The organism is Chryseobacterium tagetis (assembly GCF_016735585.2).
GTDB lineage: Bacteria > Bacteroidota > Bacteroidia > Flavobacteriales > Weeksellaceae > Chryseobacterium > Chryseobacterium tagetis.
In genome coordinates this window covers 173015-403700 of sequence record NZ_JAERSE020000003.1, presented here as the reverse complement: position 1 = coordinate 403700, position 230686 = coordinate 173015, and the positions used below count along the sequence as shown (strand labels likewise).

Annotated in this window: 212 protein-coding genes and 2 pseudogenes (2 of these 214 cut by a window edge); 85 read left to right on the top strand and 129 right to left on the bottom strand. The window is 35.6% G+C overall.

Annotation, left to right across the window (positions count from 1 at the left end; translation table 11 throughout):
- From JI747_RS11860 to JI747_RS11845, 4 genes are all read right to left on the bottom strand, one after another.
- Nucleotides 1-811 carry the 5' portion of a VOC family protein gene (locus tag JI747_RS11860; protein WP_225688912.1) on the bottom strand. 197 nt of this gene lie to the left of the window's left edge, so the window shows 811 of its 1008 coding nt (coding positions 1-811); the start codon lies at nucleotides 809-811; its stop codon lies off the left edge, out of view.
- Between the two features lie 329 nt (nucleotides 812-1140).
- A complete protein-coding gene (locus tag JI747_RS11855) occupies nucleotides 1141-1998 on the bottom strand; it encodes an SDR family oxidoreductase (RefSeq protein WP_225688910.1) in 858 nt (285 codons plus the stop codon).
- A 117-nt stretch (nucleotides 1999-2115) separates the two neighbouring features.
- Nucleotides 2116-2694 carry a Crp/Fnr family transcriptional regulator gene (locus JI747_RS11850; protein ID WP_225688908.1) on the bottom strand — a complete coding sequence of 193 codons (579 nt, stop codon included), beginning with the start codon at nucleotides 2692-2694 and terminating at the stop codon, nucleotides 2116-2118.
- 144 nt (nucleotides 2695-2838) lie between these two features.
- Nucleotides 2839-5079: a TonB-dependent receptor domain-containing protein gene (locus JI747_RS11845; protein WP_225688906.1), complete on the bottom strand. Its 2241-nt coding sequence runs from the start codon at nucleotides 5077-5079 to the stop codon at nucleotides 2839-2841.
- A 353-nt stretch (nucleotides 5080-5432) separates the two neighbouring features.
- Between JI747_RS11845 and JI747_RS11840 the strand changes: the two genes are divergently transcribed.
- Entirely contained in the window at nucleotides 5433-7805 is a 2373-nt protein-coding gene (locus JI747_RS11840) for a TonB-dependent receptor (RefSeq protein ID WP_225688903.1), read from the top strand.
- A gap of 14 nt (nucleotides 7806-7819) precedes the next feature.
- Nucleotides 7820-8533: a hypothetical protein gene (locus JI747_RS11835; protein ID WP_225688902.1), complete on the top strand. Its 714-nt coding sequence runs from the start codon at nucleotides 7820-7822 to the stop codon at nucleotides 8531-8533.
- A 99-nt stretch (nucleotides 8534-8632) separates the two neighbouring features.
- On the opposite strand, the gene JI747_RS11830 is transcribed toward JI747_RS11835, so the two are convergent.
- Nucleotides 8633-9358 carry a polysaccharide deacetylase family protein gene (locus JI747_RS11830; RefSeq protein WP_225688901.1) on the bottom strand — a complete coding sequence of 242 codons (726 nt, stop codon included), beginning with the start codon at nucleotides 9356-9358 and terminating at the stop codon, nucleotides 8633-8635.
- A 94-nt stretch (nucleotides 9359-9452) separates the two neighbouring features.
- Between JI747_RS11830 and JI747_RS11825 the strand changes: the two genes are divergently transcribed.
- The 4 genes from JI747_RS11825 (at nucleotide 9453) to JI747_RS11810 (ending at nucleotide 14357) form a co-directional block, all read left to right on the top strand.
- Complete coding sequence (locus JI747_RS11825; protein ID WP_225688899.1) at nucleotides 9453-12029, top strand: phosphatidylglycerol lysyltransferase domain-containing protein; 2577 nt, start codon at nucleotides 9453-9455, stop codon at nucleotides 12027-12029.
- Complete coding sequence (locus JI747_RS11820; RefSeq protein WP_225688897.1) at nucleotides 12026-12706, top strand: virulence factor; 681 nt, start codon at nucleotides 12026-12028, stop codon at nucleotides 12704-12706. The genes JI747_RS11825 and JI747_RS11820 overlap by 4 nt, the downstream gene beginning before the upstream one ends.
- A gap of 328 nt (nucleotides 12707-13034) precedes the next feature.
- Nucleotides 13035-13589 carry a hypothetical protein gene (locus tag JI747_RS11815; protein WP_225688895.1) on the top strand — a complete coding sequence of 185 codons (555 nt, stop codon included), beginning with the start codon at nucleotides 13035-13037 and terminating at the stop codon, nucleotides 13587-13589.
- 72 nt (nucleotides 13590-13661) lie between these two features.
- Nucleotides 13662-14357: an ABC transporter ATP-binding protein gene (locus tag JI747_RS11810; RefSeq protein WP_225688893.1), complete on the top strand. Its 696-nt coding sequence runs from the start codon at nucleotides 13662-13664 to the stop codon at nucleotides 14355-14357.
- A 215-nt stretch (nucleotides 14358-14572) separates the two neighbouring features.
- On the opposite strand, the gene JI747_RS11805 is transcribed toward JI747_RS11810, so the two are convergent.
- Nucleotides 14573-16510 (bottom strand): SPFH domain-containing protein, encoded by a 1938-nt coding sequence (locus JI747_RS11805; RefSeq protein WP_225688891.1) that lies wholly within the window; start codon nucleotides 16508-16510, stop codon nucleotides 14573-14575.
- Between the two features lie 448 nt (nucleotides 16511-16958).
- Here JI747_RS11805 and JI747_RS11800 point away from each other — a divergent pair, with 448 nt between their 5' ends.
- Nucleotides 16959-17390 carry a hypothetical protein gene (locus JI747_RS11800; protein ID WP_225688889.1) on the top strand — a complete coding sequence of 144 codons (432 nt, stop codon included), beginning with the start codon at nucleotides 16959-16961 and terminating at the stop codon, nucleotides 17388-17390.
- Nucleotides 17391-17429: 39 nt separating this feature from the next.
- On the opposite strand, the gene JI747_RS11795 is transcribed toward JI747_RS11800, so the two are convergent.
- The 3 genes from JI747_RS11795 to JI747_RS11785 form a co-directional block, all read right to left on the bottom strand.
- Nucleotides 17430-18230 carry a patatin-like phospholipase family protein gene (locus tag JI747_RS11795; protein WP_225688887.1) on the bottom strand — a complete coding sequence of 267 codons (801 nt, stop codon included), beginning with the start codon at nucleotides 18228-18230 and terminating at the stop codon, nucleotides 17430-17432.
- A gap of 125 nt (nucleotides 18231-18355) precedes the next feature.
- Complete coding sequence (gene lpdA, locus JI747_RS11790; RefSeq protein WP_225688885.1) at nucleotides 18356-19744, bottom strand: dihydrolipoyl dehydrogenase; 1389 nt, start codon at nucleotides 19742-19744, stop codon at nucleotides 18356-18358.
- Nucleotides 19745-19973: 229 nt separating this feature from the next.
- Nucleotides 19974-20234 (bottom strand): hypothetical protein, encoded by a 261-nt coding sequence (locus JI747_RS11785; protein WP_225688883.1) that lies wholly within the window; start codon nucleotides 20232-20234, stop codon nucleotides 19974-19976.
- A 133-nt stretch (nucleotides 20235-20367) separates the two neighbouring features.
- Between JI747_RS11785 and JI747_RS11780 the strand changes: the two genes are divergently transcribed.
- The gene (locus JI747_RS11780; protein WP_225688881.1) at nucleotides 20368-20742 is read left to right on the top strand and encodes a hypothetical protein; all 375 of its coding nucleotides are present in this window, start codon (nucleotides 20368-20370) and stop codon (nucleotides 20740-20742) included.
- 62 nt (nucleotides 20743-20804) lie between these two features.
- On the opposite strand, the gene JI747_RS11775 is transcribed toward JI747_RS11780, so the two are convergent.
- From JI747_RS11775 to JI747_RS11715, 13 genes are all read right to left on the bottom strand, one after another.
- A complete protein-coding gene (locus JI747_RS11775; protein WP_225688879.1) occupies nucleotides 20805-22358 on the bottom strand; it encodes a T9SS type A sorting domain-containing protein in 1554 nt (517 codons plus the stop codon).
- A gap of 374 nt (nucleotides 22359-22732) precedes the next feature.
- Nucleotides 22733-25354 (bottom strand): glycoside hydrolase family 3 N-terminal domain-containing protein, encoded by a 2622-nt coding sequence (locus JI747_RS11770; protein WP_225688877.1) that lies wholly within the window; start codon nucleotides 25352-25354, stop codon nucleotides 22733-22735.
- Between the two features lie 273 nt (nucleotides 25355-25627).
- Nucleotides 25628-27070 carry an alpha-L-fucosidase gene (locus JI747_RS11765; protein ID WP_225688876.1) on the bottom strand — a complete coding sequence of 481 codons (1443 nt, stop codon included), beginning with the start codon at nucleotides 27068-27070 and terminating at the stop codon, nucleotides 25628-25630.
- Between the two features lie 135 nt (nucleotides 27071-27205).
- Complete coding sequence (locus JI747_RS11760) at nucleotides 27206-28099, bottom strand: TIGR01777 family oxidoreductase (RefSeq protein WP_225688875.1); 894 nt, start codon at nucleotides 28097-28099, stop codon at nucleotides 27206-27208.
- A gap of 85 nt (nucleotides 28100-28184) precedes the next feature.
- A complete protein-coding gene (locus JI747_RS11755; protein WP_225688874.1) occupies nucleotides 28185-28931 on the bottom strand; it encodes a YqjF family protein in 747 nt (248 codons plus the stop codon).
- A gap of 122 nt (nucleotides 28932-29053) precedes the next feature.
- Nucleotides 29054-29503 (bottom strand): SRPBCC family protein, encoded by a 450-nt coding sequence (locus tag JI747_RS11750; protein ID WP_225688873.1) that lies wholly within the window; start codon nucleotides 29501-29503, stop codon nucleotides 29054-29056.
- Between the two features lie 10 nt (nucleotides 29504-29513).
- Nucleotides 29514-30326: a DUF393 domain-containing protein gene (locus JI747_RS11745; RefSeq protein ID WP_225688872.1), complete on the bottom strand. Its 813-nt coding sequence runs from the start codon at nucleotides 30324-30326 to the stop codon at nucleotides 29514-29516.
- 5 nt (nucleotides 30327-30331) lie between these two features.
- Nucleotides 30332-30703 carry a hypothetical protein gene (locus JI747_RS11740; RefSeq protein ID WP_225688871.1) on the bottom strand — a complete coding sequence of 124 codons (372 nt, stop codon included), beginning with the start codon at nucleotides 30701-30703 and terminating at the stop codon, nucleotides 30332-30334.
- Between the two features lie 79 nt (nucleotides 30704-30782).
- Nucleotides 30783-31187 (bottom strand): hypothetical protein, encoded by a 405-nt coding sequence (locus JI747_RS11735; RefSeq protein WP_225688870.1) that lies wholly within the window; start codon nucleotides 31185-31187, stop codon nucleotides 30783-30785.
- Nucleotides 31188-31193: 6 nt separating this feature from the next.
- Nucleotides 31194-31538: a hypothetical protein gene (locus JI747_RS11730; RefSeq protein ID WP_225688869.1), complete on the bottom strand. Its 345-nt coding sequence runs from the start codon at nucleotides 31536-31538 to the stop codon at nucleotides 31194-31196.
- Between the two features lie 135 nt (nucleotides 31539-31673).
- A complete protein-coding gene (locus JI747_RS11725; protein WP_225688867.1) occupies nucleotides 31674-32177 on the bottom strand; it encodes a GbsR/MarR family transcriptional regulator in 504 nt (167 codons plus the stop codon).
- Between the two features lie 116 nt (nucleotides 32178-32293).
- Entirely contained in the window at nucleotides 32294-34690 is a 2397-nt protein-coding gene (locus JI747_RS11720; RefSeq protein WP_225688865.1) for a vWA domain-containing protein, read from the bottom strand.
- 12 nt (nucleotides 34691-34702) lie between these two features.
- Nucleotides 34703-35221 carry an RNA polymerase sigma factor gene (locus JI747_RS11715; protein WP_225688863.1) on the bottom strand — a complete coding sequence of 173 codons (519 nt, stop codon included), beginning with the start codon at nucleotides 35219-35221 and terminating at the stop codon, nucleotides 34703-34705.
- 234 nt (nucleotides 35222-35455) lie between these two features.
- On the opposite strand from JI747_RS11715, the gene JI747_RS11710 reads away from it, so the two are divergent.
- The gene (locus JI747_RS11710; protein ID WP_225688861.1) at nucleotides 35456-36658 is read left to right on the top strand and encodes a C1 family peptidase; all 1203 of its coding nucleotides are present in this window, start codon (nucleotides 35456-35458) and stop codon (nucleotides 36656-36658) included.
- A gap of 360 nt (nucleotides 36659-37018) precedes the next feature.
- Here JI747_RS11710 and JI747_RS11705 read toward each other — a convergent pair whose 3' ends face one another.
- A complete protein-coding gene (locus JI747_RS11705) occupies nucleotides 37019-38080 on the bottom strand; it encodes an NADH:flavin oxidoreductase (protein ID WP_225688859.1) in 1062 nt (353 codons plus the stop codon).
- 122 nt (nucleotides 38081-38202) lie between these two features.
- Here JI747_RS11705 and JI747_RS11700 point away from each other — a divergent pair, with 122 nt between their 5' ends.
- Nucleotides 38203-38592: a winged helix-turn-helix transcriptional regulator gene (locus JI747_RS11700; protein ID WP_225688857.1), complete on the top strand. Its 390-nt coding sequence runs from the start codon at nucleotides 38203-38205 to the stop codon at nucleotides 38590-38592.
- Between the two features lie 2 nt (nucleotides 38593-38594).
- Here the strand turns inward: JI747_RS11700 and JI747_RS11695 are convergent, their stop codons facing one another.
- Both JI747_RS11695 and JI747_RS11690 read right to left on the bottom strand, forming a co-directional pair.
- On the bottom strand, nucleotides 38595-39410 hold the full coding sequence (locus tag JI747_RS11695; protein WP_225688855.1) for a hypothetical protein: 816 nt from the start codon (nucleotides 39408-39410) through the stop codon (nucleotides 38595-38597).
- 90 nt (nucleotides 39411-39500) lie between these two features.
- A complete protein-coding gene (locus JI747_RS11690) occupies nucleotides 39501-41933 on the bottom strand; it encodes an alpha-ketoacid dehydrogenase subunit alpha/beta (protein WP_225688853.1) in 2433 nt (810 codons plus the stop codon).
- Between the two features lie 137 nt (nucleotides 41934-42070).
- On the opposite strand from JI747_RS11690, the gene JI747_RS11685 reads away from it, so the two are divergent.
- The gene (locus JI747_RS11685; protein ID WP_225688851.1) at nucleotides 42071-42364 is read left to right on the top strand and encodes a hypothetical protein; all 294 of its coding nucleotides are present in this window, start codon (nucleotides 42071-42073) and stop codon (nucleotides 42362-42364) included.
- On the opposite strand, the gene JI747_RS11680 is transcribed toward JI747_RS11685, so the two are convergent.
- From JI747_RS11680 to queA, 5 genes are all read right to left on the bottom strand, one after another.
- Nucleotides 42365-43342, bottom strand: a complete 978-nt coding sequence (locus JI747_RS11680; protein WP_225688849.1) for a polyprenyl synthetase family protein — start codon at nucleotides 43340-43342, stop codon at nucleotides 42365-42367.
- A gap of 72 nt (nucleotides 43343-43414) precedes the next feature.
- The gene (locus JI747_RS11675) at nucleotides 43415-44323 is read right to left on the bottom strand and encodes a hypothetical protein (RefSeq protein WP_225688847.1); all 909 of its coding nucleotides are present in this window, start codon (nucleotides 44321-44323) and stop codon (nucleotides 43415-43417) included.
- A 74-nt stretch (nucleotides 44324-44397) separates the two neighbouring features.
- Complete coding sequence (locus JI747_RS11670; RefSeq protein WP_225688845.1) at nucleotides 44398-45324, bottom strand: sterol desaturase family protein; 927 nt, start codon at nucleotides 45322-45324, stop codon at nucleotides 44398-44400.
- Nucleotides 45325-45415: 91 nt separating this feature from the next.
- On the bottom strand, nucleotides 45416-46450 hold the full coding sequence (gene rlmN, locus JI747_RS11665; protein WP_225688843.1) for a 23S rRNA (adenine(2503)-C(2))-methyltransferase RlmN: 1035 nt from the start codon (nucleotides 46448-46450) through the stop codon (nucleotides 45416-45418).
- A gap of 71 nt (nucleotides 46451-46521) precedes the next feature.
- Nucleotides 46522-47571, bottom strand: coding sequence for a tRNA preQ1(34) S-adenosylmethionine ribosyltransferase-isomerase QueA (queA, locus tag JI747_RS11660; protein ID WP_225688841.1), 1050 nt, complete (start codon nucleotides 47569-47571; stop codon nucleotides 46522-46524).
- A gap of 320 nt (nucleotides 47572-47891) precedes the next feature.
- On the opposite strand from queA, the gene JI747_RS11655 reads away from it, so the two are divergent.
- The gene (locus tag JI747_RS11655) at nucleotides 47892-48965 is read left to right on the top strand and encodes a serine hydrolase domain-containing protein (protein ID WP_225688839.1); all 1074 of its coding nucleotides are present in this window, start codon (nucleotides 47892-47894) and stop codon (nucleotides 48963-48965) included.
- Between the two features lie 70 nt (nucleotides 48966-49035).
- Here JI747_RS11655 and JI747_RS11650 read toward each other — a convergent pair whose 3' ends face one another.
- The 6 genes from JI747_RS11650 to JI747_RS11625 form a co-directional block, all read right to left on the bottom strand.
- Nucleotides 49036-49524 (bottom strand): DNA-deoxyinosine glycosylase, encoded by a 489-nt coding sequence (locus JI747_RS11650; protein WP_225688837.1) that lies wholly within the window; start codon nucleotides 49522-49524, stop codon nucleotides 49036-49038.
- Between the two features lie 128 nt (nucleotides 49525-49652).
- Nucleotides 49653-51647 (bottom strand): S9 family peptidase, encoded by a 1995-nt coding sequence (locus tag JI747_RS11645; protein ID WP_225688836.1) that lies wholly within the window; start codon nucleotides 51645-51647, stop codon nucleotides 49653-49655.
- 194 nt (nucleotides 51648-51841) lie between these two features.
- Nucleotides 51842-52186 carry a phage holin family protein gene (locus JI747_RS11640; protein ID WP_039367826.1) on the bottom strand — a complete coding sequence of 115 codons (345 nt, stop codon included), beginning with the start codon at nucleotides 52184-52186 and terminating at the stop codon, nucleotides 51842-51844.
- A 78-nt stretch (nucleotides 52187-52264) separates the two neighbouring features.
- The gene (locus JI747_RS11635; protein WP_225688834.1) at nucleotides 52265-52861 is read right to left on the bottom strand and encodes a PaaI family thioesterase; all 597 of its coding nucleotides are present in this window, start codon (nucleotides 52859-52861) and stop codon (nucleotides 52265-52267) included.
- Nucleotides 52815-54365 (bottom strand): GMC family oxidoreductase, encoded by a 1551-nt coding sequence (locus JI747_RS11630; protein ID WP_225688832.1) that lies wholly within the window; start codon nucleotides 54363-54365, stop codon nucleotides 52815-52817. The genes JI747_RS11635 and JI747_RS11630 overlap by 47 nt, the downstream gene beginning before the upstream one ends.
- 21 nt (nucleotides 54366-54386) lie before the next feature.
- Entirely contained in the window at nucleotides 54387-55793 is a 1407-nt protein-coding gene (locus JI747_RS11625) for an aldehyde dehydrogenase family protein (protein ID WP_225688831.1), read from the bottom strand.
- Nucleotides 55794-55896: 103 nt separating this feature from the next.
- Between JI747_RS11625 and JI747_RS11620 the strand changes: the two genes are divergently transcribed.
- The 3 genes from JI747_RS11620 (at nucleotide 55897) to JI747_RS11610 (ending at nucleotide 58819) form a co-directional block, all read left to right on the top strand.
- Nucleotides 55897-56766 carry a helix-turn-helix domain-containing protein gene (locus tag JI747_RS11620; protein WP_225688830.1) on the top strand — a complete coding sequence of 290 codons (870 nt, stop codon included), beginning with the start codon at nucleotides 55897-55899 and terminating at the stop codon, nucleotides 56764-56766.
- Nucleotides 56767-56875: 109 nt separating this feature from the next.
- On the top strand, nucleotides 56876-57628 hold the full coding sequence (locus JI747_RS11615) for a helix-turn-helix domain-containing protein (protein ID WP_225688829.1): 753 nt from the start codon (nucleotides 56876-56878) through the stop codon (nucleotides 57626-57628).
- Nucleotides 57629-57652: 24 nt separating this feature from the next.
- Nucleotides 57653-58819, top strand: a complete 1167-nt coding sequence (locus tag JI747_RS11610) for an FAD-dependent oxidoreductase (RefSeq protein ID WP_225688828.1) — start codon at nucleotides 57653-57655, stop codon at nucleotides 58817-58819.
- Between the two features lie 53 nt (nucleotides 58820-58872).
- On the opposite strand, the gene JI747_RS11605 is transcribed toward JI747_RS11610, so the two are convergent.
- Nucleotides 58873-60996: a type IA DNA topoisomerase gene (locus JI747_RS11605; protein WP_225688827.1), complete on the bottom strand. Its 2124-nt coding sequence runs from the start codon at nucleotides 60994-60996 to the stop codon at nucleotides 58873-58875.
- Between the two features lie 109 nt (nucleotides 60997-61105).
- Nucleotides 61106-61852 (bottom strand): metallophosphoesterase, encoded by a 747-nt coding sequence (locus tag JI747_RS11600; RefSeq protein WP_225688826.1) that lies wholly within the window; start codon nucleotides 61850-61852, stop codon nucleotides 61106-61108.
- Nucleotides 61853-62184: 332 nt separating this feature from the next.
- On the opposite strand from JI747_RS11600, the pseudogene JI747_RS11595 reads away from it, so the two are divergent.
- Together JI747_RS11595 and JI747_RS11590 are read left to right on the top strand one after the other, a co-directional pair.
- Nucleotides 62185-62385 (top strand): annotated as a pseudogene (locus JI747_RS11595) (bacteriocin-like protein); the annotation flags it as partial.
- A gap of 72 nt (nucleotides 62386-62457) precedes the next feature.
- A complete protein-coding gene (locus JI747_RS11590; protein ID WP_225688824.1) occupies nucleotides 62458-63309 on the top strand; it encodes a GLPGLI family protein in 852 nt (283 codons plus the stop codon).
- A 64-nt stretch (nucleotides 63310-63373) separates the two neighbouring features.
- On the opposite strand, the gene JI747_RS11585 is transcribed toward JI747_RS11590, so the two are convergent.
- Entirely contained in the window at nucleotides 63374-64117 is a 744-nt protein-coding gene (locus tag JI747_RS11585) for a pirin family protein (RefSeq protein WP_225689490.1), read from the bottom strand.
- 323 nt (nucleotides 64118-64440) lie between these two features.
- Nucleotides 64441-64737: a GNAT family N-acetyltransferase gene (locus JI747_RS11580; RefSeq protein WP_225688823.1), complete on the bottom strand. Its 297-nt coding sequence runs from the start codon at nucleotides 64735-64737 to the stop codon at nucleotides 64441-64443.
- Between the two features lie 414 nt (nucleotides 64738-65151).
- Between JI747_RS11580 and JI747_RS11575 the strand changes: the two genes are divergently transcribed.
- The 5 genes from JI747_RS11575 (at nucleotide 65152) to JI747_RS11555 (ending at nucleotide 70869) form a co-directional block, all read left to right on the top strand.
- The gene (locus JI747_RS11575) at nucleotides 65152-66180 is read left to right on the top strand and encodes a methionine ABC transporter ATP-binding protein (RefSeq protein WP_225688821.1); all 1029 of its coding nucleotides are present in this window, start codon (nucleotides 65152-65154) and stop codon (nucleotides 66178-66180) included.
- The gene (gene metI, locus JI747_RS11570) at nucleotides 66173-66829 is read left to right on the top strand and encodes a methionine ABC transporter permease MetI (protein WP_225688819.1); all 657 of its coding nucleotides are present in this window, start codon (nucleotides 66173-66175) and stop codon (nucleotides 66827-66829) included. The genes JI747_RS11575 and metI overlap by 8 nt, the downstream gene beginning before the upstream one ends.
- Before the next feature lie 204 nt (nucleotides 66830-67033).
- Nucleotides 67034-67846 carry a methionine ABC transporter substrate-binding lipoprotein MetQ gene (gene metQ, locus JI747_RS11565; protein ID WP_225688817.1) on the top strand — a complete coding sequence of 271 codons (813 nt, stop codon included), beginning with the start codon at nucleotides 67034-67036 and terminating at the stop codon, nucleotides 67844-67846.
- A 296-nt stretch (nucleotides 67847-68142) separates the two neighbouring features.
- Nucleotides 68143-70404, top strand: a complete 2262-nt coding sequence (locus tag JI747_RS11560; protein ID WP_225688815.1) for a glycoside hydrolase family 3 C-terminal domain-containing protein — start codon at nucleotides 68143-68145, stop codon at nucleotides 70402-70404.
- 126 nt (nucleotides 70405-70530) lie between these two features.
- Nucleotides 70531-70869 carry a cupin domain-containing protein gene (locus JI747_RS11555; protein WP_225688813.1) on the top strand — a complete coding sequence of 113 codons (339 nt, stop codon included), beginning with the start codon at nucleotides 70531-70533 and terminating at the stop codon, nucleotides 70867-70869.
- Nucleotides 70870-71010: 141 nt separating this feature from the next.
- On the opposite strand, the gene JI747_RS11550 is transcribed toward JI747_RS11555, so the two are convergent.
- Nucleotides 71011-72513 carry a carbon-nitrogen hydrolase family protein gene (locus JI747_RS11550; protein ID WP_225688811.1) on the bottom strand — a complete coding sequence of 501 codons (1503 nt, stop codon included), beginning with the start codon at nucleotides 72511-72513 and terminating at the stop codon, nucleotides 71011-71013.
- Nucleotides 72514-72717: 204 nt separating this feature from the next.
- Between JI747_RS11550 and JI747_RS11545 the strand changes: the two genes are divergently transcribed.
- From JI747_RS11545 to JI747_RS11530, 4 genes are all read left to right on the top strand, one after another.
- Nucleotides 72718-73260, top strand: a complete 543-nt coding sequence (locus JI747_RS11545) for a helix-turn-helix domain-containing protein (RefSeq protein ID WP_225688809.1) — start codon at nucleotides 72718-72720, stop codon at nucleotides 73258-73260.
- An 86-nt stretch (nucleotides 73261-73346) separates the two neighbouring features.
- Nucleotides 73347-74258 carry a hypothetical protein gene (locus tag JI747_RS11540; RefSeq protein WP_225688807.1) on the top strand — a complete coding sequence of 304 codons (912 nt, stop codon included), beginning with the start codon at nucleotides 73347-73349 and terminating at the stop codon, nucleotides 74256-74258.
- A 219-nt stretch (nucleotides 74259-74477) separates the two neighbouring features.
- Entirely contained in the window at nucleotides 74478-74861 is a 384-nt protein-coding gene (locus tag JI747_RS11535; RefSeq protein WP_225688805.1) for a VOC family protein, read from the top strand.
- 251 nt (nucleotides 74862-75112) lie between these two features.
- Nucleotides 75113-77203, top strand: coding sequence for an outer membrane beta-barrel protein (locus tag JI747_RS11530; RefSeq protein WP_225688803.1), 2091 nt, complete (start codon nucleotides 75113-75115; stop codon nucleotides 77201-77203).
- Nucleotides 77204-77258: 55 nt separating this feature from the next.
- Here the strand turns inward: JI747_RS11530 and JI747_RS11525 are convergent, their stop codons facing one another.
- From JI747_RS11525 to JI747_RS11515, 3 genes are all read right to left on the bottom strand, one after another.
- Nucleotides 77259-78371, bottom strand: a complete 1113-nt coding sequence (locus tag JI747_RS11525) for a serine hydrolase domain-containing protein (RefSeq protein WP_225688801.1) — start codon at nucleotides 78369-78371, stop codon at nucleotides 77259-77261.
- Between the two features lie 382 nt (nucleotides 78372-78753).
- Nucleotides 78754-81219 (bottom strand): tetratricopeptide repeat protein, encoded by a 2466-nt coding sequence (locus JI747_RS11520; RefSeq protein WP_225688799.1) that lies wholly within the window; start codon nucleotides 81217-81219, stop codon nucleotides 78754-78756.
- Nucleotides 81220-82086: 867 nt separating this feature from the next.
- The gene (locus tag JI747_RS11515) at nucleotides 82087-82344 is read right to left on the bottom strand and encodes a hypothetical protein (protein WP_225688789.1); all 258 of its coding nucleotides are present in this window, start codon (nucleotides 82342-82344) and stop codon (nucleotides 82087-82089) included.
- Nucleotides 82345-82560: 216 nt separating this feature from the next.
- Between JI747_RS11515 and JI747_RS11510 the strand changes: the two genes are divergently transcribed.
- The 6 genes from JI747_RS11510 (at nucleotide 82561) to JI747_RS11485 (ending at nucleotide 88777) form a co-directional block, all read left to right on the top strand.
- Complete coding sequence (locus tag JI747_RS11510; protein WP_225688787.1) at nucleotides 82561-83613, top strand: acetoacetate decarboxylase (ADC); 1053 nt, start codon at nucleotides 82561-82563, stop codon at nucleotides 83611-83613.
- 26 nt (nucleotides 83614-83639) lie between these two features.
- Complete coding sequence (locus tag JI747_RS11505; RefSeq protein WP_225688785.1) at nucleotides 83640-85001, top strand: aldehyde dehydrogenase family protein; 1362 nt, start codon at nucleotides 83640-83642, stop codon at nucleotides 84999-85001.
- Nucleotides 85002-85042: 41 nt separating this feature from the next.
- Nucleotides 85043-85984, top strand: a complete 942-nt coding sequence (locus tag JI747_RS11500) for an NAD-dependent epimerase/dehydratase family protein (protein ID WP_225688783.1) — start codon at nucleotides 85043-85045, stop codon at nucleotides 85982-85984.
- A gap of 35 nt (nucleotides 85985-86019) precedes the next feature.
- A complete protein-coding gene (locus JI747_RS11495; RefSeq protein ID WP_225688781.1) occupies nucleotides 86020-86931 on the top strand; it encodes a helix-turn-helix domain-containing protein in 912 nt (303 codons plus the stop codon).
- A 108-nt stretch (nucleotides 86932-87039) separates the two neighbouring features.
- Nucleotides 87040-87735 carry a type 1 glutamine amidotransferase domain-containing protein gene (locus JI747_RS11490; protein WP_225688779.1) on the top strand — a complete coding sequence of 232 codons (696 nt, stop codon included), beginning with the start codon at nucleotides 87040-87042 and terminating at the stop codon, nucleotides 87733-87735.
- Between the two features lie 61 nt (nucleotides 87736-87796).
- Nucleotides 87797-88777 carry an alpha/beta hydrolase gene (locus tag JI747_RS11485; protein WP_225688777.1) on the top strand — a complete coding sequence of 327 codons (981 nt, stop codon included), beginning with the start codon at nucleotides 87797-87799 and terminating at the stop codon, nucleotides 88775-88777.
- Nucleotides 88778-90090: 1313 nt separating this feature from the next.
- Here JI747_RS11485 and JI747_RS11480 read toward each other — a convergent pair.
- From JI747_RS11480 to JI747_RS11470, 3 genes are all read right to left on the bottom strand, one after another.
- Nucleotides 90091-90315, bottom strand: coding sequence for a hypothetical protein (locus JI747_RS11480; protein ID WP_225688775.1), 225 nt, complete (start codon nucleotides 90313-90315; stop codon nucleotides 90091-90093).
- A gap of 161 nt (nucleotides 90316-90476) precedes the next feature.
- Entirely contained in the window at nucleotides 90477-91640 is a 1164-nt protein-coding gene (locus JI747_RS11475) for a serine hydrolase domain-containing protein (RefSeq protein WP_225688773.1), read from the bottom strand.
- A gap of 103 nt (nucleotides 91641-91743) precedes the next feature.
- Nucleotides 91744-92295, bottom strand: a complete 552-nt coding sequence (locus JI747_RS11470; RefSeq protein ID WP_225688771.1) for a helix-turn-helix domain-containing protein — start codon at nucleotides 92293-92295, stop codon at nucleotides 91744-91746.
- Between the two features lie 371 nt (nucleotides 92296-92666).
- Here JI747_RS11470 and JI747_RS11465 point away from each other — a divergent pair, with 371 nt between their 5' ends.
- On the top strand, nucleotides 92667-93491 hold the full coding sequence (locus JI747_RS11465) for a class I SAM-dependent methyltransferase (RefSeq protein WP_225688769.1): 825 nt from the start codon (nucleotides 92667-92669) through the stop codon (nucleotides 93489-93491).
- A gap of 319 nt (nucleotides 93492-93810) precedes the next feature.
- Here JI747_RS11465 and JI747_RS11460 read toward each other — a convergent pair whose 3' ends face one another.
- Entirely contained in the window at nucleotides 93811-93999 is a 189-nt protein-coding gene (locus tag JI747_RS11460) for a dihydrofolate reductase family protein (RefSeq protein WP_317197625.1), read from the bottom strand.
- Between the two features lie 586 nt (nucleotides 94000-94585).
- Complete coding sequence (locus tag JI747_RS11455) at nucleotides 94586-94900, bottom strand: DNA-3-methyladenine glycosylase family protein (protein WP_262904156.1); 315 nt, start codon at nucleotides 94898-94900, stop codon at nucleotides 94586-94588.
- A 182-nt stretch (nucleotides 94901-95082) separates the two neighbouring features.
- Here JI747_RS11455 and JI747_RS11450 point away from each other — a divergent pair, with 182 nt between their 5' ends.
- The 3 genes from JI747_RS11450 (at nucleotide 95083) to JI747_RS11440 (ending at nucleotide 96688) form a co-directional block, all read left to right on the top strand.
- Entirely contained in the window at nucleotides 95083-95334 is a 252-nt protein-coding gene (locus tag JI747_RS11450; RefSeq protein ID WP_225688767.1) for a 4-fold beta flower protein, read from the top strand.
- Nucleotides 95335-95355: 21 nt separating this feature from the next.
- Complete coding sequence (locus JI747_RS11445) at nucleotides 95356-95928, top strand: Crp/Fnr family transcriptional regulator (RefSeq protein WP_225688765.1); 573 nt, start codon at nucleotides 95356-95358, stop codon at nucleotides 95926-95928.
- 70 nt (nucleotides 95929-95998) lie between these two features.
- On the top strand, nucleotides 95999-96688 hold the full coding sequence (locus JI747_RS11440) for an MBL fold metallo-hydrolase (RefSeq protein ID WP_225688763.1): 690 nt from the start codon (nucleotides 95999-96001) through the stop codon (nucleotides 96686-96688).
- Nucleotides 96689-96882: 194 nt separating this feature from the next.
- Here the strand turns inward: JI747_RS11440 and JI747_RS11435 are convergent, their stop codons facing one another.
- The 4 genes from JI747_RS11435 to JI747_RS11420 form a co-directional block, all read right to left on the bottom strand.
- The gene (locus tag JI747_RS11435) at nucleotides 96883-97662 is read right to left on the bottom strand and encodes a hypothetical protein (RefSeq protein ID WP_225688761.1); all 780 of its coding nucleotides are present in this window, start codon (nucleotides 97660-97662) and stop codon (nucleotides 96883-96885) included.
- 4 nt (nucleotides 97663-97666) lie between these two features.
- A complete protein-coding gene (locus tag JI747_RS11430; protein ID WP_225688759.1) occupies nucleotides 97667-98443 on the bottom strand; it encodes a hypothetical protein in 777 nt (258 codons plus the stop codon).
- A gap of 37 nt (nucleotides 98444-98480) precedes the next feature.
- A complete protein-coding gene (locus JI747_RS11425) occupies nucleotides 98481-99242 on the bottom strand; it encodes a hypothetical protein (RefSeq protein WP_225688758.1) in 762 nt (253 codons plus the stop codon).
- A 1392-nt stretch (nucleotides 99243-100634) separates the two neighbouring features.
- Entirely contained in the window at nucleotides 100635-102200 is a 1566-nt protein-coding gene (locus JI747_RS11420) for a helix-turn-helix domain-containing protein (RefSeq protein WP_225688757.1), read from the bottom strand.
- A gap of 568 nt (nucleotides 102201-102768) precedes the next feature.
- On the opposite strand from JI747_RS11420, the gene JI747_RS11415 reads away from it, so the two are divergent.
- Nucleotides 102769-103092, top strand: coding sequence for a hypothetical protein (locus tag JI747_RS11415; RefSeq protein WP_317197619.1), 324 nt, complete (start codon nucleotides 102769-102771; stop codon nucleotides 103090-103092).
- A gap of 11 nt (nucleotides 103093-103103) precedes the next feature.
- Nucleotides 103104-103436: a helix-turn-helix domain-containing protein gene (locus JI747_RS11410; protein ID WP_225688755.1), complete on the top strand. Its 333-nt coding sequence runs from the start codon at nucleotides 103104-103106 to the stop codon at nucleotides 103434-103436.
- A gap of 223 nt (nucleotides 103437-103659) precedes the next feature.
- On the opposite strand, the gene JI747_RS11405 is transcribed toward JI747_RS11410, so the two are convergent.
- Complete coding sequence (locus JI747_RS11405; protein WP_225688754.1) at nucleotides 103660-104016, bottom strand: hypothetical protein; 357 nt, start codon at nucleotides 104014-104016, stop codon at nucleotides 103660-103662.
- 651 nt (nucleotides 104017-104667) lie between these two features.
- Between JI747_RS11405 and JI747_RS11400 the strand changes: the two genes are divergently transcribed.
- Nucleotides 104668-104964, top strand: coding sequence for a GNAT family protein (locus JI747_RS11400; RefSeq protein WP_225688753.1), 297 nt, complete (start codon nucleotides 104668-104670; stop codon nucleotides 104962-104964).
- Between the two features lie 103 nt (nucleotides 104965-105067).
- Nucleotides 105068-105895 carry a helix-turn-helix domain-containing protein gene (locus tag JI747_RS11395; RefSeq protein ID WP_225688752.1) on the top strand — a complete coding sequence of 276 codons (828 nt, stop codon included), beginning with the start codon at nucleotides 105068-105070 and terminating at the stop codon, nucleotides 105893-105895.
- A gap of 605 nt (nucleotides 105896-106500) precedes the next feature.
- Here JI747_RS11395 and JI747_RS11390 read toward each other — a convergent pair.
- From JI747_RS11390 to JI747_RS11370, 5 genes are all read right to left on the bottom strand, one after another.
- Nucleotides 106501-107235: a hypothetical protein gene (locus JI747_RS11390; RefSeq protein WP_225688750.1), complete on the bottom strand. Its 735-nt coding sequence runs from the start codon at nucleotides 107233-107235 to the stop codon at nucleotides 106501-106503.
- Nucleotides 107236-107399: 164 nt separating this feature from the next.
- A complete protein-coding gene (locus JI747_RS11385; RefSeq protein WP_225688749.1) occupies nucleotides 107400-107864 on the bottom strand; it encodes a DUF3408 domain-containing protein in 465 nt (154 codons plus the stop codon).
- Nucleotides 107865-108005: 141 nt separating this feature from the next.
- Nucleotides 108006-108329 carry a nuclear transport factor 2 family protein gene (locus JI747_RS11380; protein ID WP_225688748.1) on the bottom strand — a complete coding sequence of 108 codons (324 nt, stop codon included), beginning with the start codon at nucleotides 108327-108329 and terminating at the stop codon, nucleotides 108006-108008.
- Nucleotides 108330-108357: 28 nt separating this feature from the next.
- Complete coding sequence (locus JI747_RS11375; RefSeq protein ID WP_225688747.1) at nucleotides 108358-108648, bottom strand: DUF1330 domain-containing protein; 291 nt, start codon at nucleotides 108646-108648, stop codon at nucleotides 108358-108360.
- An 11-nt stretch (nucleotides 108649-108659) separates the two neighbouring features.
- Complete coding sequence (locus tag JI747_RS11370) at nucleotides 108660-109442, bottom strand: SDR family oxidoreductase (protein WP_225688746.1); 783 nt, start codon at nucleotides 109440-109442, stop codon at nucleotides 108660-108662.
- A gap of 134 nt (nucleotides 109443-109576) precedes the next feature.
- On the opposite strand from JI747_RS11370, the gene JI747_RS11365 reads away from it, so the two are divergent.
- Nucleotides 109577-109978 (top strand): winged helix-turn-helix transcriptional regulator, encoded by a 402-nt coding sequence (locus JI747_RS11365; RefSeq protein ID WP_225688745.1) that lies wholly within the window; start codon nucleotides 109577-109579, stop codon nucleotides 109976-109978.
- Between the two features lie 69 nt (nucleotides 109979-110047).
- On the opposite strand, the gene JI747_RS11360 is transcribed toward JI747_RS11365, so the two are convergent.
- The 5 genes from JI747_RS11360 to pckA form a co-directional block, all read right to left on the bottom strand.
- Nucleotides 110048-110215, bottom strand: a complete 168-nt coding sequence (locus JI747_RS11360; protein WP_225688744.1) for a hypothetical protein — start codon at nucleotides 110213-110215, stop codon at nucleotides 110048-110050.
- Nucleotides 110216-110739: 524 nt separating this feature from the next.
- Nucleotides 110740-111336 (bottom strand): class I SAM-dependent methyltransferase, encoded by a 597-nt coding sequence (locus JI747_RS11350; protein WP_225688742.1) that lies wholly within the window; start codon nucleotides 111334-111336, stop codon nucleotides 110740-110742.
- Nucleotides 111337-111431: 95 nt separating this feature from the next.
- The gene (gene gcvT, locus JI747_RS11345) at nucleotides 111432-112532 is read right to left on the bottom strand and encodes a glycine cleavage system aminomethyltransferase GcvT (protein WP_225688741.1); all 1101 of its coding nucleotides are present in this window, start codon (nucleotides 112530-112532) and stop codon (nucleotides 111432-111434) included.
- A 4-nt stretch (nucleotides 112533-112536) separates the two neighbouring features.
- Complete coding sequence (gcvH, locus tag JI747_RS11340; protein WP_225688740.1) at nucleotides 112537-112917, bottom strand: glycine cleavage system protein GcvH; 381 nt, start codon at nucleotides 112915-112917, stop codon at nucleotides 112537-112539.
- 27 nt (nucleotides 112918-112944) lie between these two features.
- Nucleotides 112945-114534, bottom strand: coding sequence for a phosphoenolpyruvate carboxykinase (ATP) (gene pckA / locus JI747_RS11335; protein WP_225688737.1), 1590 nt, complete (start codon nucleotides 114532-114534; stop codon nucleotides 112945-112947).
- A 161-nt stretch (nucleotides 114535-114695) separates the two neighbouring features.
- Here pckA and JI747_RS11330 point away from each other — a divergent pair, with 161 nt between their 5' ends.
- Nucleotides 114696-115274, top strand: a complete 579-nt coding sequence (locus JI747_RS11330; RefSeq protein WP_225688735.1) for a hypothetical protein — start codon at nucleotides 114696-114698, stop codon at nucleotides 115272-115274.
- A 43-nt stretch (nucleotides 115275-115317) separates the two neighbouring features.
- On the opposite strand, the gene JI747_RS11325 is transcribed toward JI747_RS11330, so the two are convergent.
- Together JI747_RS11325 and JI747_RS11320 are read right to left on the bottom strand one after the other, a co-directional pair.
- Nucleotides 115318-116037 (bottom strand): YoaK family protein, encoded by a 720-nt coding sequence (locus tag JI747_RS11325; protein WP_225688733.1) that lies wholly within the window; start codon nucleotides 116035-116037, stop codon nucleotides 115318-115320.
- 71 nt (nucleotides 116038-116108) lie between these two features.
- The gene (locus JI747_RS11320; protein ID WP_225688731.1) at nucleotides 116109-117146 is read right to left on the bottom strand and encodes a PLP-dependent cysteine synthase family protein; all 1038 of its coding nucleotides are present in this window, start codon (nucleotides 117144-117146) and stop codon (nucleotides 116109-116111) included.
- A gap of 320 nt (nucleotides 117147-117466) precedes the next feature.
- Between JI747_RS11320 and JI747_RS11315 the strand changes: the two genes are divergently transcribed.
- Nucleotides 117467-118147: a Crp/Fnr family transcriptional regulator gene (locus JI747_RS11315; RefSeq protein WP_225688729.1), complete on the top strand. Its 681-nt coding sequence runs from the start codon at nucleotides 117467-117469 to the stop codon at nucleotides 118145-118147.
- An 881-nt stretch (nucleotides 118148-119028) separates the two neighbouring features.
- On the opposite strand, the gene JI747_RS11310 is transcribed toward JI747_RS11315, so the two are convergent.
- The 5 genes from JI747_RS11310 to JI747_RS11290 all read right to left on the bottom strand — a co-directional run bounded on the left by JI747_RS11310 (nucleotide 119029) and on the right by JI747_RS11290 (nucleotide 125111).
- Nucleotides 119029-120291 (bottom strand): NAD(P)/FAD-dependent oxidoreductase, encoded by a 1263-nt coding sequence (locus tag JI747_RS11310; RefSeq protein WP_225688727.1) that lies wholly within the window; start codon nucleotides 120289-120291, stop codon nucleotides 119029-119031.
- Nucleotides 120292-120652: 361 nt separating this feature from the next.
- A complete protein-coding gene (locus JI747_RS11305) occupies nucleotides 120653-121267 on the bottom strand; it encodes a hypothetical protein (protein WP_225688724.1) in 615 nt (204 codons plus the stop codon).
- Nucleotides 121268-121333: 66 nt separating this feature from the next.
- Complete coding sequence (locus JI747_RS11300; protein ID WP_225688722.1) at nucleotides 121334-122086, bottom strand: SDR family oxidoreductase; 753 nt, start codon at nucleotides 122084-122086, stop codon at nucleotides 121334-121336.
- Nucleotides 122064-122510 (bottom strand): CinA family protein, encoded by a 447-nt coding sequence (locus tag JI747_RS11295; RefSeq protein ID WP_225688720.1) that lies wholly within the window; start codon nucleotides 122508-122510, stop codon nucleotides 122064-122066. The genes JI747_RS11300 and JI747_RS11295 overlap by 23 nt, the downstream gene beginning before the upstream one ends.
- 453 nt (nucleotides 122511-122963) lie before the next feature.
- On the bottom strand, nucleotides 122964-125111 hold the full coding sequence (locus tag JI747_RS11290; RefSeq protein WP_225688718.1) for a catalase: 2148 nt from the start codon (nucleotides 125109-125111) through the stop codon (nucleotides 122964-122966).
- A 425-nt stretch (nucleotides 125112-125536) separates the two neighbouring features.
- Here JI747_RS11290 and JI747_RS11285 point away from each other — a divergent pair, with 425 nt between their 5' ends.
- Complete coding sequence (locus JI747_RS11285) at nucleotides 125537-125938, top strand: hypothetical protein (RefSeq protein ID WP_225688716.1); 402 nt, start codon at nucleotides 125537-125539, stop codon at nucleotides 125936-125938.
- Between the two features lie 384 nt (nucleotides 125939-126322).
- On the opposite strand, the gene JI747_RS11280 is transcribed toward JI747_RS11285, so the two are convergent.
- Together JI747_RS11280 and JI747_RS11275 are read right to left on the bottom strand one after the other, a co-directional pair.
- Nucleotides 126323-126673 (bottom strand): YtxH domain-containing protein, encoded by a 351-nt coding sequence (locus JI747_RS11280; RefSeq protein WP_225688708.1) that lies wholly within the window; start codon nucleotides 126671-126673, stop codon nucleotides 126323-126325.
- 142 nt (nucleotides 126674-126815) lie between these two features.
- Nucleotides 126816-128678 (bottom strand): PAS domain S-box protein, encoded by a 1863-nt coding sequence (locus JI747_RS11275; protein WP_225688706.1) that lies wholly within the window; start codon nucleotides 128676-128678, stop codon nucleotides 126816-126818.
- 425 nt (nucleotides 128679-129103) lie between these two features.
- Here JI747_RS11275 and JI747_RS11270 point away from each other — a divergent pair, with 425 nt between their 5' ends.
- The gene (locus JI747_RS11270) at nucleotides 129104-129493 is read left to right on the top strand and encodes a MaoC/PaaZ C-terminal domain-containing protein (protein WP_225688704.1); all 390 of its coding nucleotides are present in this window, start codon (nucleotides 129104-129106) and stop codon (nucleotides 129491-129493) included.
- Nucleotides 129494-129500: 7 nt separating this feature from the next.
- On the opposite strand, the gene JI747_RS11265 is transcribed toward JI747_RS11270, so the two are convergent.
- Complete coding sequence (locus JI747_RS11265) at nucleotides 129501-130169, bottom strand: DUF6766 family protein (RefSeq protein ID WP_225688702.1); 669 nt, start codon at nucleotides 130167-130169, stop codon at nucleotides 129501-129503.
- A complete protein-coding gene (locus JI747_RS11260) occupies nucleotides 130162-130653 on the bottom strand; it encodes a CinA family protein (RefSeq protein WP_225688691.1) in 492 nt (163 codons plus the stop codon). Before JI747_RS11260 ends, JI747_RS11265 begins: the two co-directional genes overlap by 8 nt.
- 221 nt (nucleotides 130654-130874) lie before the next feature.
- Here JI747_RS11260 and JI747_RS11255 point away from each other — a divergent pair, with 221 nt between their 5' ends.
- Entirely contained in the window at nucleotides 130875-131438 is a 564-nt protein-coding gene (locus JI747_RS11255) for a YciE/YciF ferroxidase family protein (RefSeq protein WP_225688689.1), read from the top strand.
- A 449-nt stretch (nucleotides 131439-131887) separates the two neighbouring features.
- Here JI747_RS11255 and JI747_RS11250 read toward each other — a convergent pair whose 3' ends face one another.
- Complete coding sequence (locus JI747_RS11250) at nucleotides 131888-132172, bottom strand: hypothetical protein (RefSeq protein WP_225688687.1); 285 nt, start codon at nucleotides 132170-132172, stop codon at nucleotides 131888-131890.
- Between the two features lie 244 nt (nucleotides 132173-132416).
- Nucleotides 132417-133013, bottom strand: coding sequence for a Crp/Fnr family transcriptional regulator (locus JI747_RS11245; protein ID WP_225688685.1), 597 nt, complete (start codon nucleotides 133011-133013; stop codon nucleotides 132417-132419).
- A 272-nt stretch (nucleotides 133014-133285) separates the two neighbouring features.
- Between JI747_RS11245 and JI747_RS11240 the strand changes: the two genes are divergently transcribed.
- Both JI747_RS11240 and JI747_RS11235 read left to right on the top strand, forming a co-directional pair.
- Nucleotides 133286-133570: a hypothetical protein gene (locus tag JI747_RS11240; protein WP_225688683.1), complete on the top strand. Its 285-nt coding sequence runs from the start codon at nucleotides 133286-133288 to the stop codon at nucleotides 133568-133570.
- Between the two features lie 136 nt (nucleotides 133571-133706).
- Entirely contained in the window at nucleotides 133707-134963 is a 1257-nt protein-coding gene (locus JI747_RS11235) for an NRAMP family divalent metal transporter (protein ID WP_225688681.1), read from the top strand.
- 149 nt (nucleotides 134964-135112) lie between these two features.
- Here the strand turns inward: JI747_RS11235 and JI747_RS11230 are convergent, their stop codons facing one another.
- The 12 genes from JI747_RS11230 to JI747_RS11175 form a co-directional block, all read right to left on the bottom strand.
- Nucleotides 135113-135841 carry an NmrA family NAD(P)-binding protein gene (locus JI747_RS11230; RefSeq protein WP_225689487.1) on the bottom strand — a complete coding sequence of 243 codons (729 nt, stop codon included), beginning with the start codon at nucleotides 135839-135841 and terminating at the stop codon, nucleotides 135113-135115.
- Nucleotides 135842-136023: 182 nt separating this feature from the next.
- On the bottom strand, nucleotides 136024-136932 hold the full coding sequence (locus JI747_RS11225) for a carbohydrate kinase family protein (RefSeq protein ID WP_225688678.1): 909 nt from the start codon (nucleotides 136930-136932) through the stop codon (nucleotides 136024-136026).
- Between the two features lie 3 nt (nucleotides 136933-136935).
- On the bottom strand, nucleotides 136936-138477 hold the full coding sequence (locus tag JI747_RS11220; protein ID WP_225688676.1) for a glycoside hydrolase family 32 protein: 1542 nt from the start codon (nucleotides 138475-138477) through the stop codon (nucleotides 136936-136938).
- A gap of 11 nt (nucleotides 138478-138488) precedes the next feature.
- The gene (locus JI747_RS11215; protein ID WP_225688674.1) at nucleotides 138489-139883 is read right to left on the bottom strand and encodes a DUF4960 domain-containing protein; all 1395 of its coding nucleotides are present in this window, start codon (nucleotides 139881-139883) and stop codon (nucleotides 138489-138491) included.
- 12 nt (nucleotides 139884-139895) lie between these two features.
- Nucleotides 139896-141593 (bottom strand): RagB/SusD family nutrient uptake outer membrane protein, encoded by a 1698-nt coding sequence (locus JI747_RS11210; RefSeq protein WP_225688672.1) that lies wholly within the window; start codon nucleotides 141591-141593, stop codon nucleotides 139896-139898.
- Between the two features lie 91 nt (nucleotides 141594-141684).
- Entirely contained in the window at nucleotides 141685-144786 is a 3102-nt protein-coding gene (locus tag JI747_RS11205) for a SusC/RagA family TonB-linked outer membrane protein (RefSeq protein WP_225688670.1), read from the bottom strand.
- A gap of 55 nt (nucleotides 144787-144841) precedes the next feature.
- Nucleotides 144842-146395, bottom strand: a complete 1554-nt coding sequence (locus JI747_RS11200) for a glycoside hydrolase family 32 protein (protein WP_225688668.1) — start codon at nucleotides 146393-146395, stop codon at nucleotides 144842-144844.
- Nucleotides 146396-146418: 23 nt separating this feature from the next.
- Nucleotides 146419-147732 carry a sugar porter family MFS transporter gene (locus tag JI747_RS11195; protein ID WP_225688666.1) on the bottom strand — a complete coding sequence of 438 codons (1314 nt, stop codon included), beginning with the start codon at nucleotides 147730-147732 and terminating at the stop codon, nucleotides 146419-146421.
- Nucleotides 147733-148173: 441 nt separating this feature from the next.
- Nucleotides 148174-150939, bottom strand: a complete 2766-nt coding sequence (locus JI747_RS11190) for a substrate-binding domain-containing protein (protein ID WP_225688665.1) — start codon at nucleotides 150937-150939, stop codon at nucleotides 148174-148176.
- A gap of 262 nt (nucleotides 150940-151201) precedes the next feature.
- On the bottom strand, nucleotides 151202-151534 hold the full coding sequence (locus JI747_RS11185) for an NAD(P)H-binding protein (RefSeq protein WP_317197623.1): 333 nt from the start codon (nucleotides 151532-151534) through the stop codon (nucleotides 151202-151204).
- A 100-nt stretch (nucleotides 151535-151634) separates the two neighbouring features.
- Complete coding sequence (locus JI747_RS11180; RefSeq protein WP_225688663.1) at nucleotides 151635-151781, bottom strand: NAD(P)H-binding protein; 147 nt, start codon at nucleotides 151779-151781, stop codon at nucleotides 151635-151637.
- 11 nt (nucleotides 151782-151792) lie between these two features.
- The gene (locus tag JI747_RS11175; RefSeq protein WP_225688662.1) at nucleotides 151793-152791 is read right to left on the bottom strand and encodes an alpha/beta hydrolase; all 999 of its coding nucleotides are present in this window, start codon (nucleotides 152789-152791) and stop codon (nucleotides 151793-151795) included.
- Between the two features lie 82 nt (nucleotides 152792-152873).
- Here JI747_RS11175 and JI747_RS11170 point away from each other — a divergent pair.
- Nucleotides 152874-153116 (top strand): annotated as a pseudogene (locus JI747_RS11170) (helix-turn-helix domain-containing protein); the annotation flags it as partial.
- Nucleotides 153117-153202: 86 nt separating this feature from the next.
- Here the strand turns inward: JI747_RS11170 and JI747_RS11165 are convergent.
- Complete coding sequence (locus JI747_RS11165; RefSeq protein WP_225688661.1) at nucleotides 153203-153913, bottom strand: IS1 family transposase; 711 nt, start codon at nucleotides 153911-153913, stop codon at nucleotides 153203-153205.
- Between the two features lie 360 nt (nucleotides 153914-154273).
- Entirely contained in the window at nucleotides 154274-155233 is a 960-nt protein-coding gene (locus JI747_RS11160; RefSeq protein ID WP_225688660.1) for a hypothetical protein, read from the bottom strand.
- Nucleotides 155234-155523: 290 nt separating this feature from the next.
- On the opposite strand from JI747_RS11160, the gene JI747_RS11155 reads away from it, so the two are divergent.
- Nucleotides 155524-155808 carry a helix-turn-helix domain-containing protein gene (locus JI747_RS11155; protein ID WP_225688659.1) on the top strand — a complete coding sequence of 95 codons (285 nt, stop codon included), beginning with the start codon at nucleotides 155524-155526 and terminating at the stop codon, nucleotides 155806-155808.
- Complete coding sequence (locus tag JI747_RS11150) at nucleotides 155795-156100, top strand: hypothetical protein (RefSeq protein ID WP_225688658.1); 306 nt, start codon at nucleotides 155795-155797, stop codon at nucleotides 156098-156100. Before JI747_RS11155 ends, JI747_RS11150 begins: the two co-directional genes overlap by 14 nt.
- Before the next feature lie 1274 nt (nucleotides 156101-157374).
- Here JI747_RS11150 and JI747_RS11145 read toward each other — a convergent pair.
- Nucleotides 157375-157734, bottom strand: a complete 360-nt coding sequence (locus JI747_RS11145; protein ID WP_225688656.1) for a helix-turn-helix domain-containing protein — start codon at nucleotides 157732-157734, stop codon at nucleotides 157375-157377.
- An 819-nt stretch (nucleotides 157735-158553) separates the two neighbouring features.
- On the opposite strand from JI747_RS11145, the gene JI747_RS11140 reads away from it, so the two are divergent.
- From JI747_RS11140 to JI747_RS11105, 8 genes are all read left to right on the top strand, one after another.
- Nucleotides 158554-159486, top strand: coding sequence for a helix-turn-helix domain-containing protein (locus JI747_RS11140; protein ID WP_225688654.1), 933 nt, complete (start codon nucleotides 158554-158556; stop codon nucleotides 159484-159486).
- Nucleotides 159487-159583: 97 nt separating this feature from the next.
- Complete coding sequence (locus JI747_RS11135) at nucleotides 159584-160324, top strand: SDR family oxidoreductase (RefSeq protein WP_225688652.1); 741 nt, start codon at nucleotides 159584-159586, stop codon at nucleotides 160322-160324.
- A 33-nt stretch (nucleotides 160325-160357) separates the two neighbouring features.
- Entirely contained in the window at nucleotides 160358-160834 is a 477-nt protein-coding gene (locus JI747_RS11130; protein ID WP_225688650.1) for a DUF1097 domain-containing protein, read from the top strand.
- Nucleotides 160835-160887: 53 nt separating this feature from the next.
- The gene (locus JI747_RS11125) at nucleotides 160888-161640 is read left to right on the top strand and encodes an SDR family oxidoreductase (RefSeq protein WP_225688648.1); all 753 of its coding nucleotides are present in this window, start codon (nucleotides 160888-160890) and stop codon (nucleotides 161638-161640) included.
- A 105-nt stretch (nucleotides 161641-161745) separates the two neighbouring features.
- Nucleotides 161746-162069 (top strand): hypothetical protein, encoded by a 324-nt coding sequence (locus JI747_RS11120; RefSeq protein WP_225688646.1) that lies wholly within the window; start codon nucleotides 161746-161748, stop codon nucleotides 162067-162069.
- 110 nt (nucleotides 162070-162179) lie between these two features.
- Nucleotides 162180-163163: an NADP-dependent oxidoreductase gene (locus JI747_RS11115; RefSeq protein ID WP_317197618.1), complete on the top strand. Its 984-nt coding sequence runs from the start codon at nucleotides 162180-162182 to the stop codon at nucleotides 163161-163163.
- A 122-nt stretch (nucleotides 163164-163285) separates the two neighbouring features.
- On the top strand, nucleotides 163286-164095 hold the full coding sequence (locus JI747_RS11110) for an AraC family transcriptional regulator (RefSeq protein ID WP_225688642.1): 810 nt from the start codon (nucleotides 163286-163288) through the stop codon (nucleotides 164093-164095).
- Nucleotides 164096-164173: 78 nt separating this feature from the next.
- Complete coding sequence (locus JI747_RS11105; RefSeq protein WP_225688641.1) at nucleotides 164174-165100, top strand: AraC family transcriptional regulator; 927 nt, start codon at nucleotides 164174-164176, stop codon at nucleotides 165098-165100.
- A gap of 41 nt (nucleotides 165101-165141) precedes the next feature.
- Here JI747_RS11105 and JI747_RS11100 read toward each other — a convergent pair whose 3' ends face one another.
- Nucleotides 165142-165474, bottom strand: coding sequence for a winged helix-turn-helix transcriptional regulator (locus JI747_RS11100; protein WP_225688640.1), 333 nt, complete (start codon nucleotides 165472-165474; stop codon nucleotides 165142-165144).
- 48 nt (nucleotides 165475-165522) lie between these two features.
- Here JI747_RS11100 and JI747_RS11095 point away from each other — a divergent pair, with 48 nt between their 5' ends.
- A complete protein-coding gene (locus JI747_RS11095; RefSeq protein ID WP_225688639.1) occupies nucleotides 165523-166374 on the top strand; it encodes an SDR family oxidoreductase in 852 nt (283 codons plus the stop codon).
- A gap of 112 nt (nucleotides 166375-166486) precedes the next feature.
- Here JI747_RS11095 and JI747_RS11090 read toward each other — a convergent pair whose 3' ends face one another.
- Both JI747_RS11090 and JI747_RS11085 read right to left on the bottom strand, forming a co-directional pair.
- On the bottom strand, nucleotides 166487-167407 hold the full coding sequence (locus JI747_RS11090; RefSeq protein ID WP_225688638.1) for a helix-turn-helix domain-containing protein: 921 nt from the start codon (nucleotides 167405-167407) through the stop codon (nucleotides 166487-166489).
- 96 nt (nucleotides 167408-167503) lie between these two features.
- On the bottom strand, nucleotides 167504-168490 hold the full coding sequence (locus JI747_RS11085; RefSeq protein ID WP_225688637.1) for an aldo/keto reductase: 987 nt from the start codon (nucleotides 168488-168490) through the stop codon (nucleotides 167504-167506).
- A gap of 257 nt (nucleotides 168491-168747) precedes the next feature.
- Here JI747_RS11085 and JI747_RS11080 point away from each other — a divergent pair, with 257 nt between their 5' ends.
- From JI747_RS11080 to JI747_RS11055, 6 genes are all read left to right on the top strand, one after another.
- Nucleotides 168748-169593 carry an oxidoreductase gene (locus JI747_RS11080; RefSeq protein ID WP_225688636.1) on the top strand — a complete coding sequence of 282 codons (846 nt, stop codon included), beginning with the start codon at nucleotides 168748-168750 and terminating at the stop codon, nucleotides 169591-169593.
- A 23-nt stretch (nucleotides 169594-169616) separates the two neighbouring features.
- The gene (locus JI747_RS11075; RefSeq protein WP_225688635.1) at nucleotides 169617-170099 is read left to right on the top strand and encodes a nuclear transport factor 2 family protein; all 483 of its coding nucleotides are present in this window, start codon (nucleotides 169617-169619) and stop codon (nucleotides 170097-170099) included.
- Nucleotides 170100-170123: 24 nt separating this feature from the next.
- Nucleotides 170124-170723, top strand: coding sequence for an aldo/keto reductase (locus JI747_RS11070; protein ID WP_225688634.1), 600 nt, complete (start codon nucleotides 170124-170126; stop codon nucleotides 170721-170723).
- A gap of 52 nt (nucleotides 170724-170775) precedes the next feature.
- Nucleotides 170776-170976 (top strand): aldo/keto reductase, encoded by a 201-nt coding sequence (locus JI747_RS11065; protein ID WP_225688633.1) that lies wholly within the window; start codon nucleotides 170776-170778, stop codon nucleotides 170974-170976.
- A 20-nt stretch (nucleotides 170977-170996) separates the two neighbouring features.
- The gene (locus JI747_RS11060; RefSeq protein WP_225688632.1) at nucleotides 170997-171851 is read left to right on the top strand and encodes an oxidoreductase; all 855 of its coding nucleotides are present in this window, start codon (nucleotides 170997-170999) and stop codon (nucleotides 171849-171851) included.
- 176 nt (nucleotides 171852-172027) lie between these two features.
- The gene (locus JI747_RS11055) at nucleotides 172028-172897 is read left to right on the top strand and encodes an AraC family transcriptional regulator (protein ID WP_225688631.1); all 870 of its coding nucleotides are present in this window, start codon (nucleotides 172028-172030) and stop codon (nucleotides 172895-172897) included.
- A 58-nt stretch (nucleotides 172898-172955) separates the two neighbouring features.
- Here JI747_RS11055 and JI747_RS11050 read toward each other — a convergent pair whose 3' ends face one another.
- The 23 genes from JI747_RS11050 to JI747_RS10940 form a co-directional block, all read right to left on the bottom strand.
- Nucleotides 172956-173150 carry a Rossmann-fold NAD(P)-binding domain-containing protein gene (locus JI747_RS11050; RefSeq protein ID WP_225688630.1) on the bottom strand — a complete coding sequence of 65 codons (195 nt, stop codon included), beginning with the start codon at nucleotides 173148-173150 and terminating at the stop codon, nucleotides 172956-172958.
- A gap of 33 nt (nucleotides 173151-173183) precedes the next feature.
- A complete protein-coding gene (locus JI747_RS11045) occupies nucleotides 173184-173795 on the bottom strand; it encodes an SDR family oxidoreductase (RefSeq protein WP_225688629.1) in 612 nt (203 codons plus the stop codon).
- Nucleotides 173796-174029: 234 nt separating this feature from the next.
- Nucleotides 174030-174773, bottom strand: coding sequence for a putative quinol monooxygenase (locus tag JI747_RS11040; protein ID WP_225688628.1), 744 nt, complete (start codon nucleotides 174771-174773; stop codon nucleotides 174030-174032).
- A 59-nt stretch (nucleotides 174774-174832) separates the two neighbouring features.
- Entirely contained in the window at nucleotides 174833-175675 is an 843-nt protein-coding gene (locus tag JI747_RS11035; RefSeq protein WP_225688627.1) for an oxidoreductase, read from the bottom strand.
- A gap of 142 nt (nucleotides 175676-175817) precedes the next feature.
- Nucleotides 175818-177203: an aldehyde dehydrogenase family protein gene (locus JI747_RS11030; protein ID WP_225688626.1), complete on the bottom strand. Its 1386-nt coding sequence runs from the start codon at nucleotides 177201-177203 to the stop codon at nucleotides 175818-175820.
- A gap of 11 nt (nucleotides 177204-177214) precedes the next feature.
- Nucleotides 177215-178237 (bottom strand): aldo/keto reductase, encoded by a 1023-nt coding sequence (locus JI747_RS11025; protein WP_225688625.1) that lies wholly within the window; start codon nucleotides 178235-178237, stop codon nucleotides 177215-177217.
- 55 nt (nucleotides 178238-178292) lie between these two features.
- The gene (locus JI747_RS11020) at nucleotides 178293-179057 is read right to left on the bottom strand and encodes an SDR family NAD(P)-dependent oxidoreductase (protein WP_225688624.1); all 765 of its coding nucleotides are present in this window, start codon (nucleotides 179055-179057) and stop codon (nucleotides 178293-178295) included.
- Nucleotides 179058-179106: 49 nt separating this feature from the next.
- Complete coding sequence (locus JI747_RS11015) at nucleotides 179107-180156, bottom strand: aldo/keto reductase (protein ID WP_225688623.1); 1050 nt, start codon at nucleotides 180154-180156, stop codon at nucleotides 179107-179109.
- 40 nt (nucleotides 180157-180196) lie between these two features.
- Nucleotides 180197-181345, bottom strand: coding sequence for an NADH-dependent flavin oxidoreductase (locus tag JI747_RS11010; protein ID WP_225688622.1), 1149 nt, complete (start codon nucleotides 181343-181345; stop codon nucleotides 180197-180199).
- 271 nt (nucleotides 181346-181616) lie between these two features.
- On the bottom strand, nucleotides 181617-182168 hold the full coding sequence (locus JI747_RS11005; RefSeq protein WP_225688621.1) for a flavin reductase family protein: 552 nt from the start codon (nucleotides 182166-182168) through the stop codon (nucleotides 181617-181619).
- A gap of 58 nt (nucleotides 182169-182226) precedes the next feature.
- Entirely contained in the window at nucleotides 182227-183258 is a 1032-nt protein-coding gene (locus JI747_RS11000; RefSeq protein ID WP_225688620.1) for a zinc-dependent alcohol dehydrogenase family protein, read from the bottom strand.
- A 98-nt stretch (nucleotides 183259-183356) separates the two neighbouring features.
- The gene (locus JI747_RS10995) at nucleotides 183357-184262 is read right to left on the bottom strand and encodes a helix-turn-helix domain-containing protein (protein WP_225688619.1); all 906 of its coding nucleotides are present in this window, start codon (nucleotides 184260-184262) and stop codon (nucleotides 183357-183359) included.
- Nucleotides 184263-184279: 17 nt separating this feature from the next.
- A complete protein-coding gene (locus JI747_RS10990) occupies nucleotides 184280-184981 on the bottom strand; it encodes an SDR family oxidoreductase (RefSeq protein ID WP_225688618.1) in 702 nt (233 codons plus the stop codon).
- 616 nt (nucleotides 184982-185597) lie between these two features.
- Entirely contained in the window at nucleotides 185598-186236 is a 639-nt protein-coding gene (locus JI747_RS10985) for a hypothetical protein (RefSeq protein WP_225688616.1), read from the bottom strand.
- Nucleotides 186233-187180, bottom strand: a complete 948-nt coding sequence (locus JI747_RS10980; protein ID WP_225688614.1) for a toprim domain-containing protein — start codon at nucleotides 187178-187180, stop codon at nucleotides 186233-186235. The genes JI747_RS10985 and JI747_RS10980 overlap by 4 nt, the downstream gene beginning before the upstream one ends.
- Nucleotides 187181-187344: 164 nt before the next feature.
- Nucleotides 187345-188505, bottom strand: coding sequence for a virulence-associated E family protein (locus tag JI747_RS10975; RefSeq protein ID WP_225688613.1), 1161 nt, complete (start codon nucleotides 188503-188505; stop codon nucleotides 187345-187347).
- A 103-nt stretch (nucleotides 188506-188608) separates the two neighbouring features.
- A complete protein-coding gene (locus JI747_RS10970) occupies nucleotides 188609-188893 on the bottom strand; it encodes a helix-turn-helix transcriptional regulator (RefSeq protein WP_225688611.1) in 285 nt (94 codons plus the stop codon).
- A gap of 194 nt (nucleotides 188894-189087) precedes the next feature.
- The gene (locus JI747_RS10965) at nucleotides 189088-190227 is read right to left on the bottom strand and encodes a site-specific integrase (protein WP_225688609.1); all 1140 of its coding nucleotides are present in this window, start codon (nucleotides 190225-190227) and stop codon (nucleotides 189088-189090) included.
- A 167-nt stretch (nucleotides 190228-190394) separates the two neighbouring features.
- A complete protein-coding gene (gene mnmE, locus JI747_RS10960) occupies nucleotides 190395-191780 on the bottom strand; it encodes a tRNA uridine-5-carboxymethylaminomethyl(34) synthesis GTPase MnmE (RefSeq protein ID WP_225688607.1) in 1386 nt (461 codons plus the stop codon).
- A gap of 83 nt (nucleotides 191781-191863) precedes the next feature.
- Complete coding sequence (locus JI747_RS10955) at nucleotides 191864-192442, bottom strand: NAD(P)H-dependent oxidoreductase (protein WP_225688605.1); 579 nt, start codon at nucleotides 192440-192442, stop codon at nucleotides 191864-191866.
- Nucleotides 192439-193464, bottom strand: coding sequence for a saccharopine dehydrogenase family protein (locus tag JI747_RS10950; protein WP_225688603.1), 1026 nt, complete (start codon nucleotides 193462-193464; stop codon nucleotides 192439-192441). Before JI747_RS10950 ends, JI747_RS10955 begins: the two co-directional genes overlap by 4 nt.
- 54 nt (nucleotides 193465-193518) lie before the next feature.
- On the bottom strand, nucleotides 193519-194085 hold the full coding sequence (locus JI747_RS10945) for a Crp/Fnr family transcriptional regulator (RefSeq protein ID WP_225688601.1): 567 nt from the start codon (nucleotides 194083-194085) through the stop codon (nucleotides 193519-193521).
- Nucleotides 194086-194369: 284 nt separating this feature from the next.
- On the bottom strand, nucleotides 194370-196139 hold the full coding sequence (locus JI747_RS10940; protein WP_225688599.1) for an aminopeptidase P family protein: 1770 nt from the start codon (nucleotides 196137-196139) through the stop codon (nucleotides 194370-194372).
- A 159-nt stretch (nucleotides 196140-196298) separates the two neighbouring features.
- Between JI747_RS10940 and JI747_RS10935 the strand changes: the two genes are divergently transcribed.
- The 5 genes from JI747_RS10935 to JI747_RS10915 all read left to right on the top strand — a co-directional run bounded on the left by JI747_RS10935 (nucleotide 196299) and on the right by JI747_RS10915 (nucleotide 201160).
- Nucleotides 196299-196736 (top strand): DUF6526 family protein, encoded by a 438-nt coding sequence (locus JI747_RS10935; protein ID WP_225688597.1) that lies wholly within the window; start codon nucleotides 196299-196301, stop codon nucleotides 196734-196736.
- A 26-nt stretch (nucleotides 196737-196762) separates the two neighbouring features.
- Nucleotides 196763-196930 carry a phosphatidate cytidylyltransferase gene (locus JI747_RS10930; RefSeq protein WP_225688595.1) on the top strand — a complete coding sequence of 56 codons (168 nt, stop codon included), beginning with the start codon at nucleotides 196763-196765 and terminating at the stop codon, nucleotides 196928-196930.
- Nucleotides 196931-196939: 9 nt separating this feature from the next.
- The gene (locus tag JI747_RS10925; protein ID WP_225688593.1) at nucleotides 196940-198043 is read left to right on the top strand and encodes a DNA topoisomerase IB; all 1104 of its coding nucleotides are present in this window, start codon (nucleotides 196940-196942) and stop codon (nucleotides 198041-198043) included.
- Between the two features lie 80 nt (nucleotides 198044-198123).
- The gene (gene pruA / locus JI747_RS10920; protein ID WP_225688591.1) at nucleotides 198124-199749 is read left to right on the top strand and encodes an L-glutamate gamma-semialdehyde dehydrogenase; all 1626 of its coding nucleotides are present in this window, start codon (nucleotides 198124-198126) and stop codon (nucleotides 199747-199749) included.
- A 250-nt stretch (nucleotides 199750-199999) separates the two neighbouring features.
- On the top strand, nucleotides 200000-201160 hold the full coding sequence (locus JI747_RS10915; protein ID WP_225688590.1) for a thioredoxin family protein: 1161 nt from the start codon (nucleotides 200000-200002) through the stop codon (nucleotides 201158-201160).
- A 68-nt stretch (nucleotides 201161-201228) separates the two neighbouring features.
- Here the strand turns inward: JI747_RS10915 and JI747_RS10910 are convergent, their stop codons facing one another.
- On the bottom strand, nucleotides 201229-202251 hold the full coding sequence (locus JI747_RS10910) for a 3-oxoacyl-ACP synthase III family protein (protein ID WP_225688589.1): 1023 nt from the start codon (nucleotides 202249-202251) through the stop codon (nucleotides 201229-201231).
- Nucleotides 202252-202323: 72 nt separating this feature from the next.
- On the opposite strand from JI747_RS10910, the gene JI747_RS10905 reads away from it, so the two are divergent.
- The 4 genes from JI747_RS10905 to JI747_RS10890 are packed head-to-tail and all read left to right on the top strand — an operon-like array spanning nucleotide 202324 to nucleotide 205853.
- A complete protein-coding gene (locus tag JI747_RS10905; RefSeq protein WP_225688588.1) occupies nucleotides 202324-203223 on the top strand; it encodes a magnesium transporter CorA family protein in 900 nt (299 codons plus the stop codon).
- A gap of 24 nt (nucleotides 203224-203247) precedes the next feature.
- Complete coding sequence (locus JI747_RS10900) at nucleotides 203248-204834, top strand: patatin-like phospholipase family protein (RefSeq protein ID WP_225688587.1); 1587 nt, start codon at nucleotides 203248-203250, stop codon at nucleotides 204832-204834.
- A gap of 32 nt (nucleotides 204835-204866) precedes the next feature.
- Nucleotides 204867-205298 carry a hypothetical protein gene (locus JI747_RS10895; RefSeq protein WP_225688586.1) on the top strand — a complete coding sequence of 144 codons (432 nt, stop codon included), beginning with the start codon at nucleotides 204867-204869 and terminating at the stop codon, nucleotides 205296-205298.
- Nucleotides 205299-205343: 45 nt separating this feature from the next.
- Nucleotides 205344-205853, top strand: a complete 510-nt coding sequence (locus JI747_RS10890; RefSeq protein ID WP_225688585.1) for an LptA/OstA family protein — start codon at nucleotides 205344-205346, stop codon at nucleotides 205851-205853.
- A gap of 103 nt (nucleotides 205854-205956) precedes the next feature.
- Here JI747_RS10890 and JI747_RS10885 read toward each other — a convergent pair whose 3' ends face one another.
- Nucleotides 205957-206508: a DNA-3-methyladenine glycosylase I gene (locus JI747_RS10885; protein ID WP_225688584.1), complete on the bottom strand. Its 552-nt coding sequence runs from the start codon at nucleotides 206506-206508 to the stop codon at nucleotides 205957-205959.
- Nucleotides 206509-206641: 133 nt separating this feature from the next.
- Between JI747_RS10885 and JI747_RS10880 the strand changes: the two genes are divergently transcribed.
- Together JI747_RS10880 and JI747_RS10875 are read left to right on the top strand one after the other, a co-directional pair.
- The gene (locus JI747_RS10880; RefSeq protein WP_225688583.1) at nucleotides 206642-207019 is read left to right on the top strand and encodes a hypothetical protein; all 378 of its coding nucleotides are present in this window, start codon (nucleotides 206642-206644) and stop codon (nucleotides 207017-207019) included.
- A 50-nt stretch (nucleotides 207020-207069) separates the two neighbouring features.
- Nucleotides 207070-208086 (top strand): TQO small subunit DoxD, encoded by a 1017-nt coding sequence (locus JI747_RS10875; RefSeq protein ID WP_225688581.1) that lies wholly within the window; start codon nucleotides 207070-207072, stop codon nucleotides 208084-208086.
- Between the two features lie 88 nt (nucleotides 208087-208174).
- Here the strand turns inward: JI747_RS10875 and JI747_RS10870 are convergent, their stop codons facing one another.
- Nucleotides 208175-209074, bottom strand: coding sequence for an EamA family transporter (locus JI747_RS10870; protein ID WP_225688579.1), 900 nt, complete (start codon nucleotides 209072-209074; stop codon nucleotides 208175-208177).
- Between the two features lie 163 nt (nucleotides 209075-209237).
- On the opposite strand from JI747_RS10870, the gene JI747_RS10865 reads away from it, so the two are divergent.
- Nucleotides 209238-210053, top strand: a complete 816-nt coding sequence (locus JI747_RS10865; protein ID WP_225688577.1) for a vWA domain-containing protein — start codon at nucleotides 209238-209240, stop codon at nucleotides 210051-210053.
- Between the two features lie 92 nt (nucleotides 210054-210145).
- Here the strand turns inward: JI747_RS10865 and JI747_RS10860 are convergent, their stop codons facing one another.
- The 5 genes from JI747_RS10860 to JI747_RS10840 all read right to left on the bottom strand — a co-directional run bounded on the left by JI747_RS10860 (nucleotide 210146) and on the right by JI747_RS10840 (nucleotide 216336).
- Nucleotides 210146-211720 (bottom strand): DHA2 family efflux MFS transporter permease subunit, encoded by a 1575-nt coding sequence (locus JI747_RS10860; RefSeq protein ID WP_225688575.1) that lies wholly within the window; start codon nucleotides 211718-211720, stop codon nucleotides 210146-210148.
- 190 nt (nucleotides 211721-211910) lie between these two features.
- Nucleotides 211911-213038, bottom strand: a complete 1128-nt coding sequence (locus JI747_RS10855) for an HlyD family secretion protein (RefSeq protein WP_225688573.1) — start codon at nucleotides 213036-213038, stop codon at nucleotides 211911-211913.
- A gap of 18 nt (nucleotides 213039-213056) precedes the next feature.
- Complete coding sequence (locus JI747_RS10850; RefSeq protein ID WP_225688571.1) at nucleotides 213057-214379, bottom strand: TolC family protein; 1323 nt, start codon at nucleotides 214377-214379, stop codon at nucleotides 213057-213059.
- Complete coding sequence (locus tag JI747_RS10845; protein WP_225688569.1) at nucleotides 214363-214989, bottom strand: TetR/AcrR family transcriptional regulator; 627 nt, start codon at nucleotides 214987-214989, stop codon at nucleotides 214363-214365. Before JI747_RS10845 ends, JI747_RS10850 begins: the two co-directional genes overlap by 17 nt.
- Nucleotides 214990-215217: 228 nt before the next feature.
- Nucleotides 215218-216336 carry a DNA polymerase III subunit gene (locus JI747_RS10840; RefSeq protein ID WP_225688567.1) on the bottom strand — a complete coding sequence of 373 codons (1119 nt, stop codon included), beginning with the start codon at nucleotides 216334-216336 and terminating at the stop codon, nucleotides 215218-215220.
- A gap of 235 nt (nucleotides 216337-216571) precedes the next feature.
- Between JI747_RS10840 and JI747_RS10835 the strand changes: the two genes are divergently transcribed.
- Genes JI747_RS10835 through JI747_RS10825 form a run of 3 tightly spaced genes read left to right on the top strand, consistent with a single transcriptional unit; the run spans nucleotide 216572 to nucleotide 219538 of the window.
- Nucleotides 216572-217891, top strand: coding sequence for a hypothetical protein (locus JI747_RS10835; RefSeq protein ID WP_225688557.1), 1320 nt, complete (start codon nucleotides 216572-216574; stop codon nucleotides 217889-217891).
- Between the two features lie 3 nt (nucleotides 217892-217894).
- Nucleotides 217895-218485, top strand: a complete 591-nt coding sequence (gene lptC, locus JI747_RS10830; protein WP_225688555.1) for an LPS export ABC transporter periplasmic protein LptC — start codon at nucleotides 217895-217897, stop codon at nucleotides 218483-218485.
- Nucleotides 218486-218494: 9 nt separating this feature from the next.
- Complete coding sequence (locus JI747_RS10825) at nucleotides 218495-219538, top strand: anhydro-N-acetylmuramic acid kinase (RefSeq protein ID WP_225688554.1); 1044 nt, start codon at nucleotides 218495-218497, stop codon at nucleotides 219536-219538.
- 32 nt (nucleotides 219539-219570) lie between these two features.
- Here JI747_RS10825 and JI747_RS10820 read toward each other — a convergent pair whose 3' ends face one another.
- The gene (locus tag JI747_RS10820) at nucleotides 219571-219960 is read right to left on the bottom strand and encodes a hypothetical protein (RefSeq protein WP_039367445.1); all 390 of its coding nucleotides are present in this window, start codon (nucleotides 219958-219960) and stop codon (nucleotides 219571-219573) included.
- A 36-nt stretch (nucleotides 219961-219996) separates the two neighbouring features.
- On the opposite strand from JI747_RS10820, the gene JI747_RS10815 reads away from it, so the two are divergent.
- Nucleotides 219997-220605 (top strand): NUDIX hydrolase, encoded by a 609-nt coding sequence (locus tag JI747_RS10815; protein ID WP_225688553.1) that lies wholly within the window; start codon nucleotides 219997-219999, stop codon nucleotides 220603-220605.
- 91 nt (nucleotides 220606-220696) lie between these two features.
- On the opposite strand, the gene JI747_RS10810 is transcribed toward JI747_RS10815, so the two are convergent.
- Both JI747_RS10810 and gldJ read right to left on the bottom strand, forming a co-directional pair.
- Nucleotides 220697-221968 carry a UDP-N-acetylmuramoyl-tripeptide--D-alanyl-D-alanine ligase gene (locus JI747_RS10810; RefSeq protein WP_225688551.1) on the bottom strand — a complete coding sequence of 424 codons (1272 nt, stop codon included), beginning with the start codon at nucleotides 221966-221968 and terminating at the stop codon, nucleotides 220697-220699.
- Nucleotides 221969-222031: 63 nt separating this feature from the next.
- Nucleotides 222032-223633 (bottom strand): gliding motility lipoprotein GldJ, encoded by a 1602-nt coding sequence (gldJ, locus tag JI747_RS10805; RefSeq protein ID WP_225688550.1) that lies wholly within the window; start codon nucleotides 223631-223633, stop codon nucleotides 222032-222034.
- A gap of 163 nt (nucleotides 223634-223796) precedes the next feature.
- Here gldJ and porU point away from each other — a divergent pair, with 163 nt between their 5' ends.
- From porU to JI747_RS10790, 3 genes are all read left to right on the top strand, one after another.
- Nucleotides 223797-227693 carry a type IX secretion system sortase PorU gene (porU, locus tag JI747_RS10800; protein ID WP_225688549.1) on the top strand — a complete coding sequence of 1299 codons (3897 nt, stop codon included), beginning with the start codon at nucleotides 223797-223799 and terminating at the stop codon, nucleotides 227691-227693.
- Between the two features lie 61 nt (nucleotides 227694-227754).
- A complete protein-coding gene (gene porV, locus JI747_RS10795) occupies nucleotides 227755-228918 on the top strand; it encodes a type IX secretion system outer membrane channel protein PorV (protein ID WP_225688544.1) in 1164 nt (387 codons plus the stop codon).
- Between the two features lie 76 nt (nucleotides 228919-228994).
- Nucleotides 228995-230686, top strand: partial view of an FUSC family protein gene (locus tag JI747_RS10790; protein WP_225688543.1) — the 5' portion only. The gene runs 591 nt beyond the window's last position; only the first 1692 of its 2283 coding nucleotides appear in the window; the start codon lies at nucleotides 228995-228997; the stop codon falls past the right edge of the window.

Here is a 230686-nt window from a genome sequence, read left to right as displayed (position 1 = left end):
CAAAACCATTGATTTCTTTGTAACCGACCGCTACAAAATGACTATCGACCATTTCAATATCACCAGCATAAATTTTTGACATTAATGCTTCACGTTTTTTAAGGTCTCTCTCGTTCCAGATGGCTAAATGTCCTTCTACTAAAGATTTAATTTCAGTTTCAGAAAGCGGTTTTAAATCTGACTTTTCGGTTTGATTTTTTACTACATCTTTAGGTGACCATAATATTGTTGCCGGATTTTTTTTCTCATATCCTTTTCCGTTGGGATAAGAAACCAGTTCCATTTTAGAACCCCAAGGTGTTACAAAATATACCCAGGTTTCACCTTCCGTATCTCCAGACGGCATCAGGAATGGCTCTCCCAAAAACTGTACTCCTTTGCTTTTAAGATAGGCTACACTTTTGCTGATGTCATTAGTATAGAAAGCAATATGGCTTGCTCCGATATCGTCTCCTCCCGGTTGCTGCAGACTTCCTTTATTATCTTTATATTCAAATAACTCTATATTGGCCCCTGTTCCTGCTTTGATCATTTTGATCGTTACAGGACCTGTTTCAGACTGCATATGATTATTCTTTTTCCAAGTATTATCCAAAGGAATCGGACCTAAATTCGTTACTGCCGAAAACCCTAGTACATCAGTAAAGAAGTTTACAGCTTGTTTCATATCCGGAACGTTGATCCCTATGTGATCTACTCCAAGAATTCCTGTTTTTTCCTGTGCTGAAGTGTTTGAAACTGCTGCTGATAATAAAAGTGCACTTGCTACTGCTGTTGCATTGGCTTTGATTTGTTTTTTTAGATTGCTCATCTTTTTAATTTTTTTGTTGTTGTTTGATAAAGCAAATTTCCAACATTCAGCAGCCTTCTTCCATTGATAAAAGCTTGAAAAAAAAGCAAACAAATGTCAATGAAAATGGTAGTTTTAAAATATGACATTCATTATAGCCCCGATTGAGCGGTGTGTTTGAGCTCTTTTCAGGATCTGTCCCGGCGGCTTCGCCGCCGGGACAGATCCTGAAAAAGCGAGTAGCGAAAGCGGGAGTAAGCTCCTAAAAAATAAAGTCTTGAGAAAATTTCCAAATCAAAAAAGGTTGGAACAAAACATTCCAACCTTTAGTTATTATTTAAAAACTTCAATTATTCACTGTATTTTGCAAGCCATTTTGCTTTCATTTCTGCTCTTGCCTTGATGAATTCCAGATCTGTTCCCTGTGCGACGGCATCCAGAGGAAAACGTAAAGGACGGGAACCTTCTTTCATCTGAATCAATTCCAGAATTCCGTCTGCTATCGTCTGCGGATTCATGTTAAACTCTTTCATCTTACCAAATAATGCAGCACCTATGGCATTGAACTGTTCTGTTGCAACAGGGTCATAAAGTGCTGCAATTTCTGGCTTGTCTGCATTAACTCCTGCTTTTTCACCTGTATTCATCTCTGTTGGATACACACCGGGCTGTATGGAAACATTGTCGATATTGAATTGTTTCAATTCGTCCTGTAACCCTTCTGTAATACTTTCAACACCGAATTTCGATGCAAAATAAGGAACCATAAAAGGTGAAGTATGCGCACTGGCTCCGGAAGTGATATTGATAATCAAACCACTCTTATTTTCTCTCATGGAAGGCAGTACAGCCTGATAAGTTCTGATAACTCCATAAAAATTCACTTCAAACATCTGGCGGATTCTGTCCAGACTGTAGGCTTCCAACAATCCGAAGCCTGAAACGGCGGCATTGTTGACTAACACATCAATTTTACCATATTTTTGAAGTATTTTTTCAAAAGCACTGGTTACCGAAGAATCATCGGTTACATCAATTTCAACAACTTCTAAATTGGGAAGAACTCCCAATTCTTTCGCTACGGTTTCATTTTTTCCTGAAACGCCACGCATTCCTGCAATTACGGTGTATCCTGCTTTGGCAAGCGTTGTTGCTGTTAATTTTCCGAATCCTGTGCTTGTTCCTGTAATAAAAACTGTTTTGTTCATTTTTGTCTTATTTTTAATTATTATTTTAATAAGGCAAAGATGCTGCAACAGGAAGCCTTGTTCCATTGACAAAAGCTTGAAAATAAAGCAAACAAATGTCAATGAAAATGAAGTATTTTATTTCTTAACCATATTTCTACGCAGTCTGGTAAGGGTTTCGGGGGTGATTCCAATATAGGAAGCAATCATATGTTGAGGTATACGGTTGACAATATGAGGATATTTTTCAAGGAAATTTTGATATTTTTCTTCTGCCGTAAAACTGATATTCGCTAAAATCCTGCTTTGGGAAACAATAAAACTTTTTTGGATAATCTGATTCACCAGTTGATTTAATTGAGGAATTTCCAAACATATCTTTTCAAAATCTGATTTTTCGATTAAAATCAATTCTGTAGGTTCAATGGCATCGATATTCAGACGTGATGGAGTTCCATTATGGAGGCTTTCACGATCTCCGGTCCAATAATGCTCCGGCGCAAAGTTGATGATGTGTTCTGTTCCGTTTTCAGCGATAGAAAAAGTTTTCACTAAACCTCTACAAATAAAAGTATTGTAATGCCAAATATCTCCTTCCTGTAAAAGAAATTGCTTTTTTCGCAGTTTTTTAGGTTTACATACTGATTCTATTAACTGGACTTCGTGATCTGAAAGTTCTATTTTATCGGTAAGGTATTTTAGGAAAATATCGAACATTGAGTATAGGTTATAGAACAAATGTAATTATTATCTGCCTAATTAGGAATTCTATTACGATCAAAAATTCTATAACCTATACTTATTTCTCTAATTCTCATGAAAAAATAACCATATTTTCCTTGTATATCTCCCACTTACCTGTTAATTTCCCTGTGATGGCTCATTCAGATAGTCATTATTGATATCTTTTTCTTTTTTGATATCTGTTTTTCCGAATTTATAGCTGAAACTTATCCCAAAAGAACGGAACGGTAGCTGTCTTACAGAATAGGAATCATAATCTCCCGTATTCACCGTGGTTACCTGTTTGATATATTTATTGAAAGGATTCGTCATGGTAAATCCGATGCTTGCTTTTTTGTTCCAGAATACTTTTCTCCCGGCAAGAGTGTAGGTGATGGATTGCGGATTTTTCCCTTGAATATTTTTGGCGGCAGAATTATAATTTCCAAATGCTTCTAAGACGAAATTGTTTGGAAACTGATAGTTTACATTTAAATTTAAACGGTAGCGCATTCCCATATCCAGATCTCCTACATAAATATGGCTTACAATATAGCGGTGAAATACCATTAGATTTCCACGCAGATTCAGTTTATTATTCAAAAAAGGAAGTGAAGCCGAAACGATTGCCCCAGAATTATATTCTTTCCCGATATTATCTCTTGAAGAGACAGAAACATTGGTATAGTCTACTCCATTAGCTGTAAAAACGGGATAAAATGTTGTTATCTGCTTTAAATCCTGGCTGTTGATTCTCTCTACCAACGTCATCGAAATATTTCCTCCGTTTCCAAGATTTTTGCTGTATCCGAATTCCATATTATCCCCAATTTCAGGTTTCAGTGAAGGATTTCCGGTAGTGATATTGTGCGGATCACTAATGTTTAAAAACGGATTGAGTTCTGAATATTCCGGCCTTTCAACTCTTCTTGTATATGCTAATTTTAAAGTTCCGTTATTATCAAATTTATGAGATAAAATAAGTGACGGTACAAACAAACCATACGACGGAATATTGGTTCCTGGGAAATCAATCTTTAAAGTGGTGTACTCGTAACGTGCTCCGGCTCTCAGATCCAGCCAATTAAAAAATTTAAAGGTAGAAGAAAAATACGCGGCATAAATTCCCATATCATATTTCAGATTATAGGACTGTAACGGATCTTTTTCATATTGGTTAAAAGCATTCAAAACGCTCACATCGGTTGTATTGGTAATATGCTGAAGCACTGTTTTCCCACCCATTTCAAATGTTATATTGTCTGTTAGTGGATGTACATAATCAACAGAAAGATTGTGACTGTTATCGGTTCCCGGATTATTGGCAGAGGTTCCGTTGTAAGGAAAAGCTGCTCCATACAGACTTTGATTCTGAATATAGCTGCTTTCAGGCGTTCCGTAACTCACCACATAATCTGCGGTAAGTTCCTGACCGTCTTTTTGAAATGTTTTTCTATAGCTTAAACTTCCGTCAATTGAATTCACTGTTGATCGGTTATCCGAATTTCTGTATCCTAAAATAGACTGCTCATTACCGGAAGCATCTGTAATGTATTGTTCCTGATTGATAAATCCGATGCTTTTATTTCTGAAACTATTATAGGAAATGGATCCGCTGAACGTATTTGATTTATTGATTGACCAGTCAAATCCCATTCCTGTACGGTATCCGTGTCTTTGAAAATCTGTATACCCATCCTGCAACAATCTCGTTTGAGAATTGGTCTGGCTATCCCTTGAAATTCTGTCCTGTGAAAAAGGTGTTCTTGATTTCAGCTGTGTATTTCCGCTGAAAAAAGCATTCATACTGAAATTATTATTCCTGTAGTTTAAATTCAGAGAGCCTGTTTCAAATCGTGTTCCTAAAGAACCATTGATGATTCCATTGATCCCTTTTACTTTACTGTCATTTAAAACTATATTGATGATCCCTCCTGTTCCCTGTGCATCGTACTTCGCGCCGGGACTTGTAACCGCTTCAATACTTTTGATCTGACTGGCAGGAATGGAAGCAAGCGCATCGGCAAGACTGTTTCCGAATATGCTGGAAGGTTTTCCGTTAATCAGAAATCTGACATTGGGATTTCCCTGCAGTTCTACATTTCCGTCTGCATCTACGGTTACCTGCGGTACTTTTCTCAAAACATCTATTGCAGCCCCGTTTTGTGAAGTGAGATCATTGGCAACATTATAGACAATCTTATCTATTTTATTCTCTACCACAGCTTTTTTCCCAACAATGGTAACTGCTTCAATGGTTTTGATCCGGTTTACTTTTATAGAATCATTTGCTTTTCCTTTCGCCGTTTCCGGGGTTGTGGTTTGGGCATTTGCTAATGCTACGGCTATTGTCGCCAGAAGAACTGATATTCGCTTCACAATGTTTATTATTATAGTGCAAAATTGAAATGCAATTCTGAAAAGAAATTGAATTTTAGAGATATTTCGGAAAAATTATACATAAATAATCATATTTTGATTTCTTAAAACTCTTTTTTTGTTTTTTATATTTATTTATATCATCTTTGCGCTTTATTAATATTTGGTCTAAATAAATATAAAAGAACAAATTATGATTTGTACCTCCCCAAAAAAAATAGAATTTAAGGGCAATAATTCTACCTAAGCTTTCTACACATCCTTATTTAACATTCTCAAAAACAATTTTAAATTTTAATACTCATCTCCGGAATTTAATTTTTATTAAAACCTGAGATCAATTATTTTTCAACATGATTAAACGATTAATTTATCTATTTTTAGTTCTTTTTTCTTTGTTCTCTTTTGCGCAAAACAAAACAGGAACAATCTCAGGAACCATTACTTCTATTGAAGATGAACCGCTGGAACTTGTTTCGGTATCTCTTACAGAACTTAATAAGAGTACGCTTACCGATATTAAGGGAAATTTCAATTTTTCTCAGGTCGCACCAGGAAATTATACGATTAAAATACAAATGATAGGGCTTAAAGAACAGCAAATTCCTATCGAAGTAAAGGAAGATGAAAATACGCCGGTCAATTATAAACTTTCAAAAGAAAATATTCAGGCATTGCAGGAAGTAAGGATTATCGGGAACAGTTCTACGGTAACCAGAAAAGAAAGCCCTTATGTGGCAAAATTACCTATTAAATACTTAGAAAACCCGCAGGTTTACAATACAGTTCCTAAAGAACTGATCACTCAGCAGATGGCAGTTGATCTGGGAAGTGTTTCAAAGAATGTTCCCGGAGCAGGTATTCCGATGATTGCCAATCAGGGAAGGGTAACTTTCCGTTCCCGTGGGTTTGAAACTGAACCCAATGCAAGAAACGGTGTTGCCGGAGCAGCATTCTCATTTTTAGATAATGCTAACTTAGAGAGAATTGAAGCCATTAAAGGTCCTTCCACTACCCTATTCGGAACACAGGTTTCCAGTAGTTATGGAGGTTTATACAACAGAGTGACTAAAAAACCTTATAACGGAACGGGCGGAGAAGTAAGCTACACTGGTGGAAGCTGGAATTTTAACAGACTGGCTTTTGACGCCAATACACCAATCAACGGAGATAAAACGGCATTGTTAAGATTAAACGGAGCTACGACTTTCGAAAAAAGCTTTCAGGATAATGGTTTTACCAACAGTTTAGCACTCGCACCCAGTTTTTCATATCAGATCAATGACAGATTATCTTTATTATTGGATGTAGAATTTGGAATCGCAAAAGGAACTTCTGTGGTTCGTTTCAATCCTTATACAAAAAGTAACAAAATTCAGTCGATTGAGGATATTAACTTTCCTTATAAAAGAACTTTTTTAGGAGATGATATCACCTACTCTACTCAAATGATGAATATTTTCGGGCAGTTAAACTACAAAATATCCTCTTCATGGACTTCACAAACCATATTTTCCCGCGCCAGATCAACCATCAACGGTTATATCACAGCTTTGAACGGTAAATCGGACACTACTATTCAGCCTAGTGTGATCGTAGGAAATACCAATTTTATCGCCACCAATTTACAGCAAAACTTTATCGGAGATTTCTACCTCGGAAAATTCCGAAACAGAATGGTGGTAGGTTTAGATTATTATAATAATTACAACAATTTTGACAGGGTAACTGTAAATGCTCCTGCTGTAGATTTCATCAATACTCCAAGTACGTACAGAGTAACGAGAGATATGCTGGATACTCTTGCAAATACAGGTACTCCAAGAAAGGAAAAAAGCAGCGACGATACATATGCAGCATATGTTTCAGATGTTTTTGATATCACCGACCGTCTGAAAGTAATGGCAAGTTTAAGAGTAGACAGCTTCCATTATAATGGGGTTTACAATATTCTGACCGGTGAAACGGCAGGTGGTCTTAGTGTGAGCGGATTGCAGGCAGGGCCTTACACACAAACTGCTTTATCTCATAAGTCCGGTTTAATTTATGAAGTTGTAAAAGATAAAGTCTCCTTATTCGGAAACTACCTGAACGGATTTTTTAATATCAGCGGTGTTGATAAAAACGGAAACAACTTCGTTCCGCAAAAAGGAAATCAGTTAGAATTCGGAGCAAAAGCAGATGTATTCAATCACAGACTTGTCGGTACCATCAGCTATTATGACATTAAAGTTGATAATGTACTGAGAACAGATCCGGATGATGCCAATTTCTCTATTCAGGATGGTTCACAGTACAGCAAAGGTGTTGAGATAGATGTTACAGCAAATCCTGTAGCAGGATTGAACATCATTGTAGGATATGCCTATAACGACAGTAAATTCACAAAATCTGATGCTTCTGTTCTGAACTTACGCCCTGCAGCTTCAGGTCCTCAGAATATGTATAATTTCTGGGTAAGCTATGCGTTTACAAAAGGGAAATTCAGCGGTTTCGGAGCCGGTTTCGGAGGAAATATCGGAAGTATGTCTTATCAGACAAATACACAAACGGCAAAAGTGATCATTCCTTCTTACAAAATGTTTGATGCAAGTATTTTCTACGACCGTCCGAAATACAGACTAGGGCTAAAAATCGACAATATTACCAGTGAAAAAGCATGGTCGGTAAGGTTGACACCACAAGCTCCTATCAGATTTTTGGCAAGTATTGCATTGAAATTCTAAATAACTCTTTTACTGTGAAAAAAGTTTTTTATTTAATTCTCTGTCTTTTGCTAAGTAATTTAGCTTATGCCGACGGATATTGGCTGGAACTTCAAGGTTCCGGAAAAAAGGGTGACACCTTAATGATTAAAGTCCGTTATGGTGGCGTAAATGAAAGCAAAGAAAGGTATATCAAAAGCGGAGAAGATCTTAATAAAATGAAAGATTTTATTGTTACGGTCATTAGTCCGGCAGGAAAGAAATCTGATATTACTATTCAACAAAAAAAAGATTTCTGGATCGGATATTATATCCCAAAAACTGACGGAACGTATCATGTTTTTGCTGTTGATGAAAAACTTCCTGTCGTAGAAAGAGAAGATCAGAAACAGAATATCAAGCCTACCCAATATTTACATACAACCTATACTATTGGTAAGAAGAATGAACAGAAAATGATAATGCCTTATCTGAATCTGGATGTCAATCTTAAAAATAAAGAAGCTGTAATTTCTGCTTATATTGATGGAAAACCTGTAGAAAAAGGAACTCCACTGCGCGTTTTCTTACCGGATAATCAGGATATAAAATTAAATACCGATGAAAATGGAAAAGCTGTACTTCCCGGTCTTTTAAAAGGTCAATATCTTATAAGATTAGATAAAACGATAGAACATGAAGATATTTTTGAAGGAAAAAAATATTTTGCAGAAAGACATCGCTGCGATTATACCCTGAATGTACATTAAAAAGACATTTATCATTAATAAAAAAGATACGAATTTGCGTTCGTATCTTTTTTGTTTTTTTAGTATAATGAGATCAGTACATATAATTAAGAATTTTTATTATTGCGGATAGAATTTCATCTGCTCAAAAACATAATTAGGCTTCGCTCTTAGGAGATCTATTAACTGTTTGAGCTCAGATTCTTCCCAGGGTTTCTGAAACATTTCATCATGAATAAGCATTACTACATTGTTTTTTGTAAATGTATTGCCCGAATTGCAAAGATTTTGTACAGCCTTATACATCTCATCAACTGATTGTATAGGTGTTCCGTCACTGTCGCGATGTTGCCACTCTACATCCCAACCCATTACTTTATAGCCCAGCTTTGCCAGCTGATCTGCTGTTTGAATTCCATTTGAAACATCATTTTTTGATTTTCCGTTGAGGCGCCACATATTACGTCCCGGAAGACGTACAATTTTATAAGGAAGCTTCAGTAAGCTTTGGTTATAAAGAATATCTTTCACTGATTTCTGAACATCATTATAAAAAGCTTCATAATGGTTGTTGGCGTGTGTAAAACTGTGATTATATTCATCAATATAAGGATCCTCCTCATAATATTTGGCATACGTATCCATCTGCTTATCCTTGATCACATGTTCTCCAACCATGAAAACACTGATCTTTATTTTTTCCTTTAAAATAATATCGTTGATATTCTCGCTTCCATTCAAAGGACTGTCATCAAAGGTGAGATAAACATAGCATTTGCTTTGTGCATCGCTTTGGCTTGAAATCCCCAACAGAATTATTACCAGAAATGAAAGAATTTTTTTCATGTCAATAGTTTTGATAAAGATAGCTAAAAATCAAAGGATTTTTTAGTTATTTTTGATCTGAGCGCCACGCTACAGTTTCGTTAAAAAAATTGCTATGAAAATTGCCAAATTATCAAATATATTCACATTCATCCGATGGAAAGAGATCTTAGCAATTGTCGTTTTATTATTGGCATTTGTCTTTTTCAGAAGTGAAAGACATGAGCTGGCTTCTATAGGTCCTCAGTTAAAAAATTCAAAAATTGGATGGATTTTAGCGGGAATCTTCTTGGTCTTTATCTATATCTTTCTTCAGGGGTTAATGTATGTTACCAGCTTCCGGAGCGTTCAACTAAATGTTAAACTTTCAGATTCTATCAATCTGTTCCTGAAACGGAATCTTCTGAGTGTTTTTCTTCCTGCCGGAGGAGTAAGTTCTCTTGCCTATCTTCCCCGAAATATCAGAATTAAAGAATACAAATCTTCCAAAATTCATCAGGCAAGTGCCATTTATGGTTTTGTAGGTTTTCTGACCGTGCTTATGGTGGGAATTCCGTTGATTTTATACGCGGTGTCGGTGAATAAAGCTTTTAATGACAGCTGGATCGGAGTTGTTTCATTATCCATAATAGTTTTAGTACTGTATGCTATTTTTATTTCTTTCAGAAAAAAGAATTTCATTTACCGTTTCATCGAAAAAAAATCCCCTAAAATAATCAGTTCTGTTGATGAAATATTCAATAATGAAATTGATAGAAAATACTTTTGGTACACCGTTGCTATCTCGGTAATCATTGAATTTTGCGGTGTTTTTCATTTATTGATCGCGATGTATGCTTTTGGGGTTAAAGCTTCATTTACTGCAGCAGCAATCTCGTACGTTATCTCAATATTACTAATGATCGTTTCCCCTTTTTTAAGAGGATTGGGGGCCGTAGAATTTTCCTTGACCTATATTCTTTCTAATTTTGGGTATCATCATACAGAAGGATTGGGCATTACATTGCTTTACCGTTTTTTTGAATTCTGGCTGCCTTTACTTCTGGGAGTCGTTGCCTATCTGTGGAGCGGCAGAAAGCTATTTGCAAGATTGTTACCAGTACTTATGATATCCTTACTGGGAATTATAAATATCCTTTCCGTTATTACTCCTGCATTAGCCAATCGTTTATCTATTGTGAAAAATTATTTTTCCATAGACTTCATTCACATTTCAAAAATGTTTACGCTTTTGTCGGGAGTATTACTATTGGTTACTTCAGCTAATTTATTCAAAGGGACTAAACGGGCATGGTATTTTGCTATAATTCTTACCGTCAGTTCCATTATTTTTAACCTTACGAAAGCTCTGGATTATGAAGAATCATTGTTTGCCTTACTCACTTTGGGATTATTGATTTACAGTCGCAAAGAATATACTTTTAAGGTCAACAGAGTTTCGCTTCAGCGTGGATTCGGCTGGTTTGCAGGAATCTTCATCAGTATTTTCATTTTCAATTATCTGAGTTTTTACTTTATCGACAAATCACATTTCGGGATAGATTTTAACAGAGAAGAAGCGCTTTATTATACTTTTCATACTTTTCTTTTATTCAAAGACACAGGATTGGTTCCTCTTACAGGTTTCGCCAGAGATTTTGAGAAACTTAATAACATTTTGGGAGTTATTTCGTGGCTGGTTCTTATTTTTTCTTTTTACCGCACCAATTCCAAATCGGAAGAAGATAATAAACTGGATCATGATAACGCCAGACTTCTGGTTGAAGAATACGGCTCTTCTTCGTTGGATTATTTTAAGCTGACCTCAGACAAGCAGTTATTTTTCACAGAAGATATCGCAGGTTTCTTAGCCTATCGTATAGCCAATGGTTTTGCCGTGGTTTTGGAAGATCCAGTATGTGCAGAAAGGGATAAAGTTCATTTAATTGAAGAATTCGAGAATTATTGTAAAAATAAAAGCCTGAAAACATCTTATTATCGGGTTGGAGAGAGTGAACTGCTTTACTTTTCCCCTTTCAAAAAACAACGGTTATTTATAGGTCAGGACGCCATTTTAGATGCGGAAAAATTCAGTTTAACCGGTAAAGACAAAAAATCGATCAGAAATGCAGTGAATGCTCTGGAAAAAGCAGGATTTAAATCTGAGATAAAATATGCGCCACAGGATGAAATCTTATTAGACAAGATCCAAAATGTATCGAACGAATGGCTAAGAGAATTTGATAAAAAGGAAATCGTCTTTGCCGAAGGAATGTTTGATCGTGATATCCTAAAGAATCAGGATCTGATTATTATTACAAACGGTGAAAAAGATTGTGTAGCCTTTTTGAACATCATTCCTCATTGTGCTTTAGATGAATGCAGCTATGATATGATCAGAAAAACAGAACAGGCACCTAACGGCAGCATTGATGCTTTAATCATAAGACTGGTAGAATACACAAAGAGTAAACAATTGAAATTCATTAACATGGGAATGACTCCCATGGCAGAAATAGAGCAACCCAACAACACAGCAGAACAGATATTAAAATTTGCTTATCAGCGGATCGGAAGCTTTAAACATTATCAGACCCTCAGAAATTTCAAAGAAAAATACGCTAATGTCTGGGAAAATAAATATTTAGTTTACAATAATGATTTAGACCTGCTACAACTGCCAACTGCTTTAAATAAAGTCATGAAGCCATGAAATCCATCGTTAAATTCATATTTTGCCTATCAATAGTATTTCTATTAGCAGGCTGTAATTCTAAAAACGATTTTCAGGTGACGGAATGGAACTCCAATTCCGACAAACCCATTATTTTTTATATCAGTGGGGATTCCGGATTTAATACGTTTACGAAAAGCATGGGAAAAGATCTTCACGCCTTCGGATATGATGTATTTGCCCTGAATACCCAATCTTATTTCTGGAATCAGAAAACTCCGGAACAGACTTCCTCTGCTATTGAGAACTATATTAACCAACAGCTAAAGGGAAGGCAGAATCAAAAAGTAATCCTTATAGGGTTTTCATTTGGGGCAGATGTTACTCCTTTCGTTTACAATCGGTTTTCAAGTCCTTTAAAGGACAATATTCAGAAGATATTTATCATTGGTCCTTCAAAAACAAATGATTTCAAAATTCATCTGGGAGAATATTTTGGACAAGTGATCAAAGGCAGTCTTCAGGTCATTCCGGAGATCAACCGGATGAAAAATGTCCCTGTCATGGTAATTCTCAGTGATTTTGAATTTGAAAACTTCCCCTATAAAGAGATAAAATTGGGCAAAAACTACACGATGAAGCATATTAAAGGGGACCATCACTATGGCGGAAACACACAAATGCTGACAAATTTTATCAACACCCATCTAAAATAAGTATTCGGTCTCATCTTCATTAATTTTAAAAACTTTCCTATACTATTCACTCATAAATACCTATTTCGTAAGGCTGAAGATTAAAACAAAAGAAATAAACCTGATCATTTCACATTTTTTAAGTCTAAATAAAAAATAAAATATGAATTTTGGAAAACTAAAGCGTTTAAAATCAACTACAAATCTATTCATCATGATAACTCAACACGATTTAAAATAGTAATATCAAAAAAAGTAGTATTTTTGTGAGGAATTGTAAATATTGTCTAATCGCTGATTTATTAGTAAATTAGACCTACCAATTTATGAAATATTAAAAATCACTCAAATGAAAAAAATAATTCTACTCCTTACTTGTACGTTTGGGATTTCGGTTTTTTCACAAATTAAAGTATTAAAAAACGAAACTTTAGTAGAGATTGGAAAAGATAATTCTGTAGGCTTATTCAAAAAAGACGACAAATTCACTATTAATTATCAGGATCTCAATACCAGTAATCTCAATACATTCAGATCATTTTCATTTTTAGATGTAAATGGTGACGTAGAAGGTCTCTATAAATTGATTACCGACGGTTTTATAGATCAGCCAACAGGAAATGTTACCCTGGAGTTACCCAACGACATCATTGAACTGCATTATGAAAAAAACTATGGTCAGCCTACCGTTCAGTTCATTCAGTACATCAATAAGAACAGAAAATATGTAGGTAAATCCCAGTTTTTAAATAAAAAACAAATTGACAAAATTTTTGGAGTAGGAACAACCAGATCAGCATTATACAAACCTGCTGCTAAGAACAATCTGGCTCCTGTCAACCCTATGCCTGCTCCGGAAACACAAAAACCTGCTGCTACCAAAGGGAAGAAACCAAAAAAATAATCAATAATATATAACTCATTCTATCAGGATGAGTTTTTTATTTTATTTTTGTAAAAAGATTCTCATACAATTATGTCCCTTCAAATAAATAATTTAACAAAAAAGTTTGCTGACCAAACTGCACTGAACAATATTAATATTTCAATTGATAAAAACGAAATCATCGGTCTTCTGGGTCCCAACGGAGCAGGAAAATCCACACTGATGAAATCTATTGTTGGGGCACTTACCATAGACGAAGGCCAAATTATTTTCAACGGGAAAAACATTACAGAATACGAGATCGAAAGCAAGAAGAAAATCGGTTTCTTACCTGAAAACAATCCTCTTTATCTGGAAATGTACGTAAAGGAATATTTACAATTTGTTGCCAACATTCACAAAATACCGGCAACCAGAGTAGATGAGGTTATTGAATTGGTAGGAATTACTCCGGAAAAATCTAAAAAAATCGGTCAACTTTCTAAAGGATACAAACAAAGAGTAGGTCTTGCACAAGCTATCATGCACCAACCTGACTTATTGATTCTGGATGAGCCAACCAACGGTCTTGATCCTAACCAAATCATTGAGATCAGACATGTGGTGAAAGAAATTGGTCAGCAAAAAACAGTTCTACTTTCTACGCACATCATGCAGGAAGTGGAAGCACTGTGTTCCCGTGTGATTCTTATTCATAAAGGAAATATTCTTCAGGACTGTCCGATTGAAGAGTTCAAAGGCAAATTTGAAAGTTTGGAAGAAGCTTTTGCTAGTTATACAGCTTAAAAATAGAAAAATGCTCCAATCTTGGAGCATTTTCATTTTATCTATAATTAATGTAAACGCAAAGCTTTTATTTAAGAGATCTATAACATTAGAATTCAAAGGCAAAAAATTTGCTTCACAAAGCTCATCTACAGCTTCATCAAATCAACTTGTTGATTCTCCTTTGCTCCCTTAAATCATACATTCTCAACAAAATCTTTGCGTTAAAAAGAAAACTAAGAATTATCATCCGTCTTTTCCTCACTCACAGCAACCACTTCTACATTCTTCTTCTGAACTTGCTCCAACAGCTGAAGTCCCAACAAGCCACTGATTCCGCCATTCGCTGAGTCTCCGCTCCCGCCAATCAAAACTTCTGGCATTATTCTTACATTCTGACTGGCTATATTTTCCATAATTTTCAATTGGGTGAAGTTATTACCGCCCATCGCCTCAACAGATAATTTATAAGATTCTGCATTAGATTTACCAATGGCCAGAATTTTCTCTGCTTCGGCATTACCTGTTAACGAAATTTTTTCAGCATCTGCTTTTGCCAGCAATTCAATTTTTTCGGCTTCGGCTTTTGCAAGAAGTCTTGTTTTTTCGGCTTCACCAGTCGCTAAAAGCTTTAGTCTGTCTCCTTCTGCATTTGCCTGTAATCTCACAGAATTCGCATCTCCGGTTGCTTTTTTCACAGATGCATCTGCAATTCTTTCGGCAATTAAAACTCCCTGATCTGCTTTTACAATTTCTTTCTGCATATCAGCAACGGCAGTTTCTTTTTCCAAAGCTTGACGTGTTTCCTGAGCAAGCATTTCAGTTTCATAAGTGATTTTTTGTTCCTCTGCCAATTTTCTGTCTGTTAAGGTCTTCATCAAACTTTCGGGAGGAACAATTGCTCCGATCAAAGTATCAACTGCATTTACATTATATTGTTCCAAAACATTACTGATATGGTCTTTCGCAGACTGCTGTCTTTCTTTTCTGCTTCCTAAAAACGCAATGACGTCACTATCCTGCGCAGAATTTCGGAAATAGTTTCCAATGGTAGGCTCCAGAACTTGGCTGACAAGATTGATCATATTTCCGAAACGGGCAATCACTTTGGGAGCTTCATACGTTGGAATATGGATGATTTGCGAAACATCAAGGTTGAAAGGGAAACCGTCTTTACTTCGTACAGTAATCGTTGAAAGGTTTTTATCGAGTTGGTGAGATTCGCTTCTTTCATACGCCCAGTTTAACACCAAATTGGTGGTAGGAACAAGCTCCACTTTCATGATATAAGGATTGATTGGATATTTTCCGGGGCCAATCGGTTCTGCCCAAACTCCTTTATGCCCTTTTTCGACAATATTTCCGTGTTTAAAATCTACTCCACTCAAATCTTTTCCTTCTTCTCCGACATAGCTTATAATCACGCCGACATGACCAATCGGAATTTCAGTCATTCTCACCATTTCAACTTTTGTAAACCAGGGATTTAAGAAATAGGAACCCGCTAAAATTACCTGTTCCTGAAGACCTTTGTATCCTCCACTATTTAAAAAAGTATCAACATCCTGAAATTTATTGTGATCGTTAATAATTTTACCGGCAATCTGACCTTCATCTAAAGGACTTCCTTCCATTGTGGTGATAATTCCCACTGCATTATCCGGAATCTGTGTCATATCCGTCAATTCTATTTCAAACAATAATGTGTTGATTCTGTATGATCCCGGTGCAATGATCGCAGTTTGACGGCCTTTTCTCCCTCCGTTTTTTAAAAAAGCTTCCGCATCCTGAAAAGAATCACAATCTACTTTTCGTCCTAAAATTCTTCCGGTTTCCAGCTCAATACCGTCTTTTGCCAATAGTAGCCCTATCTTTCCCGTAGGAATTACAATGAAAGGCTGAAAATCAATAGAATATTGCCAGATCCACTTTCCGAAATACACTCCGGGAGCCAGAGTTTGCGCCTGAAAACCCGCTTCACCATTAGTGGCAATGATTCTTCCTTCAGGAAGTTCCTGCTTACCAACAAGCACAAATTTTTTGGTAACCAACCCTATTTTATCTTGGGGAACAATGATTAATCCAAAGAAAATTCTTAGAATAAATTTGTAAAAAATTACGCACAACAGTGCAATTACAGCTGGAACCATCCAGCCATGAAAAGTTAATTCCATAGTTTTTGTTTTTAATTAAATTTGAAAATGAGGATTCTGCTCTATTTTTCGGGATATGAAAAAACAGAGTATGAATTATTTGATAATTCTTTCGAAAAAATTAAGAAATTGTGGGAGGAGATGTATTAAAAATCGTGAAGGTGATTTCTGATACTTTTAATAGAAAAAACTTAAAGTTAATTAGTTTCATTTCAGTGGTAAAGGAACGAGATCCTTTTGTGGTACAAATGTACACAAGAAAAATATTCAGTTGTTTCAAAAAAATAAAATATTTTCCAACAGGAATCGCAAATAACTGAAAATCAATTTAATTATTTTCATAACAGGTAGGTATTCATTCAAACAAACTCACATTAACAGGCATAAAAGATTCTTTAGAATTGCAAAAAAGATGATTGATTGGCTTTAAATTTGATAATTTTAAACATCACCAATTAACATTAAAAAAATGATTAAAAAACTTTTATTTGTAGCTCTTTGTATTGCTCAGTTTTCATGGGTTACTGCAAATCCAACTCATGAAAATCCTGTTTCAAAAGAAAATTACAAACAGGAAAAAGTACCGAAATCGGTTATTATTAAAACCAAAAAGTTTAAGCTAAAAATAGACAAACAACCCAACGGAAAATACCTTTATCAGTCTTGGGCAGCAACCGGAAAAGTGACTTCAAAACCAAGTATGATTATTTCTGACGGAGAGTTGATTCCTGACGGAACCGGAGGAAATTATTATTATGAATTCAACAATAATGGGTATACTTATCAGGTTTGGAGAAATTATTTAACAAATTCTCCTAAAAAAGCACCTTATACTTTGATGGTCACTGATCAAAACGGGAAAACAATCGTTAATCAGGATGGACAAATCGTAAAGAATTAAAAATAAAAAACTCTCACTTTAACCCGTGAGAGTTTTGTTTTATGTGCCTGATTGCTTTATTTTTAGATAAAAATTACTTTCATCAAAACTTTCTTTTGCTGCATTATAACCTATATTAAAAATCTGCTCAAGACGGTCTTTTTTTCTTTCAAATGTTCCAAAACTGGATAGTTTCTGAGAGGAAATAAACCAGTCACAATACTCAAATTTCACTTTTTCAATCCTATAGGAAAGAAGGTCGTAAGAACGTGAAACAATGGCTTTAATTGACTTTAAGTCATCTATTTTAGTATCATGAGGCGGAGAAACAAAAACACCGATCAATTTATCACAATCGTCACGGATAATGTCTGCAGGAAAATTATTGAGAACACCTCCGTCACAAAACATTTCTTCCTGTAAGATATAAGGTGTTGTAATTCCCGGAATAGAGCACGAAGCTATAATAGCATCGGTTACCAGGAAATCATTATCGAAAATCTTTTCAGTACCGGAAACCAGTTCTGTAGCTACAATCCGTATTTCTTTATCTAAATCTCCTATTTTCATATCCTGAAAAACAGGCTTCAGATAGTTATTAAAAATAACCGAAGAAACCAATCCCGGCTGATTGAAGGTAAAATGTTTCCAGTTAAAGAAATAAACCGACTGGAAAAAATCAAGAATTTCTTCCGGTGTTTTTCCCACTGCATACAAACAACCGACAATAGAACCTGCGCTACAACAGGATAAAATATCTATATCAATATTTCTTTCAAGCAAAAATTTTAAAACTCCTGCATGGGCAATACCTTTGGTGCCACCTCCTGATAAAACCAATCCTGTTTTTTCAAAGTTCATTGAATAAATTTAAAGAAAACATCATTACACAATGCATTTAATAATCTAAATATTTTGTTAATTTTTCTGAAAAGAAAAACCACAGAAAATCTGTGGTTTTATTATTTAAGATTGATAGTCTCAAATTAAATGTGGATCACTTCTCCGTAAGCAGCAGCAGCAGCTTCCATGATAGCTTCAGAAACTGTCGGGTGCGGGTGAATAGACTTGATGATCTCGTGACCTGTAGTTTCTAGTTTTCTAGCAACAACAGCTTCAGCAACCATATCTGTAACTCCTTCTCCGATCATGTGGCAACCTAACCATTCACCATATTTAGCATCGAAAATGACTTTAACGAATCCGTCTGTATTTCCGTTTGCAGTAGCTTTACCACTTGCAGAAAGAGGGAATTTACCCACTTTGATTTCGTAACCTTTTTCTTTAGCCTGCTTTTCTGTAAGACCAACAGAAGCAACTTCAGGGTGACAGTATGTACATCCAGGAATATTGCCATAGTCGATTTTCTCAACGTGAAGTCCTTTGATTTTTTCAACACAAGTAATTCCTTCAGCAGAAGCAACATGCGCCAAAGCCTGAGTAGGAATCAAATCTCCGATTGCATAGTAACCAGGAACTGAAGTTTCGTACCATTCGTTTACCAAAACTCTACCTTTATCTGTCTGGATTCCTACTTCTTCAAGACCTATGTTCTCGATGTTTGCAGCAATACCTACAGCAGATAATAAGATATCAGCTTCAAGAACGATGTTTCCTTTAGCAGTTTTCACAGTAGCTTTTACTCCTTCTCCGCTTGTGTCAACACTTTCTACTGAAGCATTGGTCATAATTTCGATACCTGATTTTTTCAGAGATTTTTCTAAGTGTTTAGAAACGTCCTCATCCTCTACAGGAACGATGTTTGGCATAAATTCAACAACAGTTACTTTAGTACCCATTGTGTTATAGAAATCAGCAAATTCTACTCCAATAGCTCCAGAACCTACAACGATCATAGATTTTGGCTGCTCAGGAAGAGATAATGCCTGTCTGTATCCGATTACTTTTTTACCGTCCTGAGGTAAGTTTGGCAATTCTCTTGAACGAGCTCCTGTAGCGATAATGATATGAGTACCTGTATATTCAGTTACTTTCCCTTCGTTATCTGTAACAGAAACTTTTTTACCTTTCTGTACTTTTGCAGTTCCTAAAATAACATCGATTTTGTTCTTTTTCATCAAGAACTCAATTCCTTTGCTCATTTTGTTGGCAACTCCACGGCTTCTCTGAATTACATTTGGAAATTCAAAGCTACCTTCTACTTTATTTAAACCATAATCTTCAGCGTGGTTGATATAATGAAAAACCTGAGCCGATTTCAATAAAGCTTTAGTCGGAATACATCCCCAGTTAAGGCAAATTCCTCCTAAATTTTCTTTTTCGATAATTGCAGTTTTGAAACCCAATTGTGCCGCTCTAATTGCAGTAACATATCCACCAGGACCACTTCCGATGACAATAATATCGTAATTCATTAGTTTAAAATTTTTATGCGAATTTAAGGAAAAATATTGGATGAAGCACGTTTCTGTAAATTCGTGAAGCAATGCATAATAAATGCTGTTTTCATTTTATTTTAAACAAAAAAGAGAACACAAAAAGCGTTCTCTTTCAATAAAATTTACTTTAATTTAAAAATTTCACAAAACTGAAAGTATAGAATTAATCGATATCGATTTTACTATTTTTAAAAAATCTTTCAGATTACATCTTTCTAAGCAATTGTTTTTGGCTTCTGTATTTTTCATTCAAAGCTTTTAACTGATCTTGCTTCATCTTTTTCGTTGCCAACGGATGATTCAAAATTGCCTTTTTTTCCTGATTATATCTTTTGTCGAGCTCTTTTGATTTTATAGCAATCAATTCGCTTTTCGAAGGATGAGGCGGTGGTGTCGGATGTTGCTGTGCAAAAGCACCCGTTGATAAACCTACTAATAAAAGTGTTGATATAAATAACTTTTTCATGACATTTATTTTTGTGAACAAGTTTAATTAAATGATGAAAATTAACTAAATTCGTTCAGGTTCAAATTGGTTATTACATATATCATACCAATTAGTAAGTGCTGATGATAAACTAATTCTTTTTTTGATTAATATGAAAAAAAATATTTTAACCAGAGATATTATCTGGATGAAAGAGCCCGAAGAGCATGACTTCCCTGCCGCGCAAGATTATCTGGAACTTCTTTTCATCCCCACTCAAGCTGAAAAATTTGTAGAAGAACTCAAAAAAGCTTCTACGATCATGAAAAAATCTAAAGATATTCTTAGAGCCAGTAAGCTTGCTCTACTGCCGGAAACCAATATTCATGTCAAAGAAAATCTGAAAAAAGTGGAAAAAAATAAAAAACTGTCTCCTATTTTATTGGTACGAGGACAACATGAACTGATCATTGCAGACGGTTATCATCGACTATGCTGTAGCTATTATCTTACAGAAGATCTTGAAGTTCCCTGTAGATTAGTATAATCCCTAAATCAACTCATGATAAATGTGAAGACATGACTACAAACATAAGCTTCTCAAACGTTCTATTCTTTAATAATTTTAAATGTTTTATTTTCTATCTGTACCATATAGGTGCCTTTCTGCAGGCTGGAAACATCTACCGAGTTACCGCTAAAAGTTTTGACTAATTTCCCCGATACGTCATATATTTTTGCGTTATTTACTTTCTCTTTAGTTTTTAAAATGTTTTTTACCGGATTTGGGTATAGTACTGGTTTTTCAGATAGCGAGACCTCATCAGTATCTAAAGTAAATCCAAGCTTTACAATCCAGTAATCAAAGTTCCCGTGATTTCCGGAAGCATCTCCATCATTGGATTTTGAGTATCCTGCCAATATATATCCTGAATCGGCTGTTTGCTGAATAGAGTAAGCTCCGTCTACCTGTTGAGCAATATAATTATATCCATCCTGATCAGTTCCCCCTAATGCTTTTTGCCATTGAATTGCGCCTGCACCGTCCATTTTTGCAATCCAATAGTCAATATATCCGTGATTTCCGGAAACATCTCCATCATTACTTGTTGTAAATCCAAATACAATATATCCTCCATCTGATGTTTGCTGAACAGATTGGGCAAAATCGTTACCAGAACCACCCAATGCTTTTTTCCATTGTACACCTCCTGTACTATTCAGTTTTATCATCCAATAATCATTAAAAAAAATACCGTGAAAACCTGAACCCGCAACATCTCCGTCTTGAGAGTATACATGGCCAATTACAATGAATCCCCCATCTGTCGTTTGTCGAACAGAAGCGAGTGTATCTGTCCCGGTTCCTCCCAGTGTTTTCTGCCATTGTACAGCCCCTACATTATCAAGTTTTACAACCCAATAATCAAAATTCCCGTGATTTCCGGAAACATCTCCATCAACAGATGAGGTATTTCCCCCAATGATATAGCCTCCGTCTGTTGTTTGCTGTATGGAACGCAGATAATCATAACTCTGACCTCCTAAACTCCGCTGCCAATCTATAGCTCCTGATGAGGTCAGCTTTACCACCCAGCAATCTGCAGCTCCACGACTGAAGCAACAAACATCACCATTGTTTTCAGATGATGCATAGCATCCTACAATATATCCTCCATCCGGTGTTTGCTGTATGGAAGTCGCAGCATCATCACTATTTCCGCCTAGTGTTTTCTGCCATTGTATAGCACCTGCGCTACTTAGTTTTATTACCCAGGCGTCACTATTTCCATGATTTCCTGTAACATCTCCATCATTAGAATAGGTATATCCTGCTATAATATACCCATTATCGGCTGTTTGCTGAACATAAGAAGCCCCATCATTACCTGATCCTCCTAAAGTCCGGCTCCAATCTGTGCTTCCTGTTGAAGTCAGCTTTACCACCCAAATATCCTCTCCTCCGTGATTTCCCGATACATTTCCGTCATTAGAAGAAGTATATCCTACCACTATATATCCGCCATCTGCGGTTTGCTGAATAGAATTAGCATATTCATTACCTGATCCCCCTAATGATTTTTGCCATTGGATGACAGGCGCTTGTGCTGTTAATATTGTATAAACAATGCAATTAAAAATAAGTAAAAGTTTTTTTTTCATAGTTTCATAGTTTTTAATATTGTACAATACCAAACTTAATACAAGATATCAAGTTAGGATTAGGATAGAAAATTGAGACTCCATTTTTAATGTACTCCTGCTTTACTCAATGAAAATCAAATACTTTTAGTCTATATTTTCTTCCAAAAGTATTACGACACAAGGAATAAAAAGTAAAAAAAATTGGCCCCTTTAATTTCACTCGCTTATTAAATAAAGTTATATAAAAATTTAACAATTTTTAGTTTTCATTATTTATTTTTGAACAAATGCTTTAAAATTCATTGTTAGCCGATTACTATAATACCCACACCAATTAATGATCTGGGTATTAAATTCTTGAAAAGTTCAATGTATTATCAAATACAACTCTATTATTGCACTTCAATATTCTGTTTTAAAGGCAGATTTTTCGAAGAGTTCCCGACAAAAATCCTGTAGGTTCCTTTTTCTACCACCCAGTTCATTTTCTCATCTAAAAACTGTAATTCTTTTACAGGAATTTCAATAGAAATTTGTTTTGATTCTCCCGGTTTTAAAAACACTTTTTGAAATCCTTTCAACTCAATAATAGGTCTTGAAACCGAAGCCAATACATCTTTTACATAGAGCTGAACTACCTCGCTTCCTGCTTTTGAACCCGTATTTTTCACATTTACTTTGGCAACAATCACATCATTTTCAGAGTATTTTGATTGGTTTAATTGTAAATCTGAAATTTCGAAAGTCGTATAGCTCATTCCGAAACCAAACGGATACAATGGCTCTCCACTCAGATCATAATAATTATTTCCTCTTCCTGTCGGTTGATGATTGTACGTTAAAGGCAATTGTCCTTCCTCAATCGGAAACGTAACAGGTAATTTTCCTGATGGATTTTCTGATCCGAAAAGAACCTTCGCTACAGCATTTCCACCTTCTTCTCCGGGATACCAAACATCTAATATTGCTCCTACTTGATCTTTCCAATCGGTAGTTTTTATCGCAGAACCTCCAACCAAAACAACCGTTGTCGGTTTATTTAATTTTGAAACTTCCTGAATAAACTTCTCCTGATTTCCGGGAAGATTCAAAGAAGAACGGTCCTGAAATTCACCTTCATGAATTCCGGCTGTAACGATAATATAATCTGCATTTTGAGCCAACTGTAAAGCATTATTAAAATCTTTTTGGTAGTCATTTAAACCATAATTCCAGATCAGTTCAATATTCGCTTCTCCCCTATTTTCGTGGAATTCTACAACGATATCATATTTTTGACCTTTATTAAAATCAATATCAACGGTTTTCGTAGAATAACTTAGCTTTTCCCAATTATCGATTACTAATTTTTCGTTTAAATATAATCTGAAACCGTCATTTCCTCTTAAACCTAATTTATATTTTCCTGAATCCGGAGCTTCCAGTTTTCCTGTCCAACGAACGCTGTAATTATCTGACTGTAATTTTTCAGGATTTGGAGAATATAATGTCCATTTAAAGTTCAATTGTTCATCCTGTTTTTCAAACGCCGGATTTCCTTTTAGATCAGAATTAGAAAAATAATTTCCTTTCAAGCCTTTTTGATTTTCTGAAGACAAAAACTCCGTGGAAACAGTCACAAAATCTTTTAAGTTCCAGTCAATTCCTTTTGAATAATTGATTTCGATATTTTTATTTTTAACGAAATTTTTAATTCCGTCCAAAATGCTCACCTTCTTATTTCCCGGCCCGGAATAACCACCTAATCTGGCATCAGCAGCATCGCTTCCGACTATCAAAATCTTTCTATATTTTTCAGAAATCGGAAGTGTTTTATTATTATTCTGAAGCAGGACAAAAGATTCAATGGCCGTCTTTTCAGCTAAAGGTTTAAGATTGATCTTCTTTAATCCTTCAATAGCTGCATTGGAAACGTAAGGATTTTCAAACAATCCCAGCTCAAATTTCGCTCTTAAAACTCTTAATACTGCGTCATCAATTCTCTCTTTCGAAATTCTTCCATCTAAAAATGGTGGAATAAATAATTTGTAATGTTGATATTCTGTCTGGAAAATCACGTCTAAGCCTGCATTGATCGCCTGTGCGGAAGCATCATCATAATCTTTTGCCGTAAAATGAAGAACATTTGCACCTCCAACTGCACTCGCATCGCTAATAACAAATCCTTTAAAATTCCATTCTTTTTTTAATTTTTCGGTCAATAACCAATGATTGGCAGTGGAAGGTCTTCCATCCAACAAATTATAAGACGTCATTACCGAACGACTTTTGCCTTGCTGAAAAGCTTTTTGAAAAGGAATTAAATGGGTCTCCTCCAAATATCGTTTGCTCCAATGAATTGGATATGAATCTCTTCCCCCTTCACCAACATTCGCTAAAAAATGTTTAGGAGTTGTAATAATCCCCTGATTTTCAAAAGAACTGACAAAATTCACGCCCATTACGGAAGTTAAAAACGGATCTTCACCGTACGTTTCCTCCGTTCTTCCCCATCGAACATCACTCGCCAAATTGACAACCGGAGTCAGAATCTGACGAATTCCTCGCAATTTTGATTCTTTGGCAATCGCTGCTGAAACTTCTTTCATCAACTCAGGATTGAAGGTTGCCGACAAACCAATTGCTTGTGGAAAAGCAGTCGCACCTTCTCGCATCAATCCGTGTAAAGCTTCATCAAAAGGGATAATTGGGATTCCCAATCGGGATTCTTCCACAAAATACTTCTGAATGGCATTGATTTTTTTCGCAAGTCTTTCCGCATCTTCATTCGCATTGTATTTCAACAATTGTCCGGCCGCTCCGCCACCTTGATTTCCCGCACTCACCTGTAACCCAAAAATTCCGTGAGCATACTGATCTTTCGGAATATTGTCCAGATCTCCGGGAATCATAAAGCATTGCCAGAATTTTTCTTCCGGAGTCATGCGTTTCAGTAAATCCTGAACTCGTACTTCTACAGGTTGTTTTGGATCTTTATATAAAGGTTTTTGAGCGATAATAAATGTGGTGCTCAATAATGAAATTATTGTAATTTTAAATCTGAGTTTAAAAGACATCGTAAAATAATTTAATTTAGATCTATTCTTTTGTCTTGAAACAAAAGAACCAAAAATTCAAGACTTGGAACTCTCCACTAAAAATAAAATCTGTTCTCTAAAAATTCTAAAACTCGCGCGAATTTGATACTTGTTTTCAGTTCAACATTGGTGTCGCGCTCAAACAGTAGAATTTTCTTAACGCTCCGATTTCCTAAGTCATTTTAATACAAAAATGGTTTCAAAACTCAACTACTGAGTAATTTGAATTACAGTTGAATATTTTAATTGGGTTCTTTCTTTTGGTAAATTAATTTCAATTGAATTTCCTGTTTTTTTCCATTGAATTTTGCCTGATAATCCTAGAATTTTCAAAGATTTTGGCTTAAAATTATCAGGAATTGCAAAACTTAACGTTGATGGAGATTCATAATTTGTTTTTTCATCCAAATGAAAAATATTCACAGTTTTCCCATCTTTGCTCTGCGTATAATAAAAGTTTCCACTGTGATAAGGAGCAATACTTCTTGTCGCAAAAACTGCCGATTGGTTTTTATCCATCCAACCTGAAATTTCATTTAATCTTTCATACACAATCGGGTCATAATCTCCATTGGGTCCGGGAGCAATATTCATCAGATAATTTCCTCCTCTTGAAATGATTTTGACTAAAGTTTCAATAATTTTTTGAGAAGATTTATAATTATCATTCGGAACATACGAAAACGAATCCCCCATCGTGATACAGCTTTCCCACGGAATCGAAAGTGCCTTTTCCGGAACGGCTTGTTCGGGCGTCACATAATTCTCCCATTTTCCTGGAACGGTGCGGTCTACAATGATAATTCCCGGCTGATTTTTACGAGCCATCGTTCCGATTTTATCCATGTCAATATCCTGCTCAACTTTTATCGTTCTTTGCCATTCTACATTGGGATCAATGGTATTGAACGGACGAACCCAGCCCCCGTCTAACCAAAGAATATCAACTTTACCGTAGTTTGAAGTGATTTCATTTAACTGATTAAAGGTGAAATTCTTAAAATTATTCCATCTTTCAGGGTATTTTTTGGGATCATAGTTCACATTTCTATCTTTTGGAGGAAAATACGACCACCAATACTCATCGGAATGCCAATCGGGTTTTGAAAAATAAGCTCCAATTTTAAAGCCGTCATTTCTAAATGTATTAAAAACTTCTTTCACCACGTCCGCTTTTGGATTTTTGGAGAAAGGTGTTTTTGAAGAAGTAATTTTATAATCAGACTGTTGAGTATCAAACATCGCAAAACCATCATGATGCTTTGTAGTGAAAACTACATATTTCATTCCCGCTTTTTTCGCTGCATCTGCCCATTTTTGAGGATTGAACTGAGTGGGATTGAAAGTCGTCTGAAGATTTTCATAGTTTTTTACGTATTCATAATAAGATTTTCCATGTTCGGGTTTTCTTTGTGTCCAAGATTCATCTTCCGGACAAAGGCTCCAGCTTTCAACAACTCCCCACTGACTGTAGGTTCCCCAATGCATGAAAAGTCCGAATTTCAAATCCTGCCAGTTTTCAAGGTTTTGAACTACCAACGGATCTGTGGGTTTTTGATAGCCTTCCGAAACGTTATGAGCCTGTGAAAAAAATGTTGAGGATATAAGTAATGATGAAAGAAAAAAGGTTTTCGTTTTTGGTTTGATGAACATTGAAGTTTAGTTTTCGCTAATTTAATCATCATTTATTAAAACAGCAAAAAGTACAACTATTCTGGGCTAAGGTTGAGGTTTAGTTTAAGAACTTCGATGAAATATTTAAAGATTCACAAAACACCCTTATCATTTTTATATTAAATTTTCAAAAGCCAGATCTATTTCAGAATAAGAGAATTGAAACCCACTTTTCATTAATTTATCCGGAAAAACATTTCTGCTTTTTAATAATAATTCCGTTTCTGTGTTTAAAATCAGGGATGCGATTTCCAATTGCCAGACAGGAGCATTTAACCCCAATGGAATTTTCATTTGCTGTCTTAATTTTCTCATAAAATCTTCATTAGATAAAGGATTTGAGGCAGTTACATTAATTCCTCCTGAAATATTTTTATTGTCAATGATAAATTCAACTGCTCTACAAAAATCTTCAATATGAATCCAGCTTACGTTTTGATTTCCTCGTCCCTGTTTTCCTCCTAAACCGAATTTTGTAAGCATTTTTAGTTTAGGGAATGCTCCACCATTATTCCCTAAAACAATCGATGTTCTTAATGCTACTTTTCTCACATTATCGCTATTACCCTTAAAAAATTCATTTTCCCAGCTTTTGCAGATATTCATGGAAAAATCGTCGCCAATGATTCCATTTTCTTCTGTATTTAAATGAGTTTCTGAGTGAACATAAATTGTTGCTGAACTTGCATTCAACCAAACTTTAGGTTTATTAATACATTGATCGATTGCTTGTTGGAGAATCTTCGTACTTTCTATTCTTGATGAATAAATTTCCTGTTTGTTTTTTTCATTGTATCTGCAATCGACAGATTTTCCGGTAAGATTGATCAGAACATCTGTATTTTCAATGTAATTTTTCCATTCACTTAAAGTTTTTGCATCCCAATAGATTTCGTTTTTACGTTTGGGATTCCGGGTTAAAATATAGACCTGATTTCCTTTTTCCGTAAAATATCTTTCGAGATTTTTTCCGAGGAAACCGGTTCCGGCGGCAATGGTTATTTTCATTTTGGGTAGGGTTGATTGTTTTATTTTGTTGAGATCCTTCGACTACGCTCAGGATGACATCGCTAATACTAATTGTTTTTAAAATCTACAAATGACTTTTTACCTGGCTCTTTTTACTTTTTACTTCTCTCTTGATATACTTTTTCGTTTTCACTTCAATTTCAGAACCTTCAGCAAGCATTACTGAAATTGGTTTCTGATGGTTTAAATATTCAAAATCATCTCCATAAACAGCTTTAAAGTCAATTTCCAGCTGATGTTTTTTCACTACATAATACTCCCATTTCGGGTGAGAGACTTCGTATTCTGAGGTTTTATTTTCCTTTTTTGTGAAACCGTAGTAATGTTCAGTGATGAATTCAAATTCGGAATTGGTTTTCATTATCAAAGGGTTGTTTTCTGCTGTGATTTCAATTGAATGCCAAGTTTTGTCTTTCCAAGAATATTTTATTAGTAATTCTTCATTTTTTTGATGAATACTATTTTTCATCGGCATTGTTTTATAATTTTCTTTGTAAACTGAATTGGCAACAAAGCTTAAAGCCGGCTTCGGAACAATTTCCTTGATGAAAACCACTCCTCTTTTCCAACCATTATGCTCTTTTTTCTTTACATAAAATCTTAAATTCACTTCTTCAAAGTTCCGGTGAAAAGGAATCGGAAATCCTAATAATCTGGTGTTTAAAAACATAAATCCGACTAAGCTTATGTAACATTTTCCCTGATAAAAATCGATTTCTGTTCCTTCAGGAAGATATTTTAATAAAATTTCGGGATCGATTTCGTAGTTGATGATGGCTAATTTTCTCCATTCTGCTTTTAGAAAGTTCATTGTGTTTGTTTTTTTAATTAATTTTTGTGTTTTATGTTGTGATGCTTTGACTACGCTCAGCATGACCCTAAATGTTTTGACGCTCGCTTCGCTCGCGTTCTGTCTCATTCTTTCTGATCCAGTTATTTTTCAGCTGTTCTTTTTATTAATTGATTTCGTTCTAAAAGAAAGTTTTTCATATAATTTGTAAGAAAGAATTTATTGAATATTTTTCCGATGATTCCAAAGGGTGATTCGAATTCGAAAATATCTGTCATGATTGTGTTTTTACCTTCCTGCGTGAAAATATGCTGATGTTTCATTGATCTGAAAGCTCCTTTCTGCATTTCATCTACGAAATGATGGGGTTTATTCATACTGATAATTTTCGTAGTTAATGTTTGATATACTCCTAAATGTTTTGCTTTCCAGGTCACGGTTTCGCCTTGCTCAATCAATCCTGAAGTTCTTCCTGCAATTGCTTTTTCATTGGTTTTAGAGGTTGATTTCTGGTGCAGATCAATGTTTCTCGATAAGTCGAAAACAGTTTGAATATCTGCTTTGATTATTGTAGTTAAATGGATTCTGGCCATTTTTAAGTTTTTAGAGATTTATCTGGATTAAAACAGCTAAAGCAATGATTCTAAAAAGTATCCAAGACAATGTCGGAAGAAAATTTAATTTTAAAATTCGACATCTTCTTATATGCTCCAATAACATGATGACTACTACAATTCCGAAATAAATAACGGAGAACATTGCATTCAGATTTAAACATAAAGCGGGAATTAAAAGTAAAGTTCCAATCAAAGAAACAGTCATCATATTTCCGAGATAATTCCAAATGTTGCCTTTTAAATAAGATTTTAAAAATACAGTCTGCCAAACGATTTGTCCGATGCAAATTGTAAATTCTCTCCAAAAATTATGATTTAAACCGACTCCCAATTTTGTTGAAAATGAACTTAAAATGTATCCTGAAAAAATTACGACAAAAGTCATGTAAGCAAGTCTGTATTTTAAATTAAAATCGGGAACACATGCTTCTTCTGTCTGATCTTTCGCTGAAGGAATAATCTGTTTTCTGTTATAAGAAACAAATGAATACAGTTTTTTGAAAAACAAGTACAAAGGTTGTATTCTTGCTATTTTTTCTAATAAGGGAAATGAATTTCCTATGATTAAAAGCAGAGAATCTAACCCATAAACTACTCTATTTTCATTATGATCTACCAAAGCAATTTCGTTTTTTGCACGATGGAAATCAATAAGTGCTTTATTTTTAAGACTTAACTCTGTAAAGGCTTCTCTTCCATTTTCATCAAGCATTCCGCATTTTGTAAAACCTTTTGAGTAGATATTACACATCGGACATTCATTGTCGTAGATGAGCGTGTGATTTCTGAGGGTTTTCATTGTGTTTATTTTTGAGATTTATAAGTTATATAAGTATAAATAATATAAGAAATCGCCAGAAGGGGACTGTAAAAGAAGCCTGAGAAAAGTATATAGAAAAATATTCCACCCACTTTTTCAATTTGAATATCATATAAATAAATTAACCAAACAGGGATAATGAGAATTCCATATAAGATATACATTAGATTTTTAGGGTATTTTAATCCAAAACGAATTAAATAACTTAATATTTGAGCTCCTCCGATAATATGATAAAATGACAAAAAGTAATTTTCAGAAATCAGGTCATAATGTTCAATGATAAGCCATCCAATGATATAGGCAATAAAAATTATGCACTGAAAATAGAAATCATATTTAAAGAATGTTTTCATGGTCTTTAATTTTTAAAGGTTTAAAAAATCTCCTCTTGTTCTTTTATTCTGCATTTTGAATGTGAAATACATCCATATTTTAAATAACAGCGTTTTCATTTTTAATGATTTTATTTTTATTCATGGCATGTTTACGGCCTTTTAAGAAAAGTAACAGGTTCAGAAGCATCATTATTCCAAGATAAATTGAAAATCCGCCGATCTTTTTACTTAAGGCAACTACTAATCTTTCCACCGTTTCAATCTGGAAAAATTCAATGATACAAAGTGCAAAACCAATATTCAGAAGATAGAAACCGATTTTGAACAGTGAATTTGTTGCCATCGCGATATCTTCTTTTTGGTGAAAAATATCGATCATGAAAGTTTTAGAGTTTTTAAACAAAAACTGAGACACAAAAATCGTCAACATGATGACAATAGGTAAGTAGATCATGTAAGCCGAGAAGTTGTAGGTTGCTGTGGTTAAAACTGTTGCGTTCATCGTATATTATTTTATAGTTAAATTTTTTCTTAAAAAGTAAAGAGTAAAAATGTTCATATAATGTAAAAAGCAAAGGATCAAAGTGATATATCCTATTCTGATGGCAGTGACCGTAAGAACCTGTTCCAGAGAATTCACCTTATCCCAATTACTCAGACTGATCGCGATATAACCAAGATTAATAAGATAATAACATCCCAAAAGTATCCTATTGATCGTCAGACAAAGATTTGCATCATGAATGAGATAATCCAAATAATACTTTCCTGCGTTGTAACATCTTCTTCCCACATCGATCGTGATAAACGAACTGACAGAAAGAAAAAGCAAGTATGAAACTATATTGAACATTTTATAAATATTATATTTTCAATAATTTTTGAAACTTTATTTGAAATAAAAAAGGAGATTTGCTCCTTATCTATTTTCTTTGATGCTATTAAAACTGAGATTCTTCGTTTTGTTCAGAATGACAAACACTTTCCTTTATTTTAATAAATTAGTTATTTTTCCAACTAACCAGTGATCATCACTTTTTATCGCAAGATCCATAATATTATTGATCTTTCCCGTAACCGAACTGAAATCATTCATTAATTTGATAAATTCTTGGGCTTCAGGAGAATCTTTGTCTTCAATATTTTTAAGTTCTTCCAAAAAAGAAATTACAGGTTCAATTTCTCTTTTCCTACGTTCTTTTGTGATTTGTTTAAACAAATACCAAACATCTTTTTCTGCTACGAAATATTCTTTTCGGTCACCTTTTATCAGTTCCTTTTTTACAATTCCCCAATCTATTAATCCACGAAGATTCATATTGGCGTTTCCTCTTGAAATTTCAAGCTGCTCCATCACTTCATCAGTAGAAAGCGCTCTGCCACTTGCCAAAAGTAAAGCATGAACCTGTGCCATTGTACGGTTAATTCCCCAATTCGTAGCAAATGTTCCCCAAGTCTGAATATATTTTTCTTTGGCTTCTGAAAGTTGCATTTTCTTGTTGTTTAAATTTCTATTACAAATGTAATTATAATTTTCGAATTTTCAATAATTTTTGAAAATTAAATTTTAAATAAAACAGACATTCTTTCGAATGCCTGTCTAATCATCTATTTTTGTTGTGTTTTATAACTTTCTATCAATCTCACAAACTCTGCTCTATAGCCCTCATCATCTTTTCCTCGTCCCTTTTTGGCAAGACTTTCTATTTCTTTTAAATTTGTATTTGAAATGAGTTTTGAATTCCTTAACACCAAACCAAACCATGCAACTGATGAAGCAAACTTAAAATCATCACTTGAAGATGAAAGGGAATCATTTGTATTTTTGACAACCTGAGTTATTTCAGAACTCTTATCACCGTCCGGTTTTTTATATCTGAATTTTATGGTTGCTAATTCATCATTAAAATTTTCATCATTTGTGTTCTTAGTATATTTTAAATCATTTTCTTTCGGTAAAAACTCAGAATTTACATCAGTCGGAATGACCTCATACAAAGCTGTAACAGTATGTCCACTTCCCAATTCTCCGGCATCAATAGCATCATTCGTAAAATCTTCATTCTTCAATTTTCGGTTTTCATACCCAATTAAACGGTAAGATTTCACATATTTCGGATTAAACTCAATCTGAATTTTCACATCTTTGGCGATTGCATACATACTTCCAGCGAATTCTTTTCCGAGAAATTTATTAGCTTCCTGCATAGTATCAATATAGGCGTAATTCCCGTTGCCTTTGTTGGCTAAAGTTTCCATTCGGTTGTCTTTAAAATTCCCCATTCCGAAACCTAAACAAGTAAGGAAAACTCCCGATTTTCTTTTTTCTTCTACCAACGTCTGTAGATCTCCTGTTGAAGAAGCTCCTACATTAAAATCTCCGTCTGTAGCAATAATCACACGGTTATTTCCACCTTTTATAAAGTTTTCCTGAGCAAGTTTGTACGCCAGTTCAATTCCTTCCCCACCTGCAGTACTACCACCTGCCTGAAGATTATCCAAAGCTTCTATAATTTTATTTTTTTCGCTAGCTGAGGTTGGAGGAAGAATCATTCCCGCACTTCCAGCGTATACTACAATTCCGACTTTATCTTTAGGTCTTAGCTGATCTAACAAAACTTTAAAAGAAGATTTCAGCAGCGGCAACTTATTGGGTTCATTCATTGAACCTGAAACATCAATTAAAAAGACAAAATTAGATGCAGGAAGTTGATCCTTCGGAATATTTTTCCCCTGAAGCCCAATCTTTAACAGCTTATGTTTAGGATTCCAAGGAGACTCATTATATTCTGTATTGATGGAAAAAGGCTGGTTATTTTGGGGTTGAGGATAGGAATATTTAAAATAATTGATCATTTCCTCAATCCTTACCGCATTTTTATCGACTATTTCACCATTATTAATCATTCTTCTGATATTGGAATAGGCAGCATTATCAACATCAATCGAAAAAGTAGATACCGATTGGTTTTTAGTTAACTCAAAAGGGTTTTCTACAAAAGCATCATATTCTTCATTATTTTGTTTTTCAATACTCTTTGCTTTTTTAATACTGTCCTGAATTTTCTGAAGTCTTTCAAAAGCCTTTCTTTCTTTTCTTGACAGTTTTTTGGTAGTAATGACAATAACTCCATTCGAAGCTTTGCTTCCATATATTGCAGTTGCCGAAGTATCTTTTAATACATTGATGCTTTCAATACTATTTGGATTTAATTTTCCGAATTCTTTATTATCTGAAACTTTTCCATTAATCACATATAAAGGTTGAGCATTTCCAGCTAAACTATTAAATCCTCTAATGCTAATTTTTGATTCCTTAGAACGAACGGAATTCATATCTCCCGTATTTCCTAAGACCGAAACTTCTATTCCTGCGACTCTTCCTTGTAAAGCGCCAGAAATTTGCTGAGAAGAAACTACCGTACTAGAACTTGTTACATAATTATTGGTCTTCTTTTGTCCAAATCCCATCATCATAACCTCTTCAATTTTAGTTTCTTTATTTTTTTTATCCAAAACTCCATCATTATCCGGTTCTCTGTAAGCTATAGTATCTTTTGCCACATTTGAATTATCTATAGACAATTCATTATAATGAACAGAAGAACGACTTGGTTCAGGAGTAATTGATTCATAAGCTAACACTTCAGGCTTTTGAACTTCTTTTTGAGAATTTATTTCTTTTTCAATATTAGATTTCACTGTGCTGTCAATTGTCTGCACATTTGAATTCACTTTAGGAGAAACCGTATTCTGAGTAATTACCGGTTTATTAGTTTCTGTAACATCATTTTTATTAATAAAATAAAATGCTCCCAATCCGATGATCAAACTTGCGGCAATTCCATAAGGAAGCCAGATCGGGATGATTCTTTTTTTATTTTCTTTTTTATCTAATTTTTCTTCAACTTGAGCCCAAACTTTATCAAAACCAGGAAAAGTCGCTGGTTCTTCCACTTTAGAAGCCTCATTGAATTTTTTATCGATATCGTGATTATTTTCCATTGTTGTAAAGTTTTAAATGTTGTGATTAACCAAAAGTTCCTGAAGTTTTTTTCTTGCGAAATTCAGTTGGGATTTTGATGTTCCTTCACTGATTGAAAGCATGGTTGCAATTTCTTTATGCGGATATCCTTCAATGGCAAAAAGATTGAAAATTGCCCTGCAACCTTCCGGAAGAAAGTTGAGTAACTTGAGAATATCTTTTTCGAAAGAAAGGCTTTCTGTTGGTACATCTGAAGACTCAATCAGATTTTCATCCAGAGAAATATGAAGTGCTTTCATTGCTCTCAGTTTCTGTAAGCATTCATTTACCGTAATTTTTTTTGCCCACGCTTCGAAAATATCCGGATTCTGCAACTGATCAAGCTTCGTAAATATCTTGTAAAAAGTATCGGCCAGTACTTCTTCAATATCTTCATCATTTTTCAGGTAGCGTCTGCAAACCGAGTAAAGTTTACCCGCCATCTTTTCGTAGACTTTCCGCTGTGCATTGCGGTCGTTCTTTTGACATGCTATTAGTAATTCGTGTTCCATAGGTTGGCTTTATACTCTAATAGATGCTGGAAGTTTGAAAATGGTTGGAAACATGTAAAACTTTTTTTAAAAATATGAAATTTCTTTTCTTAAATAATCAATTTTAGGATCGTCAAAACATAATAGAAACTGAAAAATACTTTTCATAAAAAATTAAATCTCTCATTTAACTTTTTAGCTTGTAACAAATCTTTAATATGAACGACTATTCATATAAATAATCTTTTTATAGTAATGAAAAATACCAAAATTGCGTCATTACTTTTTGTTTTGTCTGCAGGAAGTATGATGTTTGCTCAGGATGACTTAATCAACAAGCTAAAAAGCAATCAATCTCAAAATGCTAATTTCCAGTTCACAACGTTGAAAGACGTAGGAGCAACTTCGGTGAAAAACCAAGGTTCTTCAGGAACTTGCTGGAGCTATTCGGGGAATTCTTTCCTTGAATCTGAAATGCAGAGAATGGGTAAAAAGCCTGTTGATTTGGCGGAAATCTTCACTGCAAGAAATTCTTATCATGATAAAGCAAAATTATATGTTCTAAATAATGGAGCGATCAGTTGGGGAGACGGAGGAGAACTGCACGATGTTATCAACATGTACAAAAAATACGGAGCCGTTCCTCAGGATGTTTACACAGGTTTAAAATCTGGACAAACATTGAATAATTTCTCTGAAATGCAGGGTAAATTAAAACCTGTTTTAGACAGCTTGGTTCAGACTGCTTCAAAAGGAAAGCTAACCGATAACTGGATGGCTTCTGTAGATGTTATTTTAGATGAATATTTAGGAAAAGTTCCAACCAACTTTACGTATGATGGAAAATCTTACACTCCGCAAACTTTTGCTAAGGAAGTTGTAGGTATTAATCCTGAAGATTATGTAGAAATTTCTTCTTACAAAGATTATCCTTATTATCAAAAATTTGTAGTTCCGATTCCTGATAACTGGAGCCACGATTCTGACTGGAATGTACCGATGAAAGACTTAACAGCAATTATCGATAATGCTGTAGACAAAGGATATTCTATTGGTTGGGCAACAGACGTTTCAGAACCGTACTTCTCTTATAAAAATGGAGTGGCTTATGTTCCGGATATGGATTTAGATCAAATCACAAAAGACAACAAAGGAACTCTATTCACAGAACCGAAAAAAGACAAAACGATCACTGAAGATATGCGTCAAAAAGCTCTAAATAATCTTTCTACAACAGATGATCACGGGATGCACATCGTAGGATTGGCAAAAGATCAGTCCGGGAAAGAATATTATATGGTGAAGAATTCTTGGGGTGTTACCAATGATTTCGAAGGGTATATCTACGTAACAAGACCATATGTTGAGTACAAATCGACAGCAATCCTTGTTCACAAAAATGCGCTTCCAAAGTCTATTAAAAAACAATTGAAGCCCACCAAGAACATTGGTTTATAAGAATCACTTTTTGCCTTTTATGGGCAATTTAGATATTTAAATCTGTTAAAGAAACCGTTTTCAAATTTTTGAGAACGGTTTTATTTTTATAATGTTTTATACAAAGTTTGTCATTCCGTAGGAATCTAAGGTATGTATTCACGGTAATTTTAAAATTAAGCTTAGATTCCTACGGAATGACAAAAATGCTGTTAATCTATCTCAATTAATAAATTAAAAAACAAAAAACCGCTTCAAGTAGTTATCCTGAAGCGGTTCCGTGTAAAATAATTGATAGGTAAAAAAATATCTAAAATGTCAAAAGTGAATTTTCAAGTTAAAAATTGAAAGCGAAACAAATTCACCATTGATCATTGATTTTTAAAATAAAACAGCCATACTTTCAGCTTTGAAATCCAAAAGATCTTCAGTTTTTCCTTCTTTTACTTTTCTCACCCATTCCGGGTCTTGTAAAAGTGCTCTTCCTACAGCAACTAAATCGAAGTCACCTCTTTCTAATCTTTTCGTTAATTCCGTTAAATCCGCTTTCTCAGTTCCCTGTCCTGAAAAGGCACCCATAAAATCTCCTTCAAGACCTACAGAACCTACCGTGATTGTTGGCTGACCTGTAATTTTCTTTGCCCAACCTGCGAAATTTAAATCAGAACCTTCAAATTCTGCTTCCCAGAAACGTCTTTGTGAACAATGGAAAATATCAACTCCGGCTTCTTTTAATGGCAATAACCACTCTTCCATTTCCTCTGGTGTATTCGCCAATTTTGTAGAATAATCCTGCTGTTTCCATTGAGAAAGACGAATAATAATTGTAAAATCCTCTCCTACTGCAGCTCTGATTGCTTTTACAATATCTACTGCAAATCTGCTTCTTTCCTTCAGTGTTTTTCCACCATATTCATCCGTTCTTGTATTTGTAACTTCCCAGAAAAACTGATCGATTAAATATCCATGTGCTCCGTGAATTTCAACGACATCAAATCCAAGATCTTTTGCAGATTTTGCAGAAGCGGCAAACTGAGCAATCGTATCCTGAATATCTTCCAATGTCATCGTAGAAGCTTTTTCCATATCTACCAAAGGATAATCTGCTGAGCTCCTCGTATCTCCAACATGCCAGATTTGAGGGCCCATTTTTCCTCCGTTTTCGTGAACGGCATCAATTACGTTTTTCCATCCATTTAATGCTTCAGTCCCGTAAAAATCAGGGATATTCTGCATATTTTTTGAACCGGGTCTGTTGATAACGGTTCCTTCCGAAAGAATCAATCCCACTTCTGAAGCTGCTCTTCTTGCATAGTAATCCGCAATTTGCTGAGTCGGAACCCCATTATCAGATTGAGCTCTCGTCATCGGAGCCATTACGATTCTATTTTTTAGTTCTAAATTCTTATATTTAAAAGGTTTAAATAATGATTCTGTGCTCATCTTTACATTTATATTTTATAATTGTTACACAAAGTAACTAATAATAGTTCATTTTTGTATCTTTTGAATTCAAAAAAGTGGTAACTTTGCAGTAACCTACATTAGTAACGTAAAAGTAACATATGAAGCAAAATGAATTAATGGCATACAGCTGCCCTTTAGGAAAAGCAATGTCTGCCTTAGGAAGCAAATGGAAACCGATCATTGTATTGGTGATTAAAGACCGGAAATTACGCTTTGGAGAACTTGCAGTGCGCATTAATGTAATTTCCAGAAAGGTTTTAACGGACCAGTTGCGTGAAATGCAAACCGATGGATTGGTGATTCGTGAAGAGTTTAAAGAAATCCCTCCCAGAGTTGAATATTCATTGACAGAAAAAGGATTGGCATTGTTACCTATTTTATACCAACTGGAAGAATGGGAGAAGAAATATCATGTGTATGATCCGGAGAAAGAGAAAGATTGTAAAACTCTTTTAGAGCAAAAGAATACAAAAAAGGCTGTCGTTTGATATTATTTTATAGAGAATAAATTTGATTCCGGAAAATTAACACCTTCGTTCTTCCGTAAAAATTCAGTAATTGCATCAATCCGAGTTGCAATAAGATTGTTCTTATTAGAAATTGTCCAATCTGTCATTATTCCTACTAACTTTGGATTAGCATTTTTATTATAATCTTCAGGATTCAAATACCATAATCCACAACCGCTAATTCCAAATAAATCAGGTCCAAAACTAAAGTTTCTAGATTTAAAGTTTAAAACATTTTGTCTGTCATAATTAACTATTAAATTTAAGAATTCATATCTATTAAATTTCTTATATTCAGAAACATCAGCACATTTTGTGAAATGAATGAAAGGTCGGGAATGAAATGAATTTCTTGAAATAGATTTTTTTGACCAACTTGAAGGGTATCCCCAAATAATATAATTACGGAAATAATTATTTTTGTGGTTTATTTCTAAATTATTTTCATTTACAAAATTATAATCCTTTTTTAAATCTTTTATTGTAAGGGCATCCAAAATCACAATTCCTATATCTAATTCATCCTTATCCCTTGATGATTTTGGATTATTAACTATAATTCTACCCCCAGGCTTTATTAATGTTTCACCATTATTTATTGGTATAAATAACTCATGAAAGTCGTCGAATACATGAGCCGCAGAAACGAGCAAATGTAAGTTTCCTATTTTTATAAATACGCCAGTTCCATGAACTTTATAATTGTAATAATTTTTTATTAAAACACAAGTATGATTTCGAATTATAGAAAGACTATCAATTTGTCTTTGTGCTATTTGATTTAAAATATTTTTCATGGAAGATCGTTAAACCAAATTTAAAAATTTAAATCAATAAAAAACCGCCTCCCAAAAGAAAGCGGTTTCAAAATTTATCTAAAAGCTCAATTAAAATATCGCAGGATATTTCTGAGGATTTGTTTCATTAAACATGGCGTAGATTTTTTCAACCATATCATCTGTAGATGGCTTAGAGAAATAATCTCCGTCACTTGCATATGCAGGTCTGTGATCATTTGCAGAAATTGTCAACGGATCAGAATCTAAGAATCTGAATGCTTTTTGCTTTTCTAAAATCTGCTGAAGGATAAACGCTGAGGTTCCGCCTTCAACATCTTCGTCGATTACGACCAACCTGTTTGTTTTCTTTACAGATTCAGCAATTTCGTGCGTTAAATCGAAAGGAATTAAAGACTGAACATCAATCACTTCTGCAGAGATTCCAAGTTTACCAAGTTCTTCTGCTGCTTCCATTACAATTCTCCAAGTAGAACCGTACGTTACCAATGTAACATCAGCTCCTTCTTTTGTAACTTCAATTTTTCCAACAGGAACAGTGAATTCACCTAAGTTATCCGGTTGTTTTTCTTTTAATCTGTATCCGTTCAGACATTCAACAATCACAGCTGGATCATCGCTTTGAAGCATTGTGTTATAGAATCCTGCAGCTTTCGTCAAGTTTCTTGGGACTAATACCAAAATACCTTTTGAAAGGTTCAGAATTCCCGCCATTGGAGAACCTGAATGCCAAACTCCTTCTAATCTGTGACCTCTTGTTCTGATGATTACAGGCGATTTCTGACCTCCTTTAGTTCTGTATTGAACAGTAGCCAAATCATCACTCATTCCCTGTAAACAGTATAAAATATAGTCTAAATACTGGATTTCTGCGATAGGTCTTAGACCTCTCATTGCCATTCCGATTCCCTGACCCAAAATCGTAGCTTCACGGATTCCTGTATCGGCAACACGAACATCACCGTATTTTTCCTGCATTCCTTCAAGCCCTTGGTTTACGTCACCGATATTTCCGGCATCTTCGCCAAATACTAAAGTTTCAGGATATTTTTCAAAAATCTTGTCGAAGTTATTTCTTACCACTACTCTTCCGTCAACATCTTCCGAAGCATCAGAATAGATCGGTTTGATTTCCTGTACGTTCTCCGCTTTCCATTGAGACTGAGAATATAAATGAGAAGAATAATTGTCTTTTTCAACCTCAAAAATCTCATTGTATTTCTGCATCAATTGGTTTCTTTCCGCAGAATTTGTTCCTCTTGTTGCCAATAAAGATCTTCTCACCAAATGGAAAACATCTTTCTTGGCTTTTGAAACTAATTTATTGAACTGATTGATATAGTTTTCAATTTCACTATTTTGTCCTTTCAGATTTTCAACTAAAGGTAATACTGAACCGATTAAATCTGTAATTGTTTTTTGATAGTTTTCCCAAGCTAGTTTTTGTCCGGCTTTTACCGTTTTTTTAGCTTCTTCATCAATTGACTCCAATTCTTCAGCAGTAGCTAAAACCTCTTCTTTCCCATCAATTTCGATTGAATAGTTTAAAATCCACTCTTTGAATTTTACTAATCCATCAAACTGAGATTCCCAAGCTAAACGCTCTTCATTTTTATATCTTTCGTGAGATCCTGAAGTCGAGTGACCTTGTGGCTGTGTCACCTCAATTACGTGAACTACAACAGGTACAGATTCCATTCTTGCAAATTGTTCTGCTCTCGCGTAAGCATCTAATAATGCTGCATAATCCCAAGCTTTTACCTGAATGATTTCACAACCTTGAGCTTCACCTTCTTTTCTTTGGAAACCGCTCAACATTTCTGCAATATCTGCTTTGGCTCTCTGATTTTTTGTAGGCACTGAAATTCCGTAACCATCATCCCAAATCGAAACAACCATAGGAACCTGAAGTGCACAAGCCGCGTTCAATGTTTCCCAGAAATGACCTTCTGCTGTAGAAGCGTCTCCAATTGTTCCAAAAGCGATTTCGTTACCTTCTTTTGAGAATTTTTCAGAACCTTCGAATTTAACTGATTTATATATTTTTGAAGCTTGAGCCAATCCTAATAATCTAGGCATTTGTCCTGCTGTAGGAGAAATATCTGAAGAAATATTTTTCTGAGCCGTCAAATCTTTCCAGCTTCCGTCTTCATTCAAACTTCTGGTTGCAAAGTGACCGTTCATTTGTCTTCCTGCTGATGCAGGCTCTCTTTCAACACTTGTATCTGCATATAACTGTGCGAAGAAACTCTCTACTGTCAATGCATCTACAGCCAATGCAAAAGTCTGATCTCTATAATATCCTGAACGGAAGTCTCCATTTTTGAAAACTTTCGCCATTGCAAGCTGAGGAAGCTCTTTACCATCCCCAAAAATACCAAATTTAGCTTTTCCCGTAAGAACTTCTCTTCTGCCCAAATAAGACATTTCACGAGAAATTCTTCCTAACTTGTAGTCTTCAAGTATCTGATTTTTAAAATCTTGAAAGGAAATTTGCTGTGTTTCAATATAGGTTGTTTGCATAGCCAAATATAAAATTTTTAAATTCTCGAAGTATTTTGCTAATATACACTTTTTAAATTAATTTTAATTTTTATTAATCTTTTTTAAAAATTTGATAATAAAAAAAATTGTGCTTTATTTTAGCTAAATTTGTATAGATGGAAAAAAAGTCAACACATATATTGAATGCATCGAGCAATCTTTTAGGGTTTTCTTTATTGATTATAACGTCTTTAAAGATCTCTAAAATGAGCCACAGTACCTATTTAGATGAATTCGCGGGTGTGGCGTGTTTATGTTTTGCATTCAGTTGTTTCTTTTCTTTCCTATCCATCAGATCAATGAACGAAAAACGAGGAAACAAGTTTGAAACCATTGCGGATTATTTATTTTTGACCGCTTTATTTTGTATTATCTTAGCTGTTATTATTGTAACAATGAAAATTATTTAATTAAAATTTTCTTTCAATTACATAATCAAGCATCAGGTGTAATGCTTTTTTAGGCTCAGAATCAGGGAATTCGTTAAGAATATTTTTAGCTTTCTGCTGAAAATCTTTCATCACAGAAATAGCATAATCAAGTCCACCAGAAGATTTCACGAAATTTATCAACTCTTTAACACGTTTTTGATCGTTATTATACCGTTTTATGGTATTAAAATAGTATTTTTTATCTTTTTCGTTGGCTATTTTTAAAGTATGAATTAAAGGAAGCGTCATTTTTTGCTCTTTAATGTCAATTCCAACCGGTTTTCCGATCACATTAGAGCTTAAATAATCAAAAAGGTCGTCTTTAATCTGGAATGCCATTCCTGTATAGGTTCCGAAATCCATCATTTTTTTTGCCAAATGTTCATCGGCATTATTTGATAACACTCCGATCTCACAACAAGCGGCAATTAGAGTCGCTGTTTTTTGGCGGATAATTTCATAGTAAACATCTTCGGTAATATCCAGTTTTCTGGCTTTTTCCAATTGGAGAAGCTCTCCTTCAGACATTTCACGAATCGTTCTTGAAATTACGGCAAGTAAATCGTAATCTTTATGGTCTGTAGAAAGCAAAACAGCCTTTGACAGCAGAAAATCACCTACTAAAACCGCAATTTTATTTTTCCACAGCGCATTGATTGAGAAAAAATTACGTCTTTTAAAACTTTCATCCACCACATCATCATGAACCAAAGTCGCGGTGTGAATCAATTCGATCATAGAGGCACCACGATAGGTTTTTTCGTTTACATCTCCGATAAGCTTAGCACAAAGAAAAACAAACATAGGACGCATCTGCTTTCCTTTTGTTGTAACGATAAAACGAGTGACTTTATCTAATAAAGGTACTTTGCTCTGCATTGATTCATAAAACTTCTGCTCGAAAAGTTTCATTTCCTCATTGATCGGTTGCTTGATTTCTTCTACGATGTTTGCCACAATCTGCGAATGATGGATAAATAATTATTAATTATCACAAAGATAATTTTTTTAAGTTAATTTTAAGGGAAATTAATCTTTGAGTTTATCTTTTGGAATAAAATATAGACTTTGTTTTGCCCCTCCCAACGGAGAATGGAATTTCTCTCCGGAAATATAGATCCCTGATCCATCCACCGCAACTCCTTCGATCTGCCCGATTGAAAGAGCAGTTCCCAGATAATAATGTTTCGGATTTTCTTTAAAAAATATTCCGGGTTCTGTTTCTGTATAAATATTTAAAAAGACTTCCGTTTTCTTTGTGTAGCCTACCAAATAAAGTTTTTTCTCGAAATAAGCTGCATCGGTCACCACAAAATTGGTTTTAAAAGCTTCGATTTTTTTCGCTTCCTGTTTTTCTGAAATTGTAGGATCTATAATATAATGTGTTGTTGATTTTGAAGCCCATTCTTTAGTAAAAAGATGAATTTTACCGTTTAAATAAATCATAGCTTCTGCATCGAAATCGGTTTTTAGATTCTTAGGTGTAAAATCGGTTTGTTCAGGATAAAAAAATGAAATGACAATACCATCTAAAGGTCTTTCTGAGCCTGAAACCTGATTAGTATTTATCTGTTTAAGTTTTTCATAAGGAACTTTATAAATGGCTAGATCTTTCCTTGTGCCTGTATTATTCCCAAAATCACCCACATAGAAGTTTTCACCATCGTTCGTCAAAGCCTCCCAATCGGTGTTGATTAAATTAGTTTTAAATATTTGTACAATTTCTCCATTATCTTTATTGATTTCAAAAAGGTCAGGAGTATTTCCGCTGTCATTAAAGGTATAAAGTTTTCCGTTCAGCAGACTTAATCCTGATGTTTCCTGAATTTTTGTGTCCAAATAATTCACTCTGTATTTTCTGATCTTCAGAAAATCGGCTTGCTGCGAAAATGAAATTGTAGAAATTGAGAGAGAAACAATTAGGAAAAACTTTTTCATTGAGTAAAATTAAGATTTTATAAGTACTGCTATAAGATTCTAAAAACAAAAGATGAGCAAAAGCCCATCTTTGATTATGCAGATTTCTCTTGAATCTTTTCTTTTTTTCTGTTTTTCTTTGCCCAATATTCCCGTTGGTAATCTTTCACCGTTTTCCCTTTCCCATCATGTCGCCATCCCGGAGAATTGAATATATAATTAAAACGGTCTTTCATCGTAAGATTGGGTTGCTTAAGGTCTTTTGCTATTTTTTGCCATTCGTAGAGCAAAGTCGTGATCGGCCCGTCATCCGGCATTTTAGGATAAATTCCAAATTTCACGGGAACTTTAGGGTCTTCAGGTTCAAAAGTCCCGAAAATTTTATCCCAGAATATGAAAACCATTCCCATATTTCTGTCAAGATATTTGATATTGCATCCATGATGAACACGGTGATGAGAAGGCGTCACCAAAATATATTCTAAAAAACCCATCTTTTTCACCGTTTGTGTATGCACCCAAGTTCCGTAAACCTGTCCAACAGCATAACAAACCATGATCGTCCAAGGATTAAAGCCCAAAAATGCTAAAGGGGAGAAAAATAAATAGCGATATAAAGGTTGGAAAACCGGGCTTCGGAAGCCTGTTGTTAAGTTAAAATATTCAGAATTATGATGGGTAATATGAACTGCCCAAAATGCTCTTGATTTATGATCTACCAAATGATGGAAATAATACGCCAAATCTGTCACTAGGAAACACAGCACCCAATAATACCAAGTACCCATATCAAAATCGAACAGCCTGAAACTATAGAAAAAGAACATTACGCCCATTGCGAAAGCCTTCATCACAAGATCCAAACTGAAGTTCATCAAGGCAAGGTAAATATTGGTAAACAAATCTTTTCGACTGTACAAATGCGCCTGTGCTACACTGCTGTAAATCATTTCCGCCAAAATAACGACAGCATGAACAGGAATAGCCCAAGCATACACACTTTCCAGTCCATTTTCACTCATAAAGTAATCCATTATCTGTTACTTAGTTTAAGTACAAATTTAGGATTTTAAGAATTCGTTAAGAATATTTTTTGATTTTTTTAATGAAATTTTAATCCGTCACTTTATTGGCAAGCTGTCCGCAAGCTGCATCAATATCTCCACCGCGACTTTTACGGATCATAACAGTAACTCCTGCATTTTCAAGCTGACGAACATAGTTTTCTTCCGCTTGTTTATTGCATTGGTCATATTTTCCGTCACCAATCGGATTGTATTGAATAAGATTCACTTTAGAAGGAACCTGCTTACAGTATTTGATCAAAGCTTTGATATCTTCATCTCCATCATTGATTCCTTTCCAAACACAATATTCGAAAGTAATGACAGAGCCTGTTTTTTTATACCAATATTGAAGTGCCTCCATAATATCCGTTAAAGGAAATTTATCGGAGAACGGCATGATTTCATTACGCTTGGATTCTATAGCAGAGTGCAATGACAATGCTAATTTTACACGTAGTTCGTCATCAGCCAACATTTTGATCATCTTTGGAATTCCGGATGTAGAAACAGTAATTCTTCTCGGAGACATGCCCAAACCTTCCGGTTGTGTGATTTTTCTGATCGCTTCCACTACATTCTTGTAATTCATCATCGGCTCTCCCATTCCCATAAAAACGATATTGGAAAGCGGTCTGTCAAAATACATTTTACTTTGGCTGTCAATCAGGGCAACCTGATCCACGATTTCCGCAACTTCAAGATTTCTCATTCTTTTGAGTCTCGCTGTTGCACAAAATTCGCAGTTTAGAGAGCAACCTACCTGTGAAGAGACACAAGCTGTCGTTCTGGTTTCCGTAGGAATCAAAACGGATTCCACCATTAAACCGTCATGAAGTTTCACTCCATTTTTAATCGTTCCGTCAGAGCTTTTCTGAAGCAAATCAACTGAAACCGGGTTTATGGTATATTCTTCAGAGATTTTATCCCGAAGTGGTTTTGAAAGATTCGTCATCTCATCAATAGAATGGAGATTTTTACTCCACAACCAGTCATACACCTGCTTCGCACGAAACGGCTTCTCTCCTAAAGACACAAAATAGTCTTTAAGCTGGTCTAATGATAAAGTTCTGATATCTTTCATTGTAAGGTTTTAGATTTTAGGTTTCAGGTCGCAGGTAACTACTACCTGCAACCTGAAACCTAGTATCTCAATTAAATAATTAACATTGCATCTCCGTAAGAGTAGAATTTATACTTCTCTTTTACGGCTTCTTCATAAGCATGCATAATAAAATCTTTTCCTGCAAACGCTGCAATCATCATAAGTAATGTAGATTTTGGCGTGTGGAAGTTGGTAATCATACAGTTTGCAACTCCGAAATCGTGTGGCGGATAAATGAATTTATTTGTCCAACCGTGGAATGCAGAGATTTTCTTATTTGAAGAAACTGAAGTTTCAAGCGTTCTCATTGTTGTTGTTCCAACAGCACAAACTCTTCTGTTTGCTTCAACAGCATTATTGATGATCTGAGCATTTTTCTCATCGATGAAAATTTCTTCAGATTCCATTTTGTGCTTAGAAAGGTCTTCCACTTCAATAGGGTTGAATGTTCCTAAACCAACGTGAAGGGTAACTTCTGCAAAATCGATTCCTTTGATTTCCAATTTCTTCATCAAATGCTTTGAGAAGTGAAGACCTGCAGTAGGTGCCGCAACCGCTCCTTCTACTTTTGCGTAGATCGTTTGGTATCTTTCAGCATCTTCAGGTTCAACGTCTCTTTTGATATATTTTGGAAGCGGAGTTTCTCCTAATTCTTTTAATTTAGTTCTGAATTCTTCATAAGAACCATCAAATAAGAATCTCAATGTTCTCCCTCTTGAAGTTGTATTATCAATAACCTCAGCTACCAAAGATTCATCTTCAGTGAAGAATAATTTATTACCAATTCTGATTTTTCTTGCCGGATCTACCAAAACATCCCAAACACGAGTTTCTTTATCAAGCTCTCTCAACAAGAAAACTTCAATTTTAGCTCCTGTTTTTTCTTTGTTTCCGTAAAGACGAGCAGGGAAAACTTTAGTATTGTTGAAGATAAAAAGATCTCCTTCGTCGAAATAATCAACAACATCTTTAAACAATTTGTGTTGGATTGTTTCAGTTTTTCTGTCCAAAACCATTAATCTGGCTTCGTCTCTGTGCTCTGATGGATGTTCTGCCAATAATTCTGCAGGAAGATCAAAATTAAAATCTGATGTTTTCATTTTTTAAATTACGGTTTAAAAATTATTGAAATTACAAGCTGTAATTTTCGAGGTGCAAATATACGACATTAAACACCCCTTTGTCAAGTGTTATTTTGCATCCGTTAAAAAACAGTGACTAGAGTGCCTAGAAATTTATCAAAAAGCTTTCAGTAATGAAGTTTTAAAGCTTATTAAATCAATGTTTCTTTGAAAAGTTTGATCGGAAAAGGAAGTTTATAGAATTGGTAACTCATTATTATCATTAATTTTAATTACGTAATCAACAATTGGTTATTTTTACCACATAAATACTTCGATATTGTTAAAAATATACAGCCATGAAAAATTTATTGTTTGTACTTTTATTGATAACCGCCAATACAATGCATTCACAGATGCAAAAAGTCGAAAAAGTAATTGATTCCTGTGTAAAAAAAGACAATTTCAATGGTTCTGTACTGTTAGCTAAAAATGGCAAAATTGAATTAATTACTTATAAAGGTTTATCGAACAGGCATTATACTATTCCTTTTTCAAATGGAACAAGATTTCATATTTTCTCGCTTACAAAAACTTTTACGGCAGTTCTTATCATGCAGCTGTATGAAAGAGGAAAAATAAATTTAGACGCCACCATTTCTACTTACTATCCCGAATATAAAGGCGAAGCTGCTCAAAAAGCCACCATCAGAAACCTGTTAACTTACAGCAGCGGACGTGAAAACAAAGATATCAGTTCATCCGAGTTTATTCATCAGGCTTATGACAATACGATCTGGAATCTTGATGATTTTATCACAACATTTTTATCGGAAAAGCTCATCAATAAGCCGGGAACAAAATTTGAGTATAATAATGGGGATTATATCCTTCTCGGTAAAATCATAGAGAACATTTACAACAAGCCTTTTGAAGAGGTTTTAAAGGAACAAATTTTAACTCCTTTAAAAATGTCCGATACGGGATTTCTTCATCATAATGACATTATTAAAAATCTTGATGAAGGCTATTCTGCCGATGATTCAGATCCTTTTGCCCTCCACATGCCTACCAATATGTATATTGATAATCTTTATTGTGCCGGAGCAATGTATTCTACTCCAAAAGATCTTCTGGTATTTGACCAGGCAATTTTCAATCATACTTTGATCAAGAAAACAACTATGGATACAATGCTTACGCCTTATCCTGAACTTGGAGATACGGCATTCAGTTTCTGGGTATATCCGAAAAAATTCGGGAATGTTGAGACTCTTTTTGCAGAACGTCAAGGTGAAGGATATGGACACAGCGCAAACTGGGTTCATTTAATTGATAAAGGTATTTCCCTTTTCATTTTATCCAACACCAAGGATATTAAGTATCTTAATAAAATGAGGGAAAAAATCCTTACTGCTTATTATAAAAAATAGATTTCATTTCGCACAATAAAACCGTTTAGAAAAGATCAGAATTAAGCATTTAGATTAAATTAAAAATAGTTTAAAGAAAATTCAGAATCGATTTCCAGTCTTCTAATTTTTTTTCAAAAGAAACTGTGTGAAGCGGGCTTGTTGAGGGCATTAATATAATTGGGGTTTTAAAATTTTTCCCTAAAACTTTTTGTAGGTTTTTATATGATTTTCCTCCGTTGCAAAAAATAGCTGTAATGTCCGGATATTGTTCTAAAAGCTCTTCAATCTGATTGGCTTCTTCATTTTTAATTTCAGAATCGAGGCTTCCTTTTCTTTCGCAGGAATCGATAACATCCCAAAGCGCAATGTGGTTTTTCTTTAGTATATTAATTCTTTCCTCATAATCATCGGTGAAATCTTCATTAAACAATTCAAAAATGATTTTCCAGAATTTGTTTTGCGGATGAGCATAATATTGTTGTTTTTCCAATGATTTCACTCCGGGAATTGAACCTAAAATTAAAATCTTAGAGGTCTCATCAATGATCGGAGGAAAGGAAGAAATTCTGTTTTGCATGATTCAAATATATAAATTTTGGCTAAAGCCATTTACCTATTATAAAACAAAAAGCGGGCTAAAGCCCGCTCCTATTGATATTTTTCAGAACAATTTATTTTTAATTATTCATTCTTATCTTTTAATTTTTAAAGTGTTTCTTTCAACCAATCAAAGAATTCTCTTTGCCAAACCAATCCATTTTGCGGATGAAGCACCCAGTGATTTTCATTCGGGAAATATACCAGTTTTGATTTCAATCCTCTCATTTTTGCAGCCTGGAAAGCTTCCTGACCTTGCTCGTAAGGAACTCTGAAGTCAATTCCTCCCTGAACGATCATAATTGGCTTATTCCATTTATCAACAAAATTACTTGGATTAAATTCCGTATACGCTTTTGGTTGTGGTTTTTCCCATGGAGAACCTAAATCCCAATTCGCAAACCAAAGTTCTTCGGTTGTTAAATACCAAGATTTCATATCAAACAGTCCATCGTGAGCGATAAATGTTTTGAATCTATTCTCGTGAATTCCAGCTAACATAAATACACTATATCCTCCATAACTTGCTCCAACAGCTGCTACTCTGTCTCCATCTACGTAAGGTAATGTTTTAGCATAGTCTGTAGCTGCCAAATAATCTCTCATTGGCTGTCCTCCCCAATCTCTTGAGATTTCTTCATTCCATTTTGTTCCCCAACCCGGCATTCCTCTTCTGTTTGGAGCCACTACGATGTATCCGTTTGCTGCCATTAAAGCAAAGTTCCATCTTGTGCTGAAAAACTGTGTTAATGCAGATTGCGGACCTCCCTGACAATATACTAAAGTCGGATATTTTTTACTTGGATCGAAGTTCGGCGGATAATGGAACCATACTCCCATTTCTTTTCCGTCCGAAGTTTTCACCATTTTCAATTCAGATTTTCCCTGAGCCAATTTAGAGTACATGTCTTTATTCGCTTCTGTGATCTGCTTCATTTCTCCGTTTTTAATATTGACAGAGAAAATATCTGTGGCATGGTTGATGTCTGTTCTTCCTACCAACAGTGAGTTTTTCTGATCTGCAAAAATTTCATTCACATCAAAATCACCTTTTGTGATCTGCTGAACTTTATTATTTTTCGGATCTAAAGAGAACAGTTGTTTTGTTCCTTTGAAAGCTGCTGTGAAATAAATTGTTTTAGAATCTCCGCTCCAGAAAACATCACCAGAAACACTTTCATCCCAACCACTCGTTAAGTTTGAAATTTTTCCAGATTTCCAGTCCATGATTTTTACATCATTCTTGTCAGCTTCATAACCGTCTCTGGCCATACTCTGCCAGATCAAAGATTTTCCGTCTGGACTAAATTTTGGGTTTACATCGTATCCTTTATTAGCTTCTGTCAGGTTTTTTGTAGTTCCTGAAGCCAAATCATACGCGAAAATATCTGTATTGGTACTTGTAGAATATTCTTTTCCGCTTTTCGGTTTCGTTACGTATAAAAGCTGTGCAGAATCCGGGCTCCAGATGAAATCTTCTGCCCCACCGAAAGGTCTTTGCGGAGAATCCCACATTTTTCCTTCCAATAAATCTTTTGCAGAATCTGCTTTATCAGAAACATTTACTACAAAAACATGATTGTATTTTCCTTCATTGAAGTAATCCCAATGTCTGTGATTCAGATCTGTATAAACTTGTGCAGTCGTTTTTGGGGTATCGGAATATTTGTCTTTTCCCATTACTTTTTCCACCAAAACCTGCTTACTGAAAGCGATTTTTTTACCGTCTGGAGAAATTACCACATTATCAGCTTCACCGATCGTGTAAAATTCTGACCATGTTTTACCATTGTCTTTTGAAAGAAAAATCTTGTCACCTTCCTGAGCATAGATTCCGTTTTTATCCCACTGGATAAGTGCTTTTTTGCCAAAATCGATTTTTGCAGACTGATTATTAAGAACGTTTAAGAAATAGTTCTCACTTTTCGTTTTTTCAGTTTTAAGATCAACCTGTCCCACTTTGTAGATAAGTGAAGACTGATCCGGTGAAACTGCCTGTACTCCCACTTTTTTCAAAGTCCATAGGATCTCAGGCGTCATTAGTTGTTGTGCATTCATTAAAAGCGGAGCTGCCAAAGCCAGCAGACTGTACTTAAGTTTCATATTCTGATATTCATTTTTAGCGGATCTGTAAAATCTGATAAGACTTCACCATCCTAAATTCAAAGATTGCCAAAGTTAATATTTAAAATAAAAATGAACGAAAGAATTAACATTTAAGTTATTTGTGTTTTAAAAAGAAAATCCGCCAATTAAAAACTGACGGATTATACTTGTATTATTAAAGAGATTTTTCATTAATCTCCATCTGAAAAGATAGAATTGGCCAAAGAGGTAATAATAGACAGCAAAATACTGAAAATAAACGCCCACCAGAAACCATTGATTTCCATACTATCAATAAAATAATCTGCGATCAAAATAATTAAAGCATTGATTACTAAGGCAAAGAATCCCAGCGTAATAATGGTAAGTGGTAATCCGAATAAGCTTAATATCGGTTTTACAATTACATTCAGAACGCCCAGAACGATGGCAAAAATAATCGCTGTACTGAATCCTTCAAAATGTACTCCCGGCAAAATTTTCGTTAAAAGATATGCTACAATTGCAGTGATCAGTAATCGGATAATTAAGTTCATGTTATTTATTTTTTTATTATTCGTAGTAACCACCGAACAAAACTCATTCCATTTTCATGTGAAAAAGTTTTATCCTGTTTATTTTATCTTCATCATGGTTACCAATGAAGTCGCTGCATGGCTTTCATTTTCCCCGTTTTCATCTACAACATAAATTTCTGTTCTTACCACACTTATCTTTCCTCCTCCTTTTATCACATAAGATTTTGAAACCAGTGCATCTCCTATCGCCGGTCTTAAATAATTGACCTTCAGCTCAACCGTCACCACATAGCAGTCTTCTGCATAATGACTTACAGCAGCATATCCCGAAGAAACATCTACCAAAGAAGCGATCATCGCACCATTGAACATTCCTGCTTTTCTGGTCATCATTTCCATTTTTGGAATTTTGATGGAAATATAATCGGTTTCTACCGCCAATAATTCTGCTTTGTAAAATTTCAGGGTTTCGGAGCGGCTGAAGCTGTCTGTAATGAGTTTTCTTTTTTCCGGAGTCATATATTCTGTTTGCTGCAAAGGTAAGCCCTGCAAAGTTTTTATTTGAATTAAAGATAAAAAAGTTACCTCATTTTCATGAGATAACTTTTGAATTTCTGAACTTTCTTTTACATTAATTGAAGCAATGTTACGCCAATGACATATTTTTTGAGGAACTTGCCTGTTTAATTTCATGATCTTCTTTGATCATATCAGCAGCTTTTTCCCCAATCATAATGGTCGGAGCATTGGTATTTCCTGAAACCACATCCGGCATAATGGAAGCATCCGCAACACGCAATCCTTTGATTCCGTAAACTTTTAGTCTCGGGTCAACAACTGAATGGCTGTCGATTCCCATTTTGCAGGTTCCTGTCATGTGATGATAGGTTGAGCAGGATTTTTTAATATAATCTAAGACTTCTTCTTTGGTTTTGCCTTCTCCCGGATAAATTTCACCGTCATTCCATTCTTTCATGGCTTCGGTTCTTCCCATTTCACGGCAGATTTCAACACATCTGTACAATGCTTCCAGATCAGATTCTTCAGAAAGATATTTTGGATCTATTTCCGGTGAAACTGACGGATCTGACGAAGTTAATCTGATATACCCACGACTTGCAGGACGGATAAATCCGGCACAGAAAGTGAACGCATTTTCAGGACCTGTAAAACCGGGACTGTAATACGGAAGCCCCATAAACAAAGGCTGCAGGTCCGGAAAAACCATTTCTTTTTTACTTTTCCAGAATAATTGTGCTTCCAAAAGATTGGCTTCCGGAGCCGGAATTTCTTTTTTAGCTTTAAAAATAACACTGGTCAAAAGATGATCCTGAAGATTTTTACCCACTCCTTTCAGGTCTTTTACAACAGAAATACCGACAGATTCGAGCTCATTTTTATCTCCAATCCCTGAAAGCATCAGAAGTTTCGCAGATTCTATCGTTCCGCAGGAAACAATCACTTCTTTATCGGCTCTTGCTTCTACTAATTCTCCGTTTTTTAAATATAAAACCCCAACACATCGATCACCTTCAAAAAGTAACTTCTGAGCTAGTGCGTTGGTATGAATTTCCAAATTTTCTCTCGATTTTACAGGGTCTAAAAAAGCTTTTGCGGTAGAACATCTTTTTCCGTCCTTACCAACTGTAAGATGGTTTAAACCTGATCCCCAAATTTCTTTATTAAAATCATCCGTTTCAGGAAATCCTAATTCTGTACAGGCTTTAAGAGCGCTTATAGAAATTGGATTCGGAGTTTTGATACGGCTCACAAAAAGAGGTCCGTTTCCTCCGTGAGTTTCATCTTCACCATTTTCGTGTGTTTCGGACTTTTTGAAATAAGGCAAAACATTTTCCCAGTCCCAACCTACACATCCGTTATACGCCCAATGATCGTAATCCTGTCTGTGACCTCTGATGTAAATCATTCCGTTGATGGAACTTGAACCGCCCAATGTTTTTCCTCTCGGCCAATATCTTGCATTGTTTCCACCACTTTCCTGAGGAACTGTGTGATATGCCCAGTCTCTCTCCGTATTCCATATTGCAGGCCAACCTGCCTGTGCATGAACTTCGGGAATATTGTCTTCTGAACCTGCTTCTAAAAGAAGTACATTTATAGTTGAGTTTTCGCTTAATCTATTAGCAATTACTGCACCTGCCGAACCTGATCCGACAATGATAAAATCGTATTTCATATAGTTTTAATTTGTATTGTTCTACTTTTTAATGCTGATTACTTTTGGAACAGTCATCGCTTTTAATCCTTCTATCCCGAATTCCACTCCGTAACCGGATTGTTTTGCGCCTCCAAACGGTACAAAAGGATTGATCGCTCCATGCTGATTGATCCATACTGTTCCTGCTTCCAGCTGACCGGCAACTTTTTCAGCTTCTGTTACATTGTCACTCCAGACTGAAGCTCCCAAACCGTTTTCCGAATCGTTTGCTTTTGCTATGGCTTCTTCAATTGTTTTATATTTGATGATCGGTAAAACCGGTCCGAACTGCTCTTCATCCACAATTCTGTTTCCGTTATCCACATTTCCGATAAGAGTAACAGGAATGAAATACCCTTCTGAATCTGGTTTCTGACCTGTAAATAAGAAATCCGCACCTACATTTTCGGAATCAGCGATCAGATCCTGAATTTTATCAAACTGCATTTTATTTTGAATAGGCCCTAAAACATTCGCTTCGTTTGCTCCATCCCCCATCGGAATATTAGAAGAATAGTCCGCTAAAGCTTTAGCTACTTTTTCGTAGTCATCTTCATGAACATATAATCTTTTTAAGCAGGCACAGGTTTGTCCCATATTAAGAAATGCTCCCCAGAAAATATTCTCAATATGTTTAGTAAGATCAAGTCCCGGTAAAATAATTCCGGCATCATTTCCGCCACATTCCAATGTTAATCTAGCCATATTTTTGGAAGATGCTTCGATTACTTTTTTTCCTGTTGCGATCGATCCAGTAAACATAATTTTCCCGATTTCAGGGTGTGCTGTAAGGTATGAACCCACTTCTCCTCTTCCGGTAACCACCTGTAAAACATCTTCGGGAAGCACAGAGTTAATTACTTTAATCATTTCCAACGTAGAGAACGTTGTATATTCTGAAGGTTTCAGGATGACTGTATTTCCCATTCTCAAAGACGGAATAATCTGCCATATTGCGATCATTAAAGGCCAGTTCCACGGAGCAATTGCAGCCACCACTCCGATTGGTTTTCTGTATAAAACATCTTTTCTGGTTTCATCTTCAAAAACAATTTCTTCCGGTAAATCCAACGAGGCAGGAACCTGAGTCCAGCCAACGCAAGCCTGCATTTCAAAATTTGAGCCCGGTCCGCTTAATGGTTTTCCCTGTTCCCGCGTAATCCATCCTGCCAATTGTTGGGAGTTTTGCTGTAAAGCGTCTGCAACTTTCAATAAAATCTTCTTTCTTTCTGAATCCGGTCTTGCCGACCATAGTTTTTGGGCAACTTTTGCTTTGTTTATGATAGCGTTTATTTCTTCTTTTGAGGTATTGTTCACTTTACCGATAACCTCTAAAGTAGAGGGGTTTAGCGATAAAAATCCGGTATCTTCGGCAGTGCTTTCTTTTACAAATGATGTATTTTCCATTGTTTTAAATTATTTTGTATTTTACATAGCTCGAAAATGACAAAAACATGATATAAATCATTTACTTATTCTCTATTTTTTTTAACCTAAACTCTATGCTATAATGGAAAAGATCGAAGAAAGAACAGTTTTAAGCATTCCTTTTGGAGAATTGAATGTATTTGAAACGAATGTAGTATGTCATGATTTCCCTTTCTATTTCGAGAAACCCGTCATCACATTAATGTTAAGCGGTAATAAGATCATTCGCAGTGAAGAAGAGACGTTTGAGTTTAACGAGAGAAGTGTATTCATCCCGCCCTGTAACAAGGAATTAAGTATAGATATTCATCCCGTATTTCAGGAACCGACGAAATGTCTGGTTTTAAATATAGAACAGGAATATATTGATAACGTTTTTTCCGAGGTCATCGACAACTGGCATCCCGATTGGGATAAAACAGGAATTATGATGAAAGAGAATGCTGTGAAAAAATTTGTGAGTTCCGACGAATCTTTGTGGAGAAGCTTAACCAATCTTTACAACCGAAGAATAGATGATACATTGAGCGGAACTTCAGATTTTCTTTTGAGCCTTAGTCTTAAAGAACTGATCTATGAACTGATGAAAACCAATGCCAAACATCTGCTTCTTCACCCCAATAAAACAGAAAATATACAGCATGGTCTTCAGGAAGTTGTTCATTTTATAAAGCAAAATTACAGAGAACCTATTACCATAAAAAAACTCGCATCGGTTGCAGGAATGAGCGAGGCCAATCTTTTCAAAAAATTTAAAAACACTTATAACTGTACTCCTGTTGAATATATTATTGAGCTAAGGATAGAACACGCAAAACAGCTTCTGATCAATAATCCAGAAATTGACATTAAAAATATCTGTTTTGAATCCGGATTTAACACGCTTGAATATTTCTATAGAAAATTTACTCAGATCACCGGGAAATCTCCGAAGAAATTTAAGGTGAGCTGATTTATTATTAATAACGTAGTATATATATGTGAAATTTTTCTGTTAATATTCATATATAAAAATAAGAAAACTGTAAATTCGTTCTACTGAAACAGGTCACAGACAAAGCATGAGCAACGAATTAATCTATCAATTCATTAAACCTGAAAAATCCCTTACCGATTTTGTGTATGGTTATTCTTCGCTGCAAAATCTGGCAACCTTTAAGGAAGGTGTAATCATTCCCAATGGGAAAATCGACCTGCTTTTCTGTAAAACCACCGATAATCAATTTCAAATTGTTTTGATGGGATTGGAGACCCAACCCAAAACGATGCCTGAAACCGAGTTTTCCACTTTTTTTGCGATTAGTTTCAATCCGCTTGCGTTGGAATATATTCTTCATCAGTCCATTGCAGAGTTTGTGAACAGTGGAAAAGAATTACCCGATAATTTCTGGGATTTCAGTATGGCTGATCTGAACGATTTTGAACAATTCTGTGAAAAAGCTTCTCAAAAAATTAAATCCTTATTGCCTGAAGAGATTGACGAACGAAAGCGCAAATTATTTGAGCTTATTTTTTCGACTCACGGAGAAATCACCGTTAAAGATCTTTCAGAACAAATCTTTTGGAGTGAACGCCAGATCAACCGGTATTTCAACAAACAATTGGGAATCTCGTTAAAGTATTACTGTAAAATTTTACGTTTTCAGGCTTCTCTTCATCATATTAAAGACGGAAATCTTTTTCCACAGCTTAATTTTACCGATCAGTCTCATTTCATCAAAGAGATCAAAAAACTCTCCGGCGTTTCTCCCAAAGAACTTTTTAAAAATCAAAACGACCGTTTTTTACAATTTTTAGTCTATCATACGTCATAATTTTGCAGCATAAAATTTAAAATTATGCTTATCAATAATAAATCAATTGCCATTGTTGGTGGTGGTCCCGGAGGATTAACATTAGCAAGACTGTTACAATTAAAAGGTGCCGATGTAAAAGTATTTGAAAGGGATCTTAATAAAAATGCCCGCGTTCAAGGAGCTCCTCTCGATCTTCATGATAACTCAGGATTGGCTGCAATCCGTAAAGCTGATCTGCTGGAAGAATTCAAACAGAATTATCTTGTAGGAGCCGACAGAGAGCTTATCGTTAATGAAAATGCGGAAATATTTTTCAGCGACCACGAAGGCAAACCTGAAGAAGATTTCGGACATCAGCATTTCCGTCCGGAAATCGATCGTGGAACCTTAAGAAAAATCTTACTGGAATCTCTGCAGCCGGAAACAGTAGTTTGGGACCGTCATTTTGTTTCTATGGAAAAGCAGAATGAAGGATGGCTTTTACATTTCAAAAACAATACAACAGCCTATGCAGATATTGTGATTGCCTGCGATGGAGCAAACTCAAAAATCCGTCCCTATATCACTGATAGTAAAGCTTTCTATACCGGCATTACTATGCTTGAAGGAAATATACTCCAGGCAAAAGAGAATGCTCCAAAAGTTAATGCCTTACTGAAAGGTGGTAAAATAATGGCTTTCGGAAACAAGAAAAATCTCCTGATGGGGCAAAAAGGAAATGGTGATATTGGTTTTTACGCAAGCTTGAAAACGGATGAAAACTGGGCAGCAAACAGTAGATTAGACTATTCTAATAAAGCTCAAATACTGGACTGGTTCAAATCTACCTATCCGGAATGGAATTCTATTTGGTTTGAGTTGTTTGAAAATGCAGAAACACCGTTTATTCCACGTCCTATTTACTGTATTCCTTTTGATCAGACTTGGGAAGCTCAATCCAATGTAACGATGATCGGAGACGCCGCTCATGTAATGCCTCCGTTTGCCGGAGAAGGCGTGAATATGGCTATGCTGGATGCGCTGGAATTAAGTGAATGTTTGGCTTCAGAACAATACAAAACTTTACAGGAAGCTATTTCCGCCTATGAAATCCAGATGCGGAAAAGAGCTGCTCTCATTGCTAAAGAGTCTCTTGATAACGGAGAACTGATGCATGCGGAAAATGCTCTTGAAAATATGCTGAATTTTTTCAACGGACCTCATGAATAATAAAAAAAGGAGCAGCTTAAGCCGCTCCTTTTTATGTTTTATATATTTTGATATTAAGGAATAATTACACTGAACTGATCATTAAAGGATAAAACGCCTTCCGTCACACTTTCAGGATGTGTACTGAATCCTTTTAATTTTGATGTTTTGCCTTTCAGTACTAAATCCATCAATTGTTTATCTGATATTTTTTTACCGAAGATTTCAAAATTCACCTTAAAGCCACAGTTTTTAAAATCAGAACACCCGACAGCGGTTTTTCCTTTCATTAAATGATGTTCCTTACATTTTGGGCATTTGGTTTCTTCCCAGGATTGAAGTTCTTTTTTAACAGCCGGTTCCCGTTTTTTCTTTTCTTTCACCTCCACTTTTTCTTCTTCCAGAGTAATCACTTTTCCTTTTCCGTCCACTACTTTTTTAGTAAGTTCGGTGACCATCTGAATCAGTTCTTCTTTGAATTGATTGGCTTCATATTCGCCTTTTTCAATTTTGCGAAGTTTTAATTCCCATTCTCCAGTAAGTTCAGGGCTTTTCAACAATTCATCTTCAATAGTATCGATCAGCTGAATTCCGGTATGGGTAGCAATTAAGTTTTTTCTTTTCTTTTCGATGTATTTCCGCTTGAAAAGGGTTTCGATAATATTGGCTCGCGTTGAAGGTCTGCCAATTCCGTTATTTTTCAGCATTTCACGAAGCTCTTCATCATCCACCTGTTTTCCGGCAGTTTCCATGGCCCTAAGAAGCGTTGCTTCCGTATAAGGTTTCGGAGGTGAGGTTTTTCCCTGATGAATCATCGGATCATGAGGTCCGGTTTCTCCAACCGTGAATTCCGGAATCGTCTGTTCTTCTTCCTTTTCTTTTTCTTTATCGTTGGATTCTTCTTTGGGTTCTTTAGCATAAACGGCTCTCCAACCCGGTTCAAGAACCTGTCTTCCACTGGTTTTGAAAGGTATTGTTCCTACTTTTCCTTCTACTAAAGTATTTGAGATTTTACATTCGGGATAGAAAACAGCAATGAAACGTTTCACAATCAAGTCATAAATTAACTTTTCTTCCCTGCTCAGATTTTGAGACGGCGGAACTTCAGTTGGAATGATCGCATGGTGATCGGTAACTTTGGTATCATCAAAAACTGCTTTCGACTTTGGAATCGGTGCTTCCAGTAAAGGTGAAATTAAATCCTGATAGAAATACATTTTTCGCAAAATCCCTTCTATTTTAGGATATAAGCTTTCGGATAGGTATGTTGTATCAACACGCGGATACGTCACGTGTTTTTTCTCATATAAACTTTGAATATAATTCAAGGTATTTTCCGCAGAATACCCATATTTTTTGTTGGCTTCCACCTGAAGTCCGGTCAAATCGAAAAGCCTCGGATTTTTTTCTTTCCCTTCCTTAATTTCAAAAGAAACAATTTCAAAAGGATTTACTTTCAGATATTCCAGTCCTTTTTCAGCACGTTCTAAAGTTTTTAAACGGTCGATCGCGGCGTTAAAAATAACGTCACGATATTTGGTTTTAAGTTCCCAATATTCTTCGGTGGTAAAGGCATCAATTTCTTTTTGACGCTGAACCAGCATCGCCAAGGTAGGCGTCTGCACTCTACCGATGGAAAGAACCGCTTTATTTCCTCCGAATTTTTTCGTAAAAAGCCTCGTTGCGTTGATTCCTAACAGCCAATCCCCAATAGCTCTTGCATTTCCTGCGAGATACAGATTTTTATAATCTTCGGCGGGTTTTAAACTTGCAAAACCTTCTTTTATCGCTTCTTCGGTAAGAGACGAAATCCATAAACGCTGGATTGGTTTGTTGCATTTTGCTTTCTGCAATACCCATCTTTGAATCAGTTCTCCCTCCTGACCGGCATCGCCGCAGCTAATAACCTCATCACATTCTTCGACTAATCTTTCAATCACTTTGAATTGGTTTTCAACGCCTTTATTAGGTATTAATTTGATTCCAAAGTTGTTAGGAATAATGGGTAATAAAAACAAATTCCAGGCTTTGTATTGCGGACCGTAATCGTGAGGTTCTTTCAGGGTGCAAAGATGTCCGAACGTCCATGTCACACAATAGCCGTTTCCTTCCATATAGCCCTGCTTCGGAGTCGTTGCGCCTAATACTTTGGCGATATCTCTGGCAACACTGGGTTTTTCGGCAATACAAAGTTTCATGAATTTTCGGAATTATAGAAGAGGGCAAAAATCGGGATTTTTTTTGGATTTTGCTAATTTGTTATTTCCATTCCCTAATAATCAAACCTTCAAAAATGAATAAAAACAGCTACATTTCTATAATCAGCTCCTTTTCATAGCCATTATATTTTTCATCAATATACCCATGCGGATTACAAATAATTTTTGTGGTTCCGATTTTATAGTCTGAAGGGGTGTGAATATGGCCATGAATCCAGTATAAAGGCTGATATTCCTGAATTAAATATTCAAGATCAGAGGCATAAGCAGCTGTGACCGGATTATCTTTGTACTGTTCAGGAACTGACCGAATACTCGGAGCATGATGAGTTACTACAATATTTTTCATTCCTTTTGATCCTTCTAAGCTTTCTTTCAACCATAATTTTGACAGCTGATGAATTTTAAATATATCCACCGTTCTCATTTTGGAATAGGAAGGATCACGTTTTATCTTTTTATAATCGTTCATTACCGACTGACAGATCATTCCATATTCTATTGGATTACCAAAAATTGAAAAATCCGTCCACAAAGTCGTTCCATGAAAACGAATTCCCTCAATATCCACAAAAGAATTTTCAAGGACAAAAACATTCGATTCCTGCGCTGCTTCTTTTATTTTATGTAATGTTTTTGGATAAGAACCTTTATAATATTCATGATTTCCCAAAACATAGATTACCGGCTTATTGAGGATTTTAGTTTTGATCCATTCAATTCCTTTTGTTCCTAAATTTATATCTCCCGCTAAAACAACCACATCAGCATTATCAAATGATATATCAGTATATCCAAATTCCTGATGCAGATCGCTTATGATCTGTATTTTCATATTTTACAAATTACATCAAAAAAATTTATATAAAAAACTTCCAGAACAAGAGATTTTATACCACTATATAAATAAGACTCATGACTTTCAGAGAAACTTTTTTTGAAAATTTGAAGACGTGCAAAAAAAAGTAATTCATTAAAAAAATTTATATCCTTATTTTTTTTAACGAATATTTTTTTTCTTTTTAAAGTATTATAAAAAAACAAACACAAAAACACCTCAAAAAATTAAAAATCAACCACTTAACATAATAAATTTTATTTTTATCGCATAAATTATCCTATTATATTTGACACTTAATTTTAAATATTATACAAATGAAAAATTAAAAAAAATTATCTAGAAATTACCTTAAAACAGTGAAAGGAGGAAAAGTTTGGATTGCAGAAACTAAATGTGGGTTTACCGCTACAACAACCCAAGATTGGACTCCAGCACAAGCAAATGCTTGGATGAACGAAATTGAAAAAAATTACTGTAAAACACCTACTTATTCTGGTGATGATGCTATTCATTTAGCAATTAATTAAAATAAATTTAGCACTTATAGTGTAATATTTAAACTATAAGTGCAGTTTTACAATAAAAACCTTACCTATATCATGTTTTACTACAAAAAGCTATTCTCACTATTCATATTATTTTATAGCATTTTATTTTACGCTCAATCAAATAAAGAAGATACACTAAGTGGCGAATTTACCTATCAGTTAAAAGCTAAATTCGACACACGAACTGACAAGAGATATGAAGAACTTTTCTCATTACAGATAACCGATAATCGCGCATTTTTTGCAAGTTGTATATCATTGAAAGGAGATTCGGTAATGGCAAATTCAGGTACAACAACACAAAATCCAGATGGAAGCATTACTCTTGGCTGGAAAAAAGGCACTGTAATTCCAAAAACAAATCTAAATTTTACTATTATCCAATCACCTGAAAATGTACAATATTATGATTCAGCATTCATGTCATTACTTAGTTATAAAGAGCCTGTAATAAAGAATTGGAAGCTTGTGGATGAAGCGAAAATAATTAATACAATTAATTGTAAAAAAGCAGAAGTTTCCTTTAAAGGAAGAAATTGGATTGCTTGGTATTCTCCCGAAATCCCTTTTCCGTACGGTCCTATGAAATTCAGTGGATTACCCGGATTAATTGTTAAAATAACAGATGATAAGGGTGATTATGATTTTGAAATAGTAAAATCTGTCCCTAATTCTAAACTGAAAGGCAAATTAGTTACTATTAAAAAAAGCCGATATACGGGAGCAACCGAAGCAACACAAGCGAAATTGAAGCAAGCCAAAAAAAATGTTGAAGCTAATGTTGCTGGCGTACTTGCAAGCACTGGAACAACAATTATAAAAGGACAAGAGGTTCTAAGGCAAAAGGAAAAACAAAGAGAGGAAAATGAAAAATATATAAATCCACTAGAATTAACTGAGTAAGACAATTAAACATAAAAAGCTCCCTAAAAAAGAGAGCCTTTTCAACAATATGTATAAAACAAAATTAATTCATCTTCATCGGAACTTCCATCAAAAGAATCTCCGTATTTTCTGATATTGCTTTAATGTTAAGACCTGAAATATCACAAACTCCGAATCCATCTCTTTCTTCCAATTTCTGGCCGTCAATTTCTGCACTTCCTTTAATGATAAAAGCATAAACACCATTTCCACTTTTCTTAATCTGATAATGGGTTTCCCTATTATTTTCGAAATTTCCTAAATAAAACCAGGTGTCCTGATAAATCCAGACCCCTTCGTCATCCGTATTGGGAGACAAGATCTGCTGAAATCTGTTTTTGCCTTTTGTTTTGTCTAATGTGATTTGATCGTATCTCGGACTCACATTTCTTCTGTTCGGATAGATCCAGATTTGAAGAAACTTTACCAGACCTTCTTCATTTTTACTGAATTCACTGTGCATCACACCGGTTCCGGCACTCATCACCTGAATTTCACCACTTTTTATAGTTACTTTATTCCCCAAACTGTCTTCATGCTCCAGACTTCCTTCAAGGGGAATGCTGATAATTTCCATATTATCGTGAGGGTGAACTCCAAATCCCCTTCCCGCCTCTACCGTGTCATCATTCAGTACTCTCAACGCTCCAAACTGAATTCTTTCAGGATCATAATAGTCTCCAAAGCTAAAAGTCTTTTCACTTACAAGCCATTCATTTTCTGTTTTCCCTCTGGAATCAGCTTTATGCAAAACATTTTTAGTTTCATTTGTTTGGGAAAAAGCAATATTCACTTCACTTTTTAGCAATCCGCTTCCACCTCCGAAATGATCTATTACCTTAATTCCCTGATCCAAATTTTCACAAAACGTTTTAATGTCCTGTTCAAACTGATCTTCCAAACCAGAACTCAGCAGGACAATATCAACTTTATGATTGTTGATATAATCATAAGCTTTATTTTCGGAGCTTAAAAGTTCAGCTTTCCAGCCTTCATTTTTTTCTATAATTCTTTTTAATACCTCAAGAATTTCCTGATTTTTTCCGAGGACTAAGAAATTAAGCATTTCCATTTCAGATGAATTAAGAGTTACAATTAAAGTTCAGATTCTCACAATGTTTCTTTGAACCAAACATCATTATATTCTTCCGGATGACGCTTGAACTGCGCATGAACGTAAGGACATAACGGAACGATCATTAAGTCGTTTTCTCTGGCATAGGAAACCAGTTTTTCCAATAATATTTTGGCAAAACCTCTTCCTTCATATTCCGGATTCACTTCTGTGTGGTAAACCGTTAATTTGTTTCCAATGACTGAAATATCCATTTTTCCGGCTTTGTTGTCGTCTGAGAAAAGCTGAATTTCTCCTCTTACATTTCCTAAAACTACTTCTGTTCTTTCCATTGTTTTAATTTTTAATAATAACAAAGTTAAGGCCTCTCTTAAGATTATATCATGATCTATGATAATTTCCGCAAAAGTTTTTCGCTTTTTAATAAATATAATATATAAAAATAACAAACTAAAAATCAATACATTAAATAATTAATTTAAAATTATTTTCAAAAAGTCTACTTTTTTAGTAGACTAATGAAAATTTATGCCTTATATTTGCAACCGTAATCAGGACATTAAAATAAAATGAAATCAAATTTTAGAAATCAATCCATTAAAAAGCACACCATCACTATGATGATGATGTATTGCTGTATGCCTGAATTACGAAATTGCTGTGGTTGAACTTACTTTTATATGACATATTTTTAAAGGCTCTACCACGTTGTAGAGCCTTTTTTGTTTAATAAGAATAATATCAGAATGATAGAGATAAAGAACATTTCAAAAACCTTTCACCAGAAAAAACAGTCTTTCAAAGCACTGGATAATGTAAGCCTGACTATTGAAAAAGGCGATATTGTCGGAATCATCGGATTTTCGGGTGCCGGAAAAAGTACGTTGATCCGAACGGTGAATCTTCTTGAAAAACCTGATAATGGTGAAATCATTATTAATGAAAAGGATTTCACAAAATTAAATCCCAGACAATTAGCCAATGAAAGAAAAAAAATAGGAATGATCTTCCAGCATTTTAATCTTCTTTCTTCAAGAACGGTTTTTGAAAATATTGCTTTACCACTGGAACTAGATCATGTCAACAAAACGGAAATCCATCAAAAAGTCAATGAATTGTTGAAAATCGTTGGGTTGGAAGATAAAGCCAATGATTATCCTAAAAGCCTTTCGGGCGGACAAAAACAAAGGGTTGCGATTGCCAGAGCTTTAGCCAATGATCCTTATCTTCTGCTTTGTGATGAAGCAACAAGCGCTCTCGATCCGGCAACCACTCAATCGATTTTACAGTTATTGAGAGATATTAATCACAGGTTGGGAATCACCATTTTATTGATTACCCACGAAATGGAAGTCATTAAAACAGTTTGCAATCACGTTGCTGTCATTGACCAAGGAAAACTAGTAATCAAAGGAACTTTAAGTGAGATTGTCTCCAACAAAGAGAATCCTATCATCAAACAATTTTTAAAATCTGGTGTTATGACTATACCACAAGAACTGAATAAAAAACTACAAAAAGAACCACAAGACGGACTGTTTCCTCTTGTTGAGGTTGAACTTAATGAACAAATATCTGTTGAAGAACTGCTTTCAATAGTTTATGATAAATATAAAATTCCTTACAAGCTGCTGAAAGCTGATGTTGAATACTTAGGAGATTCCAACTTTGGAAAGTTATTATTGCAGCTTCAGGGTGAAGAAGAGAAAAACCAACAAGCTCTATATTATTTCAACCAGAATAAAATTCAAAATACGGTAAGAGGATATGCTTAGTGATACGGTGATTTCTCTTTTATCGAAGGGAATTTGGGAGACGGTTTATATGACATTCGTGTCAGGATTTTTTGGATTTGTATTAGGATTACCAGTTGGAATTCTATTGTTTTTAACAAGAAAAGGACAGCTTTTGGAAAATGTAGTTTATAATAGGGTTTTATCTGTTTTGGTTAATATTTTCCGCTCCATTCCTTTCATTATTTTGATTGTGTGGATGATCCCGTTTACAAGAAGTTTGGTCGGAACTTCGATTGGTGTGAATGCCGCTTTGGTTCCTTTAAGTATTGGTGCAGCTCCTTTCATAGCAAGATTAGTAGAGAACAGTTTGTTAGAAGTTCCTTACGGATTGATTGAAACTGCAAGAGCTTTGGGAGCTACTCCGCTTCAGATCATCCAAAAAGTTTTATTACCGGAGGCGCTTCCTTCTTTGATTAACAATGCTACGATCACTTTGATCACTTTGGTAGGATATTCTGCAATGGGTGGTGCAGTCGGAGCAGGAGGATTAGGACAGATCGGTTATCAGTACGGATATATTGGTTATGATGCAGTTATTATGAATCTGGTATTGGCTTTATTGGTAGCCATCGTATTTATAATTCAGTTTTCAGGTGACCGATTGGCAAAAAGATTTGATCATCGTTAAAATTGAAAAATTTAGAAAATAGTGTGTAAACACTTTGAAAATACAGTGTGATTGTGAAATAGTGTGGTGGTATGATCATTTCAGCCATCGATCCGGCGAAAAAGGGAATTTAAAAAGGTATAAAGCCATATTTTATTATTTATTATCAAAGAATTTAGAGATTGCCTTTTTCCTTTTTCGCCATTTTTTAGAAAATAGTTAACAATGAAAAAAATAAAGATTTTAGGAGTATTAGCAGCAGGTTTATTATTATTTACCGCCTGCAATTCGCCGAAGAAAGATGATCCGAACGTGATTAAAGTAGGGATTACTTCAGGACCGGAGCAGGAAATTGCAGAAGTTGCGAAAAAAGTGGCTAAAGAAAAGTACAATCTTGAGGTGGAACTTGTTTCATTCAATGATTATGTCGTTCCCAATGAAGCTTTGAATAACGGAGATATTGATGCGAATGCTTTTCAGCATGTGCCCTATTTAAATGAACAGTCAAAACAGAGAGGCTATAAACTGGCCGTTGTCGGAAATACTTTTTTGTACCCGATTGTAGCCTATTCGAAAAAAATTAAAAACATCAGCGAACTTCAAAACGGAAGCACGGTTGTAATTCCCAATGACCCAACCAACGGCGGTCGTTCATTACTTTTATTACAGAAAAACGGATTGTTAAAATTAAAAGACGGTATCGGTCTATTACCAAAAGTAACTGATATTGCTGATAATCCAAAACAATTAAAAATTCTTGAAATAGAAGCACCACAATTACCAAGAGTATTGGATGATAAAGAGGTTGTTATCGCCATTATTAACAACAACTTCGCAGCACAGGCAGGATTGGATGCGGAAAAACAGGGAATTTTTAAAGAAGATAAAGATTCACCTTATGTGAATGTAATTGTTTCCAGAGAGGACAACAAGACTTCCGAAAAAGTAAAAAACTTTGTAAAGGCTTACGAATCTGATGAGGTTGTGAAAAAAGCGGAGGAGATTTTTAAAGGAGGAGCCATTAAAGGTTGGAACTAATATGGGTGAATCGTCAATGGTCAGTTCGTGAATTTTACAGTAGTACAAAATTGACTAGTTAATCACTTACCATTCACTTTAAAGAAGTCTATTATTATATATGTAGGCATCGTTTCATAGTATTTGAAATGGTGCCTTTTCTTTTAAATTCATTTTCCTAGGTCATATATTGAAATTAATCCATTTTTATAAAAAGCTGATGATAATTAGATATTTATTCAAAAAAATACATTTTCTCAATTTGAGATAATAAATATTTTTGCTAATTTTGTTACCTATCAATAAAAAGGCTTTTTATGTTAAAGAAAACCGCCATTGTAAGTTTATTTACTCTTATTTCTGCTTCTTATATGGCTCAAAATACTACTCTACCCGTTTATTTAGACGAATCAAAACCCGTTGAGCAACGCGTTCAGGATGCACTTTCCAGAATGACCCTGGAAGAAAAAGTGGCTATGCTTCACGCACAGTCAAAATTCAGTTCTCCAGGCGTTCCAAGATTGGGAATTCCAGAATTCTGGACAACAGACGGACCTCATGGGGTTCGCCCTGAAGTAATGTGGGACGAATGGAATCAGGCAGGCTGGACGAATGACTCCATTATTGCTTATCCCGCATTGACAGCTCTTTCCGCAACATGGAACAAAAAAATGTCATGGAACTACGGAAAAGCACTTGGAGAAGAAGCCCGTTACAGAAAAAAAGACATTCTTCTGGGACCTGGAGTTAATATTTACAGAACTCCATTGAACGGAAGAAACTTCGAATATATGGGTGAAGATCCTTATTTAACATCAAAAATGGTGGTTCCTTACATTAAAGGGGTTCAATCTAATGGTGTAGCAACTTCTGTAAAGCATTTTGCATTGAACAATCAGGAAATGTTCCGTCATACAAGCAATGTGAAAGTGGATGACAGAACGTTGTATGAAATTTATCTTCCGGCATTCAAAGCTGCTGTTACAGAAGGAGATTCATGGACGATCATGGGAGCTTACGATATGTACAAAGGTCAGTACGCAAGCCAAAACCAATATCTTTTGAATGATATTTTAAAAGGAGAATGGAAATATAAAGGAGTTGTCGTTTCTGACTGGGGCGCTGTAAACAATACCGAACAGGCCATCCACAACGGATTGGATCTAGAATTCGGAAGCTGGACCAACGGGCTTTCTGCCGGAACGAAAAATGCTTACGATAATTATTATCTGGCCAAACCTTACTTAGATTTAATTAAATCAGGGAAAGTAGGGACGAAAGAGCTTGACGACAAAGTTTCAAGACTTTTAGGTTTAGCTTATAAAACAACAATGAACAGAAACAAACCTTTCGGAAACATCGCTTCTGAAGAGCATAAAGCTGTGGCTAAAGAAATCGGTGAGGAAGGTATCGTATTGTTGAAAAACCAAGGAAATGTACTTCCGATCGACATCAATAAAGCTAAAAAAATTGCTGTAATAGGTGAAAATGCGATCAAAATCATGACTGTTGGCGGAGGTTCTTCTTCATTAAAAGTGAAATATGAAACGCTTCCTTTAGACGGAATTAAAGCAAGATTCGGAAAACAGTCAGATGTACAATATGCAAGAGGTTATGTTGGAGATATTGGCGGAGAATACAACGGAGTAAAATCGGGACAGGATTTAAAAGACACCCGTTCTGAAACTGAATTACTGAATGAAGCCGTTGAATTGGCAAAAAAATCTGATTACGTAATTTTTGTGGGAGGGCTGAACAAAGCAGACTTTCAGGACAGTGAAGGAAACGACAGAAAAAGCTACGGATTGCCATACAATCAGGATAATGTAATTGCAGCACTTGCAAAAGCGAATAAAAACCTTGCAGTAGTTTTAATTTCAGGAAATGCAGTGGCCATGCCTTGGATTAAAGAAGTTCCAACCGTTTTACAATCCTGGTATTTAGGTTCTGAAGCAGGAAATTCTATTGCTTCAATTTTAGCAGGAGATGCCAATCCATCAGGAAAATTGCCATTTACTTTCCCTGTGAAACTGGAAGATAATTCGGCTCATCAGTTAGGAGAATATCCTGGTCAAAAAGATGAGTTTGCAGCAGGAAAAGGAAAAGATCAGAAAAACCCGATCAACATCACGTACAATGAGGGAATTTTCGTGGGATACAGATGGCATGACACGAAGAAAATTAAACCATTATTCAGTTTCGGACATGGTTTGAGCTATACCACTTTTGAGTTTGGAAAAGCTAAAGCCGATAAAACAACAATGTCTCAGGACGACAAGATTACCTTTACGGTTTCTGTGAAAAACACAGGAAAAAAAGCAGGAGCGGAAGTTGCTCAGTTATATATTTCTGACTTAAAATCTTCTGTGGAAAGACCAACCAAAGAACTGAAAGGTTTTGAAAAGATATTTTTAAATCCGGGAGAGGAAAAAGAGGTAACCTTTACCATTGATAAATCTGCTTTAAGCTTCTTCGATGTTCAAAAACATGATTGGGTAGCTGAACCGGGAGATTTTGAAGCACAAATCGGAAATTCTTCGGATGCTATTAAAACGAAAGTTAAATTTACTTTAAAGTAATTTTACTTATATATTTCTAAAACGAGATGCCTGGATTTTTTCAGGCATTTTTTTATTACCCTGCTAAATATCACCTTGAAAATCAACAAGTAAATCCTTACATTTATATCAACAAATTAAAATACCATGATAGAAACCGCTTCATTTTATGACGAACTCCATTACGAAGAAGGAAATAAACCAGCCGTAAAAGTGATGCTTAAAAATGATTTGGCGAAAGAGATCAGAATTCTTTTTCATCCAAATCAGGAAATGAAAGAGCACAAAGCGCCCTATCCTATTATTGTTCAGGTCTTGGAAGGATCTATTGATTTTGGTGTGGAAAATAAAAGATATATTCTGAAAAAAGGAATGATGATTCAGTTATCTGCCAATATTCCTCACGATCTTCTCGCATTGGAAGAAAGCATGGTAAGACTTAGCTTAAGCCTTCTGGATCATACTTCCAGAGTTGAAAATATATAAAAATTAACCACAAAAGAGACAAAAGCTATTTATTACTGCTATTATAGATTTCTAAAGATTTATGTGTTCTTTTTTTCAGTTTAATGATAAACTTTAAATATACTCTATAAATTTTTTGTGTCTTTTGTGGTTAAATAGCTTCTATTTTAAATACGTATCATACAAATCTGTTCTTCTGTCTTTCAGAACCTGTACAGAACCATTATGGTGCAGATCTTTCAAAAGATTCAGATCGACGTCTACAATTAAAGTCATTTCCGTGTTGGGAGTCGCCTCTCCTTTCACCGCATTGGAAGGAAACGCAAAATCTGACGGTGTGAAAACTGTTGCCTGTCCAAACTGAATATCCATATTATTAACGCCTGGAAGGTTTCCTACACAGCCTGCAATAGCAACATAACATTCGTTTTCAATCGCTCTGGCTGCAGCGCAATGTCTTACACGGATATAAGCATTCTGAGTATCGGTAAGATAAGGGACAAACAGAATTTTCATTCCCTGATCGGCCAATATTCTCGGAAGTTCAGGAAATTCAACGTCGTAGCAAATTACCAAGCCTATTTTACCACAATCGGTATCAAAAACCTTGATCTCATTTCCGCCTTTCATTCCGTAATATTTCTTTTCATTGGGCGTGATATGAATTTTTCTGTATTCATCGATTCTTCCGTCTCTATGCAGAAGATAACTTACATTATACAGATCGTTATTCTCAAAAACCGGCATACTTCCTGAAATAATATTCACATTATAACTGATGGCCAGTTCGGAAATTCTAGTTTTAATGTCCTCTGTCATTTTTGCCAACTCAATCATACTGTCTCTTCCTGATAAATTATTGAAGGGAGCCAATAAAGGCGTATTGAAGAGCTCCGGGAAAAGAACAAAATCTGATTTATAATCTCCCATTACATCTACAAAAAACTCGACCTGTTCATAAAAAGCATTAATATCCTTAAACTGTCTCATTTGCCATTGCACCAAACCGAGCCTTATAATACTATCCTGCATTGTATTCGGTTTTTTACTGTAGTAGATATTATTCCACTGCAGTAAAACAGCATTTTCTTTTGAAGATTCGTCTTCGGGAAGATATTTCTTTAATACTTTGATCGGTAAAAAGTTATTTGACAGCTGAAAGGAAAGAACAGGATCATAGATTTCCTTATCTCTTACTTTGCGAATGTAATCTCTTGCAGAAAGTTCATCACTGTAGGTATGATAATTCGGAATTCTTCCTCCCAATACAATAGATTTCAGATTTAACAGCTCACAAAGTTCTTTACGGGCATCGTATAATCTTCGTCCTAATCTCAGCTCACGAAACTGAGGATCTACAAAAACCTCAATCCCGTACAAAACATTCCCTGTTGCAGAATGGGTATTGAAGGTGTAATTTCCTGTAATATCACTATAGGTATGATCATCCCCAAAATCTTCATAATTCACAACAATCGAAAGAGCAACTGCCGCTAACTTTCCGTCTACAATAATACAAATCTGACCTTGTGGAAAAATTTTAGTAAGCTTGGCAATGCTTTTCTTACTCCAAACGTATTCTGACATCTTAGGATAAGCGAGCTTCATTACTTCTACCAGTTCATCGTAGTCTTCAAGCTTTAGCGATCGTGTTTCAATTTGCATATTATTTATTTTTTATGATTTGTAAAAAGTTTTAATTAGCGTATTCTCTGCTATTATTCAATGTAAAACGCTATTCATTATTCCAACTAAAATATACGGATTTTTTGATTTTAAAAATTATTATTTTTGCGTTCCTTTTAATTATTTGTTAAGTTTACTCTATTGAAACTTACTTATTAAACCCATACTATTTCATTAAAGAAAATGAGCAATCAGGTCAGAATTTTGAGAGAAAAACAGCATATGACCCAAACTGAGCTTGCTGAAAAATCCGGACTTTCATTAAGAACGATCCAAAGAATTGAGGCAGGAAGTATTCCTAAAGGTTTTACCTTAAAAGCCTTAGCTCAGGCACTGCACACTGAACCTGAAAAAATTGTGCCATCTGTTGAAGAAAAATCTAAAAACGACAGGGCAAAACTTATTAATCTGTCTGCTTTATGTGGTCTTATCATTCCATTCGGAGGAGTGATTGTGCCATTAATTTTAACTTATAAAACAAAAGATCCTGTCACAAAAGAGATCGGAAAAGATATTATCAGCATACAGATTTTGTTGGCTTCCATTCTATCTGTTTTTATGATTCTGAGTCCGTTTATTCAGCATTTTTCAGGAGTCCGGTTTCCGCTTTTTCTTGTCCCTTTGATCATTTTGCTTGGAGTAAAGCTGTTCATAATTATCAGAAATGGCATCAGCTTGAACCAAAACAACAATTTACACATCAAACTGAAAACCAATTTCTTATAATCAACCTATAGCAATTGTCATAAAATTGTCGTCTTGTTTTTGTGAGAAAATTGATGGGAAACCACGAATCTTGCAAAAAAATAACAATGAAGATTTTTAAGAAAATTGTATTGACTTTTCTAGTCGTTTTGATTTTGGTTTCCGTAGCCGGATTTATTTATTTTAATCAAAAATTTACCCCGGAAAAGAATTATTTAACTGTAAAAAACGAAAGTGGAAATATTCCTATGATCTGGTTAGGCAATGATAAAAACGTTTTACTTGTTCCTATTCACTTTCCTGCGGATTCTACAACATATTATTTACAGTTTGATACAGGTTCTCCTTCAACGGCATTTTATTCGAACTCCGTAAAAAATATTAGAGGGATAAATATAATTCAGGATCGGGCAAAAACATTATTTAATTTAGGAAAAACAGAAATATCTTCAGACAAATTTATCCTGCTTTATCAAGGAAAAAAACATGATAAAGACTCACTCAAAATTATCGGAACTTTAGGTGCAGACATTCTGGAAAACAATAAAACACTTATCAACTTTAAAGAAAATTATTTAGTTTTTAATCTTTCAAAAACTCCTTCTCAATACAACAATCAGCGGATTGATTTTAAATTTAAAAAGAGAAAAATTATTTTAAAAGGAATATTGAGAGGACAAGAAGAACAATTTCTGTTCGACTCCGGAACGAGTGCTTATGAATTGCTGACCAATAAAGAAACCTGGGAAAAGTTAAAATCTTCAAATTCCAAAGTCAGTATTGAAAGAGCACAATCCTGGAAAAATATTCTTACCACATTTACAGCAATCTGTGATCAGAATATTCAATTTCAAAACAGGAGAATTCAACTTCATGAAGTTACTTATGTAGAAGGATTTTCACAGACACAATATGCACTTATGAAATTTTCGGGAATGACAGGAATGCTGGGAAACAGAGTTTTCCTGAATAACATTTTGTATCTGGATTGTAAAGATGAAAAATTTGTTTTAGAATAAGAGTTTTTATTGAACCATTAAAATCTTTTAAGTTGTTAAGCTTCATTGAACATGTATTAAAATAAGGCATAACTTACTATTCTAAATCTTAAAATATCTTAATGGTAAATTTCATTACAATATATTTCCCTGAAAAAACAAATTCTTAAATTTTAAAATCTCTCTCAATTTATCCACAAGATTTTTTCTATCTTTCCGTCATAAAATAACCTTACAGCAATGAAAAAAGTAACAGGAATAGGCGGAATTTTCTTTAAGTGTAAAGATCCAAATGCAATGAACGATTGGTACAAAACTCACCTAGGATTCAATACAAGTCCGTACGGAACCAGTTTTGAATGGCGCGAAGAAGAAGATTCTTCTAAAAAAGGGACAACACAATGGGCTCCATTTTCTGAAGACACTAAATATTTCGAACCGGCTACCAAAGATTTTATGATCAATTACAGGGTAGAAAATCTAGAGGCATTAATGGAAGAATTTAAAAAAGAAAATGTAACCATTCTTGATGAAATTCAGACGTATGATTATGGAAAATTCCTTCATATTTTAGATCCTGAAGGCAATAAAATTGAATTGTGGGAACCTACAGATCATGATTAAACGATAGATTTTCAATCATAGAAATAAGGCTAAAAAGACTGATGGATTTCGGTTCTTTTTAGCTTTTTTTATTTAAACTCTATATTTTCAATGTTACGATTTACAAAGAAGTAATTTTGTTCTTTCCCCAAATTAATGAGATTAAAATTGGAATTCGCACAAAAAGCCTTTTTATTCCAATATTAGTGACATTTATTTTTGATAAAACACTTATCTGGTCTATATTTGCGCCATAATTTTCCGGAAAAGAAATGAAAAAACAAATAACTTTTGCATTACTCCTGCTAAGCAGCATCACTTTTGCACAAGAAAACAAGACAACACCAATACAAGATTCTGTTCAAAAAACTAAAGAAATTCAGGAAGTTCTTATAAAATCACAGCGAAAAAAACAGTTTATAGACAAAGCTGTTTATAGTTTTGATGAAGAGGCTTTAAAAAAGGCAAGATATGCTAATGATTTGCTACAGACTTTGCCTGAGCTTCAGTTTGATCCTATTTCCAGCAGCATTACCAGTATTAAAGGAGGTACTTTTTTGCTTTTAATCAATGGTATTGAAGCAACCGAATTACAGGCAAGAGGAATCCGTCCGGAAAATGTAATAAGAGTTGAATATTACGACAATCCTCCTACCCGATGGGCAACGAGAGCAGATACTGTGGTCAATATTATTACAAGAAATCCTGAAGTAGGTTTTGCAGCGGGAGCTTCTGCCAGTACGGCATTAACGACAGGTTTCGTTAACGGACAGGCTTATGCTAATTATACCAACGGACGAAATAATTTAGGATTGGAATACTCAATTAATTTCAGGGATTATGACAACCGGAATGCTAATAAAATCTATGATTATGTGTTGCAGAACTCCCACTATAATACCAATGAAAACAAGACGGATCATTTTGGATATACCTATCAGGATATTGCTTTGAGATATACCAATTCATTATTGGATAATTATGTTTTTCAGGCCAAATTCTCCATGAACATCTACAGTTATTTCTCAAAAGGAAATGGAGAAAGTGTTTTTTCAAAAGATAATGTTTCAGAACTGCACGGAACTTCGCAATATAGCGGTGAAAGTTACAATCCGCCAAAACTAGATCTCTATTTTTCGAAAAATTTAAGTAAAAAGGATGAAATTAGTTTTAACATTGTGGGTTCTGCTTACACCAGTGAAAGTTTTGAAATTGATAAGGAATGGGTGATCAGCTCAGGAACTTCTGTTTTTGATAACGATATGAATCTGAAGGCTAAACAAAACAGTATTGTTGGAGAAGTTGCCTATACACACGATTTTAAAGCAGGAAAATTAAGTTCAGGATATAGAATTACAAACAACAATGTTGATAATACGTTAGAAAACTTAGCCGGAAACTTTGATTATTCCGTTAATTATCTAACCCAATATTTATATTCTGAATTTGCCGGTAAAAGCAAAAAACTGATGTACCGTTTAGGATTAGGCGTAACCAATATTCACAATAAAACTGCTGCGACTACAGAGGACGATTGGGTAATCACTCCTAAATTAATTTTAGGCTATGAATTAAAAAAGAATCAAAGCCTGAGATTAACCAGCAGTTATACACCTTACAGCCCGGGAAGTGCTTCATTAAGTCCCAATATCAATCAGGTGGTGCCGAATATTGTATCTACGGGAAATCCTTATCTTAAAATACAGAAATCATGGAATAATAATCTGAATTATTCTTACAATAACAAGTATTTTGATTTTAACGGGAATATTTTCTACAACTATACGGATAACGCCATTAACAGTATGTATGTCCTGTATAATAACAATACTCAATATGCATTAACTTATGAAAATGCACAATTCAGTTCCCGTGCAGGAATTCAGTTGGTGGGTTCTGTAAAGCCTTTTGGAAACAGATTATTAGTAATTAAAGCCAATATTTATCCAACGATGCAGCGTGTAAAGACCAATTCCGGAGCATTGCTTAAAAACAATTATTTCGGAAATAATTTTACGCTTTCCTCGGAATATAAAAACTTCAGTTTGAGCTATATGTTTAATATTCCTGTATATACTTTAAGCGGTGCTTTTTTAAATACGAACGAAAATCAGAACCATATTTTTGCCAATTATAAAGTAAAAGACTGGACCTTCACTACCGGAATGTACTGGCTGGGAATGCCTTCAAGGTATAAAACAAAGACTCTTGATGAAAGTTTAGTAAATTATAAAGGAACAACCAATATTTACAATAACAGAAACATGATCATCGTAGGAATCGGTTATGATTTTGCCAAAGGTAAAAAGAATGAAGTCAATAGAAAACTGAATAATGATACGGCTCCTGCAGCCACATTTTAAACAGAAAAAGGTCGAAAATTTCGACCTTTTTTATTTTTATTCTGTAGAAAGTTGCTTAGTTTTTATTTAATTGTAAAAGGCGGATAGCTTCTTTACTAATTTCAAGTGCTGTAGGACGATATGAAACTTCAAGGGAAGCAACAGAAACCGTTGCATTCAGTTCAGGGATATAGATCACATCTGTACCCAATCCTCCTCCGTGATTGTATCCCATAAGACCTGCATATTTTATTTTTCGGATTCCCAAACAATAATTGATCTCTAAATTAGGCGGTACATCCTGAGTCATCAAGGCAAGTATTTTTTTATCTTTTATCACTTTCCCATTAAAGAGTTTTTGGAAAAACAAAGCCATATCTTCAACATTGGCCACCATTCCACCTCCGCCGTACAAATCCCATGAAGGATCTAGATCGTAAGTATCCCATCCAAATTCATCCCAATACTGATGTGCTTGTGGAAGTATATTTTTATCTGTTTTTTCGAATTTGGCAAAACGTGTACTTTTTAGTCCAAGCTTTTTATAATTCAATAATTTTCTCATTGCAATATAATACGGCTGCTTGGTAATATTTTCAATAATTTCAGTCAATAACACAAAATTAATATCTGCATATTGAAAACCTTTTCCTGGCTCAGTTAAAGGACCTCCGATCCTTCCGGATCTCTCTATCTGCTCATCACGGGTCCATTCATGCTTGGGATGTTCTCTGATGAATTTAAAATATCCCTCATCTACATAATCTCTAATCCCCGATGTATGAGAAAGAAGATGCTTTACAGTAATCTGACTAAGATGATATCCTGCATCTGTAAGAGATTTTACCGATTTTGCTCCAAGATATTTGTTAATCGGTTCACTGATATCTAATTTCCCCTCTTCCATCAATCGTAAAATACTCGCAGAGACATAAGGCTTTGTTGTACTTGCCATCAGTACAGGCTGTTCTGCAGACAAATGCTCTCTGGTTTCTCTGTTAGAAAGACCTACCGCATAATTAAATGATAAATGCTGATCCGGAGCTTCCAAATGAAAAGCAAAACCAACAGCTTTAGGATTCGCCAGATACGTTGAATCAATAAACTTTTTAATTTTTGATTCAAGGTTTTGAGCTGAAGCATTCAATGATAGAAAAAGAAAAGCGAGTATTTTAAAATAGTCTTTCATTTAAAATAATGGATATAAAGTATATTTCGGATGTTACTTTCCGATACAAAAAATTGACATACCCTATTTTAGGGCTATAACTTCTTTTGAGGGACAACCCAGTACCAATCTCTCACAAACAGATAATTCTTAAAACTAAGTTACGATTTTGTTCAAATAGAATCAACCACTACAGATAAAATATTCATATACCCAATCGAATTGCCTTTTTATTTATTTTTCCAATAAATACTAAATGTTAGTGGGTTTGTAATCCATTTTCACTTTTACATTTCTATTGCGATTATAAAGGATTTGAAAATATTAATTGTCAAAATTAAAAAGTAGCTGAAAGTTCAAAGCAACTAAACTCGAAATTGGCCAAGTACCAAACCAGTCGATTCTATAAAATTCTTTTAAGAATTTCGATTGTGCTGATAAAACAAAGATCTGCTTTAGGGCTGTCTATTCCATCCTTTAGTTCTTTACCAGGATGAACGAAATTTCTATAGATTCTTGAGAGGTTACTTAAATGTGTAAAGTCTTGACCAAAGAATTTTTGATCCTCAGCAAAGGTGATCAACTCATTGAGGACGGTAGAATAAAGCGCCTTGTTTTTCTTTTTCGTACCATCTTGAACCGAAATCGTTGTTATCCCCTTGATTTCACAATGATATATTAAGGCCAGTTCAACTAACGATCCAGATAAAACAATCGTAGCTTTTTGATGACCTAAGAGATAATTAAAAAACAATTCGTCGAGGTCACGTTTAAATAATACTTTGTATTTATCAGTTAAGGCTCCTGCACGTGTCAACAATGTGAAGTAGCCTTTTGCTTCGAGTGTATCCGCTGATAACCCCACAAATCCGTCCACCCATTTCTGCGGAATTTTGTGTTTTTGAATTCGGTTTATCTCTTCTCTCAGATACGGATTGATTGAATAAATAATCACATTATAATCATCCCGCTCTTTGGTGTCCACCAAATATTGTTTTTTCAGCCATTGTGTCAACAGGGAATCTGCTACTTGTTTGTTGACTGCTAGGTATTTTTGAAAATTATAACGTGGTATCGGAACTTTCCAGTTGTCAAAAGCAGCGTCATTTTTGATTCTGTCAATAAATTGGGCTAGCTTGTCAAGAACAAAGTCATTCTCGTTTTTTAGTAAGTTAACCGCCGACTGGTATTCCTGCTGTAAACTTATTTCCTGCGCGGCCTTTTCATTGGCCAACGATAATTTTTTCATGGTAACCTTCAAGTTAGAATTCAGGTTTTCATGCTTACTGTCAATGAGTAGTCCACGCTTGTAAAGCGCAATTGCGCCAGTATAATCCCCCCTTGAATCGAATAGATTACCAAGGTTATTTAGTACAGCTGTACTATCCCCATTTTTCAGGAGGTAATCTTGGTACATTTCCTCGGCTTTTGTATTCTGATCCAGCTCAGCGTAAGCATAAGCAAGCCTGAACAGGCAATCGTTTTCCGACAACTGGTCTTTTGAAAAGAATGATGAAAGATCTATTATCTTTTGATAGCTCTGATCGTCGAAGAAAAGTTTAAACAGGTCGTTAGCGTAATAGGCAATATGTGTTGAAAGCTCGTTCCAGCTCCCCAGATCTGAAATAAGGTTATCAAATAGTTTATTTCGTTCGATAATGGTGTCCGCCTTATAAGAAATGATCTGGCTTAAAGCTTCTGCATATAATGAATAAAGGAAATCATAGTGGTAATGATTAAGAAATTTCATTGAATTTTTAACAGCCTTATACTGATCCTGGTATTTGCCAAGTTGACCAGCAACAAAATAACGTAATAACCAAATTTTACCGTTTAATAAGCGTTTCGCACGGTCTAACTTTAGCTTTCCAAGCTTGACCATAATTTGTTCAAAGTTCGAAATCTCAATGTGATCTACTGCGTGTTCAGCCAGAAATACCGGACCACCAGATACCCGGCCTCCTTCACAGAGCAAATCGTGATTAATGTTGAGGTTGAGAATCAACTCATCAATTTTCTGACGATTATCTAAATCACAATACAAAGTAAACAAACCAAAGAAACCAAAAAGACTGTCTTGAGAATTTATTTCCTGATCATATGCAGCAAGATAAAACTGTTCTGCAGAAATTTTATCACCAACGAGCTCGGCACAGCGTCCCTGATAGTAATTAATGTAAGAATTACAGCTGGTATTCTCGTTTAATTTTAAAGCCTGGGCAAAGTGGATTGCTGATAGATCATAATTTCCTCCGGAAAGATAATACTGGCCTAAATTGAACTGCACAGAGGCAGATTCAATTCCCTTTTCAACTGCACGGTTCAATGATCCTAGTTGCAAATTTGACATTCCCTGGCTTTTATAGTGTTCTGCAAGTAACACATAAAAATCGGGCATTTCAGGGTAATGAGCAATTCCCTTTTCCAGCAGTTCAATTTTATCCTGCCCTTTCACACTATATTTAAAATGGAGAAGTGCATGGGGTGGAAAGTGCAACGATTCGCTCGCCAACTTATGATAGGCCTCTGATTGTGCTTTGTCGTAAATATAAACTGCACCATCATCTGATGTAAACCAGGAACGTTCGGCATAGGACAAACCTAACCAATAATAGGCGTATCCATTGTTCTTGCCGGCCTTATCGTTTTGGATAGAAATTAGAAACTCATCAGCAGCTTTCTGGAAATTTTTTCTACTATGATACACTAGCCCCATTAAATAGTGACAATTGGCTTTCTCTGGATAGTCTTCAATCATTTTCAGGCATGCGGATTCGACCTCATCTATATTGTTCGCATGATACGCTTCCCAGGCAATATTTATCGATTCCTGATAATTGTCTTCTCTTATGTCTTTAATTTCTTCCATGATAAGCTAATTTAGACTTTTTTTCATTAGTAGGTACAAAATAAAACTGACCCAGCGCAGCCTATTTGCGCAATTCAATTTTTTATTTCCACAATTGGCCTCTTCATGCCGATAATATTTTAGTTAGCTCTCTTCCGCAAAGACAATAAAAAGCAGTTTAAATAAAAGTTGTGGCAAATTCGTGGCAAAACGATTTCCACTTCGCTTGAAAACAGCATTAAGAGGGTTAAAAACAAAATAAGTTAGTTTCCCTTCCTATCTAACACCTATAATGTTCAATATTTTCATTATATAATCATTTGAAAATGAAATAGAAATAATTTTTAATATACGAAAAAAAGAGAGTTTTTGGATAAAAGGCTTTCTAAGCGGGGAGAGAGGGAGTCCAGTCGAACTACTTCTGCCATTATTATCTTTCTTTGAAAGTATTAAATAGAATAAAAACTCTATGTACTTAAAAGTAAAGTAACACATTAGTATTGCTTTACTTTATTAACGGTACTTTACCATATCAATATTTGAACTTAGATTCTTTAGAAATTGAAATAAATTACCTATCCTTCCACTCTATGTCAATATCTTGTTGCTTTTTATAAGGAGCAAAATAAAAGTCTCTATTTTGTATAAAATCATAAGAAATAGCACTATCTATCATCAGACTAATATCTGGAACCGCCCATTCAGGTAATTTTTTTCGCTCTTGTCCATTAGTATATACCTTTATTGCCTTACCCTTTTTATAATTACTTCCATCAATAAAGAGGGTTACATAAAACCTGGTACATTTTGACCAGTGTAACCTTGGTCACTACTTTACCATTAGTAAACTCTATTTTCAATACGATATAATTTCTTGATTTTGTAGATTTAACTCAATATCGGGCATAACCTCCGATAGGTCTTATTGTGACGGCTTTCCTGAATATAGCCTTTATATTCAATACTTTGAATATGCTCATTTTTTTCTTTATCAATTTCAGCATTGATCATAGCTATCATCTTGTCATTTGGTTTATATACAACATCAAATTTTGAATGAGAAGTTAAAACAATATTAAAAAAAGAATGATTAATGTTCCAGCTACTATATAAAGAACTGAATTTCTTTATTATACCTGTATTCATCTATGTTAAATTTTTCAGAAAGGTTCAAACTGACACTAAAGAGTAACTGTAATCATAATATACATTTGAAGAGCCTTATGCAAGATCTTCCTAAAATATTAAAAGAGTCTTCTAATACCTTAATAGTATTTCAGAGATTTTGTTACAACTTGCCTTAATTAAGCTACTCTTACAATCCTACTTCTTCCGAACTTTGTCTTATCAAAATAACATCGAATGAATACTTTAAAATTGATTACTACCGTTGCTGGTGTTGGAATATCTTTCTTAGGAATTGCTGCAACCTATAATAATCCCATTACAAATTCTTTTGTAGGCAAAGCAAATGATAATAACATAAATTACGTAACAATGGACACGATTAAACCCAAACAGACTATCATAGATCTTGCAGGACATAAAGTTCCTGTTTTAAAAGATGGTCTTTATGATAGATTCCGTTCCAATCCGCCACTAGCTATCATTGAAAAAGAAGCTCCGGAGATCGATTTAAGCTGGTTCAAAACTATTCAAAAGCAGAAAAAGGAGGTTGGATTTACCACTTATTCTCCAAATTTTTACTATAGCAACAGCAGTATCACCGTAATCTACACCGCTGATATGAAAACATTAAAAAAACTGATCCCAGCCGAAGTTAGAGATATAGTAAAACCGATTTCAATAACTCCAGGACGTGGACTGATCGCTATAACAGCATATGCCTATCATTACTGTGACAACGATTCCTATAATGAATTGTCAATTTCTATCGTAACTACAAAACCAAATGCAGGAAATTGGGGCATATTCTCTTTGATGGGTGAGGTGAAAAATAAAAACCTTTGGGGATATGTGCTAAAACTTCCAGTAGATACGGAGTTGGCTCGAGTCCGTGGTGTCGTTGGATACAATTTGCCGAAATGGTCGATACCAATTGATTATAATGACAGTGGAAATACAACATCATTCAAATTCTATGACGAATCGCGAAATATTGATTTCTCAATCGCAGGAAAAAAGCTGAATATTGAGAATAACAAGCAGGAAATTACTCGTTCCAATTTCATCAATATAGACGCAAAAGGAAAGTTAACACACGGATTTACAGATGTGAGAGCACTGAAAAAAGCTAGTAGTAAAAAGAAAGAGGATATTGAGCTTAATCTTACTGATGGCCCATTATCGGCATTCATAAAATCATTAGGTTTGGGTAAACTAATACGCTATGATTATCAACCTGAATTTCAGGCAGCGCTTTATACTCCTGAACTAATAGAGGAAAAGAAATAATAGCTTATATCTAAAAACTTAAGAAAATGGATTTCAATACAATATTTCAGTCACAAAAGCAGTTTTTTAATTCACATCAAACGAAAAATGTTGATTTTCGGAGAGAGACTTTATTAAAGCTGAAAGACCTTTTGAAGATAAATGAGGAAAGGCTTTATGAGGCGATATATAAAGATTTTCGAAAGGGAAGATTTGATACTTTTCTTACAGAGTTAAATCTGGTGTACAATGAAATAGATTTTTTTCTAAAAAATCTAGATAAACTGAGCAAACCAAAAAATGTAAAAACAGCGCTCAGTTTACAGCCAGGAAATAGCCATATCTATTACGATCCTTTAGGGGTAACTCTAATAATTGGTGCATGGAACTACCCTTATCAACTTACGCTAAGCCCGATGGTAAGTGCCATTGCTGCAGGAAATACATGTACCATAAAGCCAAGTGAGCTTCCGGAAAATATAATGCACTTGTTAGCTGAGCTCATTAACAATAATTTTCCATCAAACTATCTGTATGTTGCAGAAGGAGGTATTCCGGAAACAACGGAACTGTTGAAATTTCGCTTTGACAAGATATTTTTCACTGGAAGCCCTAAAGTAGGACAGATTGTCTATGAAGCTGCTGCCAAGAATCTTGTTCCGGTTACCCTTGAGCTTGGTGGTAAATCTCCTGCCATCGTTACAGAAACTGCCGATCTGGAGGTCGCAGCTAAAAGACTTGTGTGGGGAAAATTCCTAAATGGAGGTCAGACCTGCATTGCACCTGATTATTTATTGGTACAAGAATCAGTAAAGGGAAAATTATTGCAAATCATAAAGGAAAAGCTGAACGAAATCAGTTATTCAGACGGAGCAGAACATTACACTAGTATCATTAACAAAAGAAATTTCGACAGGTTAATTGGTCTTATTGATGAATCGAAAGTTATTTATGGTGGAAAATCTAATCCAGAAACACTCTATCTTGAACCAACGATTATGGATCATGTTACTTGGGAGGATAATGTCATGAAGGAGGAAATTTTTGGACCGGTATTCCCGGTAATAGCCTATAAAGACTACGATGAGATTTTACAACAAATAATAGATGGGGAAAAGCCTCTGGCAGCTTATCTTTTTACAAAAAATGAAGAAGAAAAAGAAAAGCTTTTAAGTCTGGTTTCTTTTGGTGGCGGATGTATTAACGATACTCTGATGCATATTACAAGTGATTATCTGCCATTTGGCGGAATTGGAAATTCAGGAATCGGAAACTACCATGGTGAATTTGGTTTTCTTACATTCTCACATCAAAAATCAGTGATCGAAAAAACAAACTGGGGTGAACCCAACTGGAAATATCCCCCTTACACAGATAAAAAAATGCACTGGTTGAAAAAAGTGATGTGATCATAATTTTATCCGTTTTAAAACAATTAAAATACAATAGAATGCAAACAATATTAGGTGCAAATGGACAAATCGGTGAAGAACTGGCTAGGGAGCTGAAAAGAAATTTTACTTCTGATATCCGGATCGTCAGCAGAGAGGCAAAAAAAATCAATGATACGGACGAGGTATTTTCTGCTGACCTATCCATCCGTGAAAAAGCTATTGAAGCTGTAAAAGGAAGCGAAATTGCTTATTTTACATTAGGCCTTCCCATCAGTTCTGATCTTTGGGAAAAACAGTTTCCACTTATCCTTCGTAATGTGATCGACGCCTGCAAGATTAATGGAACAAAACTTGTTTTCTTTGACAATACATATATGTATCCCCAAGATGATCGAATCCTGACTGAAGCAACAATATTTGCTCCAGTAGGCAGAAAAGGAAAAGTAAGGAGAAAAATGGCTGAAATGGTTTTAAAGGAAATTCAGTCCGGAGGACTTGAAGCTGTTATTTGCAGGGCTCCTGAATTTTATGGACCGGGCAAAACACAGAGTATTACCAACACGTTGGTGTTTAACAATATTAAAGAAGAAAAAAAACTAAAGGTGCCTCTGAGCGCAGCAAAGAAAAGAAGTTTGATATGGACTCCTGACGCTAGTCGTGCCACTGCTTTGATCGGAAATACACCTGACGCCTATGGACAGACTTGGCATCTTCCTGTTGATAAAAGCCATCCTACTTACAGGGAATTTATTAGTATCGCTTCTGGAATATACGGCAGGAATCTGAAATATGCTGTTGTTCCAAAATTTATCTTTAAAATAGGTTCACTATTCAATAAAGGTGTCAAGGAATTACTGGAACTCCTTCCTAGGTATGCGCATGACAATATTTTTGATGATACAAAATTCAGAAACAGATTCCCGGAGTTTCAGGCAACCACCTATAAACAGGGAATTGAAATTATTAAAAGTGAGCAGCTTTCAGCTAAAAATAATTAGGTAAATTAGTCATGGAAAAATCTGAAAATCAGCATATGAAAACACCGGAGAAAGTTTCATCAATCAGTTCGCTGCATAAGTTTTTGGGGCTTAAAAAGCCCTCGAATCCATTAATCAGCGTATTCAGCTTTGATGATGTCAAACTGGAACCGGAGACTATTCTAAGCGCAATAACAACAGATTTCTATGTGATTGCTCTGAAGAAAGACTGCGCAGGGGGAAAATGTAGGTATGGTCAACAATACTACGATTTCGATGAGGGGATTATGTACTTTATTGCCCCTCATCAGGTCTTGCAGTTTGAAGATGTGCTTTTGAACGGTGTAAAGGGGTTTGTCATGGTGGTACATCCTGATTTTTTTCAGGGATATCCGTTAGCCTCAACTATTAAGAATTATGGATACTTCTCTTATGTAGCAAATGAAGCATTACACCTTTCAGAAAAAGAGGAGAAATCCGTAATGGATATCATAGGGAATCTCGAACTTGAAATAGATGCCAATATGGACTCTTTCACACAGGATCTGTTGGTATCCAACCTTGATCTCTTATTGAAATATTGTGACCGCTATTATAACCGTCAGTTTCTGACCAGAAAAAAAGCAAATAATGACCTGCTTTCAAAACTTGAATCGCTATTGGATGGCTATTTCAAAAATGATAAATTAATCGTCAGCGGAATCCCTACTGTTCATTTTATAGCAAATGAATTGAATCTAAGTGCTAATTATTTAAGCGATATGCTTCGGGTACAGACAGGTCAGACCACGCAGCAGCATATCCAGAACAGGTTGATTGAAAAAGCTAAAGAAATGTTGTCCACAACAGAACTGTCAGTTTCCGAGATTGCGTATCATTTAGGTTTTGAACATCCACAGTCATTTCATCGCTTGTTTAAAAGTCGAACCTCTGTTTCTCCACTAGAATTCAGAGCATCTTTTAACTAATTTCGGAATAGACCAAACATCATTCAGAGATTCGGTTACAACTTCCCTTAATTCAGTTACTGTTATTAAACGGTTTCTTTTGAACTTTGTTATACTAAAACAAATACTATGAGCATGTTAAAAATACTAATCATTGTAACCAACATAGGAATGTATGCAAGTGGTAATCACCAGACAGGTTTATGGCTCAGCGAGCTTACCCATATCTATGATGCCGCCAAAGAGAAAGGCTATGAAATTACAATTGCAAGTCCTCGGGGAGGTAATATTCCGGTAGACCCGGAAAGTCTCAAACATTTCACCCTCGATAAAATCTCAGAAAAGTATTGGAATGAAAATAGCTTCCGGGATTTGCTTGCCAATAGTGAACTATTAACTGATGTCGCTCAACAGGACTATGATCTTGTCTATTTAGCAGGTGGCCATGGCACAATGTATGATTTTCCGGACGATTCCACCTTGCAATCCATTGTTAAACATCAATTCGAAAATGGGAAAAAAGTTGCGGCAATCTGTCATGGTGTGGGAGGTCTGTTAAATGTTAAGCTCTCTAATGGCGAATATCTTATTACTGGAAAATCCATGACCGGTTTTGACTGGTTTGAAGAAAGTCTTGCCCGAAGAAAAAGAGAGGTACCCTTCAATCTTGAGGCAGCGATCAAAGAAAGAGGAGCGAATCTAAAAAAAGCTTTTATTCCGATGACATCCAATGTTGTTGTGGACAAAAATCTAATTACTGGACAAAATCCATTCAGCTCCAAAGAAATGGCAAAAGTGGTTATCCGTGAGCTTGAAAAAAAATAAGAAAAGTGGCTTCAAGTGAAGTTATTGCTTACAATTCATTAATCATAAAAAAATTAAAATTATGGCACAGAACATTAAAGCAGAGAATGATCCACAAATCCTCTCTGGCATCAGAGAATTTTTGAAGGCTTTGAATAACAGTGGCGGTAAACCTTTGGAAACATTGACTCCTCAAGAAGCTAGACAAGTATTGGTTGATGCCCAAAAATCTGTAGAAGTGGATTATTCAGGTATAATCGAAACCGAAAGAGAAATCACTCAGGATGGCATTACAGTAAACATCCATATCGTAAAGCCAGCTAATGCTGCTTCCGAAAATCTTCCTGTATTTATGTTCACTCATGGAGGTGGCTGGATTTTGGGAGACTACCCTACACACAGAAGATTGGTGAGAGACCTTGTCGTGAATAGTGGTGCTGCGGCTGTATTTACTGATTATATTCCTTCTCCAGAAGCGCAGTATCCGGTCGCAATCAATCAGATTTATGCTGCAACAAAATGGGTTTCAGAAAATGGCGCTGAGATTGGTGTAGACGGCAAAAACATGGCCGCTGCGGGAAACAGCGTTGGCGGAAATATGACTGCTGTACTTTGTTTGATGGCAAAAGATAAAGGCGGACCAGAAATAAAATTCCAACTGTTATTATGGCCGGTAACTGATGCTGATTTTTCCCGTGAATCATGGCAGAAATATGCCGAAGAAAGATTTCTTACAGCTCCATTAATGAAATGGATGTGGGACAATTACTTACCAGATATTGCAAAACGTAAAGAATATTATGCTACCCCTTTCAACGCATCCATTGAGCAGCTAAAAGGTCTACCTCCTGCCCTAGTTCAATTAGCAGAAAATGATATACTTTTTGATGAAGGTTTAGCTTATGCAAGAAAATTAGATGAAGCTGGAGTACCAACCACCATCCAGACTTTCAATGGTTTTATCCACGACTATGGTTTATTAAATCCTTTGGATAGTATAGAAGCGGTTAAATTTTCTTCGGAACTTGCTGCTCTAGCATTAAAGAAATCATTATTCTCCTAAATAAAAACAATGTTAAATAGAGGCTATTTTTCCTGGTAAGACAGTCTCTATTTAATTTACTAATGAAATTGTTTACGATCCTAATATCCTTTCTCAACTATGATAAAGTATGCGTACGATCTTTAATCAGCCATCTATTGTCCTTCAAAAATATACTGATCAACATATTTAAAGCTGTAGTCTGTAATTTGATCCTTCTTGTCTTTATCGTCTTCAATCTTGAATTGTGAGATTGATTGGTTAAAGGAATATTAAACACTAAATAATGGATAATGCAAAAATTCTAAAGACAAATATTTTCCCATTTAAAAAACATTTAAAAAAAATCGAACACACTTTTACATTATACTAAATAAATGTAACCAACTAAATATCATTACATATACAACATAAAAAAAGGAGACGTTAAAAAATTAACGCCTCCTTAAGCGGAGAGTGAGGGATTATCACCTAGTGCAATTAAACACTATTAATAAAGCTTTATTATCTAGCCACGATTTTGCCACAACTCCTTATATTGTTTAAAACATACAAAATCTTAACAAACTAGAACTAATTAGACATTAGTTTCTATAAGCAAATATAGGAAATGTAATAGCAGTAATAAACTTTTTATTAACTTATCTCGTCTATCAAAAATAAAAAAGTTCTTATTATCTGATCTTAAAAGAATTTTGGTAATTATTTTCCGATACAAAAAATTGACATAGCCTATTTAAGGGCTATAATTTCTTTTGGGGGACAAGAATAAAAACCTTATTTTTCTCACAAAGTAAAGCGCCTTTAAAAATGGTGCTTTACTTTGTACTTTCTGATTCACTTTAATTTTTTAATATCTGGAAAATGAAAAATATATTATGTACAATATATTTACACCTCTTTATACAAGGACAAGGAGATCTCAATAGTTTCACTATTAAAATATCCCGGCACAGCCATCGGTAAATACCCGTTCCCATTGTTGCCTAAAGTCAGCACCTTTTAAAATTCCCAATAGAAATGAATAAAAGGCTCTAACTCTTTATTTCGCTTATTTTTTTGTACTCCATCGTATTTAATCGTTTCTACTAACAGCAAATAACTTACTCAAATAATTACCAGAATTTATTCTTTATACTCATCATTATAATTTAGCATTTTCAAATTTACAAAATGAAGCCTTCTCGAAATTATTCTGTAACAACATGACGAATTGAAATGAACAAAATTTTCAAATAAAACACCCCACTTCCCTTCATTAATCCTGTAACTATTGAATATGAATTACTTCCTTAAATTGAAACTTTGGTTAGCTCAAGAGACCGAGTCCATTTTTAAAGATTTCTGTCTTTTGGTGCTTTTACGAATTTCCATAGATCTGTGTCCTCCATGTTACCCTGTAATCTTGCTTGCTCATTAATTGTTGGCAGGTGAATCCTGCCATTGGGTAGCTGTTTGATCTCTTCTAAATGTGGCCATGTCATTCCATAAAAATTCGCAATCAAGTCATTATTTTCTGCAACTATCGCCTTATGCCCTTTTTCAAACAATAGATGCATATTATGTTCCATTTTAATGTATTCTAATTTATCAAAATATTTTTTTTACACAGATGGAATTTTAAGGATCACCTGAGCGAATGCCTCAATTTACAAGAACATCATCTTTACATAACTTGACTTTAATAAATGCAAGTATATCAGTACAAAACATATCATTTCTACTCTGGAATTGTATCCAAATGTCCAAGCCATCTCAATGGGGAATAAGTATCCCCGCTACAGAGCTTTAAGATCTGTGCGTTGTTCTTTTCAAAATTCTCACTGTTGCTGAGGATAACAACAGCTGTTCCACTTTCAGGAAATGCCACAGCATAATTCTGATTGGCATCACCGTGGCCTGTATGGAAGAAAGCCTTCCCAAAAGGCGAGTCGAACAGCCCCACTCCTAATCCCCAGGCAAGATTAATGGTATCGTTTTCATTAGTAATGCTATCCTTCAACGGTCCGAACCCTCTTTTACTCTTTACCATGATCTGTGGCTTAAGCATCTCAAGATAACTTTTACTGGCTAGGCCTTTCTTTTTCATCAGGTTGATCATAAAATTCGCGTAATCATTCGCAGTGGTAGACATTGAACCAGCTGCTCTGCTACTTTCTCTTCTTTCCGAACCGTATTTCTTCCCATCTTTAAAATAAGCATTGGAGAAATTGACTTCAAATTTATTTTCCCAGACCATGCTAGTATGCGTCATATGAAGAGGCCCGAAAACTTCTTCCCTTGCAATATCTTCAAGTTTCTTTCCCATATATTCCTCTATCATAAATCCCAAAAGATTAATACCTTCATTGGAGTAATAGAACTTTTCACCAGGATTGGCGATAAGGGTAACTTTGTTATTATAAAGCTGCCGAAGAACTGGCAGTCCGGCACTATGGCTTAATAGCATTCTGGGTGTGATCAGATTGACAGATGTTGCATCTTCTGCAAGGTCTTTCCATTTCGGATATTCTCCTATCGGTTTTTTCAGATACTTGTAGACAGGTTGATCAAGGCTGAATATTCCTTTGTCTACCAAACGCATAAATATATAAGCACTCACAGGCTTGGTAAGTGATGCTGCATACATCACTGTACTGTCATTGAGTTTCTTTTTGTTCTCAATATCCTTGTAACCGAAGCTCGATGAATAGATCACCTTATTTCGGTTAACGATGGCAACCTGCAAGCCGGCAATCTTAGCGCTATCAACCAAACGTTCCAAACGTTTTTGTATAATTTGGACATCAGTTGTTTTTCCGTCAAGGTGTCTGACCTTAATATTTTTTTGAGCAATTAAAGGCAGCACCAAAATTAAGAATACAAGTGTGAAGATTTTTTTCATAAGGAAAATATTTGTGACAAATTTAGCTGCAAATTGTTATAACTTGTCAGGACACCTTCACGACATGTTAACGTCATTTGGCTCTGGAAAGCATTTTGGAGGTTTATTTTAAAAATCGATAGGCCAAAGGATAGAAGCTATTTTTTTTATTGATACTCCTGAAAATATTAATCACGCACATAACGAGTGTATAAAAATAGATGATCAGAACCAGCGAAAATCCAATTGAAAATACAAAGATCATCAATAAAACAGACGGTATAAAAAGAAGCGACATCGTGATCTGAAAGTTAACGGTCGACTTGCCTTCAAGGTCATAATCCGGAGATTCGTCCTTCTTAAAAAGCCAAAAAATTCCGGGAAGAATAATGTTGAAAACGGGAAAAAAAAGACCGATCAGAGCCAGTATATGAAAAACTGGTTTTATTTTATCTCCATTCTTAATTTCCGGGGATTCTGGCAACTGTTCATTTACCGTCAGTTCTTCAGTTTCTACTTCTAGAGCGTCCGCAAGCATTTTTAACGTTGCTGGATGTGCCTCTACCTTTCCGCTTTCAATGCGTTGTATCGTTCTTGCACTCACGCCAGAAACATCTGCAAGCTGTTGCTGACTTAGTCCTTTTATACGTCTGTAGTTTGCTAGCTTAGAAGTCATGGTACGCAAAAATATGTAAATTATTGATCTTTGGAAAACGGTCATTCTTAAATCATCCTAAAAACGCTCATAATCTTAATATTTATTCGAATTTAAATTACATAAAATGTTGATCGAAAAAATATGCAAGTACATTTGTATTTGTATATTTGTACTCTGTTATACTATTCCAAATATTATCTGAGCCTTTTGTAAGGCCATCTCTACAAAAGAGATAAAAAGGTATTAAAATCTTCTAGTTTTAATACATAGATAAACATGTACCCACATTCAACATTTTTTTCAATAACATTCACAAGGATCACATACACCTCCATTAGGTTTTTGTATAGTATCTTATTATCCATTACCTCTATAATACATTTGATTTTATGAATAGTAAACATCTCATCAGCAGAAACATAGAAATATTTTACAATAAAGCATCGGAAGAAACAAGGCTCAATAAAGGTATGGGCATATTCGAATTTGAAAGGATAAAAAACCTGATTGACAAATATCTTCAGAAAAATTCTTCAAAAATAATTGATGTCGGCGGTGGTACCGGCAAATATTCGGAATGGTTGTCTCAAAAAGGACATGAAGTTCATTTGGTAGAGCCTGTAGCAAAACATATCAAAATAGCGCAGGACCGTAACAAGAAATTGAAAAAGAAATTTCATATCCATCAGGGTGAATCCCGGAACTTACCGTTTCCAAACAATTATGCAGACCTGGTCATATTGCACGGTCCGCTTTATCATTTGCAAAGCGAAAAGGACAGATATTTAGCTATTTCCGAGGCCAAGCGCATTCTTAAAAATGGCGGTATCATCCTTGGATTTGCTATTAATTATACCGCCTCCACTTTGGCTGGGCTTTTAAACGGCTTAATTCACAAGAAAACATTTTTCGAAATGTGTAGGGAAGAATTGACGACCGGAATGCACCATCAGCCTGTCGATTTTCCCTGGATCTTAGCAGAGGCTTATTATCATAAGCCCAAACAACTGGAAGATGAATTTTTGAATCACGACCTACACTATCTCAACATATATGCTGTCGAAGGTATTGCATGGCTGGATAAAGAATATTTCAGCAATATGCTTGACGAGAGAAAAAGTAGAAATTTGGCAGAGCTCCTGGAAATTACAGAAAACGACAAATACCTCCTGTCCTTCAGCCCTCATATGATGATAGCAGTGCAAAAGACATAATAACATTAAATTGATATTGTTGAGCAGCTGGCTTCTACGAAGCCAGCTGAATATGGAATCCTGACGAAAGTTGGGATTTTTTTGACTACTCGAGTTCAAAAAAGCAATAAACCCTTGAGCCGTAAAGTTTTATATATCAGGAAGGTTTTCTATAACCCGGTTATTGTTTTATGCACCCTAATATTCATTTAATCACAGTCGATGTGAAGCCTATGCATTGTGCAATTTAGAAGAGCTGCCGTTGAATTTTGAATTTTCGTATCACTATTGCAAGAACTTGTTAGCGCTAGTGGTTCTTAGATTATTTTTTCCGCCTGTATTACAGTTGTGTCAATCCAGTATCAAATGTTTTAGCTTCTACAAATTCAAGTATTTGTTCAGGTCTTCCGTCTTGAAAAAGTCTTGTTCCATTGCCTAATAAAACTGGAATAACCAAAACTATTAGTTCGTCTATTAAGTCCTGTTTCAATAATTCGTTTATTACTTCTGCACCACCATCAAAATAGATATTCTTACCGTTTTCAGATTTTAAACGTTCAACTAATTCGATTAAGTTTCCTTTATAGAAAATTGTTCTACCTACTTTTTTGGTCTTTCAGTCCTTGTAATGACATAAACATCTCTGTTTCCGTTGTCGTAATGAAATGACCCAATTTCATTAATTAAATATTCATGCTATAACAATTAACGGAATGGCAAGCAATTTTGCTGCCTCGGCTTCTAATAACGATGAAGTATTTCGATGAAGAAGTATAAAATAGTTATAGTATAGACATCTTTTTAGAGGCTTTCTCTCTTTTTCTTGAAAAAAAAGCGGAGAATTAGCAATACCAGCCAATGATTATGTAGATTTAAATCATTTAATTGTATCTGCGTAATAACCTCAATTGTTTTATTGTGACTGATGACAAAATGATTTTAAATATTATTTACCAAACTATCAATGATAATTCAGAAATTTAAAGAGATATGCAAGATTTAAATATATAGATATATCTATATTGATTTAGTATTTTTTCAAGAGTTCTCACAGAATTAAAGTCCCATAGGTGAAGACTTGCACAAGTTCTATAAGGACTCCAGGCAGAAGTTATCTATAATATTTTCTTTTTAAAATCTTTCTTATTTTCTTTTTTCAAACCGTAAAGCTCTGAAATCACATTTTGTAGGATTAAATCATCAGGTGAAAAAACATCTTCCCTACCTAGTGCCATCATCAAAAAGTTTTGAGCTGTCCAAGGGCCAATGCCTTTAATGCCAGCCAGGATTTTTAAAACCACTTCATTTTCTAATTGCTGCATCTCATCACAATTTAATCCTTTCGTCTCCACAAATTCAGCTATGTTTTTTAAATAAGATATTTTTGATGCTGATAACCCAATAGATCTAAGACTTTCATTCGACATCATTAGTATTTGAGATTTCATCTCAATAAACAAATCTCATTGTCGTCATCTCTTTTAAATCTTTTTGATAGACTTGATTACGGCATCCCGTATTTATTTGTTTGCAAAAGAATTACATTTGAATAATTTAATTCCGTAAATTGAAGGTCAATCCTTTTACTTCAAAATAAATACAAAATTAAAAAATGACAGCATTATTCAATAAGGATACTGATTTGGTAGGATGGCTAAGTGACGACAAAAAAAACATATTTGATACAAATATGAAATGGGTTGCATTTGTAGCAAGTGATACAAGTGTATGGAATGTCAGCCAGAAAAATTGGTGTAGCCATTTATATGGTAACAACATAAGGGATTATAATGGTAAGACATTGTTTTGGAATCCTGATACACCTATTTCAAATACATTAAAAAAGAAAAATATAATTCAGTAAAGAAACAACAAAGGCTGCAAAATGACAGACATATTTGAAAATTACCTTAACTCAACTGGTGAACTTTCGGCCGAGGAGATCAACTTTTCTGCACAGTTCTTCAAACTAATCCACTTAAAAAAGGGTGATTTTTTTATTCGCGAGGATGAACCCTGCCGTCATATCGGTTTTATTGCCAGTGGCGCCGTAAAAGCATACGCGACCGACATAGAGGGAAAGGAAAACATAACCTGTTTCAAGTTTGAAAATGAATTCGTTACTTCCTTTACCGCATTTGTGGTGCAGGAAAAATCCAAAAGAAATATCAGAGCCATAGAAGACTGCGTAATCTATAGTATAAATTATCCCAACTATCAACGTCTTCTTGGTCAGGTGACTGCTTGGAACACGTTTATAGGAAAGGTTATGGAGAAGGAGTATAATCAAAAAGAAAGTTATCTGCTGAATTATAATAATAGGCCTGTTGTGGAAAAATACCGTCAGGTCTTGTCAGGCGAACCGATGCTGGTCCAGCGCGTAGCGACTCAGGATCTGGCATCATACCTGGGCATCACGCAGCGATCACTTACCCGCGCAAAAGGACAAATACATTGATCCGACATAATTATAGGACAAATGTCCTTTTGCATTCGGGAACACTAATATAGATTTGCACAAAAAATCTATGCTGCGTCTAATTGCTCCCAACGTATTTCAGATCTCACTGATGCCACGAAATAGTATCAACTGCTATATCATCGAGGATGTATTGGTAGATTCCGGAATAAGGAGTTCATATGCTACAGTAAAAAATGCCCTACGAAAAATCCCAGTTTATCAACACGTACTGACCCATGCACATGCAGACCACCAGGGCTGTAGCGACCAGATATGCGCTGAATTCGAAATCCCCTTACTTTGTCATCCAGATGAAGTTTTCAGGACAGAGACGGGCATGGTCACCAATGACTACCCAACTCCGCAACATTGGGTGGCAAAGCTCCAACAAAAGTACTGGGCAGGTCAGGGACATAAAGTCGAAAGAACGATCGTTGAAAATGACAGGATTGGAAACTTTCGGGTAATAGAGACACCAGGTCATTCGGCAGGTCATATTTCTTTATTCCGAGAACATGACGGTCTACTCATCATCGGAGATGCAGCAACAAACATGAACCTTCTTACTACAGCTACGGGTCTACGGCTTCCGCCAAACCTATTCACTTCAGATCAGCAGCGTAATATCAGATCCCTGCAGAAGCTAGCAGATCTGAACCCAGCCATTATCTGCTTCGGCCACGGACCGGTAATGCGAAATAATGATCGGAAGTTTGAGCAGTTTGTGGCTAAAAGCAGCGGGCAGCTATTTAAATAACGATTGATACTGCCGTAATTATCGTCTATGAAAGACTTTGATAGATTTATCCGAATCTGGGGGCTTGTATTAAATTCAAATATTTAAGAATGGTTAGTGCTGCAACAATCTAATTCTCTAATCTGAAACTTATACGAACTAACTAGAAGCTGATCCCTACAACACACCCATGGTTTCAGATATCAACGTCTTTATCAATGATTGCCCTGAATTCTTACAATATTTAGATCGGCCCATACATGTAGAGCGCCTCCGTTGGGATTAGTATAGGGCAAGGGTGCTATATAAGGAAGTCCAGAACCAATATTAAGAGGCTCAAATTTTATTTCTATTTCAGAATTCTGAGCAAAATCCATATAAAAAGAAGCTCCGCCTTGAAATATATCATATGTCTTATCAAAGACGCCTTGCCCATTGATGTAAATGTAGACATTGCAATATTCATTAATTACGTCTATGTTATTCGCAAGCGAAAGGAGATATCTGCCAGCAGGAACTGTAACTTTTGATACACCGTCTGTCGTGAGCTCCAACTGGTTCTGCGGTAAGCTCGCAATACCTGAAATCGTATATATCGCTCCAAAAGGAATCGATGCCATATTCATATCCACATGAAAAGTAGTGTCAAAATCGCCCAATGCGAAAGACTGCCACGATGCATTTCCATTTTGGTCAGACATCAGTATTTTTTCGTTCGAAGCTCCTTCCGAAAGTCGGAATTTTCCATTGATCTCAAGTTTTGTATCTGTAGAAACAGTACATTTTCCTATCCCCATTTTGCCCTCACTGTCTATAACTACATCATCCTCACAGTTTATATCACCTGCTGCGGAAGTATTTTTCTGTGCGTCAATATGTAATATTGTTCCTGTTTTAGGGCTAGCTGTATTGATCCCAATTTTCTGAGCTTTAGTATTATTTCCTGCTATAAACATAAAAGAAATAAGACAAAGAAATGTGATACGCTTATTCATCTTTCTAAAAAATTAAGTTGCCCAAAAGATTAATATCCAGTGTATAAAAATATGTACGGTTCTGTGGAAGCTGATAGTAGGAAATTCCACTTAAAGGCCTGTTAATCCATTTTAGCGTTATATCTCCACCATTGTTATTCTTGACATCAAGTAAAAATGTAACTCCGCTCAGATATTCTGCATAAGCAACACGGGCTACCTCATGCCCATCAAGATGAACAAAAAGATAACAATACTCTCTTCCCTGTACATCACCATTAACAACTACAAAATATTTCCCTTTGGGAATATGAACTCCATAAGTCGTTGGGGTAAGTCCAACTCCCTGATCAAAATTTATAACAGAATTTAATGTTGCCTGAGAAGGATCAGTAGCGCCCAAGGTAAGCGTGTCAGAGGCTGGAAAGTTCATTCCTGTGGTTTGTCGCAATTCCCACTGTGCATATTTCCCTGCCGTATTTACGTTCCCGTTCCATGTAGCAACACCGTTGGCATCACTGGAAAGTATTTTTCCAACACCTTGTGAACCATCAGTAATTTTAATGGAACCTTTAACAACTAATTTTCTATCAGGCGTAATATCTCCGATACCCACCGAACCGTTCTTAGTTATTGTAAAATCATCATTTTTTTGAGCATCTGTGACCGGATCAGCATTATTATTGTTACCAGATGCATCAATATGTAAAGGCTGAAGGGGCTTTGTGGTCATTATCCCGACCTGAGCCTTTGTTATAGTAGATAGAAAAATTAAAACAATTAATGTTATAAATGATTTCATAGCCAACACAGTTTTTAAGTTTTACGTAGGACCATTTTTAGTAATTCAGTTTAATAAACCGCAGGTGCATTTCGAAAGGTACCGCATTAAATGGCGGCGGATCATAAATTGGCATTTGGGTATAGAGGTTATTCGTGTTGTACGGGAAATAGTTAACTCCCATATGCACATATGAATTTTGTGGGAAATAATGCATAAATGCCGAACCTTTCAGGTTTACTCTATAATAAATCTCATACATTTTATTATTCAGTGTCTGCCCTGAACCAAGATGGATTTCCATCTTTCCGTATTCATTGGTATTTATTAACCGAAGTTCTACAAGTATTAAGTACAGCCCGGCAGGAACAATAATATTGGAGGATGAGTTTACCGGATCAATCTGTAATCCAATCTCATTTTCCGGTAACGAAGCAGTACCTTGTAATAATTTCAGACCATCGTTATTCAGATAGGTGAGATTACCTGTGAGGGACCATAACCCGGTTTTCCCATTGTCCCCAGCCGCAGACCACGTTCCTTTACCTTCAGCATCTGAGATAAGGATCTTCCCCTGCCCTTCGCTTCCGTCACGGATAGCAATACGACCTGCATTAATATCCAGTTTTGCCTGTGGTGTGAGTGTTCCAACTCCGACATTACCCGAAAAATCAACAACAAAATCATCAGTCTTTGTACTGTCTACTGACAAAGAGGTATTCTGCCTGGGATCCACATGAAAAATTCCCTGCGGTATATAGGTACCAATGCCTAGCCCAATTTGCGCTGATAATACATTTGCCAGAAATAGAAATATCAAAGAAAATTTAGCTCTATTATTTCTAAAACATATTAAATAAATATTTATATCCATAGCGTATGGCTTTACTTAATTCATTGTATATTTATCTCTTTCTTACCATGATCTTTCCCATTGCCGCTAACTCTTCCAGAAATATCTCAGATTCCTGCAAGCCGATCTTAAATTCTTACAGTGACATCATCGATATGCTGTATCTTTTAAGGTAGCTCACAGGATAAACCACTGCTGGCAAAACTTCATTGTGAACACATACACCTTGACCTTATTGTTGCAATGCAAAAAATATGGGTGGAAATAGTTAATAGGACTAAGCTGACTTCCACATAATTTGATTAATCCACAATTAAATCACAAAAGCTCCCCTTTAGAATAACGCACAGTAGGTGTTTGACTGGTGCTAAAAAAACTCCTCTATTCAATGAATCGTCGTCAATACTTAAAAATTCTCAGCCTCGGGATCAATAAGGATAAGATACTTCAAATGCGCTCTTCTTCATGGTAATTTTGTTTACTGGTTTCCACGTAAATATCTGAATATAAGTTTTTAAGTCAAAAAAATACATTTTCTAATTTCGGAAAACAATATCTTTAATTTATCTTTTTCTGAATATTATCTAATACGATTTCCAATTAAAAATTGCTTCTGCCATAAACTACAAAAGGTTCCTCTCAAGTATAAACAATAACAGTAAAATGGTGTACTATAACAAATACAAAACCAAGAGAAATTAACATTTTTCAAGTACCTATAATACTACTTCCGACTGTTAACACCATGCTGCAATGCCTTTTCGTAATCGTCTTTATCAAAAGAAATAACTCCTTACTTTTAAGGATCCAACACTTTCGAGGTTCGTTCAATTTTTTAAGAATACTCATATTTTTGATCTCTCTATAAAAATCCCTTCGGTTAAGATCTTTGGTCATCATTTTTATAGATCTTTTACAGTTCGCTCTTGCGAAAAAAAATATTTACAACCCTTGCTCCGTTAGCTTTCTGTAATGCTGTCTATAATTTGTCCGTGATCGGAAAATTCTACCAAATAGTTTATGGCTAATTACGATTCAATACCGCAAGTAAATTCATAGAGCCACACCAATGGACTATTTTATCAACTTGTAAATGTGATTATAGAAGTATATTGTTATTCTAACTACATTATATAGCTAGTAAAGGCTAGCTTCTTATTACGGACTGTTTTTTTAAGAGATCCATTACCTAACTATGCTCAATTTAAGCATAGATCGTTTTATAATCTACCTATATGCGTAATACTATACATTGATCCAATGCGTTGAATAAGTAATTGGATTTACAAAATTATGATTGCTTATAAGATTGAAATGGATATTGAAGCGGGTTCCTACATGAATATTAGCATTCGGTTATCATTTATCTTTTCTTTTTTCTTCTTCTATTAACCGTAGATAGGAAGAAGGGGTCATGCCGGTGACGTCCTTAAATATTTTAGTAAAAGCTGGCGAGGTCGCAAATCCACACAGTTCAGCCAGATAACCAATTTTATATTTTCTATATAATGGATCAGTTTCCATTTTTTTAGTGATGTAGTTTATCCTAAGGGTATTGAGATAGGTTGTAAAATTGTCTGCTTTATGTTTTTTTATAATTTCTGATAAATAGCGGACATTTGTTTTGAGTTCAGTAGCAAGCCCACCAAGAGTAATACCCTTTTTGATAAATTGTGAATTCCGTTCGAATTCTTCTAAACCTTTTAAAATATGTTCTTCTGTCTCATTGTGGATCAACTCAGTCATCTTTATATTCACTTTTGGCTCTTCTCTATCTGCAGTGTGCTTAACTTCAGTAAGACCATTCCGAAAATTCTGAAACTTTTTCTTTTGAATTTTGTATTTCCTTCTTTGGTAAAATATTACCGTAATCAATAGCATAAGAAGAAACCCTCCTGAATAAGTAATGAGTTTAACTCGTATATCAAGTTCTTTCTTTTCGCGTGAGCTCTCTTTGTATTCTTTAGTTACAGACTTCAGCTTATTTTTATTTAGCTTATGGTCCAGCTCAAGAAACTTATTGTCGTACAGTTCAGCAAGTTCAATATCGTTGGTCTCCCTATAAGCCTCGGACAAAGATTCATAAATGGCCAGTTGACCCTCATAATCATTTTTATCACCTATCTTCAAAAACTTATTTCCGTAGAATATAATACTGTCATAGTTTTGCTTACCCTGATGGCAGAGTGCCAGACCAAGATAGATTCGAGAGTAAGTACGTGGATTTTTTCTTACATTATTTTCAAACGCCTGCTTGAGAGCATTGATAGCAGCATCGTAACGCTCCATATCCTGAAGAACTGAAGCCAGATTTATATAACCTACTGATCGCTTATTGTATGCCTGAGGAGTTTTTTGATAATATTTAAGAGCTTTTTGAACTAAGTCTAAACGGTATTTTAGACTGTCTGCTTTGGAAATCCTCTTAGCTGTGGTACTTACATTTAAAAAACTGAGAACACTATACAGGTTTCCAAGGGTGATATTTTTGGATATATCTTCATCATCAGACTTTTCGAGGATGGAAATTCCTTTCTTTATGTAGTCACTGGATTCATCAGAAAACCCCATTTCTTGGTATGCTGTCCCCAGTGCTCCCATATTGCTGGCCAGACCAGACTTCATCACAGACTGATTACCCAACTCAATTCCTTTCTTAAAATGAGAAATTGCCGTCACAAAATTACCCTTTCTCTGGTACATCTGCCCTAAATTTGCATAACATAAAGAGGCAATATTGTATTCTTTTTTTTCTATGCACAGCTTTATCAGTATTCTGTAGTCAGGTTCTATATCTGTATACCCTTTGGTAGCTTTCTCCGTAATGTCTGAAAACCTCTTTGTTAGTTCTGATGACCCATTCTGCCCTTTTACAATTGACGACAAAAATAAAAGAACATAAATGTATTTGGATAATATATTCACCTGATTTTTTTTTCGGTATTGTTATTTTAGTTCACAAATTTAGAAAATTAATACCCTGATTAAGTTTATTGAATTTTTTACATATTTCTTATTCATCCATAATATATTTACAATCAATTGTTTGAATTCTATTAATTTTAAAATCAAACTTATCAATTTCCGAAATAGATAATAAAAAAGCACGAATCAAACTGCCGATTACTGCATATAACAGGAAGCAACTGCTCAATTGTGTCAACTGTAAAACTCAACGGACCATTTTCTAAATTTCCGAAATTCAAACATATAACTTTAGGATATTGAATGTAAACTTTTTATTTTCACGATCTAATCCGGATAAAACTGTCCGAATAATTTATTTTCCAAAAAAAATTAGCGGTAATCTCCGAGGTCTAGAGCTAATCCCATAATAACTACCACAAACAAATACTGACAATTACTACAGTAATACATGAATTTTAAAAATATAAATATTGGTGCCCTAATACGGCAGAAAATTAAAGAAGATGAAATGTCAATTTCCCGCATCTGCAATTTTTTCAAATGCGACAATCCTGAAATTGAGGCAATGCTGAATTCAGAAAACTTACCTACGGACAAAGTTCTTGCCTGGAGCAAATTACTGGAATATGACTTCTTTAGAATTTATTCCCATCACCTTATATTATTCGCACCCCCAAAAGCGCAATCTCCAAAGAATATAAAAGAGAACAATAGTAGAAGAATGCCTGAATTTCGCAAGCACCTATATACTGTTGAAATAATTGATTTTATAATGGAACAGATTTCAAACGGGGAAAAGACAAAACTAGAAGTTATGCGCGACTATCGTATTCCTAAAACTACACTTTACAAATGGTTGGAAAAGTACAACAACCGAAAAGAATCGTAAAAAATAATTGCATGGACAAAAAATATCCAAATTATAAATTAATATTTCAGGATATAATAGAGAAGAAATTTCCGGATAAAAAAGATATATGTGAGCCACTGCTCAAAAAAAAAACACTCTCAAACATTGATATCATAAATATAAATAAAATACTTTTTGGAAAAGATCAGAAAGAAGTCCTCAATCAAAAACATCGGTCTTATGACGAAACATCCATTTTTGAAATATTGAAATTTCAAAAACAAAACAATTTAACCAATTCAGATGTAGCACGTCACTATAAATTAAGTAAAAATACCATTGCGAAATGGAAAAAGATATTCTTCGGACACGATCTTGGCTAAAAAGCAACATCGGCTCTTATAAAGTTTATGTTTTATATCTGCATAAAAAAAACTGATTCCGGCCCTGTTTATGGTGAGGGAATCAGTTTTTCAAAATATAAATACTACCAGCTCTTTTACTATTCCCTACTTTTTCTGATACTTTCTAATATGTAAAGATTCAGTTTGTTCAATTATATTTCAGTATACATCTTACAAAAGATCGAGTTGAAAATGCAGTTTTCTACGGGTTGGGCTCAATAGATATTTTGATTTTTTTAAAATCATCATCGTGTAGGCATCTCACCGGGATCTTCAGCTGTTTTTTTACATTATTGTCCGTGATTACGGTAATAATAATATTATCCTCCAATATAGACTTCTGCCTTTCCAATAACCGAACTGAATAGACTGGAAATTCAGCTACCGGAAAAACCACTCCTTTTTTAAGCGGATGGTATCTTTTTACGGAAAAAATAGCCCCTGTATTTTCTAGTTGTAGAATCTTTAAATTTAATATCCCTTGTAAGAACAGGAAACTGATTACAGATGAAAAAAATAATAATGGCCATCTAAGCCCTCCTATTATAGTTGATTTCATAAGTACACCACAGCAGGTAAGTAGACAATTAATAATAAACAAAATAATTAACATCTTCATTTTAGATTCAATCGTCTTAGCGTTTGTTACGATCATTGCAAAATAACTTAAAATTATGGAGCGCAAATGTACTCCTTCAGAAGTTTTTATTATTGCAAAAATGGTATCATTTTTTTGCAAATTTTTCCTTAAACCATTTAATGACTTCAAAAAAAGACTGGACCATGCTTACTGCCCGACATTAAAGGATTATTTCAATTTCGGAAAAACCTTTTTTCAATATACGCTTTTCGGAAATTGATACATCCTTATTTTTTCTGCATCAAATTATTAGTGAAATTTACCATATAAAACATACTTTCATGAAAAATGGGAATATTATTTCAAATACCTACAAAAGGTGGGTCCCACTCACCTTCAGTAGGACTCAGAACGTCCATTTATTGCCATACATAGCAAGACGAGGCAATTTTTTTTAATGAATTCTCAAGTAATTCCTAGAGCTAAAAAAAATATATCGATTCAACCTAATTAAATACTGCCCTGCGGTATGCAACATAACATGAGTATCAATTATATTCTCATACCTCCCCGACCTTATGGACTGCTTAAAATTGCAATATTTGAAATCTATTGAAATAAAACCAATTAATGAAAACACAAATTCTGTTAAATAATTTCTTTCAGGGGGAGATTAAACTTATCATTGATGAAGTGACTGTAGGTTATATGGAAATTACAGTTGTTGAAAGCAGGATTACTGTCTATAAAACCGTAGCTATAACCGAAGATAATGAAAAGAATGCCGAATATTCTTCCATCCTATTTGATAGTCTGATCAGTTACGCAAGGGAAAACACCATGAAAATTATTCCTCACTGCGCGTACACCGTCGCCTGTTTTAAAAATAATCTATATCTATATAAAGATGTACTGCTGAGCCTTTAAGTATCAACGTTGGTCAATTTCGTCCGTAATAGCAGATAAATACACAACGCTCGACTTTTGATGAAATCAGATAGATAGTAAAGATTTTTTTTGTAAATAAAATATGCACTTAAATACAAAGCAGCTAGATCAGATAGGCTTTAATATCAATTGGCTCGGAATAATTTTGGGAAACAGCTCGCGAATTAAGGAATTTAATACACTTGATTACTTTTGGATTTACATCATTTTAGAAGACCTTGAACTTAAGGTAGAGTGTAAGTTACATTATATTAAGAAGGAAAGTATTGTATTTGTCGGACCACAGAAAAAGTTTTCCTTTAATATTGTCAGTGGTAAGGAAGTAATGGCTGTCGTATTTTCTCAAAACTTTTATGAACACTCCGTTAAGGATAGTATGTTCCTTAACTCCGAATTATTTTTCAATTACGATTCTAATCTTTTTGTTGCACCTTTATCCGCTGTAGATGAAATTAAAACTAACATTAACGAACGCATACAATTTTTCAAATCAAAAAACAGGAACTTATATAGTGCTGTTGCCCATAATCTGATTGAAAGGCTGATACTCGATGCATTTGCCTATTTACCCGTAAAAGAGAGTAAGAATAACGTTTCATACGATTCCAGATACTACGTCAATAGATTTCTATTACTTTTACACAGAGATTATAAAGAGAATAAAAAGGTAATCGATTACGCTGACCAGTTACATATTTCCGCAAGAAAGTTATCTGAACTAACTGAAATAATCCTAGGTAAAACTGCTAAGCAGGTCATTATCGAAAAATTGATTAGCGAATATAAAAAATTTAAAAATTACACCAATAATAACAATTCACAAATTTGTTATGAACTTGGATTTAACAACGAAGGAAACTTCAGTAATTTTATAAAAAAGCATACCGGAAAAAATCCATCTGAATTTTAAAAAACAGCAGGAGTCTGACTAATTAAGAGAAAAGTAAACAAAAGTTAACTTTTTGTTTCCAAAGGGAGTGTAACTCAAACTGTGTCATTGGATAATTAACCTAATTCTAAAAGCGTCTATCAAGCTTGAGCCTATCCCAAAATTTAATGTAAAGTTGGGATAGGCTCAAGCCCCTGTTGTCCATCGGCATCAGATCCTTCCAAAGGAGCCATCCAGGAAGCTCTGCGGGAAGAAGTCTGGTTCCTGCTATGCTGCCGATATTATAATGCATCGCATAGATGCCGAACATACTTAGCAAAACAAGTACACCACTAACTTTCATAAAATAGTTACCATTTTTATTATATTTTATATTTAAAGTTATTCGAAATAAACTGATCAGCCAATTAGCATTCAAGAGACTGATCGCAAACTATTTAGAGCCTTTCACCCTAGTATATTTGACCAAAATCAGCCCGGCAAAAATAAAAAATTGACTGCACACTGGTTAATATCTCATCCACGTACAGATAAAAACATGACTTAAAAAAATTAGCCAAATCAAAAAGAGCACTGGCTTTGATCGGGCGTTCCTGTCTAATAATTACGATTTCTAAAAACTAGCGTTATGATCTGCTATTTGATTTTCTATATAGATCTCCCATTATTCTATATTTTTCAAGCAGTTCAAATCCTTCTGTAGTTAAGCTTATTGGAACCTTATAGCAGTCTTTATCCATATCATAGATAATAGGTTTTTTATTTTTTCTTATTGTAGAAAGTTTAATCATGGTTACCGAACAGTTTTCCCGATCAATTTCTGCTTGATTATATAGTGCAAGAATGGTCTTTTTTCCAGTTAGTTTATTCAAATTTTCAAGCTTCTCTACTTCATAGGAACTAATGTAGAAAAACAATGGGTTAATTCTTGGATATAAGGTGAGACATTTAACTTCAACTTCAATGTTTTTACAATTTTTGATATTATAATCGGCTCTTTTAACTGGTATTGAGTCAATTACTTTATAATTGGCAATACTATCTTTGTCCTGTGGAATATCTTCTACAATAAAAAGCCTTTCCCTAGCTGTTATTTTAAATAATTCCTGTGCCTTTAAGCCGTTTTCCCTTCGTCTTGTTTCTACCTCTACATTATTTTTTTGTACCTCAACATTATTGAGATAAACTTCGTATGGCAAAAAGCCAGCAAGTGGAAGCTCACTTTTAGAGCCTTGGAGAATAATGAAGCTTTCCAAAATGATTTCGTCTTGGAAAGCAATATACATTAGATTACTTTTATCATCGTCATAACAATAATAGTATTGATTCTTTAGATCGTGAAATATTAATATATAACCCATCTTCGATGTCTTTAAGCAAACTGATATTATGACTTTTGTATATCGTTTATTTTTAATTATATCACTATAAAGTTAATAAATTTATTATAAATAAATAATTATCTTCAATTTAACCTTCCATATAAAGAAATTCCATCATATAACCCTTCGAGAGAAATTATACCTTAGAACAGCGGTTTATTTCTATCATGATATATTTTATGAATCAGTTCTTCAAAATGTGTAAAATGACACTCAATAATATTATCCAGATAAGCATACATTGTGAGCCTATCTATTTCAAGACCGGCTATCAGCTTTAAAAATTTCTGATAGAACTCAGAACAGATGTATATAGTCCTTCCTTTATTGGCGTTCTGTTCCGGAATTAAAAAAAAGATTTCAAAATACTCTTTCTCAGTTAATCCAGAACGCTTTGAGCGTGTATTTCCACTTACAAGTGATTGACTTCTTATTGGGTCTATCTCCTTAGTCATATCCTCTGTCATAGCATATTTTAGATATTCATCTGTTAAAAATTTATTGTTATCAACTTTTTCTTCAGATTGGCTATCAACTTCATTCGAAGTTTCCTTTTTCAAGTTAGCCAACTCTTCTTCTTTTTGATGTTGTAGGTTTTCATTGTTCACCTCTTTTTTTCTCTGATTTGCATTGTTTCTATAGCTAAACAGTAAAACATACTTTATGCTTTAATTTTTGTTAATCTAACGTTGATTTGATCATCCAAATCTATTATTGAGTTGGACCATATAATCTGTCCAACTCAATTTTTATAACGTAATTTTCAATGATTGAATGTGTTCTCCTTCGAATTCAAAATGATAGGTAAACACAAGCGGACTACCGGGAAATGTCCCGGATATCTCCGTTTTTAAAATACCCATTACTCCATCTCCTTCAAAACTAATGGGTTTCATTACCGAATTGTATTTCTTATTTCCTTCCTCAATCCATCCAGCAATTTCTTCACGTCCAGTATGTATTTTGCCTTCATCAAACAATACACCAGATTCGGAGAAACAATTGGTGTAGGCAACATTATCAAAGCGATCCTGAGCTTTGACTAAATTTGTTATGATAATTGGTAACTTCATTGTATCTAATTTTGTTATTATTTTTTAGTTAGGCAATCCCTTCTACCAATATACCATTATAGATAGCTCCCATTTGTCTATGTAGGGCAGCTTTCTTATAAGCTTCACTACTATACCATTTTTTAGCAGCTTCCATATCTGGAAATTTGGCAACTACAATCCCTTCAATTTGTTCCCCTTCAAGAATCTCAAAATCTCCATAAGGTACTAAGACTTCAATAGGGTGACCTTTCATTGTCTCTTGTATCAGTGACCAATACTTTTCAAGTTCTGCAATATTGAGAGTCTGTGTTCTGGTAAAAATTATATATGCTGGCATTATTTAATGATTTAAATTGTTGGAACGGTTCCTCCGTCAATTACATATTCTGTTCCGGTCAAATAACCCGCTCTTGGTGACACAAGAAATCCAACTAATTCAGCGACTTCTTCCGGATATGCAGGTCTTCCGTTAGGAATTCCCCCCAATGCATCCATAACACTTTGCGTAGCTGCTTCAACAGAAATATTTGTACTTTCTGAAATACGTTGCATCATTCTCTTTGAAGCTTCAGTCATAATCCATCCTGGAGAAACAGTTAGAACACGTACCCCTTTGGGTGAAGCTTCTTTTGACAGTCCTTTACTATAGTTAATCAATCCTGCTTTTGCTGCTGCGTAAGGAAGTGTTGAATCATAGAGAGGTAATTTCCCTTGAATAGATGCAATATGAATAATAACACCGCTTTTTTTCTCAAGCATTTGAGGGAGGAATGCCTTATCTAATCGCACCGGAGCCAACAAATTGGTCTGGATTGTTTCCTCCCAATCTGTATTGCTTAATACGGCAAATCCTCCACCGGGTGTTTCAGAACCGCCAAGATTGTTTACAAGTATATCTATTTTGCCAAATTTCTCAAATACTTCTGAGGCAACCTTATCTGTACCTTCTGGTTTACTAAGGTCTGCCGGTATAAAGTATAAATCCTCATCCGGTAATTCAGGCTGGTTTCTTGCTGTAATTACTACTTTAGCCCCCGCGCTTTTCAAACGTTCGGCAATTGCTCGTCCCGCTCCTTTTGTTCCGCCTGTTACCAATGCTATTTTACCTGATAACTCATTCTGATAATCCATTTTTTGCATTATATAAAATTCTTTTGTGCAAATTTCAGAAGTATGACATTTCCTCACAAGTACGGAATTACGATTCATATAGGGATAAATTATTCCCTATTGTACCGTTCAGAACATAGGCTTAATTTTGCAATATGTATGTAAGAAAAACAATACCAAACTTAAATTGCGGACTTGATCTAATAGGTGAAGTGTTATATGGCAAGTGGAAGATGCGTTTGCTCTGGTTTATAAACCAGGGTTACAAAAGACCTAGCGAATTACAGCGTAAGATACCGGATGCTTCACGCCGGGTTTTAAATATTCAGTTAAAGGAGCTGGAGGAGCACGAACTTGTTACCCGAAAAATTCATCCTGTAGTTCCTCCAAAGGTTGACTACAATCTTACAGAATTTGGAGAGAGTTTGATCCCAATTATAGGCGCTATTGGCCAATGGGGAGATGATAATGCAGATAGGTTACGAACAGTGATTACCCGGCAGCACTCAAATGCGAATATTAATGATGAGATCATCAATTCTGATTTAGCGGAATAAAAGCATAAGAAATTCCAGCAGTTTCTCAAAAATATAATAGGTCATCTTGATGAGATATGCCTATTATATTTACACATTTTTAAAACGGTGACAACTACGTTCATGTCTAATGGTTGTAGTGGTTCCGTTATAATCTAAATAAGTCTTTGTATAAACGTAGTTTTCTGCTGTATTGAGTTGTGCCTTTGCTAAACCTGAAAACAATAAAGCACCTATGGGAATTATGAGTTTTTCCATGATTTGCTTTTATTTTTGGTATTGAAAGTTAAAATTTAATGGATTAGAAGAAGGATCAACCGTTCCTGATAGAAGTGTCGCAGTACAGTTTTCTGCTGTATCTATAGATATTAATTGACGACTACCTTCTAATCCAGAATAACAGGATATGATTGAGCTTGGTGAAGTAGTGCAGCAGAATCACAAATATGATGTTAGCATCTCCCAATATAAATAGCTTAGCCCTAGGTTATCACTCAGAAAATCACCAAATGTCGTCCTTAAACTATTGGAAGACAGAGCTGCTGTCCAGAATAGTAATTCTTTTTCCTTTTCAATAATTGGATATACTTCCAGATTTTTATACTTTCTATAAAAATTATTATACATCTATGCTCAGGCACTGGCGTATTTTCTGATTGCAGGATGTATATTAAATTCAAACTTAAAAAAAGTATTACTGCAAGAGGATTGCAGTAATACAAAAAAAATACATAATATTCAGACCTATGTATTCTGTTGACAAATAAGATTTCTCAATATTGTCATTTTATTTTTTCCCAAAAATTCAATAATTTATCATGAGCGGTATCAATTAAACTAAAGCTGTTAGGGATTTCATCCCATTTACTCCAATAGGTAACTAAACGTGTTCCTACCGGTGTTGTGTCAAGCTGCTCTCTTACATATTCAGAATAATCATAATATAAATCTCTATCATGAATAATTGTATCATCAATTGAGCATGAAGTATCTATATTCTCATAAAAAGAATTAAAAAAATAGAACGCTTCGTATTCTAAAAAGGAGATTTCTTTTATATTTAAATTAATAAAATCAACATTCGATATATTGTGTTTATCAGCTATCTTTTTTGATATTTTAGTTAGAGATGCCCTTTGCTCAACTCCATAGAATATCCCATCTGTAGAAGCAGCCCCTACGAGACAAAACTTACCTGCTCCGGATCCAATATCCAAAACTTTTCTATTGGTATCATCAACCAAGTATTTTGCAGCCATCTTAGCAACAGCAACAGGAGTCCAATGACGTTGTGATAACGCTTTTATATGTTTGGGATATATTTCATTAAAAGCATTATCATCAATATCTATATTTAATTTAAGGTATTCAAAAATCATTCTATCAGTCAGTTATACTCTCATTATTTTTGATCAATCATAGTAAAATAAATATGATCCAACAACATGCAAAAATTGATAGCATCAGAGGTAAGTTATTTTACATTAATGAATGGAAGAGCCACTATTATTGCTTTAGCCGATTTATTTCTAATGTTAATAAAAATCTCATTTCCTACAGCGGAATTTTCAACAGAGATGTATCCCATCCCGATCGCTGTCTTAAGCGTTGGTGACATGGTTCCTGAAGTAACAGTTCCTAAGATTTCGTGATTTTCATTCCAAATTTCGTAACCATGACGAGGAATTCCTTTATCTATCATCTCAAATCCAACTAACTTTTTAGATATCCCTTTTTCTTTTTGAATTTTTAAAAATCCACTATGAACAAAGTCCTTATTAAATTTAGTAATCCAGCCTAACCCAGCTTCTAAAGGTGAGGTAAAGTCGTCAATATCGTTTCCATACAAACAGTACCCCATTTCTAGTCGTAACGTATCTCTTGCTCCTAGCCCTATTGGCTCTATTCCTTCTTCTTTTCCTACTTCGAAAATAGCTTCCCATAAATGTGCAGCATATCTGTTTTCCACATATATTTCGAATCCTCCTGCTCCTGTATATCCCGTGGCAGATATTAAAGCATTAGGAATATGAGCCAATTCGCCAATGGTAAACATATAATATGCCAAGTCTTTTAAACTGACATCCGTCAATTTTTGCAAAACCTGTTGAGCTTTTGGTCCCTGAACTGCTAATAATGACATCGAATCCGAGATATTACTAACCTTTGCATCGAAGGAATTCTGTCCATGAATCCAGTTCAGGTCTTTTTTTATATTTGATGCATTAATGACCAATAAGTAGTCGTCCTTGCTGATCATATATACTAAAAGATCATCGATTATTCCTCCTGTGTCATTAGGCATGCAACTGTATTGCACTTTTCCCGGAAAAAGTTTTGAAGCATCGTTTGAACTGATTTTCTGAATTAATGACAAGGCTTCTTTCCCTTGTATTAGAATTTCTCCCATATGAGAAACATCAAATACTCCAACGTTATTTCTTACAGTTTCATGTTCATGATTGATACCTTTATATTGAACAGGCATTTCATAGCCTGCAAAATCAACCATTTTTGCTCCAAGCAGATGATGTATTGCATTAAATGCCGTTTTCTTAACTTTTACTGTTTCCATCCTGTTATAAACCAATTAAGGAAGTATATGATTCACAACTTAAGAGTTCCTCTGAATCAGACATATTATTAATCTTTATTTTAATCATCCATCCCTCTCCGTAAGGGTCAGAATTTACTAATTCAGGGTTTGATTCCAATTTTGGATTGATTTCCAGTACTTCACCTGCAAGCGGCAAGAAAAGATCTGATACTGTTTTCACTGCTTCAACAGTCCCAAATACAGCATGTTGTTGTAGATTCTTTCCAAGAGTTTCAATTTCAACATATACAATATCCCCCAGTTCATGTTGTGCAAAATCAGTTATCCCAATATATGCTATATCATTTTCTACTTTTACCCATTCATGGTCTTCAGTATATAAGAGGTCTTTAGGAATTTTCATTTCTATTCGTTCTTTATTTTAATTGATTTATTTTTTTTGTATAGGCCCCCCTTCTATAATTTCATTACTTGCAAAAGATTCAAATTCTTTAAAGTTCTCCGTAAATTGATTGGCTAGATGTAGAGCTATTTCATCATATTGAGATGAGTCAGCCCAAGTATTTTTAGGATTCAGTATTTCAGAAGGAATTCCTTCACACTGTACCGGCATTTGAAGACCAAAGACAGCATCTCTTATAAAATCTACATTTTCGAATTTGTTTTCTAATACCGCAGTAATCATAGCTCTCGTGTAAGACAGTTTTATACGTTCTCCTACTCCGTAAGAGCCACCTGACCAACCTGTATTAATCAGCCAAACGTTTACATTATTTTCATTCAGCTTTTTCCCTAAAAGTTCAGCGTATTTTGTAGGATGAAGGGGAAGAAAAGGTTTTCCGAAGCATGCTGAAAATGTGGTCTGAGGTTCAGTAATTCCAGCTTCGGTTCCGGCTACTTTTGCCGTATATCCTGAAATAAAATGATACATTGCCTGACCTGTTGTTAGTTTTGAAATCGGAGGCAGTACACCAAAAGCATCACAGGTCAAAAAGAAAATATTATTGGGAATCCCCCCAACAGAAGGATGGATCGCATTATCAATAAAGTCGATCGGATAGGCAGCTCTGGTGTTTTCAGTTACGGAAGTATCATCATAATTAACAATATCTGTTCCGTCAAAAAAACGTACATTTTCAAGCAACGTACCCGGGCGAATCGCAGCGAAAATCTGAGGCTCTTTCTCTTTACTTAAATTTACACATTTAGCATAACATCCCCCTTCAAAATTAAAAACATTGTCGTTATCCCATCCATGCTCATCATCTCCTATTAATTTTCTGGCCGGATCTGCTGAAAGTGTCGTTTTTCCTGTTCCAGAAAGTCCAAAAAACACAGAGGTATCTCCATTCTGGCCAACATTGGCTGAACAGTGCATTGATAAGACTTGTTTCTCATGCGGAAGAATATAATTCAATACCGTAAAAATGCCTTTTTTAATTTCACCCGTGTATGCACTTCCTCCAATAAGAATGATTTTTTTTGTGAAATTGATAATCGTAAAATTATGCTGACGGGTTTTATCAGTTTCAGGGACAGCTTTGAAACTTGGTACTGCAAGGATGAGCCATTCGTGCTTAAATACTCCAAGCTCTTTTTCATCAAGCCTTAAAAACAAGTTGTTGGCAAATAAGCTTTGCCATGGATTTTCAGTAATAACCCTGATATTTAAACGATATTCAGGTTTTGCACAAGCATAGACATCTTTAACATAAATTTCACTTTCTGAAAGATGAGCAACTACACGATTATATAATCGGTCGAAATCTTCAGGCAAAAACGGATGATTCACTTCTCCCCACCAAACCGAGTTTTGGGTATTTTCATCGAAGACTACATATTTATCTTTTGGGGAACGTCCTGTAAACTCACCAGTATCACAAGCCAATGCCCCCGATTCAGTCGTAATACCCTGCCCTTTTCTTAAGGTTTGCGAAATTAACTGGGCTTCTGATAGATTCCAAAAAATTTCTTTTACGGATAGAATTCCGACCTCCTTTAAACTTTCTAAATGATTCATTTCAAGATCAGTTTTTTACTTTCGGGCAAAAGTAGTTCCTTTCTCAATAAATTTTCATGATCTATCTTTTCACAAAATTTGATTTAAGTCAAAATTTTAGAGAATCAAAATAACTTCCTTTAATAAGAATTTTTCACTATTTTAATCTCGAAGTAATACCAATGGTACATCTACAAAAAGAACTTACAAAAACGGGATTCAGTATTAATCCGTTAAGCCATATTATCAAAAAGAAACAAGGAAAATCAGATTTCAATACATTAAAATACTTTTGTATTTTACTAATACTTGATGACCTTAAGATTACTATTGAAGAAGAAACTTATGAAATAAAAAGTAATAGTCTTGTTTTTATTGGTCCTCATAAAATGCTCTCTTTTCATGAATATAAAAGAAAAGAAATTTTTATTTACTCTTTTTCTTCTCTGTTTTATGAACAATATTCTAATAACCCTACTTGCCTCTATTCCATTCTATTTTTTAACTCCAGAACAGATATTTTCCATATTCCTTATGTTGATGCTTCCAAAAACATGATAAAATACTATTTAGTAGAAAGGCTTTATAATTTTCAAAACAAAAATGAAGAGCTTTTTATTTCTGCGGCTTATACGATCATTAAATCACTAATTCTTGATGCATCTTTAGCCCTTAATAGTAAGATAAATGAGAAAACTGAAAAATCTCAGTATACTACTAATATATTAACTTCATTTAATATGAAAATTAAAATGAATTAGTTTTCAACGCGCTATACTCAACAATTAAGTCGAACAAATTACTTCATCTTAACTTTCTTTTCAATACATAATATTTATACAATATTCTATCATACCAAATGATGAAAAAAAGTAATCCTACAGAGAATAATAATGTTTTTATGTATAAGATTTCATAAATAAAACCTCCTGTTACACCTCCTGAAAAGAAACATATTACAATTACAATTTTTAACATGATACTTTTTTTGAGGTGGTTGTATACAATTCCCTTACGATAAAAAAACAATTTTGACATTTCAATCCCTAAGTCAGTGAAAATACCTGTAAGATGTGTTGTTCTTACAACTGATTGAGATACTCTTGTTACTAAAGAATTCTGTAATCCCATTGCAAAAAGTAGAAGACAAGCAATTATATTTTGACTGATTGTTATTTTAAAATCAGCTGATAGTCCAATGAAGCCTAAAATAAAAATTTCTATCAGTAAAGGAATAAGATGAGATCGTATTTTTCTGAACCCGGACACAAATTCTACCAGAAGACTCGAACAGAAAGCTCCTAGCAAAAAACATCCAATAAATAAAAGGTAGACAACAGCGGCATAATAATCTTTCAGCACTACTTCTTCAGAAAAAAAAGCAAAATGCCCAGTAATATTCGTTGTTAATATTTTAATTGATAATACTCCAACAATATTAACTGTTCCTGCAACAAATGAAAGAAGTGATGCTAATTTAAGATTATGAAAATAAGTTCTGTTTTTTCCTCTATGTCTAAACATCTATACTGTATTTGACTGTTACAACAGAAACGTCAATATCTGTTACATGATCCTATCCGAAATCTTATATTTTACTTAATGAATTCCGTTTTGAAAACTTCATCATAATTATGTACACAGTTATTGACAAATCCCTGTTCTGCCATCCATTTGTCGCTGTACACTTTGGTGATGTATCTTGACCCATGATCAGGATAGATTAATACAACGATATCATTTTCAGCAAAGTCATGAGATTGAGCATACTGCATCAATGCCTGGGTAACCGCTCCTGTAGTATATCCACCCATGATCGCTTCTTTTAAAGCAATTTCGCGGGTTCTGTAAGCAGACATTTCATCATTTACTCTTACAAATTCATCAATTTTATCAAAAAGAAGGGCAGAAGGAATTAAATTTTTTCCCATTCCCTCGATCTGATAAGGGTGAACATCTTCTTTGTGAATCTCACCTGTCTCATGATAGCTTTTAAGAATAGAACCATCGGCATCTACACCTATCACTTTGATATCAGGGTTTTTTTCTTTTAAGAATTTAGCTGATCCGGATAAAGTTCCACCTGTTCCAGTGCAGGCAAAAAGGTGAGTGATCTTACCTTCTGTCTGTTCCCAAATTTCAGGTCCTGTAGTCTGGTAGTGCGCATCAATATTGAGTTCATTAAAATATTGATTGATGTAAACTGAATTTGGTGTTTCTGAAGCGATTCTTTTAGCAACTTCATAATAAGATCTAGGGTCATCTGCAGGTACATTTGCAGGGCATATATACACCGTAGCTCCAAGTGCTTTCAGATAAGCTATTTTTTCTGGCTTTGTCTTGTCACTTACAGCAAGTATACATTTATATCCTTTAATGATGCAAACCATTGCAATAGAAAAACCGGTATTTCCGGAAGTAGTTTCTACAACTACAGAATCTTCTTTTAATAAGCCTTTTTTCTCAGCGTTTTCTATAATGTGAAGTGCAATTCTATCTTTAGTGGAATGTCCAGGATTATATGATTCTAACTTGGCATAAACGGTTGCGGGAATATCTTTCGTAACAGTATTAAGCTTCACCATAGGAGTGTTTCCTATTAGGCCAAGGATATTATCGTAAACATTACTCATTATTTGTTATTTTCAATAAAAAAAATAACTGGATAAATAAAAGGTAAAAAATTTAGCTATATCAGTATGTATATGAAGAGTATGTCTTACTATTTATCCAGTATACTTAAAAATTCGTTATATAATAATTTATTTCTAGATTCTCTTTATTACATTCAGTTCATTTCTTAAAAAAGACTTTCTTCCCTATTTCAAGAGCAATTTTCTTACTTTTGCAAAAATAATCTGTTTAGAAAGAAAACTTGGTGATTTATATAGGCTTAAAATGTGATTTAAGTTAAATTTTGAGTTCTTTTTCAAATATTAAGAAGTAAAAAATTATGATTTCAAAATTTATTTTTAATAATCAATATCTTTTTAACGAGCTTCCTGAGTATGAGAAAAATTTACTCGTCACTGCGATGAAAAGTAAAAACTATCGTAATCATGAAGCTATATTCACAGACGGCACAAAACCTACTGGTATTTACTATTTAAACGAAGGTAAAATAAAGAAATACAAGGTAGATAATGACGGAAGAGAGCAAATCATTTACATTTACAGCTCAGGTGAATTTTTTGGATATTCTGCTATTTTGAGTAATGAGACTTATGGAGATACCACATTAACCCTTGAGAATTCTATCATCTCATTTATTTCAAAAGATGATTTCTTACACATCCTTGATCAGTCATCAGTTTTTTCAAGACTATTACTAAAGTCCCTTAGTCACGAGTTTAGTGTCATGGCCAATCTCATGGCAGTATTGTCACATCGAACTGTTAGAGAACGAGCTGCTCTTAGCTTACTGATTCTTCATGATAAATATACTCCCAACGAGCCCAAAGAAAATGTTTTTATCACGCTATCCCGAATTGATCTGGCAAACATGGTAGGTACAGCAAGAGAGACGTTAGCTCGTATTCTCAATGATTTTAAACAGGAAAATCTTATCAAAATTGAGGGGAGAAAAATTCGTTTAATCAACATTGAACAATTGGTTCGTATCGCTAATTTTTAAATACTACGATTACCCTAAATTGCTTACTACTAATAAGGAACAAATAAGCGCTAGATACTCACAAACATAATATTAAATAAAATTTGAGAATATCATAAGTATATTTATGGGATATCTAAAAGTTGATTAAATCTCTTCCAAAAGCTTTTTGAAGTACTAGGTATGTCAATTCCTTCTCCAACCAGTCGTATTATTTCACCTTCTATAACAATCTCTAATTCATAAATTTTAAATTTTATAATTCTAGCGTGAGTATTTTCTGAAAATGTCTTTCCAGAATTATTTAGAATTGCTTGTATATTATTAGAGTTATCTTGCAAAATAACCTCTTATCTGTCTCTGTTTTCCATATAAATTTTAATTCAAATATAAGTTGATTGTTTTATAAATCAATTAAATACTTTCTAAACCTTCAAAAAAAAATTTTCAAATTTTTATATTCTTATCATGTCTAAAACAAAGATTTCAGCTATCTATATCTCATATATTAATCTCTTTACTAATAATTTAATTAGCAGAAAATTAAAATAAAAAAGCACTCTTATGAGTGCCTTCATAATCAGAGTTTATCTCCAATAAAAAAATTTATCTCTGCAAAAATAGATTTTAATTAAATTATTGCTTATGATCACAATCATATGTGTAAGTTTACTTTCACCTAAATTTATAGGACTAGATATCCGGTCTAATGCTCGCTATTATTGCTAGTATTCATAAAGCCATACAACAATACAAATTATAACGATTAACCACAACGTACTTCTCAACTACTTATTGTAAAATTATACCTTAGAATAAAAGCAGATTCTATGTTCTTCCTCTTGAGATAATCTCTGGTCATGAAAGTTCATAGCAGTAAAAAAAAAAATTTAATCGTAGGATTAGCTATTATTTCTTTTGGGTCGGAGAATCAGTCTTATGGAGGGATTGTTGGTAATAAAAAGCCTTAGCCAATCCATCGCCAACCTCAGTTTGTTTCGAAAACCCACTAAAGGAATAATATGAATAAACAGCCAAGTACACCAAGCTGTAAATCCTTTAAAAGAAAATTTAGGTAGATCTACCACGGCATTGAATTTTGAGATAATTGCCATCGTGCCCTTATCTTTATATATAAAAGGAGATAAAATTTTCTCGTCTTCAATCTTTTTGAAGTTTTTTCCTAAATTTTTAGCTTGTTGAATTGCTACCTGTGCAAGCTGAGGATGCCCTTTAGGATATTTGTCATCTGATATTTGCAAACATATATCACCTAAGGCATATATATTATTTAGTCCTGTAACCTTATTATATTCATCGACCATAATTCTTCTGCCTTTTCCAATACTAGACTCAGGAAGTCCTTTTATTTCCCGGCCAATTACACCCGATGTCCATATTAATGTTTCTGTTTCTATAACCCTACCATTCGCCAATATTACCTTTTCATCAATAAAATCCTTTACCGCTACATTTAAAATGATTTTAACCCCCAATTTTTGTAATTTATTAAGGGCGGCTTTCTGGGCCATTTTGCTCATGGGAGAAAGTAATACAGGCATTGCATCTATAAGATAAATATTGGAAAAACTTCGGTTGATTTCCGGATATTCTATTTCTGCAATATACTGCCCCATTTCTGCAATCATCCCTGCCAGTTCCACTCCAGTAGGTCCACCTCCTGCAATCACAATATTCTGTAACTTCGGTGCTTCTTTGATCTTTTCATTTTTTGCCGCTTCTTCCATTGTCAATAGTAAATAATTTCGCACATACAACGCTTCATCAATTGTTTTCATTGGGAGAGCATATTTCTGTACATTCTCCATTGCGAAGAAGTTTGATTCTGTACCCAAGGCTAAAACAAGCTCATCATATTGAAGTTCTCCATTTTCAGTCTCGATAGTTTTGGTTTCAGGAATCACCTTCACTAAACTTCCCATATAAAATCGAACGTTTTTATAATTTGAAAATAACTTTCTAAACGGATAACTAATATTTGATGCTTCAATAAAAGAAGTAGCAACCTGATAAATTAGCGGCGGAAAAAAATGGTAATTGTTCTTATCTATTAATGTTATTGTGAACCTATTATCATTTGCCAGCGATTTCACCAAATTGATCCCAGCAAATCCTCCACCTACAATTATTATATGCTTTTTCATATTTTTATGGATATTGATGTTATAGTATTTTTCATAAATGAATAAAGCCAACGGAAAATAATAATAGTAATATTAATTTATAAATAGTTTCTTAACGTTGGTTATCTACTTATATTTTCTAATTTGTTTATAGACTTTTAAAAGATCAATCCCCTGTCGGCTTGAATAAAGCACTTTTTTATTTAAATGTTTTGCCATATTGTGAAGCATAGGATGAAAACCTCTTTTCACCTCATTCAATTCTAATGGAGCAGAAAACGGTGCTCTGGGTTTTGAATTATGTTATACACATTTACCAACTTCTGTACTCTCCGGATAGATTCTATTTTGATCTCTTTTTGAAAAGCTTCTTCATCTTCAATTAGAAATCCAGAAAACCATCCACCAGTGTCTTCCACTGAATCTTTGAAATCCCGATCATTCCACCTGCTGCAATCATCAGGTTTCTGGCTTTATCTATGAACTCCGCATCCATATTGGGAGTTTCATTTCTTCCATATATTCCAGCCTCTATAAAGTCTCTTCCTTTAAATATTCCAAAAGTGGAAGTAGCATGATCAGAATAAAAATGTACAATATGTTCTGAGGTTTTATCCTGAGGATTCTTCGAAGGTCTACAGGTCATCATCATAAAATCTAGGCAAATGCCATGAGTCTGTTCTTCAAAAAGATCTGTGATTTCAACCCAGTCATACCCTTTGGCTTCCACGGTTCCCGGTCCCGGAATGTCTATTCTGATATAATCACCAATTAACGGAAATCGCTCCACCATTCTACCTTCTGAATTGAAAAGCTTAAAATCTGCAAAACCTTCCCCACAATAGCTTTTCCAGTTGTTGATCAACATGAATCTTTCCTTTAAGGTATTGAATTCTTCATTCACCTGTTCCGGATCTGTATAACTTTTCTTAGCTTCCGTATCATGATAGCTTCCCTTCTTTTGAATCGGTACTCCGAAAAGTTCTTTAGGCTTCATATGATCAATGTTAAATTTAATGATAAGACCTTATACGGAGTTTCTGTCTGATTTCTTGTTTATATATTATCCGTTGACAATCAGACCTCCATTTGGATGAAGAACCTGTCCTGTAATCTGAGCCGCTCCTTCAGATACCAGAAACAAAAAGCTTTCCGCCACTTCTTCGGGAGTTGCCTTTCTCTCCAAAGGAGGTTTTCCTGGATCTTCTTCTTTTTCATCAAAAGTTTCTTTTGTAAGCGGTGTTGCCACTGGTCCCGGAGCAACTGCATTTACTCTTATTCCTTTTGGTTTTGCCTGTAATGCTAAGGAACGGGTGAAAGAAACAATGGCTCCTTTTGTTGCTGCATAATCCAACAATTCCGGATGTCCCTCATAAGCGACTGCGGAAGTTGTATTGATGATAGAATCTCCTTCTTGTAAATAAGGAAATACCACTTTAGTCAACAAGATCATCCCAATGATATTGGTATCAAATGTTTTACGAATATTTTCTTCTTCAAGATCCTGAATACGTTCTGCAGGAAACTGAGTTCCCGCATTGTTGATGAGGATATTAATCTTTCCCCATTCTGAAATTAATGCAGCAACTGTCTTTTCACAAAATTCATAATCATTGATGTCTCCTGAAAACAATCTGCATTTTCTGCCCAGGTTTTCAATCTCTTTTTTTGTTTTCTCCGCTCCCTCATCATCTTCATGATAGATAATAGCCACATCTGCTCCTTCCTTTGCTGCAAGTAATGCTACTGCTTTCCCGATGCCACTGTCTGCTCCGGTAATGAGAACCGACTTGTCAGCTAACTTTAATTCTTGCATCTTTATTTTTTTTCAGTCCCAGTTTTGTTTTGGCTTCAGTATTTTTATTGATTTCTGTTTTAAAACAACCCAAAATGAACTCAGTGTAATATAATTGAGCATTCAGAGCCTGTGTTTTGGGATGCAGTTCAAGAGTATTAGTATAAATAATTTTGCCTTTGTAATAGAAAGCCATTGTTTCCGCAATTTTTTCCGAAACACAGTCACATGCTTCTGATTCTTCTTTATCCACATTCAGTAATTTTACTTTCATAGGTAAAGTATACGCTGTCATTCCGCCTTTATAAACCTGTGATGCATTTGGCATCTGAGATAAAGCCAGCTGTAGACATCCCGAGGTTACAGATTCTGCAACCCCAATTGTTTCATCTGCCGTCATGAGAGACTGACTGATGTATTCCAGAAGATTTTTGTGAAATTCCATCGCATTTTATTTTTTAAGTGATTGAGTGTTTTCTTTTTTATCAAAGAGTTTTATGCATTTATTTCCAACTTAAGGACCCAAACTATATGTTGACAATTGCATGAATGAACCGATCACTACGTTCTGCGTCATCTTATGTGATGATCGCCGAATCTGCGTATATTCTTGCTTTCACATTACTGTTCATGTACAAAGTCTCCGTTCCAGCACAGTCTAGTTTTTAAATCATTACTCGCTCCTACATCTACACCTCCGGTAATGATAGAACCTATTTTCTGCCCCCGAATGTTATTTTAACTGTATTCTAAATCTCAGAGCTTCCGAAATTTTTATCTCAGGTTCTTTTTCTTCACTTTGAAAATCGGTCCGTTGGTATCCACTGATTAATATTCAATTTCATATAAAGTACATATATAACATAGCTTCTCAAAGAGAAGCTATGTTATTAGCTGATTAAGATGGTACTTTCCTTGATTTCTCTCTTTCCCACACTCGGTGTCCTTTCATAACACTGATGAAATCCTGCACCAAATTATCTTTGCTCTCGAAGATGACTCCTTTATCTTTTTCAACAAACGATTTTTTAGCCAATCCTTCTGCATCTTTGGCGAACGCCAATGCTTTACAATGACGATAGCCTTCATTAATAAATTGTAGGTAATCTGGATTATCATTAAGTGTTTTTACTGAATCACCATCAGGGGTATAGAAAGCATCATAACATACAGAAGCTTCGGTGAGATAAGAATGCTGAATCTCTTCTTCTGCCCCCTCTTTGAAATGTATTTTACCAACATGTGGAGCTATTAGGATGGCTTGTGCACCTTCATTTACAAGTGCAGCTTTCATTTTATCTATTGAGGCTTTGCTGGCTCCATTATCAACCAAAAAAGCGACCTTTCGTGTCTTAATTGTACCTTGACCGGCTTTAACATGCATACTCAATTCAGGAGAATGCTCTACTTCTGGCTTTTTAGGTATAATAGGATAGTTAGGATGGTTTTGTCGAGCAAATTTTAGTGTTAACTCATCAAGATTACCTAGAGGAACAAGCCCCAAGTTCACGCCAACATTTTTTGCCAGATTTTGGTCTATCTGATTAAGTATAGCTAATTCCCGATTTCGTATATTAACATCATTTACCTTGGAAAGCTCAAAACTGAGCGCATTGACGATATGATCCTGCTCCTCTGAGCTTTGTGAATTGAAAAACAACCTTGCCTGTGTAAAATGGTCAGCGAAGGAATCGGAACGTACTCTGACCTTAGTACCACTTACAGGCTGTTTATGGGACTCATATCCTTTCTCACCTTTTAGCATGGCATGATATGGACAACCCTCAGCCTTACTATTAGGAAAATAACTAACCTCCCCTTTTAAAATATCTGTTCTTGAGAAACCATCTTTTTGATTATTATGTTTCCCATTTATAGAGCGGTTAATTGGCAACTCATGGAAATTTGGACCTCCAAGGCGATAGTTCTGGGTATCCATATACGAAAAGATTCTTCCCTGCAAAAGAGGATCATCAGAGACATCTATACCGGGAACCAATCTGCCGGGATCAAAGGCAACCTGCTCAGTTTCGGCAAAGAAATTCTCGGGATTACGGTTTAGCGTCATTGTCCCAACAATCTTAATGGGAACTAATTCTTCTGGAACTATTTTGGTCGGATCTAAAATATCAAAAGAATATTTCATTTCATCCTCTTCCGGTATCAACTGAACCCCTAAGTCCCATTGTGGAAAATCTCCATTTTCAATGGCATCCCAAAGATCCCTTCTATGAAAATCAGCATCAAAACCCGATATTTTCTGAGCCTCATTCCAAGCAACAGAATGAACACCTAAGCGAGGTTTCCAATGAAATTTCACAAATGTCGCTTTTCCTTCAATATTCACAAACTTAAAAGTATGAACTCCAAATCCTTCCATCATCCGGAGACTTCTTGGAATAGCACGATCAGACATAACCCACATGGTCATATGGGCAGCTTCTGGCATCAGGGAAATAAAGTCCCAAAATGTGTCATGTGCGGAAGCTGCCTGTGGAATTTCCTTGTTAGGCTCAGGTTTTACAGCATGTATAACATCAGGAAAGTTCATCGCGTCCTGAATAAAAAAAACAGGAATATTATTTCCCACTAAATCATAATTTCCTTCTTGAGTATAAAATTTAACTGAAAAGCCTCTTACATCCCTCGCAAGATCAGTAGATCCCTTAAACCCTGCTACCGTTGAAAATCTTGCGAACAGCGGTGTCACAGTTCCCTTTTTCAAGAAAGCCGCAGTTGTGTACTGGGAAATATCCTCGGTAGCTTCAAAAACACCGTGGGCACCAGACCCCCGTGCATGAACAACCCTTTCAGGGATACGTTCACGATCAAAATGCATCAGCTTATCAAAATAGATATTATCTTGCTGTAATGACGGCCCCCTCTCTCCAGCTCTAAGTGTATTGTTATTGTCATATAGTGGAACACCGTCATTTGTCGTTAACACTTGTTTGGTATTATCAATCAGATGATGATCGATGTATACCGTTTTTGGATTTTCTCCATTTCCACCGGATTTTCCCTTTTTTGATTTGTTGTCTGCCATGATTTGATGTTTAAGTAATTAATATTTTGGTAATTAAAAAAAAGCAAATATTGCGCCGCTTGACAAATTCACTTTTACTATACACTGAGAAAAAGTTTTTGACCTTTGTTATTTTATATTTATAATCGTTAACTGAACATTTTTGGTGATCTTTATTCAAAACGTACATACCAAATAATTTTTTACACAAATTCTTTATAGACCGAAGATCCAAAATAATTTATTGCTGTTGCTTTTTAAATAAATTTTTAAGTCTGGAACAGCCACGAAAAAATTAACATTTGTGATTTTAATATAAAATTTCAATTTTGTACATTTGAAAAAAAGCGACAGATGCTGCTTTACGTAAGGAAAGAGACTATCTCCCGATGATTGTCCAAATCTATACCTAATTGTTATTTATAAAAATATAAATACACCTTTATATGATTTTAAGAATTTTTTTAATTGTTATTTTTATATTATGTGTTCATTTCTTTATGCGCTTATCTTCCAACAGGGTAAAAACTAAGAACCGAAGTAAATACAATAAATTTCTTCCAACACAATCTGAAATATATGCTGTTAAAAAACAGATCGAAGAGAATGGATTTTGGCAGGAAATGTACGAGTGGAAACAATTTACAGATACACAGTGCAGAATTGAGCCTTTTGAGGAATCCGGAAGAAAAATCTACATGACGACGATACAATGCGAAGCCAAAATTAAAATACCAGCAAAAACAATTGAAAGAGCAATTCATTTCAAAAAAATATATGAATCTCTACAACAAGAACTATATCATGAAATTGGCTGGGCAAGTTGGAAAAGTAAAAACACATTCTAAAATTAATACTTAATTTCAGGAAAAAGACAGGATAATCGGAGAATCATGATAATAATTTTTTCAAGTCAGAAGGAGACTCAATAATAAAATTTAGCACCTACGAAAAGATTAATCCCCAGTCTTTTTTTGATTGTTCTGGACAGCTTGACATACTACTCTTTCTATAATCTATTTTCTTTTTATTGATGAAAGAAACCATTACATTCATTGGATATATACTATTCTTGTTCGTTACTACTATGAGCAGTCCGCTCTCAAAAGTAAGGAATTTACAATAAAAAGCATCTGGATCCTAGAAACAATTTAACATAATTAGAATAAATTTGTATAACAATTTGTCACCCACTAACTTTTCTGAGATAATAATAAATTGGAAATTAAATATTACTTTTTAAGATCATTTAGTTTTGACTCGGCTCCTACTTTAAAATCTTCCGCTTTGGATGTAATCTGACCTTTTAATTTATCATAGGCATCCGTCACCGAATTAGCTACATTATTTGCCGTCCCTTTAACACTTGAAGAAACATTGTTATACTGCTCCTTTAGAGCGTCGGTAAGTTCCCCATATTTATTCTTCGCTTGATCTTTTAAATCGTCTGAATTCTTCTTTATTTTCTTTCTTGTCTCTTCTCCACTACTGGGAGCAAATAATACCCCTGCAAGAGCCCCAATAGCAGCACCTGCTAGCATTCCCAGAACTAAGCCCGTTTTGTTATTTTTTTCGCTGCACATTATATATTTATTTTAAGTGGTTTGTAACTGTATACTTATAAAAAAAATACAATTAATATACCAATCCAATCACTCTTGCTAATAAAAGGAAAGTTTAGGTAATAATCGGAAAGGCTTAGCTTACTTAGACATACCGAATCATTTATCCCTTGTTTTCCAAAATAAAATGAAATTTTGAACCTTCACCTATAGTACTTTCTACCTGAATATTCGTATTATGATAATGTAGTACTTCAGCTACGATAAAAAGTCCGATACCGAAGCCTGATATGTGTGCAATTTCTTCTTTTTCTACTCTAAAAAACCGATTAAAAAGCTTTTTCTGATCCGATTTACTGATTCCCACGCCTTGGTCACTGACGTAAATATTGATATTCCCTTCATCTATTTTTTCACAGCCTATTATAACTGTCCCACCTCGAGGTGAATACTTTACCGCATTACTCAGCAAATTAGTAAGTACCTGTCCGATTTTATCCCTGTCAGCCAGAACTTCAAATGAATCATTACAATTAATTTTAATCACATGTTTATTGCTGATATATCTGGCTTCGTCAACGACTTCTTCAATTAACCCCAATAATTGAAACTGCTCGAAGCGCAATTGTATTTTCCCTTCTCCTATTCTAGCTAAACTAAGAAAGTCCTGTATCATCGAAGTCATTCTTTTAGATTGAATTTCTATCCTTTGTGCTAATTTATTGCCTAAATCTATATTTCCATTTTGGAAATTTCGCTGCATTGCCTGCGCGCATAATAAAATGGAAGTAAGAGGTGTTTTGAGCTCGTGACTGACCATAGAAACAAAATCATTCTTTCGCCTTTCTTCCTGTTTCTTTTCTGAAATGTCTCTTACAATCTTGGATATTCCCGTAATTTCTCCAGATTCATTCCTGATAGGTGATATCGTCAAAGACACGTCCAGCAATTTACCAATTTTTGTTATCCTTTTTGTTTCAAAATGGTTGATAGGCTCTCCTGCCCGCATCCTCTCCAAAATAAAATCTTCCTCCTCAAGTCTATCTTCAGGAATTATCCTCAAGATAGGCTGTCCTAACATATCCTTAGCATCGTATCCGAACATATCCTCCGCAGCTGCATTCCAGCTGCTTACAATACCATTCAGGGTTTTACTTACAATCGCGTCATAAGACGAATTAACAATAGATACCAATTTGGCATTTTTTTCTTCTGAATTTTTTATATCAGTAATATCCAGAACACAGCCGATCATTCGTTGGATTTCATTCTCTAAATTCATGTACGTTGTTCCCTGAACTTTGATCCATATCATAATGTTTCTAGATTTAAGAAACCTGCAAACAAAATCAAATGGTCCTATTACTTTGCCATGTTTCAATTTAGAAACAAAGTCACTGACAGCTTTCTTATCGTCCGGATACACATAATTCAATATTATTCCGCTATCGTCCCTGTCAAAATCAATTCCCAGCATAGTTTGCATTTCACTGGAAATTTGCATTATTCCAGTCGTAAAATCGAGATCCCAAGTTCCCAAATTTGATGCTGTGATTGCTAACCTAAGCCGCTCCTCATTTTCTATAAGTTTTTGTTGGTATTCGCTTTTTCTTTTTTCTTCCAGTACTAGCTCAGTGATGTCTTTTGTAAAACAACGCGTGTGAATAAATTTATTATCCTGCTGAAAAACATTTGAGCTTATTGACACATATTTGATATCTCCGTTTTTACATTTTAACCGTGCTGGAAAATCCTGTACAGTTTCGTAATTAGATAACTTATTTAAAAGATTTTCTATTACTTCACTATCTGCATGAAAATTCTGGATGGGAAAACCGATATACTCTTCTTTTTGATACCCCAATAGATTTAATTCCGCCTGGTTGGCCCATATAATTACCCCTTCACCATTCACCCAGTGCAGAGGCATACTTCCATTTTCAATAAAGTCCGTTAATTCTTCCACGCGGCGCTTTAACGCTTCATTCTCACTTACCAAGCGTTCTGTATTCTCAGGTTCCGTCATAGTTGATTAAACTTTAATAATTAGCTAACAAAGTTATCAGTTTTAGGATTATTAATCGTTGAAATTTAGCTGTTTCACGCATAAGTTTTAAAATTGAATAAAGAAACATTTTGAAATATGAATCTAATCCTAACTAAAATCTATCTAAATTTCAAAGAATTTATTTTAGAAACAATTTACAAAAAATAGCAGGACTAATCATGAGTTCGCTAACAATGTCAAACGTTTATTTTAAATTTTGATTCAGACAATATTCTAAAACATTATAAGCTAATAAGTTATTAAATTATGATATTATCATCTGTTTATTTAAACTTGTCCTATATCAGATATTACAAGCTAGGCTAAGTTTATATGGTAATTATTAACAATTTCAAGAATATAAATCCAACGAGGGAAAAATGATCGGGGTTTAGAAATCGCATATGATTAACCAGCAGCAGATCGATCTCTTTGCCGAGGTAACCAATGACCATCAATGGATTCATATCGATCGGCAAAAAGCCGAGAAAGAAGGTCCCTTTTCTTCAACTATTGCGCATGGGTACCTGACCTTATCCCTGATTCCTTATCTCTGGAAACAGATTGCAGATGTTAGAAACGTGAAAATGGAAATCAATTATGGAATAGAAAATTTTAAATTTGGACAAGCCGTTCCTGTAGATAGTGAAGTACAACTCCAAGCAACCGCAAAATCCATCTGCAACCTTCGCGGAACAGTAAAAGTGACTATTGAAGCTAAACTTGTAATCAAAAATCAAATTAAACCAGCTTATATCGGGGATGTAGTATTTCTATATCATTTCAATACCTAAACCCGCTCTATTTACCTGTTTCAGCATTTGCTGCATCCACGGGTTTTGATTCTGGGGATCCTTTTTGACGTAGAAAGATGGTAAGAATCACAATAGAAGCGACCGACAGGAATTCGCTTTGCCAATTTTGGAATGTCTCAAACCAAAACTGGGGTTCAGCAAGAAAGTCCAATAAACTTTTTTCAGGTTTACCACGTAAGGTTTCTTGCAAATTGGCATCTTTAAAACTACCATATAGATGTCCTGCCCAACTGAAAACAAAAAGGATTACAAATGCGATCGACAACGAATTTTGATAAAGAATCAAACGCCATCCTCCTTTTTTTACTGGAGCAGGCGCACCATTGCGTGTGCGATCAGGCAATCGATCCACTTCTTCCTGCTTTTCCGGATCTTTTGATTCTGCCGATCCAACCTGCCGCAAGGAGATTGTAAGCATCACGTAAAGTGCCATCTGTAAAAATTCACTCTGGAAATTTTCAAAAGTTGCCGAGAAAAAATGGCCACTTCCCAAATAAGAAGAAAATCTGATTTCTTGAGCCCCTAAATCTTTCAGCTCTTCATTGTGTTCTTTCCATCCAAAAAATGCCTGAGCTCCCAATGCTAAAACAAACAAGGAAATAAAAACAATCGACAGACTATTTCTGTAAAAAAAACTTTGCTTTTTATTATTCATGGCTTCTAAAAGATTTTATAGTAGTTTTAACAATGTCTTCAATCGTGCAGTACACAATTTCGCGCGCTGATCCGCTGAATACTTTCCTATATTCAATCGTTTTTTCTTTGATCAAAATGCAATAAAACATCGTTCCTACAGGCTTTCCGGGGCCTTCACTTCCACCAGGAGTTGTAAGTCCGGTAACAGCAACTACAACATCGGCACCCATCATCTTTTTAACCCGGAACCCCATCTCTTTAGTTACTTCGGCAGACTCCGGTGTGTATTTCTCTATAAGTCCTTTAGGAACCCCTAGAATTTTTTCTTTTATGTGGGCATCATAACAGACTAGACCACCCCGCAAAATCTCCCCAGAATGTTCGCTTTGTGAAAATTCAAACGCTAACATCCCTGCCGTTGCACTTTCCGCAAAAGCGATCGTGTATTTAGCAGTAGCAAGGAGATTGCTGCACTCTTCTATTAATTCTTTTAAATCCCTCATATTTCTGTTTTTAGAATTTAATTTTATTAATACTAATATCTTCACTAAAGTACTGCATATAAACAACACCGAAACTGACAAGGTTTAGCGTATTTTTAAATACCTGAAGGACAGGTTTAAACAAAAGCGCCTCTTATTTTTTAACAAGTGTTAAATTTCTTTTATTGAACCAAAATGGTATAGCCTTGGTTATCTATGAAATACACTTAAAAATTTTTATTATGGCAACAACAAAATCTGTACCGGCAAAAAATGCCACTAAGAAACCTTCTGGAAATACCGGAAAAATGAAAGACAGTGAATTCCACGAATTTTTCGTCGATGAATTAAAAGACATTTATTGGGCAGAGAAAAACCTTGTGAAAGCTTTACCCAAAATGCAAAAGGCAGCGACCAGTGAAAAACTTGCAGCTGCATTTGAAAAGCATACCAAGGAAACTCAGACACATATAGAAACGCTTGAACAGGTATTTGAAAAATTGGGAGAAAAAGCTGTCGCAAAAAAATGTGACGCTATGCAGGGCTTGCTTGATGAAGCAGATTCCATTATCTCTGACACAGACAAAGGAACATTTACAAGAGATGCAGGTCTTATCCTTGCAGCGCAAAAAGTTGAACATTACGAGATCGCAACTTACGGAACACTTCGCACATTTGCTGAAACGCTGGGCCATGATGATGTGGCTGCACTTCTCCAGCAAACACTGGATAATGAAAAAGATACTGACGAAGCACTGACCGGCATAGCAGGAGGTTTTGTAAATGACAAGGCTGTCGAAGAATAGTTATAAATAAAGTAATCTGAACAATAGAAAAACCAAAATGATTTAATATTGTTCTAATATTACTTTTTATAAAATAGGTTAATATTTCAAAAAGCCTTGGGTTCCCAGCTCAGGGCTTTTTAATGAAAACAATAAGCCGTCCATATTTGTTATTGACAGTAACTCAACTATATTAAGTACATTTCATGTTTAAAGGTCGAATTTTGCAATTCGACCTTTATTATTTTTTCACCTATTTTTTCCTAAACTTCCTTCATGGTTTTCCCACTATTGGGGATCAAGCTAATAACATTTGTTGAAGTGAATGAAAAGTGGATTTGGAAAAATAATAACAAAATATTGTTATAATCGCTCTGTAGCTTATTAAATATGTTTTCGCACAAAAGGTTTAAGTAAAGAAAACTCATGATTCTTTCAATCATTCGCTTCTTCCATAAAACTAATTTTAGTTATTTATCGATATGTTTTCTAGTAACCTTCCATACATCTGATTCTTCTATACACTGTAAAACCCATACTTTGGCAGCTATGGCGTTTCCTGCAACAGTTTTATAGGGAGCAACATACAGAATAATTTGATCCGGATCAATTACTTCGATATCACCCGTGGAAATCGCCCCATCTGAAAAATCGATAATTACCTCCATATACACGCAGTCCATTAAAGGTCGAAAATTAAACTTTCCCAGACTACCTATATAAATATGTGTATTGTCAAAGTTTATATGTCTCATAACGCTTATGTTGAATCACTCTTAAGACTCATCTTTCGTATTCTTGACAAGACTTATTCAAGAAGAGAAGAAAATAGGATTTCCTTTTTTTGATTTGTTGTCTGTCATAATAAACAGTTTAAAAGATTACAATTCAGTATTTCGATTTTTAATTAAACCTAAAGCTGGCAATCAAACATTCATATAACACCTGGCGATATAAATTTGATTGATTTCTTTTCATTTAACACACTTTTATAAGACATTAATAGAAGATCTTTCTATCCTTAACAAGAATAAGTCCTTGTTCATTCATTTTTTTAATGGTACGAATTACAGTTTCTACACGCAGCCCCGTCAAATTTGCTATTTGCTGTCTTGTCAGGGGAAAAGCATATTTAAACTGTCCTTCCACAAAAGCAGATCTTTTGTAGTAGTCCAGCAGCGCTACTATTTTGGGAATTGGCTCGTTAGCTGAGTTGCCGAAAAGCATGGCATATTTATAAAACAATCTATCTGAAAGATGTCCCAAAAGTCTAAATACAATATTTTTATTTTCATCCAGTAGCTGTAAAAACTGTGCCTTTGGCAAACATAGTAATGTACAGTCATCTTTTGCTACAGCGTTCATCGGATAATGATTTCCACCAAACAGAAGCGATTCTCCAATACTCTGACCTACTGAAAAGATATTTAAGGTAAATTCCTTTCCATCTTCATGATAGTTGTTTAGGTCTACAGTTCCTTTACTGATCTGCAGGTATGCCATTGGGTTGTCACCACGGCTAAAAATTATTTCTTTTGCAGTGTAATGTTGGTAAATAGCACCGTATTTAAGCAGAATGTTCTCATCAATGACCATGAATAATAGTATTATTTTAGACAGTTAACACTTCATTATACCTAAGCAGGCAAAATGACAGTACAAATATTAGACCGACAAACGAATGCAAATATCAGTCTTACTCTAAGTGGTTTTACTAGGTTATAATTTATTGTAAAAAAACAAATTTCTAAAAACAATTAGGTTATCCATCTGTTATTAAAAGGCACTGATAGCATACAGTTTACAGTTTTGTTCAGATACTGCACAAATATGTTCGCTTTAATTCACGAATTTCTATTTCTTCCACTATGAATGGGATTATTCTTAGAACTGCCACAATTGAAATCGGTAGCACGGCAGAGTTTTTATTCAGTCCTGAAGTTGGACAGCGGGCAATTCCGGCAATTATCGAATTCCTTGGAGGCCAAAAAGCCTATGCTGAAATCTACGAAGTTCTTCCAAAGGGTGTGATCATTAAGGTCGGAGAATATTCTACAGATCAAGGCGAAAAGATCACCGTAGGAATGTGGCATCTCAGGTATGACAAAAGGAAAAATGAATGGAAAATAGTGGAAAATCTACTTCCATCATGAACATTTTATTCAAATGTTGATTGCTAGCATCAACCTAAAACCTATTACATAAATAATTTAAGATCACTATTTCGGACTTAAATATGATTATCTTTAACATACCCTATTGTAAGACCAACAATTTAAAAATAAACCTATGCCAAAAGATACTTCTGATTCAAAAATCTTAGGATTTTTCAAAAAGTTAGGTCCCGGACTCATCACTGGAGCCAGCGACGATGATCCTTCAGGAATTGCGACCTATTCACAGGCAGGTGCACAATTTGGGCTTTCTACGTTGTGGACCGCCCTGCTTACTTTCCCGCTGATGGCAGCCATACAGGGTATGTGTGCAAGAATAGGTCTGGTAACCTGCGAAGGATTGACAGTAACATTAAAAAAACATTACTCCAAACCCATCCTTTATAGCATGCTACTATTTAGTTTTCCGGCAATAACACTCAATATAGGGGCCGATATACAGGGAATGGGCGCGGTGGCAAATATGATATGCCCTCAAATACCGGTATCAGTTTTTTGTGTTATTATCACCGCTCTGCTTCTTTTTATCATCATAAATTATTCGTATCAGAAAATATCAATGATCCTGAAATGGCTATGTCTAAGTTTATTATTATATATAATCGTACCATTTATGATCGGTCAGGACTGGCTTTTGGTTGCAAAAAAGACTTTTATACCCACGATAAAATTTGATAAAGAATTTCTTTCGATCATAGTAGCAATTCTTGGGACCACAATTTCCCCCTACTTATTCTTTTGGCAGACTACAATGGAGGCCGAAGATCAGGCGCACAAGGGTGCAATAGTGGTGGACAAGCAGATATTAAGTGAAATGAAGACCGATGTAAATTTGGGAATGCTCCTGTCCAATATGGTTATGTTCTTTATGATACTTACAACAGGAACGGTACTTTTCAACGGCGGAATCCATAAGATCGATACAGTGGATCAGGCAGCCAAAGCACTGGAGCCTCTGGCTGGAAAGCTGACCTATTTCATTTTTGCTACAGGAGTTCTGGGGACGGGAATGCTTGCAATTCCGGTTCTTGCAGGCTCACAATCCTATATGCTTGCTGAAACCTTTGGATGGAAGGCGGGGTTAGACAAAAAATTCTCTCAGGCAAAACCGTTCTATGGTTCTATTATAGTTTCGCTTCTTGTCGGGCTTTCTCTTGACTTTTTTGGTGTAAGCCCTATTAAAGCACTGCTTTACACAGCAATTGTATATGGACTGACAGCTCCGGTCATGATCGCGGTCATCATGCATATCGCAAATAATAAAAAAATAATGGGAAGGCACACAAATACAAGACTTTCCAATATTCTGGGAACGATGACTTTTATATTGATGACGGCAGCAGCTGTAGGGCTAATATACTTTCTGTTTTGATGGCATAAAGATAAAAGCTGACCCTCAAAAAAGTCAGCCTTTACCTTAAATCAAATTAAACTGGAACGTTTATATGGGAACATTCCCACAAAGCCAAAAGTTTGCATTTCTAATAAATAAGCTTTTTCACATTCAATTTATATTCTATTTTACTTTCCACCATAGATCATGGAGAGATAAGTATGTAAATTCATTGGATTTCTTCCCAATAGATTTTTAAGATCGTCGCCGACAACGTTAAATTCGTTAAGGGATTGGGCATGTGCAAATGCTGTAATATCATCCACCAATTGGGAAGGAAGACCGGCACTTCCCAATGTACTTTTAAATGATTCTATACCCGGGGAAACGAAATTAATTTTTTTGCCTGTAATCGATGTCAACGCCGCCGCAACTTCCTGAAATGTATAGCTTTCAATATTGGTTATGTTATATATTTTTCCGTCATGTTCATCGGTGACCAGAATTTCAGCTGCGGCTTCAGCCATCTCTGATCGCAGTACAAAAGCTGTTTTTCCTTCTGCAGACGGGTAAAATATTGTTCCAGTTTCCAGTACATGTTCACCTATACTCTGAACCAGCAGATCCATATATAAATTGTTTCTCAGAATATTATAGCTGACACCACTATTTTTAAGCAGTTTCTCAGTCTTTAAGTGCGTTTCGGTAACAGCTGCAATAACGGTTTTTTCGACCGGAACATTAGTGAGAAGTGAGGTATATACAATATGTTTAACTCCGGCTTTGATTGCGGCTCTGACCACATTCTCGTGTTGTTTCAAACGGTTTGTAACATCATTCCCCGACACAAAGAGCAATTTGTCAACGTCACTGAAAGCCGTTACCATTGAACTATAATAATCGTAATCGCCTTTAATAAGAATGCTTTAATATCATTAACTACTTCATTTGCGTGTTCGTCTTTTACGCCATGTCCAGTTTTATCATAAACTTTGTGAACAATAAAAGGCTTGTGTTCCTCTGTAAGTTTATCATTGCCTTATGTTTAATAAAAACGCTGCTATTTTCACAGCAGCATTTTCTTAATAAAATTAGAATTTTATTGACATTCTTTCATAAAACCTTCAATCTCTTCATTTTTCAGCCCCGGATTAGCTCCCGAATAACTCGCCACCAAGGCACCTACTGCACTTGCAAAATCAAGAGCTGTATCAGGATTTTTGTCTGATAACAATTGAGCTATTAAACTCGCCAGAAAAGAATCGCCTGCACCAACAGTATCCACCACCTTCACAGGATAACCACCATGTCGGTACATCGTTCCCTTCCATAAAAGAATGGAGCCATGCTTACCCAATGTTACACAGATGGAGTCAGTATTCGTTTTTTCTGAAATGAAAAGGATATTTTCTTCAAGATCATCTGATTTAAAACCTAACTCAGCAACAATTTCCAAGATTTCTTCATCGTTAAATTTAATGAAATCGGCTTTGCTCATCAATTGTTCCAGAAGTTTAATATGGTAGAAAGGCTTTCTCAGATTCACATCAAAAACCTTGAACATTCCAGGGTTGGAACCCAGCAGGCTGAAAAGCGTATTTCTTGAAGCATCATTCCTGCAGACAAGGCTTCCATAAAAAAAGACATCGGCATTTTTAACAATGTTCAAAGTATCATTACTAGTTTCGATAAAATCCCAGGCAGATGGAAATTTGATTTCATAAGTTGCAGAACCACGCTCGTTTAATGTTACCTGGACAATACCCGTATCATAATCCTGGGTCGTAATAATTCCGCTGCTATCAAGCTGATTTTCCCGGACGTAGTCACAAATTATTTTTCCGTCCTCATCATTTCCAACAGCACTTATCATCGCCACCGGAAATCCGAAAGACGCCGTTCTGAGCGCGAGATTGAGCGGAGCACCGCCGATTTTCTTTTCTTTTCCAAACACATCGAAGAGCACCTCTCCGAAACTAACTGCATTTATTTTTTTATTAAGGAACATTAATTAAGGATTTTTGACATTAATATTGCTGAATGAACTGTCCGAAGAACCAAAAATACTCCATTTTTTGTTAACAATATCGTACACACGATTGCTAAACGCCAATTTATCATTCACATAGACCACACAAATATCATTGCTGATGAAAACCGTTACGTTATAGTTGGTTCCCGAAATTCCAGACAAAGGATAAGCATTGGCAAAATCCTCACTTCCGCCGTTCATCACATAGCTAGCAATTCTATTGGAAGAAGGTTCGAATGAAATTTTAAAACCATTTTGCCCGTCATTATCCTGTGCCAGAATCAATCCTGCTTTCCCGTTAACAGAACCTTTCAATGTAAAGCCGATCTGATTGGCTTTCTGAAGCTTCCCGAACATTACCTGGGAATTTGCGGAGAGATTAAAGCTATTTCCATTTTGAGAAGTATTTCCTGTAATCTTATCTACGGAAAGCGGAACATTTTGCCCGAATACAGACTGCAAGGTAGAAATAGGTTTCACTCCCAAAGTTCCATCCGGATTCTGAACAAGTTTATGTGTTACAAGATTTCCCGCCCAGTCTTTTCCGCCGGTATTATTTTCAGGGACTTTTCTGGCAGTCCAGCCTACCAAATAGCGGTCAGTATTATCCGAAACGGTTTTTGCAGCGTAGAGATAAGAGCCGTCCAACCGGTCATTCGCAGGTGTAGTCCACGGTCCGTTTGGCGAAGTTCCGATTCTATAATGTGTTCCGGTATTGTTACTCCAGTTTTCGGAGAAAACAAGATACCAGTAATTGCCCATTTTGAAAAGGTCCGGACATTCAAGCATAATGTAATTTTCTGAAGAAGCTGTCGTGTAAATCGGGTTTTCCACCGTCCAGTTTCCGCTGGCAGGATTGGTTGTAGTAAATTTAAGAACAACTGCTTTTTTAGCTGAAGTCTGTGCAGAAACCAGCATCCAGTATTTTCCATCCTCAGCATTGAAGAAAACATGCGGATCTCGGAATTCATAATCATAATAGCCAGCCGGAGCAGTGATTTTAAAATTTTTCACTTTCATCCAGTTTTTCATATCGGTACTTGTTGCCAAAAGCACACTTTCCCTCGGATTACTCGATAAAAACGAAGCAATCTCATTATGCCCTGTGTAATAGTAATAATAAGTACTTCCGACTTTCACCAGACTTCCTGTTCCCACACCAAAATCCGGTTCAGAAGCTGTTCCGTAAGGAATTTGTCTCCCTTGATAAGTAAAATCCTTGAAATTGGTCGTATCAAAGCTATGAATATCATGAAATCCTTCGCCAGCAGGTTTGGTCTTAGCGTCATGCAGAAAGAAAAGATGAAATTTCCCGTTTTCGTAATACGGCATTACATCGCCGACATAACCGGCAGTATAATACGGATTAGTGTTTCCCATCCACTGATTTGGCGGTTGCGGAAAAATGTTCGTCTGTCTGAAAATCTCATCGGGATTCACATCTGCCACCGAATCATGATTTTGGCAGGAATAAGTCGCCAAAGCCATTATAGCAGCTAAATATATTGTTTTGATTGTCATTGATTCTGATATTAATTCGTTACAAGATAATTAAGGCTGTTCTCGGTGATTTTTTTGATGTTATCCAAAAATCCGTTCGGCTGGCTTGGCGTTCCATTCGCGGTTTCGTTATACCAATCATAAGCTCCCATTGAGATAGTGATACACTTTTTATTGGCAGTTCCACCCGGAAATTCGGCCACTGCAACACGTCCGTCCAAAGTATTGTCCCAGGCTTCACTGGCAAGATTATTTCCTCCTGTTTGCGTTCTCCATCCGGCACCGTTTACATAGCCTCCCCAATCCGGCAAGAACCACCACGCCGTATGATTCAATCGGAAGGTCCCTTTCTGAAGAAAATTGGCTTTCCCGGATTCGTAGGTCTGGAGCCCATCAAAAACAGGGTGCGTTTCATTACCTTTGAAAGAAATTCCCCAATCGTTGTTCGCATCTACACCCCCATTCGGTAAGAAATCCCCGAAAACATTATTCGGACCTTTTCCAGAAGGCACAATTCCCAAAGCATCCACATATTGAGCAGCAAATCCTGTTAACAGAATATTCCCGCCCGCATTTAGATAGGTTTTGATTTTGGAAGTCACGTTTGTATTCAGCGCATCACCCGGCAAAGCCGTAGCGGAGTCAAAATACCACCAAATCACATTGATGCCCGTAAGGTTAGCTGCACCACTTGCCACATCTGCCATTGAAACGTAGACCGCTCCGGAAAATTTCCCGAAAAGCCAGTCGGAAGCTGCAATTTCATCAGGATTGGTAAGACCGGTTCTGGTTGCTGCCGTTCCGAGGAATGCCACTGTTGGACCTGAAACCGGCGTTGTTACTTTTGCCGTGTAGATTTCGGTCAGATTTGTATTAGAAACGGTGAACTGTACAGGGCTACTGAAATTAATCGTGGTTCCTGATGCAGGATTGATGCTCACACCATTTGCCATTTCTATCACAGGCTGCAATGCGGTAAGATTTGTTCCTTCCGGTATTGTAAGTGAAATCGTTTTGCTTGAATGGTTGATGGTTGCCGATAATCCGTTGATTTTAAAACTGATAATCGGAACCTGAGCCTGAACCGTCACTTGATAATCTTTATAAATATTACCATTCTTCACTCTGAATTTGACAGGTTGTGAAAAATCTATTACAGTTCCCGAAGCTGGAGAAATAACTGCTGTTTGCGGAATTTCTATTATTGGCGATAAAGCTTTCACACTCGTTCCGTAAGGTAACGTTACCGTGATTTTATCATTTTTATTATCAATGTCTCCAGAAACGCCGTCTACTTTAAAGGAAGAAACATTCACCGAAACATCTGTTACCAGCCCGTCTTCCATATTGTTGTCGCAGGACCAGACTAACATAGCGGAAACCAGCAAAATGAAATATACCGGGAGTTTATTAAATATTGTTTTCATAAATCTTTAGTTTTAATAACCGTTATTTTGCTTGTACAATCCCTGGCTGAAATTGATCTGAGCCAATGGAATCGGACAATATTCTTCGATTCCGTGATCAAATCCTGCCTGAGAATAGTAAGACCTTTTCGTTTTTTCTCCGGAATAATAGGTATTCATCGTACCTGCCGCAGTTCCCCACCTCACAAGGTCGAAGAAACGGCTGCCTTCCATTGCAAATTCCATTCTGCGCTCCCATCTCAGGGCTTTTCTTGCAAAATCTTGATTCCATGTACAGTTCACGCCCGGTTCATATTTACTGATAAGGTTGTTTGAAGTGTAACTTCCCGTCAAAACGGTACTGTTCGCTGCACGCTGTCTCACCTGATTAATTAATGGCAACGCTTCATTGATTTGCCCAAGTTCTATTAAAGCTTCTGCCTTCATCAACAACACATCGGAATAACGGATAATGATCCTGTTTTTGGAATTGGCGTAAAACGGATCTACATTCACCGTACAACCACATCCTACGGGTACATTTTCCTTTAACGAAGCATAATAACCATACGTTCCCGGGCTCCTGTTCCAGCTTTCCTGATAGATTTTGTTTTCATCATATTTCCAAGGCAATCCCGGCAAAGCAACTGTATGGTAAAGTCTTGGGTCCACTTTATAATTGTTGAGCTGATTGTAATTCAAATCCGTATCATTATACGTATCAAACATTGGCAGACCTTGAGGTGTTGTCTTGAAAGCGTTCACCAGATTCTGGCTTGGTTTGTGGAAATCGCAACAGCCTAAACCTTGCGGCAGAGAAAGCACATCACCATAATTCAGTCTTCCGAAAAGCGTTCCGTCATTATCGGAATATTGAATGGAAAAAACCGATTCCGGACCATTCTCGTGCGTTCCAGGAAGAAAATTGTACCCGAAATCTGATTCCAGAGTATAATTTCCGATCACCTGGTTGGCCGCATCAATAGATTTTTGAAGGGTTATCGGATTAATCTGAGTCACCGTATAATTGTCGTCCTGCTCATACGCCTGATACAATCTCGCTTTTGCCAAATATGCATAAGCCGCGCTTTTCTTTGGTCTTCCGACTTCGGATTGTGTTGACGGTAAATTAGCGGCAGCATCCTCAAAATTGGAAGCGATGGCGTCCCACAATTGCTGGTCGTTCTTCGCACGATTGGAGATTTTCGGATAATCATCAATCGGTGTATTTTCATCTACGTAAGGCACATATTTGAAAAGGGTTTTCAACATAAAATAAAAATGCCCTCTCACGAATTTCATCTCGGCAATTCGTTTCTGCTTATTTGGATATTGAGCATCAGAAAGTTGGTTCAATGCTGCAATTGCTTTATTACATCTTCCGATTCCTACATAATGTAGGTACCAAAGACGATCCAATTCACCAAAATCCGAACGGATATTATTGGAAATTTCAAAAAAGTGAAATGCCTGGATATCGTTGGTTCCGCTTCCACCTTTGTAAGCATCATCCGAACGTACATTTCCGTAAGGCCAAAGACTGAAAGGGGTATCGTAATGGTCGTTTCCAAGTGCCGCATAAGCTGCGATCACGAAACCATCCACATTCTCCGGCGTTACAACATCAGCTTCGGACAATGCGCCTCTTGGCTCATTGTCCAGAAAATCGTTGCAGGAAGTTGTTCCTAACAGAAATGCACAGGCAACTGTTAATAGTATATATTTTTTCATTGTTTTAATATTATTTTTAAAGTTTTTTTTAGTCTCTCGTTGATTTTTAATCCATCAAATCTGGAAAACCTGTAAGAGGTTTATTTAAATCTTATAATGATAAATTAAATCCAAAATTGAACATCAGCGGAAGCGGATAACCGAAAGCCGGCGTTTCCGGATCGATGCCCGTGAAGCTTTTGGATTTGATGGTCAGAAGATTCTGTGCGCTGATGTAAATCCTGAAATTGGTAAGTTTGTATTGCTCCAAAACATTTTTCGGAAGACTATAACCTAACTGTAAAACTCTTAATTTCAGATAACTTCCGTTCTCTACATAATAAGATGAAAATCTGGACTCTGCGTTGCTGTCTACTGTTGTGAGTGCCGGAATATCAGAATTCGGATTCTGTGGTGACCATGCATTGAGCAGTCTCGTTCCTTTATTGGAACCAACATCATCTACGCTCCAGAAATCGGTCTGATATTTTTTAGAATTGATGACATCCACATTGCCGATACCTTGCCAGAAGGTTGACAAATCGAAATTTTTGTAGGAAAAATTAAGATTAACGCCATACATAAATCCCGGATTCGGATTTCCAATCCATGTTCTGTCTTTGTCGTCAATAACGCCATCATTATTTAAATCGGCATAACGGATCCTTCCCAATCCTTTGCCCGGTTGCGTAGCGGAATTATCAACTTCTGCCTGCGTTCTGAAAAGTCCGTCGGCAACATAACCGTACATTGAATTGATTGGCCTTCCGAGAATATTATCTGTGGTTCCGTTTCCGCCATAATTGTTGATAACGGATTGTGGTAATTCCGTGATTTTGTTGCGGTTCATTGAAAAGTTTCCTGAAATTTCATAACCAAATCCACCGGAAGTCTTGTCCTGATAACCCAAAGCGACTTCAATCCCTTTGTTTTCCATAGATGCGCCGTTGATCCAACGGTTTCCGCCTTCGCCAATCACACCCAGATAAGGAGGCAAAACGAGAATATCCTTGGTATCTTTTTTATAAATATCCACGCTTCCCGTCAGTTTCTGATTAAAAAATCCGAAATCCAGACCGAGATTGGTTTGCGTGGTAGTTTCCCATTTCAGATCGTCATTTTTGGTTTGGGTCGCAATGAATCCTGAAGGCAATAAACCGCTTCCCACTCCGGAAATATCATAAGCCGTTCCATAGGAAGTTGCCCAGGTCGGATTTCCGCCTGCATAATTAGCAATGTAAAGAGAATATACTGCCGAATTGCTGATTTCCTGATTTCCGGTCTGCCCCCAACCTGCTCTCAGCCTTAAATCTGAGAAAAACGGAATCCATTTCTCCGCAAAATCTTCTTTGTTGATTCTCCATCCAGCCGAAAATGCCGGGAATGTCCCGAAACGGTTGTTCTTCCCGAATCTTGACGAACCGTCATAACGTACCGTTGCAGAGAAAAGATAACGGTTGTCATAATCGTAGGAAAACTTCCCGAAGTATGACAACAAACTGTAATAAGTAGAACTTCCGCCATTGAACGCATCCCCTGTTCCTGCATCCGGATACATATAATCAGGGGTTTCAATAAGGAAGCCTTCTTTTCTAAGCCACGTATTGTTATAGGTATCTTTATACATTTCCATCCCGCCAAGTAAATCGAAGTGGTGATTTCCTGCTTTGGCTGAGTATTGAGCAGTATTGGTCCATGTCCATTTTTCAGTATCTGACTGGTCAATATTTACAGCATTTGTTTTATTCTGAAGATAGCCGGAAACATATCTTCTTTGTAACATTCTTTTATAATAATTCGAAAAATCGATCCCGAAACTTGATTTCAACGTTAGGTTTTTCACAGGTTGTAATTCGGCATAGACATTGCCAAAAAAACGCTGGTAACGATAGCCGTTGTCTTTGTTGTATTCCAAAAGACGTACAGGATTCTGACGGTCATTCATCCCGCCAACCGGACCACCCCATCCAATTCCGTCCACAGTATGAACAGGAATAATAGGCAATGCTCTCAAAGCAGGATCAAGAACGCCCGGATCCATTAATTCGTTGGTTTTATTATATGTGAAATTTTCCCCGATTTTTAATTTACCATCGAAAAAATTATAGGAGGTATTCACACGGGCAGACAATCTTTTGAAATTGGTCAGTTTCACAATTCCGTCATTGTCATAATAACCCATCGAGAAATAGTAAGAACCTTTGTCTGACGCACTTGAAGCCGCCACATCCAAAGAATTGGCAACACTGGTCTGAGAAACCTCATCATACCAATTCGTATTGGCAGATTTGATGGTTTTTACCGCATCAAGATATTCCGGAACATAGCTGTTGTACAAGGTTGGAACGCCGTTCTGAACGCCCCAGTCGAAATTATAGCTCAGGTTGTTGTTATTCGGATTAAGACCATCATTGATATTAGCCTGCCAAAGTACCTGACCGAACTGTTTTGCGTTAAGAACCGGTGTTTTTCTCGCATATTGGGAAAAGGCGGTGTAATAGTTTAAATCAATTCTCATCTTGCCTTTTTTCCCTTTCTTGGTGGTAATGATGATCACACCATTTGCCGCTCTGGAACCGTAGATACTTGCGGAAGAAGCGTCTTTCAGTACCTGCATTGTTTCGATGTCGCCTGGATTCAGTTCGTGCATTCCAGCTTTTGTTGGGACTCCATCTATTACATAAAGTGGATCGGTATTGTTCAGTGTTCCTACACCACGAATCAGGACTTTTGTACTTCCTCCGGAAGGCGAACCGTCCGCAGAGATGTTGACACCTGCCACTCTTCCTTGTAACGATTTGATAGGATTCGGTTCTGCTTGTTTGTTAAGATCCTTCATATCAACAATGGAAACTGCACCGGTGATATCAGCTTTTTTCTGCTTGGTATATCCGGTCACAACGACTTCGTCGATGTTCTTTACCTTATCTGCAGCCATAATGATGTTGAGGACAGTTTTCTCATCCACCACCACTTCCTTCGTGGTATAATCGGTATAAGTAAAAACCAGCGTGTTTCCTTTCTTCAAATCATTAATCTGAAATGTCCCACTGCTATCAGTTTTCGTAGTAGAGCCCGTTTCGGAAACGGTCACAGTAACGCCGCTAAGCGGTTTCTGATTGGGAGACAGCACCTTCCCTTTCACAATTTCCTGCGCAAAAAGGTAGGAAAACGGAAGAAGGCAAAAGGCAACTGCAATTTTATATTTTTTCATATCATATAGTTTAATTTTAATTAATTATCTACGGAATGTTCTACACAGATATTGTTTATTTAATATCAAGCTGATGTGCAATGATATTTAACGAGCTTCCTTTCGTGTCTGTTGATAAGGTCAGTTCTGAGAAATGTTCGTTTGGGAAGAAGATTTCGGTCAGTACTTTTTCGCCGTCGTTGAAGAAGATTTCAATCGAAGTCTTGTCGATAACCAGCTTCATTTTTGCCTCGGAATAGATCTGATTCAAGGGCGCTTTGGTAACAGGAGTGACGTAATGGTTTCCAAAACCTGTTTTCCCTGATTTGGAACGATCGACAAACAATTCTTTTGTTTTATTATCAATTCCAAAAACGACTTCTTCTCCTAAAGAATTTTTCAGTGCGAAGCTATAAGTTCCGGCAGTCATTTCCTTTAAATCTAAATCGAGAACGGCTTTAGTCAGGTCAATTTCTGACTTATCTATTAATTTATTTTCAGCTTTCAAATCGATTTTTTTCCGGATAGATTTTCCTTGATAATTTTTTAGTCCAGCAACTGGAATATTTGTAAGGATATACCCGTCTTTTGTTTTTTTAAGTGAAACTTCCCTCGCCATTGTCGTACTGCTTCTCCACGCTTCCGTAGGAACTTCCTGCGCATATTCCCAGTTGCTCATCCAACCGATAATCACCCGTTTTTCCTGCGGAACATTATCAAATGAAACGCTGGCATAATTGTCTTTTCCCCAATCCAGCCAGGCTGCTTTTTCTTTCTGAAGCTGTTTTGTGAAAAGTTCATCAATCTTAAAAGTTTTTCCGTCAAAATCACCGACAAAATATTGTCCTGCTGAACCATTATTTGGTCCTCCCGGATTGATGTTGACAATCAAAACCCATTTTTCTTCATTGGTACCTTCGACTTTTAACGGAAATAGATCGGGACATTCCCAAACGCCACCGTGGCCACCCAGATCTTTTCCAAATTCGGATTGAAACATCCATTCTTTAAGGTTTTTTGAAGCATAAAAATGCGTTCTGTCCTGAGCCGCCAGAACCATAATCCATTGCTGTCTTTTGCTATCCCAGAACACCTTTGGGTCACGAAAATCACGGATTCCTGGATTTTTAAGAACAGGATTTGCGCTATATTTTGTCCAAGTCTTGCTATTATCCAAAGAGTAAGCGATTCCCTGAGATTCCACATCTATTTTTCCGTCTTTTTCTCGGTTGGGATTGTGGTAAGTGTACACTGCAACAACAGGGTTATTTTTGGAATCTCCGAAACCCGAAGTATTGTTTTTATCGACTACCGCACTTCCTGAGAAAATATATCCCAAATCATCCGGATAAAGTGCAATCGGCTGCTCTTCCCACTTGACAAGGTCTTTGCTTGTGGCGTGTCCCCAATGCATCGGCCCCCATTTGTTTCCATCGGGATAATGCTGGAAGAACAGGTGATAAACACCGTCTTTGTAATAAAGCCCGTTCGGGTCGTTCATCCATCCTTTTTTGGGGCTGAAATGGAAATTGGGGCGGTAAAGCTGCTCTTCCTTCTTCGAATCCGACTGAGCGTTGAGATTAGAAAAAAAGACAGAAGCAACAATTAAACTTGATATTATTTTTTTCATTGGATTATTTTTTCTCGAAGATTTTATTTTTTTGTAAGTGTTTTGCTTAATTTTTCCAGTGATACGCCTTTTGTTTCCGGCATCATAAAAATCACAAATAACAGCTGAAATACCATTGCGATCGTGAACACCAGAAATACCGTTCCGGCTCCAATCGTAGAAAATAATGTCGGGATAAGAGAAGGAATTATCGCTGCCAAAACCCAATGCGTAGAACTTCCGAATGCCTGTCCTGATGCACGGAGATGGTTCGGAAAAATCTCGGAAATGAATACCCAGATCACCGTTCCCTGTCCGATGGCGTGAGAAGCGATAAACAGGAATAAAAACACAGGAATCGCCAAACCCGACCACTGGAAATAAAAAGCCATAGAAACGAGCCCTAACGAAATGATATAACCTATAGAACCAATATACATCAAAGTTCTTCTGCCAACTTTGTCTATGAGATTAACTCCAACCAACGTGAAAACCATATTAACAATACCAATTCCGATGCTGCTAAGAAGTGCGGTTTTTTCGCCTAATCCTGCCTCGCCAAAAATTCTCGGTGCATAATACAAGAATGCGTTGATGCCCGACATCTGGTTGAAAAATGCGACAAAGAAAGCAAGCATCAACGGAAAATGGTATTTTTTCATAAAGATATTTTCTTTTGGTGCTTCGGCGTGATCATCTTCCATCTGAGAAATGAGTATATCAGAATCCTGATCTGGATTTACGATTTTAACTACATTTTTAGCGTCGTTTATTCTTCCTTTGGAAACGAGCCATCTCGGACTTTCCGGAATTATAAGCACACATAAAGTATAAATACTTGCCGGAATCGCTTGAACGCCAAGCATCCATCGCCAGTCGTTATCTCCGATTCCGCTGAGTAGATAATTGGATAAAAAGGCAACTAAAATCCCCAAAACAATATTGAACTGATACAAAGAAACCAATCTTCCGCGATCTTTTGCAGGAGCGATTTCGGAAATATAAGCCGGTGCAGCAATAGTGGATGCTCCAACGCCCAAGCCGCCCATAAATCTGAAGAATGCGAAAATATAAGGATCATTAGAAAGCGCTGTTCCGATTGCTGAAAGTGCATATAAGACACCGATTGCCAAAAGTGTTTTTTTACGCCCTAATTTGTTGGTCGGGATTCCACCAAAGATGGCGCCGATAACGGTTCCCCATAATGCCATTCCCATTACCACGGCTCCATGGAACGCATCTGAACTTTGCCAAAGCGCCTGCAGTTTTTTGTCGACTCCGGAAATCACCACAACATCAAACCCGAAAAGAAATCCTGCCAAAGCTGCGGTGACAGACCACATCACAATTTTATTCATATATAGAATTATTAATTTGTTTGTGGCTAATATATTCCGGGACAAGAATGCGAAGGTCTAATTATGTAACAAAATATTTCGTCAAGGTTAATTATTTGTTAATCAAATATAATTAACTGAAAATCAAAATTTTAAATTTTATTTGATTTCAAAATATGATAATAATGTTTCAAAAATGTAACACCATTCTATAAAAATGTTACGTGGATTATGATTAATTTTAAACGTATGAACGAATATTAGTGTGGGAAGATTGACCGAAATTTGAGGTGGGGTTTTGGGAATTTACGACTTTGGTTTCTATAAGATGAATACTTCGAGCAAGCAATACATCATTGTTCACCCGAACAACGACGTTTTATTAATACTGACAACGATATCTCGCTCGCAAGGAATTGCTACTCTATTCGGGAAGAAAAGAAAAAGATCTACAAGAATTAATTATTCCTCACCAATGCCCTTCCTAAACACATTCGGAGAAACCCCAAACTTATTTTTGAAAACCGTGGAGAAATAATTCGGGGAAGAGAAGCCGGTTTTATAAGCAATTTCGGAAATCGTCAATCCTGGATTTTGCAACATGGATTTTGCCTGTTCCAAACGGATATTGTTGATGTAGTCACTTACGTTCACATCAAACATTGCCTTTATTTTCCTGTAAAGCTGGATTCTTGAAATATTCAGTAAATCTGCAAGATTTTCTACTGAAAAATCGGGATTATCAATATTGGTTTTTATGATCTGATTCAATTTGTTCACAAAAGTCTGCTCCATACTTCCGAAGGATTTGCTGTCCACAATTCTACCAATGTTGTTGGTATAATAATAACGTAGTTTTTCACGGTTGTAAAGCAATGAACGCAGCGACTGTGTCAGAATCGGATAGCTAAATGGCTTCGTAAGATATAAGTCAACCCCGGATTTCAGTCCTTGAAGATAAGATTCCTTATTATCCAAAGCCGTGAGAAGAATGACCGGAATATGAGATGTTCTGAGGTCATTCTTCAGGATTTCACAGATTTCAAATCCGTTTTTTTCAGGAAGATTCACATCGCAGACAATGATGTCGGGAATCTCGCTTAGCGCCTTATCAATCGCATCCGTACCATCGGAAACCATCACATCAAATTCTGTCTGAAGCTTATTGCTGAGGAAAAACGACAAATCCGAGTTATCCTCCACCAAAAGCAAAGAATACCGATCACTAGAATTTTCCTGATTTTGCATAAAACTTCCTTCTTCTACCACACCAAAAACAGCATCTTTTGCCAATATTTCCGCATCCATAACACTCGGTTCTTTTATCATCTGATCTTCATTGAAATGCTTGTTTCCTTTGTAAAGGCTGATGATAAATTCGGTTCCCTGAAAAGAACTCACCTCGATTTTTCCGAGATGAAGCTCCACAAACTGACGGCTGAGATGAAGCCCGATTCCTGAACTGTTTTTCCGGTTGTTGGAACCTTTGAAATAGGGTTCGAAAACGTTGCTGATCTCTTTTTCTGGGATTCCTATACCGTTGTCTTTGAAGCTGATAACCGCCTGATTTCCTTTTTCCTGAATCGTAATTTCAATTTTTCCGTTGTCCGGCGTGAATTTAAAAGCATTTGACAAAAGGTTAAAATATACTTTATCCATCAGGTTTCTGTCAATGTACAGATCCAGATTTTTGTTGGCGGAATGGATTTCAAACTTAATATTCCTTTTTTTGGCTTCATTTTCAAAATCCCTGAAAATCCCGTAAGTGAAATCGTAAATATTGGTTTTGGAAACCCTTAAATTAAAGGTTTTATTTTCTATTTTTCTGAAATCCAAAAGATTGTCCACCAACCTAAGCAAACGGTTTGAATTTTTATTAATCAATTCCAGCTCATAAGATGGCTTTGTACCCTTGCTTTTAAAATTATCTTTTAATGATTCTAATGAACTCAAAATAAGCGTTATCGGTGTTTTGAATTCGTGTGACAAGCCAGTGAAAAAGTTAACTCTTGCTTCATTACTTTCCTTGAGCTCGTTGGCAATGGTTTCAATCTGATTCCGCTGAATCGTCACACGTTCGTTGGTGAGGATAAGCTGTTTATTTTTAATTTTAATGGTATAAATCAGGTAAATAGCATAGGCAATCAGGCAAAACATCAAAATCAGAAGCACAACAGACCATCGGAACAATTCTCTTTGGGAAGAATAGAGTTCAGTCTGCTTTTTCACGGCATTCACCTGATTTTCAATAACGCCTTGCTGTTCAATGATTTTATCGAACTGGTTGCGCATAATTTCGGCATTAAACCTGTCGATAATGGTTGTACTGAGCTTGATGCGTTTCGGTGGAATTTGCTCGTTGTAGATTTTAATGGCGGTTTCGATAGCTTCCGTTCCGCCTGTAGGATAAAGCAAAGTGGCATTCAATTTACCGTCTAGAACCATCTGAATTCCACCGTCTTTGGTGTTCAGACCATCCACACCGATAAATTTGACTTGATTTTCCACACCGGCATTTCTCGCTATTTGCCATGCTTGCGTAGCGAGTTGGTCATTGAAAGCAAAAACATAAAGAGCCTGATTTCCCAATGAATCCAGAGTTTTTCTGAATGCTTCGGCCGGAAGACCTTTGAAGGTTTTTATCAGTTCTGTATTGGAATTATTTTTAATAGTTTGCTGAAAACCCAGACTTCTTTCCATTGTAGGTGAAGAATTATCATCGCCTTTTATTTCAATGACTTTTTTAAAATTTTTAGAATCCGAGATAATGTACTGCGCTGCTTCTTTGCCAATCTCCATATTATCAGCTCCGATATAAGTTGCATATTTATCAGAATTGATTTTTCTATCCACCAAAATCACAGGAATCTTTTTTGCAAAGGCTTTTTCCACCACAGGAACCAGCGAATTGGGATCAATAGGTGAAATAATGATGATATCCGCTTCATTATCTATCATCTTCTGAATATCCCGAATCTGCTTCTGAACCGAACCTTCTGCTTTACTAATGCTTAGCTGCACCTCAGAATGCAAAGACGCCTGAATCTCCATGGAATGGTTCATGGCCTGTCTCCAGGGATGATTTCCCAAACCTTGCGAAAAGCCGATATGTATTTTATCCGATTTTGTTGAAACATCCTTGCAGCCATACAAAATTATTAGCAATAAAAATAAAACGGTACCAACCTTGGGAAAACCAAACGTTCTAAAAACTTTTTTCGTAGACATAAACACAATATTAATAAAGATGTTTTACACCTACAATTTTGGTGAGAGTATTTTTATGTTAATTTATTATTAATTTTTTTTTCCTTGCTTCATTCAGATATAAAGATTTTCGAATTAGACTACAATCAAAAAAATCAGTACGTTTGGATTTGAAAAAATTAATAATTTCTCCAAATTAAGGGTAGATATAATCCAATAATTGTTTTTTTAATCCATTTAATAGTCATTAGAATATATTTGACCCTGAAATTCTATAACAATTCTATTTTCCTGTGATGAAATTTTTGCATTTTAATGTCCAAGGGGTGTAGAATCTTTCAAAAGTTACCTGCGCTCCTTCAAACGGCTCACCTTTGTATGTAAGATGATAATTGCTGTTTCCCGCCTGATTGTACAACCAGGTAAGCCTTAGAATTGTATAATCAAATTCCGGAATTTCGAATAAAGCCGTCGCTTCTTTATGGCTTTGAATCCCGGTTGCGTCAACCATTCTTGTATTCCATTTTCCGAAAGCGCCGGGAACTCCATCATAAATTCCAAGGATAGAAGCAAGAATTATTCTTTTAGTTCCTGATTCTTTCATTGCTTTGGCAATGTGGTTTTCACACCTTCTTTGCTATTCATATCATTCAGATAAATGACATCGACATTTTTCATTGTACTGACGAATAATTCATAGTCAGTAAAATCACCACTTACCACAGTAATTTTATCAGATTGATGTTTAATCTTTGTGATGCATTTCGGGCAAATAAAACCAACTCGTTGTCGGTTTGCTCCAGCAAATCTTTTGTCAGCATTCGTCCGATTTGTCCTGCTGCTCCTAGTATTAAAATTTTCATTTCTAAATTTTTTAAAGATTTTTCCCGAAAAATTCTATCAGTTTTTTAACAGCTTTTTCTACATATTCAGGTCTCCAATAGGTTTGGATATGTGTTGCACCATCAATGATGAATAGTTCTTTTTCTTTTGCATTTACTGCTTTCGAGAAAGCTTCTTCTGTCATATATTTTGTATCGGCCTTGCTACATGCTATCATCAATAAAGGCCGATTAATCAAATACATATTGTCTGCGGCATCCCAAGTCATTAAATCTAATAAATTACTAGTCGGATATAAAAAAGTCGAATTTGGATGAGAATTGGTTCGGTAATAATAAATGTATCCTTCACGATAAAGATCCGTATTTGTTTTCTTAATTTCTTCATCGGTAATGCTTGCTACCCCGGAATATATTATTTTACCACCTGCGGCTTCCTGTGCTCTTGCATCAGAAGCTTGTTTTAAGCGTTCCTGAATGGTATTTAATCCAGAATTCATAAATCCGTTACGTCTAACCTCACCAGAATTAAACATACTTAAAGTAGCAACAGCCTTAAATCTTTTGTCTGATTGAGTAGCTTTCAAAGTGTACCCACCACCGCCGCAAATTCCGAATGCACCGATTCGATTGGTATCAACTCCGGGATATTGAGAAATAAAATCTGCCATTCCGTGAATATCTTCTGTTCTGTAAACAGGTTTGTCGGTATGACGAGGTTCTCCTCCACTTGCACCTTGATATGAAGCATCTGCAGCAATAGTGATATAACCCGATTCTGCTAGTCGTTGTGCGTAAAGTCCTGCCGTTTGTTCTTTAATACCGCCATTGGGGTGCGCAACTGTTATGGTAGCATATTTTTTTGATGGGTCATAATTTGCAGGTGTGTAAACATTTGCTGCTATATCAATTCCATTTAATTTGTAGGTTACAGGATGGATATTTACTTTTCCTTTTATATTTTCTGTGATTGCATCATCGTAAACCAATCCGAAAGGATTATTACGTTTAATCACTTCAATTTTTTCCATTTTTGTTTTTTTTGTTTGTGCATTAATATTGAAGCTATCCGTGAAGCTTCTTTTCCAACAACATCACTAATACCTTTCGCTTTCGGATGCACTGCATTTTTCAGCCAATTATTTTGGAGATTTGATAAAGAAAGAAACGGGAAAAACAGCACAAGAGTTTATCCAAAATAAGATTATTGATGTCGCAAAAGAAAGAATTTTTCACGTTGATAAATCCATCAGTCAAATTGCTTATGAGTTAGGATTCAAGTATCCACAGCATTTTATTAGGCTCTTCAAGCAAAGAACTGGGGTGACTCCGAATGAATACAGAAGTTTGAATTAGGAAATGAATGATTAAAAAAACAGATCAACAATATACTCTAATGTAAGAACTTATAATTTTACTTTAGAGTATATTGTTGACCTAATTCAAATAAGACAAACTCTTAGATTCCTTATTTTCATTAAATGACACTGCCCAAAAATAAATCCTATAGCGTCTGTATATTTATCTTTTTGAGCTTTATTAATACTCTTCCTTCCTAATCGTTTGATATGAGTCCGTAAATCAAGAAATTTCCGCTCTATATGATTGGTCTCTCGTCGCTTTGTACTATGGAGATGTTTTGGAATTAATTTAGGATAGATATTTAAACGATCACTATATATCTTTTTTGGATTTGCAAAAAGTAAAGTATCTATGATACATTGTAGCGTCTTAGTCGTTCTTCTCCCAAGCTTATAGTCAATTACTTTCTTTGTCTCCCTGCAATAAGCTGCAACTACCCACCGTTCATTGGTTTTACTTTTAGTGTATGTTTTTAACTCATCAATTTCGATTGTAATATTCTGAGGGATTGGTGGCTTAACAACTTTAGAAGCGATTTTTAAAATTTTTTTTAGTACAGTCGTCTTGCTGACATCAAGTAATCTGCTAATACCTCTAATACCAACTCCTTCTTTTATCAGCTGTTGAATATTATGATTAGTACTTTTATGATATGCACGATAAGAATAGTTCCCAATGAACTTCTTTTTACATTTTTTGCACTGATAGCGCTGTTTATTTTGTGATGTTATTCCTGCCTTGATACAGTAGCTGTAATTACAGTGAATACATTGATTTCGCCGTTTATTCATAATGATTTAAAGTAAATTACCAACTCCACATGTGAACCATCAGCTTTTGAACTAATACATTCCGGAGTCGCTATTTTGCTTTTTTAGTCGGCAAAAATAAAAAACGATGAACTATAGTACATCGTTTTTTTATTAAATCTTTATATAGTATTGATAATCAATGAGGTTAATTAAAAACTCCATATCTGTACCACTACCGCAAATCACTGATTTTGCAGGTTTTAACTATTTTTTGATGCTTTTTAAAAACTTTAAAAACACCTTTCAGCGGAGAGTGAGGGATTCGAACCTTCGGAGGTTTTCTAAAAACATCATATTTCCATTGTTTAAAGGTATTTTATGAATTATTTAAAAAGTGATTTATTTGAATATTCTGATATAAAACACCTGATCGTTGTCATCATTTTCAAGATCGTCACCCAAACAAATACTCTTCCATTCTTCATTCTGATCATAGAAATCCAATTCACAATATTCTAGACAACAAACTTGTAAATCATATATACCTGTCATGGTAATAACTGCTAAAGGATACAGAATCTCCTCATTTATGTTCCAAGCTAAATCAATCCAATTGGTATTTCTATTAGATTGATCAATAAACTTTTGGAACATTTTTCGAATTTCATTCTTCCTGTTCTCAAGACTCTCATTTGGCCCAATGAATATTCCCGTTCTCCTAAAATTATCATCAAGACAAATCTCAAATTCATTAGACATCTTAGAAAGGAATTTATGCTTACCAATATTTTCATCATAAATCTCGCTCCATATATCAACCTCAGTCAATTCCTCTATATCAGAATATCTTTTGTTTTGAATAATTTCCTTAAGCATTAAGGATTTTCCAGCATAGGTATCCATTTCATAAATTTCGTTACTAGTATGAAAATGTAGTATATAATCTATAATTTGAACTTTATAATCTTTTGGCCGTAATCCTGTAAACTTTTCAAATGCTTGTATATATTTATCATATCTATTTAACCCAAATTTATCTGCGTAAAAATTAAAAACATTTTTGGAAATGTCATCAATTCCTGAATCTTTTAATAAACACAAAGCCTCTAATTTTAAGGATTCCAAAATCCTTTCTTTACCCAACTTTTGTAAATCATAATACCTATTAAAAAGATATGATTCAAAATTTTTTAAGGTAAAAAAATGAAAATCGTTACCATTTATTTTTTGGTTATTGTAATTCCATTTTTTAGGATCAACATAATATTTCATATTAATGCTTTCCTTAATATTTTCATCAATAATCTGACAGAACAGATTTTTATCACTGTCTAAATTTAAATAATACTTAACAATCATAGTGGATAAATAATAGGGTTAAACAAATAATTACATTCAGTTAAAAAATAAATATGTGAAAACTCATATCTTTTGAAACTTTAGCTAATTTATCCCACCTACTTTTAAATTCTTTATCTAAGGTAATAGGTTTCCTAGCTTTTCCTTAGATTTCTTAATTAACTGTATAAATCGTTTTGTAAATCACTTAGCATTATATATTAAGCTGTGTTAACAACAGAATCATGCTTAAACAATTATTAATCAACAAATAAAAACAATCATCATATATTTGATGCAAATACAAAAAAATGGAAGTGTCATTAATAACAAAAGAAGATTTACAGGAATTTAGAATCCAATTATTGCTTGATATAGAAAGAATAATAAATGAAAAAATGAAATTTGAGTCAACATCTATAGAAACAAATCCGGAATGGATAAGAAGTAAGGCTGTGCGTACATTTATGAATATTTCGGCCGCTACGCTCCAAAATCTAAGAGTAACTGGAAAAATAAAATTTAAAAAGATTTTAGGATCATATTATTACAATTTAGATGATTTAAAAAAATTATTTGAACATGAAAAAAGATAATACAATTAATTGGCTCAATTATTTAATTCAAATTACAGCAGATGAAAGGCTAGCTGTATGGCATATTGTATTACTAGTTGCAATTATTAAAATTGCTTATATCCAAAATGATAAAGAAGTTATATTTGTTAGTAGGAGCAAATTAATGTTTCAATCACATATCAAAACATCTCCTACTTATCATAAGTATTTTAAGGAACTTCAAGATTTTGGGTATATAAAATATACACCATCTTATCATCCAGGTTACCAAAGTAAAATTGTCTTTTTAAATTTCAAAATTATTTATTAAGTACATTTAAAACTCTATCAATAGTAAGATATTGGTTCATATACCTAGCTGGTCCAAATTTTAAATGTAACTAGTTTAAATAACTTTCATCCTATATTCAGGGGAAAGCTATATCTTTTACAAGCCACAGGATAATGAAATCTAAAAACAAAATGGTTTTTATCTAGATGCCTATTTCCCACTGCTTATTTTGTTCAGATAATTCGGAATATTTAGCTCAAGAACAACATACCACAGCTTTTACTCATAAAAAACGACTAGAATTATCACATTACCAATTTATAAAAAAGAAGGTAAATGCTGGAGCCAGTTAATAGTGTGATTTTTAAATGCAGAATCATGGCAATAATTTCAATATACTTAGGACGAAGCATTTATACTGTTTTGAATAGGATAATTAGAATGTACGTAGATTCCGCCTAGACATAAAAAAGCAGTTTAGAGGCTGTAATCGAAAGTTGTGGCAAAGCGATTTCCGAGCAGCTGGAAAACAGCATTAACAGGGCTAAAAACGAAATAAGTTCGTTTCCCTTCCTCTCTTACAGAACTTATTTGAATGTCAATTGACCTCCACAAGTTATTTAGACCGTAAAATTGGAGTTTTAGGCTTTTATAAACTTGATAATACTAAACATGAAGTCCTATCCTTAAAATTCTATCAAGATCTTCTAGAAATTAGTTCGAAGATAATACTGTCAAGTTTGCATGACGGATTTATCTCAAATTTTATATTTCCACAATAGATAGTATTTATTTTGTTAGGTGTTACCTACTATAAGAATTTTCACTCTAATCTTTTGAAAAATAAAAAAGTCAAATAACAGATGTTTGAAAACGCTTAAAATTCAAAATTAAAATCCTTTGTCAAATCTTTTAAATAGAGTAACTTTACTTCAGTTATTATCAGTTTGTTTGAGATTGGAGGTCAAATGTCCCCTGTAATTGTTAGACACTTATATATCAAGCAGGTTCATATTTTGTATCGGAAAGTAAAAAATATAGACAACACAAACCAAAACAATTCAAATTGCTAGTTATTAAGCTTTTATATAATGTCAGTGTCATTTACGATTTTATCACTTTTAACTGATTTTATAATTATTTGTTCCTCTATTGTCCCCTGAATCGTTGATTTTTTGAATAATTACAAGCCTGGGGAAATTACTTCACTTAAGGTATCTTATTGTACCTTAATGTATCCTAACGTATCTTATTGTATCTAAAATCGTGTTTTGAGGTTCCCTCAGAAAATCGATTGCGTGTATCTCAAACTTTTAATAATTGATAGGTCTAATGCCACTTTTTCTCTCCATATTCTTGGCAATTTCTAAGGCTCGCTGATTGATTTCACTTACAGATTTTTTTCTTCCTTCTGAAATCCATTCGACTAATTCAGATTTAGAAAAATGAAGTCGATTACCTTTTTTGAAACACGGTATTTCCCGGAGGGATACTTTAGAATAGAGAGTTGGTAACGATAGCTTAAGAATTTCACACGCTTCTTTAGCTCCAATGAAATCATTTTGTGGAGATTCTGCATTTGTACTTTTATGTAAGCATGTCTCAATATTTTGTAATCTTAACTCAATATTTGCTAAAACATTAAGTATCTGTTCAAATGAATATGTTTTCATTAAGATGTTATCTGTTTTACTGATAAATTAGAATAAACTTTTGTACTACTTCCGCACACCTTCAGCCTTGTAAATTACTGTAAATCAGATAACTAACAATTGTCGACTGAAATTCTGACAATTGAAACAGCACTAAATTTAATATACTAAACTAACTTTTAGATAAAAGCACTTTAACGGCCTTAACAGCTGGTTTTCCATAAATCTCATGTTCGACTAATGTCTTTAGTACTTCAACATCTAAAATACTTCCTATCCTCTGTGAAATGTAAATTGATTGCTCATTGCTTACAAATAGTCATCATATATTTATTGCTATATTTTTTTTCTTTTCACTAGCAATTTATTCTTTGTATCTACCCAAAATTAGTAGTGCTTTTATTTTAACGTTTTCAGGAAAAAGCTGTATAGGTTGAATACTATATTTTTATAGAGATAATTAAAAAAGTCTTTTTCATTTTTTTATTTGTTTAAATGTTACAGTGCAAAGATGGGCAGACTATGTAAGCGGCATGTTTCCATAGTGAGTTTGGTTGTAGCCAAAATGACAGAATTGTTTTTTAGATAATTCAAAATTTCCATTCAGTTTTCCTACCGCACAATTACGTCTACTCCCAAGAGTATATAAAAAACAATTATTTGAAACGAACTAGCCAATTCTCAGAATAACTTTTGACGAAAAAGTAACAATGATATAAATATAAAAAGCATCATTAAAAGCTGATTTGATATAAAAAATCTGCATTTAATATTACATCATTCAACGAAAAACATATCAATCAACGTTTAAATTTGTAAATTTAAACCCAAATGTAAGTAATGGCAAACGGTAACATAAATGCTCGAACCTTGCACGAGTTGTATCAGCAGCTTGGTCTTTCTACTGATTCCCTGCAAAAAGAATCGGGCTTTACCATACATTACCTCGAAGATACCTTCAAAGATTTGCCATTCCGTTCGGAACCATTTCGCCCGAACTATTTCAGCTTCCTTTTTATCAAAAGTGCGTTTGGACATTATACCATCGACGACCAGCGGTTTGAAGTGACCTCAAATACCGTCTATTTTACCAATCCGGGGAACTACAGGATATTCGAGTGGGAAAAACTGGAACATACCTGTCTGATAACTTTTGGGGAAGGTTTTTTAAAGGAATATGTGCACGATGATGTATATCGTGATTTTTCTTTTTTGTTATCAGAAGTTGTTTCACCGCGTGTTTTGACACATCATCAATTTGACCAGGTGGAAGAGTTGTGCAGCCAGATACATAAAGAGTATAAAGGCGATGCACTTTACAAGAATAAAATTATAGGTGCGCTGGTTATTGCTTTGCTGTTAAAGATCAAAGAATATTTCTTTCAGGATTACAATCCTATTTATGAAGGGAACCGAAGCTCTCAAATTGTAAAAAATTTCAAACTAAATCTCGAACGTCACTTCAGGGATCTGATCAGCGGAAAAACAAACACCCAATTAAGGGTGCAAGATTATGCGGATTTGCAATCGCTACACGTCAACTATCTTTCGAGTGTCATCAGCAGTAAAACGGGAAAAACCATTAGCTCATGGATAGCGGACAAAACCACAACAGAAGCTAAAGTAATGCTCCAGGACGAGGCGCTTAATATTAAAGAAGTTGCCTTTCGTTTAGGTTTCCTGGAAACGCCTCACTTCAGCAATTACTTCAAAAAGCATACTTCCATCAGCCCCGCTGACTATAGGAAACAGTATTTCAATAGCCTTTCTTAGATATTTACAACACCTGCTATGATCTTTGTACGTTAGCAGGGTCATGAATGTACCAACTTTGTCTTATCAAATTAACAATGATAAAAAACAAAGTATTATGAGTACATTAAACAACAAAGTGATCCTTGTGACCGGAGCGTCAAGAGGGATCGGTGCTGAAGTAGCACAAAGGCTGGCTACCGCTGGCGCAAAAGTAATTGTTAACTATGCTGGTGGAAAAGATGCAGCCGACCAAGTAGTTTCTTCTATTAAGGAGCAGGGAGGCGATGCTATTGCCTTGCAAGCCGATGTAAGCAATGCCGATGCGGTAAAGCAGCTATTCGACAACGCTATCAATCATTACGGAAGAATCGATGTATTGGTCAACAATGCTGGCATCATGATTACCAAGCTGATCAAAGACACTACTGACGAAGACTTTTCACGTCAGTTCGACATCAATGTAAAAGGTGTCTTCAATACGCTTCGTGAAGCGTCAACACGTTTGGCAGATAACGGTTCAATTATCAATTTCTCAACTTCGGTAAATCGCCTGATGCTGCCAACCTATGGTACATACGTAGCTACCAAGGCAGCAGTGGAACAACTTACACGTGTATTTGCAAAAGAAGTAGGAAACAGAGGTATCAATGTCAACTCAGTTTCTCCAGGCCCTACCAATACCGAACTATTTACAAATGGCAAACCCCAGGAAGTCATCGACCGACTAGCTTCTTTCTCTGCTTTTAACCGTATCGGCGAACCGCAGGATATTGCTAAGGTCATTGTTTTTCTGGCCAGTGATGATGCGAAATGGATTTCTGCACAGAATATAGGGGTAAACGGCGCTATGGCATAACCATGCTAATCAATAACACTTAAAAAGAAAAATATGAAAACTTTACCGATTGCAATAGCTTTTGGACTGTTCGGTGCAATTGCGGTAACCGTTTCGTTCTCACAACAATGGCCTACCTGGGTAATGTTTATAGCGTGGGTTAGCTTTTACATCTTCGGCAAGACGTGGCAAAGTTCACTTTGGGTGTTCCTGCAAATCGTATTGGGTATGTGTATGGCGGTACTCATACAGCTAACCGCCGGATTATTAGGACAGTTGATCGGAACATTAGGTTTTGCCGTCTCCGTGTTTCTTTACATAGGATCATTAGCTTACATCGCGGGAACAAAAAAATTAAACAACATACCGGCATGGTTCCTTGGTCTAATCATCCTGTTTGGAGTTCATCCTCCACTTGAACCACTGCCGATACTGCAAATACTTATTCCAATAGCAGCAGGCTTTGTATTTGCATGGCTCAACAATATGGCAGTCGAGAAGATACACGGTTATCAGTCACAGAAATCATAACCTCGCTGAGGTCTATTAAAAAAACATTATAAAATTTAAAAAATTCAGAAACAATGAACTCATTAAAAAATAAGGTAGCCATTATCACAGGCTCAGGAAGAGGCTTGGGAAAAGCCATCGCAGAACGTTATGCCGCTTTAGGCGCAGACATCGTGTTGAATTATTCAAGGGACAAAGCTTCGACAGATGAAGTGGAAAGCACCATCAAGGCTATGGGCGCTAAGGTAATCTCAGTACAAGCTGACGTAAGCAAGGTAGCCGATATCAAGTACCTGTTTGGAGAGGCAAAGAAAGCATTTGGCAAAATAGATATTGTTGTTGCTAATGCTGGTATTGAAATGGTGGAAACTCCTGTTACCCAGTTTACGGAAGAGCAATTTGACCGTTTGTTTTCCATCAATACCAAAGGCGCTTATTTCACCATGCAGCAGGCTGCACTGAATGTGGAAGACAATGGCCGGATCATTTATGTAGCGTCAAGCACTACTGCTTTTCCTGTTCCTGGTATGGCAGTTTACGGAGGAAGTAAAACGACTCCAAGATACCTGGTGGATGTGCTGTCAAAAGAGATCGGACACCGTGGTGTAACCGTTAATACCATCATTCCTTTTGCGGTAGATCATTCAGGTATTTTTGCAGAAGAAGGCAGCTATCCTGAATTGAGGAAATCCCTGATTGATAGCTGCCCGATGGGAAGATTGGCAGAAGTAGAAGATGTAGCTAACATTGCTGAATTTTTCGCCAGCGATCTTTCCTCTTTTGTGAACGGACAACATTTATTGGTAAATGGCGGAGCCACTCAATAATCATCACCGATGAGGATATTCAAAAAAATATTACCGGTTCTGCTCCTGTGCTCCTTACAAGCATGTGGGCAGATCGGTAATCATAACCATAAAACAATTACCAAAATGGAATACGGAAAAATCAGCAATGAAAAAGCGAAGGCTGCCATAGAAGCATGGCAAAAGGGAGACCCTACACTATGGCTTTCCTTTTTTACAACAGATGCCAAACTATTTGATGATGGGCATCCGAGAGACCTTAAGAAATTTTCTACTGAGGCCATCGGGCATGAGCGTTTCACAAGCATTGATAAAGTAGAAGATAACGGGATGTCTGTTTACGGGCACTTCCATAGTGATACCTGGGGAGATTTTAAAACGTATTTTAAATTTCACCTTGACGCAGCAGGTAAGTTTGACAAACTCGAAATCGGGCAGGCAAGCTATTAAAAATCTAAACGTTTGCTTTTAGGCAAAAAAGATGGCATTATGAACAAAGTAAATTTGGCATTCTGAACAAACCAACTTATATTTATCACTGGTAAATTTGCTTTCAAAATATGATTATAATGAAAGCAATAATTTTAAAAGAATTTGGTCCGGCGGCTAACTTACACGTAGCTGAAATATCAGCTCCTGAGATAGCAGACAATGAAGTCTTAATACAGGTAAAGGCATTTGGCATAAATCCTTTGGATGCGCACGTAAGGGCAATACCGGACTGGTGGAAATTAGTTAGCGGCTCAGAGGTTACAGAACCGTATGTAATTCTTGGTTGGGACGTAGCAGGTGTGGTAACAAAAGTTGGAGAAGATGTTACTAGATTTAAGGAAGGGGATGCTGTATATGGCCTGATAAGATTTTTAGGTGCTGGTAATGGCTATGCTGAATATGTGTCAGCACCGGAAGCGGACCTGTCTTTAAAGCCCGGCAATATCAGCTTCGAGGAAGCTGCGGCAGCGACAATGGCGGCACAAACGGCTTGGGTTTCATTGGTTCACTACGGTAAAATTAAAAAAGGTGACAAAGTGGTCATTACGGGGGCTTCTGGTGGTGTTGGACATTATGCCGTACAGATTGCGAAAAGTTTTGGAGCCTATGTAGTGGCAGTTTCTTCAGCAGAAAATAGAGATTGGGTGCTTAGTTTGGGAGCGGATGAATATATAGACTATAAAACTCAAAATTTTGAGGAAATCGTCAAAGATGCAGACCTGGTGCATGATGCTGTCTGGAGTGAAGATGAAACCCACCTTGCCCGGTCACTGAATGCACTTAAACCCGGTGGAACCTTACTTAGTTTAATGGTTTTTCCGAGTGCTGAGTTTATTGATGCAGCAAAGGAGCAGAAAGACATTACCGTAGTACGTGCCAATTTATCGGATACACCGGATAAGCAAGTTGACATTGAAGCCATTAATGCTTTACTTTCCGCAGGGAAGATAAAATCGCATGTGTCTCAGGTTTTTCCTATGGAAGATACTTACAAAGCGCACATTCAGATTGAAACGCATAGCACGGTAGGAAAGGTAATTGTTGTTCCGTAAAGTTAATGCAAGCAAAACTATTATCAGCAGGTGGTAACAAGCCTGCTGATTTATTTTATAGAAGCATTCATAGTTGGTTGATTTAAGGCATGATAAATTTGGGGCAGAAAAATGAAAGTTATATGGCAGTACAGCAAGAAAACGACTTTAACGAAATAGTATATTCGGTTACAGAGGAAAAATACTTTAAGGACGATCTTTTTTTCGACTACCATTCTTTGGTAAGGGTTTTATCTGGGGAAATGAAAATAATCCAAGCAGACAGAACCTACTTATTCGGTGCCGGAAGTACTTTTTTGTATCCCAGGAACCAGCTCTGTACTGTGATCAAATATCCACTTGATGGCAGAACCTACAAGGCCATTGTAATGACGCTGATGCCCCAACGATTGCAGGAATTTTATAAAAGGCATCACATCAAACCAACCAGCTTACATTCCCCGGGAATAAAGGAATTTGGCTCAAGTCCATTACTGGATAGCCTCTTCGATTCTTTGTTGCCTTACTTCCGTTTGGAAAATCAATTACCGGAAACCATAAATGTTCTGAAAATTGAAGAAGCCTTTAGCATACTCAGGACAATTGATAAAGAGGTGGATGGTATTCTTTCTGATTTTTCTCAACCCGGTAAGATCAATCTGTTTGATTTTATGCAAACGAACTATATGTTCAATCTTTCCCTCGAAAAATTCAGTTATTTGACAGGACGAAGCCTCTCTGCTTTCAACAGGGATTTCAGGGTTGCTTTTCATACTTCTCCCCAAAAATGGCTCACGCAAAAGCGATTGGAACTGGCGCAGCAAAAAATTAAAAAGGAGAAAAGAAAACCTGTTGATGTGTATTTAGAAGTAGGCTTTGAGAATTTATCCCACTTTTCCTATGCTTTTAAAAAGCAGTTTGGTTATGCTCCGAGCGAAATACCACAGGTGTAATTCATAAGAAGATCTTTGATTTTCATATTTCCAATGGATATGAAAACCTTAATTTTAAAAGACTAAATAAATAAAGAAATGGCTCAAACATTAGATATACAAATCATCGAGCAACTTCGTGATGTTCCCGACCTGACGCCGGTAACAAGAGATTATTACGAGGACTGGAATATCCGTATCTTTAACAGGGAGCATTTCGCTTGCAAGAATTATCTTTCACCCAACCGTAGGGATTTCTACAAAATATTATTTATTACCAAGGGCATCGGCGTATTTACTGTAGGAGTTAATACCTATTACATCGAAGATCCGACCATCCTGTTTATCCACCCCAATGAAATTATATCCTGGAAGAACCTTTCTGATCATTCAGGCGGATATTATTGCCTGTTTAAAAAGCGATATATTGAGCAATTTCCTTCCCTGAAGTCCATTATTGAAAGATACCCGTTGTTTAATAATGCAGCAAAGAGCGTAGTACGGCTGGACAAAGACACAACACAGGTGATTGATGAACTTTTCGCAAAAATGCACCAGGAAGCCATAAATGGCGGTGACTATTATGAGGATAGTTTACAAGCATACATTCAGTTAATGGTTGTAGAAACCATGAAAGCTACTAACTTTCCGAAACCGGATGCTATCAATGAAGAAATGAGGCATGTGTATCATTTTTTTCAATTATTGGAAGAAGAAGCTGCCAATATCAATTATAGCCAACCGCTGAGAATAAAGACTGTTAAAGAATTTGCCTCGGAGCTTGCACTACATCCCAATCATCTGAATGCCTTATTAAAGAAACATACCGGACAGAATGTGAGTACGCATATCCGAAGCCGGATTTTGGATGAAAGCAAAACGTTGTTAGTTCAGACAGACTGGCCTTTACAGGATATAGGCTTTGCGATTGGTTTTGCCGATCAACCTAACTTTACGCAGTTCTTTAAAAAGAATACCGGAGTAACGCCAAACGAATTCAGGAAAGAACATAAATCGTCAAAATAACAAAAAACCAGAACTGCAATCGCGTATAGATTCACTTGTTGTTAGGATTGTGTCACCACTCTTCTATGTGCTTTGCCCCATTTAATCATTTCCAGAATTATACTGCCGAATGTCCGGCAATATTCAGTTGGCTCATATTCTACCAAGACCGGAGAATCCGGATAAACAGTCCGCTTAACAAGCTTGTTCATTTCCATATCCTTTAATTCTTTTGATAACATTCTTGTCGTAATTCCGGGAATACTACGTTCAATTTCCCGAAAACGCCTGTTGCCATTGCAAAGTGAATTGATGACGGGAATCCGCCATTTGCCACCGATAAAATACAAGGTGTCTTGCAATGCCATTAACTCGTCTGCCTGATTTCTTTTCATTTGTTATCTGATATACTCTGTTATACTGGTTACAAAAGTATATCATTAATGAATAACTTTGCAAACAATAAAATAGAAATGAATAAAACGATTTTAATTACAGGAACGAGCACCGGGTTGGGAAGACTGGCTGCCAAACACTTTGCGGAAAAAGGGTGGAATGTGATAGCGACCATGCGTAGCCCTGAAAAAGAAGATGAATTGAATAGCATTGCAAATATTAAGGTGCTTAAATTGGACATTACCGAGCCCCAAACAATACAGCAAGCAATCATGGATGGCATTGATACGTTTGGCAAAATTGACGTTGTTGTAAATAATGCAGGTATTGGCATGTATGGAGCATTGGAGCTTACTGCTGATGAAGATATTGATAGGCAGTATGCAGTAAATGTGAGAGGCCCTATTAATGTTATCAAATCCTTTTTACCCTATTTTAGGGAACAACGTGGAGGCAAATTTATTAATGTCAGTTCGGTAATGGGGCGAAGCACGGCACTTCCGCTAGGTTCGCTCTACAATATGTCCAAATTCGCATTGGAAGGACTTACTGAAGGGCTCTACTTCGAGTTAAAACCACTAAATATTGAACTGCATCTGGTTGAACCGGGAGGTTTTGAATCCAACTTTGGAAATAATATAACTTTCAGTAAAAGTGAAACCATTAGGGATTATGACCTCATAACATCGAACGTTGGGGCTGTTCTTAATGCTGTTAATAAGCCTGGTGCAACAGCAAGCCCTCTTTCAATTGTAAAGACAGTTTACAATTTAGCGTCCGGAAAAAATAATTCTTTTAGAACAGTTGTGGGAAAGGATGCAAAGTCGGTACTGATGTTGCGTAAAATTTTGCCGATAAAAATATTCCTTAATTTACTGAGCAAACGATTTATCAATTGATTCTGACAAACTACAGGCTATTCAGCTAAATCGATCATCAGGTAATGTATTTTAGCTTTAAAATTTTTATAAGAATTTTAAAGCTAATTTTTCTGAAGATCAAACGGGACTATCAATTAAATGAGGCTCTGTACTCCAATGGAGAAATGGCGGTTTTACTCTTAAATAGCCTGTTCAATGACTGTGGCCTTTCAAATCCTAATTGATAGGCAATTTCTGCCACAGATAAGCGCGTAGTAGATAAAAGAGTTTTAGCCATTTCGATCACTTTATTTTGGATGTGATGTTGTGCGCTTTGCCCGGTAGATACCCGTAGCATTTCGCCCAGATAATTAGCTGAGAGATGCAGCTCGTCGGCAAAATATTGCACCGAAGGCAATCCTTTTACCAAAGCATCCTCATTGGAGAAATATTCATCCAGTAATTGCTCGAAACGAACTGAAAGATCATCGCTTTGAGGTTTTCGGGTAATAAACTGACGATTGTAATACCGGTTGCCATATACCAGCAACAAATCAATATAGCTAACAATAGCTTCCTGGCTGAAGCTATCAATATTGGTATGATATTCACGTTCAATTCCTGCCATAATCTCACGGATATGCTTTTTTTCTTTCTCTGATAAGAAAAGTGCCTCTGTTACGCTATAATCAAAGAAGCCGTATTTCTTAATCTTATTCGATAAAGCAAACGATTGGACAAAGTCCGGATGGAAGGTAAGCATATAGCCGTCTGTTACATTTTCCGATTGGCGCTCGACGCTTACTACCTGGCCGGGTTTGAAAAAGGACATAACCCCTTCGCTGAAATCATACGTTTTCGGACCGTACCTTAATACGCAATCGGACCCTTGCTTTATAGAAATGCAATACAGGTTTAAGATGACCGATGTGCCGGGCATAGGGTTATTGTAACTGACTTTTGAAAAATCAATGATGCTTACCATCGGATGCTCAGGCTTTTCCAGTTGCAGCAATTCATGATAAGCCGCAACGGAATTGACAGTCTGGAATATCTGCTCCTGTTTTTTCATCTATTCAAATTTAATATTTTTTTCATCTATAAAATTTTAAAAATCAGCTTCCTGTCTTTTTCTTTAAAAACAGGAAGCGAAAGGGTATTTGAATAATTAGAAGGATTGGTAAATATTCCGGTCGCCGGTTTCTGCTCCGATAGGAATAATAGCTTCTATTTTGTCCATATCTCCATCTGTAAGCACAATCTCCGTGGCCGCGATATTCTGTTCTACATACTTCGCTTTTTTTGTGCCCGGTATTGGTGTGATACCCTTAGCAATGATCCAGGCAATAGCAAGCTGTGTGGAATTGACGCCTTTTTCTGCTGCAAGATTGTTGATTTCATTTACCAGCTCTATATTTTTGTAAAATTGCTCACCCTGGAAACGGGGAATGGAACGCCTGAAATCATCGGCGTCGAAGTCATCAGGGCTTTTGATTTGCCCTGTTAAAAATCCCCTTCCCAAAGGAGAGTAAGCCACCAATCCAATCCCTAATTCCTTTGTTGTTTCATATGCGCCATCTTCTTCGGCAGCACGTTCAAACAAGGAATATTCGTTCTGAACAGCGGTAAGCGGGAATGCCGAGTGTGCTTTCCTGATCTGTTCGGCACTTACTTCGGAGATACCGATGTATTTCACTTTTCCTTCTTTCACCAGTTCGCCCATCGTACCAACGGTTTCTTCAATAGGCACTTCAGGATCAGGGCGGTGCAGATAATACAGGTCGATATGATCAGTCCCTAAATTTTTCAAGGAACGCTCTACAGCTTTTTTCACGTATTCCGGCTTGCCGTTAATACCCCATGTAAGCTGCTCATTGTCATCAATCTCAAAACCAAATTTGGTGGCGATAATGTATTTATCTCTGTTCCCTTTGATTGCATTACCCACCAGCCTTTCGTTGTGCAAGGGTCCATACAAGTCTGCAGTGTCCAGAAAATTGCCGCCAAGTTCCAATGAACGGTGGATGGTGGCGATCGATTCTTTCTCGTCTGCCTTACCGTATGTGTTTACATTAACGGAGGGGCTCATGCCCATACAGCCTAAACCTACTAATGGTATTTCAAGGCCCTGATTTCCTAATTTTTTCGTTTTCATTGCTTCGATTTTTAAGAAGTTATTTTTTACTAATTGATGCAACAAAATTATCAGCTGGTGTCAACAGAAATGTTGCCCGATTATCTGATGTTGTATCAGAATTATATTTTTTTAGAAACAGTATAAATCAAGGATTTTCTGAGTTTCTAGAAAATCATCTTTGAAATTCATAAAAACGACTTTGAACGACATATCCTGTTCAGACTACTTCAGTGCGAACTTTGTACTATAAAATTTCATCAAAATATTTATTCATTATGGACACTAATAAAACATGGTTCATCACGGGGGCCGCAAGAGGTTTCGGATTTGAAATCGCCAAAGCAGCCTTAGCTAAAGGCGACAAAGTAATCGCTGCTGTTCGTAAAGGGAAAGAGCATTTAGCAGCGCAATTGGACAGTAACAACCTATTCGTCGTTGAAATGGATGTCACTGATGAAGCGGGTGTTAATGCTGCCGTAAAAGAAGCATTGGCACATTTTGGAAAAATTGATGTACTGGTCAACAATGCAGGCTTTGGCCTGTTGAGTGCCGTAGAAGAAGGCAGTGACAGCGAAATTCGTAAGATGTACGAAACAAATGTGTTCGGACTGTTAAAAGTATTGAGAGCTGTATTACCACATTTCCGTGCACAACATTCAGGGCATGTTATCAATATTTCTTCAGTGGGCGGATTAACCGGCTCTGCTGGTTGGGGGCTGTATAGTTCTACCAAGTTTGCAGTAGAAGGTATCACAGAGGCGTTGGCAAAAGAATTGGCCCCACTGGGTATCTACGCCACCGCTGTTGAGCCAGGCTATTTCCGAACCAATTTCCTCGATGGTTCATCCCTTACAACGGCTAAGCAGGTCATTGAAGATTATGCGGAAACTTCAGGTAAAATGCGCAGCTTCGCAGGCGAAGTAAGCTATAAGCAACCGGGTGACCCTGCAAAACTGGCAAAAGCTATCGTAACGGTTGCTGATGCGGAAGAGCCGCCTGTACACCTTCCACTAGGTAACGATACCTTAAAAGCCTATCGTACAAAAACAGCCTCTTTTGAGCTGGACATACAGGAATGGCTTGATGTCGTGACCAGTACGGATCATGATGATGTTCATTGATTAACTTAACGTAAATTAAAAAAATGAAGAGGATATTCTTATACGCGTTGCTGGTGATTGCAACAATTTCCAGTAACAACTTAAATGCTCAAAACATGACAACGACTCAAAAGAATAAAGAGCTGGTCGCCAAAAGCTTTGAAAACTGGGTACACCACACGGGTACACCTTTCGATTTATTGATTGATGAAGTACAATGGACGATCACAGGTTCATCTGAACAAGCAAAGACCTATACAAGCAAACAGCAATTGCTGGATGAGGTATTGAATCCGCTAAATGACCGACTATCTAGATTGATAACACCGGAAGTAAAGGGCGTATATGCCGACGGAGATATGGTCATCGTACTTTGGAAAAGCAACGCTGAAACAAATACGGGACAACCGTACAATGGCGATTATGCATGGTTTATGCAATTTAAGGATGGCAAAGTAATCAAAGTTACTGCCTTCCTGGATAATCAGAAATTTGCTGAAGCAATGGCATTACCGAAAAATAAATAAAGTATTAATTTTAAATATCAAACAATGAGCAACAATCATCTTTCTCTCACCTACAAATTAGGAGGAGAAACTGAAATCAACAGATTGGGATACGGTGGTATGCAATTAACCGGTTCTGGCGTATGGGGTGATGCACCCAACAGAGATTTAGCAGTACGCCTATTGCATTCAGTAGTAGAAAGCGGTACTAATTTCTTCGATACAGCAGATGCCTACGGCCCGGGCACAAATGAGGTGCTTTATCATGATGCATTGCACGCATACTATGATAAAATCGTAGTTGCGACAAAAGGAGGTTTGCAACGAAGTGGGCCGAACCAGTGGCATGTAAGCGGTGATCCCGAATATATTGCATCTACGATCGAAGACAGCTCGAAGCGCCTGCAATTAGATCAAATAACATTATGGCAACTGCACAGGGTAGATCCCCGCGTTCCCATCGAAGAAACACTTGCACCTGTAGCCGACGCACTGGAAAGCGGAAAAATCAAATATGTGGGATTGTCTGAAGTGGATGTAAAGACCATCGAACGTGCCAGAAAGGTAGTTCCTGTGGTTTCCGTACAGAACTTGTATAATCCTCTCCGAGCGTTCGTGGGAACCTGTGTTGGATTACACGATTGAGCAAAACCTTGCCTTTATACCGTGGTATCCACTGGCTTCCGGCCCCGGCAAAATGCAACAGAACATTCAGGCTATTGCCGAGAAACATGGAGCTACGACGGCTCAGGTTGCGTTGGCTTGGCTGCTAAGACGTTCAGCTAACACTCTTTTAATTCCCGGCACCCGTTCTCTTGCGCATTTACAGGAGAATATGGCAGCAGTTCAGGTAAAGCTGACTGATGAGGAATTTAGTTTACTTTCAAAATCATTTTAATTATTTAAAAATTCACAAAAATGGCAAACGATAATAAAAAGCCGGTATGGTTTATCACAGGATGCTCCACCGGATTCGGACGAGAATTGGCAAAAGAATTATTTGAAAAAGGCTACAATGTTGTAGTTACCACAAGGGACACAACTAAGTTGAGCGATTTGGTAGCTGGACACGAAGATAATAGTTTGGTACTTCCATTGGATGTAACCAATAAAGAACAAGTACAAACCGCTGTAGCAAAGGCAGAGGAAACTTTCGGGCGTATTGATGTGCTGGTGAATAACGCGGGGTTTGGATATTTCAGCAGTGTAGAAGAAGGCGAAAATGAAAAGATCCGTGCGCAGTTCGAGACCAATGTTTTTGGATTGATATATGTTACACAGGCCGTACTTCCAAGTATGCGCAAAAATAAAAGAGGTCATATCGTAAATTTTTCCTCCATAGGCGGCTTACGCTCTTTTCCTGCTCTCGGATTTTATCATGGAACTAAATATGCCGTAGAGGGAATTTCCGAAACATTGGCTTTGGAAACCGAACCTTTTGGTGTTAAGGTAACATTGGTGGAGCCGGGCCCTTTCCGAACAGACTGGGCAGGACGTTCAGCATTTCAGACTCCTGTAAAAATTGATGAATATGATGCCACAGTAGGAGAACGCATGCGTATGACAGAAGGTTATAGCGGTAAACAAAAGGGAGACCCTGTTAGGGCAGCTGCGGCTATTATCAAAGCTGTTGAAGCTGAAAACCCGCCACTTCGTTTGCTGCTTGGCAAAGCTGCTTATGATCTTGCAAATGAAAAATTAGATTCGATGAAGGCAAATTTTGAATTGTGGAAGGATGTTTCTCTCGGTGCCGATTTTCCCGATGGAGAATAATATTGGAGTATATTCTTCAGCAACACTTTAAAGAAAGGATGAGGTTATCGGACTTCATCCTTTAGAATATTTCATCTAATTTATGAGAATTGGCGTCTCCCAAAATGAGCTTTTTAGAATATACATTTGACACTTAAAGTATATAGATACTTATGATAAAGTAATACATTTGTATTATGAAATATATAAAGGCACCCACAGCGTTGACAATGGCTCCTTATAACCAAAGGGAACTTAAACTGAATGGTTTTTCAGTTGTAGAATCGTGTACGCATACTGTAAACAATAAGGGAGCTATGTATCTGGAAGAGCATATGCTTTTATTCGTGAAGCAAGGTGTGAATATCCTCAAGGATGGAAAGACTGAATTTGTTGTACGCAAAAATGAGATGGTATTTCTTAAAAAAGCCACGCTTGTGGAATACCACAAAACGGGAGATACGGATCAGGACAATCTATACATCAGTCTGATGTTTTTTTTAAAAGATGAATTTCTGCAGGATTTTATTAAAATGGCCAATATCAAATCTGTCCACACTGAGGAAAGAGTAAGGATTTTGGTTAAACCTGTAAACGAAAGGCTGTTGCGTTTTTTTGAATCTATAGAGCCTTATTTTAATGAACCTGAGAACATTGATGCCGGGCTGATAAAAATAAAGATGCTCGAACTTTTATATGACCTTGCCGGAACAGATAAGAACCTTTTTCAGCAATTACTACAAATGAAACAGCCGGTACGCACAGAGATTCCTGAAGTAATGGAGAAAAATTATACCAGTCCTGTATCTTTAACAGAGTTGGCTTATCTCTCAGGAAGGAGTTTAGCAAGTTTCAAACGCGACTTTCAGACTATTTACAATATGGCTCCTTCTCAGTGGATTCGTAAAAAGAGATTAGATAAGGCAAAGGAAGTGTTGGAAAATACTTCCATGGCCGTTTCTGATGTCTGTTATACGCTGGGTTTCGAAAATCCAGCTCATTTTTCAAGAATATTCAAAGAACATTTTGGCTATCCGCCCTCTAATTTACGCCAACAGAAAGCGTAAGAAAAATTGTATAAAAAAACCGCAGCGTGTAATTTCTGCGGTTTTTTTATTGCTGATTTTAATTTTTAAAATCTGTTGAAAAACTAATTTCTTTCCATTCTTCCAATTCAGTATCAAAAGTCTTGATCTTATCTTTTGCAAGATGATAGGAATCACTTCCTAAATATAGATGAACCGGAGGATTTGGATGATCTGCAAGCATAATCATAACTTCTGCTGCTTTTTCGGGATTTCCCGGTTGCTTGCCTGCCAATGTAGCGATGATCTCTTCCTGGGCTTTATGAATTCAATCATAATCATCTATTATGTTTGCAGAAGGAAATACTGCCGAGTCTCCTAAAAAATTCGTACGGAATCCCCCCGGTGCAATCGTCGTTACCTTGATACCAAGCGGGGCTAAATCTCTTGCCAGACCTTCTGAGAGTCCTGTTATCGCAAATTTGGTTGAGGAATAGACGGACCAGCCATAACCCGAATAAAATCCGAACATAGAGGATATATTCATCAGATAACCGGCTTTTGCTTTCCTGAAGTACGGCAACACCCCCTTGATGACATTAATAGTTCCATATAGGTTTACATCAAAGCTTTGTTCTATTTCATTATCGCTAAGTTCTTCCAACGCTCCGCCTATTCCGTAACCTGCATTATTAACAACCACATCAAGCTTTCCGAATTTGTCATAGGTTGCTTTAATGGATGCTGCAACAGAAGATGGATTGGTTAAATCTACTTCCAGAGGCAGGAAGTTTTCTTCATTTTGTGAACCAACAGCTTTTTCAAGTGCACTACGTGATCTTGAAGTTGCGGCTACCTTATATCCTTTTTCTAATAATTTATTTACCAAGGCCAGCCCCAATCCTTTGGATGCCCCGATTATGTACCATATCTTATCCATACTATAAAAATTTTTATTTAACAAAGCTACAGGTGGAAGGCTTTTTTGAGGATGCACAAATCAAACGGAAAACTGCGAATATCAAATGAACTATAAAAATGGTTGATTGAATCAGCGAGGTATAGTGCATCTCTCAAAACTGCTTTTGACTAAAAATGACTATAAATTATAAGAGCTGGCACATTTGGTATATGCCAGCTCTCTGTTTAATGAAGTTGCTGTATTCAAAACGTATTATTTATCTGCTCTTTTAGTATAACCGATTTCATTTATGAAATTCAGGTATTCTTCAATAGGTTGTTCAAGAGCGGATTTGAACATTTCAAACAATTCTTTAGTATAAGGTTGGGCAAAGTGGAAATCAATTGCTGCCTGGCTTCTCCATCTCTCGTACAATACAAACTTAGTATTGTCACCAGGTACGGTGTGAAAAAAGAATTCGATATTTCCTTGCTCAGGTCTGCTGTTTACAATTGATTTTTGAAACTGATTAATAAAGGTTTCCTGCATGCCATCTTTTACTTTGAAAATCACAACAAGATCAACTGGCGTATCACTCGAAAGAGGGTTCTTGATTTCATTTTTTGGCAAAGGAGATACATCATGGAGGTAAAGAATCTCCATTGGTTTTGTCAATGCCGTTTTATTTGATTCCAGTACATCTTTTGCATATTTCTTTGTAAAATGTTCATCCAAAGATTTTTGGTTATCCCATCTTTCAAATAAATAAAAGGTGTTTGGCTTGTCCTTATGTTCGAATAATTCCATCGATATGTTTCCCTTCTCATTCAGGGCACCATTTTTATCTGCGATAAGTGCTTTTCTTAACGCTTCTTTCTGTTCCGCCTTAACGTTAAAAGTGACCAACATGGTTATTCTTTCTTCGCTCACATTTTGAGCAGAGGCGATATTAAAACTTGTCATAAACGTAATAATTATGATGGGAATAATTTTATTCCACAAATTGATTTTTTTCATTTTTTAAATTGTTAGATTGTTAAAAATAAGTGGCTAACCTACATTTAACCATTTATATGTTAGGCATCATCATGGTCTGTGCCGGTGATCACTTCATGCCAAGCCTCAATATCTGCATTAAACGTATCCATCTTTTCTTTGAAGAGTTGCAGTGTATCTTTTCCCAAAGGCAGATGCACAGGAGGTTTTTCAGCATCAGCTATTTTGAGAATGGCCTGTGCCAGTTTCTCCGCACTGCCAGGCTGTTTTTGATTTACCTGAGTAGCATAGCTTCGCATATCACCAACAGTTTCCGCGTAATCTTCAATACTATTGGCAGATCTTGTAAGCGATGATTGATCAAGGAAATCCGTACGGAAGAAGCCAGGTTCTACGGCTGTAGCATAAATACCAAGTGGAGCTAGCTCTTTTGACAAGGCTTCAGTTATACCTTCCACGGCAAACTTGGTAGAACCATAAAGTCCCCATCCTATGATTCCCGTCAGTCCGCCTACCGAAGAGAGATTAATAATATGTCCTTTGAGTTCCTTACGCATATAAGGCAATACTGCGCGAGTGACATTCAATAATCCAAATACATTTGCCTCATAATTGGCTTTAACTTCCGCGTCACTCGCCTCTTCCACGGCGCTCAATAATCCAAATCCGGCGTTATTGACCAATACATCGATCCTTTCAAATTTCTCCGTGGAAAGATTCGCTACTTCTTTCGCTTGCTGCTCATTTGTAACGTCCAGAATAGTCACAAACAGATTTTCATTATTCAATTGAGCTTGTAGTTTTTCTGGATTACTACGTACTGTTGCTACTACTTTATCACCTTCAGCAAGAGCAGCTTTGACGATTTCCAACCCGAATCCACGGGAAGCACCGGTAACTAACCATACTTTTTGCTTTTTCATTTTATAATATTTTTAAATTAAATTACACTACAAAGGTTGTTCTATTTTCACATTTCTACATTACTAAAAAGCTCAAACATTTTAACTTTACAGCTCAGTTTTAAGTAGATAAAATAAGATTACGTTTCTTCATGGCACAGGCCTATTCAGGTAGAAACCACGTTAGGTAATCTTTCTTTTTGCTTTCAGTAAAAGGTGGCAGGAAGTCGTTTATGGTAACATCCGGATCTGAAAAGAGAATGGACTTAATGTTTGATAAACTATCGAATCCGCGTTTTCCGAAGTATTTTCCTAATCCTGAAGTTCCTATGCCACCAAAAGGTAAAGAGGTCAGGAATACTTGCATATTAGTTTGATTAACAGCTCCGCCTCCGGAAGAAACACTATTAATGAAACGGTCAATAGCCTGTTGATCTCTACTGAATATATAGGCTGCTAATCCTTTTGGTTTCTCCTTGATTACTTTAATTGCTGTTGCGATATCATCGTAAGAGATAATTGGCAGAATAGGGCCAAATATTTCTTCTTCCAGCACCTTCTCTTCCCAGGAAGCAGGAAATACCAGAGTTGGTTCAAAATAGCGATTTTCGACATCGAAGCTACCTCCATAAACTACGTTAGCCCCTTTAATTACTTCTGCCAGACGTAAGACATCCTTCTCCGAAATAATCCTTGAATAATCATCGCTCTTTGAAGCATCCCTACCATAGAGTTCATCCAACGCAATTTTGCATTCAGAAACGAATTCTTGAGCTATAGATTGGTGTACATAAACATAGCCGGGCGAAACACACCATTGACCTGCGAAAGCTGTTGCGCCCCATGTTATTTTACGTGCCGCTTCTTTTAAATTAGCGGTCTGATCTACGATTACCGCATTCTGCCCACCTAGCTCCAATAGCACAGGGGTTAAATTTTCGGCAGCGGCTTTCATCACAATTTTACCTACCTGGATGCTACCTGTAAAGAAAATAAAATCGAAGGGCAACTCAAGTAGCTGAGTCATGGCCTCTCTATTTCCCTGCACTGCCGCTACACACTCTTCGTTGAAATATTGAGCTATTAATTGAGTGAAAAGGGCTGCAACTGCGAATGAGGAATTTGATGGTTTCACAATGGCAGTATTACCGGCAGACAAAGCAGCCAGCAGTGGGTCAATAATTAATACTACAGGAGCATTAAAAGGTCCAACAATAAGGGAAACACCGTAGGGTTCACGATAGATATAGCCTTTGTGTCCTGTATCTGACATTCTTTTGGGAAGCTCTGCCAATTCTGGTTCCATCCATTTCTTAAGGCTTTGTTTAGTTTCCTCAATGGCTCCTAAACTGGCAAAGATTTCCTGATCCTGTTCAAATTCTGCGGTTTTGAAATCCTTTGCTAACGCCTCTTTAAATGCCTGAACATTTTCTTTGATCATATTCTCAAGGCGGGTAAGCTGATCAATCCGCCATTTGTAAGTTTTGGTAGCATCAGTCAAAAAATAAGTTTTTTGCTTTTCAAAGATGCTCTTGAATTGATTTTCCATTGTAAATATGTTTAAGGGATTCTGTAACCGCTTTGATTTTGGATCATCCAACCAGGGTATTGAAGTGGCAACGGGCTAATTGCATCTATCATTTTTAGATCTTCTACCGATAAATGAATAGCTGTCGATTGGATATTGTCTTTCAACTGTTCTGTTGTTTTAGCACCAATGATGGTACTGGTAATTCCTGGCTGTTGTCTTACCCATGCTAGAGCAACTTGAGCAACCGTAGCATCGTATTGCTGACCGATTTGCTTCATAACATCCACCAGGTCGTATGCTTTTTCTTTATTAACGGGTGGAAAATCGAAATTTGCCCGGCGTGAGCCTTCACTCGATTGTTCTCTTGTGAATTTTCCTGAAAGAAAACCTCCCGCAAGTGGACTCCATGGAAACATCGCCAGATTATGATCTTGTGCCAAGGGTACCAGCTCATGTTCAATGTCACGAGTAACAGCCGCATAGTGATATTGAAGTCCGATAAATTTATGCCACCCATTATAATGAGCGATAGCCTGAGCTTTTGCAACCATCCATGCAGGCCAGTTGCAAATTGCTATATAACGTACTTTACCTGTGTTTACTACATCATTTAAGCTACGGACAATATCTTCAAGATCTGTTTTAAAATCGACCCCATGCACATAAAGAATGTCTATGTGATCCAGTTGCAAGCGCTTCAGACTGGCATCAACTGAATTGAAGATATGATAGCGCGAAAGCCCCCTGCCGTTGGGACTATCATCCATAATACCCATTACCTTTGTAGCGATAATCATTTGATCTCTTGGTACAGCAAGGTCTTTAAGGGATTGACCCAGTAGTTGCTCCGACTGTCCAAAGGAATACACATTGGCTGTATCAATGAAATTGATACCGGCATCAATGACCGATTTCATTAATTCATTGACTTCGTTTTGCTGTAACTTTCCAATATTCTCCCACATACCGGCATTTTGACCGCCGAATGTCATTGTTCCAAAACAAAGTTCTGACACCATCAGTCCTGTGTTTCCTACATAATTGTATTTCATATACTTGTTTTTTTATGATTGTTGAAAATGCAAAGTTTTCACTCTGATAGATTTATTAAAGTGTCCAACCTCCGTCAATAAGGAAATCGCTTCCGGTAACAAAAGAACTTTCATCCGAAATAAGATACCTTACCAGATAAGCGATATCTTGTGGTTGTCCTAAACGGCCTAAAGCGGCATCACGGGCTGCTTGCTCGTTCATTTCAGGTGCGTTTACAGAGATAATGTTGGTCTCTACAAATCCTGGCAAAACGGCGTTCACCCTGATTTTATATTGCCCCAATTCACTTGCTGCCGTTTTGGTGATACCTCTGATTGCCCATTTGGTGGAATTGTATATAATACAACCTGCCAACCCCCTGATGCCACATATAGAAGACGTGTTAACGATGGAACCACCCGTTTTCTTCATTGCCTCCGCAGTATATTGAATGCCCCAAAATGTTCCCTTTTGGTTCACGCTGATCTGTCTTTCAAGCGTTTCTTCGGTCACATCCTCAATTGATCCGGGCAAATAGATACCCGCATTGTTAACCAGTCCATCTATTCTTCCAAATAGCTTGATTGTTTGCTCAACCACGTTTTTCCAATCAGAAGGTTTAGTTACATCATGATGGAAGTAGACCGCCTTTTTACCAAATGGTTTTATGGCTTCTTCTCCTTTACTATCGTCAAGATCAGTGAATACAACGTTGGCTCCTGAAAGCGCCAGCAATTCAGCTTCAGCACGGCCAATGCCGTTTGCAGCACCAGTTACAATAACAGTTTTTCCTTCTATTGCTTTAGCGGTAAATTTTTCCGCAATATTTTCTGTGTTCATTTTTATTTATTTTTTAGGTGAATAAAATCTTCTAATAAGCCTCCTTTTTTTACGAACGATCGGACCAAAGGTCAACTTCACCAAGACGGTCAGCACCTTGTGTTGCTAACATCCATCCGGGATATTCAGCCGGCAGTTCACTTACCGTGTCCAGCTGTTTGATTTCCTCATCTGTGAGCTTTAGTTCGGTTGCTGCGATGTTATCTTGCAGTTGTTCGACACGCTTTGCACCAACGATCACAGAAGTTACTACTGGTTTTGAAAGCAACCAGGCCAATGCTACACGTGCCGCACTACAGTTGTATTTTTCGGCAATAGGGAAAATTACATCGAGGATGTTCCATGCACGTTCTTTATCTACAATTGGGAAATCGAATGTAGTACGTCTTGATCCTTCCGGCTTTTGGTTTTCCCTGCTGAATTTTCCCGACAACAATCCTCCGGCTAAGGGGCTCCATACCAACAGCCCCAGTTTTTCATTTTCCAGCAGGGGGACAATTTCTCTTTCAAGATCTCTTCCTGCAATGGAATAGTAAGCTTGCAATGATTCAAACCTAACAGTATTCTTTAATGCCGAAATACCTAATGACTGCGCTAATTTCCAGGCTTGCCAATTGGAGCAGCCGATGTAACGCACTTTACCCTGGGTGACCAGATCATCCAGCGTACGCAATATCTCATCTGTAGGAGTGAGTACATCGTTCGCATGAATTTGGTAAAGGTCAATATAATCTGTTTGCAGATTTTTTAGGCTTGATTCAATGGCATCCATTATATGCTTGCGCGACGCGCCAACGTCGTTGCGGCCTGGCCCTATACGGCTGTAAAATTTTGTAGCCAGCACCACATCTTTTCGAAGGATACTAAGGTCTTTAAACGCCTGACCAAGTGTTTTCTCGCTTTCGCCGGATGAATACACATCGGCTGTGTCGAAGAAATTGATGCCCGCCTCTAAAGCTGCTTTTATAAGGTTGTTTGCGTCTGCTTGTCCAACATCACCTATATGCGAATAGACACCAGAACCTGAACCCATCGTCATTGTTCCCAAGCAAAGTTGGGAAACCAATAATCCCGTATTACCTAATGCTTTGTATTCCATGATTTTTGACTTTTTTACTGTTCCTTTTCCTTTAAAAATGTTATGCTGTTGCCTCTTCCGTAGTCTTGATCCACCCCTTGGCGTAATGAACAATCGCCATCAATTTTTCTGGAATTTTCTTATCAGCAGCACGTTCTGTATCCAGTAACATTGTTATTTGATCCTCTTTCCCTTCATTGGCCCATTGTGCCCATTCTGGGTTGACTACGATACTTCTTCCGATGGCTACGAGATCAAGCCCGAGGCTTAAGGCTTGGTCAGCTTCTGTGGGTGTAGTCACCTGTCCTGCCGCAATTACCGGTACACGGTTGTTAACATATGATGTCAATACTTCGGTGATGGTTTTATCGGTATCGCTGTCCAGTGGTTTTTGTGTCAGGACCTGGAATAATGAGAAATGGAGGTAATCCACCTGTTCATGAATCAATCTATCAACCAAAGCCAAACTATCTGGTAATCTTAATCCTTCTTTAGGCAATTCTTCAGGGGAAATACGGAAACCCAATGCAAATGGACGATCAGAATACTCGGCAATAACACGTCTAACCTCACGAACTACCTCAGTAGAAAAACGCAGACGGTTATTAATTGAACCACCCCATTGATCTGTACGCTGGTTGAACATCGGAGATAAAAAGTTTTGGTTCAAGAAACCATGAGCACCATGTATTTCAATACCATCAAACCCGGCGGCTATCGCCCTCCGGGCAGTAGCACCGAAAGCTTTGATAATATCCCAGATTTCATTTTCCTCCAAAGCTCTGGGAGTTAACAGATCAGCAGGAGTAAAAGGGGTTACCTCTGATTTTATAGCACTGGCACTTACAACATCCCTGCTAGGGATCAAGTCTGTGACTGCTTTGTTTCCTGCATGAAAAACTTGCAGTATAGCGGGAGCACCGTCACTTTTTGTTGCATCGGCTAATTTTTTCAGACTAGGGATAAAGCTATCATCATATCCGGCAAATTCATGGGTAAAACCAATCCCTTCCGGGGTTACATGCGTACAGCCGGTGATAACCAATCCTACGCCTTTTACACGTGCTTTATACCATTCTACTTCTTCATCCGCAATTGTGAAATCATCGTTTCCTGCCCATGTAGTCATAGGGGCCATTGCAATCCTGTTCTTGATTTGTATTCCTTTTGTCAATTGAAAAGGCTCAAGCAATTTTTTGTACTGTTTCATTTTCTTATTGTTTGATACAAAGGTAAATACCGCTACAGGGGTGGCGGATGCGCAGATGAAACCAAAAAATGCAAATTTCAAACAGCCTATCAAATACTAAATCGCCTGTACTACTATACCTAAAAATAATTTTGATAGCCTACAAAAAAGAAAAGACTGTCTCATGGTTGAGAACAGTCTCTTTATCAACTAGTATCTGATAGTTATTTGCTAAAGCTTGAAAAACTAAATCGCGTTATTGTAACATCTTTAGTAAGAAACCGGAAACTCTTCAGTCCTGAAATATTTTCCATTTTGTCATTCTGTCCTGAAGATTGATAGACTCACCTTCTGTTGAAAATATCCCATTGCCGTGATGATGAAAAGGTTTTATTTTATCTTTCTCAGGGTTTTTCCAGGCAGCTACCGCTTTCAGTACAAAAAGATTATATCGGTCAACGAGTTCGGTATTGACCACCTTGCATTCAATATTAAACAGGCAATCTTCGATCATAGGAGCCTGAACAATGCTTGCCGGTGTAATGGTTAGGTTAAATTTCTCAAACTTGTTATCTCTGTCACCAGAACAATTACCTATATCCACAACTTTTTCAATGATATCAATACCGGGAATAGATAACACACATTCCTGGTTTTTCACGAGCGCCTTATAACTGTAATCCCATGGACCAACAATTGCTCCAATCAAAGGAGGGTCGTGCTGTATCATCATTTGAAATCCCATAGTCATAACATTGGGTACACCCTTGTTTTCCGTACATACGAGTAAAACAGATCCCGGCTCTATCTGGCGGTAGATCTTATCAACGGGGTAAGTTTCCATAACTGATTTATTGAACATTGATACCTATTGTGTAACCGAAAATCTTACTTTGATGAATCTATGAAACCTTAATTACTATTTTGCCGAACGCACCACGGCCAAGGTGTTCATAAGCTTTAACTGCATCCTCAAAGTTATATATAGTGTCTATTACGGGCTTAATGTGATGCTGTTCAAAGGCTTTATTCATTTCTTCAAACGCTGCTCTGTGCCCAACGGCAATACCCTGAATATTGGTTTGTCTGAATATCACCGGCATCAGATCAAGGTTGGTCTTTTGTCCTGTCAGGAAACCGATAAGCGAGATTTGACCGCCAACTCTTGTGGCCAGGACAGAATGATTGAGACCTTCACCGCCTACAACTTCGAGTAAATGGTCAGTACCCTTTCCATTCGTCAGTTTGGTAACTTCGGCCGCCCAATCCGTTGTTTTTACATAATTGATAATTTCCTGTGCTCCAAGTTCACGTGCCTTAATTCCTTTTTGATCACTGCTGGTAGTCACGATTACTTTTGCGCCCAAAGCATTGGCTATTTGTATCCCGAAAATGGATACCCCTCCAGTACCTTGTATCAACACCGTTTCTCCGGCCTTAAGATTACCGTATGTAACGAGTGAAAACCATGCTGTTAATGCCGCAATAGGAAGTGTAGAGGCTTCCTCATCTGTCAGGTATGATGGGGCTTTGACCGCAGACTCTTCGTGGATAAGCATATACTGAGCCAATCCACCCGGCAAGGGGGCACCAAAGCAGAAATCAGGTTCATTTGGTGCGGGTTGTCCGTCAATCCATTTTGAGTATAAGTGAGAGGTAACCCTATCTCCAACCTTAAAACGGCTTACATTTCCCCCAATTTTCACTACCGTTCCTGCAGCATCTGATACAGGGATCAGTGGTTTAGGAATCATTTCAGGTTCATAAATGCCATCCACAATTGCCTTATCTCTAAAATTAAGAGAAACCGCGCCTACTTTAATTAAGATATCATTAGGTCCCGGCGTTGGAACTGCTACCTCATCAAGTGTCAGGTTCTCTAAACCGAAAGCATGTAATTGCCACGCTTTCATCGTTATTGATTTTTCTAACATAGTATTAAAATTTTAAAATGTATATCAACTGTATGTCTCTACATACAATCACTTTTCTTGCTACTAAAAAGCAAAGCGTTGTTTTTGTGCCTTGATATCTACAAATGGCTATTACGGTAATGTTTGGGTGTGGAAGTCTCCGCCTTTTTGAAAAAGTTAATAAAGTGAGGTAGTTCTTCAAATCCCAGGCACCAGGAAATTTCAGAAATATTCCAGTCGGTATGTTGAAGTAAACTTCTGGCTTCCTGCATTATTCTTTCAGAAATAAATTGCGATGTAGTCTTTCCTGTTACTTTTTTCAATGATCGATTTAAATGGTTGACGTGTACAGAAAGATTCTCGGCAAACTCAATGGGATGCCTTAACTTAATCTGTTGTCTTGGTGATTCTATTGGAAACTGACGTTCCAATAACTCTGTGAATAATGAAGTTATTCGCAAAGACGCATTTGAATCGTCAACAGGATTACTTTTGATAGGGGTTAATTTTAGCGCAAGATGAATAAGCTCAAAAACCAATGCACGTATGGCATCATATTTATAAAAATAGTCTGATTCAATCTCTGCGATCATCTTTTTGAAAATAATACCGATCTGCTCTTCTTGTTCTTCATTCAGTTCAAACAAAGGAATGTTTCCGGGCTTAAAAACAGGATAATCGTTGATATTGCCGAAATGATTGAAAAAACCTTCCGTAAATACACAGAAATATCCCGTTTGCTCCTCATCCAGCAGTTCCCAGGAATACGGGATGTTGGGATTTGAAAATAGAAGCGCACTATCCTTAAATTCTAAGCCTTTATCTGCATAAGAAAATTTTGTCTGGCCCTTCAATAAGCTAATCTTATAAAATCCTTTTCTGTTGTAAGGCTGACAATTGATCTTATTAGTTGGCGTGCTGTATATAGGGAAAACATTAAACTGACCGATCTCCCTTTGCAAGTGGTCCGGCATCCAGATTAATTTATCATCAAAAAACTGCTGTGCTTGTGTTACTCTTTCCATAAATCTTATCTTTTAAGTTACCAGGGGTTAGTGGCCCATACAGATGCATCAGGAATAAATCCTGTGTCACTCATGCTTAACATATTCACAATTAAATGCGCAATCTCTTTTGGTTTGAGCTTATTGGCTTCATTTTTTATTTCTATTCCCTCTTTGACAAGAAAATCCGTAATCACTTCACTAGGATTGATTTGCATGACTCTTACATTGTATGGTCTTAACTCAGCACGCCAACATTCTGTTAGACCAGACACTGCAAATTTGCTTGCTACATAAGAAGATCCATTGGCATATCCGCGGAGCGAAGCTGTAGAACCAATATTGATTATATTTCCATACTGATTTTCCACAAAATGTTTCGCGGCTTCTCTTCCCGCCAGAAAAAAACCGCGGACATTGACTTCCCAGACCTTTTGAAAATCTTCGGCTGTGGTCTCTACCAATGAAATGAATTTTCCGATTCCCGCATTGTTGATCAATACGTTTACCGTTCCCATTCTCTCTTTTGCATAATCAAACAATGCTAGTACTTCTTCTTCAATTGTAACATCAGCTTTAATTCCATAAACTCCAAGTTCTTTAGTTGTCTGATTTACTCTAAATTCATTAGTCCCACAAATCACTACTTCAGCTCCAAATTCTTTTAAAACCTTTGCAGCTTCATATCCAATACCACTTGTTCCACCCGTAATAATAGCTTTAACATTCTTTATTTCCATAACAATTTGTTTTTTACAAAATTACGGACATGGATATCGATAGTGTTGCGAAAATCAAATGCTTTGATGCAAAAATCAAACACTAGGGATAGATGCTCATTTACCTCATACCTTTTTCAGGGAGAACAATACCTTAAACGTCGATTTTTTTGTAGCTTCCATACTCACAATTCTTAATGATATAATTAAACTTATGTGAGCTACAGAATAATATAAAAAACTACACAAAAAACTGAAATACAGTATATTGGAGCAATTATTTTCAATATTCAAAAGTACCTTTTTAGCAACCTTACTTTTGCCAAACCTCGTTTTTTTCTGCTTTTTCCCGTACTATCTAAAAATAATAAAACAGCTGTAAAGCCTTTATTTACAACCGTTTTACCTGTTTTTTAATCTTTGATGTATTCTTATGAAAATTTATTAAAAAAAGGATTTCTAAAATAAAAAACGAGTTCCGATGTTTTTTTACCCTTTTTGCAGAAAAGGCAAGAGAGTCTTTAGTAGTACAAAATGTAAATTTTGTATATACAAAGACACATCTTGCTATATAGTTTTCATAATTAAGAAATTTTATTTAGTCTACCTTAATTTAGACCGGTCAGAATAGTTTATTTTAGTCTAGCTTAGGTCTCTTGATGATTGGAAGATTAGTTAGCGAAGAACTTTCATTATAATGTGAAACATGAAGTGTATTTATATTTTTTTCGAGAGTAGACTGCCAATTCAGAATTGGTCTTCCAAACGAATTTTTCCAATCGGCTTCCTCCCATTTCTGAAATTTTTGAATCAATAAACCATCCAGTTTTTCTGAATAGTCTTTTAAAGTTTTTGCAAAATCCATAAACTGTTTTAGGCTCGGATAGTTGGAAAACGAATTATTGGTAATAATTTCCGGCTCTAGAATTGGTTCTAGTTCATCAATTGGTTCTTCTATTGCTTCATCCGTCTTTTGTGTTAGTTTTGGCACTTGATTTCCTTTTAAGATGAAACGATTCGGAAAGCCCCGATTTCTATTGTAATCTAAAAGTCCTAAAAGTTTGAGCTTATTTTTTGCAGTGATGACCGTTTGCCTGGAAAGCCCAAGTTCTCTTGCCATTTGATAATCTGATAAAACAATTTCTTTTCTTATATCTTCACATTTGTAGAGGATAAAAGTAAAAACAGCTATAGTATTTGCGCCGATTTTATTTTTTGAATTTAAATCAAACATTTTCTCAAATAAGTTTACATCAAAAGTTTTTGAATTTCTCATCTCTTAAATGTAGATTTATATTGTTTTTGAACTTCTTCGGTTTTCTTACTAAGATATTCATTCAAGTCCTTAAAATCTGAATAGAGAACCCGGCAATCTTCTATATTTTTTATTTCATTGCGAATGATTTCTACAGCACGATTTCCCGCTTCATCATTATCAAAATAAAGCTCCACTTTTTCATATTTTCCAAGTGAATTTTTAATATTATGAATCATCGAAACAGAATTCAAGATGAGATAATCGGAAGTTTTTTTTTCCAATTCATTTTCAAGAGTTTTAAATGAAAGAAAATCAAAAAAACCTTCAAAAATGCGGAGTGACTTTGAACCATTTTTTATAGTAGAAATATCTTTTTTTCCTAAACATATCTTAGAGTATTTATTGCGGATTTCATAACCACCAGAATCATTCTTAAAACCTATCCCAAAATAATTTTTATCATTTATCCGATAATGAATCTCCTGTAGAAACTCGGTTTGTTCTTCAACTTTTCTGCTCTTTAAATATTCCAAAAGTGCAGAATGGCTAACCTCTTTCACGTTCGTTATCTCATAATTTCTGCTTTGACCATCACACTTCAGACTAGGAATGTTTTGCTTTTGAAAAGAAGAAAAATTTTGCTGGTCTGCCCAATTCAAAACCCTATTGATGGAAGTTTTCAGGTATTTCTTCATAAAGTCTGTATTATTCCCACCAATTCCTTCTGAAAAGAGGTACCAATAGTTTAGGCTTTTATTGATTTTAAAAGAGGCCTGGGATTCGCTGGCAAAGGGGTTAAGATACCAGGCTTCTTTTTCATTTTGTTTCGTGGGAAGGTGTCCGAGAGAAAGGAGGACTTCTTCCAACGGTATACTGTTTAATTGTTTGCAGTTCATAGAATTTGGTGTTTTGTTTATAAAGTTTTGTAATTCACTTACCTTATTACCTAAGTCTTTATTCATCGAGGATTTTACAGATTTTACGTCCTACCTTTCATTACCTGTTTACCTTCATTTATTTTAGGTAATTAGGTAAGTTTACTTTTATTAAGTTACCTTATCATAAACTTTGTGTTAATGGTGGTTTCCGCAATTTTCAGGTAAGTGGTAAGTAATTTCAGATTATATCATTCGTCAATTTTCCTTCGGATCAAATATCCATAGACTTGTCTTTTAGGATGTTTTATTCTTTCGTAGTTCAGTGCAGTCAAGGCTTTACCAATTTTTATGATATTTAAACGTACACCGAGCGCATTATTCATAGCAAGCATAATGTCCGAAGGCGTCAGAAATTCACTTTGCAGTTTGGATTTTTCGAAATGACTAAGGATAATTTCCTGTTCCAGGGATATTTGTTTGAATTTTTCATTCCGCCTTTCATTTTCCTGGATATCTTCAGCCGTGAGTTCCGGATTGTAATTTTTTCTTTCAAAAGCATTATAGTATGCTTGTGACCAAACTTTTTCAATATTGATTTCCTTAGAATAATTGAAATCAATCTCCAAAACTTCAAAAATCTGCCACCGCACACTTCCGGTTTCATCGGTTAAAAAATCCGACCGGTTGGTAGAGCCACAAAATGAAGCTGTCCGGTGCATCAATGACGATTTGCGGTCGTAAGGTAATCGTGCATTGACAGTATTTTTTGAAATGAAGGACTTAAGAATATTAACATCCGTTTTTGACATTACCGAAAGCTCATCAATATTGACCAGAAGGTTTTTGCATAAAGCAATTAAGCCGTCTTTATCAACACCAATGTCTTCTGTATAATATTGTTCAAGATTTGCAGGGGTGAGAAATCGTAGAAAACTCGTCTTTCCACTATTTTGCTTAATATTGAACAGAACAAAACACTGTTTGTTGATGTAGCCTGGTCTCAACGCACATATTACAGTCCTGGTCAGCCATTTTTCAAAATATTTTTGGAAAGATTTATCATCCGTCGTCTTAACAAAACTGCAAAGCTTACCGATATGATTCTTCTTGTCCCAATCTTCCAAATTTTCAAAATATTCCCGAATCGGATTGTACTGCTGGATCAAATGACTTCTGACCAGAATTTCCAACTTATTAATTGGAATATCAATTCCGGATCTAACGAGTTCTATAAATAAAGAATTCAAATTGAGTGTTGACCATTTTTTATCCGATACAAGTTTAATTTCGAACTCAAGCGAGATTGTATTGAATCTAATTGAATATTTTGAATTCAAATAATTAATCGCTCTGTCAAATATTGTTTTCGTTTCTGTTTCGATTTGATACAGAATTTTATTTTCTTCCATAAAGCATTTTTGATTTTGGAAGGAGTCACAAATAATTTCTTATATTTGCTCTTTACTTCCAGTAAAACAAACATTTAAACCTAACTATGGTAGTAGTTAGGTTTTATTTTTTACGTAAAGAAAATTCTATTGCTTCCTGTTGGATTTCATCATTTGATTTATGGCTGTTTTTCAGCAACCATTCGTCAATTTTTTTCCGTTCAAAAAATAGAATTTTTCCAGAAGGTTTTGAAAATGGGATAGAGTTGGTATGAACCAATTTGTAAATGTAGGATTTCTTGAACCCTGTGTAATCCGAAAGTTCTTCTACATTAAGAATTGCTTTTAGTCCGAAAATATGCTTTTCAATTCGATTGAGCTTATAAATGATGATTTCGTTATTTTCCATCTGTTTCTTTTATTTAATTTAACAAAACAAAAGTCAGCATCAAAAACCATAAATACAACACTACCAACTGTCTGTGGGCTAAATAAGAATACTTTGGATTAATTTGGAATGTCAAAAGATTAAAAAAGACTAATCTGGATTAAACTGGATTATAAAGCTATTTTAATCGGGTTCAAAAATAGAAAACGGAATTTTCATAACTCAATATTTAATTCCGGAATAATCTCAGCAGCTTCTTTCATTTTGCTATCCACAATTTTTGCATAAATCTGCGTTGTTCTTAATTCTCGATGTCCAAGTCTTTTAGAAACCGTGTAAATGTCTGCACCGTTTTCCAACAACAGAACAGCATTCGTATGTCTGGCTGAGTGAAAAGTAATATGCTTAGGAATTGCAGCCCGATTGCACCAGCGGATAATTTCAGTATTGTAGGTCATTCCATATTTCAACCCTTTGAAAACTCTTTCTTGTGGATCTTGTCTTTCGCCCAACAATTCTCTGGCTTGTTTTGAGATATAGAGGTATTCTACACCATCTGTTTTTTCTTGTCGGAAATTGACTTTTGATATATCACCTTCATCACGAACTTCTTTCCAAATCAAAGTATTGATATCTGACCAGCGTAATCCAGATAAACAAGAAAAAAGAAAAGCTTTTTTCAAAACCGGATATTTACATTCTGCTTTCGCTAAACGTTGTAGTTCGTCAAAAATCAGATATTCTCTTTGACTTTCAGCTTGTTCAAACGATTTTATTTTTGATGCATAATTTATTGTCAAATATCCATTGTCAAACGCATTTCGAAGTGCTGCTTTAAATTTATTGAAATAAGAATATTTTGAGTTTTGGGAAAGTGGCAGTTCACTTTTTGTGAGAGCATCTTTCTCGAAATATCGGTGAACTTTCTTGACGAAACTTTCATCAATTTCATCGAAAGTCATATTTTTTGGAACAATCCTTTTGAGATGTTGAAGCGTAGAAAACCAGTTACCGTAATTATTAGAAGTGTCTTGCTTTTGCTTTTCTTCTGTGAGTTCAGCAAAAAAATTTAGAAATACCCTTTTTGATTTTGCAGTATTTTTTAATTCAAATCTCCCTTGCGCATATTCAGCTTTTCTAATTGCAAGTACGTTTTCTGCAAATTCTAAAGCTTCTTTATTTTCTTTTTTTTCTTTTGCAGTTTTTGGATCTGAAATTAAATAAGAATCTAGATTCTCAAAGCTTCTCAGATGTTTTCTTTTTCCGTCTTCAGTAATTTCGGAACCACGATAAAACTCAATCGACAGACTGATCCTTCCATCTTTCAATTTTCTTTGACTAAGTGATATTTTCATAACTTTGGATTTGTACTACTTTGTACTACTTTTCACTATTTTGATAGCCCTAAATGGTACAGAAGTAGTACAAATATATAAATAAAGTCCAAAAAGAGAAAATATTTTTTTTATAAATAATTGATAATCAAGCAAAAGAAAGAAAAAGAAATCAAAGAAAAGTTAAATTATTTCCCGATACAAAACTTAGAAAAAATATTCCCCAACACCTCATCATTGGTCACTTCCCCTGAAATTTCCCCAAGATGTTCCAGTGCATTTCTCAGTTCATAGGCCAGTAATTCAGTTGAAATCTGGAAAGAAATCGCTTCTTTTACTTTATGTACTGCATCCAGTGATTTTTGTAACGCTTCAAAATGACGCTGATTGGTAATCACCACATTATTTTCTGAGGCTTTTAATTGTTCAACATAGGAAGACAATTCATTTTTAAGATCCTGAATATTTTGATTTTCTACCGCAGAAATTTTAATAAAATCGAATTCGTTAGCAATTTCATTTCTGAAAATTTCTTCTACTTTTTCATAGACTGATGGAGAAACCTCATCAATTTTCGTTGAGCAGATAATCAGTTTCAGATCCTCTCTCAACAAAGATTTTATCATCTCAATATCTTCAGAGAAATCTTCAGTTCCTGCATCTGCCAAGTATACAAGAATATTGGCATTTTCTACTTTTTCTTTGGCTTTTTTTACACCAATGGCTTCAATTTCATCTACGGTTTCACGCAATCCAGCCGTGTCGATTAATCGGAATGCATGACCTTTAATGTGTAACACCTCTTCAATCGTATCTCTTGTAGTTCCCGCAATATTACTTACAATCGCTCTTTCTTCTTTTAATAAAGCATTCAGCAATGTAGATTTTCCTGCATTCGGTTTTCCGATGATGGCTACTGCAGTTCCATTTTTAATGGCATTTCCATACTGGAAACTTTCAATTAATGAATTTAACTTCAGTTCAATTTTATTCAATAATCCCACTAAAGCTGATCGATCGGCAAATTCTACATCTTCTTCTGCAAAATCAAGTTCCAATTCAATTAAAGAAACAAAATTCAGCAAATCGGTTCTCAAAAAAGAGATTTCGTTGGTAATTCCACCTTTTAGCTGATTGATGGCTACTTTTCTGGAAGCTTCATTTTCAGAAGCAATGACATCGGCAATCGCTTCAGCCTGGGAAAGATCAATTCTCCCATTAATAAAAGCACGAAGCGTAAATTCTCCGGCTTTTGCCATTCGTGCTCCGTTTTTAATCAAAGTCTCAAGAATACGTTTTCCAATGTGCGGAGACCCATGAAAAGCTATTTCTACAGAATTCTCTGTGGTAAAACTTTTCGGAGCCAGAAAAATCGAAAGCATTACCTCATCTATTGCTTCTTCTCCATCTACAAAATATCCGTAATGAATGGTATGCGATTTTTGCTTTTCCAGTTTTTTTGCAGGAAAAGACTTTTGAACGACTGATAAAGCATCGTTCCCCGAAACTCTGATAATGCCTAAAGCTCCTACTCCATTGGCTGTTGCCAACGCGCAAATGGTATCGTTATTCATGCTGCAAATTTACGTTTTTTAATTGCAAAGAACCATATCGTTTATCTATTGTTACGATTTTATAAGTTTCAAATTGATTCCCTTTATTTTTGTTTTTGTCCCATCAATTTTATTTTTTCAAGCCATTTCATACGTTTTGTTTCATCGGATGTTTTTATGATTCCTACATATGTAACTTGTACAGGTTTTATCCCACAAAATTCTAAGGTAGATTTTTTCAGCTGATTGACACTTGGACGACCATAAAACAACCAGTAATACCACCCTGGTTGATCTAAGGTTGTAATAATATGTGCCGTTTTATTTATCAGAAGTTTATCCCACCAAACAGAATTTTCCTTGTATTTAAAAGCCATTCCGGGAAGAAAAAGCCGGTCAATAAATCCTTTTGTGATAGCTGGAAGTCCGCCCCACCAAACAGGATGAAACCAAACCAAATGATCTGCCCATTGTATTTGTTCCCAAGCTTCGAGCAAATCAGGTTCAAGTTCCATTCGCTTCTGATAACCAAATTTTAGATTTGGATTAAACTTTAAATCAGCAATACTAATTTCCTTTACTTCAGCACCCGATTTCAATGCTCCATTCTTGTAAGCTTCTGCAATTCCAAAATTGAAAGATTCTTTATTGGGATGCCCATTAATAATGACTATTTTTTTCATGAATCCATTTTGATATTAATAGTTTCGTAATCTTCTAATGACTTTAATAAAGATTCAGGTTGATGAAGCTGATGGCTGAAATATACTTTATTTTCAGATTTATTTTTCAATAATTCTTCAACATGCAACGTTGCTGATAAAGCAGTCAGTTCTGCCTGGCCTTTTAAACTTTGAAGACTGATTTTTTTAGTTTCCGATTTATTCTTAATTATAATTTCAAAAACAGACTGATCACCATTTCCGCTCGACCCAAAAATCATCTTTCGTTCTTTTAAAGATAAAATATTAAAAAATCTTATGCTCTGAAAAGCTCCCAAAAGCCATGTAATGAATTTTGAATTATAGGTCATTTTCACATTTACAGTCGGAATTTTTTCAATAGAATTTAAAATATACAAATCGGGAACATCGAAATTATATGCTTGTCTTTTCCCGATTCCAAAAGAGAAATCAAAGTATTCTGAATCTAAAAAATGTTTTATGGAAACAGGCTGATTATCTTTATAATTCACAAAAGGTTTTGCCACATTTTCTGCCATAAAATGAGCCGAACTTTCACCCGCCAAATCTTTCACCGAATAATAGACAAAAAGCCTGACTTCATCTATAGTATTCATTTTTTTTGATACAAAACTCACCAAACCTGTAGCGATTCCGCCCATCCATCCTGAACTGAAAACAATTCGGCTGTTCACCGGTTTCTGGATTGCCAACTGATAGGCTTTCCTTAAATCCGGAGTTGGTTTTGTGATATCCAGATAATCTATATTATTTTCAATTGCAAAACGAAGGACCTTGTCTTCTTTATCATTTACAGAAAGAACAATTAGATTAATATTTTTCTCTACAATAGTTTTGAAAGTTGAAATTTTGGTAACATCAATCAATAAATCATTTTGTGATTTACCACCTTTTCGGCCTCCGATAAAAATGTTTACTTCAGGGTTTCTTGATCCTAAAATTCGGGCAATAGTTTTCCCAACCAATCCGTTTCCTCCGATAATTAAAATATTTGACTGCATTTATTTTTTTTCACAAAACTATTCAGTCAGCATCTCAATACACAGGACAAATGTCTAAAAAGAAATTTCCTTTCTGATACGACTCAAATGTCTTTGTGTAATTCCCAAATAGGAAGCAAGATATTGCAGCGGAATTTCCTGAATATAATTCGGCTGATTATGTAATAGTGAAGCATACCGTTTCGCAGCACTGTCTCTTTGCATCTGAAAAAAACGTTTTTCGAGTTCCAGATATTCCTGTTCGGCTATCATTTTTAGGAATTTCATCCAATTAGGACTATCATTTATTAATTCCTCAATTTTGTCTTTTTTTAAAATTAAAATTTCAGCTTCAGAAATTACCTGCATATTCTCCTGGCTTGGTTCTCCGGAAACAAAAGAAGAATAAGAAGCAATCAAATCATTGGGAAACCGGAAACAATAGGTCATATCTTTTCCATCCTCTGAAGTATAGTAAGAACGAAAAATACCCGTTTCTATAAATGCAATTTCCTTACATCTTTCGCCTTCTCGCACGAAAAAATCATTTTTATTTAATGTTCTCCTTTCAAACAATGCAGTGAAATTACTGATTTCACTTTCCGAGAAGATATTAAAATGCTGAAAGAACTGTTGGATCATAAAAACGCCTAATTTTTCTCAAAATTAAACAAAGTCTGTCAATTATTCCGTAGTCCTATTTAATGAAACCAAAATAAAAATCATCCCAATTTGAGATGATTTACTGCTTTTGATTTACTAATGTATATGAAAGGTGTGATTTGTGTCTTTCTGTATCACAAATATAATATTTATTTTTCACAAATTAGAGAAAAATTATAATTAATATCATTTCCTTGTTATCATCCATAACAAAATAGCCTTGTAATACTGATTACAAGGCTATTTTTATTATTTTATAACTTTTACAATGGACTTACCAAATTAAGGAACCAGTCTTTAACTTCACCTTCCAGGAATGGAGCGATTTTTTCTTCGCAGGCTTTGTGATACCTGTTTAACCATGCGATTTCACTTTCTGAAAGAATTTCTTTTACAATCGTATCTTTAAAGAACGGGCAGAACGTTAAGGTTTCAAATTCATAGAATGTTCCGTGAATTGTTTTTTCTGCTTCTTTCACCGCAATCAGGTTTTCGTGACGGATTCCGTAGTCGCCTTCAAGGTAATAACCCGGTTCGTTTGAACAAACCATTCCCACCAAAAGATCCTGCGGATTCATATCTTTTCTGATATTCTGCGGACCTTCATGAACATTCATGAAACTTCCTACACCGTGACCCGTTCCGTGGTTGAAATCTTTTCCTTCCATCCATAATGGCAATCTTGCGATCGCATCTAAATGAACTCCTTTCGTTCCTTTCGGGAATTTCACCATTGATAAACGGATCATTCCCTGTAAAACCAAGGTAGAATTTCTTTTAAATTCATCTGAAACCGCACCTAAAGCAAAAGTTCTGGTAATATCAGTCGTCCCTTCAAGATACTGACCTCCTGAATCTACCAAAATACTTGCATCATTGGTTACTTCTTTGCTTCCTTCGCTTTTAGCTGAATAATGCATTATTGCACCGTTATCTTTATATCCAACAATGCTTCCGAAGCTTTCTCCAACGAAGTTTTCTCCTTCAGCACGGAAACCTCTCAGTTTTTCACCAATTGAATATTCGTTCATCGTTTCTTTTCCGGCGCTGTGAGTCAGCCAATACAGGAATTTCACCATAGCAACACCATCTCTCACCATTACCTTTCTGAAACCTTCCAGCTCAGTTTCGTTTTTCTGAGCTTTCATTAAGTTTCCGGGAACTGCAGCTTTGATGAATTGATTATCGGATTTCAGTGCTTCAAAAATAGACTGGTTGCTGTTTGGAGAAACCAATATTTTTTCATTTTTGAACACCGTTAAATGATTGTAAAACTCTTCATAAGGCATCATTTTCACGAAAGACTCATCCATTTGCTTTCTTGCTTCAACCTCTAATTTTTCAAGGTCTGTGAATAAGATTGCATCATTTTTAGTAATGATAACATATCCTAAAAATACAGGATTGCTTTGTACGTCGCTTCCTCTTAAATTCAATGTCCATGCGACATCATCCAGACTTGAAATAATGTGAACGGTTGCTTCCTGCTCTTCCATTTTCTGACGGATAGCAGCAATTTTATCAGTCACCGATTTTCCTGCCCATTTTACAGGATGCACAAAAATCGGATTTTTTGATGGAGTTCCTCTGTCAACCCAAATTTGTTTTAAAAGAGGATTATCAACCAGTGTTATATTTTTTGAATTTAATTTTTGAGTTAAAAGCTCCCAGTTAGCATGAGCGGTCGCCACAGCATTTACGGCTACTTTTCCGTTTGTTGGAATTTCAGAAATAATCCAGTCGATATAATTGGGAGTTCCCTCCATTCCGTCTTTGAAAAGATCTATTCCTGAACCATCCAGCTCAATAGCAGCTTGTGTGAAATATCTTCCGTCCGTCCAAAGTCCTGCTTTATCTTTTGTCACTACTACAAAACCCGCAGAACCTAAAAACCCTGACAGCCAAGCTCTCTCCTGCCATTCTTCAGGCAAATATTCACTCATATGCGGATCTGCAGAATATACTATAAATGCATCAACATTATTTTTCTGCATCTCTTCACGAAGTGCAGCTACTTTTTCCTTTGAAGTCATTTTAATGATTTTTTAAAGAGGTGAAGTTACAAATTTTTAAGGTTCTATCATGAAATTTCAATGTTCAATTTACAGCATATTATCATCAAATCAATTACGGGTTCAAAGACAAATATTTAATTTTTATTTTTTTGGAAAGATTCTTGCAGTATTCGCAGCATGGAAACACAGAACTACAAAAATCACAAAAAATTTTATCCTCCTCATCATTTTATATATCTACCTGTTCTCATTATTTTAGAAATTCTGGGTATTTATAAAATTTTTAATGACACCCAGAATCAGCTGAGCTGGATATTATTTTCGATTGTTATTTTCTTACTTTTCTACTTGGCCATTATGCTGAGACAACATTATGCTTTAGGGCTTCAAAACCGGTTGGTCAGACTGGAATTTAAACAGCGTTATTTTGAAATTTTCGGGAAAAGATCTGATGAAATTGAGGAAAAACTGAAGTTTGATCAGATTGCGGCCTTAAGGTTTGCTTATGATAACGAATTTAAAGAACTGCTGTACAAAGCCATTCATGAAAATATTTCAGGAAATGAGATCAAGAAATTCATTCAAAACTGGCGACCTGATCTCCACAGAATCTAGAATACTAAATACCAAAATAAATTATTATGAAAAAATTAAGTTTATACAGTCTTATGATGTTCGCTTTGCTATCATTAACAAGCTGCGAAGCGGTAGAAACCATCTTTAAAGCCGGAATGTGGTGGGGAATTATTTTAGTAGCCGGTGTTATCGGTATCATTTTATGGTTATTCTCCAGAGGTAAAAATTCTTAACAATTTTCTATGGACAATCCAGACTTAGATATTATTTCTCATCTGAGACCTTCTAAGATCTTAAAAATCCTGAAAGATCCGGAAGCTTCTGCAAAGGCTGTAAATCTTATTTACACGTCTGATACGGAAGCTTCCGGTATCATTAGAAAAAAACGGGGTAAAAAATATTCCTATTACAAAGACGGAGAAAAAATTAAGGATAAAGAGGAGATCAAAAGAATTAACGGGTTGGTAATTCCTCCCGCTTGGGAAAATGTATGGATCTGCGCGCTGGATAACGGTCATCTTCAAGCAACCGGATTTGATGTGAAAAAGAGAAAACAGTATCGTTACCATCCGCTTTGGAATGCATTGAGAAATCATACAAAATTTTACAGAATGCTCAAGTTCGGTTATACTTTACCTGAGATGAGGCTGCATATTGAAAAAGATCTGGCCTTAAGAAATTTTGAAAAGCGAAAAATCCTTGCTTTAATTGTCAGCCTGATGCAAAAAACAAATATCCGAATCGGGAATAATGTGTATGAAAAACTGTACGGATCGTTTGGATTAACGACTTTAAAAGATAAACACGTAAAAATCAAAGGCCAGAAAATCTCTTTTTCATTTAAAGGGAAAAAAGGCATTATGCATAATGTGGATCTTAAAAGTAAAAGACTGGCAAGGTTGGTTCAGAAATGTAAAGATATCCCGGGAAAAGAGCTGTTTCAGTATTACGATGACGACGGCAATCATCATTCGATTGATTCCGGGATGGTGAATGAATATATTAAGGAAATCAGCGGTGAAGACTTTACTGCAAAAGATTTCAGAACGTGGTCGGGAACCGTGAATGCTTTAATTGCTTTTAAAGAAATAGGCTATGCAGAAAGCAACACCGAATATAAAAGAAAAGTAAAGGAAGCACTGGAAATGGTGGCTTCTCATCTGGGAAATACAAGTACAGTCTGCAAAAAATATTATGTTCATCCTCTGGTCATTACTCTTTATGAAAACAACAGCATCAAAAAATATCTTGATGAACTAGAAATTATAGAAGAAAATGACGGTAAAGCAGACTTAACTCAGGAAGAAAAACTGGTTCTCAAAATATTAGAAAACGAAAAGATGTAAATAGTCTCTATAGATTTTTTGTCAGAATTAAATGTTGTAAATTTGTAACATTAGCAAATTAAAAAATAATACAACGTAATATGTCTAAAGCAATTTCGCAAGTACCATTTGCAGTAAACGAACCGGTAAATTCTTATGCACCGGGAACTCCGGAAGTAAAAAGCCTTATCGCTCAATACAAGAAAATGTGGGCTGAAAAAGTAGAAATCCCAATGATCATTAACGGAAAAGAAGTAAAAACTGATGATAAGGTTCAGCTTCAGTCTCCTCAGGATCATGCTCACGATTTCGGTTTTTACCACAGAGGAACAATGCAACATGTAGATGATGCTATCAACGCTGCATTGGCTGCAAAAAAAGAATGGAACGAGTTGGGTTGGGAACACCGTGCTGCCATTTTCTTAAAAGCGGCTGATCTTTTAGCAGGACCTTACAGAGACGTAATCAACGCTGCAACGATGATCGGACAATCGAAAAACGTTCATCAGGCTGAGATTGATGCTGCTTGTGAGTTCATCGATTTCTTAAGATTCAACGTAGAATTCATGACAGAAATGTATTCTGAGCAACCCGTTTCTGATGCAGGAATCTGGAACCGTGTAGAATACAGACCATTGGAAGGGTTTTGTTTCGCAGTAACTCCATTCAACTTTACAGCAATTTCAGGAAATTTACCAACTTGTATGGCAATGCTTGGAAACGTAGTAGTTTGGAAGCCTTCTGACAAGCAAATCTATTCTGCAAAAGTAATTATGGATGTTCTTACAGAAGCTGGTCTTCCAAAAGGGGTAATCAACATGATCTTTACAGATGGAAAAGAAACTGCTGAGAAAGTTTTAGCACACAGAGATTTTGCAGGTCTTCACTTCACAGGTTCTACGAAAGTATTCCAGGGAATGTGGAAAATGATCGGTGATAATATTCATAATTACAGAACGTACCCAAGAATTGTAGGGGAAACCGGAGGGAAAGATTTCGTTATCGCTCACCCATCTGCAAACGTAGAAGCTGTGGCTACTGCTTTGGTAAGAGGTGCTTTCGAATATCAGGGACAGAAATGTTCTGCGGCTTCCAGAGCTTATATTCCTCAGTCTCTTTGGGCTGATGTGAAAAAAGTAATGGAAACTCAGATCGCTTCTATTAAAATCGGTTCTCCTGAAGATCCTTCAAACTTCGTAAATGCTGTGATCGACAAAAATTCTTTTGAAAAATGTAAAGGATATATCGACAGAGCTAATGCATCTGATGAAGCTAATGTAGTAATCGGCGGACAGACAGATGATTCTAAAGGATGGTTTGTAAACCCTACAGTAATCGAAACGACTAATCCTCAGTACGAAAGTATGGTGGAAGAAATCTTCGGACCGATCTTATCGATCTATGTATATGAAGATGCAAAATGGGCTGAAACTTTAGAATTAGTAGATTCTTCTTCTCCTTATTCATTGACAGGTTCTGTATTTGCGCAAGACCGTTATGCTGTAAACCAAGCGTTCAAAGCATTGGAAAATGCATCCGGAAACTTCTACATCAATGACAAACCTACAGGTGCTGTTGTTGGTCAACAGCCTTTCGGTGGTGGTAGAGCTTCAGGAACTAACGATAAAGCAGGTTCTAAAATGAACTTACTAAGATGGACTTCTATAAGATCTATTAAAGAAACTTTTGTTTCTCCTAAAGATTATAAATATCCATACTTAGGGTAATCAATAATTAATAATAGGCAATGAGTAATTGTTGTTCATTGAGAAATATAGCCTCGGAATTTCGGTTTCGGGGCTTTTATTTTTAATAAATAAGAGAAGTCAGGCACGAGTATTTACCATATTATTGATGAACATTTTACTGTTTCATTGTTTTAATCATAATATTAATCAATGCTTTATAATATTTTTCAAATAATTAAATCAATTAATACTCTTAATTATTACATTTGTAGCGGTCAAAAATAATTAAATGAAAAAGTTAGCCATATTATCTTCCCTGTTTATCGGAGCATTAGCATTTGCCCAGGGAATGAAATTTGAAGAAAGTAATTTCGCAACTGTTTTAGCTAAAGCTAAAAAAGAAAAAAAATTGGTGTTCATAGATGCTTACACTACTTGGTGCGGACCTTGTAAGCTGATGGCAAAGAATATCTTCCCGCTTCAGGCTGTTGGTGATTATTATAACACCCACTTCGTGAATGCAAAAATCGATATGGAAAAAGGTGAAGGTATTGAACTTGCTAAAAAATACAATGTAAAAGCTTACCCAACTTATCTTTTCGTAGACGGAAACGGAGAAATCGTGCACAGAACTTTAGGGTATGTAGAAGAAAAAGATTTTATTCAGTTTGCAAAAGATGCGGAAGATCCTAGCAAAAGATTAACAGCTTTGAAACAAAAATTCGAGAGCGGAGAAAAAGATCCTGAGTTTTTGAAAAATTTGGCAGGTCTTACCATTTATAATGATACTGAATTTGCAGGAAAAGTATTGGAGCGTTACTTCGCTGGTAAAACAGAATTAGACAGAGATGATGTACAAATGCTTCTTTCAGGGGCTCAGACTACAGACAGCCCGCTATATAAAGTTTTCCAGTCAAAAAAAGCTGAAATTATAAAAGTTGTTCCTGCTGAAAGATATGATGCTATTGATAAGAATATTAAAATCAGTACACTTTTCAAAAAGTCATATAATGCAGATACAAAAAAGTGGAATGATACTTATTTCCTGACAGAAGCACAAAAATTCATGTCAAAGGAAGAAGCTGAGAAAATACTGAAAAAAACTCAGGCAGGAAGAGCATTAAGAGACAAAGATATTGCAACATATGAAAAACTGACGATGGAGCTTTACAAAGATACTTCAGCTCTTTCTTCGGAAGATTTAAATTCTATCGCCTGGAATTTCTTTGAAAATGTAAGCAACAAATCTTCTTTGGAAAAAGCAGTAGCTTGGGCTCAGGAATCTGTAAAGAAAAATGAAAATTATGCCAACACAGATACTTTAGCCAACCTTTACAACAAAATAGGTGATAAAAAGAATGCTAAATTGTGGGCTGAAAAATCAATTGCGCTGGCAAAAAGCAAAGGAGAGGATTCTACCGATACTGAAAAGTTGTTAAAAACTCTTTAGTATAAGAAATCATCAATAAGAAAGCCGAAGAATGTTCTTCGGCTTTCTTATTGATTGTAAGTTTTGAATTAATATTCAAATAAAACGCTTCCCCACGTAAACCCGCTTCCGAAAGCGGAAAGAAGTACTAAATCTCCTCTCTTGATCTTACCTTCTTCTATAGCTTCACTCAAAGCAATCGGAATAGAAGCTGCCGTTGTATTTCCGTATTTCTGGATATTGTTGTAAATTTTTTCATCAGGCAATCCAAATTTCTGCTGAACAAACTGAGCAATTCTCAAATTTGCCTGATGTGGAATAAACATATCCAAATCTTCTATGGTTTTTCCAGCTTTTTCCAGCGCTTCCTGCATGGTTTCAGGGAATCTTGTTACGGCATGTTTGAACACAAAGTTTCCGTTCATAATCGGGTATACTTCTTTATCCGTTACATTTTCCGGCTCTTTTCTCATTCTGTCGCTCCATCCGTATTTAGAGCCCGGGAACTGAGTACACAGCTCATCTGCATATTTTCCTTCAGAATGCATATTGAAAGATAAAATATCACCTGCGTTTTCATCTTCAGTCGCAGAAAGGACAACTGCTCCTGCTCCATCGCCAAAAATTACAGAAACTCCTCGCCCTTCATCAGAAAAATCTAATCCGAAAGAATGAATCTCCGCTCCTACTACCAAAATATTTTTATACGTGTTTGACTTAATAAAAGCATTGGCAACACTCAGTGCATATACAAAACCAGAACATTGGTTTCTCACGTCTAACGCTCCTATTGTATCACAACCTAACATATCCTGTAATAAAACTCCACATCCCGGAAAATAATAATCCGGTGAAAGTGTTGCAAAAATAATATAGTCGATCTCCTTAGCTGTCAAACCTGCATTCTTAAGCGCTTTTTCAGAAGCTTTAAAACCTAAATACGCAGTGGTTTCCTGAGCATCATTTCTATTTTTTCTGTGTCTTCTTTCTTTGATACCTGTCCTCTCCGTGATCCATTCATCATTGGTCGTCATTAATTTTGCTAGATCATCATTTGTAACAACGTTGTCCGGAACATGAAATCCAATCCCTTTTATTGTACTTTTAATCATATAGTTTTTTAATTTTGGTAAAGATAAAATTTATTTAATACATACTATTTCAAAATATTACTATTTTTACTTATGTCAATTAACACTATATATAGAGATTCTCAATGCGAATGGGTAGATGTAGAAGCTCCTACTGAAGAAGATTTAAAATTTCTTCATGAGAGATATGAAATTAATAATCTTCTTTTAGAAGATACATTAGATCCAAACCATTTACCAAAATATGAAGAAGACGGAAATGTAAAGTTTTTTCTTCTCAGAGAAAGCACAGAGCTGGAAAGAAAAACACTCAATACAATCAGTGACATTAGTACCAAAATCGGGATTTTTCTTATCAACAATACCATCATCACCATTCACCGGATGAAGACCAAAAGTATTGTTCAGACCAAGAAACAGCTTTCTACCACACAGGTAGAAACCACTCCTGAAAAAATTGCTTTAATGATCGCTTTACTGATTATGAAAAGCTTTGATGATGAAGCAGTAAGCCTGATGGAGACCATGGATAATATTGAAAATGAAATTTTTCTTAAAAATACCAATCACACCAATCAGATCAGAAGACTCTATAAATTAAAAAGAAAATCAGGGCTCAACTCTAGAGTTCTGACGATTTCTACAGATGCGATCGATAAATTTAAACTGCTGAATTTACAGGATTCGGAAGTAGTAGATTTAAAAGATAAACATAAAGATGTAGTAGCCGATTTCGACCACCTAAATATTCAGATTACCAACCTTATTTCTATGTTTCTGGCCCTTTCCGATCAGAAAGCCAATCAGGTTATGAAAGTGTTAGCGATCTATTCAGTCTATTTCTTGCCCATTACTTTTATTGCCGGTTTATATGGTATGAACTTCGACAACATGCCTGAACTTCGTCATAAATACGGATATTACATTACATTAGGAGTCATGGCCGTGGTTGTTATCTGTACATTTATCTATGCAAGGCGGAAGCAATGGTAAAAAACTAAAAACCAAACTAAAACTATGAAAACTGATATCCTGAACACTATTCTTGAAGAAAATATTCTTTCGCCGGCATCCCAAGAAAAACTGAAAGCTTTGCATGAAAATATATCTACCAAAGAATTTTCTGATCTTTTAGATGCCAACGGAAATCAATATGTGGAATTTGTACAGGAAGGAGGCGGAGTTTGGGGAAGTGCACTGGTAGGTTATCTGTATGGTCTTGAAATTTTCGGAATCCGTTTTCTGAAAATTGCAGGAACCAGTGCAGGAGCGATCAACACAATGCTTATTGCAGCCTGCAAAACCAAAGAAGAAGCCAAAAGTGAGATTATAAAAGATATCCTTTTCAACTGGAATTTTGCAGATTTCATGGATGGAAAAACCTATGTAAAAACCACCATCCATTCTCTTTTGAATAATAAGAATTTTATTAAAATTAACGTTATTCTGGCTGCTGTTACCATGCTTATTCTTCTGATCATTCCTTTTGCAACTCCTTCAGAAACGACGTTACGGGCAAAGCTGCTTTTTTTGATTCCGATCATTCCGGTCATTATTGCATTTTTCTATATCAGAAAGCTTTATAATGACCTGAAAAAAGCCAATTCAGGGCTGAATCCGGGAAATACTTTTTTAAATCAAATGACACAGGTTTTAGAAGGGTTCGGAATAAAAACCGTCGCTTCCTTGAATGAAAAGTTTGTAAAATCCGGGAAAGACCTCAATCTTAATTACCGGTACGGAAATGACATGGAATATTATACCAATGCATTGAAAGGTATTGAAAACATCCGGATAAAAAATCAGGAACACATTGATGAAATCCGTTATAAAATCTTCTATGAAAGCACTGTAAATAATGAGTATTATAAAAAAGATCCTTTCTATTTATTAAAATCAGAATACATTGTTATTACCACCGATATTAATGCCAAAATCAAAGTGGAACTGCCTACAATGGCAAACTTATATTGGTCGGAAGAAGAACTGAAACACATCAGTCCTGCTGAATTTGTCCGTGCCTCAATGTCGGTTCCTTTCTTTTTTGAACCTGTACAAAAGCACATCAATACAAATGATGATTCTGTAAAATACGCATGGAGATACTGGATGAATACCAAACCGGAAGACATCAATCCTGCAGGAGTTTTCATTGATGGCGGAAGTATTTCGAATTTCCCGATCGACCTTTTCCATTCTGCCGATATTTTTTATCCGAGAGTCCCTTTATTTGGAGTTCAGCTAACCAGCGATTCTGATATTCTTTCAGAAAAAGGAAAAACAAGTCAAGAAGTGTTGAAGTCTCCCCTTTCTTTTGCAGGAAATATCATCAGTACCCTGAAAGGTTTCAATGATAAAACATTCCTTACCAAGCATACTTTTTACCATCTGTTCAGTATTCAAACTGTAAACTGCGGCACAAGCAACTGGCTGAATTTCTTCATGAAAAAAGAGGAGAAAGAAGAACTCTTCAACCGTGGTTTCCAGGCTGCGCTGGATTTTCTTCATCAGTTTGATTGGGAAAAATACAAGTACGAAAGAATGATGCTGTCTATGAAAGAGAAAAAGATTTTGAAGGAAGAAGATACGCCGACTGTTGGGTAAATTTATGAATAATTGAAAATTTGAACCTGAATATGAATAAAAAAATATACTTAGATATTGATGGTGTAACTTTAACATCAAAACACACCCAACCTGCTGAAAACATTGAAGATTTCATCAATTTTGTAATTGAAAACTTTGATTGTTACTGGTTGACAACACACTGTAAAGGAGATATAAATCCTACAATTAAATATCTAAGCTATTACTATAATGAAAATATGATCAATATTTTAAAAAAAGTAAAGCCAACAAATTGGGAAACTTTAAAAACAGAAGGTATTGATTTTAATTCAGATTTCATTTGGCTGGATGATTACCCTTTATATTCAGAGAAGTTGATTTTAGAAAAAAACAATTGCTTAGAAAGCTTAATCGAGGTCAATTTAAACAACAAAGACGAATTATTAAGAATAAAAGATGAATTAATAACTAAGCATATTTTATCAAACTTCCCCATATAAATTTGATCATTTTTCTTAAATTTAGTAACACCAAATATAACATCTATGAAAACTTCAATTTTATCATTTTTATTTTTTATCGCAATAGGTTTGGTAACCTCCCTTAAAGCTCAAAAAATATCAGACGGACAAGCTGTTGATCTCAATGGAATGAGCGTTGTTTTTAATATTTTAAACAAAGAAAGCATTGAAGTGGGCGGAAAGCCTTTTGACCGCTATAAAGTATCTGCAACGGTAAAAAATACTTCGGAAAAATCTTATAATATCAGACTTACATCTTATCCTCAAATTGTAAGCAACATCGGTATTGTAGAACTGGACTGCATCAATGCAACCGGAGCCAAGCTTACTTCAAAGAAAATTCAACTGAAAATGAAAGCACAAATCATTAATGTCACGTATTCGGCTTATGATAAATCGGGAAAATTCACCAACAGTATAATTCCTGTGACCGGAAGTTATTATTTTGATTCGGGAGATACGATCAGTGATGATGCTATTTTCATTGTTCCTCAGGGTGAAAAACCTGATGTATCGGTGAGAAGTTTAAAATGAAAATAAAGCTAAAAAATATTGGGGCATCACATTCGCCCGGGTGTGATTTTTCTATTGCAAACAGAATTCATTTCTCCGAAATGAATTCTGTGAAAATTTTAATCTATTCTGTAAACCACTTAGGATTCTGCTGCAAAACTTTGTGATAAACCGGGCAGCTTTCTGCGTGTGAACCTTTAAGATAGCCAATGCTCATCAGGAATTCATTCACAATTTCACCTCCTGTGAATTTAAAGGTTTTCTTAAAAAGCTTCATCCATTCCTGTAATGTTTTCGGATGATGATGTTCCAGCCATTTTTCAAAAGAGCCGAATTCTTTCTGTAGACCGAGAATCGTTTTTGCATTTTCAATGGCTGCATTTACTTTTAATTTATTTCTGATAATTCCGGGATCATTCAAAAGTCTTTCACGGTCTGCTTCTGTATAATGGGCTATTTTATCGATCTCAAAGTTGCTGTATGCCTTTCTGAAACTTTCTTCTTTTTTAAGAATCGTTTCCCAGCTCAATCCCGCCTGATTGATTTCCATAATCAGCCTTCCGAACAGTTCGTTATCATCATGAATCGGAAATCCATAATGGTTATCATGGTAATTTTTGTGAAGCTCTCTTCTGCTTTCAGGCTGCATCCCATCGATTACTAAGCAATAACTCATTTTTGTTTTGATTACATTTTATACTGTAAAGATAGTAGTAACTCCTGACAACTGTTTGTCAGCAGTCCATTCTCCATCTTAAATTTATTTTGAAGCCTGTATTAGATTAAAATAAAAGATTAGTTTTGTAACAATGTCTCACCCTAAATCACATATTGGTTTTTATAAAGCAATCACTATCCTGTTGCTTCTGACGTTTTCACTATCACCATGCAGTGTAAAAAGAGATTTGCTCAATATTTTTGACATTCAGTATCCGGGAACTTTAAATAAAGTGAAAACAACGGTTACCTCAACTGCCCAGTGTGATACTTCTTTTCAAAACACCTCCAAAACATTAGTTTCTAAAGCAGATATAAATGCGAGAAAAGCAGATTTTGTTTTGAGCTTTACTCTGTATTTAAAAAATCAAAGAGAGGAAAAAATACTTTCAAAGTATTCAAAAACCACCACCGGAAACAGCCCTCCGAAATATATTTTGTTTAAACAATTGAGGTTAGACCTGATTTAAGAGGATTCTCAAATCAATTTTAATTCAAATTATTAAACAAGTATACTTTCATGAATCATTATACAAAAAACCAGAGCTATTATGCCGCTGGTTTATTTACACTATCGCTCCGTCTTGTCATTGGCTGGACCTATTTTTCTGCCTTTTGGCGCAGGCTTGTGCTTGAAAACAAATTAATTCCTGACGAAGCAGGCTATGTTGGGGAAAAGTTCAATCATTTTCTTCCCAATGCATTAGGCATTAAGCCTGTTATCGAATATCTTGTCACCCATCCTGATACATTACAGCGTTCTATGATGGCTTTTACGATCATTGAGGCAATCGTTGGTCTCTTCATCATGTTAGGAATATTTACCCGACTGATGAGCATCGGTGTCTTTAGTCTTGCCCTAGGAATTTTGCTTGGATCCGGATGGATCGGAACGACCTGTCTTGATGAATGGCAGATAGGTGTTCTGGGAATTGCAGGAGGTTTTACTCTTTTTCTGACAGGAAGCAGTTTTTATTCTGTCGATCATTATTTGTTACAACATAACTTTCATTTCACTCACAAAAAATGGTTTCAGTGGTTCAATTCAGGTGTTCTTCCGATTTCCAATCTTAGACCTCTGGTGTTAATGGGGTCTATCGTTATTTTTGGAATGACTCTTTTTACGAATCAATATTTTCATGGTGGCGTTTGGGGAACATTACACAACAAATCCGTAAAGCCTAAACTTGAAATTACCAATGCTTTGTTGCGGAATTCCGATCTGTACTTTACCCTTCATCGTACAGAAGGTGTGGATGTTTACGGATCATTTCTTATAGGGATTCATCTCCTAGATCAGCATGGAAATATTTTAAAGGAATTCAATCTTAAGGAGCTTTCAGAATTTCCTAAGGAGAATATCAAAAATCATTATGTGGCTAAAGTAAAATCTGGAAAGCACAGCTTAATTATTCCTTTAGGTTCTAAAGCTGATATAAAAATTAACATTAATGATCTGACTGCCAATAAAGAGAAAGTCTATTCATTAAAACTGATAGACATTAGTGGTATTGAATGGAAAGCTAAGATTAATTAAAATCCATCTTAAAAGGTCAAAAATAAACCAAAGCAGAAGTGTACTGCTTTGGTTTTTATTTTAATCAATAAACAAAAGGCAACAGTATCTAAACCGCTGCTTCCTTTTGCAATCTGAAAATTTCTTTTGCATTAAAAACAACCACCGCCAGAAATATGATTGAATAGGCTACAATCTGCATTTCCTGGAGTGCTTCATGGTAAACTGCTCCCGCCAGGATAAATGCAATAATCGGATTGATATTGAGAATCATGCCTACTTTTGAAGAAGCAATTCCGGACATTGCATATAAATTTAGAAGCAACGGCACAATAGTGTACATGACGGCAATGATTTCCACATAGAGATAGAATTTGAAATCAGTAGGAACCGGCCCTGAATATGTTGGAAAGAATGGCAATAAAATGAGGGCTGCCAAAATCATATGAAAGTTCAGAATCAGAAATTTATCAAACTTTGAATTTACGCTTTGAGTAATCAAATAACACGCATAAGTAGAGCCAATAATACTGCTGTACAACATATCCAATAGGTTGGAATAGGATAATAAAACACATCCTACTCCGCTCAGAAAAACGGATAGCCATTGTAGTCTGGTCAGTTTTTCCCGCAAAATAAAAAACGCAAGAATGGTAGTAATAATCGGACACACAAGATAAGCCACCGAAGTCGCTCGTACACTCACATGATTCATAACATAAATAAAGGAAAACCAATTTGCGGTAAGCAGAATACTGCTCAGAATATTTAATCCTATTATTTTCTGCTTATTCTTTTTATCAAGATCTTTAAAATATTTTAAATTATCCTTCAGTTTCAACCGTCTGAAAAGTATTGTCACCAAAGTCATAATAATAGCACAACTAAAAACTCTGTAAAACAGAATATCCAGCGAAGCGTAAGCATGTAACGGTCTTAAAACTAAGCTAAAAGTTCCCCACGTAGCAAAGGCAAAAATGGCAGCTAAATAATATTTCAGATTCTTCAAGTGAAATTCAATTTTTTATTGTTTAAAAAAAGAGTCAAAGATAACCGATTATTTACCCATTTACATATTTTGGTTAAATTTTATATTATAAGGGCAAGATAAGGGTCGACAAGTATTTATCCAGAAAAAATAATTATTTTCGGAGATTGGAAACATCAATATAATGAAGAACAATTTTAACTATTATTTTTTACTCCTTGCTTTTTTATTGATCAACTGTAATAAAGCTAAAGCACCCGAAACAAAAAAAGAGCAACCTCTGCAGAACATTGCTATCTTAATCGACAACTCAATAAGTATGGTATCTAGAGATTTTGCGCCAGACAGAATAACGGTAATGAAAGAGGTCTTGAAAAATATTATTGATCATAAAAAAGAAAATCAAGCTTTTTCAATTGTTATTTATTCTGGTAATTCATACATTCTTTGTCCACTGACCAAGGATAAAAATCAGTTATTGTCTGCCGTCAATAAACTTAGTTTAGGAATGTTAAAATTAAGACCCGGAACCAATTTTTCCAATCCTTTATTAAATGGTATTTTTTCTTTAAGCAGTGCATTTGATCATAAATCTATGATCCTTTTTACCGACGGAAAGGAAAATATAAAATCGTACCCATTGGATATTCCCATTCAGGATGCTGTAAAAAACAATATAAGAGTTAACACGATACTCTTTACATCGAAAGATTTTGTAATGGCTCCTACTCAAATGGATCTTAATGGAAATTTTGTATTCTCAAAAGTCAAAGTAGAAATAGACAGTACCCAGCTTAAACAGATCTCTTCGGAAACCGGAGGTATTTTTAAGACTTTTTATACGAAAGATGATTTTACTAAGTATGATTTCAATACGCTGATTTCACAAGAAGCACATTCAAATAAAAAAGCGACTCCTGAAATAAATAATGAGCAATTGAGCAAAATTTATAAACAAATTGAAAAAACAAATGATAGTATGGCAATAAAATTTAAATAATCAGCTTCTTACTATCTAGATAAAACCAATTAGTGATAACAAAAAAAACCTCTGAAATTTTCAGAGGTTTTTTTATTTATGTAAAATAGGGTTTAGTGTACACCACTCAAATCTATTTTTTCTTTACTTTTTCTTTCTTTAATGAAAAGGATAAACGGAATACAGATCAGGAATATCACTCCTAAATAAAGGAAAACATCCATATAAGATAATACCGTTGCCTGTTTGGTTACGGATAAATCAAGCATTTTATACGCCGCATTCATTGCCGCATCTGGAGTCATCCCTTTCGCTATAAAGCCTGCTTCTAACCCTTTTAATCGCTGTTGCACATTAAAATCTGTTGAGTCTAAATGGGTAATCAAATTTACCCTGTATTTCTGACTCGCATTGGCAATAAAAGTGGTAATGGCTGCAATCCCGAAAGATCCTCCAAGCTGTCTCATCATCCCGGTGAAAGCCGCTCCCTGACCAATTTCCTGACCTTTCAACGTACTTAATGATAGTGAAGTAATTGGTATGAATAAAAGTCCTAAACCTGCTCCTCTTACAATCAGCATCCAGAAGAAAGCGTCTTTACTGGTATCGGGGGTAAGGATTTTATACCCCCAGAAACTGTATACAAAGAATATGAATAATCCTAAGGAAACAAGAATCTGCTGTTTGGCACCTTTTGACAGTAACCTACCAATAATCGGCATCATGAAAGCAGTAGTTAAAGCTGCCGGAATCATCAAAGCTCCTGACTGAAGTGCTGTCCATCCCAAAATACTCTGTGTATACAGCGGAACGATAAAGGTAGAACCGTATAAACCGAATCCTAATACAAAGGACATGATGGTACCGATCCTCAGATTGCTGTTCTTCAATACTCTTAATTCCACAATCGGATATTTGAACGTAAGCTCCCTCCAGAGGAATAAAATAAATCCTAAAACTGCCGATGCGGTAAACAGTACAATCCATCCACTTGCAAACCAGTCTTCTTCATGACCTCTTTCCAGAATATACTGTAGTGATCCAACAGTAATAGCCAATAAAGCAATTCCCAGCCAGTCGACATCTGAAGCTTTTCGTTTTTCAGCGTATTTCGGACTTTTTACAAACTGAAGCGTCATTAACGTCGCTGCAATCCCGATAGGAATATTGATATAGAAAATATATGGCCAGCTGAAATTATCAACGATATATCCTCCAAGAGGCGGACCTAAGGTAGGGCCAATAATTACCCCTAAACCATAAATCGCCTGAGCCATACTTCTTTTTTCAATCGGATAAGATTCCGTAATGATCGTTTGAGAAGTTACTAGGAGAGCTCCCCCTCCGATTCCCTGCATCAATCTGAAAAATACCAATTCCCAAATATTCGTCGCGTTTCCGCATAGGAATGAAAATATGGTAAATATGACAATGGAAGCAGCGAAATAATTTCTTCGCCCGAACTGCTGAGAAAGCCAGCTTGTCATCGGTACAATAATTACGTTACCTATAGCATAAGCCGTAATTACCCAACCTACTTCAGAAAGTGTAGCTCCCAGGTTACCCTTCATTTCGTTCAGGGCAACGTTTACAATCGTGGAGTCCACAATTTCAAGTAGTGCACAAAGAATCGCTGTAATCGTAATGATTACTCTTCGGGCACCGTATTCTACTAATGAATCTTGCATAGTTATTTTTACGATGTAAAAAAGTGAATTGTCAATGGTCAGTCTACTTTGTTGTCAATTTTACTACTTCATTTCACGCTGCATAACTGACCTCTCCTTATAAAACCTATCTTAACTTCATCTCAATTTCCGTCTTCATTTCATGTTCATCATTGACCTGCCTCCGCAAAATTGACAATTCACTTATATATTATTTCAACGAAACTTCTGCTTTCTCCTTCAAAGAAACTTCTGCTTTCACGTTCATTCCTGTTCTCAATCTTTTTGCAATATCCTTATCAAGATTTACAAAGTCGATTTTTACAGGAAGTCTCTGCACCACTTTTACGAAGTTACCACTTGCGTTATCCGGAGGCAGAATAGAGAACGTAGCACCTGTTGCAGGAGAGAATGAACTTACTACTCCTTCAAATTCTTTATCAGGGAAAGCATCGATTTCAATTTTCACTTTCTGACCTTCTACCATTTTATCTACCTGAGTTTCTTTGAAATTTGCCACTACCCATTTCTGGTCGTTTTTAACTAAAGCAAATAACTGAGAACCTGCCTGTAAATACTGTCCTGCCTGAATAGGAACTTTTCCAACGTATCCGTCTTCAGGAGCCACAATTACAGTATATGATAAGTTTAATTTTGCATTTTCTACATCAACTTCTCTTTGTTTTGCTACGGAGCCCGCAACACTGATTTGTTGAGAGCTTGCAGCTGTTTGAGAAGATGCCACATTTGTTTGTTGTGCAATCTGATTTCTCTGGTCGATTAAAACCTGTAATTGTCTGTCAGCAGATTGTTTTGCTGCTAAAGCTTGCTCATATTGCTGTTCAGTGATTGAGTGATCTTTTACCAATACTGAGTATCTTTTTAAATCCTGACCGGTTTTCCAAACATTTACTTTAGCTGCTTCGATCTGTGCATTTGCCGTCGTTACCGCCGCTTCTGAAGTATTAATGTTTTTAGAGGTTGCAGTAGTCGTAGCTTCTGCATTTGAAATATTACTCTTAGCAGTTGTCAAAGCTGCCTGAGCCTGTTCAAGAGCCATTTTCTGATCTCTGTTATCTAAAATAACCAATGTATCTCCTTTTTTAACCAATTGGTTATCTTTTACTTTAACTTCAGTTACATATCCTGAAATTTTAGAAATTACAGGTGCTAAGTTTGAAGCAATTTGAGCATCATCAGTTTCTTCGTGAACTTGCCCGTAAGAATACGTTCTATAACCGTAGGTTCCCCCTCCGATTAAAACAACCGCCAAAATTATTGGGAAAACTAAACTCTTTTTCTTTTTAGGTTCAGTCGCTTGTGTATTATTATTTTCCATTGTTGGTATAGTTCTTAATTATTTAATTGTTAAAGTTCCTGTAGTTTGTAATAGTTTTCTGTATGCCAACGCAGCGTCTGCTTTTGCATTGATTACCCCAACATTTGCCTCAATCTGAGCGGCATCTGCATCCAATAATTCTGTCATGGTAGCAAGACCGTTGTCATATTTATTTTTTGTGATTCTGTAGTTTTCATTAGCCTGTTCCGCAGATTTTTCGAAAACAAGAATTCTCTTTTTAGAGTAATCTGTATTCTGATATTCTCTGTTTACATCAAGCTTAATATTGTCATTCAACAATTCGTTAGTTGCAGACAACTGCATTTCTCTGGCTCTGGATTGCTTATATGCAGAATTTTCTTTCCAGATATTTGAAAGATTGTAAGAAAGCCCAACTCCAACGTTTACCGCATTATAAATTGTTAAAAACTTAGGAATATCTGCTGCCACATATCCTCCTGTAAATGCAAGTGAAGGAAGATTTTCCGCTTTTGCCGCTTTCGTTCCCAAAGCTGCGGCCTGTCTTTGCTTGTCTAAAGCCTGAAGATCTTTACGGTTTTCTTTAGCAGTATTTACATAAAAGTCAACAGGTTTTACTTCCTCTCCTTCCTCAATATAGTTTTGGTCTACTTCAATTTCTGTCGTTTCAGGAAGACCTAATAATAAATCCATATTGATGTTGGCAATATTGTAGTTATTTCTGGCTTCCAACAATTGCAACTCGATATTTGAAGTCTGAAGATTTGCCTTTAAACGGTCGTTTCTTGCGATAACTCCATTATTTTCAAGTTTAAGAAAAGTTTCATCTCTTTTTTGAGAAGCCGTAAGGTTTTCTTCTAAAACTTTAATGGACTGATTGGCTTTAAATAAATTATTGTAAGCCTGAGCAACGTTATAAGCAATCGCTGTTTTGTCGTTTTCAGTCGTTAGTTTTGAAGCCTCTACCAAATACTTTGCAGACTGGATTCCGTATTTTATTCTTCCTCCGCTGTAGATAGGAACGCTAAGGTTAGCTGATCCGTAAAGAACCTGATGTACTTCCGGACTGCTGCTTCCTCCTTCTGAAGACAATCCCGGAAGTTTGATATTCACATTCGGTTTATTCGGAAGATACATATAGCTTCCTGAAACCTTCAGTTCCGGTAATTGTTTGTTTTTCGCTTCCAAAAGGTCTGCTGTAGCTTCTTCAATCTTTGCAGCATCAATCTTCAGATTTTTACTGTTCTGGATTCCCAATTGCACAGCTTCATCAAGAGTAAGTGTTTTTTTCTCCTGAGCATTTGCGTTTGCAAACCCTACGAATAGAGCTAATGCAAGGACTGAGTTATTTATTTTCTTCATAACCTAAAAGGTCTTTTAGTAAATATTTAATATGTTTATTAAGTTCTGTGTAGTATTTTTTATCGAAAACCTCTTCATCTTCAGTATCATTCAGGAATTCTTTATACATTTCTTTTGCATTGGATGCATAAAATAAAGTTCCGCTTACGGTAGAATGTAAAAGATAGATGGGTGGATTTTTTGTAAAAATTCCTTTTTCTAATCCGCTTTCCAGAATTTTAGAATACATCGCAATGAATCCCATTTTCGTTTGCTTCAGAAACTCTACCATCTGAGGATTCTTTGTGTGAAGCTGCTCACGCTGCATGATTCTGTAGAAACATTTCTGATGTCTTACTTTATCTGAAAACTGGTCGACAATCTTTTCTATTTTTTCCCATTCGTTGATATCGGTTCTTTCAAGGATATCCTTAGAAAAGAATTGTCCTTCATTCATCCTGTATTCAACTAATTTTTCATAAAGCTTTTCTTTTGAACCAAAATAATAGGAAATCATAGAGATATTTACATTGGCTGTTTTTGCAATCTCGCGGGTTGAAGTTCCTTCAAAGCCCAACTCTGCAAAAAGTTTTTCGGCAGCAAACAATATATTTTCTTCTTTTGATAACATTTCTATGTTCTATTTTCAGGGTGCAAATGTACAACTGATTTCTTACAAATCAAACGATTGATTGATTTTTAATTTAAATTTAATTTTTTCTTAATAATAAGAAAATTAAAATACTGATAATCAACAATATGGAGATTATCTAAAATTTAAATAAAGATAATAGATTTTGTATTTGTTCGCAATTTTAGAGTAAAATTTTCTCCAATTTCTTGCATTAAGAAGACTATTTTATGAATTCTTATGGATATATCTTGATAATTTTATCCCTAAATCGGTCCAGACAATTTTAGGATTTCCGTTTCGGGTAAGATGCAGATCTGCAGTATTGATTTCTTCCAAGATGCTTTCAATATTTGCTCCACTGATGAATTTTGAAAATCCTTTCCAGTTAAAACCGTTTGCATCGATCTTTTTATAAACCAGATCCTCGGATTGATAATTCTGCAGCAAGGCCAGCCTGAAAATCTCTGAACAGTAATTTAAAAAGTTCTTTTGCTTTTCACGGTTCCAACCGGCAATTTCTCTTGCCCATATAATAATGCTTTTCAAAAATTCGGGCTTCTTTTTTACCATAAAAGCATCACGAACCCATTGTACAAAAAGTTTTTCAAACTCTTCATTCTTATTTTCCGATTTTAAAAGCTTTAAAGCATCATTCAAATCTCCCTGAGCTTCATGAACGATCTCTTTTACTTTTTCATCAGAAACATTGAAATTAGTTTTAAAATATTCCTGAATATCTTCATCATTAATTCTTGGAACTTCAACAATTTGTGTTCTTGAAAGAATGGTAGGAAGAATATCATTGGAAGATTCTGCTGTGAGTAAAATAATTGTTTTTGCAGGAGGTTCTTCTAAAAATTTCAGAAATTTATTGGAGGCAGCGATATTCATTTTATCGGCTCTCCAAACAATCAAAATTTTTGTTCCGCCTTCAAAGCTTTTAAGGGAAAATTTTTGATTTTGGTCGTCTACTTCATCTGCAGAGATAAACAACTGTTTATTTTCAGACTCCAGAAAAGCAGTCCAGTCATCATAGCTTGAATAAGGAGAAGCAAGAATCATTTCACGGAATTCTTCAAATTTATTCTTGCTTAAAGAATTTTTGTTATCCGTAAAAACGGGGAAACTGAAATGTAAATCGAGATGATTCAGATGCTCCACTTTTGAAGCCGCGTGTTCATTTTCCCGGCTCAAAACTTCTTTTGCGTATGCTAAAACCATTGGCAACGTACCATATCCTTCTTTTCCTACGAAAAGCTGGGCGTGGCTTACTCTGTTTTCAGCAATACTGTCTCTAAGAAGTTTTTTCAGATTTCCTTGTCCGGCAATGTTCTCCCAATTCATGGTTCAAATATAAAGAATTTTTAATTTTCCAATGTATATTATACATGGTAAAAGTCAACCACCAATGATCAATTTTATTTTTAAAAAAAATTGAAATAATTGACTTGAAAGTGAATTACAGTCTTATAATTCCCCTGATTAGCACTACTCATCGCCCTTAACAAACTTTAACCTCTTATAATTTTTACAATTCATTAATATTTAAGATATTTGCGCATTGTTTTAAAAATATAGAATGAAAAAAATCTTTGTACTATCATTCATATCGGTCGGATACTTCTTACAGGCGCAGAATCTAGGAAACTCACCCTATGCGACTTATGGAATTGGAGATGTAAAATATGATAATACGATTGAAACTGCCTCTATGGGAGGTATATCAACAGCATATGTAAGCGATTTCACCAGCAGCTTCAATTTCGCAAACCCTGCGAATAACGCTAATCTTGAACTTACAAGTATTAAACTTGAAGCAACTAACGAAAACAATTATTTTAAAACTGATTACAACAGTACAAAGTCTAACAAACATTCTACGTATCTGTCTAATATCTCTTTAGCATTTCCTTTGTCTTCTAAAGTAAAAATGGGATTGTCTTATCAGCCGTACAGCTCAAAAAGCTATGATATTATCAATACTACTACCCAAACTTTATCAGATGGAACAACTGCGACCTATGCCAATCACTTTAAAGGAAGTGGTACTTTAAATACGGCCCAGATTGCTTTGGCTTATAAAGTTGCTCAGGAATTCTCATTAGGTTTAAGAGCCAATTATTATTTCGGTAATCTTTCTGATCTGGATGAATTTTCTGCTTCTAATGCAGAATTATACAACGGTTATGAAACGACAACCAATGTCAGAAATTTCAACTTTACTTTAGGTGCAAATTACCAACATCTGAACACAAGTACAGATAAGAAGCTAACCATTGGAGCAACTGCCACTTTTGGAAATACAAGTAATATGACCACTAGCTATAAAAATAGTACTTATTTTTATACAGATGCTTCTATGGAGACTAAAAGCTACGAAACTATTATCGAACAAAAGCAATCAAACTCTAAAAACCTGTTGCCTTTACAAGCTTCTGTGGGAGTAGGATACGGAAGTGAAAATCAATGGTTTACTTCTGCACAGGTTGATTATAAAAAAGGAGAAGAAACTTTGTATTTTGGACAAACAAGACAGTTCCAGGATTCTTATAGAGTTTCTGTCGGAGGATGGTATTTACCAAATTACAACAACTTCAGAAATTATTTTTCAAGAGTTGTTTATAGATATGGAGCATTCTATGAGAAAGGAAACCTTTCTATAAATGGACAGGGAGAACTTGATCCGAACGGAAACAGCATCAACAAATTTGGTATCTCTGCCGGTGTATTGCTTCCATTCAAAAACAGCAGTATTACAAGAATGAGCGGTCTTGAAGTAGGTGTAGAACTAGGAAAAAGAGGAACCCTTAAAGACAACTTAATTAATCAGAATTATATCAATTTCAAAATAGGCTTTAATTTTGCGGATAAATGGTTTAGAAAATCATTGTATAACTAAAAAATGAGTTTGACTTCAAAAATAAAATTTAAAAATATAGCATATCTTCTTAGTTGTGCTATATTTTTTATTATAACTTCCTGTGAAGAAGATCTTACAAAAGGAAATGACAATAAAAACAAAAACTTTCCTTCACAGATCATCAATAATGCCAATATTATACAAAGAGACTCCGGATTTGTTACTCTAAAAGCAAAGGCTCCTATCATTGAAAAATACGAATTGATAGACAGCCCTTATATTGTAGCCAGAAAAGGGATCGACATCCAGTTTTTTGATAAGAAAAAACCAAAAACACCGGGAAAGATCACGGCTAAATATGCCCGTATTTTTGAATATAAAAAATTCTACGAAGCTAAAGGAAACGTAAGAATCACAACCAATGAAGGACAGAGGTTCGCCATGCAAAGTATCTATTGGGATCAAAAGAAGAACAGAATCTATACCCGAGATACAGTTTTTGTAACGATGGAAGACGGATCTACCTTAATTGGAGCAAACGGAATGACTGCCAAAGATGATTTTTCAGAATATACCTTCTTTAACAGTTCAGGAGATATCAATTCTAAAAAACTATCCGAAAATCAAAAATAAACTTCTCTTATGATTTTTCAAGCGATTGGATTAATGTCAGGAACCAGTCTGGATGGTCTGGATATTTGTTTTGCAAAGTTTGAAAAGCAAAATTCATGGAACTTTGAAATCATAAAAGCTGAAACGATTTCTTATTCCAAAACACTGGAATATCAGCTTAAAAATTCAATAGAGCTTTCTCCTGAAGAATTGTTAGAACTCAATTCGGAATATGGTTTTTATCTGGGTAAAACAGTAAAAAATTTTATTGAAAAACATCAGATTGAAAATATAGATTTAATTGCTTCACACGGTCATACTGTTTTCCACCAGCCGCAAAAGAAATTCACTTTACAAATTGGAGACGGAAGAGCTATTAAAATAGAAACCGGATTACCTGTAATATATGATTTCAGAAGTCAGGATGTTTTACTGAGAGGAAACGGTGCTCCACTTGTTCCGATCGGCGATGAATTATTGTTCTCTCAATATGATGCTTGCTTAAATCTAGGCGGATTTTCCAATATCTCTTTAAGTATTAATAATAAAAGGATAGCTTTTGATATTGCTCCGGTAAATATTGTTTTAAATAAATTAGCTCAGCAATTCAATAAAAATTTCGATGAAAACGGAGATTTGGCCAAAGCAGGAAAAATCAACGATGAATTATTAGTTCAGCTTAATTCATTAGAGTTTTATCAAAGACCCCATCCAAAATCGTTAGGAATTGAATGGTGTAATGAACATATTTTCCCATTATTCGAAAGTATTGAAACAACTGATATCTTAGCTACTTTTACAGAACACGTAGCACAGCAAATTTCTAATGTTTTTAATGAAAATCAATTAAAAAATGTTTTGTGCACCGGAGGCGGAACTTTCAATCTGTATTTAATTGAAAAAATAAAGAATAAAACCAGCACTGAAATTATTATTCCTAAAAAGGAACTGATAGAATACAAAGAAGCTTTAATCTTTGCTTTTATGGGCATTTTAAAGCTTAATCATGAGATCAATGTTCTTTCATCTGCAACAGGCAGCTCTCACGATCACAGTTCCGGAATTTTCGCATAAAAAAACCTTCATTGCTGAAGGTTTTCTATTTTTTACTTGTAAGCTTCGATCTTATCTGTCAAAGTATTGATAAAGTTCTGAAGAGGTTTTTCTACCATCATTTTGATAAATGGATTGAATTTCCCTTCAAATAACATCTGTACTTCTGTCTGATTTTCGTTGATTGGATTTATAGTAGCCGTCAATGCAAAATCTAAACTAGAACTTGCAGACTTTAAAACTGCTTTCTGATCGGTAACTTCATCAATTTTTAAAGCGATTTCCGGCATTCCTTGCAACCCGAATTTAAATCCGTCTTCTCTAGTTTCAAACTTTTGAAGACCATCCGGCATAAAATCTTTATAATTTTCCGGAGATTTTAGGAGTTCTACCAACTCTTTAGATGATTTATTGACAATAATCTTTCGTCCTTCTAAATTCATTTTTTATTTTTGTATTTAAATTCTTAATTATTACAAATGTATAAAGTTTTTGTGAACGAAAAAAAATTATTGCTATCCAAACAATCTGAAAACCTGGAAAAAATGCTTGGGTATGAAAACGTCACAACATTGGAGATCGCACTTGATCTTCTGGAAAATACTTCTATTAAAGAATTGAATGTTTATGGAGAAAACATTGAGGAAATATGGGCAGAGTTTCAGGGTCTTTTCAGAATTATTGAAGCTGCCGGAGGAATTGTGAACAATCCTGATGGAAAAGTTCTGTTTATCAAAAGACTTGGAAAATGGGATCTTCCGAAAGGCAAAATGGAAAAAGGAGAATCCCGTGAGGAATCTGCGGTACGCGAAATTGAAGAAGAAACAGGCTTGAAAGATGTAGAATTAGTACGGTTCATCAATACTACTTATCATATTTATATCGAAAGAAATGGCGACAAAGTACTGAAGTGCACCCATTGGTTTGAAATGAACTTCAAAGGTGAAGATACTTCCAAACCTCAAATAGAGGAAGGAATCACTGAAGTAGCCTGGAAAAATACCTCTCAGATCGAAGAGGAAGTTTTCCCAAGTACTTTTAAAAATATCAAATTGATTATAAAAGAGTTTTGGAGCACAAAAGCTTAATAAACAGCTATTACCAAATAAAAAAGTTCACATAAGTTTTTTTCTTATGTGAACTTTTTTAATATCTGTTACTTTATATAGAAATGTTATCCTAAATAAAATCAATCGATTTTTCTAATGCAACTCCTCTTGAACCTTTTAACAGGATATTTTCGGACTGAATTTTATGTGATTTTAAATATTCAATCAATTCTGAAGTATTTTCAAAAGAGCTTACAGATGTATTGATCTTCTTGAAGTTTTTCCCTACTGTAATAATTTCATTAAATCCTAGTTCCTGAGCTAAATTAAGAATAGTCTGATGTTCTTTTTCACTCTCCTCTCCCAGTTCCAACATATCACCGATAATGATGGTTTTTGAACCTTCAAAAGTAATAAAGTTATGCAGAGAAGCTATCATTGAACTCGGATTGGCATTGTAGGTATCCAATACCAGAGTTCTCCCTTCTTTTTTAACAACCTGAGAACGCATATTGGTGGGAGTATAGTTTTCAATTGCATTTTTAATTTGCATGAAATCAATACCAAAGTGAAATCCTAAACTTGCTGCTGCACAAAGATTGGTAAAGTTGTATTCTCCTGTCAGCTTTGAAACAGCTTTTTGATTGTTATAAATCACCCCTACAAAATGCTCTTCAGAAAATAATCTAAACTGATAATCGGAATTTTCTTTTCCAAAAGTAATTTTAGGTGAATAGTTCTCCGTTTTTTCAACCTGAATAGGATCATTTTCATTGACAACAATGGTTTCATTGTGATTTTTAAGATAATCATACAATTCTGATTTTCCTTTAATCACTCCTTCAAAGCCCCCAAAACCTTCTAAATGCGCTTTTCCAAAATTAGTAATATATCCAAAATTCGGTTGAGATATAGAACAAAGAAGCTCAATCTCCTTTTGATGATTAGCTCCCATTTCAATTACCGCCATTTCATGTTCTGACTTAATAGACAGAATGGTTAATGGAACTCCAATATGGTTATTCAGATTTCCAAAAGTATACTGAACATTGAATTTTTCTGATAGAACTGCGTGAATTATTTCTTTTGTAGTCGTTTTCCCGTTACTTCCTGTAAGGCCAATAATTGGAATCTGCAGTTGATTTCTATGGTAAATTGCCAGCTTTTGTAAAAAATCCAGCGTTGACGGAACATAGAAAATATTTCTTTCTTCGTTTTCAAAATCTTTTTGCTCTACAATAACTGCTAAAGCTCCCTCATCAATGGCTTTCTCAGCAAAAGTTGCCGCATTGAAATTTTCTCCTGAAAAAGCAAAGAAAATATCATTAGTTCCTATTTTTCTGCTGTCAATAACTGCCTTTTCGGATCTTAAAAATAAAGGGTAAAACTGTTCTACATTCATACATCAAAAATAAAAAAACCTTCCAAAATTTTGGAAGGTTTTTTAAATTTATTTTGATAAATATTATCTTCTAGTTCTATTCTTATCATTAGTTCTAGCATCCTGAGCTACACGGAATCCAACCCAGCCATACGCTGTATTTTGATTCTTGTATCTTCTTTGTCCCGGATCTAACCAATAAGCAGTGTCTTGCCAAGAACCTCCTTTTACTACTCTTACATCGTTAGAGATAGCAGATGTTCTGTCTTTTGTATCTTTCTTTAAAATTACTTTACCGTTTGCATCTACAATGAATCTCTGCTTAGGAGAATTGTACATATCATAAGTAGTAGCAGAATCTGCAGCATTTCTATAGTCTAGAGAAGATTGTCTATCACCATCTCTGTAGTTTCTATAGTCTGCAATTGTTTGTCTTTCGAATTGACCTGGTAAGTTTCTGTAAACTAATCTACCATCAGCCAATGTATCATATTTGATGTTGCTTTCGTCAACCATTTTGTAAGTACCGTCTCCGTTTCTTACAATTGCCTGAGGCATATTTCCTCTATAATAGTTGAAATCACTGTAATCTTCATCAATAATAGGTCTGTAAACATCTGCCGTCCATTCTGAAACGTTTCCGTACATACCATAGATACCGATATCGTTAGAAGGATATTTTCTTACGTCAGCTGTCAAAGCAGATCCGTCGTTTTTCCATCCTGCAGGTCCAGAGTAGTCACCTTTACCTTGTTTGAAGTTTTCAAGTAACATTCCTTTTTCTCTACCTTTAGTTCCTCTCAATCTTTCGATTCCAGGAGCTTTACCTTGGTAGTTGTTATATTCTCTGTTTTTCTCCATTCCAAGAGCTGCATATTCCCATTCTACTTCAGTAGGAAGTCTGAATTTTTGAACCATTGCAGAACCAGGAGAAGCATTAGCAGCAAGAAGTCTTTGGTTGGTAGTTTTCATACCAGATTTTTGCTGTTTTCTCTGCTGATTAATATATCCTTGCATTTCCGGATCATTCGATTTGAATTTATCCATATTGAAAGCTGTACCACCTTGGTTATTAGATTCATTGATATATAAATCTTTTGCGATGATACCAGCATTCATTAATGCTTTTTCGTTTGCTCTATCTGTTAACCACTCACAATATCTGTTTGCTTGCGTCCAAGAAACTCCAACTACAGGATAGTAGTCATATTCCGGAGAACGGAAATATGTTTCGTTGAAATCGTTTCTAGATAGTTTGTTATCCCATAACAAAGTATCTGGCAAAGCACCATTGTAAATTTCTTTGAAACTTGGATCACTTGGAGGGAATACATACTTCAACCATGTAAGGTATTCGCGGTATTCATAGTTAGTAATTTCAGTTTCACCGATAAAGAATGAACTTACCTGCATTCTACGAGGTGAGTTATTCCAGTCATGCATAACATCATCTTTCACTAATCCCATTGTAAAAGTTCCACCTTCTACATATACCATTCCCGGCCACCCTTTTTGCTGTTGTTGCTTTCCTGCAAAAAACCAACCCTGTTTTTCGTTTGGCTTCCAACCTGTCTTGCTGACAAATTTTTTAGTACCACCTCCTTTGCTGGTACCCGAACCTCCACAACTGGTTAATGCAAGTGTAGAACTCAATGCTATTAATGAAAACAACTTTAGTTTTTTCATAGTCGATTTAAATATTTTCAAAGTACAAAGAAAAAATAAATTATTCAATAAATCAAGTAAAGATTTGATTTTTTTGAAAAACGATAACAAATTAATTTTATTGTATCACAATTTAATTATAAATTTTCATTTATTTTGTAATTCAGAAATTTCAATAATAAATATGAGACAAAAAGTATCGCTTTTATTCCTATTCGCTTTTGTATCATCCCTTTGGGCTCAAAGAACATCCATTGAATGGAGCGGCTCTAAAATCCAAGACTTTGGTGAAACAAAACTGAATCTCCCAAATTTCAAAAACGAGGGGTTTTCATTTGGCCAAAATAATATTTTTATATCAACTAGACAAAAAATAGGGGAAAGAGATTTAAAAGTTTCAAAATTGAACTGGGAGACCGTTTCTCTCAAAGAATTGTACGAGATTAATAAGGATCTTCTTCCTACTAATGACATTGCAGATATAAGCTATTATTACTTCGAAGGCGAAAGATATGCGAGTATTTCTGTTGCCTTATTCAAGAGAGAGAAAGGAAAGGTATTAAGACTTGCTTCATTTGATGTAAATGAAACTACTATCAGTGCAAAAAACATCGCTGCTAAAGTGGGAAGTACAGTCAATCCGCTTTCTACCGGAACTTTTTATAAAATAAAAGTTGATAAATCGGGGATTTTTAAAATTACCACTCAATTTCTAAAAGACAATGGAATTAATCCGGCTAACATAAATCCTAAGAACTTCAGAATTTATGGAAACGGAGGAATCATGCTTCCTGAACATAATCAAGATGTGAGATACAGTGCTCTTCAGGAAAATGCCATTCAGGTAGCAGGAGAAGATGATGGCGTGTGGAATGATAATGATTACGCCATTTTTTACGCACAGGGACCTAATGGATATAATCTTTATGACAAATCAAACGGAAATGGTTTTAAGAGAATTGAAACAAGAAATAATGTAAGTAATAACTTAAAAAACATTTACGAAGATTATTCTTATTATTTTATCAACTTCGATAAAGGGGCAGGAAAAAGAGTCCAGTCAGCAGATATCAATCTTCCTACTACTCCGCTTATTACGAGGTACGATAATTACCAAGTAGTTAATAATGACCAAAAAAATCTTTTGAAAATTGGTAGAATCTGGGTGGAAGATTCTCCTTTCACTACTGATAAAGCAATCACTTTTACAACAAACTCACCAATACAGAGTGGAGATATAGTACGATACAAAGCACAGGTAATTGGATTTAAGTCCCAACAAAATTCAATTGAATTTAACATAAATAACCAAAACCCTGCAACAGGCGTTGTTCCTCCAAATGATCCAAACTATGCTTATGATTATCTTCCATTAAGATATGAAGGAACTTTAAATAATTTACAAGGAAACCAAATAACCCTTACCTGTAAGCCCAATATAAGTACAAATCCCAACGGAGTATTTTATTTTGACTATTTAGAAGTTCAATATAAAGAAAACTTAAGTTTTAACGGTTCACAAATGAATTTTAGAGACTTCTCCCTTGTAAGTGGAAGTAACACTTCTTATGGCTTCAGTATCAATAATGCTTCAAATATAGAACAAGTTTGGGATGTTACTGATATTACAAACGCTACTAGAAGAGTAAATAAAGCAACAGGAAATACTATTTTCAGTTTTGGCTATGTTGCTTCAGATTTGAATTTTAACAACGAGTTTGTAGCTTTCAGAGCTGATGCAGCTTATTCACCTCAATTTGTAGAAAGAATCGGAAATCAAAATCTATCCGGATTACAAAATGTAGATTATCTAATCCTTACCACTCCTGAAATGATGGGACAGGCTCAAAGATTAGCAAATTATCATCAAACAAAGAATAGCTTCAATGTGCAGATAGTAGATATTAATAAAATCTATAATGAGTTTGGGAGCGGAAGCAGGGATCTTACCGCGATCAGAGATTTTGTGACTAAACTTAATACCCCATCGGGAAGTTTAAAATATGTTTTTTTATTAGGAGATGCTTCTTATGACTATAAAAACAGAATTTCAAACAATACGAATATTGTTCCAAGTTACCAAAGTGAAGATTCTCAAGATTTTGTAAGCTCTTTTGTTACAGATGATTATATTGTAATGACAAGTCCACAACCTTTAAGCAATATATTTATTTACAACAATTTACCAGATCTTCCTGTAGGTAGAATCCCTGCTGCCAATGTAACAGAAGCAACCAATATGATGGATAAAACATTGGCATATTATAACTCTTTGTCCGGTCAATCTACTCCTTTTGGAGAATGGAAAATGAAACTTGATTTTGTTGTAGATGATGATAACGATGGTGGTGTTCCATTCCATACGGTAGTGAATAACACTTTATCTAGTACATTTGAAACAGGAACCAATCTTAAAGAATACAATGTAAGAAAATTATATTTAGACGCATTCCAAGCTCAAAGTACTGCAGGAGGGCAGCGTTATCCACAAGTAAATCAAGCAATATCCAATGATATAGGAAATAGTCTTTATCTTTTCTATTTCGGGCATGGAGGAATCAATGGTTGGTCACAGGAAAGAGTTTTAACCTCTGATGAAGTACAAAACGCTAATAATTTTTCTACTGTTTACAGTAGATTCCCATTCGTTTCAACCATTACCTGTGAGTTTACGCTTTGGGATGAACCTAGTACTTTTTCTGTAGGTGAGCAATTTATAAAGCTAAAGCAAGGAGGTGCTGCTGCTATGATTACCTCAAGCCGTGCAGTAGGCGTAGATTATGGTATAAAGTTTACTAATCTTTACACTCAAGAAATGTTTAAGCTTACCAATGATGACTTTATCACGATTGGAAATGCACACTTAAATGCAAAAAAACTTAAACCCGGAGATTCTAACCACTTAAAAGTAAATTTTCTGGGAGATCCTGCTATGAAATTAAGCAGGCCTCAAAGACTATTAGTAATAGACAATATAGAAACTCCCGTTCCCGGATTAATAAGAGGTCTTGATTTTGTGAAAATAAAAGGGCACATCAATAATCCGAATGGAAGTACCAATACGACTTTCAACGGAAGAGTTGTGATCAACATTTTTGATAAAAGGCTTAATAAATCTACATTAAACAATGATGGAAATCTAACGCCTATTTTGAATTACACAGAAGAAGGAAGTGCTATTGTAAAAGCTTCAGGAACGGCTGTAAACGGAGTATTTAACATTGAGTTTTATGTTCCGAAAGACATTAATTATGCAGTAGGTCAAGGTAGATTATTAGGATATGCAGACAATAAAGCGACTGACGTCTTCAACAATCAGGCAGTACAAGTAGGAGATATTAATCCTAATGGAATCAACGACAGTGAACCGCCAAAGGTAAAATTGTATATGAACAATACCAACTTCGCAGACGGTGGTATTACAGATCAGAATCCTATGTTGCTTGCTTGTGTTACCGATGATACAGGAATAAATTCTACAGGATCTGGTATTGGTCACGATATTACCGTATATTTAGACGGTCAAATTATCAATACCGTAGTACTGAACGATTTTTATTCATCAGGAGAAGGAAACGGATGTTTAAGTCCTAGCTTAGCAGATTATCAAAAAGGAAATGTAACCTACCCTTTCAGAAATCTAGCCATAGGGCAACATCAATTAACATTTAAAGTTTGGGACATAAACAATAATTCGACAACTAGTACGTTAAATTTTGAAGTTAAGGATGAAGCCGACCAGCATTTAATAATTAATAGACCATTAAACTGGCCGAATCCGTTTACTAATAAAACATATATTCAATTTGAGCATAATTGTGATGATATTTTAGATGTACACGTTCAAATTTATACCATAACAGGAAAATTAGTAAGAACTTTAACACAGGCAGTTGTTGCAGAACCTTTCCTACAGGGCTTTAGAACACCTCGCCAAGCAATAGAATGGGACGGAAAAGACGATTTTGGTGATACAGTAGCAAAAGGTACGTATATTTTTAAGATATTTGCAAAAAGTCAAAATCAAGAAAAATGTAAAGGAAGTGCTACAGCTGTAGAAAAAATGGTACTTTTGAAATAATTTTAAAATGACAAAAACAATAATATTAATAAAAAACTGATAATATATTAAAAGACAACATATGAATTTAACTACTAAACTGCTATTAGGAATAGGTTTAAGTGCTGGTTTTTTAGGCTATTCACAAGATCTGAGCAAGGTGAATCCTGTATTGACCGGAGCTCCTTTTCTAAGAATTGCACCAGACGCGAGAGCCGGAGGTATGGGAGATCAAGGGGTTGCTACTTCTCCCGATGCATTTTCTCAATTTTGGAATGCCGCAAAATACCCTTTTAGCAGAACAAGTTCTTCCTTTGGTATCAACTATACACCATATATGGGAAAACTTACTAATGATGTTTTCCTTCTTTATGCAGCTTTTCATAAGTTTTTAGGACAAGAAGAAAGGTCTACGATCTCTGCGAGTATTTATTATTTCAATATGGGAGAGGTTAACCTTACATCTTTCGTAGATAACCAAGTACAGTCTAATGGAGTTTCTAAACCCAACGAATTCTCGATTGACGTTGCTTATGGTCTAAAACTTTCAGACTCTTTCTCTGCTGCTGTTACAGGTAGATTCATCCGTTCAGATTTAGCCGGAGGATTCAACACCGATACAACATTAAAACCTGCTAACTCTTTTGCTGTAGATGTTTCTGCATACTATACATCTCCTAAATTTTCCAGCTTTGGAAATATGGATGGTAAATTGAATGGAGGTTTTGCACTCCAGAACTTAGGTCCTAAACTAGACTATACAGGTAATGAAGAATCTAGATCTTATCTTCCTACAATGGCAAGATTAGGTTTAGGATATGATATGTATCTTGATGATTTAAATAAAATTGGTCTTAGTGTAGAAGGTTCAAAAATTTTGGTTCCGGGTGCTGAATATATTGGAATTGATCCAAATACAAGACAGCCAATGTACGCAGTTCCGAATGTAGGGCCTATCGCAGGGATTGGGAAATCTTTCAAAAACAAAAACTCTATCATGATGAGTGGAGCATTAGAATATTCTTATGACAATGCTTTCGCTGTGAGAACAGGTTACTTCCACGAAAGTGAAGAACAGGGAGCAAGACAATATGCTACTGCAGGTATCGGATTAAAATACCGTTCTTTCGGACTTGATGTGTCTTACTTGATCAATATGTCTAAAATTAATACAGCCTTAGATAACACACTTCGTTTCGGTTTAACCTGGAACATCGGAGAAGAAACATCTAATGTAGATTATTAAATAAACATAATATAAAAGCTCAAAAAAGTCTCATTTTTATGAGGCTTTTTTCTTTTCCAATAATTATTTTTGTACTATGAACTATTCATCCGAGCTCAAAAAATTTGTCACCAGTCAATACGTGTATTCTGCCATCAGAATTACATTGGCGACAGTTTTGCCATGCTTAGTTCTTGCACACTTCGGAATTTTAAAAGAATACTTCCTGTTTCCTCTGGGAACAAGTTTTGTGGCTTTAACAGATCAACCTGGTCCTTTTATCCGTAGAAGAAATGCTTTAGCCTTTGCTATTATCTGCTTTATTGTCGTTGCCCTCATTGCGAGTTTGGTCATGACAGTTAAAATTCTTGTTTTTGCCGAGATCATCGTTTTCGGAATGTTCTTTTCCTTAATTGGCGTTTACGGACAAAGATTAGCCGCAGTAGGTTCACTTTCTTTGGTTGTACTTGCTATTTTTATTGATGGGCATCTTACCGGGGCTGATATTCTTAAAAGTTTATTGATTTTTGCTTCAGGCTGTATCTGGTTTTTATTAATATTCTTAATTGTAACAACCATTCAGCCTTATAAATTGGCAAGCCAGATGATCGGTGAAAACTATCTTCAACTCGCTGAGTTTTTAAAAATAAAAGCCAATTACTATCAAAAAAATCCGGATTTTGATAAACTTTCTATACAAGTTATTGCCAAGCAGATTGGAATAAAAAATCTGCAGGAAGATACGCGCGAGACAGTATTCAAGACAAGAACCATTGTCAACGAATCTACCACAACCAGCCGTTTGCTGATGTTGATGTTCCTGAATTCTATGGATCTTCACGAAAAGCTTATGACCTCTGAAAGTGATTATCAAAAATTACAGCAGAGTTTTGATGACAGTATGATCTTGGTCAACATTCATGATTATCTTAATCTGCTTGCCGACGAAATCACCAACATCGGAATCGCTCTTCAGATCGGAACCCGAGCAAAACCTATGTTTGATCTGGAACTGGAATTAAAAAACTTAAACCATCTTTATTTTGATTTAAGAAACGAACGCATCTCACCCGATAACTTTGAGAATTTCATGATTTTGCGCCAGATATTAATGCGTATCGATGAGATTACCAAAGAGATCAACGAAATATATAAGGTCTTTTCTCAAAATGTAAAGCTGGCAAAAAGTCTTTCTACAGGATTGGATCTTAGAAAATTTATGCCCAATGAAGAGAAACTTAATTTTAAAGTTTTAAGGAATAACATATCCTTTTCTTCATTGCATTTTCGTCATGCCTTAAGAATTACGATAGCTTTATTAGTAGGCTATTCCTTTTCATTATTTCAGTTTTTAGGAATTGGCCATACTTATTGGATCTTAATTACCATTACGGCAATTTTGAAACCCGCCTACTCCATCACCAAAAAAAGAAACCTGCTCCGTTTATACGGAACGATTGCCGGTGCCATCATTGCGTATGGAATTCTGCATTATGTACATATTAATGAGGTTTTGTTTACCATTCTTCTTTTAAGCATGGTGATGTGTTTCAGTTTCTTAAAAGGGAGATATTTTTGGGCCGTTTTATTTATGACCATCTATGTATTTCTGAGCTTCAATTTTTTAAGCCCCGGAAAGGTAAATATTATTTTCAAAGACAGAATTGTGGATACTATGATCGCCGGAATCATCGCTTCATTAGTTTCTTATGTTGTGCTTCCTGTTTGGGAACATACGCAGAATTTAGAATTAATGAAAAAATCTGCAGAATCTAATTTCCTTTATTTC

Excerpts from the sequence above, each read along its gene's own strand:
- JI747_RS11000 (WP_225688620.1), bottom strand. The coding sequence starts at position 183,258 with ATGTTAGAAAAATCAATAACGATGAAAGCGTGGCAATTACATGCTTTC.
- JI747_RS11690 (WP_225688853.1), bottom strand. The coding sequence starts at position 41,933 with ATGCAAACAACCTATATTGAAACACAGCAAATTTCCTTTCAAGATTTT.
- JI747_RS10905 (WP_225688588.1), top strand. The coding sequence starts at position 202,324 with ATGTCAATTAACACTATATATAGAGATTCTCAATGCGAATGGGTAGAT.
- JI747_RS11360 (WP_225688744.1), bottom strand. The coding sequence starts at position 110,215 with ATGGAAAAACTCATAATTCCCATAGGTGCTTTATTGTTTTCAGGTTTA.
- metI (WP_225688819.1), top strand. The coding sequence starts at position 66,173 with ATGCTTAGTGATACGGTGATTTCTCTTTTATCGAAGGGAATTTGGGAG.
- JI747_RS11095 (WP_225688639.1), top strand. The coding sequence starts at position 165,523 with ATGAATAACTTTGCAAACAATAAAATAGAAATGAATAAAACGATTTTA.
- JI747_RS11720 (WP_225688865.1), bottom strand. The coding sequence starts at position 34,690 with ATGGAAAATAATCACGATATCGATAAAAAATTCAATGAGGCTTCTAAA.
- JI747_RS11670 (WP_225688845.1), bottom strand. The coding sequence starts at position 45,324 with ATGAGTGAAAATGGACTGGAAAGTGTGTATGCTTGGGCTATTCCTGTT.
- JI747_RS11515 (WP_225688789.1), bottom strand. The coding sequence starts at position 82,344 with ATGAATACAGGTATAATAAAGAAATTCAGTTCTTTATATAGTAGCTGG.
- JI747_RS10875 (WP_225688581.1), top strand. The coding sequence starts at position 207,070 with ATGAATCATTATACAAAAAACCAGAGCTATTATGCCGCTGGTTTATTT.
- JI747_RS10820 (WP_039367445.1), bottom strand. The coding sequence starts at position 219,960 with ATGAATTTAGAAGGACGAAAGATTATTGTCAATAAATCATCTAAAGAG.
- JI747_RS11325 (WP_225688733.1), bottom strand. The coding sequence starts at position 116,037 with ATGTTTAGACATAGAGGAAAAAACAGAACTTATTTTCATAATCTTAAA.
- gcvH (WP_225688740.1), bottom strand. The coding sequence starts at position 112,917 with ATGAAAATTCCTAAAGACCTCTTATATACTGAAGACCATGAATGGGTA.
- JI747_RS11165 (WP_225688661.1), bottom strand. The coding sequence starts at position 153,913 with ATGAATAAACGGCGAAATCAATGTATTCACTGTAATTACAGCTACTGT.
- JI747_RS11805 (WP_225688891.1), bottom strand. The coding sequence starts at position 16,510 with ATGGAATTAACTTTTCATGGCTGGATGGTTCCAGCTGTAATTGCACTG.
- JI747_RS11615 (WP_225688829.1), top strand. The coding sequence starts at position 56,876 with ATGAGCAACGAATTAATCTATCAATTCATTAAACCTGAAAAATCCCTT.
- JI747_RS11110 (WP_225688642.1), top strand. The coding sequence starts at position 163,286 with ATGGCAGTACAGCAAGAAAACGACTTTAACGAAATAGTATATTCGGTT.
- porU (WP_225688549.1), top strand. The coding sequence starts at position 223,797 with ATGAGACAAAAAGTATCGCTTTTATTCCTATTCGCTTTTGTATCATCC.
- JI747_RS11520 (WP_225688799.1), bottom strand. The coding sequence starts at position 81,219 with ATGGAAGAAATTAAAGACATAAGAGAAGACAATTATCAGGAATCGATA.
- JI747_RS11645 (WP_225688836.1), bottom strand. The coding sequence starts at position 51,647 with ATGAAACTTAAGTACAGTCTGCTGGCTTTGGCAGCTCCGCTTTTAATG.
- JI747_RS11800 (WP_225688889.1), top strand. The coding sequence starts at position 16,959 with ATGATTAAAAAACTTTTATTTGTAGCTCTTTGTATTGCTCAGTTTTCA.
- JI747_RS10860 (WP_225688575.1), bottom strand. The coding sequence starts at position 211,720 with ATGCAAGATTCATTAGTAGAATACGGTGCCCGAAGAGTAATCATTACG.
- JI747_RS11715 (WP_225688863.1), bottom strand. The coding sequence starts at position 35,221 with ATGGAACACGAATTACTAATAGCATGTCAAAAGAACGACCGCAATGCA.
- JI747_RS11400 (WP_225688753.1), top strand. The coding sequence starts at position 104,668 with ATGAAAACACAAATTCTGTTAAATAATTTCTTTCAGGGGGAGATTAAA.
- JI747_RS10965 (WP_225688609.1), bottom strand. The coding sequence starts at position 190,227 with ATGAAAATATCACTTAGTCAAAGAAAATTGAAAGATGGAAGGATCAGT.
- JI747_RS11610 (WP_225688828.1), top strand. The coding sequence starts at position 57,653 with ATGCTTATCAATAATAAATCAATTGCCATTGTTGGTGGTGGTCCCGGA.
- JI747_RS10835 (WP_225688557.1), top strand. The coding sequence starts at position 216,572 with ATGAAAAAAATCTTTGTACTATCATTCATATCGGTCGGATACTTCTTA.
- JI747_RS11070 (WP_225688634.1), top strand. The coding sequence starts at position 170,124 with ATGAGCAACAATCATCTTTCTCTCACCTACAAATTAGGAGGAGAAACT.
- JI747_RS11285 (WP_225688716.1), top strand. The coding sequence starts at position 125,537 with ATGATTTTAAGAATTTTTTTAATTGTTATTTTTATATTATGTGTTCAT.
- JI747_RS11455 (WP_262904156.1), bottom strand. The coding sequence starts at position 94,900 with ATGATGTCGAATGAAAGTCTTAGATCTATTGGGTTATCAGCATCAAAA.
- JI747_RS11295 (WP_225688720.1), bottom strand. The coding sequence starts at position 122,510 with ATGGAATTTCACAAAAATCTTCTGGAATACATCAGTCAGTCTCTCATG.
- JI747_RS10890 (WP_225688585.1), top strand. The coding sequence starts at position 205,344 with ATGAAAACTTCAATTTTATCATTTTTATTTTTTATCGCAATAGGTTTG.
- pckA (WP_225688737.1), bottom strand. The coding sequence starts at position 114,534 with ATGAATCATTTAGAAAGTTTAAAGGAGGTCGGAATTCTATCCGTAAAA.
- JI747_RS10900 (WP_225688587.1), top strand. The coding sequence starts at position 203,248 with ATGAAAACTGATATCCTGAACACTATTCTTGAAGAAAATATTCTTTCG.
- JI747_RS11250 (WP_225688687.1), bottom strand. The coding sequence starts at position 132,172 with ATGAGACATATAAACTTTGACAATACACATATTTATATAGGTAGTCTG.
- JI747_RS10995 (WP_225688619.1), bottom strand. The coding sequence starts at position 184,262 with ATGGAAAGAGTAACACAAGCACAGCAGTTTTTTGATGATAAATTAATC.
- JI747_RS10855 (WP_225688573.1), bottom strand. The coding sequence starts at position 213,038 with ATGGAAAATAATAATACACAAGCGACTGAACCTAAAAAGAAAAAGAGT.
- pruA (WP_225688591.1), top strand. The coding sequence starts at position 198,124 with ATGTCTAAAGCAATTTCGCAAGTACCATTTGCAGTAAACGAACCGGTA.
- JI747_RS11730 (WP_225688869.1), bottom strand. The coding sequence starts at position 31,538 with ATGTTCAATATAGTTTCATACTTGCTTTTTCTTTCTGTCAGTTCGTTT.
- JI747_RS11160 (WP_225688660.1), bottom strand. The coding sequence starts at position 155,233 with ATGATTGTTAAGTATTATTTAAATTTAGACAGTGATAAAAATCTGTTC.
- JI747_RS11850 (WP_225688908.1), bottom strand. The coding sequence starts at position 2,694 with ATGTTCGATATTTTCCTAAAATACCTTACCGATAAAATAGAACTTTCA.
- JI747_RS10980 (WP_225688614.1), bottom strand. The coding sequence starts at position 187,180 with ATGAATAAAGACTTAGGTAATAAGGTAAGTGAATTACAAAACTTTATA.
- JI747_RS11495 (WP_225688781.1), top strand. The coding sequence starts at position 86,020 with ATGAAAACACCGGAGAAAGTTTCATCAATCAGTTCGCTGCATAAGTTT.
- JI747_RS11815 (WP_225688895.1), top strand. The coding sequence starts at position 13,035 with ATGAAAAAAATAATTCTACTCCTTACTTGTACGTTTGGGATTTCGGTT.
- JI747_RS10935 (WP_225688597.1), top strand. The coding sequence starts at position 196,299 with ATGGAAACACAGAACTACAAAAATCACAAAAAATTTTATCCTCCTCAT.
- JI747_RS11105 (WP_225688641.1), top strand. The coding sequence starts at position 164,174 with ATGGCTCAAACATTAGATATACAAATCATCGAGCAACTTCGTGATGTT.
- JI747_RS11025 (WP_225688625.1), bottom strand. The coding sequence starts at position 178,237 with ATGAAATACAATTATGTAGGAAACACAGGACTGATGGTGTCAGAACTT.
- JI747_RS11560 (WP_225688815.1), top strand. The coding sequence starts at position 68,143 with ATGTTAAAGAAAACCGCCATTGTAAGTTTATTTACTCTTATTTCTGCT.
- JI747_RS11365 (WP_225688745.1), top strand. The coding sequence starts at position 109,577 with ATGTATGTAAGAAAAACAATACCAAACTTAAATTGCGGACTTGATCTA.
- JI747_RS11475 (WP_225688773.1), bottom strand. The coding sequence starts at position 91,640 with ATGAAAAAAATCTTCACACTTGTATTCTTAATTTTGGTGCTGCCTTTA.
- JI747_RS11375 (WP_225688747.1), bottom strand. The coding sequence starts at position 108,648 with ATGCCAGCATATATAATTTTTACCAGAACACAGACTCTCAATATTGCA.
- JI747_RS11275 (WP_225688706.1), bottom strand. The coding sequence starts at position 128,678 with ATGACGGAACCTGAGAATACAGAACGCTTGGTAAGTGAGAATGAAGCG.
- JI747_RS11030 (WP_225688626.1), bottom strand. The coding sequence starts at position 177,203 with ATGGAAAATCAATTCAAGAGCATCTTTGAAAAGCAAAAAACTTATTTT.
- JI747_RS10955 (WP_225688605.1), bottom strand. The coding sequence starts at position 192,442 with ATGAAAAAAATAGTCATTATTAATGGGCATCCCAATAAAGAATCTTTC.
- JI747_RS11480 (WP_225688775.1), bottom strand. The coding sequence starts at position 90,315 with ATGCATCTATTGTTTGAAAAAGGGCATAAGGCGATAGTTGCAGAAAAT.
- JI747_RS11490 (WP_225688779.1), top strand. The coding sequence starts at position 87,040 with ATGAGCATGTTAAAAATACTAATCATTGTAACCAACATAGGAATGTAT.
- JI747_RS11635 (WP_225688834.1), bottom strand. The coding sequence starts at position 52,861 with ATGAAATTAAACAGGCAAGTTCCTCAAAAAATATGTCATTGGCGTAAC.
- JI747_RS10985 (WP_225688616.1), bottom strand. The coding sequence starts at position 186,236 with ATGAGAAATTCAAAAACTTTTGATGTAAACTTATTTGAGAAAATGTTT.
- JI747_RS11630 (WP_225688832.1), bottom strand. The coding sequence starts at position 54,365 with ATGAAATACGATTTTATCATTGTCGGATCAGGTTCGGCAGGTGCAGTA.
- JI747_RS11695 (WP_225688855.1), bottom strand. The coding sequence starts at position 39,410 with ATGAAAAATATTTTAAATCAAATAGCACAAAGACAAATTGATAGTCTT.
- JI747_RS11525 (WP_225688801.1), bottom strand. The coding sequence starts at position 78,371 with ATGAAAGACTATTTTAAAATACTCGCTTTTCTTTTTCTATCATTGAAT.
- JI747_RS11190 (WP_225688665.1), bottom strand. The coding sequence starts at position 150,939 with ATGTCTACGAAAAAAGTTTTTAGAACGTTTGGTTTTCCCAAGGTTGGT.
- JI747_RS11140 (WP_225688654.1), top strand. The coding sequence starts at position 158,554 with ATGGCAAACGGTAACATAAATGCTCGAACCTTGCACGAGTTGTATCAG.
- JI747_RS11045 (WP_225688629.1), bottom strand. The coding sequence starts at position 173,795 with ATGGATAAGATATGGTACATAATCGGGGCATCCAAAGGATTGGGGCTG.
- JI747_RS11600 (WP_225688826.1), bottom strand. The coding sequence starts at position 61,852 with ATGAAAATACAGATCATAAGCGATCTGCATCAGGAATTTGGATATACT.
- JI747_RS11735 (WP_225688870.1), bottom strand. The coding sequence starts at position 31,187 with ATGAACGCAACAGTTTTAACCACAGCAACCTACAACTTCTCGGCTTAC.
- JI747_RS11470 (WP_225688771.1), bottom strand. The coding sequence starts at position 92,295 with ATGACTTCTAAGCTAGCAAACTACAGACGTATAAAAGGACTAAGTCAG.
- JI747_RS11540 (WP_225688807.1), top strand. The coding sequence starts at position 73,347 with ATGAAGATTTTTAAGAAAATTGTATTGACTTTTCTAGTCGTTTTGATT.
- JI747_RS11120 (WP_225688646.1), top strand. The coding sequence starts at position 161,746 with ATGGAATACGGAAAAATCAGCAATGAAAAAGCGAAGGCTGCCATAGAA.
- JI747_RS10865 (WP_225688577.1), top strand. The coding sequence starts at position 209,238 with ATGAAGAACAATTTTAACTATTATTTTTTACTCCTTGCTTTTTTATTG.
- JI747_RS11755 (WP_225688874.1), bottom strand. The coding sequence starts at position 28,931 with ATGAACTTTCTAAAAGCAGAATGGAGAAAATTAGCCATCATCAACTAC.
- JI747_RS11785 (WP_225688883.1), bottom strand. The coding sequence starts at position 20,234 with ATGAAAAAGTTATTTATATCAACACTTTTATTAGTAGGTTTATCAACG.
- JI747_RS11260 (WP_225688691.1), bottom strand. The coding sequence starts at position 130,653 with ATGAGGGATTTAAAAGAATTAATAGAAGAGTGCAGCAATCTCCTTGCT.
- JI747_RS11530 (WP_225688803.1), top strand. The coding sequence starts at position 75,113 with ATGAAAAAACAAATAACTTTTGCATTACTCCTGCTAAGCAGCATCACT.
- JI747_RS11060 (WP_225688632.1), top strand. The coding sequence starts at position 170,997 with ATGGCAAACGATAATAAAAAGCCGGTATGGTTTATCACAGGATGCTCC.
- JI747_RS11040 (WP_225688628.1), bottom strand. The coding sequence starts at position 174,773 with ATGAAAAAAATCAATTTGTGGAATAAAATTATTCCCATCATAATTATT.
- JI747_RS11750 (WP_225688873.1), bottom strand. The coding sequence starts at position 29,503 with ATGGCCAGAATCCATTTAACTACAATAATCAAAGCAGATATTCAAACT.
- JI747_RS11330 (WP_225688735.1), top strand. The coding sequence starts at position 114,696 with ATGGTACATCTACAAAAAGAACTTACAAAAACGGGATTCAGTATTAAT.
- JI747_RS11535 (WP_225688805.1), top strand. The coding sequence starts at position 74,478 with ATGAAAAAAGTAACAGGAATAGGCGGAATTTTCTTTAAGTGTAAAGAT.
- rlmN (WP_225688843.1), bottom strand. The coding sequence starts at position 46,450 with ATGAAAGATATCAGAACTTTATCATTAGACCAGCTTAAAGACTATTTT.
- JI747_RS11220 (WP_225688676.1), bottom strand. The coding sequence starts at position 138,477 with ATGACAATCAAAACAATATATTTAGCTGCTATAATGGCTTTGGCGACT.
- JI747_RS11115 (WP_317197618.1), top strand. The coding sequence starts at position 162,180 with ATGATTATAATGAAAGCAATAATTTTAAAAGAATTTGGTCCGGCGGCT.
- JI747_RS11055 (WP_225688631.1), top strand. The coding sequence starts at position 172,028 with ATGAAATATATAAAGGCACCCACAGCGTTGACAATGGCTCCTTATAAC.
- JI747_RS11575 (WP_225688821.1), top strand. The coding sequence starts at position 65,152 with ATGATAGAGATAAAGAACATTTCAAAAACCTTTCACCAGAAAAAACAG.
- JI747_RS11510 (WP_225688787.1), top strand. The coding sequence starts at position 82,561 with ATGAATACTTTAAAATTGATTACTACCGTTGCTGGTGTTGGAATATCT.
- JI747_RS11760 (WP_225688875.1), bottom strand. The coding sequence starts at position 28,099 with ATGAAAATAACCATTGCCGCCGGAACCGGTTTCCTCGGAAAAAATCTC.
- JI747_RS11710 (WP_225688861.1), top strand. The coding sequence starts at position 35,456 with ATGAAAAATACCAAAATTGCGTCATTACTTTTTGTTTTGTCTGCAGGA.
- JI747_RS10915 (WP_225688590.1), top strand. The coding sequence starts at position 200,000 with ATGAAAAAGTTAGCCATATTATCTTCCCTGTTTATCGGAGCATTAGCA.
- JI747_RS11075 (WP_225688635.1), top strand. The coding sequence starts at position 169,617 with ATGAAGAGGATATTCTTATACGCGTTGCTGGTGATTGCAACAATTTCC.
- JI747_RS10930 (WP_225688595.1), top strand. The coding sequence starts at position 196,763 with ATGAAAAAATTAAGTTTATACAGTCTTATGATGTTCGCTTTGCTATCA.
- JI747_RS11430 (WP_225688759.1), bottom strand. The coding sequence starts at position 98,443 with ATGAAATCATTTATAACATTAATTGTTTTAATTTTTCTATCTACTATA.
- JI747_RS11310 (WP_225688727.1), bottom strand. The coding sequence starts at position 120,291 with ATGAAAAAGCATATAATAATTGTAGGTGGAGGATTTGCTGGGATCAAT.
- JI747_RS11315 (WP_225688729.1), top strand. The coding sequence starts at position 117,467 with ATGATTTCAAAATTTATTTTTAATAATCAATATCTTTTTAACGAGCTT.
- JI747_RS11200 (WP_225688668.1), bottom strand. The coding sequence starts at position 146,395 with ATGAAAAAAATAATATCAAGTTTAATTGTTGCTTCTGTCTTTTTTTCT.
- JI747_RS11245 (WP_225688685.1), bottom strand. The coding sequence starts at position 133,013 with ATGGTCATTGATGAGAACATTCTGCTTAAATACGGTGCTATTTACCAA.
- JI747_RS11210 (WP_225688672.1), bottom strand. The coding sequence starts at position 141,593 with ATGAAAAAATATATACTATTAACAGTTGCCTGTGCATTTCTGTTAGGA.
- JI747_RS11830 (WP_225688901.1), bottom strand. The coding sequence starts at position 9,358 with ATGAAAAAAATTCTTTCATTTCTGGTAATAATTCTGTTGGGGATTTCA.
- JI747_RS11650 (WP_225688837.1), bottom strand. The coding sequence starts at position 49,524 with ATGCAAAACAGAATTTCTTCCTTTCCTCCGATCATTGATGAGACCTCT.
- JI747_RS10850 (WP_225688571.1), bottom strand. The coding sequence starts at position 214,379 with ATGAAGAAAATAAATAACTCAGTCCTTGCATTAGCTCTATTCGTAGGG.
- JI747_RS10940 (WP_225688599.1), bottom strand. The coding sequence starts at position 196,139 with ATGACTTCAAAGGAAAAAGTAGCTGCACTTCGTGAAGAGATGCAGAAA.
- JI747_RS11840 (WP_225688903.1), top strand. The coding sequence starts at position 5,433 with ATGATTAAACGATTAATTTATCTATTTTTAGTTCTTTTTTCTTTGTTC.
- JI747_RS11305 (WP_225688724.1), bottom strand. The coding sequence starts at position 121,267 with ATGAAGCCTAAAGAACTTTTCGGAGTACCGATTCAAAAGAAGGGAAGC.
- JI747_RS10885 (WP_225688584.1), bottom strand. The coding sequence starts at position 206,508 with ATGAGTTATTGCTTAGTAATCGATGGGATGCAGCCTGAAAGCAGAAGA.
- JI747_RS11080 (WP_225688636.1), top strand. The coding sequence starts at position 168,748 with ATGGACACTAATAAAACATGGTTCATCACGGGGGCCGCAAGAGGTTTC.
- JI747_RS11255 (WP_225688689.1), top strand. The coding sequence starts at position 130,875 with ATGGCAACAACAAAATCTGTACCGGCAAAAAATGCCACTAAGAAACCT.
- JI747_RS11010 (WP_225688622.1), bottom strand. The coding sequence starts at position 181,345 with ATGAAACAGTACAAAAAATTGCTTGAGCCTTTTCAATTGACAAAAGGA.
- JI747_RS11820 (WP_225688897.1), top strand. The coding sequence starts at position 12,026 with ATGAAATCCATCGTTAAATTCATATTTTGCCTATCAATAGTATTTCTA.
- JI747_RS11240 (WP_225688683.1), top strand. The coding sequence starts at position 133,286 with ATGAATGGGATTATTCTTAGAACTGCCACAATTGAAATCGGTAGCACG.
- JI747_RS11150 (WP_225688658.1), top strand. The coding sequence starts at position 155,795 with ATGAAAAAAGATAATACAATTAATTGGCTCAATTATTTAATTCAAATT.
- JI747_RS11485 (WP_225688777.1), top strand. The coding sequence starts at position 87,797 with ATGGCACAGAACATTAAAGCAGAGAATGATCCACAAATCCTCTCTGGC.
- metQ (WP_225688817.1), top strand. The coding sequence starts at position 67,034 with ATGAAAAAAATAAAGATTTTAGGAGTATTAGCAGCAGGTTTATTATTA.
- JI747_RS10950 (WP_225688603.1), bottom strand. The coding sequence starts at position 193,464 with ATGCAGTCAAATATTTTAATTATCGGAGGAAACGGATTGGTTGGGAAA.
- JI747_RS11765 (WP_225688876.1), bottom strand. The coding sequence starts at position 27,070 with ATGTTCATCAAACCAAAAACGAAAACCTTTTTTCTTTCATCATTACTT.
- JI747_RS11705 (WP_225688859.1), bottom strand. The coding sequence starts at position 38,080 with ATGAGCACAGAATCATTATTTAAACCTTTTAAATATAAGAATTTAGAA.
- JI747_RS11745 (WP_225688872.1), bottom strand. The coding sequence starts at position 30,326 with ATGAAAACCCTCAGAAATCACACGCTCATCTACGACAATGAATGTCCG.
- JI747_RS11020 (WP_225688624.1), bottom strand. The coding sequence starts at position 179,057 with ATGAACACAGAAAATATTGCGGAAAAATTTACCGCTAAAGCAATAGAA.
- JI747_RS11195 (WP_225688666.1), bottom strand. The coding sequence starts at position 147,732 with ATGAATAAAATTGTGATGTGGTCTGTCACCGCAGCTTTGGCAGGATTT.
- JI747_RS10945 (WP_225688601.1), bottom strand. The coding sequence starts at position 194,085 with ATGATCCAACAGTTCTTTCAGCATTTTAATATCTTCTCGGAAAGTGAA.
- JI747_RS11685 (WP_225688851.1), top strand. The coding sequence starts at position 42,071 with ATGGAAAAAAAGTCAACACATATATTGAATGCATCGAGCAATCTTTTA.
- JI747_RS11085 (WP_225688637.1), bottom strand. The coding sequence starts at position 168,490 with ATGAAAACGAAAAAATTAGGAAATCAGGGCCTTGAAATACCATTAGTA.
- JI747_RS11390 (WP_225688750.1), bottom strand. The coding sequence starts at position 107,235 with ATGGGTTATATATTAATATTTCACGATCTAAAGAATCAATACTATTAT.
- JI747_RS11280 (WP_225688708.1), bottom strand. The coding sequence starts at position 126,673 with ATGTGCAGCGAAAAAAATAACAAAACGGGCTTAGTTCTGGGAATGCTA.
- JI747_RS11700 (WP_225688857.1), top strand. The coding sequence starts at position 38,203 with ATGAAGCAAAATGAATTAATGGCATACAGCTGCCCTTTAGGAAAAGCA.
- JI747_RS11855 (WP_225688910.1), bottom strand. The coding sequence starts at position 1,998 with ATGAACAAAACAGTTTTTATTACAGGAACAAGCACAGGATTCGGAAAA.
- JI747_RS11380 (WP_225688748.1), bottom strand. The coding sequence starts at position 108,329 with ATGAAGTTACCAATTATCATAACAAATTTAGTCAAAGCTCAGGATCGC.
- JI747_RS11795 (WP_225688887.1), bottom strand. The coding sequence starts at position 18,230 with ATGAACTTTGAAAAAACAGGATTGGTTTTATCAGGAGGTGGCACCAAA.
- JI747_RS11155 (WP_225688659.1), top strand. The coding sequence starts at position 155,524 with ATGGAAGTGTCATTAATAACAAAAGAAGATTTACAGGAATTTAGAATC.
- JI747_RS11100 (WP_225688640.1), bottom strand. The coding sequence starts at position 165,474 with ATGAAAAGAAATCAGGCAGACGAGTTAATGGCATTGCAAGACACCTTG.
- JI747_RS11015 (WP_225688623.1), bottom strand. The coding sequence starts at position 180,156 with ATGGAATACAAAGCATTAGGTAATACGGGATTATTGGTTTCCCAACTT.
- lpdA (WP_225688885.1), bottom strand. The coding sequence starts at position 19,744 with ATGAATTACGATATTATTGTCATCGGAAGTGGTCCTGGTGGATATGTT.
- JI747_RS11725 (WP_225688867.1), bottom strand. The coding sequence starts at position 32,177 with ATGCAACTTTCAGAAGCCAAAGAAAAATATATTCAGACTTGGGGAACA.
- JI747_RS11775 (WP_225688879.1), bottom strand. The coding sequence starts at position 22,358 with ATGAAAAAAAAACTTTTACTTATTTTTAATTGCATTGTTTATACAATA.
- JI747_RS11550 (WP_225688811.1), bottom strand. The coding sequence starts at position 72,513 with ATGCAAATTGAAACACGATCGCTAAAGCTTGAAGACTACGATGAACTG.
- JI747_RS10840 (WP_225688567.1), bottom strand. The coding sequence starts at position 216,336 with ATGAATTGGGAGAACATTGCCGGACAAGGAAATCTGAAAAAACTTCTT.
- JI747_RS11205 (WP_225688670.1), bottom strand. The coding sequence starts at position 144,786 with ATGAAAAAATATAAAATTGCAGTTGCCTTTTGCCTTCTTCCGTTTTCC.
- JI747_RS11640 (WP_039367826.1), bottom strand. The coding sequence starts at position 52,186 with ATGAACTTAATTATCCGATTACTGATCACTGCAATTGTAGCATATCTT.
- JI747_RS11545 (WP_225688809.1), top strand. The coding sequence starts at position 72,718 with ATGAGCAATCAGGTCAGAATTTTGAGAGAAAAACAGCATATGACCCAA.
- gcvT (WP_225688741.1), bottom strand. The coding sequence starts at position 112,532 with ATGGAAACAGTAAAAGTTAAGAAAACGGCATTTAATGCAATACATCAT.
- JI747_RS11410 (WP_225688755.1), top strand. The coding sequence starts at position 103,104 with ATGGACAAAAAATATCCAAATTATAAATTAATATTTCAGGATATAATA.
- JI747_RS11065 (WP_225688633.1), top strand. The coding sequence starts at position 170,776 with ATGCAACAGAACATTCAGGCTATTGCCGAGAAACATGGAGCTACGACG.
- JI747_RS11320 (WP_225688731.1), bottom strand. The coding sequence starts at position 117,146 with ATGAGTAATGTTTACGATAATATCCTTGGCCTAATAGGAAACACTCCT.
- JI747_RS11145 (WP_225688656.1), bottom strand. The coding sequence starts at position 157,734 with ATGAAAACATATTCATTTGAACAGATACTTAATGTTTTAGCAAATATT.
- JI747_RS10845 (WP_225688569.1), bottom strand. The coding sequence starts at position 214,989 with ATGTTATCAAAAGAAGAAAATATATTGTTTGCTGCCGAAAAACTTTTT.
- JI747_RS11300 (WP_225688722.1), bottom strand. The coding sequence starts at position 122,086 with ATGCAAGAATTAAAGTTAGCTGACAAGTCGGTTCTCATTACCGGAGCA.
- porV (WP_225688544.1), top strand. The coding sequence starts at position 227,755 with ATGAATTTAACTACTAAACTGCTATTAGGAATAGGTTTAAGTGCTGGT.
- JI747_RS11370 (WP_225688746.1), bottom strand. The coding sequence starts at position 109,442 with ATGGATTATCAGAATGAGTTATCAGGTAAAATAGCATTGGTAACAGGC.
- JI747_RS10925 (WP_225688593.1), top strand. The coding sequence starts at position 196,940 with ATGGACAATCCAGACTTAGATATTATTTCTCATCTGAGACCTTCTAAG.
- JI747_RS11435 (WP_225688761.1), bottom strand. The coding sequence starts at position 97,662 with ATGAATAAGCGTATCACATTTCTTTGTCTTATTTCTTTTATGTTTATA.
- JI747_RS11620 (WP_225688830.1), top strand. The coding sequence starts at position 55,897 with ATGGAAAAGATCGAAGAAAGAACAGTTTTAAGCATTCCTTTTGGAGAA.
- JI747_RS11125 (WP_225688648.1), top strand. The coding sequence starts at position 160,888 with ATGAACTCATTAAAAAATAAGGTAGCCATTATCACAGGCTCAGGAAGA.
- JI747_RS10810 (WP_225688551.1), bottom strand. The coding sequence starts at position 221,968 with ATGAATGTAGAACAGTTTTACCCTTTATTTTTAAGATCCGAAAAGGCA.
- JI747_RS11405 (WP_225688754.1), bottom strand. The coding sequence starts at position 104,016 with ATGAAATCAACTATAATAGGAGGGCTTAGATGGCCATTATTATTTTTT.
- JI747_RS11395 (WP_225688752.1), top strand. The coding sequence starts at position 105,068 with ATGCACTTAAATACAAAGCAGCTAGATCAGATAGGCTTTAATATCAAT.
- JI747_RS11810 (WP_225688893.1), top strand. The coding sequence starts at position 13,662 with ATGTCCCTTCAAATAAATAATTTAACAAAAAAGTTTGCTGACCAAACT.
- JI747_RS10910 (WP_225688589.1), bottom strand. The coding sequence starts at position 202,251 with ATGATTAAAAGTACAATAAAAGGGATTGGATTTCATGTTCCGGACAAC.
- JI747_RS10970 (WP_225688611.1), bottom strand. The coding sequence starts at position 188,893 with ATGGAAAATAACGAAATCATCATTTATAAGCTCAATCGAATTGAAAAG.
- JI747_RS11350 (WP_225688742.1), bottom strand. The coding sequence starts at position 111,336 with ATGATTTTTGAATACCTTAAATTAAATATAGATATTGATGATAATGCT.
- JI747_RS10895 (WP_225688586.1), top strand. The coding sequence starts at position 204,867 with ATGAATAAAAAAATATACTTAGATATTGATGGTGTAACTTTAACATCA.
- JI747_RS11555 (WP_225688813.1), top strand. The coding sequence starts at position 70,531 with ATGATAGAAACCGCTTCATTTTATGACGAACTCCATTACGAAGAAGGA.
- JI747_RS11135 (WP_225688652.1), top strand. The coding sequence starts at position 159,584 with ATGAGTACATTAAACAACAAAGTGATCCTTGTGACCGGAGCGTCAAGA.
- JI747_RS11180 (WP_225688663.1), bottom strand. The coding sequence starts at position 151,781 with ATGAAAATTTTAATACTAGGAGCAGCAGGACAAATCGGACGAATGCTG.
- JI747_RS11625 (WP_225688831.1), bottom strand. The coding sequence starts at position 55,793 with ATGGAAAATACATCATTTGTAAAAGAAAGCACTGCCGAAGATACCGGA.
- JI747_RS11580 (WP_225688823.1), bottom strand. The coding sequence starts at position 64,737 with ATGGAAAGAACAGAAGTAGTTTTAGGAAATGTAAGAGGAGAAATTCAG.
- gldJ (WP_225688550.1), bottom strand. The coding sequence starts at position 223,633 with ATGAAAAAACTAAAGTTGTTTTCATTAATAGCATTGAGTTCTACACTT.
- JI747_RS11780 (WP_225688881.1), top strand. The coding sequence starts at position 20,368 with ATGAAAAAAAATATTTTAACCAGAGATATTATCTGGATGAAAGAGCCC.
- lptC (WP_225688555.1), top strand. The coding sequence starts at position 217,895 with ATGAGTTTGACTTCAAAAATAAAATTTAAAAATATAGCATATCTTCTT.
- JI747_RS11290 (WP_225688718.1), bottom strand. The coding sequence starts at position 125,111 with ATGGCAGACAACAAATCAAAAAAGGGAAAATCCGGTGGAAATGGAGAA.
- JI747_RS11740 (WP_225688871.1), bottom strand. The coding sequence starts at position 30,703 with ATGAAAACATTCTTTAAATATGATTTCTATTTTCAGTGCATAATTTTT.
- JI747_RS11130 (WP_225688650.1), top strand. The coding sequence starts at position 160,358 with ATGAAAACTTTACCGATTGCAATAGCTTTTGGACTGTTCGGTGCAATT.
- JI747_RS11590 (WP_225688824.1), top strand. The coding sequence starts at position 62,458 with ATGTTTTACTACAAAAAGCTATTCTCACTATTCATATTATTTTATAGC.
- JI747_RS11415 (WP_317197619.1), top strand. The coding sequence starts at position 102,769 with ATGCTGAATTCAGAAAACTTACCTACGGACAAAGTTCTTGCCTGGAGC.
- JI747_RS11225 (WP_225688678.1), bottom strand. The coding sequence starts at position 136,932 with ATGTTCCTTAATAAAAAAATAAATGCAGTTAGTTTCGGAGAGGTGCTC.
- JI747_RS11445 (WP_225688765.1), top strand. The coding sequence starts at position 95,356 with ATGACAGACATATTTGAAAATTACCTTAACTCAACTGGTGAACTTTCG.
- JI747_RS10975 (WP_225688613.1), bottom strand. The coding sequence starts at position 188,505 with ATGGAAGAAAATAAAATTCTGTATCAAATCGAAACAGAAACGAAAACA.
- JI747_RS11440 (WP_225688763.1), top strand. The coding sequence starts at position 95,999 with ATGCTGCGTCTAATTGCTCCCAACGTATTTCAGATCTCACTGATGCCA.
- JI747_RS11265 (WP_225688702.1), bottom strand. The coding sequence starts at position 130,169 with ATGAATAATAAAAAGCAAAGTTTTTTTTACAGAAATAGTCTGTCGATT.
- queA (WP_225688841.1), bottom strand. The coding sequence starts at position 47,571 with ATGAAAACATCAGATTTTAATTTTGATCTTCCTGCAGAATTATTGGCA.
- JI747_RS10825 (WP_225688554.1), top strand. The coding sequence starts at position 218,495 with ATGATTTTTCAAGCGATTGGATTAATGTCAGGAACCAGTCTGGATGGT.
- JI747_RS11500 (WP_225688783.1), top strand. The coding sequence starts at position 85,043 with ATGCAAACAATATTAGGTGCAAATGGACAAATCGGTGAAGAACTGGCT.
- mnmE (WP_225688607.1), bottom strand. The coding sequence starts at position 191,780 with ATGAATAACGATACCATTTGCGCGTTGGCAACAGCCAATGGAGTAGGA.
- JI747_RS11825 (WP_225688899.1), top strand. The coding sequence starts at position 9,453 with ATGAAAATTGCCAAATTATCAAATATATTCACATTCATCCGATGGAAA.
- JI747_RS10880 (WP_225688583.1), top strand. The coding sequence starts at position 206,642 with ATGTCTCACCCTAAATCACATATTGGTTTTTATAAAGCAATCACTATC.
- JI747_RS11235 (WP_225688681.1), top strand. The coding sequence starts at position 133,707 with ATGCCAAAAGATACTTCTGATTCAAAAATCTTAGGATTTTTCAAAAAG.
- JI747_RS11090 (WP_225688638.1), bottom strand. The coding sequence starts at position 167,407 with ATGAAAAAACAGGAGCAGATATTCCAGACTGTCAATTCCGTTGCGGCT.
- JI747_RS11505 (WP_225688785.1), top strand. The coding sequence starts at position 83,640 with ATGGATTTCAATACAATATTTCAGTCACAAAAGCAGTTTTTTAATTCA.
- JI747_RS11215 (WP_225688674.1), bottom strand. The coding sequence starts at position 139,883 with ATGAAAACAATATTTAATAAACTCCCGGTATATTTCATTTTGCTGGTT.
- JI747_RS11175 (WP_225688662.1), bottom strand. The coding sequence starts at position 152,791 with ATGGAAAAAATTGAAGTGATTAAACGTAATAATCCTTTCGGATTGGTT.
- JI747_RS11465 (WP_225688769.1), top strand. The coding sequence starts at position 92,667 with ATGAATAGTAAACATCTCATCAGCAGAAACATAGAAATATTTTACAAT.
- JI747_RS11005 (WP_225688621.1), bottom strand. The coding sequence starts at position 182,168 with ATGGAAACTTACCCCGTTGATAAGATCTACCGCCAGATAGAGCCGGGA.
- JI747_RS10815 (WP_225688553.1), top strand. The coding sequence starts at position 219,997 with ATGTATAAAGTTTTTGTGAACGAAAAAAAATTATTGCTATCCAAACAA.
- JI747_RS11605 (WP_225688827.1), bottom strand. The coding sequence starts at position 60,996 with ATGAAACTTTGTATTGCCGAAAAACCCAGTGTTGCCAGAGATATCGCC.
- JI747_RS11450 (WP_225688767.1), top strand. The coding sequence starts at position 95,083 with ATGACAGCATTATTCAATAAGGATACTGATTTGGTAGGATGGCTAAGT.
- JI747_RS11270 (WP_225688704.1), top strand. The coding sequence starts at position 129,104 with ATGATTAACCAGCAGCAGATCGATCTCTTTGCCGAGGTAACCAATGAC.
- JI747_RS11655 (WP_225688839.1), top strand. The coding sequence starts at position 47,892 with ATGAAAAATTTATTGTTTGTACTTTTATTGATAACCGCCAATACAATG.
- JI747_RS11675 (WP_225688847.1), bottom strand. The coding sequence starts at position 44,323 with ATGAAAAAGTTTTTCCTAATTGTTTCTCTCTCAATTTCTACAATTTCA.
- JI747_RS10990 (WP_225688618.1), bottom strand. The coding sequence starts at position 184,981 with ATGGAAATAAAGAATGTTAAAGCTATTATTACGGGTGGAACAAGTGGT.
- JI747_RS11035 (WP_225688627.1), bottom strand. The coding sequence starts at position 175,675 with ATGAAAAAGCAAAAAGTATGGTTAGTTACCGGTGCTTCCCGTGGATTC.